The sequence below is a fragment of the Rhizobium aouanii genome (assembly GCF_037002925.1).
Classification (GTDB): Bacteria; Pseudomonadota; Alphaproteobacteria; order Rhizobiales; family Rhizobiaceae; genus Rhizobium; species Rhizobium aouanii.
The window spans coordinates 1-202,091 of record NZ_JBAMYD010000016.1 but is presented as its reverse complement, the minus strand read 5'-3'; the positions used below and the strand labels follow the sequence as shown (position 1 = coordinate 202,091).

The following is a 202,091-nucleotide window of genomic DNA, read 5'->3' as shown; positions in this document are numbered from 1 at the left end:
TCAAGTGGTATCTCGACAACCTCGATTGGTGCGAACGCGTACAGGCTGGCAGATATCAGCGCGAACGTTTGGGGCAGATCTGATAGCCGATGGCATCTACCGTTGGATTGGAAGGGCGCGCACAGATGGTCCGGATCTGTCAGACCACTTGCCGCCGCATCGCCCTCAATTTTCACCGGGTCGATTGGCAAAAGGGACCGTCAAAACTCAAGAGATCTCTTGCTACATAGCGTTCAGGATACGTTATCTTGACAATAAAGGCATTGGCCGCGTAGGACCATTTGTTTTGCCCGGCGCGTCCGCGGTGAATGATATAGAGGCATCCTGGAACATCAAACGCCGCGTCTTCGACTTTCGTCCAGGCGCCTAAGAACCTTCCGAATTTACTCACAAATCCAGACCAGCCGCCATAAGCGATCATGGAATCATAATTCAGGATCAATGCATCATGCTTCCCGGTCGCGGATTCATGCAGCCCGGCGTATTCGCCCAATCCGGCCGTGGTATCGAAAGCTTGCAGGCCTGATCGGTCGAGGATTACGGAATTGCGGCTCTGCAGGGCAGGAGTGTTTCTGATGGTGTCAGCAAAAGCCTCCTGCCAAAGGTGGTCCAGGTAAAAGGTGCCATAGACGAACCACCAATTCACAATGAACACCGCGATTAAGCCGGCAAAAGAGGCCACTTCCATCCGATGACGTTTTTCGGGATTCATCGCCGGAAAAACGGCACATATGATCTTGAATAGACCCAGCGTCGAGAAGGCCGCACCGAACGGGAGCAGTACCTGAAAACGGGTCTCGGTCCAAGGCTCATAGGAGGGCTCCTTCCCGACCATCACATAGGCTGACGCGCCAAGCCCCAGCAGCACGACACCCATGCCGATCAGTCCTCTTCCACTGTGTTCGACCTCGGGGCTGCTGCGCACTTGATAGGAGGTGATGGAATAAACCACCATCAGGGCAGCTGCGAAAACTAGCAAGAGAAGCCTGTTACCAAGATAAATTCCATCATGTGGAAATAAGTAAACAAATATTACCGTAATATCGGAGATTAACGTCGAGAATTTTATGTCAATGATGTTGTAATCAGCCGCAAACATGCCGCTTTTTTTTAACAAAAAATGCTGAATTACAGCATAAATGAACGGAAGCAATATAATCAAATATGTATTCTTTATGACATATTTGATTATATTTAAATATTTTCGATGATAAAATGCATCCTCCAAAGCATTTTCCTTTTTGTAAAGGAGGTAAGCAGCTAAAAATAGCACCAGCAGAAACGCCGGAACTAAGGAATTTAACAGGAATGAAAGCATAAATAATGTATATGAAAAGTATTCTTTATACTTATTATTCTCTTTTGCCGATATAACAAAAATATAAATAGCAAAGACGAAGATTAATATGAAAATAAGCCCGGGATTATTGATTGCTGCAATTCTAGCATGGTTGAGAGGTAGGACCGCCACAAGAAACGATAGGGCCATTGCGTCAAATTTCGAGAAATTGAAAGCTTTTAGAATGAGATAAAATACGAGAACGATAAGATAGCCTAGCGAAAAGGTAGAGAATGCGTAAAGCCACCAGCCGACCAGCTGTATAGCATAGTGGTAGTATCCGATAATCGGAAGTCCAGCCTGCGTAAACACAGAAACAAGCATATCTTTACTGGCACCAGAAAGGCTCCAGTCATCCCAATACCTGGCATCTAATAAGAGAAAAATGGGAAGATGGGCGGTCGCGTAAATAAAAAACAACTGTAATTCAACTTTTTTCCAAATAATTTTCATGTCGGGCATCCGATGGCTTTCGTTACGCAACGAGACATCCATTGTTTCACAGAATGTCAGACTGTGCTGCGAGCTATGAGTAAGGCTCGAGTTTTCGTAAAATAGTCAGTCTTGCGGAATGTTGGGTCTCCTCTATTCGGCGTGGTTGCGTCAAGCACTTTTAAAGTTTTCCCTTCGCCGGCCTTTGATGTCCTTTACGGCCCCTGCTTCTCTTCGGGATAGGCTCCCGGCCGTCCAATCATGGGATCAGAAGAACGAGGCGGTGCAATTTACTTGTGAGCGCAACGAATGGCCCACGCCTTTCGTGATTGACGGAATAGGTTTCTGGCGCTCGGTTAGAACAATGGACGAGGTCTCGAGCGACGGTCATGCCGAACTGCTCGACGATGGCTCGATCGAGATCACATTCGCATACCAATATGGCGACGAGGCCATTCTCAAAGCAAAACAGAGACTTCTTCAACAGCCTGCTAGAGCATCATGCCGAAAAGTGTGAGCGGTTTTCGGACGACATCATGCTCTAACTCTGTAATGTAGAACAGGATTCAGATTTAGGCCGACCCGGCCTAAAATCATCCTGTTCTAGCACCTCGATTCCCCAGATTTCGATCTGGGTCAGCGCCGGATAGGGCGAGGCGTCCTCGGCCTTGATCAGGCCGTGCAGTTCCGCCCATTCGATGATGCAGGGCTCTATCGGAAAGGCCTGGGCGGCGCCCGATTTCACCAGCGGAAAACAGGAGGTACTGCCGTTCGAGAAGGTGATGCTGGCCTTTTCCCACCAGGAATCATGTGGGAAGTCAGCCCGAAGATAGAAAACGATCTCGTCGATCCTGACCGGCCGGCCGAATTCCACCGTCAGGGCCGCTTGCGGATCGCGATTGATGCCCCAGCTCGTATAGGGCCAGAAACCGTGATCGTCGTTGGCCTTTTCGCCGTCGATCGCGTTGCGAGCGGCAAAAACCGCTTCGCCCCGGGTCTCGACATTGGCGCGCGCATGCGGAAACAGAGCCCGATTGGCGTGATCGTCCCAGGGGTTCAGGGCGAGATTGCGCCGATGGACGATCTCGTCGGGGCGGGTGCTTCGCGCTGAAAGCCGGTGGATATCGCCCCTGAAGGCATTTGGCGAATAGGGCTTGCGCTTGTCGCCGAAGGGTACGGCGAGCGAATAGGCGCATTCCTTCATATAAACCAGGCCGGGTTGGATCGCGCCGTCCAGGGAGAGGTAGATGTGCCCAGGTTCGGAAACCTCCACGACCACGTGATCGCCTTCGCGATAGCTCTGGCGATAGACCAGGAACGTCTCGTCCCGGCCTGTGGAACTCGCCAGTACTGCCCCATCGGCATCCACGATCTTCAGCGTCAATTCCATGCTCGCCCCCTCCAAAGCATGATGTCGACATCATGCTCTAACTCTTTAATTCATAACAGGATTCAGGACTTTAGGCCGACCCCGGCCTAAAGCGATCCCGTTCTAGACGATCCGCAATCTCAGGAGGTTTTCGGCAAACCTCACGCGCAGCCGGTAGATTTTCTCGAGCCAGGCCGATCTCAGCCGGGCGTCCTCCACGACGATCTCGTCGATTTCGATCTCGTCGGCGCCGTCGACGAAAATGCTGCCGAGATCTGCCAGGTCGATCCTGTCCGGGCTGACGGTCGGCGCCAGGCATGTCATCAGCGACAGGACCGCCGGCTTGCCCCCGTCAAAGGTATCGACGATCTCGACGTGGCGGCCGCGCAGCAGGGAAACGACGCGGCGGTAGCTGTGCAACTGCGCTTCGGGGGGATAGGCGCCTGAAATATCGAGGGATATGCGCGCGCTCCCTTCGTCAAATCCGATCTCGACGTCGCGCGCACCAAAGGCTTCGCCGGCGGACTGCATGACGCCTGCGAATGTCGGCAGGTTGTGGAACGCCGACTGCATCGTCCATATCTCGTAGCGCCGCGCCGAGAAAGTTTTTGCGGTATAGGTCTCGACGCCAACGTCGATCAGGAACGGACGTCCGTTCTTGTAGAGCGTTACGCTTCCGACATCGTTGTGATTGTGGCCCTCGCCATTGTTGCCGCCCTTGACGGCGAGCGAAAACTGCGCGTCGCGGGCGATGAACAAGCCGATGCCGGGATAGAAGATATCGCGCCGGGATGCGGGATGCGGCTCGGCGGCAGCGGGAAGCGTCGGGCCGACCAGCAGTTCCTGCACGCGATACCAGAGGTTCCATTCCCCCGGCAGGTGCGGATTGTCGGACGCGGCTCTGTCGGATGCAGCGAACTCAGCCAGCATCTCAGAGCCGACCGCCTGTCCGAACAGGTATTCCCGTGCGCTGCAGGGTTCGACCACCGCGGAGGAATCCGCGAAATTGAAATAATGGCGGCCGGCCACATGCATGTGAGCGATATATTCGGCCATATTGCGGATCTTCGGCTCTTGCCAAAATCGGCCGAACAGGCCCGGCGCCACCCTATCCAGGATGGTCAAAGCACCATGCAGGCAGAGCGCGGCGTGACGGTAATAGAGCACGCCCTCCTCGCAGGCGCCGTCTTCGGCATAGCCTTTCAGGAAGGCGTCGAGGCTGCCGAGCGCCTTTTTGACGACGGCGTGCCGCGTGGGTTGATCTGTTTTCAGAGAGAAGGCCGTCAACAGGATGTTCTGGCTTATCCATGCCGTCCAGTTGTTCATCCGCTCCTCACCGCGGCCCATCCACCAGAAATGCCGGCCGAGATAGGGCGAGAGGATGCGGATCTCGATCTCGCGCTCTACGCGTGCCGTGATCTCGGGGCTGATGCCGTCGAGCTCGTCGCGAAGCAATGCGACGATGGTGGCAAGCAGGGCGGCCGTTTCGGCGGCGAAGAGATCGACGACGGGCTGCGAATTGTCGGGAAGCGGCAAACGTGCGCCGCTTCGTTCATAGGCGTTGTGCGCCGGAAGCTGCCAGCCGCTCTCCTCCGCGATCAGGAAGATGCCGTCGACGATCTTCGGCAGGAACCGCCCCCCGCCTTCGATAAGTTCGCCGAGCACCAGATTGTTGAGCATCCGGCGCCGCGTGAAATATAGCTCTTCGAAGCGCGCGCGATTGCCGGTTTCGGTGAACTCCCGGTAATCCGACGCCGTGATCAGCGGAAAGTTGCGCGCAAGCGTCTCTTCGGCCTCGCCGACGACCAGTTCCCGTACCGCCTGCGGCACGGAGTTCCATCTGGGGCGATCGGAGCCCACCGTCCCGGGCGTGAAATCGCCCAGCACATCCGGCAGCTCCTCTGAAATCTCGCTGAACATGTCCCTCCCCGGATTGGAAAAGCATTGATGAGCGCTTAGCCTCCATGCTCACCTATCATATGTATTTTACGTTTTCCATGAAATTCGTATGATCTATTCAGAACTTGTTTGACCAATAACGGATATGTGCTATGTGGTTGCGGGAGGAAGAGGAGGCATCGGTGTCCATATCGAATTCGGCCATCGCGACGGATGGCGCTCCGGCAATCCCAAGCCGAAAAGTCGCGGTCTTGTCCAAGCGCCAGCGCAGGATGCGCAACGCGCTCGTCGCCTATTCCTTCATTGCGCCGAATTTCATCGGCTTTGCTGTCTTCACGCTCGGCCCGATCCTGTTCGCCTTCGCGCTCGCCTTCATGCATTGGGACGGCTCGAATGCGATCACATTCGCCGGGCTGGATAATTTCTGGCGGCTCTTCGAGGACAAGGCCTTCATCGCGGCGTTCTGGAACACGGTCATCTACACGGTCGCCTCCGTGCCGGCGACGCTCATCTGTGCGCTCGGCCTCGCCGTTCTTCTCAACCAGAAGATCGCGGGGCGCGACTTCTTCCGCACGGCGATGTTCTTTCCCTATGTCGCTTCGCTGGTGGCCGTCGCGGTTGTCTGGAACATGATCTTCAATCCCGAGATGGGACCGGTGAACATGATCCTCTACACGCTCGGTCTCGATCCCAAGAACATGCCGGGATGGGCGGCCGATCGCCACTGGGCAATGGTGACGGTGATCCTCTTCGGCATCTGGAAGAATATGGGCTATTACATGGTCATCTATCTGGCCGGCCTGCAGGGCATCAATTCGGAGCTCTATGAGGCCGCTGATCTTGATGGCGCCAATTCCTGGCAGAAGTTCATCCATGTCACCGTGCCGCAGCTCGGGCCGACGACCTTCTTCGTCACCGTCATGCTGACGATCCAGTCCTTCAAGGTGTTCGACCAGATCTACATGATCACCCAGGGCGGGCCTGGCACGTCGACTCTCGTCCTCGTCTACCACATCTACAACGAAGCCTTCATTTCCTGGGATCTCGGCTATTCGAGCATGGTTTCGCTCGTGCTGTTCTTCCTCGTGCTTGCCGTCACCGTCTTCCAATTCCGCCGCCAGAAGGAGGACGAGGCATGAGGATCGCCGGACGCAAGGTGACCGTCAGATCGGTCGCGATCTACGCCATTGTCATCGCCGTCACGCTCATCATGCTGATGCCCTTTGCCTGGATGCTTTCGGCATCCTTGAAGCTCAGCCGCGACGTATTCGCTTTCCCGATCGAGTGGATACCGTCCGAGCCGCAATGGCAGAACTACGTCGATATCTGGACGAAGATCCCGCTTGCGCTGTTCATCTACAACACGTCGAAGCTGACGATCATCGTCACGCTGCTGCAGCTTTTGACCTCCAGCTTTGCCGCCTACGCCTTCGCCAAGTTGAATTTCCCCTACAAGAACACCCTGTTCCTCGGCTACATCGCCACCATCGCCATGCCCTGGCAGGTCTATATGGTGCCGCAATTCCTGCTGATGCGTGAATTCGGCCTCAACAACACGCATCTGGCGCTGATCTGCCTGCAGGCCTTCACCGCCTTCGGCGTCTTCCTGATGCGGCAGTTCTACATGTCGATCCCGACCGAGCTCTGCGAGGCGGCCCGCATCGACGGCATGAACGAGTACCAGATCTGGGTGCGCATCATGCTGCCGCTGTCGAAGCCCGCGCTCTCGACGCTGACGATCTTCACCTTCGTCACCACCTGGAACGATTTTCTCGGGCCGATGATCTATCTCACAAAGACCGAGCTGAAGACCGTCCAGATCGGCCTGCGCATGTTCATCTCGCAATATTCGGCCGAATACGGGCTCATCATGGCGGCCTCCGTTGTCGCCCTCATTCCGGTTCTCGTCGTCTTCCTCTCTCTCCAGCGCTTCTTCGTCGAAGGCATCGCCTCGACGGGACTGAAGGGTTAAATCCATGAACGCCGTCTCGCCCGTCGCCCCCCAGCCGATCACCGACGAGGAAGCGAAAGCCGCGCTCGATCTTGCCGTCGAGCAGATCCGGCGCAACCTTCCTCAATTCACTTACGCCGCGCAGAACCATTCGAGCGTGAACAACTTCTATCGTGCCGTGGCGAACGACCAATGGACAGCCGGCTTCTGGCCGGGCGAACTGTGGCTTGCCTATGAGCATAGCGGCGATCCGGTGTTCCGGCATGCCGCACAGATCCATGTTCAGTCCTTTCTGCATCGGATCGTGAACCGCATCGAGACCGATCACCACGACATGGGCTTCCTCTATTCGCCATCCTGCATCGCCGCCTGGAAGCTCGTCGGAGACAAGGATGGCCGCAGGGCCGCAATCCTGGCCGCCGACCAGCTGATCGAGCGCTTCCAACCCGTCGGCCAGTTCATCCAGGCATGGGGCCGCAAGGGGGTGGCGGAAGAATACCGCTACATCATCGACTGCCTGCTGAACCTGCCGCTTCTCTACTGGGCAAGCCATGAGACCGGCGATCCGAAATACCGCGAGATCGCGCTCATTCACGCCCGCACCACGCTTGCAAACTCGGTTCGGCCTGATGATTCCACCTATCACACCTTCTATATGGATCCGGTCACCGGAGCGCCGGTGCGCGGCGCCACCAAACAGGGTTACAAAGACGACAGCGCCTGGGCGCGCGGGCAGGCCTGGGCAATCGCTGGCATGGCGCTCTCTTATCGCTATGAGCGGCTCGAGGAATATCGCCAAACCTTCGACCGGCTGCTCGCCTTCTATCTCAACCGGCTGCCGGCCGACATGGTGCCTTATTGGGACCTCGTCTTTTCGGACGGCGACGGCGAGCCGCGCGACAGTTCGTCGGCCTCGATCACCGCCTGCGGCCTTCTGGAGATGGCCGATCTCGTCGAGCCGGAACCGGCAGCACGCTATCGCACGCTGGCGCGCCGCATGATGAAGAGCCTTGCGGATCACTATGCGGTCAAGGATCCCACGATCTCCAACGGCCTGGTGCTGCACGCCACCTATTCCAGGAAATCGCCGTTCAACACCTGCCGCGGCGAGGGTGTCGATGAATGCGTCTCCTGGGGAGATTATTATTACATGGAAGCTTTGACGCGCCTTTCGCGCAGCTGGTCTTCCTATTGGTGAATTCAGGAGAACTCGATGGCCAGCATTTCGCTTAAAGAGCTGAACAAGAGCTACGGTGCGCTCACCGTCGTCCACGACATCGACCTCGAGATCGCCGACAAGGAATTCATCATTCTGGTCGGCCCCTCGGGCTGCGGCAAATCGACGACGCTGCGGATGATCGCCGGCCTCGAGGAAATATCGGGCGGAGAGCTCAGGATCGGCGGCGACGTCATGAACGACGTTCCCTCCAAGGATCGGGATATCGCCATGGTCTTCCAGAACTATGCGCTCTATCCGCATATGACAGTCTACAAGAACATGGCTTTCGGCCTGCAGCTCAGGAAGGTATCGCGCGACTTCATCGATGCCCAGGTGCAGGACGCCGCCAGGATCCTCGACATCTCTCATCTCCTGAACCGCAAGCCGAAGGCGCTCTCGGGCGGCCAGCGCCAGCGCGTCGCGCTCGGTCGCGCCATGGTGCGCAATCCGGCGGTCTTCCTTCTCGACGAGCCGCTTTCCAACCTCGACGCCAAGCTGCGCGGCACGATGCGCTCCGAAATCACCAAGCTGCACAAGCGCCTCAACGCCACCTTCATCTATGTCACCCACGACCAGGTCGAGGCCATGACCATGGCGGACCGGATCGTCGTCATGAAGGACGGGCATATCCAGCAGATGGATACGCCGCAGAACCTCTATGACCGCCCCGTCAATATGTTCGTTGCCGGCTTCATCGGCGCGCCGCAGATGAACATGCTACCCTCGACCATTCTGCGGCGCGGCGACGGCTACGTCGCCGTCTTCGACGGCCGGGAACTGCCGCTGCCCGCCCATTTCGACAAGGCCAGGATCGCCCCCTACGAGGGCCGCGAACTGGTGCTCGGCATCCGTCCGGAGAATTTCCACGAACTGCCGCCGGCCGACATCGCACCGGCGAACCTGGCGCCCCTCAAGGCGGTCGTCGAACTTGCCGAACCGATGGGCTCGGAAGTGCATCTGAACATGGTGGCGGGCGGGCGCAATCTCATCGCCCGTGTCTCGCCGCGCTACCGGCCTGATATCGGCGAAGAGGCGACGCTGGTTGCCGATATGACCAATGCCCAGCTGTTCGACAAGGAAACGGAACGCTCGATTTTATACTGAGACGCCTGCGGGAGACGGCTATGCAGTGGTTGCGGGACATGTGGACGAGGGAGGGACCGGGCATTCCGAAGGATGCTCCCAAGAGGACCGGCCTTGCCCTGTTTGCCGAGATCCTCGTCCGCGAGTGGTGGGAGATGGTCAAGCTGAACATCCTCTTCATCCTGGCCGCCCTCTTCGTCGTGACGCTGCCGGCAGCGCTCGCCGCCATGGCCCGGGTCTCGGTGGCCCTGGTGGAAGACCGCAACACCTATCTGCTGCGGGACTTCAGAGAAGCCTTTCTGCGCTATTTCTGGCGCGCCACCGCCTGGGGCCTGGCGCTGGCGGGCGCTCTCGCCATCTGCCTCTATGCGATCGCAACCTATGGCGCCGGCGCACGCGACAATCTGTTGCTGAGCGCACCGCTGACGATCGCACTCGTCGCCACCGCCTTCGTCGCGGTCCTCGCCTGCCATCTCTTCGTTTTGATGGTGATGCGCGATCTGCCGGCTCTCAGGCTGCTGCGCCTGGCCGCCCTCGCCTCCGTCATTCGTCCGCTCCCGGCGCTTGCCGCGCTCGCCTTTACCGCCAGCCTCTGGCTGGCGCACATCCTCTTCTATCCGGTTTCGGTGTTCATGCCGGCAACCTTCAATTTTTCACTCGGAATGTTCGCCGTCGTATTCGGCGTCCATCGCGCGGCGGTAATTGTTCTGGACCTGCCGAACGCAACACGGCCGCACCGCGAACCGCATAGACGAGACGCTTCATAAAATAACTGATCCAGAGATGATCCAGGGAAGGAGAACGGGAATGTATTTGGATAAATTCAGGAGGACGATGAAACTTGCCGTGGCGGGTTTCACCATGGCGGCGATGACGGCCGGGGCGGCGCTTGCCCAGGACGCCGTGACGCTCAAATGGGCTTTGTGGGACTGGGACAAGACCGCCTATTACAAGCCGCTGATCGAGGCCTATCAGGCCAAACACCCCAACGTGAAGTTCGAGCCGATGGATCTCGGCTCGCAAGACTACCAGCAGATGATCTCGACGCAGCTGACCGGCGGCTCCAAGGACATCGACATCGTCACCATCAAGGATGTGCCGGGCTACACCAATCTGGTGCGCGCCGGCAACATCGCCGATCTCAGCGGCTTCGTGAAGGATCCGAAAATCGACCCGGCTCCCTATGGCGGCCTGATCGAGGAACTGACCATCGACGGCAAAGTCTACTCCCTGCCGTTCCGGTCCGACTTCTGGGTTGTCTATTACAACAAGGATATATTCGACAAGGCAGGCGTCCCCTACCCCACCAATGACATGACCTGGGCGCAGTTCGACGAGACCGCTGAGAAGCTCTCGGGCGGCATGGGCACCAACAAGACCTACGGCGCGCTTCTGCATACCTGGCGGTCGACCGTTCAATTGCCCGCCATCCTCGACGGAAAACACACGCTTGTTGACGGCGACTACGGCTTCCTGAAGCCCTGGTACGAGCGGGCGCTGACCCTGCAGAAGGATGGCGCGATTCCCTCCTATGCCTTCCTGAAGACGTCGAACACACATTATTCGGCGCTCTTCTTCAACGGCACGATCGGCATGCTGCCGATGGGAACATGGTTCGTCGGGACCCAGATCGCCAAGGTGAAATCGGGTGAATCGAAGAGCAAGAACTGGGGCATCGTCAAGTTCCCGCATCCGGACGGCGTTGCAGCCGGCACGACGGCTGCGCAGATCTCGGGCCTCGCCGTCAACGCCAACTCTGAGCACGAGGATGCCGCGCTCGATTTCATCAAGTTCGTCACCGGCCCGGAGGGCGCGACCGTCATCGCGTCGACCGGCACCTTCCCCGCGCTCAAGACCGCTGACGTCAGCGCTACGATCGCGGCAACGCCCGGCTTCCCTGAAGACGCGGCCAGCAAGGAGGCGCTGATACCGTCGAAGGCCTATCTGGAGATGGCGGTCAATCCGAACGCCGCCAAGATCGAGGTCGTACTCAACCGTGCGCATGACGCGATCATGACCGACAGCACCTCCGTCGATGACGGGCTGAAGGAAATGACCGAAGGCGTGAAGGCGATCAAGTAAGCGTCCAGAAATTTCGACGGCCGCGGGCAATATCTGCCCGCGGCCGATCCTGTTTTTCATGAATTTCGAGCCTGACAATGATATATGATCCCGCCCGGGCCAATCCGCTTTTCGGCAATCCCCTGAAGACACGCGACGACCTCGCCAAGGCCGTCATCGATCTCTTCGAGCCGCTGCTGCCGTATTTTTCCGAAGGCTGCGCCCGTGTGCGCCTCGGTGCGGCCGGCGCGATCTTCGACCGGGCGGCGGCGGATCTGGAGGGATTTGCCCGGCCGCTCTGGGGGATCGTTCCGCTCGTTGCCGGCGGCGGCGCGTTTCCGCATTGGGATCTCTATCGCCGCGGGCTGGCAAATGGGACCAATCCCGCTCATCCCGAATATTGGGGCGATCTCGCCGACCGCAATCAGCGGCTGGTCGAACTCGCCGCCGTCGGCTTCGCCTTGGCGCTCGTGCCCGAACACATCTGGGAGCCGCTTGACGACCGCGAAAAGAAGACGGTCTCTTCCTATCTTCTCAGAGCGCGCGAGCTGGAATTCATCGACAACAACTGGAAATTCTTCCGTGTGCTCATCGATCTCGGGCTGGAACGCGTGAGCGTGGCGTTCGATCACCGGAAAACCCTCGCCTATCTCGACGAGTTGGAGGCTTTCGACCTCGGGGAAGGCTGGTATCGCGACGGACCGGTCCGGCGGGTCGATCATTACATTCCCTTCGCCATGCATTTCTACGGCCTGATCTATGCCGTGCTGGCGCGAGGCGACGAGGCGCGCAAGGACCGCTTCCGGGGTCGCGCCCAGACCTTTGCCGGCGATATCCGCCACTGGTTCGGCCCCGATGGCGCAGCCCTTGCCTTCGGCCGCAGCCAGACCTACCGCTTCGCGGCGGGGGGTTTCTGGGGCGCGCTTGCCTTTGCCGGCGTCGAAGCCCTGCCGTGGGCGGAGATCAAGGGCTATTACATGCGCCATATCCGATGGTGGTCGGCGATGCCGATTGCCGATCGCGACGGCGTTCTCTCGGTCGGCTACGGCTATCCGAACCTCTTCATGAGCGAGAGCTACAACTCTCCCGGCTCGCCCTATTGGGCGCTGAAATTCTTCCTGCCGCTCGCTCTTCCGGGGGATCATCCGTTCTGGACCGCCGAGGAGGCACCGCAGCCGGAATTTCCGGAACCGGTTGCGTTGAAGCCGGCGGGAATGGTCGCCATGCACACGCCGGGAAACGTGGTCGTGCTCTCCTCGGGGCAGCAGCACGACAAGATGCTCGGCGCAAACGAGAAATATTCGAAATTCGTCTATTCCACCCGCTATGCCTTCAACATCGAAGCCGACGACCGGAATTTTTCGGCCGCAAGCTTCGACGGCATGCTCGGTCTCTCCGATGACGGCGTCCATTTCCGCATGCGGGAAACCCTCGAAGAGGCGTTGATCGCTGACGACCTGCTCTATTCGCGCTGGCGCCCCTGGAGCGATGTCACAGTCGAAACCTGGCTGCTTCCCGAAAACCCGTGGCACATCCGCATCCACCGCATCGCCACGCCACGTACGCTGAGCACCATCGAAGGTGGTTTTGCGATCGAGCGAGCCGACTTCAATGCCGACCGATCGGAACATGCGGAAGGCCGTGCCATCTGGTACGGCCAGACAGACGTCAGCGCCATCGTCGATCTCTCGCTTCATCTGAGAACCGGCCAGGCGATGAGTCCGATCCCGAACACCAACCTCATCCACGCCAAGACGCTACTGCCGCAACTGCGCTGTGAAATCAATCCGGGAAGCACCCTGCTTGTGACCGCGGCGATGGCACTGCCTATTCACGAGAACTGGGCGAAGGCGCTAGAGAACCCGCCGGGGCGCCCGAATCTCGACGAGCTGGAGCGGCACTCTCGCGAGAAAGGCGTGTCTGTGCCGGCCTTTGCTCTCCTGATGTAGCCGCAAATACTGCCGCTGCATCAACTCGTTGCGCTTTGCACATCACATCGTGGGATCTGCTGTCGCAAGTTGGTTTGCGGTTGACCAACTTCTAATTTGAGGCTTATCATCGCTCAGACATCGCGGGGCCGCCTCCAGTCCAGTCGGCGCAATCACAGATACGAACAACGAAAGAATCGTCATGACGGTCACAGTCAAAGTCGCCGAAGCGAAGACTCATCTGTCCGAATTGTTGGCCAAGGTCGAAGCTGGTGAAGAGGTCATCATCTCTCGCGGCAATAAGCCCGTTGCCCGGCTTTCGCGCATTCGCCGCGAAAACGACGTCGATGCACTGATCGCCGAGATCAAGTCGCAACGCGCCGGCCGTCAGCTGACGACGCAGGAGGAAATCCGAGAGTGGCGTGACGAAGGCCGTCGCTACTGATGCCCTTTGTCCTTGACGCCTCCATCGCGGCCGCGTGGTTTCTTCCAGACGAACAGCACGATGCTACCGACCAGCTGATGTCCGATCTCGACAGCACGATTGGCTTCGTACCGACCTTATTCTGGTTCGAAATCCGCAATCTGTTTTTGATGGCCGGAAGTCGGGGGCGGCTCCGACCAGGCGAAGCGCTCCTGCTCATGACACAATTGCGCGGACTGCCCCTGGAAGACGCAGGGTCGGGAGGCGACAGCTTGATACTCGATTTGGCGGGCCGCTACGGGCTGACCGGATATGACGCGAGTTACCTAGCCCTGGCGAAAACGCAGGAGCTGCCTCTGGCGACGGCCGATCGAAAGATGGCGGAAGCCGCGCGCCGCGAAAGCATTGTCATCCTCGGGCCATTCAAAGCCCTCTGAGGCCTAACCGTGATTATGTGCGCGGAATGGTATGCTTCGGCGTTCCGCCGCGCCAGGTCTGCCATTTGATCATCCGGCATCTGCAGAATGCCATGCTCATCAACGCGTGGTATTGCTGCTTCTCAAGATGCACGCCTGCAGGCTGCCGAGCGAAAGCACGTATATACGTTCGGCGTCAAATCCGCTTTTCAGTGCCCGAGACAAAACATGCACCTTCTCGTGCAGCAGAAGATACTCATCTGTCGACATGACTTGCGCCAATAACCGGCAGTGTCGGATATTTGCTTAGAAGATAACCGCCTCATCGTTTTCGAAAATACGATGATGAAGCCGGATTATTCTCGATCAAGCCGCAGATAAAGCATAGCTCCGCCGCGATATCGCGCGCATAGGCCTTGAGATCGAATGGTCGCCGATCGATCATTCTGATCCTCCCATCTCCGGCAATAGCGAAGGCCACGCTCGGCTAAGCCTGCCGCCGGCTTATCGGGCAGCGACACGCAACTGGTCTGGTATTTCCGCGCCGATCGGAATCCGGAGGGTAAACGTCGTGCCGTTTCCACGGCTGCTTGTCACCTCTATCGATCCCCCGTGAAGCTCGATGATCTGCTTCACGAGATTAAGGCCAATGCCAGTGCCGGCAATACCTGTGGAGCTTCTGGCGCGAAAATAACGCTGGAACATTTTCGGAAGGTCATCGGCGTCGATGCCGATGCCTTCGTCGCGCACGGTGACGCAAACGCTTTCCCCCTCCTGCCATCCTGTGACGTGGACGTTCGGAGAGTCCGGCGCGTATTTCACGGCATTCGAAAAGAGGTTGCTGAAGACCTGATCGAGAGCGGGATGATCGCCATAAACGGTCGAAGGAAGTCGATCGAGGTCCAGCAAAAAGCGATGAGACCGCCGGATGCTTCCTTGGCGCGCGCTGCAGGTTCGGATGATTTCGACAATCGAACACGGCTTGTGCACGATTGTGATACGGCCATGATCTAATCGCCCGGCAGCAAGGATACTTTCCATCAGTTCGAGCATGCGCGAAACCGAACTGCGGATCTGGTCGGCTTTTTCGGAGAGAAACTCCGGCGTGGCCGCCTCCTTGCGCCGAATGAGCCGCTGTGCCGCGCCGTCGATCACCGCAAGCGGGGTGCGGAACTCATGCGATGCCATCGAGACGAACTGGCGCTGCAACTCGTTGATCTGCTTTTCCTGTTCAAGCATTCGTTCGAGTTCTTCCGTCTGCCGCGCCAGTTCGACCGTGCGGGAGCGCACCATCTCTTCAAGCGTGTCGCGGTGCTGGAGCAATGCCTTTTCGGCGCGCTTGGCTTCGGTGACATCGACGACAGCCATCAGCGATGCCGGCTTGCCCTTGTAGTTCAAGCAGGTGGAATAAACAGTGACCTCGATGGCTGTGCCATCTCCCTTGAGGTGCCGCAAGGAGCGGGTCGAGGCGGGATCCTCGACCTCGAAGACGACGGCCTGCTTCCGGTTGAATTCCTGCGGCGCCTGGATGTCGGGCAGTCGCATCGTCAGGAATTGCTCCAGACAGTAATCGTAGTGATCGATGGCGGCCTGGTTTACGTGGAGAAATCTCAACGTTTCACGATCGTAGACCCACATCGGCATCGGGTTGCCTTCGAACAGCAGCCTGAACGATGCCTCCTGCATCTTGAGATCGGTAATGTCGACACGTATGCCGACGCTGCCCCCTTCGGGAATCTGGCGTTCCTCGATGCGTATCCACCGGTTTCCGGGCAGGCGCTGCTCGTGTTTACTGCTAGGCTTGGCATGATGGGCCAGTCTCTCCGCCAGCCACGCTTCTTCGCGCCCGACCGCTTCCGGATATTGGCCGCGTTCGAGGCCTGCACGCAGACGGTCTTCGAAGCGCATGCCTTTCACGAGCATATCGCCGCTTTCGGCGTAAAGCTGTTCGTATCTCCTGTTCCATAGGACGAAGCGGTCTTCCTCGTCGAACAATACGAGGCCCTCCGGAACGACTTCGAAAGCCGCCAAAAGACGGGCATGCGCGGCCCGCGCCTCCTGCTCGGCGCGCTCTGCCTGTACGCGCGCCTTCGCAAGTGCCTTTTCAGCCAGCCAGGCCTGCGTGATATCCTCGTGGGTCGACACCCAGCCGCCATCCGGCGTCCGCTGATGATAGCCGCGGATGATCTGGCCCGACTTGAGTTCCTTGATCCAATCCCGGGGCGTATCACCCCTATTGGTCGCTTCGGCCCAGGCGAGATATTCCAAGGCCGAGGTGGCGGGAACGGCGCCGACCTCCTGTCTCAGATTCAGGATGTCTTCGAGTGACTGTCCTGAATGGATGACGGATGGATCAAGTCCGTAGACTTCGGCATAACGGTTGTTTGAAAGGAGCAGCCGGCCGCCCTCGTCAAACAGGCAGACGCCTTGCCCCATGCTAGCCAGCGCCGTGTCGAGTTGCTCATTCCGCTGCTGCAGGCGCGCGTGAACTGCGCCGAGCTCGATATGCCGCTTAATGCGGGCGACGAGCTCCGTGCCGGAGACAAGATTGGAAACGCAATCCACCGCCCCGACGGCAAGCCCTCCGATCCGGCTTTCCTCGTCCTCCGGTGAGACGACGATAATCACCGGAATATCACGCGTTACGGGATTCTCCCTGAGACGCCGGCAGTCTTCGAGACCACGTCCCTCCGGTGAAAGGGCGTCCACTAGAATAAGCTCCGGCAGCGGTCGTTTGGCGGCGCATCGGTGAAACTCATCTCGGTCGTGCATGCTGAGAACGATACCATGGCGCGCGAGTTCGTCGCCGACACCATGCGGGCCTGACAATGAGCCACCTATTGCAAAGATTGTGTGCAGTTCGCCGGACACGATCGTTCCCCCGTTCGTCCACATGGACGCGACTATAAGTCGTACCGGTTAACGCGCCCCTCACCTCAGGTCGGCATCATGGCGTTCCGCATTCTATGGTTGAAGAATGGTTGCGGGGCTGTGGAAAGTATCGGGTGATCCAAGAGGACGCGCGGCAAGGGTACTCTTCGAGATTCGCAAGCCCGGCTGGACAGACCTACCGTTCGTTCTTGATGTCGTGCAGGAGATCCAGACCGCGCTGGTATTTTTCTGTGTTCCTGCCGGCTTGTTCGGCCTGTCGGAGATTGTCTTCAAGGTCAGCCTGTTTGACCGGCATAGCCAGCGGGTTCGATGCAGCGCGTTTGACGAATTCGTCATCAGGCTCCTCGGGCCGCCGGGTCAAAGCATCCACTGCGGAGATGATCGCCGGCGGGAAGCCTTCCTCCTTCAACCTGTCCAGCGTCCAGCCACTGCCTTTTTCGACAACGTCGTGAAGATAAGCGACCGTTCGCGCCTCGTCGCCCGATACGAGAAGCGCGATCCGCTGGCAATGCTCGAAGAACGGCCGACCGGTCTTGTCCAACTGCCCTTTATGCGCCTCGATGGCGATTTGAGTGGCGTGGTCGAGATGCTGCATGGCGGTTAGGGTCCTTCGGTCTTTTTGATATTTCGCGCGGAGGGCTTCTCCCCCGTTGTTATCTCGATGTCGGGCGTCGTCGCCCCGGCAACTTGACCCAGTCCGGCTCGCGGCGGGCCGAGATCACTGCTTTCCCCGGCTCCTTGAAGCAAGGCCGCATCATCTCTGTCGTCTTGATCAAGCAGATCTTGCAGCGTCTCATGCTCGTCTTCGCCAGCCAGCTCGTCACAGGCTTGCATCCAATGACGCAGGTCCGACCCTTCGGGGCGGCCCTCGGCTTCCCAGATTTCGTAGGCGCGCAGTCGAATCTGCTCGTGCTTGTCTATGGCCATCATCTTCTCCAGTTCCGACCAGACCTCGCAGCTTCGCCTAAAACGGCGTTCTAGGAGCTTCGGCACGCATCTACACATACGCGACGACAAGCCAAGTGGCCGTCTTTCAAGGCGTATTGATGGTCGGAAGAAAATCCTCCACCTGCTTGCGCTCATCCTTTGAAAGAGTTTCCACCCGTTCCTTCCAGAACCGTTCGGCCTCCGGCGGATCCTTGTCCCAGTGGCGAACATCGGTGATATTGTCATCGATCATCGACCGGCGTTGGCCGCCGAGACTGAGATATTCTTTCGCAAGCTTGAGGCTTGGCGTTTCGGTGCCGCTATCACGACTTAATGCCGAACTCGCGTTGCGCCGGGCAGTCTCCAATGCCCTTTTGCGATCGGTCTCGGCCCGTTCGGTATCGGCGGACCGCGCATCGTCTGTGCCGCTCTCTGGCGGCACACTGGATTTGGAAGTGGTCATGGATCACCTTTCGATGTTGTAATCCAATAACCTCTGCAAACAGGGAGAGTTCCGCGCGCGTAGAGAATGATTTGAGCGGGTGACGAGCCGCGTCACCCGGGGCGCCATCAATGAACGGCCATACTGACCATGCGATAAGGATGCACGGCCTCGAATTGCGAAATCATCGCCGTTGCCTGTAGCAGCACGCGCTCGGCATTCTCGGGATCGTCACGGGCGAGTTCGTCGGCGTTAATGCGGATCGCTTCAGCCATGTTGTTAGAAATTGCCGCAAAATGCGTATTGCCTTCGACAAGCGCCTCACGCGCCGTATCCTCCAGCGTCCGCGCAATATCGACGAAGATTTCCTCGCGTTCCTCGATACTGAGGTCTTTGATTAGTTTGGTGTTCTCTTCCATGTCACTCACTCCTAAAGACGTGGGACGGTGACCGAGCTCATCAAGCCTCGATCACCAAAGAGTTGGGAACGCCGAAATCCGGATTCAAGCCTCAATGCAGCTCGAACTCGCTTCGACACCACACCACTCGCTTATTGACCGAACGCAGGGGCCGATTTTCTGTTCCCTGGCGGGCGTTAGCAGTCACCGGCAGAGAGTGCCAATTTTTCTTTTGTCCCCTCTTGAAATTGCCGAACCGTCGAACCAGATCATTCGCGCAAGGCGCGCGCGCGAACCTGCACCCGCCCGGATTGGTCATCCGGTCCGGCCACGGGACAACGTCATCACTGTTCATCGATGGAGGAAGACATGTCGTTCCGACCGCTTCATGACCGCATTCTCGTCCGCCGGGTCGATTCAGAGGAAAAGACCAAGGGCGGCATCATCATCCCTGATACCGCCAAGGAAAAGCCGCAGGAAGGCGAGGTTATCGCCGTCGGCCCCGGCGCGCGCAACGATGCAGGCCAGATCCAGCCGCTCGACGTCAAGGTCGGCGATCGCATCCTGTTCGGCAAGTGGTCCGGCACCGAGATCAAGATTAATGGCGAAGACCTGCTGATCATGAAGGAAAGCGACGTGATGGGCATCATCGAAACCCGGGGCGAGAAGAAGCAGGCCGCCTGAGATCCTGCGGACCTCAGTCAACGCTGGAGCGCTTTAGCTTTTCATGGAAACGCGGAACCGCTCCAACCTTTCATTTCTGACGCAATTCCGAACGGAAACCGCTTCGCACTGTTCCTGGAATTGCTCTGGCTGCCTATGAAGGAGTGAGGACATGGCTGCTAAAGAAATCAAATTCAGCACCGAAGCCCGCGAGAAGATGCTGCGTGGCGTCGACATCCTGGCCAACGCCGTGAAGGCGACCCTCGGCCCGAAAGGCCGCAACGTGGTGATCGAAAAGTCTTTCGGAGCACCGCGCATCACCAAGGACGGCGTTTCCGTCGCCAAGGAAATCGAACTCGAAGACAAGTTCGAAAACATGGGCGCCCAGATGGTCCGCGAAGTCGCTTCTAAGACCAGCGACATCGCCGGCGACGGCACCACGACGGCAACGGTGCTGGCCCAGGCAATCGTCAAGGAGGGCGCCAAGGCCGTTACTTCGGGCATGAACCCGATGGACCTGAAACGCGGCATCGATCTTGCGGTCGGTGCCATCGTCGCGGAACTGAAGGCCAACGCCCGCAAGATCTCCAACAATTCCGAGATCGCCCAGGTCGGCACGATCTCCGCCAATGGCGATGCCGAAATCGGCCGCTTTTTGGCGGAAGCCATGGAAAGGGTCGGCAATGATGGTGTCATCACCGTCGAAGAAGCCAAGACCGCCGAAACCGAACTCGAAGTCGTCGAAGGCATGCAGTTCGACCGCGGTTATCTCAGCCCCTATTTCGTGACCAATGCCGACAAGATGCGGGTCGAGTTCGAAGACCCCTATATTCTCATCCACGAGAAGAAGCTCTCCAACCTGCAGTCGATGCTGCCGGTTCTTGAAGCCGTCGTCCAATCCAGCAAGCCGCTGCTCATCATCGCTGAGGATGTCGAAGGCGAAGCCCTTGCGACGCTTGTCGTCAACAAGCTGCGCGGCGGCCTGAAGATTGCTGCCGTCAAGGCGCCTGGCTTCGGCGACCGCCGCAAGGCCATGCTCGAAGACATCGCCATCCTGACCGCTGGCACCGTCATTTCCGAAGATCTCGGCATCAAGCTCGAATCCGTCACGCTCGACATGCTCGGCCGTGCCAAGAAGGTGTCAATCGAGAAGGAAAATACCACGATCGTCGATGGGTCAGGCGCCAAGTCCGACATCGAAGGCCGTATTGCCCAGATCCGCGCCCAGATCGAGGAAACCACCTCCGACTACGACCGGGAGAAGCTGCAGGAACGCCTTGCCAAGCTCGCCGGCGGTGTTGCCGTGATCCGCGTCGGCGGCTCGACGGAAGTCGAAGTGAAGGAGAAGAAGGACCGCGTCGACGACGCACTTCATGCAACCCGCGCGGCGGTCGAGGAAGGCATCCTGCCAGGCGGCGGCGTGGCGCTGCTGCGCGCCGTCAAGGCGCTCGATAATCTCAATACGGCCAACCAGGACCAGCGCGTCGGTGTGGAGATCATTCGCCGCGCGGTCGAGGCGCCGGCTCGCCAGATCGCCGAAAATGCCGGAGCGGAAGGCTCGATCATCGTCGGCAAGCTGCGCGAGAAAAGCGAGTTCTCCTACGGCTGGAACGCTCAGACGGGCGAATATGGCGACCTCTATGCCCAGGGCGTTATCGACCCGGCCAAGGTGGTTCGCACCGCGCTGCAGGATGCGTCCTCCATCGCCGGTCTTCTCGTCACGACGGAGGCCATGATCGCCGAGAAACCCAAGAAGGACGCGCCGCCACCATTGCCCGCCGGCGCCGGCATGGACTTCTAAGACGGCTACCGGCCCGCCGGCTTCGCCGGCGGGCCTTTTCGGAGGGAATAGAGATGGTTCAAACGATCAAAACCCGAATCGCAGGTACCGCTGGACTCTCGCGATCTTGAAACTTGCCAGCGCGTCTTCGACAAGCTGAGCGCCGATTACGGGATAGCAAAGGACGGCGACGAAGCCGAACGAATGGCGAGCATCATCATCGAGCTTTACCGACAAGGCGTACGTGACCCCAATCATCTGCAGTCGATGGTCGAGGCGGCCCGCGGCCTATTCGAAACGAGCGAGCGGTAGGGAATGCCGAGCCTGCGCGTAATAAGTACCGCGCGGGACCACACATAAGGACGGGGTCAGCGCGGATGCCGTCCGGAGGATTTACCCCTAAGAACGGTCATCTGCTCCTGCTGCACTTCATTTTCATCGTTCAGAACGGCTTGCCAAAGCCTGTTGCCGAGCCGAAGCGACACCCGTTTCGTCCCCTCATGTTCAGCTGTCCCGATTTCCACGGAGCTGACGACGGAACCATGGCGCATGTGGCGGCGAAGATCGGCCAGCGACAGTCCGAACCGTTCCGCCAGTTCCGTTGATTCCAGGATGAAATCGCCATTTGCATCGCGCTCGATCAGCACCGATTTTTTCTCCAGCTACGTTCCACACCGACAGCTCAGGCCACCGCTGGGATCGTGTCGTCTTCCTTCGGCAGCAGCCGCGCTACTGCGCTCAGCAGATCCGTCTGCGATATCAGGCCAAGGATCCGGTAATCGTCATCGACAATGATGACGGCATGCGTCCGTCCGTCCGTCAGAACGGGCAATAGCGACAGAGCGGGGTCCAAAGGCCTCGCTACCGTCGGTCTCGAGATCGCATGCGCGATGGTCTCGGTGCTCATCGACAGTTCCCGCAAGCCGACGGTGCCGATGAGGCGACCCTCCGGATCCTTCACCGGCAGCGTACGGATATTGTGCTTCAAGAGAAGATGCCGTGCGGCATCCGGTTCCGAAGCCTCCCCAATGGCGATCACGTCGCGCGACATGACATCGGCACAGCTGATCTTGCCGGTTGAGCGGATAGCCGCTTGCAGCTCGACCTGCCGCAACAGCCGGCTAAGGTCTGCCCGGTCGATATCGAAGGTTTCGTCGAGCGATTCGAGAGCCGCATTGACATCCTCCTCGCGAAACCCCACCCGCACGGCAGATGGCAAGTCGATCGTCTGATGGGCGTTCTCCGCCGCTTTCGGAACGACGTGCGGATAATTCCGCTTGGACAGCTTGTGGAACAGCAGGCCAAGGCCGACGAGAATGCAGGAGTTCAAAGCGACGGGCACGAAGGGAAAGACGAACCCCCAGCCCGCAACGACAGGTCCGCCGAGCACGGCGGTCAGCGCCGCGGCCCCTCCTGGCGGATGAAGGCAGCGCGTGAAGGACATCGCGCCGATGGCAAGCGAAACGCCGACGCCGGTCGCGATGATCGGATCACCAATGAAATAGGCGGCAATAATCCCCATCAGGGCGGAAATCGTATTGCCGCCGATGATCGACCAAGGCTGCGCCAGCGGGCTTGCCGGCACCGCGAAAAGAAGCACCGCGGACGCTCCCATCGGTGCGACGATCAGTGGAAGATGCGGTCCCTGCCCGAACAGATAGCCGCTGATGACGCCGGTGAGACCAATGGCCAGCAAAGCGCCGAGACATGCAATCAACCGCTCCCGTAAGGTCGCTCCCGCCAATATGGGTGAGAACAAGCGGAAGCGGCGGAAGCGGCTCGGTCCCACCTTCGGGGAAACGGGATACTGCATGACAAGACCAATTAAGCGAGGATTATCTGGAGGGCGAAGGGGAAGACGTGTGAGCTAGTTTGTTGCCAGCCTGACATCTCTGCCCTTTGTCGCGCTGAGGACTTCGTGAAATGCGTTGAACGCGCTGGGGCGATCATTCTTGCGATAGACGAGCAGCGTCTCGACAGGCCCCAGTTGGTGGGTCTGGACAGATGTCGGCCAGTGCATGAGATCAAGGACGGATCGCGGCATGACACCCGCCGTGTTCCCGGTCGCAACGCTCGCCAGGATCGCGTGGTAGGAGCCGAGTTCGGTCGTCGGCAGGTCGCTCGATTTGCGCGCCCAGTTCTCGGCGATCCTGCGATAGGTGCAGCCGGGCTCCAGAGCGGCAAGCGACCCGACACGCAGGTCTGCGGCGGATTTGATGGAGGGATGCCCGGAGGGCAGCACGATCAACAGGTCCTCGACGAAGACCGGCTCCATCTCGAGCGCCTTGAGTTCGGCATCGAAGCTCGCATCTTCCTCGCGCATCGTCTTCGGCGGGCGGGCAATCAGCGCGCAATCCAGCGCGTCGGAGAGAACGTCGCGGGTCAGATCGCGGGAAGCCCCCATCGTCAGATGAAGCGACACATCGGGCCACATCTGATTGAATTGCGTCAGCGCTGCCGGCAGCCTGCTTGCCGCCGTGCTCTCCATGGTGCCGACCCGCAATGTCCCGGATGGGGCGAGAGGCCGCACGGCCTGGCGCGCTTCGAGCGCAAGCGCCATAAGCCGGTTGGCATAGGAAAGAAACGTCTCACCCTCGCGTGTCAGCGTCATCTTCTTGCCGTCACGGCTGAAGAGGGAAACGTCGAGGTCCTCCTCCAATTGCTGGATACGCGTCGTCACATTCGACGGAACCCGCCCGACGGCCTTGGCAGCCTTCGTCACGCTGCGGTCGCTGGCGACAGCGAGGAATATCTCGATCGATGAAAGGTCCAATGAAAAGATCTCATTTCCGGAATTAAAACGGTAGATTATTCTCTATACAAAAATCATTGCGCAGGCTCAAGCCGGTTTCGGCCTTGGGCGAAAAAACGCAAGCCCGCGGACTGGACAAGCAAGCGATTGCCGAAAAAAGGATCGCGACGCCGAGGAAATAGCCAAGCAGGCGGCGACATTGCCTCTGCAGGATGAGGATTTTAGGGTTTAAGGCTGGCATGCGGTTTGCATCTGTCGGACGATCTGCAGATTGATCGGCGACGACCTCATGTTGCATCTTGTCTTGACTTGTCTTCTTCTGAGCGTCGCTTCGGGCTTGAGCATGCGCCGTTTTCTTCTGCCATATTTTTCAAGCGGCGATCTCGCCGAGAAATCCGCCCCAGCGACGATCGTCGCAAGCGCCGTCTTTCTGGCGGCAATCGCTTTTACCGTCTCCGATCAGGATCTCTGGGCAAAATCCGTCATCCTGATGCTCGGCCTTTCGCTGGCGGCGATGTTCGACGATGCGAGACCCAGGCTGACGATTGCCCTCTCCGCCATCAGTTTGGCGGCCTATCTCGGGCTGCGTTCGATTAGCTAAGCCATCCAAACCGTCACGCAACAGATCGGTGGTGATTGAACACCGCAGCTCATAGCCCGGTGCCGAAGCCCAATCGAGGCGTTGCATCTACCGACGAAATTATTCGTCAACAGCGCCACATCTTACAACCTGAAACATCCCCCGACCGCGGACAAGAAAAACTTCGCGCAGCACGGGAAAATGATCTCGGTTGAAGAATATTCTCTCGCTGTTATTCTCCACGATAGAACATTTGTCGAGGCACGCCGGGATCGCAAACGCTCCGTGCCGCACGGATGTTCGAGTTGCGCCGATGATGAGGAGGCGAGTGGCGATCATGGACAGCGACCCGGCAAGAAAAATCTGGTCGGAGTGGTATGCGTGGCATCCTGTCTTGCCGATCGATGACTCCGTGTTCTGGCTCGAGACCGTGTACCGCAAGGAAAGCCCGGAGGGTTCCTGGCAATATCGTTCGTTCCGGCCCGAATTCGAGCGTCAGCAGGCTCTGAGCTGCATACCCATCTGTCCCGGCGCTTAAGACCTGACAACGATCGCCCGGTAGGCTTGCGTCAACCGAGCGCCTGGCTGACGAGCGCATAGGTCCTCGGCTCATGCGCCGGCTGATGCCCCGGAACCGGAAGCCAAGGGCCACCGAGCGACATGGTCGTCACGATATCGTAGACAGGAAGACCGCAGCGGGAGAGGAAATCGGAAAAGGCTCCGCCCTGCTCGCGTGTGTCGAGGCGCAGGAACGCTCCTGCGTGCTCGGCAGCATGCGGGCGGACGACGGCGATCGCGTCTGAGTCACTGCGCGCCACAACGGGACCGATGACATGGCCGCGCCCGAACCGCCGGCAAAGCGAGAATGCCTCGATCCGGCCGGCGCGGCTCAACACGATGCCCTTGGAATTTGCCAGGAGCCGGGCCAGGAGCAGTTTGCGATCCGTGCCGAAGGCCACGCAATCCAATTCGGCGATCGCTTCCAGATCGCCAGTCTCCACGGCCCGTATCACGGCGCCGGACGGCGGCTCCACATCCGGCGGCAATGTCGCTTCGCCATGGCATTGAAAGACGAGCGCCTCCCGAACAAAGTTCAGGGACCGATAAAGACGGCGCGCTGCGCGCGTCGCATTCAGCCCGAGGTTCCGCCCGGCGACCTGATTGAGCGCATGGCCCATGAGCCATTGCCCGGCGCCATTGGTTTGAAGACGCGGCGAGGTGATGACCATACCGACCGTGGCAAATTGCGCGTCATAGGGAAACCACATCGCGGAGCCCAGGATGCGGCCAATTTCATCGATCGCGACGATGCCCTGGCCGAACTCCCGCAGGAACTGCCAGTCTTCGCCACGATGCGGCCATGCGACGGTCATCGACAGCGCATGCAGCTTGTCGAGATCGACGCTGTCGATCCCGGCGATATGCGTCTCGAAACTATCGACGAGCCTGGATTCGGATGCCAGTTCACTCACTCCCACCCCCTGCCGCTTTTTCCGGCCAAGCCTACGCTTGGGAACTTCTCCGCCCAGACTAGAACAGATCGTTCGATACAATTCACTGGTGAGGCCGGCGCAAACACAACAATCGACCAAATCCGCTGCGCTTTCGGCAAATAAAGCCTGGACCGCCCTCTAAAGTCATTGACTAAGCCCGACCGTGCGCAGTCGCCGTTCACTGTGAGAATCTTGAATGTCGCCTCTCCTCAGCCGAGTTGTAAGCACCTCGAAGATCCCGCACTGTGAGGAATTCCATGCAGGCAATTGAAGTTCTCGAAAGGCTCGTTGGCTTCCCCTCCGTCGTCGGCACGCCGAACGGCGAGATCGTGGCGTGGATCCGGCACTATCTGCAAAGCCACGGCGCTGTCGTCACGGAGCTTCCCGGCCCGGAGGGCGACCGGTCGAACCTCTTCGCGACGATCGGCCCGAAGGAAACGCCGGGCTATATCCTCTCAGGCCATATGGACGTGGTCCCCGCCGCCGAAAGCGGCTGGACCAGCGACCCTTTCCGCTTGCGGGCCGAAGCGGACCGCCTTTACGGTCGCGGCGCCACGGATATGAAGGGCTTCCTTGCCGCGGTTCTCGCGGCCGTTCCGGCGCTGGCGGAAACACCGCTTCGCCGCCCCATCCACCTCGCCTTTTCCTACGACGAGGAAGCCGGCTGCCGCGGCGTGCCGCACATGATCGCTCGCCTGCCGGAGCTCTGCGCCACTCCGCTTGGCGCGATCATCGGCGAGCCGAGCGGCCTGCGGGCGATCCGCGCCCACAAGGGCAAGGCCGCCGCCCGGCTGACCGTCAAGGGGCGCTCCGGCCACTCCTCGCGCCCGGACCAAGGGCTGAACGCAATCCATGCCATCACCGACGTCCTGGCTTGCGCTCGCGCCGAAGCCGAACGGCTCACGCGCGGCCCGTATGAGCCTGTCTTCGAACCGCCCTACTCCTCGCTTCAGGTCGGCACGCTGAAGGGCGGCCAGGCGGTCAACATCATCCCCGACAGTTGCGAGGCCGAGTTCGAAGCACGGGCCATTTCCGGTGTCGATCCGATCACGTTGCTGGCCCCCCTGCGAGCATCGGCCGAGGGACTGTCGCGGCGAGGCTTCCAGATAGAGTGGCGCGAACTCAGTGCCTATCCGGCGCTTTCGGTTGCCGCCGATGCGCCGCTTGCGGCGCTGCTCGGCGAACTGACCGGCATCGAGCCGCTCGCTGCCGTCAGCTACGGCACCGAGGCCGGGCTTTTCCAGCGCGCCGGCATCGATGCGATCATCTGCGGACCCGGCGACATCGGCCGCGCCCACAAGCCGGACGAATTCATCCTCGCCGGCGAACTGCTCGCCTGCCAGGCGATGGTCGAGGCGCTTGGCCGCCGCTGCACCTGATGACTTCGGGATCAAGGAGCCGACGCCATGACCTTTCTCTTCAATTCCGATGCGAAGCGCGGCGCCATATTCGCCAAAGCCTTCGCGCGCGAACTGCCCGAAATTGCTTTCTCCATGGATCCCCAGTCGGTCGAACCGGACGCCGTTCGCTACCTGATCACCTGGATCGTGCCGGAGGATCTCGCGCGCTACCGCAATCTCGAAATCCTGTTTTCGATCGGCGCCGGCATCGACCAGTTCCATATCGATGCGGTGCCGGCATCGGTCAAGGTGGTACGCATGGTCGAGGACGGCATCGTCAGGATGATGCAGGAATATGTGACGCTGTCGGTCCTTGCGCTCCATCGCGACCTGCCGATCTATCTCGACCAGCAGCGGCGCCGGACCTGGCAGACGATCGCGCCAGTACAGGCCTCCGAACGCCGCATCGGCGTGCTCGGGCTCGGCATGCTTGGGAGCGCCGTGCTCGAACGTTTGCAGCCCTTCGGCTTTCCGCTTTCGGGCTGGAGCCGCAGCCAGCGCGAGATCGACGGCATCCGATGCCTGAGCGGCCGGGACGGTCTCGATACTCTGCTTGCAACCACCGACATTCTCGTCTGCCTGCTGCCGCTGACGGATGAGACGCGCGGCTTCCTGAATGCCGAGCTTTTCGCCGGATTACCGGCCGGCGCAGCACTCGTCCATGTCGGCCGCGGCGCTCAGCTCGACCATCAGGCGCTCGTCGACGCGCTCGACGCCGGGCATCTCTCCGGCGCCGTTGTCGACGTCACCGATCCGGAACCGCTGCCTGCGGACCACGCCTTCTGGAACCATCCGAAGATCCTGCTGACGCCGCACATTGCGAGCGTCACCCAGCCTGAAACCGCCGCGGCGGCGGTGATCGGCAACATCAAACGGCACCAGGCGGGCGTCGATCCGATCGGCCTGGTCGATCGCAACCGCGGCTACTGAGTTCTCAACCTAGGAAAGCAAAATCATGTCCCTCCTCAAGACGATCGACACCAACCCGTCCTTCGCGCCGCGCGAATCCGCCCCCCTGCCCGAACGGCTGATCTCGGGCAATCCGGCCTTCAAGACCTGGGCGCAGGACGTCGCCCGCGGCGAGACGGTTCATAGCGGCGTGTGGGAAGCGACACCCGGCGAGACGCGCTCGATCAAGGGGGAGACGTTCGAGTTCTGCCACATCCTTTCCGGCCTGATCGAACTCACGCCGGAAGGCAGCGAACCGGTTCTCTACAAGGCCGGCGACAGCTTCGTCATGAAGCCGGGCTTCGTCGGCGTCTGGAAGACGATCGAGACGGTGCGCAAGATCTACGTCACCGTGTCGTGATGCCGACGCCGTAGATTTGACTGCGGCGGCGGCGAAAACGCAATTTTTCGCCGCTGCGGCATCCCCGGTCGATGCATGCTGCTCGCCTTCCCCAGCTAAGCTCGTCTCAGCCCATCCCGAGGACATGCGATGACACTCAGCTTCGATCCGAACACGATATCCCTGCCCGTTGGACATTTCATCGGCGGCCGGTTGGTTCCGGCCGAAGCCGTCATCGACATGCATCGCCCATCCGACGGCAAGGCCTATGCCGGCTGCCCGCTGGCCGACGAGGCGCTTGTCGACCAGGCCGTCGAAGCCGCCAGGACCGCATTGAAGACGAGCAATTGGGGCGGCATGCGGCCGCGCGAGCGCACCGTGGCGCTGCAGCGCTGGGCGGACCTGATCGAAGCCGAGGCGGAGACCCTCGCCAAGCTCGAGGCGCTTTCCTCGACACGGCCCGTCGGTCATCTCGTCGCCGGCGACATCGCCGTCACCGCCGAACAGATCCGCTTCTTTGCCGAATTCGCCGACAAGGAGGGCGGCGACCTCGTCCCGACCGACGATGCGAACTTCGGTATGATCATGACGGAACCCTATGGCGTCGTCGGCGCCATCACGCCCTGGAATTTCCCCTTGTCCATGGCCGGCTGGAAGCTCGGCCCGGCGCTGGCGGCAGGCAATGCGGTGGTGCTGAAGCCATCGGAAATGACGCCGTTTTCGACGCTCTATCTCGCCGAACTTTCGGTGCGGGCCGGCCTGCCGGCAGGTCTCGTCAACATCGTGCTCGGCGACGGCCCGACCACAGGAAACGCGATCACCGGACATCCCGGCATCTCCAAGGTCAGTTTCACCGGCTCGACCGCGGCCGGCGCGGCAATCATGACCAACATCGCCCGCACCGGCGTCAAGCCGATGACGCTCGAACTCGGCGGCAAAAGCCCGCAACTGGTCTTCGCCGATGCCGATCTCGATCTTGCGACGGCAGCAATCGCCGGCAGCATTCTCTCCAACGCCGGTCAGGCCTGCGTTTGCGGATCCCGCCTTATCGTCGAGGCGAAGGTGGCAGACGCGCTCGCAGCCGCACTCGTCGAAAGGCTGGCGGCAATCCGCCCGGGCCCCACCTGGGATGAAGCAACCGATTATTCGCCCGTCATCTCCGAACGCCAGATCGCCCGCATGGACGGTATCGTCCGGGCCGCGATCGACGGTGGCGCCGAGTGCCTCACCGGTGGCCGCCGCCTCGACCGCGAAGGCTATTTCTACGCACCGACCCTGATTTCGGGGGTGACAGCAACATCGCCGGCGGTTCTCGAGGAGATCTTCGGACCGGTGCTGACCATTCAGACCTTCGAGGACGAGGAGGAAGCGCTGGGGCTCGCCGACCATCCGGCCTATGGGCTCGCCGCCGGCCTCTTCACCCGCGACCTCTCGCGTGCCATCCGCGTGACGCGCCGCCTTCAGGCCGGCACCGTCTGGGTCAACCGCTACGGCCGCTCGCGCGACCATATCCTGCCGACCGGCGGCTACAAGCAGTCCGGCATCGGCAAGGATCTCGGCCGCGAAGCCTATCTCGCCAACCGCAAGAGCAAGAGTGTGCTCATCAGCCTGTGAGGACCTGCGATGAAAACCTACAAGATCGCCCTTCTGCCCGGAGACGGCATCGGCCGTGATGTGACGGCAGCAGCCTGGGCCGTGCTCGAAAAGGCAGCTCGCCTGAACGGATTTTCTCTTGACGCAACCAGCTATCCCTGGTCCTGCGACTACTATCTGGAGAACGGCTGCATGATGCCCGCGGATGGCATCGAAACGCTCAGATCCTTCGATGCCATCCTGCTCGGCGCCGTCGGCTGGCCTCGCAAAGTGCCGGATTCCGTGTCGCTGCATGGGCTGCTGCTGCCGATCCGCAAGGCCTTCGTGCAATATGCCAATATCCGCCCGCACCGGCTGCTGCCGGGTGTGCAGGGGCCGTTGCGGTCTGATGGCTTCGACATCCTCTGCATCCGTGAAAACACCGAGGGCGAATATTCCGGCGCCGGTGGCCGCGTCCACCAGGGCACCGATAGCGAGGTGGCTGTGGAGACCTCGATTTTCACCCGCAAGGGGGTCGAGCGCATTCTGCGCTTCGGCTTTGAGCAAGCACGGGCGCGGCGCGGCAAGCTTGCCTCGGTGACGAAGTCCAACGCCCAGAAATATTCGATGGTCTTCTGGGACGAAGTCACCCAGAGGCTTTCTGCGGAATATCCAGATGTCGAGGTGACCAGCTACCATATCGACGCCATGGCCGCCCGCATGGTTATGGCGCCAGATAGTCTCGACGTCGTGGTCGCCTCCAACCTGTTCGGCGATATCCTCACCGACCTCGGCGCCGCCATACAGGGCGGGCTTGGCTTTGCCGCCTCCGCCAATATCAATCCTGACCGCTCAGCGCCGTCGATGTTCGAACCGGTCCACGGCTCCGCACCCGATATAGCCGATCTCGGCATCGCCAATCCGATCGCCGCCATCTGGTCGGGCGCGATGATGCTGGAGCATTTCGGAGAAACGGCTGCCGCTGCAAAGGTGATGGCATCAATCGAGGCGACGACCGCACGCGGCATCGGTGCAATTCCCGGCAAGGACAAGACCGACGCGATCACGGCATCGGTGCTTTCGGCACTTGGCTGATCAATGGAGAACAGAATGGACGGATTGAGGGATAGCAGCCTGCTTCGTCAGCAGGGACTGATCGACGGAGAATGGCGGGGGGCCGCGGCCGGGCACACGATCGAGGTGATCGATCCGGCGACCCAGCATGTGCTGGGCACGGTACCCGACATGGATGGAGCCGATACGAGGGCGGCAATCGTGGCGGCGGAAAAGGCCTTTGGTCCATGGCGCGCAAAGACCAATGCCGAGCGCGGCGCATTGCTGGAAGCCTGGCACGATCTGATGCTCGACAATATCGAGGATCTGGCGCTGATCCTCACCCGTGAGCAGGGCAAGCCGCTGACGGAAGCGCGCGGTGAAATCCGCTACGGCGCCTCGTTCATCAAATGGTTCTCCGAGGAGGCGCGCCGCATCGGCGGAACGACCATTCCCTCACCGACAGCGGATCGGCGGATCGTCGTTCTGAAGGAGCCGGTCGGCGTGTCGGCGATCATCACGCCGTGGAATTTTCCGAATGCGATGATCACCCGCAAGGTCGGGCCAGCGCTCGCCGCGGGCTGCACCGTCGTCGTCAAACCATCGGACCTGACCCCCTTTTCGGCGCTGGCGCTCGGCGTCTTGGCGGAGCGCGCCGGCATCCCCAAGGGTGTGATCAATATCGTCACTGGCATGCCGGCTGGTATCGGCGACGAACTGATGGCGAACCAAACCGTCCGCAAGATCTCTTTCACCGGCTCGACCCGCGTCGGCTCGCTGCTGATGCGCGGCGCGGCCGACAGCGTCAAGCGGCTCAGCCTCGAACTCGGGGGCAACGCGCCCTTCATCGTCTTCGACGATGCCGATCTCGATCTGGCCGTGGAAGGCGCGATCGCCTCGAAATTCCGCAATGGCGGCCAGACCTGCGTCTGCGCCAACCGGCTTCTCGTCCAGTCCGGCGTCTACGAGGCCTTTGCCGCCAAGCTTTCCGCACGCGTGTCGGCCATGAAGGTCGGGGCCGGTACGGATGCCGGCACGGATATCGGGCCGATGATCAACAGGGCGGCGATCGAGAAGATCAAGCGTCATGTCGACGATGCGGTGGCAAAGGGAGCGAGGATCCTCGCCACTGCAGGCTCCATGCCTCAAGGCGATCAATATGCGGTGCCGATGGTGCTTGGCGGTGCGACAACCGAGATGCAGCTTGCCAGCGAAGAGACCTTCGGACCCGTTGCTCCGCTTTTCCGTTTCGACAACGAGGAAGAGGCGATCCGCATCGCCAACGCCACCCCCTTCGGCCTTGCGGCCTATTTCTACACGGGGAGCCTGAAACGCTCCTGGCGTGTCGCCGAAGCGCTCGAATTCGGGATGGTCGGCCTGAACACAGGGGCAATCTCGACCGAGGTGGCTCCCTTCGGCGGCGTCAAACAATCCGGTCTTGGCCGCGAGGGCGCGCAGTGTGGCATCGAGGAATATCTCGAAATGAAGAGCTTCCACATCGGCGGGCTCGCCTGACTAAAGGAAAACAAAAGAGCGCCGGGGAATAATCCCGGCGCTGGATGATCGGAGCGACTGTCGATGCTTCTGCTGAGTACTCCGCAGCCTTTGGCGGATTCCTGCAAAATTACGGTGCCCAAACAACATTTCTTTGACGCTGCTTTGACGGCAGGATGCTACGGCCGGTTTGCGAAGTTACGCAGAGGGATTTCAACCGGTTATGCTTCAATTCGGTCATCGGTCATAGCATAGATTTACATTTCGCAATCCCGGTTTCCAAGCTGGGCACACCCACGGAAATCGCCGGTGGCGACCTGTCCGTGGTTGGGGACGCGCTGGTGGAAGCGCTTCGGCGAGAAGGACGCCAGCACAACCAAATATCAGCCTCCCGCGCTGCTAAGCCAGGTTGACATGCGCGGCTGTAATGCTAGCCTCGGTAGGCGACAGTCTCGTCGCTTTACTATAGGTGGTGATATGAAACATGATGATTCACTCGCCAAGCAGCGAGTTGCGTATAAAGCAGCTGACTTTGCCGACGCCGGCAACGTTCACATCGCCAACAAAAGCCCCATGTTTGCCATCGGCGATTTCATCGATGATGGCAAAGTGCATATTGCAAATAAAAGTCCTGCATTTGACATCGCCGATTTCGTTGATGACGGCAGAGTCCATATCGCGAACAAGAGCCCTGCTTTCGATATCGCCCTGATGGACGAAGCAGCGTAAGGGTTGCAATCAGATCATGCGCAGCTTGGTTCAGCCGGAGTCCGACGGTGACGTCGGCATAACATTTTTGCGCATGATCCCTTCGGCTGTGAAGCCGATCCCTGCGGATTCCTCCGCCTCTGGTACGCTTCCTGTTCGAGCCTACAGATATTGCGAGCCGATCAGGCTGGCATCGCAGCTGGGGTGGTACGTATTTCCGCCCATCGACTTCCGCGTGGTATGGGATGGAAGGGTCATTCTATTCAAATGCGCGGGGATCGACAGCTGGATACAGGCGGACACTCTCCAGTTTCCAAAATTCAAGGATCACTTCAATGCCTCCGCGCCTGCCGAGGTGCAAGGATATTCTCCGCCGTTCATATCCTCCGTGCCGGAGGGCGGTTCGTTCCAGTTGTGGAGCGGGCTCGTCCTGAAAACGCCCCCCGGGGTTTTCGCTTATGTTCGCTCCCCCATCAATCACACTCCCAACAATCACACATTCACGTACGAAGGCATCGTCGAGACTGACGCCTGGTTCGGCCCGCTCTTTACGAACATCAAAATCCTGAAGACCGACACCGAGATCATCTATCGGCGAAACCAGCCGATCCTGCAGGTTTTTCCGGTAAATTTCGATTTCCTGTCCCTTGGAACCGTCAGAGACTTCGGCTTCGTGGAATCCCTCGATGAGTTCGGGGAGGATGACTGGGCGGCGTACAAAAGCACGATTGTCGATCGCGTGGGGCCAAAGCGGGAAAAGGGCAGCTATGCCAGGCAATCACGAAAGTCCAAACGGACATGAGCGAGAGGCCGTCAGGCGGAAGGCTGCTCTTCCTGTCGGTGCTCTCGGCCGCATCTGCCTACACAGCCGATATCTCCATCTTCCCGATCATATTGGCAAGCTTGTCCAGGGGATACGAGATGAACGCCGCAGACAGCGTTCTTCTCGCCTATTCCTATAACATCGCCTTGGTCGCGGGCATCGTTCCTTCCTATTTTGCCCGGACTCCGCATATCCTTCTGAGCCTGTTTCGATTGGGGCTTGTCCTGTTTTTGGCCGGGGCGGTTCTGCTGTCCGCTTCGGGCGCCTTTTACGGTCTCTTGTCAGCGCGGATTCTGATGGGCCTGGGAGCGGGGATTTTCTCACCGCTTATCCCTTCCATCATTTCGGTCATGTACAAGGAAAAGGCAAAGTATCTTTCCTACTGGGCGACGACGACAGGAGCCGTCTGCGTGATCGCGCCCTTGGCGTTGATCATGGCCGCGCAGATGTTCGCACTTCGCAGTTCGGTTATTTTGATCGTTCTCTTATCGATTCTGGCTTTCTTTCTAGCTGGGAAATCCACGGCGGTGGTGTCGGAAAGCGCCTCCTCCACGGAGGTCACCGGATCGCCGTCGGTGTCATGGAAGGGCCTGCTGTCGGTTCTTGTGACGGTTTTCGTCATCTACGGCCAAGTGACCTGGCTCATCTACTCCGTTCCGCTTAGGGCTGCTCATGGCGGGGCCACCGATACCTACTTGGCGCTCCTCGGAGCGTCGCCGTGGGTTTCATTCACCATCGTCTGCTATATGATGAGCAGGGTCAGCAGTGTCTATTTTCCGCAGTGTCTGATGGTCTCGGCAATCCTGGCTGGCGCGGGTCTGATCATTTTCATGAACTCGCCAATAGATTCCGCAAGCGGCCTCTTCCTCGTCATGTTTGTCGCGGGCGCCGCGATGGCGATCGCCAACATTCCGTCAACGGCTCTCGCGTTCTCCTATGTCGATGCATCCAGATTAGGATTGATTTCGTGCCTGGACATCCTGGCGGCCCGGCTTGGCGGGGCTTTCTATCTCTATCAATTCGACTGGGCATCGCCCGGTGTCGAAATCGTCTGGTCAGGGATACCGCTGATGCTGTCGCTGGGTTTCATACTCATGCCGCAGCGTAAGCTTGAATAGCGTTGTCAGCGAGATCGCGTCAGCCTCGTCCGCGCCGCATATGAGGCGGGTCACGACTGATAACCGCTGCCGCGCAGGCGCTCGTCGCAATCCTAGAACAGTGGCGGCAATCAGACTGATCCGGTCCGTTACTGGAAGCGATCGAGGGTCTTGTAATAGAGCCCGACGAGCGGCAGGAACCACGGCTTTCCGAAATGGCCGGGAACGGCCGGCCATTCGAGCCCCTTGATCGGATTACGGTCGGCCTTGCCGAGGATGGCGTCGGCTATGATCATCCCGAGATGGGTGGAGAGCTGGGCGCCGTGGCCGGAATAACCCATGGCATACCAGACACCATCGACATAGCCGGCGCGCGGATAGCGGTCCTTCGTCATATCGACGAGCCCGCCCCAGCAATAGTTGATCTCGACGCCGGCAAGCTGCGGGAAGATCTCAGCCAGGCTGGCGCGCAGAATGTCGCCGCTCCTTGCGTCCGATCGCTGATCCGATGTGGCGGAAAACCGGGCGCGACCGCCGAAGATCAGCCGCTTGTCGGGCGACAGCCGGAAATAGTTGCCGATATTCATCGACGTGACGCAAGTGCGGTTGCCCGGCATCGTAGCGGCGATTTCGGCGTCGGTCAGCGGACGGGTCGCGATCAGAAAGCTGCCGACGGAAATGATCCGGCGGCGGAAATAATTAAAGAGCGACGGCGTATAGGCGCCTGTCGCGACCAGCACGTGGTCTGCAGTGACGCTGCCGCGTGCGGTCTCAAGGTTGTGGCGACCGTTTCCCTGCCGGTGCGCGGTCACCGCCGCCTTTTCGAAGATGACGGCACCGTGACGGGCGGCCGCTGTGGCAAGCCCGGCGACATACCGGCCCATATGCATCATCGCGCTCTTCTTCGAGAGCATGGCGCCATGGAAGGGTGACCCGACCTCGCTTTTCAGGTCACTCGCCGTCAGAAGTGCGGTGTCCGGGTCGACCTCTTTGTGAACAGCCTCGAAATTGCGGGCAATGGCATCGAAATGCTGCGGCTTGGAGGCAAGCTTCAGCTTACCGGCGCGGCGGAAATTGCAGTCGATCCCCTCTTCGGCGATAATCGCCTCGATCGTGTCGATGGAATCGTCGAACGCCTTGTAGAGGGCGACGGCCCGCCCCACGCCGAGTGCTGATTTGGCGGACAGGAAACTGTGGGCGAGCCCGTTGTTGAGATGTCCGCCATTGCGCCCGGACGCCCCCCAGCCGACCCGTTCGGCCTCCAGCACCACGACCTTGACGCCGACCTTCGCAAGCTGGCGCGCCGCGGCAAGCCCGGTGAAGCCGGCGCCGATGACCGCGACGTCGTAATGTCCTTCGACGGGGCCTTGGGCGCCGCCGGCAAAGGGCTGGGCCGTGTCGTGCCAGTAGGATTCGAACTGCATCCGCGTGTCTCCGTCAGAGCCCGACGACGCCAGGCAGGCCCGAGATGTCAGGAATTTCGACATAACCGTAATAAGGGTTGGCCGGCTCGTGGCCGCGATTGACCCAGACCTTGTTCTTGATGCCGAGATCGTGGGCCGACATCAGGTCGTAGCGGAAGGAGGACGAGCAATGCAGCACGTCTTCCGGCCCGCAGCCCAGCATATCGAGCATATATTCAAAGCCCTTGAAGCGTGGCTTATAGGACTGCGCCTGCTCGGCGGTATAGACCGCATGGAAGGGTGCACCCAGTTTTTCGACGTTCGACATGATCTGCGAATTCATGGCGTTGGAAAGGATGACCAAAGGGATTTCCTTGGCGACCTTGGCGAGACCGGCCGGGACATCCGAATGCGGCCCCCAGGTCGGAACCCGCTCATAGATCATCCGGGCGGCTTCGTTGCGAAATGTCACGCCGTTGCGCTTGCATGTCCGCTCGAGCGAATTGTGCACCACCTCGGCATAGGGCTTCCAGTCACCCAGGATCTCGTCGAGCCGATAGGCGGCGAAATTCTTGATGAACTCCGCCATGCGTGGCTCGTCGAGCTCTTCGCCGTAGAGGTCGCGTGCCGCTTCCGCCATCTGAAAGTTGGTCAGCGTGCCGTAGCAATCGAAGGTGATGTATTTCGGACGGAACGTCGTCATTTGCGTATCCTTGAGCGATCGGAGCTGTCACAATCATAGGCACCGCTTCACCCACAGCTCGCCTGAATTGCCGGCATCGGAAGCAGAATCTGTCGTATCGAAAGCAGAGTTTGGCAGAAGGTTGCGCGCTTGCCCGCGGTCAACGGCCGGCGGAGTGACGCCTTCAATCGCCGTCGTGATCGTGATCGTGATGCGAAGGAAGGTCGAGGCCGAAGGTGTTGACGAGATCGGCCACCTGCGCCGGACTGAGGAAACGGGGATTGAGGTTGCGCAACAGCAGATAAAGCTTCGCCGTTTCTTCCAGTTCCTCGGTCGCAAAAACCGCCGCCTCCAGGTTGTCACCGGCGACAACAGGTCCGTGATTGGCCAGCAGCACCGACGAATACTTGCCCGCCAGCCCGCGGATGGCGTCAGCCACCGCCGGATCGCCGGGACGATAATAGGGCACCAGCGCGGTTTCGCCGGCGCGCATCAGATAATATGGCGTCATCGGCGGCAGGGCCGCGCGCGGATCGATCTCCGGCAGCATGGTCAGTGCCACCGCGTGGGTGGAGTGAAGATGGACGATGGCGCGGGCGCTGCCGCGCGTATCGTAGAGGGCCGTGTGCAGCGGAATTTCCTTGGTCGGCTTGTCGCCGGACAGGAGCCGGCCTTCGGCATCGAGCCTGGAGATCCGTGCCGGGTCGAGAAAGCCGAGCGAGGCGTTGGTCGGCGTGACCAGCCAGCCGCCATCCTCCAGCCGCAGCGATATGTTGCCCGACGAACCGGGCGTCAGCCCGCGCTCGAACAGCGAGCGGCCGTATCGGCAGATTTCCTCACGCAGGCGCGCGTCGGACATGACAGTTCCTCCAATATTAGGCGGTTGCCCCTTCGATCAGTTCAAAGCCGAGATCGACGGCCTGCGGCGGCGCGTTAGTGACGACCAACTGCGCGGCGATCTGCCCGGTCGCCACGCGCGGCGTTCGGATGGTCGACAAGGGTTGCGGTGTTGCCCGGCCGATATCGAGGCCGTTATAGCCGAAAATGGCGAGCTTTGACGGGATCACGATCCCCTCGGCCAGACAATGAAAATAGCCGCCCAGCGCCATGTCGTCATTGGAGAAATAAACCGCATCGAGATCGGTCGTCCGGGCAAGCAGCCGCTCCAGCCCCAGTCTGCCATTTTCCACGGACGAAGCGCCGGCAAGAATTTCGCGGGCGACGAGCGGGGCGTCATGCGCAGCGAGCGTTTCGCAAAAGCTGGAAAACCGCTTGCCGGCACGGGTATCGCGGTTCAGGTCGTGACCGACATAGCCGATCCGGCGATAACCCCGCTTGAGCAGGAAGGCAGCGCTCTCCCGTCCGGCCGCGCGGTTCGAGAAGCCGACCGCGATATCGAGAGCATCGCCGTCGAGATCGAGCAGTTCGACGACCCGGCACCCGCTGGCGCGCAGCATCTTGACCGTGCCCTCGGTATGCTCGCATCCCGCCAGCATGACCGCCGCCGGCCGCCAGGCAAGCATCGCGGCGGCGAGCGCTTCCTCCTTGCCCGGATCATAATCGGTCACGGAGAAGACCGCCTGATACCGGTTCTCCTCCAGAACAGCACTGGCGCCGCGCAGCACATCGGGAAAAACGATGTTGGACAGCGAGGGAATGACGAAGGCAACGAGACGCGAACCGGTGGAGGCGAGCGTTCCCGCGATCCGGTTCGGCACATAGCCCAGCCGCTCGACGGCGGCCATCACCCGCTCGCGCGTCTTGCCGGAAAACGAACCGTGGTTGCGCAACACGCGCGACACCGTGCTCTCGCCGACACCGGCCGCTTCCGCGACCTCGGCAAGCGTTACCGTCGGTTGATGTTTGAATTCCATCGTTACGTTTGAACCCGACTGTTAAGGGTTGCCCGGCCTGCCCCGCCCGATGCCCCCGCGTTGTCACCATTTTTCACCGCTTCCGCCAAGAAGCAAGGTTTTTTTGGCAGCGCTACCAATTTGCTGTTGGCAGCGCTGCCAAAATGCATTAATGGGAATGGCAGCGCTGCCAAACAGTGGCATGGCGTGCCGCGGGAGGACCTCAAGGAGACCGCGGCAACAATCGGAGGAGAAAATCATGACGCTGCAGACGCAAGCGCCAGCTGTTGGCGTACATCCCGCCCAGACGCTCGAAGACCGTGCCTATGGCAAAGTATTCTGGCGCATCGTACCCTTTTTGATGCTGTGCTACGTGGTCGCCTATCTCGACCGCGTCAACGTCGGCTTCGCCAAGCTGCAGATGTCGAGCGAACTCGGCCTTTCGGAAGCCGCCTATGGCATCGGCGCGGGCATTTTCTTCATTGGCTATTTTCTGTTTGAAGTGCCGAGCAACATCATCATGAACAAGGTTGGCGCACGGGTGTGGATCGCCCGCATCATGCTCACCTGGGGCATCATTTCCGCCGCCTTCATGTTCACCTCATCGGAAACCGTCTTCTATGTGCTGCGTTTCCTGCTGGGCGTGGCCGAAGCCGGATTTTTCCCCGGCATCATTCTTTATCTGACCGCCTGGTATCCGGCCCATCGCCGCGCCAGGATCATCACCACCTTCATGTCGGCGATCCCGATATCCGCCATTTTCGGCAACCCGCTTTCGGGTCTCCTGATGGATAGTTTTCACGGCACGCACGGACTTTCCGGCTGGCAGTGGATGTTCCTGATCGAAGCCATTCCGGCTATTCTTTTCGGCGTCGCGACGTTCTTCTATCTTGATGATACGATCCAAGGCGCGAAATGGCTGAGCGATGAGGAAAAGCGCGTGCTGACGGCTCAATATCGAGGCGGAGAACCGGGTCAAGACGGCAAGCCCGCACAGCATCGGCGCAACGCTGACCGACCGCCGCGTCTGGTTGATGTGCCTGATCTATTTCTGCTTCGTGCTCGGGCAATATGGCCTGAATTTCTGGATGCCGACCATCGTCAAGGCCTCGGGCGTCAACGGAAACCTCAATATCGGCCTGATTTCGGCGATCCCCTATATCTGCATTCGTCGTAATGCTGGCGCTCGGACGTTCCGCCGACAGGCTGCGCGAACGCCGCTGGCACCTCGTCGTCCCGGCCTTCATCGCCGCCGGTGGCTTTGTCGCGGCGACGATGGCGACGAGCACGACGGTCTCGATTGTCTGCCTGTCGCTGGCTGCTGCGGGCGCCATCAGCTGCGCGCCGCTGTTCTGGTCGCTTCCGACAGCTTTTCTTGCCGGTACGGGCGCTGCGGCCGGCATTGCCTGGATCAATTCGGTCGGTAATCTCGCCGGCTTTCTCGGGCCGTTTCTGGTAGGCTATCTCAAAGACTTCACCGGCACCAACAGCGCCGGCATGTATCTGCTGGCGGCTGCGTTGATCATTGGTTCGTTGGCCGTGTTGACGGTTCCGGCAAAAAGCGTCAATCGCTAAACCACAGCCCCTCCGGGACGGCACCCGGAGGCGCGCAGACCTTTCTCATGATACTGGAGAAGCTCCTCATGTCACCCCTTGCTGAAAACCCAGGTCCCGACATTATCGCAGCCGTCATCGGTCTTGGTTCCATGGGGCTTGGAATGGCCCGGTCGATGAAGCGCGCCGGTCTCGACGTCGTTGGATATGACATCACGCCGGCCGCAGTGGACCGCTTCGTCGCCGATGGCGGACGGGGCGCGGCGACCCCTGCCGCTGCGGCAAAGGGTGCCGACATTGTCGTCTCCGTGGTCGTCAACGGCGCGCAGACCGAGGCCGTATTGTTCGGGCCTGAAGGCGTTGCGCATGCGATGAAGCCCGGCGCCGTCTTCGTCTCGTCGGCCACCATGGATCCCGCCGTCGCACGCGATCTGGCACAGCGGGTGGAAGCTCTCGGCCTGCATTACCTCGACGCGCCGATTTCAGGCGGCGCGGCCAAGGCGGCGCGTGGCGAACTGACGGTCATGGCATCCGGCTCCAGACAGGCCTTCGACACGGCGCGCCCGGGTCTCGACGCCATGGCTGCCAAGGTCTACGAGCTTGGCGACGAGGCCGGAAAAGGTGCTGCCTTCAAGATGATCAACCAGCTTCTCGCCGGCGTGCACATCGCAGCTGCCTGCGAGGCGATAACCTTTGCCGCCAAGCAGGGCCTCGACCTCAACAAGGTCTATGAGGTGATCACCGCTTCAGCCGGGAACTCGTGGATGTTCGAAAACCGTGTGCCGCATGTGCTGGCCGGAGATTATACTCCGCTCAGCAGCATCGAGATTTTCGTCAAGGACCTCGGTATCGTCCAAGACATGGCCCGCTCCGAGCGTTACCCGGTGCCGCTGACAGCAGCAGCCTTGCAGATGTATCTGGCCGCCTCCGGGGCAGGCATGGGCCGTGACGACGATTCCTCGCTGGCGCGGCTCTATGCCAGGCTTTCGGGCGCTGAATTGCCCAGCTCCACCAAAGAGCCGCAGAGCCTGTAAAAGGAACGCCAGACATGCCGGTTTTCGCCGCCAACCTGACGATGATGTTCAACGAATGGGCGTTCCTCGACCGCTTCGACGCCGCTGCCGATGCCGGCTTTGCCGCCGTCGAATACCTCTTTCCCTACGAGGCCACGCCGGAGGCAATCGCCGAACGGCTTGCCCGCAACAATCTGCAGCAGGCCTTGTTCAACCTGCCGCCGGGCGACTGGGCAGCAGGCGAGCGTGGCATCGCCGCTCTTCCCGGACGGTTCGATGCGCTGAAAGCGGATGTCGAGCAGGCACTGGACTATGCGGCGGCAACGGGCGTCAGACGGTTGCACCTGATGGCAGGCATAGCCGACCGTCACGACGAAGACGCCGCCTCTTCTTATCGGCGCTCCGTCACCTATGCCGCCGGGCGGCTTGCGGAAAAGGGCATCGATCTGCTGCTCGAGCCGATCAACGGGCGCAACATGCCAGGATATTTCCTCAACGACTTCGGCGCCGCCGAGCGGCTGATTGCCGCATGCGGTCTGCCGAACCTGAAGCTGCAGTTCGACATCTATCACCGTCAGATCATCCATGGCGACGTCACTATCGCGTTGCGGCGCCTGCTGCCGATCACCGGCCATATCCAGATCGCCAGCGTGCCGTCACGCAACGAGCCGGATGGGGAGGAATTGAACTATCCCTACCTGTTCGGCGAAGTCGATCGCCTTGGTTACGACGGTTTCGTCGGCTGCGAATACATCCCGCGCGGCCACACACTGGACGGTCTTGGCTGGTTCAAACCTTTTGCACGGAGCTAGACGATGGCTATTTTGCTCGGATCAATCGCTGACGACTATACGGGCGCCTCCGACCTCGCCAACACCTTGACGAAGAACGGCCTGCGCACGGTGCAGACGGTCGGCATCCCCGATCCGTCGCTCGCCCTGCCGGATGTCGACGCCGTGGTCATCTCCCTGAAGATCCGCTCCGTCCCGGCCTCGGAGGCCGTGGCGGCGGCGACGAGCGCCGAGCGATGGCTACGCCAGCGGGGTGCCGGCCATGTGCTTTACAAGATCTGCTCGACCTTCGATTCCACCGATGCCGGCAATATCGGTCCGGTCACCGAGGCCTTGAGCGATGCTGCCGGCGGCGGCGTCGTGCTGGTGACGCCCGCCTTTCCGGAAACGGGACGCACCGTCTATTTTGGCCATCTCTTCGTCGGCGGACAACCGTTGAACGAAAGCCCGCTCAAGGACCACCCCCTCAATCCGATGCATGACGCCAATCTCGTGCGGGTTCTGACCCGCCAGTCGCGCAATGCTGTCGGGCTAGTCGATCTGACGACCATCGCGGCCGGACCCGGCGCCGTCAAAATGAGGCTCGATTCCTTTTCCTTTCGCACCGCAGGCGTCACTGCTGTTATCGCCGATGCGATTTTCGAACGGGATCTTGAAACGCTCGGCGAGGTCGCTCTCGAAACGCCGGTGTCGACCGGTGCGTCCGGCCTCGGCCTCGGCCTTGCCCGCGCGCTCGTCCGCTCCGGCCGGATATCGTCCGGCGGCGCGACAACGGCGGACGCCATTCGCCCCGTGGGCGGACTTTCAGCGATCGTTGCCGGCAGTTGCTCCAAGGCGACGCTACACCAACTCGACATCGCCGAACGGTCGATGCCCGTCCTGCGGCTCGACCCTGAGCGTCTGCTTGCCGGTCCCCACGAGATCGCCGCGGCGATTACATGGGCCGGAGAACGCATCTCCGCCGGCCCCGTCGTCATCGCCGCGAGTGCTGCGCCTGAAACCGTGTCCCGGCTGCAATCGATCTATGGACGAGAAGCCTCCGGCCACGCGATCGAGACCGCGACGTCGATCATCGCCACAGAACTGGTGGAGAGAGGCGTGCGGCGCCTGGTGGTCGCAGGCGGGGAAACCTCGGGCGCGGCGGTCGACAGGCTCGCCATTCCGGCATTTCTGATCGGCCCGGAGATTGCGCCCGGCGTGCCGGTGCTGCGCACAGTCGGCAATGCCCAGGGCGATATGCTGCTGGCGTTGAAATCAGGAAACTTCGGAGGTGAAGATTTCTTTACGGCCGCGCTGGCGATGATGCACTGACAGGGCCTCGTTTCGATGAATATCGGTCGGTTCCAGCATAAGATGCGGCGGCCCATGACAGCAGCGCCATAAGATACTGCTTCAACCATGGCCTTCAGACGATCTGCCCGCCGGTGCTCCGGCAGACTGGCGGGTACGATATGTAGGACGCCCCCATGCAAACAAGTCAGATCGAAATCGTCCCGTTCGGCCCCGATCATCTGGAAGCCGCCGTCGCGCTCTCTAGACAGGCGGGCTGGCCGCATCGGACGGAAGACTGGCAGCTGGCGCTCGCCTTAAGCGACGGGATGGTCGCGGTCGAGGACGGCAGGGTCGTCGGCACCGTCCTCGTCACGCCGTACAAGTGGGATTGTGCGACCATCAACATGGTCATCGTCGACGAGACGATGCGTGGCAGGGGTCTCGGCCGAAAACTCATGGACGCCGCTTTGCTGACAGCGGGAGACCGGCCGCTGAGGCTGGTGGCGACGACGGAAGGTCTGCCGCTCTATCAGAAGCTTGGCTTCCACGAGACGGGAACCGTGCTGCAGCACCAGGGCCTTGCCGGGGAAATTGCCGCGCCGGCGGAAACGGAAGCCGCTACCGACGCCGACCTGCCTGATATCGCGGCACTCGATCGCCGTGCCTTCGGCGCCGATCGCGAAGGACTGCTCTCCTATTTCGCCGGGATCGGCGAATTCGCCGTCATTCGCCGCGACGGCCACGTTTCCGGGTTCGCTTGCCTGCGTCCCTTCGGCCGCGGCGAAGTGATCGGACCCGTGGTGGCCGCCGACCTCGGGCAGGCCAGGAAACTCATCGAACATTTCATCGCCAGACGGCCCGGACGGTTCCTCAGGGTCGACACCACTGATGAGACCGGGCTTTCCCCGTGGCTCGCCGAACACGGGCTCGCCCATGTCGGCGGCGGAATCACCATGAAAAAGCCCTTCGTCCACCAGGCCGCCGAACCGGCCGTCACCACCTTTGCCCTCGCCAGCCAGGCACTCGGCTGATCCGGAGATCTCCATGTACAGCAATTCCCTCATCGAACTCGATCGCGCCCACCTCATCCATCCAGTCGCCTCCTACCGCGGCCATGAAAAGCTTGGCGTGCGTGTGCTCGCCTCGGCCAAGGGCGCGACGGTCACCGACGCCTCAGGCAAGCAGCTGATCGACGGCTTCGCCGGCCTCTGGTGCGTCAATGCCGGTTACGGCCACGAAAGCATCGTCGAGGCGGCCGCCCGTCAGATGCGGGAGCTTCCCTATGCGACGGCCTATTTCGGCCTCGGCTCAGAGCCCGCGATCCGACTTGCCAGCGAACTCGCCGACCGCGCACCGGGCGATCTCAACCACGTCTATTTTACGCTCGGCGGCTCCGATGCTATAGACAGCACGATCCGCTTCATCCGCTACTACTGGCATGCCCGTGGGCAGCCCGAGCGCGATCAGTTCATCTCGGTCGAACAAGGCTATCACGGTTCCTCGACGGTCGGCGCGGGCCTGACCGCGCTACCTGCCTTCCATGCCGGCTTCGGCGTTCCCTTCGATTGGCAGCATAAGATTCCGTCTCACTACGCCTATCGCAACCCGGTGGGCGACAATCCGCAGGCGATCATCGAAGCCTCGCTTGCGGCGCTGAAAAGCAAGGTCGAGGCGATCGGGCCGGAACGCGTCGCCGCTTTCTACGTCGAGCCGATCCAGGGATCGGGCGGCGTTCTGGTGCCGCCGAAAGGCTGGATGAAAGCCATGCGCGAATTCTGCCGCGCGCACGACATCCTTTTTGTCGCGGACGAGGTGATCACCGGCTTTGGCCGCACCGGCCCGCTTTTCGCCTGCATCGAGGATGAGGTCGTGCCCGACTTCATGACGACCGCCAAGGGCCTCACCTCGGGTTACGTTCCCATGGGTGCCGTCTTGATGGCCGATCACGTCTATCAAACGATCGCCGAGGGCGCGGGTGCTGCCGCCGTTGGCCATGGCTATACCTATTCGGCCCATCCCGTCAGCGCCGCAGTCGGCCTCGAAGTCCTGAAGCTCTACGAAAACGGGCTTCTCGAAAACGGCGTCAGGGCCGGCGCACGGCTGATGCGGGGCCTGGAATCGCTGAGGGATCATCCGCTCGTCGGCGATGTCCGCGGCCGCGGCATGCTGGCCGCCGTCGAGCTGGTGGTCGACAAGGTGAACAAAACGCCCTTGCCGGCATCTGCCGAACCCGCCCGCCGCATCTTCGATCGCGCCTGGGAAAACGGCCTCGTCATCCGCGCCTTCGGCAATGGTGCAATTGGCTATGCTCCGCCGCTTTGCTGCACAGACACGGAGATAGACGCGATCATCGAGCGCACCCGCATCACGCTGGACGAGACGCTGGAGGATCCGGATGTGCGTCGGGCGCTGCAGGCCTGAGAATATCGGGAAACCGTCAGATTCGGTATTTTGTGCCGCCTCATGGGGTCTATTCGGCGAATCCGGCGCAGTGCAGGTGACAAACTGAAGTCAACGAAAGCCCTGGATCCCGGCAGATGCGGGCCTTCCCATAAAAGAGCGGGACAATGACCCCGCCAGCGGAACAGAATTTTCTTCTTCGAGAAGCCGAGCTCCCATCGGGGCCGAACACTGGGGAATTCACGTGAGCAAGAGCCTTTCGGAATTCAAATACATGACCTTCGATGTCGTCGGCACGCTCATCGACTTCGAAGGCGGCCTCAAGACCTGCCTCGCCGAGATCGCGGCCGAGGCGGGGACTGAAATCGACGGCGAGCAGGCGCTTGGCCTCTACCGCGCAGCCCGCTACTCCGAGGATGCCGACCTTTTTCCCGACGACCTCGTGCGCGTCTATCTCGCGATCGCGCCGAAGCTCGGCCTGCCCGCGGAGCAAAAATATGGCGAACGGCTGCGGGACTCGGCGAAAAGCTGGAAGGGTTTTGCCGACAGCGCCGCGGCGCTGGCAAGTCTTGCGAAAGACTATCGCCTCGTGGCGATGACCAATGCCCGCCGCTGGGCCTTCGATTTCTTCGAGAAGGAACTCGGCAATCCCTTTTATGCCGCCTTCACCGCAGATGATACCGGGACCGAGAAACCCGATCCCGCATTCTTCGAGAAGGTATTCGACTACGTCGCCTCGGAAGGACATTCGAAGGACGACATCCTGCATGTCGCCCAGAGCCAGTACCACGACATCGGGATTTCCAGGAAACTCGGGCTGACCAATTGCTGGATCGAGCGACGACATGCCGAGAAGGGTTACGGCGGCACGATCGAACCGGCCGAGTTCACCAAACCCGATTACCATTTCACCTCCATGGCCGGCCTTGCCGATGCCGTGGCCGCCGCGCGCGCCTGACTTTGAAAGCAGATCGGGCCTGCCCGCAACGGGCAGCCCGCCACAGAAGAAAAGGGGAATGAGATGAACGACAAGATCACCAATTGGACCAGATCCGACGATGCCATGGTCGAAAGCGCCATCCGTCGTGGCGCCACTCGTCGCGAGTTGCTGCATATGATGCTTGCGGGCGGTGTGGCGCTGTCTGCCGGCGGGCTCGTGCTTGGCCGTGCCGGCAAGGCGCTTGCCGCCACGCCCGTTTCCGGCGGCTCGCTCAAGGCGGCCGGCTGGTCGTCCTCCACAGCCGATACGCTCGACCCCGCCAAGGCGTCGCTCTCCACCGACTATGTCCGGTGCTGCTCCTTCTATAACCGCCTTACCTTCCTCGACAAATCAGGCACGCCGCAGATGGAGCTTGCCGAAGCAATCGAGTCCAAGGATGCGAAGACCTGGACGGTCAAGCTGAAGAACGGCGTTACTTTCCATGACGGCAAGCCGCTGACCGCCGATGACGTGGTTTTCTCGCTAAAGCGCCATCTCGACCCGTCCGTCGGCTCGAAAGTCGCCAAGATCGCCGCCCAGATGACCGGTTTCAAGGCGGTCGACAAACAAACCGTCGAGATCACGCTCGCCAGCCCGAATGCCGATCTGCCGACCATCCTGTCGATGCATCATTTCATGATCGTCGCCGACGGAACGACCGATTTCACCAAGGCCAACGGTACCGGCGCTTTCGTCAAGGAAGTCTTCGAGCCGGGTGTTCGGTCGGTCGGGATCAAGAACAAGAATTACTGGAAATCCGGCCCGAACGTCGATTCCTTCGAATATTTCGCCATCAGCGACGACAATGCCCGCGTCAACGCCCTGCTTGCGGGCGACATCCATCTCGCAGCCACGATCAATCCGCGTTCTATGCGCCTCGTCGAGGCCCAGGGCGACGGCTTCACCGTGTCGAAGACGACGTCCGGCAACTATACCAATCTCAACATGCGCCTGGATATGGAGCCCGGCAACAAGCGGGACTTCATCGAGGGTATGAAGTATCTCGTCAACCGCGAACAGATCGTCAAATCGGCGCTGCGTGGTCTCGGTGAAGTCGGTAACGATCAACCCGTTTCACCGGCGAACTTCTATCGTGACGCAGAGCTGAAAGCGCGGGCCTTCGATCCCGACAAGGCGAAGTTCCACTTCGAAAAGGCCGGCGTGCTTGGCCAATCCATCCCGATCATCGCTTCCGATGCGGCGAGCTCGTCGATCGACATGGCCATGATCATCCAGGCGGCCGGCGCCGAAATCGGCATGAAGCTCGATGTGCAGCGAGTGCCATCTGATGGTTATTGGGACAATTACTGGCTCAAGGCGCCGATCCACTTCGGCAACATCAACCCGCGGCCGACCCCCGATATCCTCTTCTCCCTGCTCTACACCTCGGACGCTCCGTGGAACGAAAGCCACTACAAGTCGGAGAAGTTCGACAAGATGCTGATCCAGGCGCGCGGCTCTCTCGATCAAGACAAGCGCAAGACGATCTATAACGAGATGCAGGGCATGGTCGCCCAGGAAGCTGGTACAATCATTCCGGCCTATATCTCGAACGTCGATGCCACGACCACCAAGCTCAAGGGCCTGGAAGCCAACCCGCTCGGCGGCCAGATGGGATACGCTTTCGCGGAATATGTCTGGCTTGAAGCCTGATTAAGCAAAGGAGACTGGGGCTGCAGCCCGCGCCCCAGTTCCTCCATCTGCATTGATGGAACTTAACTCGAACGCAAAGGGAAGACGCCCGTGAACCGCCAGGTCTTATCCCTTGTACTGAGCAGATTGTTCGTCGCCGTGATCACCCTGGTGATCGTCTCCTTCGCCGTCTTCTTCGCGACAACGCTGTTGCCTGGAGATACGGCGACGATCCTGCTCGGCCAAGCCGCCACGCCGGAAGCCGTCGAAGGCCTGCGCAAGGCCATGCATCTCGACGAACCGGCCCTCTTTCGTTTCCTGCGGTGGTTAGTCGGACTGCTGCAAGGCGACCTCGGCACGTCCTATGCCAACGAAATGCCGATCGCCGCTCTCATCGCCGGCCGCTTCGTCAACACGCTGAAACTTGCCGGCGTCACCGCGCTTTTCTCCGTACCGATCGCGCTAACGCTCGGGATCACCGCGGCGATGCTGCGCGGCACCCTTTACGACCGGATCGTCACCGTGATCACCATCGGCGTCATCTCCGTGCCGGAGTTTATGGTCGCGACCTCCGCGGCGCTCATCTTCGCCGTCTATCTGAAATGGCTGCCGGCGCTGTCCTTCGCTAATGAAGTCCACAGTCTAACCGACCTGTTGCGTGTCTATGCCATGCCGGTGATCACCCTCACCTTCGTCGTCTCGGCCCAGATGATCCGCATGACGCGCGCGGCTGTCATCGAGACGCTCAATACGCCCTATGTCGAAATGGCATTGCTCAAGGGCGCCTCCCGGCCGCGCATCGTCTTTCGCCATGCGCTGCCCAATGCGCTGGGTCCGATCGTCAATGCCGTCGCGCTTTCGCTGTCCTATCTGCTCGGAGGCGTCATCATCGTCGAGACCATTTTCAACTATCCCGGTATCGCCAAGCTGATGCTGGATGCCGTCGCCACCCGCGACCTGCCGCTGATCCAGAGCTGCGCGATGATCTTCTGCCTGGGCTATCTGCTGCTGATCACCATCGCGGATATCATCGCCATCCTTTCCAATCCGAGGCTCCGATGACTATGACCAGTTCCGAAACCACCTCCAGCCCGCTGTCCGGAACCCGGTTTGGCTATCGCTTCAACATCATCGGCGCGATCGGCTTCACCGTCATCTTCTTATGGGCGCTCGTCGCGATCTTCGCGCCATGGGTCATCCCCTACCCCGTCGGCGAGATCATCGATCTCGACTATTTCGGTCCGATGAGCCGGGAACTCTGGCTCGGCTCCGATTATCTCGGCCGCGACATGCTATCGCGGATTCTGATGGGCGCGCGCTACACGGTCGGTATCTCGTTGGCGGCGGTCACGATCGCCTGCTTCAGCGGCGTCGTGCTCGGCATGATCGCAGCGGTCGCCGGCGGTTGGCTCGACACGATCCTCAGCCGCTTCCTCGATGCGCTTAACTCCATCCCGAGCAAACTGTTCGGCCTGGTGGTCGTCGCTGCCGTCGGCTCCTCGGTCCCGGTGCTGATCATGACGCTGTCGGTGATCTACATCCCCGGCGCTTACCGTTTCGCCCGGGCGCTCGCCGTCAACATCAATGCGATGGATTTCATCACGGTCGCGCGCATCCGCGGGGAAAGCACCCTCTATCTTATTCGCTCGGAAATCCTGCCCAACATCGTCGGACCGGTGCTTGCCGATCTCGGCATCCGCTTCGTCTTCATCGTTCTGCTGCTCTCCGGGCTTTCCTTCCTCGGCCTTGGCGTCCAGCCGCCCTATGCCGATTGGGGTGCGCTGGTGCGTGAGAACATCGGCGGCCTGCCATTCGGTGCGCCGGCGGTGATGTTTCCCTCGTTTGCCATCGCCAGCCTGACGATCAGCGTCAACCTGCTGATCGACAACCTGCCGCAGAAAATCCGCGACCGGAGTGTGTCATGAGCAATTTCATCGAAATCCGTGACCTGAAGGTCGAGGCCACCACCGATTCCGGCCGGCGTGTCGAAATCATCAAAGGTGTCAGCCTCGATGTTGCCGAGGGCGAGATCGTCGCGCTGATCGGAGAGAGCGGCTCGGGCAAGACAACCATCGCCCTGACCCTGATGGGCCACACCCGTGCGGGCTGTCGTATCTCCGGCGGCAGCGTTTCGGTCGGCGGCAAGGACATGGTCACGCTCAGCGAGAAGCAGCGCGCCAAGGTGCGTGGCACCGAAGTCGCCTATGTCCCGCAATCGGCGGCTGCCGCCTTCAACCCGGCCACATCGATCATGGACCAGGTGATCGAAGTCACCCGCATTCATCAACTGATGTCGCCGGACGATGCGCGTGCCCGGGCCGTCGAGCTCTTCCGGGCGCTGTCGCTGCCGGACCCCGAGACGATCGGCAGTCGTTATCCGCACCAGGTTTCCGGCGGCCAGCTGCAGCGTCTGGCCGCCGCCATGGCGCTGATCGGCGACCCGACCCTCGTCATCTTCGACGAGCCGACGACAGCGCTCGACGTGACGACCCAGATCGAAGTGCTGCGGGCTTTCAAGTCTGTCATGAAGAAGGGCGGCATATCAGGCGTTTATGTCTCCCACGACCTTGCCGTCGTCGCGCAGATCGCCGACCGCATCGTTGTCCTGAAAGGCGGGGAGACCCAGGAAGCCGGCACCACGGACGAGATCCTCAACAATGCGAAACACCCCTATACCAGGGAGCTGCTCGCAGCCTTCGAGCCGAAGCCGCGCGGCGCAGCAGGCCCGGCCGAACCCGCGACCGCTCCCCTGCTCAGCATAGAAGGTCTTGTCGCGGGCTATGGGCAGCGCCAGGCTGATGGCCTGCCGCTCGTTCGCGCGGTCGAGCACGTGAGCCTGAAGGTGGAAAGAGGCCGCAATCTCGGCATCATCGGTGAATCCGGTTGCGGCAAGTCGACGCTCGCCCGCACAATCGCCGGCATCCTGCCGGCCGCGGTCGGCAAGATCGTCTTCGACGGCACGGAACTGCACCGCAACGCGCGCGAGCGTTCGCGTGATGAGTTGCGCGAGATGCAGATCGTCTTCCAATATGCCGATACCGCGCTCAATCCGGCCAAATCGGTTGAGGACATACTCGACAGACCTTTGGTCTTTTACCACGGCATGGATCGAAAGGCGCGGAACGCCCGGATTGATCAGCTGCTCGACATGGTGCGCCTGCCCCGCAACCTGCGCCACCGCCGGCCGGGCGAACTCTCGGGCGGGCAGAAGCAACGCGTCAACTTCGCCAGGGCGCTCGCCGCCGATCCGAAGCTGATCCTCTGCGACGAGATTACCTCGGCGCTCGACACGGTGGTCGCCGCCGCTGTCATCGACCTGCTCAAGGAATTGCAGCGCGAACTCGGCCTCTCCTACATCTTCATCAGCCACGACCTCTCGGTGGTGGAGGCGATCTGCGACGAGATCGTCGTGATGTATGGAGGCCGGAAGGTCGAGGAGATCACCTCATCGGCGGTGAAGGCGCCGCAACATCCCTATTCGCAGTTGCTCTTCTCATCGGTGCCGACCCTCGATCCGGCATGGCTCGACGGTCTCCAGCAGGATCCGGAATTGGTGCGGACCTATTGCCGGCACTGAGCGCCGATTCAAGGCGTTGCCGCGCTGCCCTGCTCGGAGCCAAAAGCGAGATGCTTGCCGGACTCAGCGCTCACCCGGTCAGGTCGTGCTGGAACGTCTCGGGCCTCACGGCAGAGATCAGCAAGTGGCAAAGAATATGGCTTTAGAGAGCAGGCCCGACATCCTGTCGCAAGTCCTTCCAACCAGTATGGAACTCTCATTATAGGGAGAACAACCCGCGACAGAGAGAATCGACCTCTCGATTGGGTCGAGGAGGTGCAGTTGGGTAAGGTCGATCTGGAGCCCTGACAGAGTGCGTTGGGACATTCGGCCACGGGGGCGGACGAAAGGACATCCAGCCGTGATATCAGGAGCGGCCCCCGGTGCGGTCCTGCTCGCCGACTAATGCGGAAACAAGGTGGTCAGCGGCATGTGGGCTTTGATGATTGGAGATTTCAGGACGACGAAGCTGAAATACTTGTCGATGCCGACGTCCATATCGGTGAGGCGCTCCATGATCGTCTGGTATTCGTCGATTCCGGCGGTGACGAATTTCAGCAGATAATCGTATCCGCCGGAGACCAGATGGCATTCGATCACCTGGTCGACTTTTTCGATCGCCGCCAGGAAGCGGGCGAAGTCGATCTGCCGATGGTTTTTCAGGGTGATCTCAGTGAATACAGTCAGCGTCTGCCCCAGTTTGCTGACGTTGATCTGAGCCGAATAGCCTTCGATGTAGCCCTCCGACTGCAGCTTCTTCACCCGCATCAGGCAGGGGCTCGGCGACAGATTGACCAGTTCGGCGAGCTCCACATTCGTGACGCGGCCATTCTTCTGCAGTTCGTAAAGGATTTTTACGTCGATCCGGTCGAGTTTCATCTCACACGCCCTCACTTGCTGGAGATCGCCAATGACGCAGCAGATTATGCTGCCTGTTTCCCGACACCAACCTTAGCACATGGCGTTGGCCTGTCGATCGCGTTGCGAGACAGGCCGAAGCACAAACGGCTGCTGGGATCCTCCCAACACGGAATCTTCTGCTGCCGCCAACCGATCTCCGGCAAGGCCGTGGCGTCAGATTCGCTACACTGCGGTTAAAACGGAGACTCTCCCATGCCCGCACCGCTCAATCGCGTCGACACCACGCCGGAACTGCCTTCCACCGCTGATGCCGTGGTCATCGGCGGCGGCATCGTCGGCGTTTTTGCGGCCTATTATCTCACCCGGCGCGGATTGAAGGTCGCCCTCGTCGAGAAGGGCCTGATCGGCGCCGAGCAATCGAGCCGCAACTGGGGCTGGTGCCGGCAGCAGAACCGCGACGCCCGCGAATTGCCGATGTCGACGAAGAGCCTCGATCTGTGGGAGCGCTTCGCCACCGAAACCGGTGAGGACACCGGCTTCCGTCGATGCGGCCTCTTCTATCTCAGCAATAGCGACCAGGAACTGTCCGGCTGGGCCCGTTGGCGCGATTTCGCCCGCTCGGTCGGCGTCACGACGCATATGCTGAGCAGCACGGAGGCAACCGAACGCGGGCATGCCACCGGCACCTCGTGGAAAGGCGGGGTGTTTTCGCCCACCGACGGCACCGCCGATCCGGCAAGCGCTGCGCCGGCCGTCGCGCGTGCGATCCTGAAACTCGGCGGTACGGTGCATCAATCCTGTGCGGCCCGCGGCCTTGAGGTCGAAGGCGGAAGGCTCTCCGGCGTCGTCACCGAGCATGGCACGATCCGCACAAAAATCGCCATCCTCGCCGGCGGCGCCTGGGCCTCCTCCTTCTGCCGCCAACTCGGCATTCGATTTCCGCAAGCCTCGATCCGCTCGTCAATCCTCTCGGTTTCCGCGGGGGCCGAGGGCCTGCCGGATGCATTGCATACATCCGCCGTGTCGGTGACGCGACGTCGCGATGGCGGCTACACGCTGGCGATCAGCGGCCGCGGCCGCGTGGATCCGACCCCGCAGCAGTTCCGCTTCGCGCCACAGTTCCTGCCGATGTTTGCCCGGCGCTGGCGCAGTCTGGCACCCGGCGGGTTGGAAGGTTTTCGCTCAGGTCATGAATCTCTGGCACGCTGGCGGCTCGACAGACCGACACCGATGGAGCGCATGCGCATCCTCGACCCGGCGGTAAACAAGGCCACCATTGCCCTCACGCATGCGCGGGCGATCGAGCTTCTTCCCGCGTTGAAGAAAACCGATATCAGCGCGGCCTGGGCAGGGTACATCGACAGCACACCTGACGGCGTGCCGGGGATTGGCGAGATCCCTACCCTCCCGGGTTTCATCGTCGCTGCCGGCTTCAGCGGCCACGGCTTCGGCATCGGGCCAGGCGCCGGCCATTTGATCGCCGATATCGTCACCGGCGATGAGCCGATCGTTGATCCGAGGCCCTACCACCCCGACCGCTTCGGTGGATCCGCCTGGGGCAAGGTGGCTGATTTTTAGGACGCGGTCGGCCTTTGCGCGACGTTGGACGACGCGGATCGGCACGACTTGGTACCGGGCATAGGAGCCGATGCATCACGCTTCGATTGCCACGATCACGAAAACCCGGCGGTCAAGGGAAGGTGTGTCGCTTCGGTTCCTCATTGGCATTATTGGCAATCAAGGCGTGCAGTGCTGCCGCCACAGGCGTGCCAGCGACGGCGAGATCGCGCACCGTGCTCATGTGATTGCCGTCTGCGACCTGCGATGCCCGGACGTCAAGCCCTTGGGCGGCAAGAATGTCCCTGAAAGCATTTGCCTGAATTTTGAACGGATCAGTTTCAAGTTCGCCGGTCATGATAGCGACACGCGTTGCAGGATCGTGCTCGTGACGCATGGGCGTAAACCGTCGCACCTCCTCGTCGCTCAAGGCGATCTCGTCACGCAGGAAAGATCTCTGCAAGGGTTCGAGATCGTATAGGCCGCAGAGCAGGAAAGCAGCACCTACGCCCGAAGACGCCGGCGAGCGATGGAAGAGAAAGGTTGCAAGATGTGCACCAGCGGAGTGACCGCTGACGGAGAACCGCTTTGACGTGGCGCCAAAACGATCGGCATGCGCCAGCAGGAATGCCTTGGCTTTTAGGACCTGATCAATCAGAACGTCCATTCTCGCCGTGGGCATCAAGGAGTAATCGACGATAGCTGCGACCGCGCCGGCGCCGGTAATGGTCTCAGCGACGCAGGAATAGTCCTCCTTGGAAAACATCCGCCAATAGCCGCCATGGATGAACATGTGGATCGGCAAGTCCGAGCCGGCGCTATCTGGCAGGAAGATGTCGAGCGTCTCGCCAGGTCCAGCCCCGTAGGCGATGTTGGCCTCCATGGCGACAGTGCGCCGCGTCGCGAGGCTGCGGGCACGGATATCGCCGACGATCGCGTCGAAATCTGCGACATGGTCACGAATGCGGAACGGATCGGCGGCCACAGGTTCCTCCCTCAGAAACTTGTCGCAATGTACTTAGCTTCCATGAACTCCGCGATACCGTGATGCTGCCCTCCTTCACGTCCAAGGCCGCTCTGTTTCACACCGCCAAAGGGGGCAGCGGGATCGGAGACCAGTCCACGATTGAGCGCAATCATGCCCGCCTCAACCTTGGAGGCGACGCGGATGCCACGGCCAATGTCGCGGGTATAGATGTAGGCGGCAAGGCCATATTCCGTATCGTTGGCGGCAGCGATGACCTCTGCCTCGGTCTCGAAACGGTAGAGCGGCGCGACGGGACCGAAAATCTCCTCGCAGCCCATGTCGGAGGCCGGGGGAACATCGACAAGCACCGTCGGTGGATAAAAGAAGCCGCGGCCTGCCAATGTTCGTCCGCCACAGAGGACGTGCGCGCCGCGCGAAACGGCATCCGCAACCAGGCGCTCGATCTTCTCCACGGCCTTGCGTGTGATCATCGGACCGCATTCCGTATCCGGATCCACACCCGGGCCGACCCTGAGGGCGGCCATGCGTCGGGTGAATTTTTCCGCGAAGGCATCATGGATACCGGACTGGACATAAATGCGGTTTGCAGCCGTGCAGGCCTCACCCGCATTGCGCATTTTCGCGACCATCAGACCCTCGATCGCCGCGTCGATGTCCGCATCGTCGAAAACAATGAATGGCGCGTTGCCGCCGAGTTCCATGGAGCAGGAGATGACATTTTTTGCCGCTTCCGCCAGAAGCGTGCGGCCGACGCCGGTCGAACCTGTGAAGGAAAGTTTTCGCACGCGGGGGTCGCCCAGCATGGCGGCGATGACGGGGCCTGGCGTCGATGTTGTCATCACGTTCACGACGCCCGGCGGCACGCCAGCCTCCTCGTAGAGAGCCGCAAGCGCATAGGCCGTCAGGGGCGTCTCGCTCGCCGGCTTCAGGATGACGGTGCAGCCTGCGGCAAGGGCAGGCGCGATCTTGCGGGTCGCCATCGCGGCCGGGAAATTCCACGGGGTGATGAGAACGCAGATGCCGATCGGTTGGTAGTCGACCACGATGCGGTTTCCACCGGCCGGGGCAACGCCGAACTCTCCGGAGATGCGCACCGCCTCCTCGGCGTTCCACCGAAAGAACTCTGCCGCATAGGCGACCTCGCCGCGCGCGTCTCGCAACGCCTTCCCGTTCTCGAGCGAAATGAGCCCGGCAAGCGTTTCGGAGCGCTCCACCATAAGTTCGAAGCAGCGGCGCAGGATCTCGGAGCGCTTTCTCGGCGGCATCTCGCGCCAGCCTTCCGCCGCGCTTGCGGCAGCCTCCACGGCCGCCGCCGCATCCGCGACGGTGGCATCGGGCACAGAGGCAATGACCGCCTCGGTCGAGGGGTCGATCACCTCGATCCGGCCCTCGCCCGCCGCAGGCCGCCAGGCGCCGCCGATATAGAGGCCGCGGGAGAACACGCTGAGGCCGAAGGGATCGCGGTCTGAATGCGGAGAATGCTGGTTGACGTTCATGATGATTTCCCAGGTCAGAGGGCGGAAGCGGCCAGATCGCCGTCATAGGCGGCGCGCACCAGGGCGCGCATGGCGGCGGCATCGAAGGAGCGGGGATTATTCTTGATCAGCCGGCCGATGCCGAGCGCCTGCTCGGCGGCCCAGTCGATCCGGTCTTCCGGCAGGCCGAGGCTGGCGAGCGTCGGAGCGATGCCGATCGCGGCAAAGAGGCGGCTCACCTCCGCGATCGCGGCATCGGCAACCGTCTCGTCGTCCTCCACTCCGGTGGGATCGAGGCCGAGCGCCCTACCGACAATGGCGATGTCCGCGCCCGCGACGCGGCGATTATATGTCATCACATAGGGCAGCATGGTCGCAACCCCGAGGCCGTGCGGCGTATGGGTCAAGGCACCGACCGGATATTGCACGGCATGGGCCGCAGCGGTGCCCGCCGTTCCGAAGGCGCAGCCGGCAGCGAGCGCGCCCATCATCACATCGGCGCGCGCATCGATGTCGGCACCGTCGACGAAGGCCTTTTCCAGGCTCCGGCTGAGGAGCCGGATGGCATGCAGCGCGAACTGGTCGGAGAGATCGCTCTTGCCGATGAAGACATGCTGCTGCGCGAGTTGAGGATCGCCGGGGCGGCGCATGGCCGTGAAGGCTTCTATGGCATGCGTTAACGCATCCGCACCGGCAATCGCCGTGAGCCCAGGCGGGCAGGATAGGGTCAGTTCCGGGTCGCAGATCGCCGCCGCAGCGATGAGATATGGGCTGGAAATGCCAACCTTCAGGATACGATCGGGATCGGAAACGACCGCAACCGGCGTCACCTCGGAGCCTGTCCCTGCCGTCGTCGGCACGGCGATGACCGGCAGGACGGGCGCCGGCACCTTGAACTCACCGTAATAATCGGCGAGCGCGCCGCCGTGAGCGAGCAGAAGCGAAGCGCATTTGGCCATGTCGAGACAGCTGCCGCCACCGATGCCGATCACCATATCGGGCTCAAAACCGCGCGCGGCCTCAACGCAAACGGCCACCGTATCCTGCGGCACGTCCGGCAGCGTCTGGTCATGCACCAGGACGACAATGCCGGCCGCTTCAAGCGCGGCGATCATTTCCGCGAAGACGGGTGTTGCGGCAAAACGCGCATCCGTGCAGACGAGTGCGCGCCGGCCGGTCCTGCTGGCGACGCTCGCGAGCGCGTGGCGCTGGCCGACGCCGGACAGGATTTCCCGCGGCAACCTCAGGGCGGCAAACAGGCTCATGATCTTTGTCCCTCGAAGGCCAGAATGCGCGGGCGCGAAAGCGCGTTGAGGTCTTCCCAGAGGCGCTGGTCGATCTCGAGCCCGTTGCGGCTTGCCGCCGCTCGCCGCCCGCGGGCACGATCGCCCGGGACGAGAACCGGTTCGCCGGCGCTGGCGGGTGGTGAAGCGCGCACGGCATCGAGATAGGTCGACAGCCGCTCCTGCAGTCCCGGCGCCAGACTGGGTTCGATCAAGATGAAGACGTCGCCTTTGTTGCACGGCGACTGGCTGTCGAGCGTGCCGCGCGCATCCGGCGCGAGCGCCGAGCCGGCAAGAGCTGCCACCAGCAGCTCCAAAGCAATGCCGAGGCCGTAGCCCTTCGCGTCGCCAAAGGGCGCAATCGCGCCGGCCTTCGCACGCCCCGGATCGGTCGTCGGATTGCCGGCCGCATCGCGCGCCCATCCCTCGGGAATGGGCCTCCCGGTCGCCGCGTGATGATGAATCCTGCCCATCGGCACGAGGCTGGTGGCCAGGTCGAGCACGAGCGGTTCCTCGGCGGTTGGCACGGCGATGGCGATGGGGTTGGTGCCGAGCATCGCCCGGGTCCCGCCGAAGGGATGGACCAGCGCCTCGCTCGACGAGAGCGCGATGCCGACGAAACCCAGTGCGGCGATGGCCTCCACGTAATGCGCGAGCATGCCGAGATGGTTGGCATTGCGCACGGCGACAAGACCGATGCCAAGATCCGCAATGTGAGGCGCCAGCCGCTCGATCGCGGCCATGGCGACGACAGGGCCAAATCCCGACGAACCCTCCACCTCCAGCACCGCATCCGCGCGCCAGCGCTGCGTGCCCTTCGTCTGCGGGTCAATGACACCGCGCTCGATGCGCTCGACCAGCCGTGGAAGCCGGTACAGGCCATGCGAGGGATGCCCCTTCATCTCCGCCGTCACCAGGACGCGAGCCTGCAGGGCCGCGTGGTCACACGGAGCGCCATGTTCTTCCAGCAGGCGGGTGGCAAGCGCGAGGGCTGCCGCTTCGGATATGCGCATGATTTTTCCTCCCTATATTAAATCGTATAGGATATAGGATTGTCTTGGGCGCAGCATCGTGCTAGCGATTGAACCTGTCAAGAGGCAAGGCAGCAGATGATTTCGACGAGACCCAAGGAACCATCAACGACCACGACCCAGATACCGCGCGCCAACAGCCTGGCGGGCGACGTCTACGAGGCAATCTTCAACCAGCTCATGTCGTTGAAGATTGCGCCGGGGGCGCGGATTACGGTCGACAACCTGGTCAGGGAATTCAACGTCTCACACACCCCGATCCGCGAAGCCCTCGGCCGGCTTGAAGGCGAGGGCCTCGTCGTCAAGCAGCATCTGGTCGGCTATCGTGCCGCGCCGCAAATCACGCGCCACCGCTTCGACGAGCTCTATGAACTGCGCCTGCTGCTGGAACCTGCCGGCGCTGCGAAGGCGGCCGAGGCAATGAACGACGAAAAGCTGGCAATCCTGACGGAGGCCGCCGGCGTGATGACACGCAGCGACAACAGGGACGAACGAGCGAACTATTCGGCCTTCGCCCGCAAGGATGCCATTTTCCATGACCGCATCATGGAATTTGCCGGCAACGAGTTGATCCGCGAGATGCTGACATTCCAGCACACGCATTTCCATATCTTCCGTCTGATGTTTCATCGCCGTGTCACCGAGGAGGCACTCGGCGAGCATCAGACGCTGCTTGATGCCTTCGCGGCGCGCGACCCCGGCGCGGCTGCGAAGGCAATGCGCATCCATATCGAACATTCGCGCGACCGGCTGTTGCCGGCCTTCGACGAAATCTGAGCAACCGGCAGGCAAGGTCGTGCCTGCCCGATCTGACAATGAGGAGGAGAACCCATGCCAGGCAAGAAAATCCTGATGCTCACCGGCGATTTCACCGAGGAGTACGAAATCTTCGTCTTTCAGCAGGCGATGGAGGCGGTCGGTCACACGGTGCATATCGTGTGCCCGGATAAGAAGGCCGGCGACATCCTCAGGACGTCGCTGCACGATTTCGAGGGAGACCAGACCTACACCGAAAAACTCGGGCACAACGTCACCATCAACAAGACGTTTTCCGAGGCCGAGGACCAGCTCGGCCAGTATCATGCCGTCTACTGCGCCGGCGGGCGCGGACCGGAATATATCCGCACCGACAAGCGGGTGCAGGCAATGGTGCGTCAGTTCCACGAGCAGAAGAAGCCGATCTTCACCATCTGCCACGGGGTCCAGATTCTGATCGCGGTCGACGGCGTCGTTCGCGGCAAGAAGGTGGGCGCACTTGGGGCCTGCGAACCGGAGGTCACCCTGGCGGGCGGAACCTATATCGACCTCTCGCCAACCGAAGCCTATGTCGATGGCACGATGGTTTCGGCCAAGGGCTGGACGGCGCTCGCCGCCTTTATGCGCGAATGCCTGAAGGTGCTGGGAACAGAGATCCACCACAGCTGAGACGACGGCACCAAGCAACGAAAGGCCCGGCAGGTGATATCTGCCGGGCCTTTTTTTCAATGGGCCTGCAATCACGCTCCGGCGCGGTTCCAGCCGCGGCCACGGTCGCCGAACATTTCATAGCCGCCATCAGTGATGGCAAGCGTATCCTCCAGCTTGATGAATCCGCGCTTCGGGTGAAGCATCGTCGTCTCGACCGAGATCACGCTCCCGGCTTCCAGCGGTTTGTCGGCATCGATGCCATCATAGGTGACGGGGTGGTTCGTCATGAGGAATGGCGCTTCGTGGGCGATGACGCCCATGCCATGGCAGAAGAAGTCGGTGAAGGCCGCCGACGGCGAGGCCTTGAGCTCGGCCTCCGCTGCCACAATCATCTCCCTGCCCGCAGCCCCTGCCCTGACCTTGGCGAAGGCCGCTTGCTGGATACATTCCACTTCGGCCAGAAGGTCCTCCAGCTCCGCATCCGGCTCGCCGAGCACACCCATGCGGCAGAGGTCACCAATATATCCGTGATAGTTGCCGCCGGAATCGATCGACAGGATCTCGCCCTCGGCCCAGGCCTGAGGCGAGCCCGCGCGGTTGTGGCTGGAGCCGAGCGTCAGGAGGCAATATTCGAAGTGCAGGCCGCGGTTCGTTTCTTCCCGGCGCAGCTGCTCGATGATCTCCATCTTTGTCGAGCCGGCGCGGGCCGCCGCGATCGTCGCCAGCATAGAGTCGGTGATCAGTTCGGAGGCGCGTCTCAGCTTTGCCAGTTCATCCGGCGTCTTGACGGCCCTTAGCCGCTCCAACACATGCGTGGCATCGACAAATCGAGCGCCATCCAACCGCGAGGCGAGCAGGTCGCGGGCGTCGGAGGGCAGGAAGGCTGGCTCGATGCCGATGCGCCCACCGGTCTTGCCGATTTTCTTCAAGTGCTCGACGGCGAGCCCGGCGGCATCCTGCGTGCCCCAGCTCGCCGTATGCACGGAGGGCGTCCAGAATGGATTGTTCTGGTGCTCCGCGCCCTCCATGCGGTTGCCCACATAGGCGGAGTGATCGGGCGCGCCTTTCTCATAAATCACCATCGGCAGGTAGCGGCTATGCCCGATCGCATCCATGGCGGCGAAGAAGATGAACTTATAGCCGCCCATGAGATATTGCGTGTTGTGTTTGGAGGTGGCGACGATGACGTCGATACCGGCTTCCTCCATGAGACGGTCGAGCTTGGCCGTATCGAACGGCGTCACGGCGGTCTGCCTTGTTTGCCCTGCATTGTCGTTCATTGTCTTTCCTCCCAGAAAATGGATGCGCCCCCTCAGAAGCCCGGCGGCAGCAGGCGGAAGTCCGGCAAATCGCGTAGCGCAAGCTCCGGCCCGGCCGGTGAGTAGACCACGAAAAGGAGCATCTTCCCGCCGCCAGTGTTCTTCGTCGAATGAAAGCGACTTTCCGGAATATAGATCGTGCAGCCGGTGGCGACCTTCTGCGTGATCGGATTACCATTTTCGTCCTCGACCATCTGCTCGCCCTCGCCGGAAATCACAAAAATGATTTCCTCCGCGCCCGGGTGATTGTGGCGGGAATGGCCCTCGCCGCTTGGCAGCTCGACGACGCCGCCGGAAAAGCGGCTGGCACCGTTGATCTCGGGCGCCACAGTCAGCGACAGCTTGCCCCAGTCGAAACCGAAGGCGCTCACATCCTCAGGATAGATAAAATACTTGTTCTTTACCATGAAACGACCTCCTCCATGCCCTTCCTCAGACGACCGCGCCGATGGCGAGCGCCTTGAAATCTTCGGTCTGCTTGCGGATTGCCGCCTCTGCCGGCAGGCGCTCCATCGAGCTTGCGCCATAAAAGCCGTTGCAGCCAGGGCAGCGTTCGAGAATGTAGCGCGCATCCGCCGGCATGGAGATCGGGCCGCCATGGCAGAGCACGATGACGTCGTCGCGCACGGAACGTGCCGCCTTGGCGATCGCGGCGATCTCCTCGACGCAGTCATCGAGGGACTTGCCGGATGTGGCGCCGATCGTGCCGCCGGTCGTCACCCCCATATGCGCCACGACGATGTCGGCGCCGGCGGTCGTCATGGCGATAGCCTCGCTTTCGTTGAACACATAGGGCGTCGTCAGCAGGTCGAGGCCGTGGGCGGTGGCGATCATCTCGACCTCCAGATTGTAGCTCATGCCCGTTTCCTCGAAACTCTGCCGCATCCGCCCATCGAAGAGGCCTATTGTGGGGAAGTTCTGTACGCCGGAAAAGCCCATTGCCTTGAGGTCGGCGAGGAAGCGCGGCATCAGCACAAAGGGGTCCGTGCCATTGACGCCAGCAAGCACCGGCGTCTTTTTCACGACAGGCAACACTTCAAGCGCCATGTCCTTGACGATCTCGTTGGCATTGCCATAGGCGAGCAGTCCGGCTGCCGAACCGCGGCCCGCCATGCGGTATCGCCCGGAATTGTAGATAATGATGAGGTCGATACCGCCTGCCTCCTCGGCCTTGGCGGAGATGCCGGTGCCGGCACCGCCGCCGACGATCGGCACGCCGGCTGCGATCATGCCGTGAAATTTTTCGAGGATGGTGCTGCGCGGTATGACTGGCATCGATTTGTCTCTCAGGGGTTGGCGATGTCACGATAGGCCGCGACGGCGGCCTCGGCGAAATCTGGATCGTTGATATGGAGCGGCAGGCGAATAATACGTCGCGACACCGTCGGCTTCACCGTCGCCTCGAGCGCGGCGAAAAGCGCGGCATCGGCTTGCGGATCGAAGAACGGACCGCCTTCGATGTCGAGGGCCGAAACGCCCTTTTCGGGAATGAGAAGGCGTACGGGGCCGTGGCAGAGATTGAGCTTGTCGCCGATCCAGCGGCCGATCTGCGCGCATTCGGCCGACGTCGTGCGCATCAAGGTGACGTTCGGGTTGTGCCGGTAAAACAGCCGGCCGGTATAACGCTCCGGGACAGTCTCCGGCGCCCAGAAGTTCACCATATCGAGCGCACCGACCGAGCCGACATAGGGCAGGCCTTTGCGAGCAATGGCGCCGAAACGGTCCGAGGTGGCGGGCAAGACGCCGCCGAACAGCAGGTCGCAGACCTCGGTCGTCGTGATGTCGAGCACGCCAGAGATGAGTTCGCTGTCGGCAAGCTTCTCCATCGCACGCCCGCCCGTGCCTGTCGCGTGGAAGACCAGGCAGTCATAGTCCGCTCGGAGGCGCTCGACCATGGCGGATACGGCAGGTGTCGTAACGCCGAACATGGTAAGCCCGAGGGCTGGTTTGGATGCAGTCACCTCAGCCGGCCGGCGGGCCATGGCGGTGATCGCCTGGGCGGCGTTGTGAAGGATGACGCGGCTCAGCCGGTTCAGGCCCGCCATGTCCGTGACCGAGGGCATCATCAAGATGTCTGAAACATCGACAAAGGGAGCCACATCGCCGGATGCGAGCGTCGAGACCATGATCTTTGGCAGACCGAGCGGCAATTGGCGCATGCCCGCGGTAATGATCGAAGTGCCCCCGCCTCCACCGATACCGATGACGCCGGCGATGTCCTGGCGCTCCACGAGGAAGCGCGCGAAGGCAATGCCCATCGCCTCGACCGCCGTTCCGCGGTCGCCGCTGGCAAGAACGGCTCCAGCCCCGTCCGGATGGCACGCCGCCACTGCGTCGGCCCTCACATCGACGGAGATTTGAGGCTCGCGGATGCCGACGTCGACACGGACGACAGCCCCGCCCGCCGCTTCGATGCAGGCGGCCAGATAAGCAAGCTCCTCGCCCTTCGTGTCGGCCGTGCCGACCACGTAGATCTGCTTCATTTCCCCTCCGAGACCGGTTGGGTTTCCTCCCAGCATATCCCACGTCCGGCAAAGCGATAGGCCCTTGCAAATTAGTGAGACGCGCGTATCATAAAGACATGGATGTCTCACGTCAACAGAACGAAACAGCCAGGACCGAGCGAGGACCGCGTGCCCGAACGCGAAAACTGATGCTCGAAACGGCAACGCGGCTCATGCAGTCCGGTATCACTCCGTCGGTAAGTGAAGTCGCCGAGGCTGCCGAAGTCTCGCGCGCGACGGCCTACCGTTACTTTCCGAGCCAGGCCGCACTCGTGCATGCCGTGGTGGACGAGGCTCTGGGGCCGATACTCAGCTGGTCGTCGGACAGTCCCGATGCACGCACCCGCGTTGCCGACCTCTTGGCGACCGCAATGCCGCGCATCGATGAGTTCGAAGCCACCTTCAAGGCGGCGCTGAAACTTTCGCTGGACCAGTGGGCGCAGCGCCAGGCCGGCACGCTCGGCAACGAGCCGCTGTTCACGCGCGGCCACCGGGTCGACCTGCTGAAGAGCGTGACGGCTCCCCTGCAGGGCACCATGCCGCCCGAATCCCGGGAACGCCTTGCACAGGCGCTTTCGCTTGTCTTCGGCGTCGAGGTGCTGATCGTGTTGAAGGATATCTGGGGCCTGACCTCCGAAAGCGCGCAGTCTGTTGCCGAGTGGGCCGCCAGGGCGCTTGTTGATACGGCGTTACGGCAGGCGGAGAGCAAAGCATGACATGGGGAACCTTCAAATTATCAATTGGTTGGACCAGATGAAGCAAATGTGGTCGGGATTGGCAAGCAGGAACGTGAGTTTGCCTGACAAGACCGCATGAGCGGAGCCGCAATTGTGGGAAGGTATCCAGAAGTCTGGAAGATGAACCTTTGCTAAATGCTCTCCGAGGCTCACTCTTGACGATATTGGCGTTTGGTACTACCAGATTAGGGAATAACATTCAGGCTTGAGATCTGAAACGCGCCAGGGTCGGGGAGGACCCCAGCACGAAAATCACCCAGGAGGATCGGGAAGCCGGATCGGGAGGCCCGCGATGACGCGGGAAGCGTGCATAAATGGGAGGAAATGTTATGCGCAAAACTATGGCCGGTCTCTTTGCCGGTGTCGGATTGATGTGGGCCTGCGGAACATCCGCACAGGCCCAGGAACTGACGATTTTCTGGGCCGAGTGGGACCCGGCAAATTACCTTCAGGAACTCGCCAACGAATACGAGGCTGAAACCGGCGTCAAGGTCACGGTCGAGACCACACCGTGGGCCGACTTCCAGACCAAGGCATTCACCGAGTTCAACGCCAAGGGTTCAGCCTATGACATGGTCGTCGGCGACAGTCAGTGGATCGGGGCGGCGTCAGAAGCCGGCCATTACGTCGATCTGACCGACTTCTTCACCAAGCACAATCTGACCCAGGTGATGGCTCCGGCAACGGTGAAATACTATGCCGAATATCCGTCGAACTCGAAAAAGTATTGGTCAGTTCCGGCCGAAGGCGACGCCGTCGGCTGGTCCTACCGCAAGGACTGGTTCGAAGATCCCAAGGAGATGGAGGCGTTCAAGGCTAAATACGGCTACGACCTCGCCCCGCCGAAGACATGGGCCGAGATGCGCGACATCGCCGAGTTCTTCCACCGTCCAGACCAGAAGCGCTACGGAATCGCCATCTACACCGACAATTCTTATGACGGCCTCGTCATGGGTGTCGAGAACGCGATCTTCTCCTTTGGAGGCGAACTCGGTGACTACCAGAGCTACAAGGTCGACGGCATCATCAATTCCGAGAAGAACGTCAAGGCGCTCGAATTGTATCGCGAGCTCTACGGCTTTACGCCTCCGGGCTGGGCCAAGTCCTTCTTCGTCGAGAACAATCAGGCGATCACCGAGAACCTGGCGGCGATGAGCATGAACTACTTCGCCTTCTTCCCGGCCCTGGTGAACGAGGCGTCCAACCCGAGCGCCAAGGTTACCGGCTTCTTTGCCAATCCGGCTGGGCCGAACGGAGAACAATTCGCAGCGCTCGGCGGTCAAGGTATATCGGTCATCTCCTACTCAAAAAACCAGGAAGAGGCGATGAAATTCCTCGAATGGTTCATCAAGGACGAGACCCAGAAGCGCTGGGCCGAACTCGGCGGCTACACAGCAAGCGCCAAGGTGCTTGAATCGCCGGAATTTCAGAACGCGACACCCTATAACAAGGCCTTCTACGAGACCATGTTCAAGGTGAAGGACTTCTGGGCAACGCCTGAATATGCCGAACTGCTGATCCAGATGAACCAGCGCATTTATCCCTTCGTCACCGCCGGGCAAGGCACGGCGAAGGAAGTGCTCGACTCTCTGGCAGCGGACTGGAACGCGACGTTCAAGAAATACGGACGCAATAAATAGCAAACGCGATCAGCGGAGGGGCTCCGTCGCCCCTCCGTTTGCATTCTGCATCTCGCGCCCAAAGGCGCGGTTCGAGAGGGCGCGGCGCCCGGAATTCACTTCGCGCATCGTGATGCCTTTCCGGCATCCGGCGCCGACTCTCGGAGGAGGAGAGGATTGGCAACCGCAGTCATGACATCGCTGGACACGAAATCGCGTGCCGCATCCCGCGGCATGAGCGACATCCGCATTCGCAATCTCTTCATTATCCCGACGATCCTGTTTCTGATCATCTTCAACATCTTTCCGCTGATCTATTCGCTCGGCTATTCGTTCACGGATTTTCGCGCCTCGACGAACGCGCCGGCCAACTTCGTCGGCCTGCAGAACTACCGCGAATTGCTGAACGATCCTTTCATCTGGTCGAATTTCGCCATCACCGCGAAATATGTGATCGTCTCTGTGACGGGGCAGGTGATCGTCGGCTTCGGCACCGCGATGCTGCTCAACCGTGACATTCCGCTGAAGGGTCTTCTGACGACGCTGCTGCTGCTGCCGATGATGCTGTCGATGGCCGTCGTCGGCCTCTTCTGGAAGCTGCTCTACGACCCGTCCTTCGGCATCATCAACTACGCGCTCGGCCTCGGCTCCTTCGAGTGGCTGTCGAATCCGGACATGGCTCTCTATGCGGTCGCAATCACGGACATCTGGATGTGGTCGCCCTTCGTGATGCTGCTGTCGCTTGCCGGCCTTTCGGCCGTGCCAAAACATCTCTACGAGGCAGCGGCGATCGACCGGGCGGGACCGTTCTATACCTTCTTCCGCATCACGCTGCCGCTGGTGGCGCCGATCCTGATGATCGCAATCATCTTCCGTACGATGGAGGCCTTCAAGACCTTTGACCTCGCCTACATCCTGACCAGCCAACCGACGACCGAGGTGATCTCCATCCGGCTCTACAAGATGGCCTTCCAGGAATGGCAGACGGGGCGTTCCTGCGCACTCGCCTACATCGTGCTCATCATGGTTCTTGCGATCACCAACATCTACGTCAAGTACCTCAACAAAGTGAAGGAGCGCTGAGATGGCTGCCGTCCAAACCCGCTCCGAACGCGCGCTGAACCGGGTGGCGATCGCCGCCGTACTGGTCATCACGCTGATCTTCCTGGCGCCGATCTACTGGATCACCTCGACGGCCTTCAAGCCGCGCAATCTCGCTACCACCATTCCGCCGACGGTGCTCTTCGAGCCGGAACTCTCGCCTTTCGTGAAGCTCTTCACCAAGCGCTCGCAACTGCGCGGGGCGCCAACCCCTGAAGAATATGCCGCCGCCCCCTGGTGGGAGCGGATGGTGTTCGACGGCGGCGAGAAGATCGTTCGCTCCGGCCGCGGCGAGGTGCAGCCCTCCGGCTATCCGAACCGCTTCATGAACTCGCTGATCGTCGCCATCACGTCCACGGTGCTGGCCGTCGGCATGGGAACCTTCACAGCCTACGGTTTCTCGCGCTTCAAAGTGAAGGGGGAGGCAGACCTTCTCTTCTTCATCCTGTCGACGCGCATGCTGCCGCCCGTCGTCGTGGCGATCCCGATGTTCCTCATGTACCGCGTCGTCGGCCTCAACGACACGCATTGGGGCCTCATCATACTCTACACTGCCTTCAACCTTTCCTTCTCCGTTTGGCTGATGAAGGGCTTCATCGACGAGATCCCGAAGGAATACGAGGAGGCCGCGCTCGTCGACGGATACACGCGGATGGAGGCCTTTTTCAAGATCGTCATCCCGGAAGCGGCCACCGGCATCGCCGCAACCGCGGTCTTCTGCTTCATCACGGCCTGGAATGAATATGCATTTGCGCTGATCATGACGAACCGGCGTGCGCAAACGGCTCCACCCTTCATTCCGAGCCAGGTCGGCTCAGGCCTGCCGGATTGGACGGTGATTGCCGCCGGCACGTTCCTGTTCCTGCTACCGGTCGCCATCTTCACCTTCCTGCTCAGGAACCATCTCCTGCGCGGCATGAGCTTCGGAGCGATCCGCAAATGACCTTTCGCGCCTTCAACCAGAAATATCTCGAACCCGGTTCGCAGTATCTCATGATCTTGGGCATCGTCGCGCTCTGCCAGCCCTGGAACCTGTTTCTGCACCGCTACGGCATGACGATGACACTCGTCGGACTGATCGCCTTCATGGTGGCGACCAAAATCCCCCGCGACGCGCAACCAGACGAAGGCAACCATTCATGACGCAGATCGAACTTCGCGGGATTCAGAAATATTTCGGTGCCGTCCAGGTCATCAAAGACCTTAATCTCGCCATCGCCGACAATGAATTCATCGTGCTGCTTGGACAATCGGGCTGCGGAAAGACGACGACATTACGCGCCGTCGCGGGGTTGGAGACGATCGACGAAGGCGACATTCTGATCGACGGGCAGCCGGTGCAGCATATCAAGGCATCCGACAGGGATATCGCCATGGTATTCCAATCCTTCTCGCTTTATCCGCACATGACGGTCTACGAGAACATCGCCTTCCCGCTCCGCGCGACCCGGATGAGCCGTGCCGATGTCGATGCGTCGGTCCGCGAGATCGCCGGTGTGCTGCGCATCACCGGTCTCCTGGCCCGCAAGCCCTCGGCGCTGTCAGGCGGCGACATGCAGCGCGTCGCGATCGGCCGCGCGCTGGTGCGACGGCCAAAGGCCATGCTGATGGACGAGCCGATCGGTGCGCTCGACGCGAAGCTGCGCGAGGAAATGCGGGCGGAAATCAAGCGTCTGCATATCAAGCAGGGTTCAACCACCATCTACGTGACGCATGACCAGGTGGAGGCGATGTCGCTCGCCGACCGCATCGTCATCATGCACGAGGGCATCCTCCAGCAGGTGGGCACGCCGGAAGAGGTTTACGCGCAACCCGCCAACACGTTCGTCGCCCAGTTCGTCGGAAGCCCGGTCATGAACATGGCGCCGGCGATCATCAGCGCAACGGGCAGCCATACCAGCGTGCAGGTCGGCGACGGGACGACGGGCTTTGAGTTCCCCGCCGTGCTGGCGAACCGCCTCTCCGACGCAAGGGCTGAGAACGGCAAGCTGACACTCGGGGTCCGGCCTGAAGGCGTGCTTGTTTCACGGGAGGCCCGCGAGGGCTTCATGCCGGTCGAGGCACATATTATCGAGCCTCTCGGATCGCACGACATCGTGGACCTGAAGGTTGGTCACCAGATGATCAGGGCACGCACCAAAAGCGGCTTCGTGCCCGGTCCGGGCGAAGCCGTCTGGGCACGCATTGACCCCGCTCAGGCACATTTCTTCAACACGGCGACCGGTTCGTCGCTGGGGATCAGACTCTGATGGCGCATATCGAACTCAAGGGCATCACCAAGACTTTCGGCAACCACACGGCGCTGAAAAACCTGAACATCGACATTGCTGACGGCGAGTTCTTCGTGCTGCTCGGGCAGACCGGCGCCGGCAAGACGACGACGCTGCGCCTGATCGCCGGTCTCGAGAAGCCGACTGCAGGCCAGATCTTCATCGACGGGCAGGACGTCGCCGACTGGGGTGCCGCCGAGCGCGACGTCGCCCTGGTGCTCCAGCAATATTCGCTTTACCCGCGCTACACGGTGCGGGAGAACCTGGAATTTCCATTGAAATCCCGTATCCGTCGCGTTGAGCCCGGAGAAATCAAGGAGCGCGTAGACCGCGTTGCGAAGACCCTGCGCATCGAGCATCTGCTCGACCGTAAGACGGACCGGCTGTCGGGAGGCGAGATGCAGCGCGTATCGATCGGCCGGGCCATCGTGCGCAAGCCGCGGGTCTTCCTGATGGACGAACCGCTTTCGGCGCTCGACGCGAAGCTTCGCGAAGCACTTCGCACCGAGCTGAAAAACCTGCAGATGAACCTCGGCGCGACCTTCCTCTTCGTCACTCACGACCAGATAGAGGCCATGTCGATGGGTGACAAGATCGGCGTCCTGAACAATGGTCAACTGGTGCAGACGGGTACGCCGCAGGAGATCTACCAAAACCCGGTCAACACTTTCGTTGCGCGCGCGGTCGGATCGCCGCCGATGAACCTGATTGCCGGCACGCTTGCCGGCGGCGAGGCAGTGGCCAGCGAGGGCTACCGGCTGCCCCTCGGCAACGGACACGGGATCGCGACAGACGGTCGCCCGCTCACCTTCGGCATCCGTCCCGAGGACATTTTTCTCGATAGTGGCGCGCCCGGAGAAGCACGGGTCCACGACGTGGAAAACCATGGTGTCGAAAAGATCGTGACGCTGCGCACCGGCGAGAAGTTCATCCACGCGACCGTGCCGACACAGACGGCGCTTCGCATAGAGGATGAGGTTCACTTTTCGTGGAATCCGGAAAAGGTCGTGCTGTTTGACGCCGGAAGCGGTGTCAGCCTGCGGCACGCGGGCTGACCTCATCGGTCCGAAAGATGCCGGCGGTATCAGGGCGCGGAGGGCAAGCCCGCGTTTCGAGTTGACGCGACCGGGCTCGGAGCTATGCCGGAAAGCGCCGGCGATAGTGTTCTACCACTTCGGGATTGCGCAGATTGACGGGCAAGTCGCCCTTGATGACGCGCACGGCTTCGCTCGCCGCGCCTGTTCCCATGCGCATCATGCTCTCTTCCGTTAGACCAGCCAGATGCGGAGTGATAATGACGTTGTCAAAGCCGAAATAGGGATGGTCGAGCGGCAGCGGCTGCGTTGCGAAGACGTCGAGCGCGGCTCCGCCGATGCGGCCGTCGCGCAGCGCCTCCATCAACGCCGCATCATCGATCACCGGCCCGCGCGAGACGTTGACCAGAATGGCCGCGGGCTTCATGCGCCCGATGCGACCGGCATCGAGCAAGCCAGTGGTCTCCGGCGTCAGCGGACAACAGAGCACCACGATATCGGCCGTCGCCATAAGCTCATTGATCGCCAGGAAACGCACGCCGTCCGGCACGTTTTCCGGCGACCGGCTCGTGGCGACCACCTCCAGACCGAAGCCGAACTTCGCGATCTTGAAAATCGCCTTGCCGACATTGCCCATTCCGACGATGCCCATGGTGCGGCCGGCGAGGTCGACGGCCGTATCCGACTGGGCGCGGCCCGCCGCCCAGCCGTTCTGACGCAGTTCACGGTCCATCAGGCGGAAGCGCCGAAGCAGGGCCAGTGTCACGAGGAAGACGTGCTCGGCGACAGTCGAAGCATTGGCGCCCGGGACGTTGGCGACAAGCACGCCGGCGCGGGTTGCCGCATCCATCGGCACCATGTCGAGCCCGGCGCCGTGGCGGATCGCAGCGCGAAGCGCCGGCGCATCCTCGAAGAAGGCCGGCGGGATCGGCGCGCGTACGACGACGATGCCCGCGCCGCGGCCTTCTCGCAGCAACGTTTCGGGATCGGGCGCGGAAGCGACGCGCAGATCACCCGCAGCCTCAAGCATGGACCTGGCCGCGGGGTGCAGGGGATGTGTGGAAAAGATGAAGCTCATCGGCCCTCCCGCCGGTTGCGCCTATCCGGCTGCCGTCGCTGGACTGCCGATGAGACCCTTCCAATAGCTTTCCGCACCTTGAAGATGCGCGCTCATCAGCGCCTGGGCCAGATTGCCGTCTCGGGCAAGCAGCGCCTCGTAGATGCGGATATGTTCCTCATGCGAGCGCCGGCTGCGGGCGGGTTCGGCAAAATAGATCGGCAGGCGGTGCTCACCCATGACGTAGTAGACGCTGCACACCCGATGGAAGACGCTATTCTTGGTGGCGCGGACGATCTCCAAATGAAAATCCCGGTCCTCGCGCGCCAGCCCCTCGCCGGCGGCAAGCTTCGCCTCGGACGCGGCGAGGATATCGCGCAAGTGCTGGTAATTCTCCTCCGTCGCCCGATCGCAGGCGAGCTCGGCGGCCTTGATCTCATGGATCTTGCGAAGCTCCACGGTCTCATAGATCAGGATGGGATCAAGCGGCACGCCGGCGCGGGCAAAAAGCGCCATTGCCTCCACGCTCGCCTCTGTGGTCGTCAGATAGATCCCTGACTTGGCCCGGCGCTCGACGATGCGCATTGCCTCCAGAATGGCCAGTGCCTCTCGAACCTGGCCCCGGCTGACGCCGAAATGCTCCGCAAGCTCTCGCTCCGAAGGCGTGCGGCCGTTGCCGCTCGAGTTCGAGAAAAGATGGGCCGCGAGATCGGAGAGGAGGGAGTTTTCTTTCATCGTCACTGTCTTTGCGCGTGAGTCTCCAGGACCCGCTGATTGATCGTGAAGCCCAGGCCAGGCCTGTCCGGGATCTCTATCATACCGTCTTTCACTGACACAGTGTCCTCGACAAGATCATGGATCATCGGATTGGCGCCGAGCGAATATTCGATGATGAAGCTTGCCGGGGAAGCCGCGCACAAGTGCAGACCGGAAAAGAAGCAGGGCGCACCGGCCCAGAGATGCGGCGCGAAACGGAGATTAAAGGCGCTGGCGAGCGAACTGATGCGCATCGCCTCCGTAATGCCGCCGCAGAAGGCAGGGTCCGGCTGGAATATGTCGGCGGCCCGAAGCATGGCAAGATCTCGGAAGGCAAAACGCGTCGCCTCGCTCTCGCCGGCAGCGATCGGCACGTTCCCAGCCGCGCGCACCTCCGCCATGCCCGGCTTGTCATCGGCAATCACCGGCTCCTCGAACCAGGCGAGGTCGCAATCGGCAACCATCTGGATGAAGCGCTTGGCATCGGCAACAGTATACGTCCCGTGCGCATCGACCATCAGGTCGACGTTAGGCCCGACCGCTTTGCGAGCCGCCCGCACGCGCGATGCCGAGACATGCAGCGCACGATCCATCGCGCCGACGCGCATCTTGACTGACTTGAAACCGCCGGCCGCGATATAGGACCGGAGTTGATCGCCGATCCGCTCCGCACTCTCCCAACCGCCCGAGGCATAGGCGGGCAACCTGTCGGCCTTGCGGCCACCCAGCAGCTTCCAGACGGGAACGCCGAGCGACTTGCCGAGAATGTCCCAGAGCGCTATGTCGACCGCGCTGATCGCCGCGACGGAAAGGCCGCGACGCGCGATCTCGGGCATGGCGTGACCCGAACGCGCCGCCGTCTCGTGGCGTACGCCGTTGTAAAGCATCTCCCATATGGTGGAGATATCGGCAGGATCGCGGCCGATGAGCTTCGGCCCCACCTCGTGGTTGATCATGTGGACCAGCGTGCCGTAGGTGCCCGCACTGCCCGCGGCATTCTTACCCTCTCCCCAGCCCACGATGCCGTCGTCCGTTTCGATCCGCAGGATCGCGCTATCGAAGGTCGTCAGTCGGCCGAAGTCGCTGCGGTGCTGACGGCTGGCCTCGATGGGAATTTTGATCCACCAGGCCTCTACGGTCTTGATGCGCATGTCTCGGATCCCCTGCCCCGCACGGCCCGCGAGCCGCATGGCATATGTCTTTCCGTTCGTTACTTGATCAGCGGCAGGATCGTCTCGGCAGTGATCCGCATCTGATCGTCGTAGAACTTCTCAGTGAGAAGGCTCGAGCCGTGGTCCTGGATGAATTTCAGTTGCTCCGGGGGAATGTCGACAGGGTTTCGCTCGACCATGTCCGGATATTTGGCGGCGGGCGTCCGGTCGACCGGAGCGACGAATTCGTTGGTGACGGCGCCGTCGTAACCGATTTCCTTCAGCGTGCCGATGATCTTCGGCCAGTCGAGATGGCCGAGGCCGGCGGCAAAACGATTGTTATCGGCGACGTGGAAATCGAACAGGCGCTTTCCAGCGAGCCGGATCGCATCATACATGTCTTCCTCCTCGATGTTCAGGTGGAAGGCATCCAGGCACACCCCGCATTCGGGGCTGACGGCATCGGCGAGCGCCAGCGCTTGGGCGGCACGGTTGAAGAAATAGGTCTCGAAACGGTTGAGCGGCTCGACGGCAATGCGCACACCCCTCTTCTGCGCATGGGCAAAACACTCCTTGGTGGCGTCCACCACCCATGTCCACTCTTCCTCCTCGGTCCCATCCGGCACCACCTTGCCGACGGTGGCCGGCACCAGGGTGACGATCTCGCCATCGAGTTCGCTGACCATGGTGATGACGCTCTTGACATAGTCCACCGACTTGGCGCGCTGGCCTTCATCCCTGGCGGCAAGATTTCGCTCGCCGAGCGTCAGCGTAACGGCGCCCCAGCAGCGGATGCCATGCTCCTTCAGCAGCGCACGCGTCTCCTTGACGTCGTACTGTGCCGGTTCGCCGGATATCTCGATGCTCTCGTAGCCATATTTCTTGATGCGCTTCAACGTGACGGCGAGCGGTTCCGCCCGCATCCAGTTGTGTGTGGAAAGATGCATGAGGTTCCTCCTAGGCTGTTGCGGCCACGCTCGACAGCCGCTTGGCATCGAAACGTCACCTTATCGCTGGCCAGTCCCGTTGCTGCTACAATCTGGTTTGGCCAATTCTTGTTGTCTGAAAGATCTAACCCAATTCCAGAGCCTCTGCAAGACGGCCTTGAAACACCGATACATCCGGTGCATTCGGCTGTTTATCACGACATTTCATCGCTTATGCACGGAATCCTGGCTCCAGGCGGCGAGCACCGCAGCTTGACCTAATGCGCAAATTTGGTATGACCAGATATGAGGATGTCGATCGGCTTAAGCCGCCGGGCAGTGGCCGCAAGGAAAAGGGGGAGAGATGAAGATCGGGATGTGCATGTTCCTCTGGACGACAGCTGTCGGCAGCAAACACGAGGCATTGTTGCGCGATATCAAGGCCACGGGGTTTGATGGTGTCGAGATCCCGATCTTTTCGGGCGCACCCGACGACTACCGGCGGCTGGGGGCCTTGCTCGACCGGATCGGCCTGGAACGGACCGCCGTTTCCGCTATGGGCGACCCGCAGATGAACCTGATCGCCCCCGACGCCGCGACCCGCAAGCGCGGCATCGACTTCGTGAAATGGGCAATCGACTGCAGCGATGCGCTTGGGGCGACGATGCTGAGCGGGCCGCTGCATTCGACGCTCGGCAAATTTTCCGGAAGCGGGCCGAGCGCGGCGGAACTCAAGCGCTCAGTTTCCTCGCAACGCGCGATCGGCGATCATGCAGCAAAGCACGGCGTCACGATCGGACTTGAGGCGCTCAACCGCTTCGAATGTTATCTGTTCAACACGATGGACGACCTTGCGACCCATATCGACGCGGTCGGACATCCGAATATCCGCGCCATGTACGACACCTTCCACAGCAATATTGAAGAGGCCGATCCCATTGGCGCCTTCACGCGAAACAGTGACCGCATCGTCCATGTCCACATTTCGGAGAACGACCGCGGCGTACCGGGGCGCGGCAACGTTCCCTGGGCGGAGACGTTCAAGGCGCTACGTGCGAGCGGCTACGACGGGTGGCTGACAATCGAGGCCTTCGGTCGGGCGCTCAAGGAACTCGCCGCCGCGACAAAGGTCTGGCGCGACTTTTCCGAGACGCCTGAAGCGGTCTACCGCGAAGGCTACCGGCATATCCGCAATGGATGGCACGCGGCGGCATGACCACAACCGATCTGCTCTTCAAGAGATTTGACCCGTGGCAACACATCGCCGCGCAGTTGGTCAATTCGATCATTGAAAAGCTGGGCACCCAAAACCAAGACGTCGCAAGCCTGTATGGCACTGGAACCGCACCACGCCTGTCATTGACGGACGCGGCTCGGCGGCAGGCGCCGGGGGATCAGTCCATCCGGCGGCCTTCGGCGGAGAAGAGGTGGATTTTCTCGGATTTGGGCGCGAGGTCGATTTGTTGGTCAGGTTTTAGATCCACCCGCCGGTGCAGCACGATGGTTGCCGTCTGCGTGCCGACACGCACCGAAAGATGGGTCTCCGCACCTGTCGGCTCGACAGTCAGCACGGTGGCCGGAATGCCCGTCTCTGCAATGTCGAGGTCTTCCGGGCGGATGCCGTAGGTGCGTGCCGCGCTGTGGCTCAATTGCGGCGGAAGCGGCAGGGAAACACCGCCTTCGATACGGAAGCCGCCGTCGCTGACGCCACCCTCGAAGAGGTTCATCGACGGCGAGCCGATGAAGGCGGCGACGAAGGTGTTATCCGGGCGGTCGTAGAGATCGAGCGGCTTGCCGATCTGCTCGATGCGGCCGGCGCGCATGACGACGATCTTGTCGGCCATGGTCATCGCCTCGATCTGGTCATGGGTGACGTAAACGATGGTCGTGCCAAGGCGCTGATGCAGCTCCTTGATCTCGCTGCGCATGGTCACCCGCAGCTTGGCGTCGAGGTTGGACAGCGGCTCGTCGAAGAGGAACACTTTCGGATGGCGTACGATGGCGCGGCCCATGGCGACGCGCTGGCGCTGGCCGCCGGAAAGCTGTTTCGGCAGGCGCTCCAGCAGCGGTTCAAGTGCGAGAATGCCGGCGGCTTCGGTCACCAGCTTGTTGATTGTCGCCTTATCGCGCCCCTGCAGCTTCAGGGCAAAGCCCATATTTTCGCGCACCGTCATATGCGGATAGAGCGCGTAGGACTGGAACACCATGGCGATATCGCGCTCCTTCGGCGCGACGTCGTTCATGACGCGACCGTCGATGCGGATTTCACCGCCGCTGATATCCTCTAGCCCCGCCAGCATGCGCAGAAGCGTGGACTTGCCGCAGCCGGACGGCCCGACGAGCGTGACGAACTCACCGTCCTCGATACCTGCGGAAACCCCGTGGATAACCGAGGCCGCGCCGTATTGCTTCTGAACCCGGTCGATTGCTACCGATGCCATTGTCTGTCCTCCCTCACAGTTTCAATTGCCAGACGCCGGCCCCGGCGACGGTGCCGGCGAGCGTTGCCGAACGTGCGGCGGCAAAGCCCGGAATGCGTTTGGACCCCGTCCAGCGGCCGTTGTCAGCGAAGACCTCGATGGAGCCGGCATCGAGGAAGATGCGCAGGCTCGACGGTTTCGCGCCAGCGGCGACGTAACGTGGCGGCGCCATACCGGTACGAACGTCGAAGACAATCGCCAGACCATCGGCATCGAGTTTAACGCCTAGATCGACATCCGGATGATCGAAGGTGAGATCGAAGGCAGCGCCCGGCTCGGTGAGATCAAGTACGATCTCGACGGCGCCGGTGCCGAGCGGCACGGTCTTGCCGGCGGCAAGCGCGGTGTCATCCAGCAACTGATGACGCAGGCTTTCGACGGCCGCGACCGGCGGGGTCAGCACGGTGTCGCCGTCGAGAAGCATGCGGCGCGGCAGGGTCATGGCCGTCGGGAAATCGTCCTTCTTGGAAAAATCCGTCCAGTTGGCGAGCCAGGCGATGCCGACCGGCTCGTCGCCATCAACGAAGGCCTGGAAGGCATAGGCATCCGAACCGAAATCCAACTCCTGCACGAACTCCGCAGTGAAGGTGCGGCCATCGAAGCCGCCGATGGTGACGGAGGTGAGGTTGCGGCGGCCGGTGGCCGGGTCGCGGCTGGTGAGCAGACCGAAGATCAGCGCCCAGCGGGTTACTCCGTTTTTGCCGGAAAGCGGCACCATGCAGGGGCATTCCGCCGCCGTCATGCCGAAACCGTCCTCGCGATGGAGGATGCTAAGGAAGGTCCAGCCATCGGCGCCTTGCGCGTCTGCGGTTTCATAGAGCAGTACGACGCCGCCCTGCCTGTCGCGGCTGCCGAGCAGCATCTTCCAGTGCCCGTCCGGGCCCTTGAAGACATAGGGGTCGCGGAAATCGCTGGTGAGGTTCAAGCCTTCCGGGCGCAGCGGCATCACGATTTCCGACGGGCCGGCAACGATGCCGTCGCGGCTGACGGCGGAAAGCTGGATTTGCTCTTCCGGCTGCCGGTCACGCACATGCTCGGTGTAGAAGACGCGGATTTCCTCGCCTTCTGGACCGGCGCCGGGGATCGCCGAGCCGGAGAAGGCGCCGCCGCGGCCATCGTCCTTTTCCGATAGATGCGCCGCCGGGAAGAGGAACATGGGCAGATGCCTCCAGCGGACGAAATCCTTCGAGACGGCATGGCCCCAGTGCATAGTGTTCCAGCGCGGCTCATGAGGATAATGCTGGTAGAAGAGGTGAGCATTTCCGCCGAACCGTCCAAAACCGTTCGGATCGTTCATCCAGCCGAAAGGCGGGCGGAAATGGTAGCTGTCGGGCACGCCGGGGGCGGCGGTGCGGGCGTCGCTGTGCAGCACGCGGATCCCCTCCTTCATCACGGTTTCCGGCCGGAAGGCATAAGCGACGGAAAGCGCTGTGCTTGTCGCATCATAAGACAGCGTGGCACGGCCGCTCTTCGCGAGCGTCACAGCGAAGAACTCAAATTCCCCCGTGCGGCGGGTCGAGGGCTCGCCGATGTCGTTGCCATCAACGGCGACGAACAGCTTCGCCTCGCCGCCGGCATGGCGCGCCTTCAGCCAGAGATGCAGCACCGTGCCTTCGGGCAGCTCCGCTTCGATGGTTTCAGGTGCTGACGTTTCGGATTTTGCCTGTAGTGACATGATCAACCTTTCACGGCGGAGCCGACGAATGAACTGACGAACCAGCGCTGGAAAGCCAGATAGAGAATGAGGACGGGGATCATCATCAGCACCGAGGCGGCCATGGCGCGGTCCCAGTAGATGCTGTCCTGTCCGAAGAAGGTGGCGATGGCGACGGCAATCGGCCGAGCATAGTCGGTCTGGGTGACCAGCGTCGGCCAGAGATACTGGTTCCAGCTTTCGATGCCCATGAGGATCGAGACCGTGGCGAGCGCCGGCAGGCTGAGCGGCATGTAGATCGACCGGTAGATGCGGAAGACCGATGCGCCGTCCATTTCAGCCGCTTCATAGAGTTCTTTCGGCAGCTGCGCGAAGAACTGGTAGAAGAGGAAGACATAGAGCGGGCTTGCCACCCAGGGCAGGATCTGCACCGCGAAGGTATCCGTCAGCCCCGCCCGCGACATCATGACGACGAGCGGCATGATGATGCTTTCCTGCGGGATGACATAGAGCGCGACGACCAGCGCCAAGAGCGCCGCCTTGCCGCGCAGCGAGCCCCAGGCCAGAACGAAGCCCGCCATGGAATTGACGATAAGACCCGAGACGACTGTGGCGACGAGGATCACCAGCGAATTGAAGAGATATCGGCCATAAGCCAGCTCGCCGGAGAAATGGGCGATCTCATTGTAGTTCGACAGGGTCGGGTCACTGACCCAGAAGGCGCGGAAGCTGCCCATGTCGGCGAGGATGCGGAAGCGGTCGTCCTTCAGGCTGGCGATCAGCAACATGAACAGCGGCGAGATCATCACCAGCGCGATGACCAGGATGCAGAGGCTCTGCACGATGCGCAGGCTTCTCTTGCCGTTGCCCCTTGCGATTGCCAGCGGGACGGGCTGGCTCAAAGCGATATCAGACATCGAAGCGCCTCAGGAGTTTGCGTTGCAGGAGCGCGATCAGAAGAACGATGACGAAGAGGATGACGGAAACGGCCGATGCGTAGCCGAGTTTCTGCTCCTCGAAGCCGGCGCGCACCATGTAGTGGACAACGGTTTCGGTGCTTTCGTTCGGGCCGCCCTGGGTGAGGATTGCCACCTGCGTATAGAGCTTGAAGGCCTGGATGGTCGTGATGACCAGCACAAAGACATGGGTCGGGCGAAGGCCGGGCATGGTGACGTGCCAGAAGCGGCGCAACGCGCTTGCCCCGTCGATGCGGGCGGCATCGTATAGTTCTTCGGGAATGCCCTGCAGGCCGGCGAGATAGATGATCATCTGAAAGCCATAGGCCTGCCAGGCTGAAAGCAACACGATGGAGAACATCGCCCAGTTGGGGTCGCCGAGCCAGTCGATCGGCTGGATCGTGCCGCCGGAAAGGAAACCGACGATCTGGTTGAGCGGGCCGCTCGGATACTGGAACAGCGTGCCCCAGATGACGCAGACCACCACCATGGAGGTGATCGCCGGCAGGAAGAACAGGCCACGCAGCAGGTTTTGCATCGGCAGCTTCTGATGCAAGAGCAGCGCGGTCAGGAAGGCGAGGCCGCACTGCAGCGGCAGCACCCAGACGGTGAAGCGCGTGACGTTCCACAGCGAGGTCCAGAACAGCGGATCGGTGAAGACGCGCTCGAAATTCAGGAGGCCGACGAAGCGCACCGGCGTCGGGCGCGGCACGAGCGGCTGGTTGGTCATCGCCGTCCAGAAGGACAAGAGGAACGGCGTGATCAGGAATATCGCCATAAGCAGAAAGGCAGGCGCGATCATCGCCATTTCCTGCCAGAGCCGCTTGTTGTCGCGGCGTTTCGCCGGGCGTCGCAAAGCGGGCGTGGAGGTCTGTTGCAAAGTCATTGTTTCCTCCTCATCGGTCATCCTTCCCGAGATGGTCCAGGGCCGGCAGGACGAGCCGGCCCCGTCAAAACCCCTTACTGCTGCTCGTCGAAGGGCGGGTAGCCGGCGTTGTCCTCGATATCCTCGTCGATCTTCTTGGCAGCGGCCGTCAGCGCTTCCTGCGCGTCGCCACTGTTGAAGATCTTGTCGACGGCCTGCATGAAGGCCGAGGTGATCGTCGGATAGGCCGGGTGCGGCGGACGGGCGATCGCGGTCTTGGAAGCCTGCTCAAAGGCGACGGCGAGCGGACCGCCTTCCGCATAGAGTGGGGATTCCGCGGCGAAGCTCTTCAGGCCCGGATAAGCGGACTGGGTCTTGGCGTACTCCCGGTACTCCTTGTCCTTCAGCAGGAAGCTCAGGAACTTGCCGGCGATCTCAGGATTTTCCGAGGTCGCGGAAACGCCCCAGATCCAGGTTCCGTTCGGGCTCACGCCCTTGTCGCCGATCTTCGGCAGCGGCATGACGACGATATTGTCCTTCATCGCTGCCGATGCCTCCGCGTAGAACCAGTGGCCACCCATGGCGAGCGCGGCCGGCTGTCCCTCGGCGTAGAACTGGTTGGTGCCCGACGAAGTCGGTACGACCCAGCCCTTCTTCACCCAGTCCTGCATCATCGTCAGCGCCTTGACGCAGGCCTCGCCATCGAGCGTGCCGCTGGCCTTCCAGGTCTTGCGGTCGATCAGGTCGCAGCCGGCGCTTTCAAGCAGAGGGCCGTAGGCATAGGTGATCCACTCGGTCTTGATGCCGTAACCTCGGAAGGTGTCGATCGGCCACTTCACGCCTTCGAGCTTGGAAAGCTTTTCGAGATAGCCCTCGAATTCCTCGCGGGTCCATGCATCATCGACCGATTTTGGAATGCGGGCGCCAATGGCTTCAAGATATTTCTTGTTGCCGTAGAGCACGACCGAGGAGTCGGTGAGGCCGATCGCATAGAGGTCCTTGTCGATCGGATAGGTGCCCTGGGCGACATTCGAATCCGTCATGTCATCGAGCAGGTCCTTGTCAATGAGCGGCTTGACCGGCTGCAGATAGCCGGACCAGACATAATTGGCGAGGAACGGAGCATCGAGTTCCATGATATCGGGCAGCTGCTTGGCCATGACGGCGGCGCTGAACTTTTCGTTATAGGCATCGTGCGGCGCGTAGATCATCTCGATATCGACATCGGGATTGGCGGCCTCGAAGCGGGCGGCAACGTCGCCATAGGCCTTCACCCAGCCCGGATCGCCCTGGTGCATGACGTGGATGACGGTCTTCGCCTCGGCGAAACCGGCGGTCGCGACCAGCGCGGCGGACGCTAGGAATGCGTAAAGTAAACGATTACCCATTGCAGTGCTCATTGATATTCTCCTCCTGTTAGACACTCGATGTTCAGACGGATGCCCGTTCGACCAGATGGAACGGCAGTTTATGCAGATGCGGCGGTTCGGGCTGCTCGGCCAGGAGGATCTCCATGGCAAGGCGGCCCATGGCGCGGTGCGGCAGGGCCATCGTCGTCAATGGCGGGTCCAGCCGCGAGGCAATCTCGACCTGGTTGTCGAAGCTTGCCACCGCGATATCATCCGGAATGCGAAGGCCGGCGCGGGCAAGCGCCGCGTAGACTTCCATCGCTACGCGGTCATTGCCGCACAGGATGGCGTCCGGCCGTTGACCGGATTTCAGAAGCGCCTCCACATGAGAGGCAACAAGGCTTGGCGCGCGGTCGCTGTAGACGCTGCGGCGCACCGCCGGCAACACCCCGAGGGGGTCGATGCCCCCCTCCTCAAGCGCCGCACGAAATCCCATCTCGCGCAGCGTGCCGGCGAGAATGCCCGGCAGGTTGATGAAGGCGATGCGCCGGCGGCCGGCGACGAGGAGATAACGCACGATCTCCCGCGCGCCGCCCTCTTCGTCCGGGACCAGCGCGGTGACGCGGCCGGCAGCCTCGCGGCAGTTGATCATCACGCCGACGGCGCCTGCCAACCTGTCCGGCAGGGCGACATCCTTGTGGTACATGGCGGCATAAGCAACGGCGCGCGGCCGGAACTGCTGCACCTCGTCGAGCACCGAGCCGATAGACTGGCCGCTGCGGTGGTTGACCGCAAAGACCGCCATGCCGGCGCTGCGGGCCGCCCCGTCGAGGCCACGTACGATCTCGGTGGCGAAAGGCGAAGTGATGAGACCGTCGGAGACGACGCCGACCAGCGGCAGCCAGCCCTGTCGCACACCGCGCGCCGCAAAGTTGGTTACGTAGCCGAGCTCTTCCGCAATGGCCTTGACCTTTTGGCGCGTATCGTCCGACATGCGGGCGGAGCCGCCGTGCAATGCGCCGGAAACCGTCTTGACCGAGACTCCCGCACGTTCCGCGATGTCAGAAAGAGATACAGCCACGATCCGCACCATCCTCCTTGGGTGATCGATTACCCAATAGTCGCGGCGGACGCGTTTTGTCAAGCGGCTTTTACGCGCACCGCACGACGGAACACGGCCTTTGCCCTATGAACATTCTTGGAATGGGCTTCTTCAGACGAAGGCGCTTTTTCTGCGCCCTCGTCTTATCACTCAGCCGATAGCCATGAGGCTTGCATTGCCGCCGGCAGCCGCGGTGTTGATCGACGTCGACACCTCCTCCAGCAGCCAATTCAGGCAATAGGCGTCGGGATCGCTCGCCAATTCATCGGTGCTTGCGGCCTGGACCAACAGAAGCGGACCGGGCAGTGCCGCGATCCTTTTATTGGCCGCGTGGACCCTGTCGCGATCCCCTTCGACGAGCGCACCGGAGAACGGCCCGTCCTTTTCCCAATCCGATGTCCAGGAAATCCGGCCGGCGACAGCCGCCGGAAGATCCGCCAGGACGGATTTCGATAGGGAACCCGCGTCCACGACGATGTGGTTGCCGGTCGATAGGGCTGCAGCAATCTGGCGATGAAGCCCGCCTTCGGTCTGCGGCACGACGAGAATACGGCCGCGGGGATGGAGCGCGTAGAGATTGAGTTCGCCCACCGGACCGGTGAGCTCACGTTCGAGCCCGAGTGCCGAGCGGCTCGCATATCCACGCGCCGCTTCCCCCTCGCCCGACAAGCCCTTCTTGTCGAGCCAGACGATGTAGTCACGAAGGGCAAGGTCCGTATGAACGGAATCCTGCTGCGGCGGCACGGGCGCACGTTGCACCAGCCGGCCGATATAGAGCGGACCGCCGGCCTTCGGTCCTGTTCCCGACAAGCCGCGACCGCCGAACGGCTGCACGCCGACAACAGCGCCGATGATGTTCCGGTTAACATAGAGGTTTCCAGCCTTGATGCGGCTGGTCACATGCGCGATCGTTTCATCAAGCCGGGTGTGAAGCCCGAATGTGAGACCATAACCCGACGCGTTGATGTCGTCGATCAGACGGTCGAGCCCGTTTCGCTTGAAACGGATAACGTGCAGCACCGGGCCGAAGATCTCCCTCGTCAGGTCTGCCAGGGATTTGATCTCGATGATCGTCGGCGGAACGAAGGTCCCTGCCGCTGCACTTTCGGGCAGCGGCAGCTGATCCACCTTGCGGCCCAAGCCGCGCATATGCTCGATATGCTGGTCGATCTCCGTCTTTGCGCTGTCATTGATGACTGGGCCGACATCGATGCTCAGCCGATCGGTACGGCCGATCGTCAGCTCGCGGAAGGCGCCCTTCAGCATGGCGAGGGTCCTGTCGGCCACATCGTCCTGAAGGCAGAGAACCCGGAGCGCCGAGCAGCGCTGACCGGCGCTGTCGAAGGCAGACGCAATGACGTCGGCCACCACCTGCTCGGCCAAAGCCGAGGAGTCGACGATCATGCCGTTCTGGCCGCCGGTCTCGGCAATCAGCGGAATCGGCCTGCCACTCGCCGACAACCGTTCCGCCAGCTGTGCCTGGATCATCCGGGCAACTTCGGTCGACCCGGTAAACATGACGCCCGCCGTCTCCTCCGCACCGACCATGCCGGCGCCGAGACGGCCGCTGCCGGGCACGAACTGCAAAGCACCGACAGGCACGCCCGCCTCGTGCAGGATCTTGACGCTCTCCGAAGCGATGATCGGCGTGACGCCGGCCGGTTTTGCAAGCACGGGATTGCCGGCCACCAAGGCTGCGGCGACCTGTCCGGTGAAAATCGCCAGCGGGAAATTCCACGGGCTGATGCAGACGACCGGGCCAAGCGGCGCATGCGAGGGGCCGAGCGTCTTGCGCGCCTGTTCGGCGTAGTAGCGAAGGAAGTCGATCGCCTCACGCACTTCGCCAACGGCATTGGCCGCAGATTTGCCGGCCTCGCGCATGACGATGCCCATCAGCACCTTGATGCGGGCCTGCATGATATCGGCGGCCCGCTCCAGGCAGGCGGCACGCTCGGCAGGCGGCACGGCGGCCCATTGCTGCGCGTGCTCGGCAGCCATGCGAACGATGCGTGCGGCCTCCTCGACCTTCACTTCGGTCACCGTGCCGACGACATCCCGGTGATCGGCAGGATTGAGAACATCGCGCGTCACCCCATCCATAGAGCCGTCGGCTAGGATGGGAAGCGCACGCCACGGGGCCGCAGCCGTGGAGGCGAGCGCCTGCGACAGGTCCAAGAGGGTGGCCTCGTTCGAGAGATCGAGACCATCGGAATTGGCCCGGGCGTTGCCATAAAGAGCCTTCGGCGAGGCGATCTGCGCGTGGGGCGCGCCAACGACAGGCATGGCTGCGACGATTTCGGCGGGATCGGCAATCAGCGCCTCGACCGAGACATTCGGATCGGAGATGCGGTGCACGAAAGAGGAATTGGCGCCATTCTCCAGAAGGCGCCGAACCAGATAGGCGAGCAGCGTCTCATGTGTTCCCACAGGCGCATAAATGCGGCAGGGCCGGTCGAGTTTTTCCTTTCCGACGACCTCGTCGTAGAGCGGTTCGCCCATGCCGTGCAGGCATTGGAACTCATATTTGCCGACGGTGAAATCAGGGCCGGCCAGACGATAGATCGTGGCGAGCGTCTGCGCATTATGGGTAGCAAATTGCGGGAAGACCGCATCCGGAGCATCGAGCAGCTTGCGCGCGCAGGCGATGTAGGCGACATCGGTATAGATCTTGCGGGTATAGACCGGATAGTCGTCGAGACCATCAAGCTGGGCGCGCTTGATCTCCGCATCCCAATAGGCGCCCTTGACGAGACGGACCATGACCCGACGCTCGGAGCGGCGCGCAAGATCGATGATATAGTCGAGGACGAAGGGGCAGCGCTTGCCATAGGCCTGCACGACGAAGCCGAGCCCGTTCCATCCGGCAAGCTCAGGGGCGAAGCAGAGTTCTTCGAGGAGATCGAGCGAAAGCTCCAGCCGGTCGGCTTCCTCGGCATCGATATTGAGGCCGATATCATAGGACTTGGCGAGAGCGGCGAGCGTCGTCACCTTCGGCAGCAACTCGCTCATCACCCGGCCGGCCTGCGACCTCACGTAGCGGGGATGCAGGGCCGAGAGCTTGATCGAAATGCCCGGGCCGTCATAGATGCCGCGCCCGTCAGACGCCTTGCCGATGGCGTGGATCGCCTTTTCGTAATCCCGGTAATAACGCTCGGCGTCGGCGCCCGTCGTCGCGGCTTCGCCCAGCATGTCGTAGGAATAGCGGAAGCCGCGCGCTTCCAGCGGCCGGGCGCGTTTCAGCGCCTCCGCAATCGTTTCACCGGTGACGAACTGCTCGCCCATCATCCGCATCGCCATATCGACACCGCGGCGGATGACCGGCTCGCCGGCGCGCGCGATCAGCCGCGTCAGCGCGGCCGACAGGCTCCGGTCGTTGACCGTCGAGGTGAGCTTACCAGTGACGACGAGGCCCCAGGTGGCGGCGTTGACGAACATGGATTTTCCGCCGCCGATATGGGAGGTCCAGTTGCCCTCGGCGATCTTGTCGCGGATCAGCGCGTCGCGGGTTTCGGTATCGGGAATGCGCAGCAGCGCTTCGGCGAGGCACATGAGCGCCACGCCCTCCTGGCTGGAGAGCGAATATTCCTGCACCAGCCCTTCGACGCCGGTCCCCTTGTGCTTGGCGCGCAATGCCTCGATGAGGCTGCGGGCCGTGCTGCGAATGTCATAGCGTTTTGCCTCGGAGACGCGCGCTGCCGCAACGAGCGGCGGCAGGCATTCGGTTTCCGGCCGGCGATAGGCTGCCGTGATGGCCTGGCGAAGTTCGGATTGCGGTCGGATCGGTGGGGCAAAGGTCGAGAACGGCGCGCCGTCGGCCGGATCATTGGAGGGGGTGGGGTCGATCGCTGCGTTCAACATGAAAGTACCTATCAATCGATGTCTGGTTTAACGGATGAATGAGATGCCGGGCTCGTCGTCCCACTGTGCATCTTCCGTGAAGGCGGGGCCGGAATATTCCGTCTCTCGCAGCGGGCGCGCATCCGGTCTGTCGCGCTTGAGGGTGAGCGCCGCGGCCACGGCCCTGATCGCCAGCGGCCGGTAGTGAGCGAGCAAATCCTGCGTCCGATCGTCATCCGCTTCTTTGTTATGCATGTATGATCCCCGTTTTGAGCGCGGCACCGATCCCGATTTCAGCACTCTTCTGCCCGGCAGATAATCTATCATAATCGCAAATCGCAATCTCACTTGATTTCAACAGTTTCCAGGCTGTATGAACTTATTAATCCGCCCGTGAGAGTTCAAATGGCTACTGAAACCGACATCTTTAGTGAATTGGACCAGTTCGACAGAAAGATCCTCACGGCACTCACCGAGGACGGAAGACTGTCGATCACCGATCTGGCCGCGCGTGTCGGATTGTCGAAGACACCGTGCCAGATCCGCTTCAAAAGGCTGATCAGCGACGGATATATCGAAGGCTTCAAGGCCGTCCTCAATCCGTCGAAAATGCAGCTCGACCATATTGCTTTCGTCGAAGTGAAGCTTTCCGATACGCGCGAGGATGCGCTGAAAAGCTTCAACGATGCCATCAAGAAGATCAGCGAAGTCGAAGAGTGCCATATGATCGCCGGCAGGTTCGACTATTTGCTGAAGATCCGCACCCGCGATATCGGCCGCTACCGCCGCGTCCTCGGCGAGCGCATCTCGACACTGCCTCACGTTGCCAGCACATCGACCAATGTCGCAATGGAAACGATCAAGGAAGGCTGGGACAAGTCCGGTTCGAGTTTTTCGTGAGGGTAATGTCGTTTATCGACCCGAAGCAGTTCAGCCACCTTTCGCTTTACGCCCGCGTGCGCTCGGCTTCGCCGGCACGCTTTTGCCGTACTCGTTCCACCATGCCGTCAAGGCTTCCATGGTGGGACCGAGGCCCCGCGCTTTTTGGGTGATCTCGTATTCGACGCGCGGAGGAACCTCCGCAAAGATGGTGCGGGACACGAGTCCGTCTGCTTCGAGCTCGCGGAGTTGCGCCGTCAGCATGTGTTGGGTGATGCCGGGAATAGCCTTTCTCAGTTCGCCAAACCGGTGGACCCGCTGATGGAGCAGCCACATGATTTCCAGCTTCCATTTGCCGGAGAGCAGCGCGAATGCGCGACGCATCTCCTCATGCATATTGATGTCGCCATCGGACATGGTCTGGTTTTCCATACTAGCTGCAAGTAATTCATCCTACTTGCAAAGATAGACCTTAGACGACATTTTCCATCCGTGCATCAGGGGCGCAGTAAAAGGAGCGCCCCTCACATAGAAACCGACAGACTCGACGAGAGGAATGTTGCTGCGTGAGCAGCGACAGGGATGAGCTTATGCTTGAATTTTACGGATACTGGATCAGCACGGCACTTCTATCCGCGCTCTACCTCGCTTCAGCCTACATGTACGCCACAAGGAAACAGTGGGTTCGTGAGGCGCTGACGGAACTCGGATACAGCGCGAACAACCTCGTTCCGTTCATGATCATTGTTAAGGTCCTCGGCCCGGTCGCCATCCTTTCACGCGTCAGCGTCCCGCTCAGCGACCTCGCCTATGCAGGCATCTTCTTTCACCTGCTGCTGTCGGGCCTCGCACATATCGGCGTTCGAAAACCTGTCGGCGCGCTGCCGGCGGCGATCGGCCTGGCGCTGCTGATCGCCTCGTTCATGACGCAGAACGACGCCCGCGACGCCCCTTCGCCTTACGTCCAGGCTGCCTTCCTCTGACGCCTCGAAGATTCCCAAGCCTTATCAAATGGAGATACACATGGGTCGACTCAATGGAAAAGTTGCCGTTATCACTGGCGCAAGCCGCGGCATTGGCCGCGCCACCGCAAAACTGTTTGCGGCCGAAGGCGCGAAGGTCGCAGTTCTTTCGCGGACGTCCGAAGGCGTCGAACGCGTTGTCGCGGATATCGTCGACGCGGGCGGCACCGCCCTCGGCGTCGTCTGCGACGTCGGTGATGCCGATCAGATCACGGCCGCGGTGGACAAGGTTGTCGCCGCATACGGCCGCATCGACATTCTCGTGAACAATGCTTTCGATGGTTCTGCGGTCTTGTCTTCGGTCATCGACCTTTCGGTCGAGCAACTGCAACGGAACTTCGACACCGGGCCGATCGCGTATCTGCGCTTCATGCAGGCTTGTTATCCGCACCTCAGGGAAAGCGGAGAAGGCCGGATCATCAACTTCGGCTCGATGGCCGGCACAATTGGATTGGCCGGGTACGGCCCGTACAACATGGCCAAGGAGGCCGTGCGCGCGCTGACCCGCACGGCGGCACGCGAATGGGGTGCCGACAACATCACCGTGAACAACATCCTGCCGATCGCGGACACCTGGGGCGCCGCGGAAAAGGATGTTCCTCCCCCGGCAAACGCGCTCGCTCGTTTCGGCTCGCCGGAAGACGACATCGCGCCCGTGGCCCTGTTTCTCGCCAGCAAGGATTCCAAATTCATCACGGGCTACAGCCTTACCCCCGACGGCGGCGCAATCATCGACAGCGCCCGGTAACAACCCTCGGCAACGGTCGATGAGCAAGGGGCGCAGCGTGTTGCGCCCCGGGTGTCCGGCAGAGCCTAGCGCAGCGCGACCTTGGTGGCCGGGTAGGTGCCGAAGGTCGGCAGGCCCGTCGGCCAACGTGCGGCCTAATGCGGTCTTTGAATTTCACAGTAGACAATGTTGCGGTTTGAGCCTGGCCAAACAGACACCTTCACATCCGCCCCGGCCACGCTTTCACTGGCGATCGAGCCCATCTCTCGCTCCGACCGCAACAGCAACGCCCAGTTCATGAATGTCTCCATATAGCCATCGACGTCCGTCTCCGGAGAGAAGTTGGCAAATAGGAATGTACCGCCAGGCTTCAGCATGCTGATGCACTTTCTGGTCAGCCTTACGGCTACCGCGTCCGGCAAATAGTCATAGAGACCCGCGGCATAGACGAAATCGAACATTCCCAGCGCATGCCTTCCAGCGAGCAGGGATTTGACCGACCCGTTCACCGCCTCGACGGACGTGCCGGCGAAATCGCGGGCGACGGTTCCAACGCTCATCGGGTCTTGATCTAAAGCCACCCAGCGTTTGATCGCGCCGGCGCTGAGCGCGCACGATAAAGGTCCCTCACGAAGATGCCCGGCGGCGATGGCGAGGACTTCGGTCGAACCAGGCCGGGTCGAAGCGATTTCGTCAACGCGGCGCGCCAGAATGTCTCGACGCTCCCTTACCGCGACGGATGACGAAGCATTTCGAGTGTAGGCGTAGATCGAACGTCCCAAGTCGCTCGCTGATGCGACATCGTCCTCAATCTCAGGTCTGCCGTAGATGAAGTCGAGAAGGCGTGCGTCGCCAGAATAGCCGCGCGGCTTTTCGAACGACCAGCGGGTCAATGGATCTTGATGAAGATAGTGAGCAACGGGATGAGATTGCGCGATCGGAACGATGGTGTCCCACGCCTCCGGATGAAAGCGCCGCCGTATCTGATGCAAGGCGTCGGTAAGTCGCTCGATGATCGCATGAGGCCCGACGCCGGATTTGAACTGACGGATCGATACGTCAAGGCTTAGGGCAAGCTCGGCTCTGGCGACGATCAGTTGGCCGGGATCTGGGGCAGCAACCCTCCTGGCCGACCGACGAATCTCGCCGGGCGCAACAAGACTCTCACCGTCTAACACCAGGCTTTGTTCCATTTCGAGATCCCCTTGACACAGCGTTAAGCATAATCAACCTCGAAATGGGATGCGACTAGAATCTACACGGGATAAGAGTAATTCTACTCTTGCGGGTCCGATGCTACCCCTCTAACAAAGCTCAGCAATAAGACAAACCGGTTGCAGATTGCCGAACGCAATTTTGGAGGGCGCCGAAGTATGGCTTACTTTTCAACATACTTCAGATGGCTGTCGGGTCGGCGTCGTTGCATGATCGCGGCTTGCGATAATGTCCAGCGCGACGAATCAACCGCCAGTTCTTCATTTGCCGAGGCCCTCAATTCTCTAAAGAATGAAAATGATGCTGTCCGAAGGCAGAGCTCACGGCATGGTCTTTGGATCGCGGTTGCCGTTTATGTGGCCTTCGCACTTCCCGACCGCTGGCTGATCCCCGATGTTGCCCCTGTCACGATCGCCGCGCGATTCGTCGTTGCAACGATCGCGCTGCTGGCGTTCGAAATCCTGCGACTGGCAAATGCGAAAACCGTCTGGCTCGACATCACATGCGCCGCTGCGCTGCTTGTGGGCTATGTAGCCTGGCTTTACCCGGCGATTGCCACCCGCGACGTCACCGCCATGTCCTACTACATGATATTCGGCGCTATCTTCATGATGGGCGCCAACTTGTTTTTCAGTTTCCCGTTTCGGCTTTCGGTGATCACCTCCGGCCTCGTTCTATGCGCGTTTTTCATTACCATCGAGGAATTTTTTCCTTCGAGCCAAACCTACAAGCTCGCTTTCGGGCTGTTCTACATTTCGTGCTTTGCCTTCACGTCTTTCGTCAATTGGCGATTGAATGTGGAGCGTCGAAACGTGTTGCTGAACGCGGCGGAGGCTCGCCACCAGCACTGGGAAGCGTCCGAACGAGGAAGGTCACTGCTCGAGCTTTCACATACTGACTACCTGACAGGCATAAGCAACAGACGCGCGCTGGATCGGCGGCTCGATGAATGCTGGGCCGCCTGGAAAGACGAACGCCGCGGCTTCTCCGTGTTCCTCATCGACGTCGACTTTTTCAAACGCTTCAATGATCGCTACGGACATCAGGAAGGAGACCGATGCCTGACTGTCATCGCCAATGCGCTGAAGGCGATTGTAGAGTCGTCCGATGGCATGATCGGCAGGTATGGTGGCGAGGAGTTTATCGTGGTCATGTCGGCCGCCCTTCCCAAGGTCGCGATGACTCTCGCCGAAAAGATCAGAATGGAAGTCGAGTCACTTGCGATTGCTCACGACGAGCGACCAGATGATATGTCGACCGTAACCGTCAGCATCGGCGTCGCCTTCACCCGCGAGAAAGTTGGCGAGAAAGTCGAACGAATAGTCCGCGAAGCCGACCTCGCTCTCTACAATGCCAAAGCAAGTGGCCGAAACTGCATTCGCAGTTTTGATCCGTTTTTACCCCGCCCCGACGACCACGCTGGCAAACTCGTCCCGCTGCTGGCGGCCGCTATCGATCGCAAACTGGTCTCGCTCGTGTACCAACCGATCTTCGACGTGACCAACGGGAAAGCAAGAGCCGTCGAGGCTTTGATGCGCCTCAGGATGCCGGACGGCACCGCGGTCTCGCCGAAGACATTCATTCCAGTCGCAGAACGAAGTGGCGCTATCCTCGAATTGGGCAGGTGGGCGATCGAGACGGCATGCCGGGATATACTGATGACCGATCGCATGGCGACCGTCAGCGTCAACGTGTCGCCGATACAGCTGCGCTCCCCCGGCTTTGCTGCCAGTGTCGCCGATATCCTCGCTCGGTGCGGGGTCTGCGGGTCGCGACTAGCCTTGGAAGTCACCGAAGGCCTGGACATGGATATGCAGGCGGAGGTGCTGAAATGCATTGCCGATCTGCGGGCACTCGGCGTCGAAATCTGGCTCGACGACTTCGGCTGCGGCTTCTCGGGCCTCTCTTGGCTGAGGGCAATCGAGTTTCAGACGGTCAAGGTCGATAGAACCTTCCTGCACGACTGCTCGAACCCACGCGGTTTGATGATGCTTCAGGACATGATTGCTCTCATCCGCAATCGTGGGAATACGATCCTGGTGGAAGGCGTCGAAACGGCAGCACAGTTTTCCCTTCTCAAGGATCTTCGCATCGACCGCGTCCAGGGCTTTCACCTGGGAATGCCGGTTAGCGCTGAACTTCTGAACGCGGCATAACTCGACTTCAAGGTTTCCAGATGGCTGAGCACGTTGCCGATGATCGGTGCGTTGGCGCATGACGTCTCTGCAAATCGCGAATTCGGACGCCTCGGCCACCCGACCGAGGCCATCCTACGGGCGATTGTGATCGCATCGGTCGCCGGGAGGCCGGACCCGATCAAAGCAATTGAGCCATTTCAACGAGGACCACGCCGCCATTGTCGGAAGTCTTGCTTTTGGATGGATCAGGCCGTCTGATGCAGCGAGGCAACGGATCGCTGAATCAGATGAATATTCGGCGGTTGAACCTGAGAATGAGGAGCAGGATGGATCAGGCCAACAGCCAGCAAACATCGGCAAGCGAAGAGAGGGAAGCGCGCAGACTTCAATACCTGACCTGGGAACACATTGCGTCGGACCTCGGTCATCCGGCTCACCTTGCCCGCAAGGCGGAACTCAGGCGATCATGCGGTGCGGAGCTGGCCGAAACGTCCTACATCGCCGAGAATGCCGCAGTCTTCACCGAACGCCTGACGATGGGTGAGCGGTCGTGGATCGCCGGGCACGCCCTCGTTCGTGGCCATGTGATCTTAGGCGACGATTGCACCATCAATCCCTATGCCTGTGTTTCCGGCACGGTGACGTGCGGTCATGGGGTGCGGATTGCTTCGCATGCCTCGATCGTCGGCTTCAATCATGTCTTCGACGATCCGACCATTCCCATACACCGCCAGGGCGTCGTCAGCATCGGCATCGTGATCGGCGACGACGTCTGGATCGGCGCCAATTGCGTCATCCTCGATGGCGCAACAATTGGAAATGGTGCGGTGATCGCCGCCGGAGCGGTGGTCACCGGGGATATTCCCGCCATGGCGATTGCCGGTGGCGTGCCCGCCCGGGTGCTGCGGAGCCGAGGCTCGGCGCCCAAAAAATCCGGAACTGGCGACATCGAAGATCAATTGGCCAGGCTGGGCCAGAAAGCGCAGGACCAATGGCCGGACATTCTTGCGCGCTGGAAAACGCAAGGGGGCTATGAATCGCTGGAAGCAGACGGCGTCCGCAGACCGGCGATCCGGCATCTCTGCGATGCAATCGAGATCGCTGCCGGCTTCGGCCAGCTGCCGCCCGATCTCGATGCGGCAGAGACCGTCGAGCGTCTCCAGGGTCTGCAGGAGCGGGAGACCGGTCTTTTCCCGGAAGAGCATTCGCGAATGCATGGCAAGGCCCTCAGGGATGATCCAAAGGCGCTCTATAACGTCCTTGCGGTGGGCTATGCGCTCGAACTGCTTGGTTCAGGTCCGCGGCAACCCGTCCATGCGGTCGAGCTCGGGGCCAGGGAGCTGGATGAATGGCTGAGCGCCCTGCCTTGGTCGACTCGGGCATGGCACGCCGGCAGCGTGGTCGATGCAATCGGAACCGCCATGTACTTCAATGCGAAGTATTTCGGCATCAGGCATTCACGGCAGGCGCTTTTCGAGTGGCTGAGCCAGAATGCCAACAGCGTTTCGGGACTATGGGGTGAACCGACCGCGGCGGAAGGATGGCTTCAACCGGTGAACGGCTTTTATCGCCTGACGCGCGGCACCTACGCCCAGTTCGGCGTGGCACTTCCCCACCCGCACGCCTCGCTCGAGACGGTTCACCTCAACTATCGCAACCACAAGGGCTTCGTTGCCTCAAAATACAATGCGTGCAACCTGCTCGATACGATACACCCTCTGCTGCTGATTGCCCGGCAGACCGACTACAGGCGGGGCGATGGCGAAGCGATCGCCCGCAAGCTCATATCAAGGGCCCTGGAGAGATGGCAGGATGGCGAAGGATTCCCATTCGCGGATGGTGGTGAGCCGAGTTTGCAGGGAACGGAAATGTGGCTTTCCGTCATTCACCTGGCGGCCGATTTTCTTGGCCTGGCAGATCGCTTCGCCTTCGTCCCGAAAGGCGTTCACCGGACGGCAACCGTGGGACTCGGTTTGTGACTATGCTTCGATCACCCGTGCAGTGATGCCGTCAGCCAGGCGGCGGCAAGGTCGCGCGCGTTGCTTCGCTTGGCTTTGACGGGCACGATCACGTTGTAACGATCCTCCGCCGCAAGCTCGCCGCCGCCGATCTGCACCAGGGTTCCATCCTCCAGAAAGGTGCCCACCAGCATGCGCCATCCCAAGGCAATGCCTTGGCCTGCGCGCGCGGCTGCGATGGTTTCGGTATAGTGGTTGAACCGAAGCGACGGCTTTACCTCGAGGTTGGCGCCGGTGAGCGAAAACCACTGCGCCCAGCTATACCAGGACCGATCGAGAACATCCGTTTCGATGAACTCGTCACCGGAACCGAGCGGGCCATCGCCGCGGCGCCTGAGATAGTCGGGAGAGCAGACGGGGCAGATGACGTCGCCATGCGAGGCGATGACGGTGCCATCGCTGAAGGGGGGCACACCATATCGAATTGCCACATCGACTTCGCCGTCGTCGAGAGCGATCGGGCTGTCCTGGGATATCACCCGCACCAGGATGCCGGGGTTCGCCCGGCGGAATTCGGCCAGCCGCGGCAGCAGCCAGAAAGAAGAGAATGCAACGGTCGCCCCTATCGTCAATACGTCCTGGCTGCGCGACTGGAGCGCTTCCACGCTCTCGGCAATATCGGCAAAGCTCTTGGCCAGCGTGGCTCCGAGGTTGATGCATGCCGCCGTCGGCTCGATCGCTCGATGCTTGCGCACGAATAAGGGCTGGCCGAATTCCTCCTCCAGCAATGCAATCTGTCTGCTGACCGCCGCCTGGGTGACACCCAATTCGGTCGCAGCCGTGGTGAAGCTCTTCTTTCTGAGCACCGCCTCCAAGGTCACCAGTGCCGTCAGCGACGGGATCCGTCTTCTAAAGTGCATCACAGAACCCTCATCGCATGATAAAAACTTATGCGAACCCAATTTTTTATGCCGTTGAAACATCGGAACTGCAAGGGCAATCTGAGGAAACTCTCGCATAAGAGGTTCTGATGCTAAACAAGCTCCCATCGTCCATTTCCGCCCTTCTCGACGCTCGTGCCAACGGTCACTCTCTGCCGGCCGGCCTTTACGTCAGAGAAGACGTGTTCGAAGCAGACATCGACGTCTTCTTCCACAATCACTGGATCTGTGTCGGTCTCGATTGCGATGTTCCCGAACCCGGTGACGCCACCGTGATCGATATCGGCAAGACGAGCTTGATCCTTCTGCGTGACGACGACGGAGAAATTCGCGTCCTGCACAATGTCTGCCGCCATCGCGGCTCCCGCCTTCTCGATCCGGGCAAGACGATCGTTTCAAAACTCGTCTGTCCCTATCACACCTGGACATACGAACTGACGGGTGAGCTCAGCTACGCGCCTCACATGGGCAAGGACTTCGACAAGGAGTGTCGGAGCCTCAAGCCTGTCACTTTCAAGTCGATCGGCGGGCTGATTTATGTCTGTCTCTCCGACAATCCGCCCGAGGACATTGCCATCCTCGAACAGGCCGTGACCGAGCGCCTCGCCCCCTACGACATCCGGAACGCAAAGATCGCCTTCCAAACGGATGTCATCGAGGATGGCAACTGGAAGCTCACGATGGAAAACAATCGCGAATGCTACCATTGCTCCGCGAACCATCCGGAGCTCTGCGTCTCCTTCGTCGATCTCGACTTCGGCTTCGACCCGGAGACGCTGAGCCCGGAGGATCGCGAACAGGCCGAGGAGCACTTCAGGCTGTATGAAGAGCGGACGAAGGCGTGGGAGTCTGACGGCTTCCCCTCGGCGGCCGTCGAGCAGCTCGCCGACTGCGCCACCAACTTCCGCACCCAGCGGCTGATCATCGCAGGCGCCGGCGAATCCCAGACCCACGACGCCACCGCCGCATCGTCCAAGCTTCTCGGCCACATGACCCGCAAGGATCTCGGCGACACGCATCTTTGGGGCCACAACAGCTGGAATCACTTCATGGGCGACCATGCCGTGGTGGCAACCGTCATCCCGCTCTCGGCGGGCAAGACGCTGGTCAGAACCAAGTGGCTGGTCCACAAGGACGCCGTCGAAGGCGTGGATTACGATCTCGACAAGCTGACGGATGTCTGGGTCGCGACGACGGACCAGGACGCCGATCTCGTCGCGCGCTCCCATGCAGGCACTCTCGACCCGGCCTATCAGCCAGGCCCCTACTCCCGCTTTTCCGAGACGAACCTCGACAAGTTCGCCAGCTGGTACATCGATCGGATGCGCGCCCATGGATACTAGGAGCCCGCAGATGCCCGTAGCCAGGGCCGCCCTTCACGACGCCTGGAACCCGGAAGAAGACGACGCGCTCGTCTGCCTCGACGTCCAGCAGGAAACCCACGACGTCAAGACCTTCACCTTCGCGTCGCGCGAGGGCAAGCGGTTCGCGTTCAAGGCAGGGCAGTATTTTCTGTTCGACCTGGAACATAATGGAGACGCTGAAAACAGGTGCTACAGCATCTCCTCCTCGCCGCATCGGACGAACGCCTTCTCCGTGACGGTGAAGCGCGTCCCCGGTGGAAAGATCTCCAACTGGCTTCACGACACCCTGGTTCCCGGCACGACCGTCAAGGCGAATGGCCCGCTCGGCCACTTCGTCAGGCCCGAGACGTCGGGACGCAAGCTTCTGCTTTTGTCCGGCGGCTCCGGCATCACCCCCGTCATGTCCATTCTGCGTGAGATCGCCGACAGTTGCGAACCTGCCGACGTCGTCTTCATGCACGCAGGACGGACGCCGCAGGACCTGATCTTTCGCGACGAACTGGCCTGCATCGCCCGCAGGCTGAAAGGCCTTCGCCTGCAATTCCTCCCGGAGACCGTGGCCGGCGAGCCGTCCTGGCCCGGTCTGACCGGCCGTATTTCGAAAGACTACATGCGGCTTGCGGTTCCCGATATCGCCGAGCGAACCGTGATGTGCTGCGGCCCCGCCCCGTTCATGGCCGCCGCGCGCGGCATTGCCACCGAACTCGGCGTGCCGGGCTCGAACTATCTGGAGGAAAGCTTCGACGCAGCGGTCATCGACGAACCCGAAATCCCTGCGGTTCAGGAGGCATCTGCCAAGGTCTTTCAGGTCACCTTCTCGAAGCAGGCGCGCAGCATCGACGTCTCCGGCGACCAGAGCGTGCTCTCATGCGCGAAGAAGTCAGGCGTCAGGATCCCGTCCTCCTGCGCGAACGGCGTCTGCGGCACCTGCAAGTCGAAGCTTACGTCAGGCACGGTCGACATGAACCACAATGGCGGAATTCGTCAGCGGGAAATCGACGCCGGCTTCTTCCTGCCCTGTTGCTCCAAGCCGCTCAGCGATCTGGTCATCGAGCGCTGAACATCCGGGGCGTCGTTCACCGCAACAAGGACTGACTGAGATGCTGCGAGAGGAAAGCGATTCCGCCGAGCTGACCGGTTCGACGGTCTTCAAGGACGAGCGAAAGCAGGCATACCTCAATCCTGAAGGCGCCGATCGGCCTCTTATCAGTCCTGTGCCGGCGACGACGCTCGATCGGGTTCGCCGCTATCGTCTGGAGCGCCTGCGCGGGAAGATGCACGAATGGGACTGCGGCGCCCTGCTTCTCTACGACCCCGTCAACATCCGATATGCCTTCGATTCATCGAATATGAGCATCTGGACGATGCATAACGCCTCGCGCTACGCTCTGATCCTCGCCGATGGTCCGGCCATACTTTTCGAATTCGAAGGCGCCGAACACGTCAATGACGGGCTTCCCGGCATCGACGAGATCCGGCCGGCGAAGTCATGGATATTCTTCACATCAGGGAACCTTACGGAACCCCGCCTGAAAACCTGGGCGGACGAGGTCGCGGACCTCGTAAGCCGCAATGGCGGCAACAAACGCGTGGCGGTGGACAGGCTTGAACCGGCGGGCGCGTTCGAACTCAGGGAACGCGGCTTCAAGCTCTTGGACGGCCAGGAACTGGCCGAGCGGGCGCGATCCATCAAGAGCACTGAGGAGATCGAGCTGATGAGATGGACGATCCGTGTCTGCGAAGCAGGCATGGCGCGGATGTACGAGGTATCCGAGCCGGGCCGCACCGAAAGAGAGATCTGGGCCGAGCTTCACTTCGAAAACGCACGCAGCGGCGGCGAGTGGCTGGAGACCAAGCTCTTGACCGCAGGACCGAGAACAAACCCCTGGTATCAGGAATGTTCGGACTACGTCATCAAACGCGGGGAGATGATATCCTTCGACACCGATATGATCGGACCCTACGGCTATTGCGCCGACCTGTCGCGTTCGTGGACAGCGGGACACGTGGCGATGAGCGCCAAGCAGAAGGAACTCTACGCCGCTGCCAGGGATCAGATCGAGCACAATCTCGCCGTCCTGAAGCCCGGTATGACGTTCGAAGAGTTCAATGCGCTGTCGTGGCGGATTCCGGAGAAATACCAGCCTTATCGATACACGCTTGCTTTGCACGGAACCGGCATGGCGGACGAATGGCCGGGGATCCTTCTGCATCCGGATTTCGACCCTGATTTCAGCGGCATCATCGAGGAGAACATGGTTCTCAACGTCGAAAGCCTGATTGCCGAAGCCGGGTCCGAGAGCATCAAACTGGAAACCCAGGCTCTGATCACGGCACGGGGAGCCGAGCGGCTGGACACGTTTCCGTGGGAAGAGATCTGAATAAGCCCAGAGCATGATGCCGAAAAGTGTGATCGGTTTTCGTACGACATCATGCTCTAACTATATAATTTAGAACAGGATGATTGAGGCCGACCCGGCCTAAATCATCCTGTTCTAGTGCGCTCTCGAAGCAGCACGATGCTGTGACGGCGTCTGCCCGAATGTGCGCTTGAAGGTTCTTGTGAACTGCGAGGCATTTTCGAAGCCGACATCCAGCGCGATCTCGATCAGAGGCGCCTTCGACTGGGCAAGGATCGATTTCGCCCGCTCCATGCGAACACGATTATACGCCTTGGCCGGAGACATCCCCGTCTTGTCGATGAAGATCCTCTCCAGCTGTCGTCTTGAGAGCCCAACCGTGGAGGCAAGCTTCTCTATCGACATGCTACCGTCGACGAACTGTTCCATCGTGATCATCGCCGCCTTGACGCGGGCATCGTCATAATTGTCATAGAGCGGACGCCGGGGCTGGACGTCCGCAGCTGCGCGGGCCCTCTCGATCTGCAGCACCTCAAGTGCGTTTCGTTCGGCGTCGCGGCTGATGTATTTCCTGACTAACAGCGCGGCCATGTCTGCTGAACTGCTGCCGCCGGCGCAGGACCCACGCTGGCGATCGAGATTGAAGAGCCGATCGGAGCGAACGCTGAGGTCCGGAAACCGCTCCCGGAATTCCTTGTAATGCAGCCAGCTTACACAGGAGTCGTGCCGCTTCATCAGGCCTGCCGCAGCAAGGATGAACGACCCCGTGCACACGCCGATCAGCGGCACCTTCTTGGCGTCAGCCTGCTTGAGAAAAGCGATGGTTTCCTGGTCGACAGGGTTTTCCACCGTCAAAAGGCCGCCGACGACCACGATGTAATTGAACTTCGACGGATCGACGAAATCGGACGTCGGAGCGACTTGAACGCCGCAGCTCGCGGTGATCAGGTGCCTCGTGCTGCCAATTACCTGCCAGTCGGCTAGGACCCTTCCGGAACGATCCTGCTCGTCGCTGGCGAGCCGCAGCGTGTCCACGAAGAGGGCGAAGGCGGACAGCGTGAACGATCGCGCCAGAACGAACCCGACCTTGAGGCGGCTGGCCGACTTCGCAGCGTCATCTGCCTGGCGATGCTGATCGGGTCGCATACTCATCATCCCTGTCGAAAACGCGCTCATCGGATCTGAAAGCCATGCGCCAGCGGATCCCGATCGTCAACGAAAATGGTGTTGTGCCCGATGACGCGCGCCCAGCCCCCGATGCTTGGAAGAATACCGCTATAGGGCCCAATGCGTGCCTCTGCTTCGACCCGGCCCTCAAAGACGGTTCCGATCAGGCTTTCATGCCGGTATCTCGATCCGACGGTAAGCCGCCCCTTCCCATAGAGCTGGGCCATGCGGGCGGAGGTGCCGGTGCCGCCCGGCGAGCGATCGATGGCCTTCTCGCCATAGAAGACCGCGCAACGCCCATCCGAGGTATCGTTGACGGGGCGATCACACCAGATGGCATGATGCACGCCTCTGATCCTGGGATCGTCGGGATGAACGGGATCGCAGATATCGGCAAGCGCTGACCTGAGCTTCTGGCTGCAACCGACGATGTCGGATGCGGTCATGCCGTCGAGCCCGCTCCAATTGTCTTGCGGTTCGATGACCGCATAATAGTTGCCGCCATAGGATATATCGACGCGCAGACGGCCCATTCCCGGCACGTCGACGTCGACATCCGCCTCATGGAGATAGCTGGCAACATTGTGGAGACGAACGGATTCGACATATCCGGCCTTCTCCTCATAGGTGACGTCGACCCTCCCCGCAGGCGTCTCGATGGCGACCCGGCCGGGTTCGCGCGGCTTGATCAGCCCTTCCTCGATCGCAGCGGTCACGGTGCCGATGGTGCCGGCGCCGCACATCGGCAGGCAGCCGCTCACTTCGATGAAAAGCACGGCAAAATCGCAATCCTCTCGGTAGGCCGGATAGATGATCGCCCCCGACATGATGTCATGCCCCCTTGGCTCGAACATCAGCGCCTTGCGCACCCGGTCATGATCCCGGACGAAGATTTCCCGGCGCTCGCTGATCGGCGCATGCGGAAGCAGCGGACCACCCCCGGCAACGAGGCGGACGGGATTGCCGCAGGTGTGCGCATCGATGCAGAAGAAGCTGTTTCTCATCTTTCCATATCCTTGCTCATCCCGCCTTCCGTGGCCTGTCGCGGTCGAGCAGGCTACGGGACAGCCTGTCGAGCAGAAGGGCGACCGCGACGATCGCCAAACCCGCCCGCAGGCCAAGCCCCATCTCCATGCGCGTCAGGCCGCGCGTCACCTCGGCGCCGAGACCGCCGGCGCCGACGAGGCCGGCCAATACGACCATCGCCAGCGACAGAAGGATGCATTGGTTGAGCCCGACCAGGAGCGTCTGCCTGGCCAGGGGGATCTCGATCTTCCAGAGCACCGAACGAGGCGGCGCGCCGATGGCGCTGCCGAGTTCCACAAATTCTCTCGGCACCTGATTGAACGCCAGCGTGGTCAGGCGCAGCATCGGCGGAATACCATAGACGATGGTGGCGATGATTGCCGGCACACGTCCAAGGCTGAAGATCATTACCGCAGGAATGAGGTAGACCCACGGCGGCACGGTCTGCATCACGTCGAGAACCGGGCGAACCATCGCCTCCAATGTCTTGTGGCGCGAGCATAGAACGCCGATCGGGAAGGCGATGAGCACGGAGATCAGGACGGCGACGGTGACCAGAGAGAGGGTCTGCATCGATGCCGTCCACAGCCCCATGAGGAGACAGAACCCCAGGCAAAGACCGGCAAGGATTGCGGCGCGCAGACCGACGGCGACGAATGCCAGGACGACGACGATCGCGATAAGCCCATAGGGCGGCAAGAAGAGGAGCGCCGCCTCGAATCCAGAAAGAACCGCTTCGACCAGATAGCTGATCGCCGCAAACAGCGGATGAAGGTTGGTGTTGAGCCAATCGACGGACGGCGCCAGGAAAGCGCCCGGCGAAAACTGCAGGATTGCAGGATTCATGACTTCCTCCCTGTTCCCAAGCGGGCAGCGCTCTGGGTTATCCGGTCAAGCACCATGGTGAGTACCACGATGGCTATCGCTCCATTGATCGAGGTCGCGATGTCGAGCGTCCTGATCGCGCCGTAGATCGTCTCTCCGAGCCCGCCGGAGCCGACGATGCCGGCGATGACGACCATGCCGAATGCCATCATCAGGCTCTGGTTGATCCCTGCCATGATGCTCGGCAGAGCAAAGGGAAGGCGGATCTTGAAGAACATCTTCGCCGGCGTCATCCCGAGCGCGGTTCCGAGTTCGATGAACTCCTTGGGCGTCATCCGGATACCGAGAGAGGTCAGGCGGATCGCCGGTGGCACGGCGACGATCACCGTCGCGATCAGTGCCGTCGCCGGTCCATAGCCGAGCAGGGCGATTGCCGGCAGCAGGTAGATGTATGGCGGAAGCGTCTGAATCAGGTCGAGGCCGGGCTCCATGAAGCGGTCGAGGCCGGTGAAGAAGCCGGCGGCGATCCCGATCGGGATGCCGATCACCAGGGCGAGCGCTGTTGCGGTCAAGACCAGCGCCAGCGTGCTCATCGTCTCCGGCCAGAGCCCCATCGAAAAACAAAGCGCCAGTGCTGCGCCGCTCAGCAGGGCGAACCAGACATTGACCAGCCGCCAGCCGACGAGCGCCACGATCAGCGCGACCAGGTAGAATGGCGGAAGCTCCAGGAGCCACAGGATCCCGTCATAGAGCCCTTCGAGAACCTGCCTGATGGAGTCGAAGAGAAACTCGCCATTGTCGCTCACCCACTCGAGCGCAGAGTCCGTCCATTCGTCGAAAAGATCGGTGAAGCCTGAAGTATCCATCTCAATCAGCTCCCGTTGGGCTCACGCTGCCGTCAGATCGTGGGTGGAGGTTCCCTTGACGCCCATCAGCAGGCTGCGCGGGGTGACCACCCCGACGACCTGATCGTTGTCGACGACGGCGATGGCGTCGCGCTCCGACTTCATAGTCAGTGTGATGAGTTCGTCGATGTCTGCGTCCGGCGTCGTGCGCGCCAGCGACGAGATGTCCAAACTCGGCTGGTTGCGCTGGAACTCGGCGACGCTGCGCATGACGGAATGCGCCTTGATCAGATGGAGGCGGGATATGCCCGCGACGAATTCGGCGACATAGGCGTCCGCCGGGTTGAGGATGATTTCCTCGGCCGTGCCGGTCTGGATGATGACGCCGTCCTTCATGATCGCAATGCGATCGCCGATCCGGATCGCCTCGTCGAGATCATGCGTAATGAAGACCGCGGACTTGCCCAAGGCCTTCGTCAGCTGCCGGAATTCGTCCTGAAGCTGGCGCCGGATGAGCGGATCGAGAGCGCTGAACGGCTCGTCCATCAGAATGATCTCAGGGTCGGAAGCGAGCGCGCGGGCAAGTCCGACGCGTTGCTGCATGCCGCCGGAAAGCTCGTTCGGATATCGGCTCACCCAGTCGGCGAGGCCAACCTTCTCGAGCGCCGCAGCAGCGGTCTTGTTGCGCTCCGGCTTGGGAATGCCCTGAACCTCGAGGCCGAAGGCCGCGTTTTCCAGGACTGTCCGATGCGGCAGCAGAGCGACGCTCTGAAACACCATGCCGATGTTCTTGGCGCGCATCTGCCGGAGATCGACCGGCGACAGAGTGGCGAGGTCGTGTCCCTTGACGAGGACCTTGCCGGAACTCGGCGTGATCAGCTTGTTGAGAAGGCGGATGAGCGTCGACTTTCCGCTACCCGACAGTCCCATGATACAGAAGATTTCGCCGCGCCGGACCTCAATGCTCGCGTCGGAGACGCCGACGACGCAGTTGAACTCCTTGAGCACCTCTTTTTTGCCGAGGCCGCGCTCCTTGATCGACTTCATTGCCGCAGCGGACTTGCCTCCGAAGACTTTCCAGAGGGACTGGCAGTCGATCAGGACATCATTGATATCGGCATTCACGGTTTTCATAACGATCCCCTTTGAGCCATTCGGCGCTGGCTTCTTCATTAGGTTTCAGGGTGGCCGCCCGACGGATCGGACGGCCACGATGCGTTTTAGCTCTTCTTGATGTTTTCCCAGCGCTTGATCAGGTCGGCATGGGCGCCGATCCAATCCTGCACGGCCTGGTCCATGGTCTTGCCCTCGTTGACGGCGCCGTTGATGGCGGTGATGTCGGCGATCGGCACGTAGATGCTGGCCATCACTTCACGCGCATGCGGGTTCTCTGCGGAGAAGCCCTTTTGGCCGATCCAGTAATAGCTCTGCGGCGGCGGAAATACGCCCTTCGGATCCTTGAGGTACTTGACCTCGTACTTCTGGACCATCCAGGACGGCTCCCAGATCGTCACCGCAATCCACTCCTTGCGATCATAGGCGGACTTCAGCGCCGCCGTCATCGCGGCCGTGCTGCCCTCGACGAGCTGGAGCTTGAGACCGTAATCCTTGACCGCATTCGACGTATCGCGCATCAGGCCGGAGCCCGGCTCGATACCGATGATCTTGCCGCCGAACTTGTCGGCGTTTTCATTGAGCTGTTCCAGCGAGTCGATCGGCACATATTTAGGAACCGCGACGCCCTGATAGAGGCCATGCGAAACGGGTGAGATCTTCTCGAGCCGGTTCTTGTTCTTGTCCCAATAGTCCTGAGCGACGTAGTCCGTCTGCGACGCGAGAGCCTGGATATCGCCCTTGGCGAGAGCGGCATAGGCGATGCCCCATTCGGAGAACTCGGTCACCTTGACGGTGTAGCCGGCGTCTTCGAGAACCTTCTTGGTAATGCCGGTGATGGGCGTCAGGTCCTCCCACGACATGGTGCCCAGATTGATCGTCTTTTCTTCCGCGCGAGCGGGAAGGATGCTCACCCCGATCATCGCAGCGGCGCAAAGCGCCTTCCACAAAGTCTTCATTGTTCTTACTCCTGTTTTACGTTCCCATTCTCATTGAAGTCTGCGAGCGGGCAGCTTCACATTGCGCGGGCCGAGGGATCATCCCTCGCGGCCTGCACGCAATTCCTGTAGGCGGATGACCGAGTTGACGCCGAGCCACGCGATGGGCTCGGGCGGCAATCTCACCGGTTCCGGCTGGTTCTTGTATTTGTCGAGTTCGGGGCTTGCGGTTCCTGTCGCGAAATCGGCCGCCATCATTCCCGCAAGCGTGCTCTTGACCGTGCCGAGACCATTCTCGCAGCAGGCGGAAAAAAGCCCCTCTTCGACCTCGCCGAATGCCGGCACATGGTTTCGGCTGAGGCAGAGCGCTCCCGCCCAGCTATATTCCATCGGCAGGCTTTCCAGTCCGGGGAAGCGAGCGTCGAACGACCGGCGCTGTTCGGCCGCCACGCCGGCGACGCGCTTCTCCGACACTTGAAGGCTCGGGTCGTAGGTGAACCTGGTTCTGATGACGATCCGCGAACGACCATCGGTGGTGATCTTTCTGACCGTCGCTCCCATCGGGTCGGCCGGCAGCAGCGCCCAGCGATCTGCGCCGGTCACATCGCCGCCGAATTCGTTCTGCGAAAAGGCCGACGTCATCGACGCATAGGTGAAGATGTGCATCAGCCGCCCGCGGAACTGGCCGAAGCTTTGAATATGGCCATTCACGCCCAGAATGACCTTCGGCGCCGAAACCGATCCGCGGCCGGCCTTCGCCTTCCAGGACCGGCCCTCGCGCGACAGCTCCAACACCGGCGAGTGCTCGTGGATGGCGACCTTTGGGCTCAGTCCCCGCGCCAGCCCGCGGATATAGTCGGCGGGCTGGATCATCACCGCGCCCGGCGTATAGAGCCCGCCGCGATAATAGCGCGAGCCCGTCATCTCCCGCATCTGATCGGCGTCGAGAACACGATGCTCCTCTCCAATCCTTTCGAGCGATTTCCTGTAATTGTCGTTGAGTCCGAGCCCCCGGTCGGAGGCCGCGGCATTCACCTTGCCCGCCGGATCGAAGGTTTCCCTCGTCAGGCCGTATTCGGCTGCGACATCGGCTGCGAAGGAAATCGCCAGACGGTTCTGCCTGATCTCGTCCTTGGTCGCCTCTTCGTCGTCAACCGAATACTCACCGGAAGAGAGATTGTGCGGCACATCGATCATGAAGCCGGAATTCCTCCCGGCCGGACCCTTCGCGACTTCGCGGGCCTCGAGGAGAACGATCTTGTCCTGAGGGCGCAACTGCGAGAGGCGGCGGGCAGCCGATAGGCCGGCAAATCCCCCGCCGACGATCAGCCAGTCCGCCCTAATGTCGTGCTCAAGCGCCGTTGCGGGAAAGGCGCGTTCGCTGATCGCCTCCCATCCCGAAACGCCGGTGTCGATCGGCAGACGCTTGATCACATGGTGGGTCATCGGATCGTCTCGTCGACCGAACGTTCCGAGACATCGATCCAGATGGTCTTCAGTTCGCAATAATTGTCGTGGGCGAAGACCGACTTGTCGCGGCCGCCGAAGCCGGACTCCTTGTAGCCGCCGAACGGCGTGGTGGCGTCTCCTTCGCCGAAGCAATTGACCGTGACGACGCCGGCACGGATCTCACGCGAGAGCTTGATCGCGTTTCTCAGGCTGCCGGTATAGACCGATGCCGTCAGGCCGTAATTCGTATCGTTGGCAAGAGCGATCGCCTCGGCGAGCGAATTGAAGGTGGTCACCGAAAGCACCGGCCCGAAGATCTCTTCCTGGAAGAGGCGGCTGGCAGGCGTCACGCCATCGACCACGGTCGGCTCGATGAAGATGCCGTTATAGGTTTCGCCGCCGTGGGCGACCGACAGCTTCTCCGTCTTGGCGTCGTCGAGGAAGGATTTCACCTTCTCGAAATGAGCTTTGCTGACGAGCGCACCGATGCGGTTTTCAGGATCGAGCGGATCGCCGGTCTTCCATTCGCGCATATAGGCGCCGATGCGCTTCATCAGCTCATCCTTGACCTTGGAATGAACGATGAGACGCGACGTGGCCGAGCAGTTTTCGCCCATGTTCCAGAATGCGCCGTTGACGACCTGCTCGGCAACGAGGTCCAGGTCTTCGGCATCGTCGAGAACGACCGCGGGGTTCTTGCCGCCGCATTCGAGCACGACTTTCTTGAGGTTCGAGTCCGCGGCATAACGCAAGAAACGGCGGCCGGTCGGCGTCGATCCGGTGAAGGCCACCATATCGACATCCATGTGCAGGCCGACTGGCTCGCCGACATCCTTGCCGCTGCCGGTGACGACATTGAAGACGCCCGCCGGAATGCCTGCCTCATGGGCAAGCTCGGCGACGCGCAGCGTGGTGAGCGTTGTTTCCTGCGCCGGCTTGACGATGACCGAGCAGCCGGCCGCAAGCGCCGGGCCGATCTTCCAGGCCAGCATCAGAAGCGGAAAATTCCACGGAAGCACGCATCCGACGACGCCGATGGGTTCGCGCACGATCATCGTCAGCGCGTTGGCGCCGACCGGAGCGGTGTTGTCATAGAGCTTGTCGATCAGTTCGGCATGCCAGCGGATCGTATGAATGGTATCGGGAACATCGACCGTCTGGCATTCGCGCACCGGCTTGCCGCTATCGAGGCTTTCCAAGACGGCGAGCTCATGCCTGTTCTGCTCCATGAGCTTGGCGAGCTTGAGAAGCACTTCCTTGCGCTCGCCCGGCGAGCGCAGCCGCCAGCGTCCATCGTCGAACGCGCCCTTCGCCTTCATTACGGCGAAATCGACGTCGCTGGCATCACAGGCGGCGATTTCAGCAAGGACTTCGCCCGTCGCAGGGTTCGTGGAGGTGAAAGTCTTGCCGGAATTTGCCGGACGAAATGCGCCATCGATGAAAGCATTCGTCGGAAACTGAAGCTCGGCGGCGATCGCCTTGTATTCGGCGACGGTCAAGGGTTCATGCATGATTGGCTCCCGACGTGATCTGGGCGACCGTGCGCTTCAATGTGGCGACGACGGTCTGAAGGGTTCGCTTTTCTTCGGAGTTGAGCGGACGCAGCGGCGCGCGGACCGATCCGACATTCAGCCCGATCAACTCGCATCCGTGCTTGATCGATTGGACGAACTTGCCGCATTCCAGGAAATCCATGAGCGGCAGCATCGCCGTCATGATCGCGCGGCCCTTGTCGAAGTTCTTTTGGAGGACGCAGGCTTCGTAGAGGGCGACATGCTCGCGCGGGAGGAAATTGGAGCCGGCGCAGACCCAGCTCTTCGCGCCCCATGCGAAGAATTCGAGCGCCTGGTCGTCCCAGCCGCAGGACAGCGCGATGTGTGGAAACTTCCGGGCGAGCAGGTGAAGATTTCCCATGTCGCCGGAGCTTTCCTTGATGGCGATCACGTTCCTGGACTTGCCGAGGCGGGAGAAATACTCCTCGCCCATCACCACGCCCATGCGGGCCGGATAGTTGTAGAGCATGATCGGCAGGTTCGCCGCCCGGTCGACGGTCAGGGCGTGGACCGCATTCTCGCGCTCGGTCGGCAGCGCGTATGGCGGCGACGACACCAGGATCGCATCCGCGCCGATTTCCTTCGCCGCCTTGGCGAATTCGACCGAATCTTCGGTCCGCGTGGCGCCGGTTCCGATAATGAGCGGCAGTCGCGTACCGATCACGTCTTTCGCATAGGCCGCGAGCCCGAAACGCTCCTGGCTGCTCTGGGCGTAGTATTCACCCGTCGAGCCGCCGACGATGATGCCGTGGACGCCCGCCTCGATCAGCGACTCGAGCACGGCGGCAAATCCAGCCCTGTCGATCTGGCCATTTTGATCAAGCGGCGTCACCGCCGGTGTATAGATCCCGTCAAACTTCACGACGATTTCTCCAATATTTGCGTGGCGGGACCGCCGAGGAAGGCGTCCGCCTTGAGGCCTTGCGGGGCGATGAACATTTCCATGTTCTCGCGGGACAATTCCCAGTGTTCGAAGACGAGGTCGACGACGGCATTCTCGTCGTGAGCGCCGAGTGCATCGATGAAGCTGTCGTGATGGCCGACAGCCACTTGAAGCCTCCGCTTCATGTCCTCGTTCCTCGGCCGGAAGAAGGTGTGGCCGATACGCGCGTGGTCGATGAGCAGCCGGCCGAGACTCGGCTGCAGATAGAAGTTGCCCGACATCTCGCCGAAAATTTCGTGAAAGCGGTTGTTCTCGAGAACCATCGCCAGAGGGTCCATGTTCTCGCTGGCGGCGCGGAACCGCTCCTGGGTCTGCTTCAGGTCTGAAAGCTGAGTAGGCTTGAAGTTCTGCACGGCGAGACGGCCTATTGCCGCGTAGATCATCGGCGCAACGAGAAAGAAATTCCGCAGAGTGGAATGGTTCATCGGGATGACCCGCGCACCCCTGTTCTCGCGGATATCGATATAGCCCTCACCGGCAAGGCGACGAAATATGTCGCGGACCGGAGTTCGGGAGAGGCCGTATTTTTCGCTCAGACTGGCCTCGTCCAGATCGGCGTCCGGATCCAACTCCATCGTCAGAATCTGCCGCTTCAGGTCTTCGTAGAGATTGCTCTTGGGTGTCTTTGCCATCGTCGCTCTCCGCCGCTCGTTGCTCTACGCCGTGAAGATGGCACGCCTTCCCAAAGGAGTCAAATATTGTGTACTCTGCGTACACAATTAGTATTCGTGAAATATACAATGCGCCGGCCGGAGGCATGCCGGTGCATGTCGAGCGCCATTTCAAAGCGCTGCCCATGATCGGCGCTCTGCGGCGGCGGCCATCGAGGAGTTTCTTTCCAAGCGGATTATCGTGGCAGGTCGGTGAGGATTTCTCTGCAGTCGAGGTTGATGCAGTGCGCATCGACGTTGACCATCAGGCTTCGCAAGCCCGGCCGCCGGCAAACCAGCGGTGTGCGGCCATCATGGAGTATCTCGATATCCAGATAGCGGCGGTTTTGTCGGGGAGCGCCGATCTGGCGCTCCCCGGCTTGATCACGCGGCCAGGACGCCGCTCTTCTTGGCCATCCAGGTTGCGATATAGTCCATAAGGCCAGGGTTTAGGCAATCGTAAGGCTCGAGGCCCGACGCCTTCAGCTGCGTTCTGACGGCGTCCATCTTTGCAGGCGCGAAACCGCTTTCGATGATTGACGACACGAAGGCTGCAAAGCCCGGCTTCGCCCAGCCGCTTTCCTGAAAGCGTTCCGGATGGACGAACGACAATCCCTGGAACGGATGTTCGCGCACGACCGGCCCATACATATGAACGCCGCACTCCTTGCAGGCGTGTCGCTGGATCAAGGCTCCGGAATCGACGACGGCGAGCTTGTCGTTATTCTCCAGCACCTCGACGCTTTCGGTCGGAGCGACGGCCACGACCGAAAAGACTGCGCCGTCTGGCTTCCAGCACTTCGTGCAGCCGCAGGCGTGATTGTGGGCGATATCGCTCTTGATCCTGACCTTCACGGGGTTGCTGGCGCACTTGCAGACGAGCGTCCCGCCTGCGAAAGCAGCGTCTGTCGCCCGAAAGCCTGAATCCACTGCCGGATGTATGGCTATGCTGGTCATGGGTTTCTCCTCCCCTTCTGGGCCGTTTGCGATATGCCCGGCCAAGCTCTGCAATCAGTCTCCCAATCTCCGCGCGTGCCAGCGCAGATGGTCTTCCATGAATGTCGAAATGAAGAAGTAGGAGTGGCCGTAGCCTTCCTGCATGCGAAGCCGCAGGCTGATGCCGGCCGTCTCGCAGGCCTGCCTGAGCTCTTCGGGGCGCAATCCATCCTCCATGAAGCTATCCGCCGTCCCTTGGTCGACGAGGAATTCCGGGAACCGGTGCCCGTCTTCGATCAGCGAGCAGGCATCATATGCCCGCCAGCGGCTTTCATCCGATCCAAGGTATTTCCGGAATGCCGGCTTTGACCAGCCGGAGACCGAGGGATGGCTGATCGGCGCGAAGGCCGAGCAGCTGCGGAAGCGTTCGGGGTTCTTGAGCGAAATCGTGATCGCGCCATGTCCGCCCATCGAGTGACCGAAGATGCCTTGTCGGTCCATGTCGACCGGAAACTCGGCCGCGATAAGCTTCGGCAATTCATCGACGACGTAGCTGTACATCCGATAGTTCTGTGCGAATGGCGGCTCGGTGGCGTCGACGTAGAAGCCGGCCCCCTTGCCGAACTGCCAATTATCAGGTTCGTCCGGGACGGCGTCGCCCCGCGGGCTGGTGTCGGGGCAGACGACGATCATGCCGAGTTCTGCGGCAAGACGCCGATACTCGCCCTTTTCCATGACGTTGGCATGGGTGCAGGTCAGACCGGAAAGGTACCATAGAACCGGCAGCTTGCGTGCTTTGGCCTGCGGCGGCAGGAATACCGCAAAGGTCATGTCGCAGTCGCAGACATCCGAGCGGTCGACGTAAACGCCCTGGGTGCCGCCATGCGAATTTTCGGTCGAGATCGTCTTCATGGCTCAGTACACGACCACGCCGCGGATGCTTTCGCCCTTGTGCATCAGCTCGAAGCCGTTGTTGATGTCTTCGAGCGGCATGGTGTGGGTGATCATCGGATCGATCTGGATCTTGCCTTGCATGTACCAGTCGACGATCTTCGGCACGTCGGTGCGGCCGCGCGCGCCACCAAAGGCGGTGCCCATCCAGTTGCGGCCGGTAACCAGTTGGAACGGACGGGTGGAGATTTCCTGGCCGGCGCCGGCAACGCCGATGATAATGGACTTGCCCCAGCCGCGGTGGCTCGCTTCCAGCGCCTGGCGCATCACCTTGGTGTTGCCGGTGCAGTCGAACGTGTAGTCGGCGCCGCCGATCAGGTCGCCGTGGCGCTTGGTCAGATTGACGAGATAGGGCACGATGTCGTCACCGACCTCCTTCGGATTGACGAAATGCGTCATGCCGAACTTCTCGCCCCAGGCCTTGCGGTCAGGGTTGATATCGACGCCGATGATCATGTCGGCACCGGCCAGACGCAGGCCCTGCAGAACGTTGAGGCCGATACCGCCGAGCCCGAAGACGATGGCCGTCGCGCCCATCTCCACCTTGGCGGTGTTGATGACCGCACCGATGCCGGTGGTGACGCCGCAGCCGATGTAGCAGATCTTGTCGAACGGCGCGTCGGGATTGACCTTGGCAAGGGCGATCTCCGGTAGCACGGTGAAGTTCGAAAAGGTCGAGCAGCCCATATAGTGATGGATTTTGTCCTTGCCGATCGAGAAGCGCGAGGTGCCGTCCGGCATCACGCCCTGGCCCTGGGTGGCGCGGATCGAGGTGCAGAGATTGGTCTTGCGCGAGGTGCAGGAATAGCATTCGCGGCATTCCGGGGTGTAGAGCGGAATGACGTGGTCGCCCTTCTTCACTGAGGTGACGCCGGGGCCGACATCGACGACGATGCCGGCACCCTCATGGCCGAGGATCGCCGGGAAGAGGCCTTCCGGATCGGCGCCCGACAGGGTGAAATCATCGGTGTGGCAGATGCCCGTCGCCTTGACCTCCACCAGCACTTCGCCGGCCCGCGGCCCTTCCAGCTGCACGGTCATCACTTCGAGCGGTTTTCCTGCCTGAACGGCAACGGCGGCGCGAACGTCCATTTTGATATCCTTCCTCTTAAATCAAATTCTGATGCTGCATATTCGGATAGACCGGCTTCCCACCGACCTGCTTCGCCCGTCACCGCCGAGATTTCATGCTCTCGCCTTCGGGCTTTCGATCATCTCATGTTCGTCCTGCCGACGACCGTCACTTCTCCGGCTCAACCTGACACCAGACTGCGAGGAGTGGCCGGGCTGTGCATCTTATCGCGAAGGATTGCCCGGCGTCGTTCGCAAAGACCGTGCCGATACCGGCGGAGAACCACTCGGAATCGCCAAGGCGGATTTCGCCCGGCGAAAGCAGAATGAAAGCGCGGGGCTGCGTCTGAACATGATCGGGGAATCTTGTATAGCGATCCATGTAGATCACGCCGACCCTGAGATCGGCGCGTTCCTCCATGCCGCCGGGACCGACCAAGACCGCATGGGAATGCGTATTGCCAAAATTCAGGCTTGCGAACGGACCGGAGCGGCCGCGTCTCCAGAGCAGCTTATCGGCGAGACTCTGGAACTGGCCGGCGATCGCCTCGTATTTCCGCCCCGATTTTGCAAGATGGCCGATGGCGTCTTCCAGCCCTTCGGGCGCGCCGGGAAGAGGCCCGCCCTCCGGACGCACCTTGCCGGTCTTGAGCAGCCTCTGGAGAACCTTGCCCGCGACGAAACTTGCGACGGCGGGAGCCTCCGCCGACAGCATCAGGCCGCCGACATCATTGAGGAATTCCTGCAGCGGCCGAGAGCGCCGCTCTCTGCCGATGTCGTGCAGCCGTATGTATGCCGGCTTCTCGTCATCGTTGAGAAGAAGGTCGGCACCAGGTTTGATTGGACGTCCCACGACGCGCGCCACGTTCGGTCTCCCCGGTTAGAGCGCCTTTTGCAATTCCGGCAGGGCGTCGAAGAGATCGGCGACGAGGCCATAGTCGGCGACCTGGAAGATCGGCGCCTCTTCGTCCTTGTTGATGGCAACGATCACCTTCGAATCCTTCATGCCGGCCAGATGCTGGATGGCGCCTGAAATGCCGCAGGCAATGTAGAGCTGCGGCGCCACCACCTTGCCGGTCTGGCCGACCTGCCAGTCGTTCGGCGCATAACCCGCATCGACGGCAGCTCTCGATGCGCCGACGGCAGCGCCGAGCCTGTCGGCAAGCGGCAGGATGACTTCCTTGAACTTCTCGGCCGAGCCGAGCGCCCGGCCGCCGGAGATGATGATCTTCGCCGAGGTCAGCTCCGGCCGGTCGGAGGCCGACAGCGCATCGCCGACGAAGGTCGAAAGCCCCGGATCGGAAACCGCCGGGATCGCCTCGACCGTGGCCGAACCTCCCTCCGGTGCGGAGGCGAAGGAGGCGGTGCGCACGGTGATCACCTTCTTGGCATCGCTCGCCTGAACCGTCTGGATGGCATTGCCGGCATAGATCGGCCGCTTGAAGGTGTCGGACGAGATCACCTCGATGATCTCCGAGACCTGGGCGACATCGAGGAGGGCGGCCACCCGCGGCAGCACATTCTTGCCGACCGAGGTGGCAGCAGACAGGATCGTGTCGTAGCTGCCGGAGAGTGAGACGATCAGGTCGGCCAGCGGCTCGGCCAGATTGTTGGCCAGTTCGTCGCTTTCGGCCAGCAGCACCTTGGAGACGCCGGCAAGTTTTGCCGCTTGTTCGGCAGCAGGCTTGGCAGCCTTGCCGGCGACGAGGATGTGAATATCGCTTGCCTGTTCCTTGGCGATCTTTGCGGCAGCCGTCAGCGCCTTGGCGGTCTGATCGGACAGGCTGGCATTGTCGTGGTCAGCCAGAAGAAGAATAGTCATGATGATGGCTCCTGTTCCAAGCTGATTACAGCACGCCGGCTTCGTTTTTGAGCTTGTCGATCAGTTCGGCGACCGACTTGACCTTGACGCCGGCCTTGCGGCCCGACGGCTCCTCGGTCTTCAACACCTTGAGGCGCGGCGTGGTGTCGACACCGAAATCATCAGGGCTCTTCTTGTCGAGCGGCTTCTTCTTCGCCTTCATGATATTCGGCAGCGAGGCATAACGCGGTTCGTTCAAGCGCAGATCGGTGGTCACGACCGCCGGCAGCTTGATCTCGATCGTCTGCAGGCCGCCATCGACTTCGCGGGTGACGATTGCTTTTCCATCGCCGATCTCGATCTTCGAGGCGAAGGTCGCCTGGGCAACTCCCATCAGTGCCGCCAGCATCTGGCCGGTCTGGTTGCTGTCGTCATCGATCGCCTGCTTGCCGACGATGATGAGGCCCGGTTGTTCGGCATCGGCGACAGCCTTCAAGATCTTGGCCACTGTGAGCGGCTCGATCTGATCGTCGGTCTCGACCAGGATCGCCCGGTCGGCGCCCATGGCAAGGGCGGTCCTCAGCGTCTCCTCGGCCTTGGCCGGACCGATCGAGACGACCACCACTTCCTCGCACTTGCCGGCTTCCTTCAGCCGCAGCGCCTCTTCCACCGAGATCTCGTCGAACGGGTTCATCGACATCTTCACATTGGCAAGCTCGACACCCGTGCCATCCGGCTTCACCCGGATCTTCACGTTGTAGTCGACAACCCGTTTGACTGGGACGAGTATCTTCATGGGCAACCCCCCTTTATTTCTAAACTGCTGGCCGTTCGGCAAGTAATGCCCAGAAGGCGAAGAGCGGCGTGTCGAGCGACCTCATAGCATGCTTGATGTCGGGGACATTGTAGAAGGATCCGCCGATGCCGGGCGAAAACCACTCCCCTTCCCCCTGCTGGAACTCTCCCTCGGATAGTACGAGGTAGACCTCCTCTGGCGCATGAACGTGGTCGGGATAGCGCACCTGAGGCGCCATCAACGTCACGCCGATCCATAGGTCGCTCCGCTCCTCCAATCCTCCCGGGCCGATGATCATCGCATTGGCATGCCCACCGACAAAATTGTCGCTGGCCGTGTGGTCATACTTGCTGCGCCGACGCCATTCAAGCATTGGCTCGATACCTTTGAACCCGTCGATCAATCGCGTCAGCGAAGGATAGGCCGTATCGATCGAGAGCGCCACATCAAGCTGAGCGCAAACGGGCAACCGGCTTCCCTCCCCCACGCGCGCAGCCCCCGTGCGCTCCAGCGCCGCAAAAATCTGACGGATCGAGCGGCGGGCTTCCGGGGCCTTGGCGAACTGGTCGAAAGCCACGAAAGCCGCATCGAGGAAAATCTGCAGGCTTTCATTGCGTAAACTCATGTCATCACCTCCCGAGACGATCGGCTGGCAAGCGGTCCGCTCTTGCGATCAGATATCTTTCGCAATGCGCAACCCGTCATAGACGGCGGCATGCGTGTTGCGTGCGGCGACCGCATCGCCGATCCGGAACAGCTGAAACTTGCCATCAGGATTGCGAATGACGGACTGAGGTTCTCCGGAAAGAAGCTGATCGTGCGACATCTCGCCGAGATTGCTCGAGCTGGGCTTCAGTTCGAAATAGAGCTCGTCGAGCGGAATGGTTCCATGATTGACGACGATCTGGTCGAAGCTGTGCTGCCTGGCAATCCCGCCGTAATCGCTGCCGACATGGGCGACGAGCTGGTTGCCGCTCTTCTCGACGGCTTCGAGACGATAGGTGACGGTGAAGGTCACGTCATGCTTCTGAAGAGACCGCATATAGGGCACCAGGTTCATGGCCATGACCTCGGGCGCGAAGGACCGGTCCGGGGTCATGATCTCGACCTTGGCGCCGGCCTTGGCGAGAAACTCCGCCGCCTGCAGGCCGGCATGATCGCCGGCGTCGTCGAAGATCAACACATTGGTTCCAGGCTTCACGTCGCCGGAGATGATGTCCCATGAAGAAACCACCAGCTCGTTGCCGCTCGCGAGAACCTCGGTATGCGGCAGGCCGCCGGTCGCGATGATCACGACATCGGGATTCTCGGCCTCGATGGTATCGGCTTCCGCCCAGGTGTTGAAGTGGAAGGTGACGTCGTATTTCTCGCACTGGCTCATGCGCCAGTCGATGATGCTGATCATTTCCCTGCGGCGCTCGCTCTGGGCGGTGAGCCGGATCTGACCGCCGGGGTTGCTCGCCGCCTCGAAAACCACGACCTCATGGCCGCGTTCTCCGGCGACGCGCGCCGCTTCCAGACCGGCCGGGCCGGCGCCGACGATGACGACCTTCTTCTTCGCCTCGGCCCTCGCCACGATATGCGGCATGGTCAGTTCGCGGCCGGTGGCGGCATTGTGGATACAGAAGGCGGCCCCGCCCTGGTAGATGCGATCGAGACAGTAATTGGCGCCGACGCAGGGACGAATATCGTCTTCGCGCTTCTCGATGATTTTGCGGACGATGTGCGGGTCGGTCATGTGGGCGCGGGTCATGCCGACCATGTCGACCTTGCCGGAGGCAATCGCGTGGCGTGCGGTGGCGACGTCAGGGATTTTCGCCGCATGGAAGGTCGGGAAGTTGGTTGCGGCGCGAATTTCGCCGGCGAAATCGAGATGCGGTGAATTCGCCATACCCTGGATCGGGATCACGTCGGTCAGACCAGCATCGGTATCGATGTGACCGCGGATCACGTTCAGGTAATCGATCAGGCCGCTCTCCTTCAGGCGCCTGGAGATTTCGATGCCGTCGCCCTTGCCGGTGCCGCCGGGAAGACATTCGTCGGCGGTGTAGCGCACACCCAGAATGAAGTCGTTCCCCACTCTTTGCCGGATCGCCTTGAAGACATCGAAGCAGAAACGCAAACGGTTGTCGAGCGAGCCGCCATAGGGACCGTCGAGCTCGTTGGTGAGCGGAGACGTGAACTGGTCGATCAGGTGACCATAGGCTTCCAGCTCGACGCCGTCCATGCCGCCCGCCTTCATGCGCTCGGCAGCGTCGGCAAAATCCTTGATGATGCGCTCGATGTCCCAATCTTCCATCTTCTTCGGGAAGGAGCGGTGGGAAGCCTCGCGATGATGCGACGGCGCCACGACCGGCAGCCAGTCGCCCTTGTCCCAGCGTGTGCGCCGGCCGAGATGGGTGAGCTGGATCATGATCGCCGCACCCTCTTCATGCACGGCGTCGGTCATTTCCCTGATCCAGGGCACGATTTCGTCCTTGTAGGCGAGCAGGTTGTTAAAGACCGGCGGGCTGTCTCTGGAGACCGCGGCCGAGCCGGCCGTCATCGTCAAGGCCACGCCGCCCTTTGCCCGCTCCACCGTATAGGCGCGATACCTCTCCTTCGGCATGCCGTCTTCCGGATAAGCGGGCTCGTGGGAGGTCACGATAATACGGTTACGCAGCGTCAAATGCTTGAGCTGGTAGGGCTGAAGAAGGGGATCGTTCGACATGGGCCGTGGTTCCGGATTAAAAACATCAGAGGAGACGCTAAGCACAATGTACATATGTGTCAACATTGAAAACAGCCTGGTCGCTGTTTTCGACACTGATGTACATTTTTCTTGTACGCAGCTTCACAATTTGATAGGAGATAATCCATGGATCAGGCTCTGAATGACACAGGCTGGCGCGGATCACAGGAGGGATGGCTGGAAGCAGCATACCACTCGCTGCTGGATTCCGGCGTGGATTCGGTGAAAATTCTGCCGCTGGCAAAGAAGCTCAACCTCTCGCGCACGAGTTTCTACTGGTTCTTCAAGGACCGGGAGGAACTGCTGGCCGGGCTCGTGGCGCGGTGGCGCGACAAAAACACCGGCAACATCGTCAAGCAGTCCGAAGCCTATGCGGAATCGCTTGCCGAGGCGATGCTCAACGTCTTCGACTGCTGGCTCAACAATGATCTGTTCGACGCCAGGTTCGAATTCGCCGTGCGCAGCTGGGCGCTGCAGTCCGACGAGATTCTCGCCGAGGTCCGGCAAGCCGATCAGCTTCGCCTGGAAGCCCTCAAGCGCATGTTTATTCGCTTCGGGCTACCAGAAGCGACATCAGATGTCCGAGCGCGAACAACTTACCTCGTGCAGATCGGATACATCTCCATGCAAGCCAGGGAGGAACTCGCCGTCCGCATGAAACGGATCCCCGAATATATCGCGATCTACACCGGCGAAGTGCCGCAGCAGAGGGAGCTCGATCGCTTCTTCTCGCGGCATGGCTACAGGCCGGGTTAGGGAGAGCCGGATGAGCGCTTCCTTGAGGATCGGCATCATTGGCGGCGGAGGCTGGCTTGGCGGAGCAATCGCCGGCTCGATCCTTGATGCCGGCCTGGTCGAACCTCGAAATCTCTCGCTCTCCTATCGCAGCGAGCAGCCGCGCCGTTTCCCGAATTCTTTCCTGACCACCGACAATCAGGCGCTTGCCGACCGTTCGGACGTGATCCTTCTCTCCGTCCGTCCTGATGACTGGCGTGCTCTTGATGTCGATGCCGGCGGCAAGCTGGTCATCTCGGTCATGGCGGGCATCCGCCTGGACGCACTTTCCGAGCGCCACAATACCGGGCGCGTCGTCCGCGCTTTGCCCAATGCCGCCGCCGAATTGGCCAAGTCCTATACGCCGTGGATTGGCGCGAGCGATATGACCGAAGACGACCGGGCGCTTGTCCGCGCGATTTTTCAGGCATGCGGATCCGGGGACGAGGTCGCAAGGGAAAGCGACATCGATTACCTCACCGGCCTTTCCGGGTCTGGACCGGCATTCCCGGCGCTGCTCGCGGCCGCCATGATGCGCGACGCCGTCGCAAATGGCCTGCCGGCGGAGATTGCGCGCCGCGCCGTCAACACGGTGATCACGGGCGCCGGCCGCCTGCTGGAGCGCCAAGACGAATCTCCTGACGATGCCGTTCAAACCTTTGTCGGCTATCGCGGAACCACTGCGGCAGCCATCGAAGGCATGCGCGCTGCGGGGTTCGACGCTTCGGTTGCGGCAGGACTATCCGCGGCATTCAAGAAATCGGTGAGTATGGGAGACGCTTCCTGACAACCGTTGGAGCGGGTCCTGCGGCGCCCCGCTCAGCAAAACCGGCCGCTAAACAGAGGGAACGAGAATGAAAAAACTATTCGCATCGACATGTCTGACGTTCGGCCTGATCGGCGGGGCGTCTTTCGCCAGCGCCGCCGAATGCGGCACTGTCACCATCGCCAGCATGAACTGGCAGAGTGCAGAGGTTCTCTCCAACCTCGACAAGTTCATCCTGAACGAAGGTTATGGCTGTGAGGCCGAAATCACCGTCGGCGATACCGTCCCGACGATTACCTCGATGGCCGAAAAGGGCCAGCCTGATATCGCGCCGGAAGCATGGATCGACCTGCTGCCCGATGTCGTCAAGAAAGGAACGGAAGAAGGCCGGATCGTCCAGGTCGGCTCTCCGCTGCCCGATGGCGGCGTGCAGGGCTGGTGGATTCCCAAATATCTGGCCGATGCCCATCCTGATATCAAGACCATCGGCGACGTGCTGAAACATCCGGAACTCTTCCCCGCTCCCGAGGATCCGAAGAAGGGCGCGATCTACAACGGACCGCAGGGCTGGGGCGGCACCGTGGTGACCACGCAGCTCTACAAGGCCTTCGAAGCCGACAAGGCCGGCTTCACCCTCGTCGATACCGGCTCGGCTGCCGGCCTCGATGGTTCGATCTCCAAGGCCTACGAACGCAAGGAAGGCTGGGCCGGCTATTACTGGGCGCCGACCGCTCTGCTCGGCAAGTATGAGATGGTTAAGCTGGAAGCCGGCGTGCCGAACGACGCCGCCGAATGGAAGCGCTGCAATACCGTCGCCGATTGCCCCGATCCGAAGCCGAATGCATGGCCGGTCGACAAGATCGTCACCCTCGTTGCAAAGCCTTTCTCGGAAAAGGTCGGCCCTGAAGTCATGGACTACCTGACGAAGCGCTCCTGGAGCAACGAAACGGTCAACAAGCTCATGGCCTGGATGACCGACAACCAGGCGACCGGCGAGGACGGTGCCAAGCACTTCCTCAAAGAAAACAAGGACCTCTGGACCAAGTGGGTTTCGCCTGAGGCAGCCACGAAGATCGAAGCTGCTCTTTAACGCCGACTACTGCGGTGCGCTTAATGCGCACCGCCTCTCGCTGCCGATAAAATCAAAAAGACTGCCACGGCTCTTTGAAGAAAAGGGGAACCGAATGGAATGGTTTTATAAATTCCCGCATATGGATGACGACGCCCTTCGCAATCTGAAGAAGGCGATCGATGACGGTTTTCGCGCATTTACCCGCAGCTACGGCGACGCGATCGAAAGCCTCTTCTCCCCGCTGCAGCATTTCCTGATCGCCGCCGACCGCTTCATGACGCAGACGCCGTGGCCGATCATTACGGCAATCATCCTTGTCATCGCATGGTTTGCGAGCCGCAGCCTGAAGATCGTCCTCGGCTGTCTCGTCACGCTGCTGCTGATCGGCTATTTCGACATGTGGGACGATACGATGCGGACGGTCTCGATGATCTTCGTCTGTACCGTGCTCTCCATCGCCATCGGCATTCCGATGGGGATATTGATGGCGCGTTCCGACCGGCTGCAGCGCGTTATCAATCCGATCCTCGACGTCATGCAGACCATGCCGAGCTTCGTCTATCTGATCCCTGTCGTCATGCTGCTCGGCATCGGCAAGGTGCCGGGACTGATTGCCGTCGTCATCTACGCCATCCCGCCGATGATAAGGCTGACCGACCTCGGCATCCGCCTGGTCGACAAGGACGTGCTCGAGGCAGCCGATGCGTTCGGAACGTCGAGTTCGCAGAAGCTGTTCAAGGTCCAGCTGCCGCTGGCGCTTCCCACCATTATGGCCGGCATCAACCAGACTATCATGATGGCGCTTGCCATGGTCGTCGTTGCTTCGATGATCGGCGTCCAGGGCCTTGGCCAGCCGGTTCTGAAGGCCATCGCCAACCAGTACTTCACCCTGGGTATTTTCAACGGCCTTGCCATCGTCGGCATTGCCATCATCTTCGACCGGGTCAGCCAGGCGTATGGCAAACGGCTCCAGAAGCATCGGGAGATCGTCCATGGCTGATCAACGTTTCGGCGGCATCAAGATCCGCCATCTCTACAAGATCTTCGGTCCCAATCCCGGCGCTCATGTCGACGCCGTCAAAAAGGGATTGTCGAAGACCGAGCTCAACGAAAAGCACGGCCACGTGCTCGGCCTGAAAGATATCAATGTCGAGATACCCTCGGGCCGCATCCAGGTCATCATGGGCCTTTCGGGTTCGGGCAAATCGACGCTCATCCGCCACATCAACCGTCTGATCGATCCAACCGCCGGTGAAGTGCTTGTCGACGGCGTCGATGTGGTGAAAATGAACGAGACCGAATTGCGGACGTTTCGCCGGCACCAGACGGCAATGGTGTTTCAGAAGTTCGCGCTTCTGCCGCACCGGAATGTTCTCGACAATACCATCTTCGGCCTCGAAGTGCAGGGCATGGAGCGCTCGAAAGCCGTCGATGTCGCCATGGGCTGGCTGGAGCGGGTCGGCTTGAAGGGCTTCGAGAGCAAATATCCCAACCAGCTATCGGGAGGCATGCAGCAGCGCGTTGGGCTGGCGCGAGCCCTCTCGAACGATGCGCCGGTTCTGCTGATGGACGAGGCCTATTCGGCGCTCGATCCATTGATCCGGACGGATATGCAGACGGTCCTTCTCGACATTCAAAAAGAGATCAAGAAAACCATCGTTTTCATCACCCACGATCTCGACGAAGCCCTTCGGCTGGGCGACCAGATTGCGATCCTGCGCGATGGCGAAGTCATCCAGCAGGGCACCAGCCAGGACATCGTTCTGCGTCCGGCCGACGCCTACATCGCCAACTTCGTCAAGGAGGTCAATCGAGGCCGGGTCATCCAGATCGATGCCGTCATGACACCCCTGCATTCCGGTGCGGCGCCGGGGGGATTGACGATCGCATCAGGCACAACCGTCGAAGATGCCGTCCGGATTCTGGCAGCAGCGGCGCACGACGATGCCAGGGTGGTTTCACCATCCGGGGAAGCATTGGGGCTTGTCACTTTCCGCCAGCTCGCGGGCGCGATGGTGAACTCGCAGGAGGTGGCTCCCCGGCGCGATAGTGCCCTCTCGGTCGCACTTTGAAGCTGCACGTGCGTCCGTTTGGAAGCGATCCGTCGCTTGTTGCCTTGAGTGAGAAAATCATGCTCAGCTCGAAGAACCGAACGCATCGCGCGCGGCGGCATCATGCCGAAGTTCCCATCGTTGGGCTCGATGAGAGATCATAAATCTCTGTCCACTTTCGGCAGCTCGTTGCGAAAGACAGGCGGCTTTCAAGCAAGTGCTTGCGTATACATTTTGCGCAAGATCAGTCCAGACTGCGTCACGAAAAGCCGGTTGGCCGACAATATCGGGACCCGACAATTGCTCCATAGCTGAGAAACCGTAAAATGAAACCCGACCAAGACCATGATGGTTTGCGGTCCCAAAGCCAAACCCGTCCATCCCATCACCCCCAACAGGATGGAAGGGATCATACATACGCACTCCATCCCGTGCGTATGCCTGCATGCCTGTCGCCTGCCGAAGGCCCTCTTTAAGCGGTCCACTAAGAACCTTCGGCAGGCGACTGCGCGGCTTCGAATGGGGCGTTCTCCATAGACTTCAGATGATGCGCATCTCGGCAAGATCGCCGCGGGTAAATCTGTGGCGTGGAGGATATAGCTGTAAAATCACTCCTTTAGCGTAATCGTTTTTTCAGCGCGTTATCACCATAACCGGCAGCGTGACGTCTTGCCTATTCCGGCAGGTTCTGTCAGCTCCTGTCGTCTGGGCGACAATTCTGCGCTGGATGGGACGATCGACAATGCGTTCAGGAGGTTGGACTTTTTGACGCCTGCAACGCCAAAAATCGGCCTGCGTCAGCTGCCGCACGCCTCTGATCTCGATGCCGATATCACGCAGAGAACCACCTACTCCGCTGCAAGCTGCTGCACTTTATCCAACAATCGTCTAATATACCTCCAAGCTCCGCTCATCCATTCCCGTCTGCGGGCTCTGATGAACCGCCGCGGCGCAGGACGACCACCCATGGCGACCGGCAAGACTGGCAGAGGCACGTGCACCAATCCGACACCCGCGCCGGCCGCGCGTCGCGCTGGCACTTGCGAGCGGTGGAGGAGCGCATGCCGAAGCAGCCGCATCGAACAGTGGGAGCAGCATGACAGACAATAGCACTGCCCCATTTTCGTTTCGATTTAGTGGTTCGTCCTTCGACAACATGGTCGAAACGCTGGGCGGCGCTTTTGGCGCATTTGATGCCGAGCCCGTCGGCCGCGCCAAGGACTTCCATTGGGGACTGGATTTCTCCGTCTGTGACAAAGCCGTCCTGCTTACGGGTTATCACGAGGCGGAGTTTCAGTTCAATATCGAGCCGACCGTCGATACGTCGGAGTATCTGTCGATTGTCGTGCCGCGCAGCGGCGGCATGGGCGTGGCCTATGGGTCCCGCATCGCCGAGGCCGGACAGGGAAAATTGCTTCTTTATAACAATTTCGAGCCCGACAGCGTCATCATGCACGGGCAATCGAACGTCATCGATGAATTGCTGATCAACTGGCCTGTCATCCTCCAGACGATCGGCCAGACTTTCGAGATGCCGTTCAGCGGCTCCCTCGACCTGCTGCCCGAACTGGATCTGTCCAGGCCGGAAGGCCGCCTTATCAGCAATCTCACGGAAACGATCATCTCGGGCATGCGCGACGATGGCCCCTTGCTGCAGTCGCCGATCGCCATGGCGCATATGACGCAGGCGCTGGCCGATCTGGTCGTGCGCCTGGTGCCGCACCGGCTGTCGCATTTCCTGGAGCATGGCCCCGCCTTGATCGCCCCCCGCCACGTCCGCAGGGCGATCGAATTCATGCACGCCAATATCGATCAGCCGATCACCATGCCGAAGGTGGCCGAAGCGGCCGGCGTATCCGGCCGGGCGCTCGAAACCGGTTTTCGTGCATTCAGGGGAACCTCTCCCGCCGCCTATCTGCTGACGCTTCGGCTGCGCGCCGCGCGCCAGGATCTGCTCGATCCCGAGAGCAAGGAGACGATGAAGGCCATCTGCCTCAAATGGGGCTTCTTTCATTTCGGCCGGTTTTCGGCAGTCTATAAGACCACGTACGGAGAATACCCTTCCGACACCAGGAAGCGCGTGATCCGTCGATAGCGACCGTGGCTTCCGGTGCAGCGGTGTTTACACCTCGTCCCGCGGCAGCAACATGTAATGCACTCTCATTGTCCTCAGATCCCGCTTCACAATCCGCAGCAGCCCTTCGCGTTCCGCCAGGACGTTGAGTTCCCTGAGCACGAGAGAATGCGCGATCCCCAGCTTGCGCGCAAAGGCGCGGCTGTCACGCGCAATCCCCAGCTCCGCGGCGACAAGGAGACCGGCCTGTATGGATGTCAGCCTGATATCCCTGTCTTGCGCCGCAGCGACGAGGGCAAGAAAACGATCGGCGTCGGACGCCTCTTCGTTCACGCGGCTTTTCGCCGGCGGAAGGACACCATGATGGATTTCGAGGTCGGCGTATCGCTTTCCCTGCCGGCGCTGCCGAGCGGCACGAGCACGTTCAGTTCGGGGTAGTAGCCCGCGATGCTTCCTCGCGGAATGTCATAGGGCACAAAGCGGAAATTCGCAGCGATACGCTCGATACCGTCATCATGCTCGCCGACCACGTCGACCCGGTCACCGGCCTTGGCATTCATCGCCTCCAGGTCGGCGGGATGAATGAAGATGACCTGTCGCTCCCCGTAGACGCCACGATATCGGTCATCGAGACCGTAAACCGTCGTATTGTATTGATCGTGCGACCGGAACGTCTGCAGGGCGAAACGCCCCTCGCCCTTTCGCGCCCGCTGATGCACCGTCTCCGCCGGAAGCGCTTCGCAAGAAAATGATGCCTTGCCTGCCGGCGTATCCCACTCCCGATGGGCGGCCGTATTGCCCAGGTGGAAACCGCGCGGCTTGCGCAGGCGCTTATTGTAATTTTCGAAACCTGGAATGGTCGCCTCGATATGATCGCGGATGCGATCGTGGTCGTCGGCCAGCGCTGCCCAGTCGACCACGGCGGAGCCGACCGTCGCTTGTGCAATGCCGGCAATGATGGCGACTTCCGAGAGGAGATGCGGCGAGGCTGGACGATTGATGCCGGCAGATCCATGCACCATGCTCATCGAATCCTCGACGCTTATGAGCTGGGAGTTGCCCGCCGCGTTCAGATCCATCTCGGTGCGCCCGAGGCACGGCAGGATGAACGCCGTCTCGCCGGGCATGAGATGCGAATGATTGGGTTTGGTCGCGATATGCACGGTCAGTTTCAGCCGCCGAAGCGCCTTTTCAACGAGTGCGCTGTCGGGCGTGGCGCGGGCAAAATTGCCGCCAAGCCCGATGAAGGCCTCAGCTGAGCCGTTGAGCATTGCTCCGATCGCGGCAAGGACATTGTGGCCATGTTCGCGGGGAACGGTGAAGTGGAAATTCTTCTCCAGCGCATCGAGGAAATCGTCCGATGGCTTTTCGTTGATGCCGACGGTGCGGTCGCCCTGCACGTTGGAATGGCCGCGAACCGGGCAAAGGCCGGCACCCGGCCGGCCGATATTGCCGCGCAGGAACATGAAGTTGGCGATCTCGCGGATCGTCGCCACGGAATGCAGATGCTGGGTCACACCCATCGCCCAGGTGCAGATGACCCGCTCGGCGTTGATATAGACATCGGCCGCCCGTTCGATCTCCTGCCGGCTCAGTCCCGACTGGTCCTCGATCTCGGCCCAGTTCGTCGCCTCGACCGCTGCCCGGTATTCTGCAAAACCCGCACAGTGTTCGGCGAGAAATGCGTGGTCGAGAATGGAGGGCAGGCCGGCGGCGACCGCTGCGTCTTCCACAGCCAGAACCGCCTTTGCCATCCCGCGCACCGCGGCCATGTCGCCGCCGAGCTGCGGCTGCAGATAAAGGCTGGCGATATCGGTCGAACCGCCGCGCAGCATCCCGACCTTGTCCTGGGGGTCGGAGAAGCGTTCCAGGCCGCGTTCGCGGATGGGATTGAAGACGACGACGCGCGCGCCGCGGATCGCCGCCCGGCGCAAGTCGCCGAGCATCCTCGGATGGTTGGTGCCCGGGTTCTGCCCGATCACGAAGATCGCGTCGGCCTCTTCGAAGTCCTCCAGCAGCACGGTACCCTTGCCCACACCGACCGCCTGACGCATGGCGATGCCGCTCGCCTCGTGGCACATGTTGGAGCAGTCGGGAAAATTGTTGGTGCCGTAGACGCGCACGAACAGCTGGTAGAGGAACGCGGCCTCGTTGCTCGCCCGGCCTGACGTGTAGAATTCCGCCCGGTTGGGGTTATCGAGGCCTGTCAGAATGCTGCCGATCTCGGCAAAAGCATCCTCCCACGCGACCGGCAGGTAACGGTCGCTCGCCGCATCGTAGCGCATCGGATGCGTGAGGCGGCCGTTGAGTTCCAGTTCGTAGTCCGTCAGCTGGCGAAGCTGCGATACAGTCTTTTCCGCGAAGAAGGCGGGCGTTGCCCGCTTCTCCGTCGCCTCCCAGGCGACGGCTTTGACGCCGTTCTCGCAGAACTCGAACGACGATCCGTGCTCCGGATCGCCCCAAGCGCAGCCCGGGCAATCGAACCCATCCGGCTGGTTCGCCTTCAGCATCGTCCGCGCCCCTGAAATGGGCATGCCGCTTTGCAGCAACTGCTTGCCGCAGCTCTTCAAAGCGCCCCAGCCGCCGGCTGCCGCCGATTTTTTACCAATGAATTTTGTGTCCATGCGCCCTTATTGTCGAAGCGGGGAAAACATCAAGGGCGCACGAGCGATGGCTCGATAGGAAAAACCTATCAAGGATCTAGCCGACGTCCTTCATGCCCTGCCGTTCCTCAGGCGAATGGGCCAGGATGCGATTGCGGCCTTGCGTCTTGGCGTCGTAGAGCGCGGCATCGGCCTCGGTCAGAAGGCGGCTCGGGTCGATCCTCAGGGTGGCTCCCGTCGCGCAGGATATGCCGATGCTGGCCGTCACCCGTCCGAATTCGCTGCCGGAATGAACGATATTTTCCTGGCTTAGGAGACGCGCGAATTGCTCGGCAACGATCATTGCGCCTTTCGCACTGGTAGCGGGGAGCAGAACCACGAATTCCTCTCCGCCGTAGCGTGCGACGATATCTGCCGGGCGGCTTACGGACTGGCGCAGACACTTGCTGACGACACGCAGGCATTGGTCTCCGGCGGGGTGACCATAGGTGTCGTTATAGGCCTTGAAGCGGTCGATATCGACCATCAGAAGGCTGAACGACGTATTTTTCCTGGCGCTGCCTGCGGTCTCGCGTGCGAAAGCTTCGTCGAAAGCCCGGCGATTGACGATGCCGGTGAGCCCATCGGTCTCGGCGAGATTCCTCAGCTGCTCCGCCGATAGCCTGAGGGCGATTTCCGCCTGCTTGGTCGCCGTGATGTCGGAGACAACGGCCATCGCTGTGCCGTCTTCCGCTAACCTTGTCCGGATGCTGCGCCAGTCGCCGTTGTGAAGCTGAACCTCTTCGTCCTTGTTGCTGTGCAACGTAGCACTGACGGACCTGATCCACTCTTCGCGGTCAGCGTCCGGGATACCCGTGCGCTCGCCGGTTTCGGCAACGCGGCGAAGGATGTCGCTGATATGCGCGCCAACCACGCGGGCGTCTCCGGATAGCGGAAAGGCGGCGCGATATTGGTCGTTGCAAAAAACGAGAAAACCCTTGCTGTCGTACATGGCGATGCCATCGGACATGCCGGCCATCGCATGCGACAGCAGGTTCTTGCTCTTGCGCAATTCCCGCTCCAGAGCAGTCCGCTCCGTCACGTCACGCGTGACGCCGGCAAGGCCGATCACCCGTCCCTGCCTATCCTTCAGCGGCACCTTGGAGGCGAGCAGGTATCTGTCTTCGATACGCTCGACGGAGTCGATCAGGGGCACCCCGGTGTCCATGACCTGCTGTTCGAGATAATAAAATTCTTCGGCGCGCGGCCGCGAGATAAGATTGAAATCCGACAATCCGGTCATCTCCGCCGTGGTTCTGAAACGAAAAAGGCGGCTCATATTTTCATTGACGGTGATGAACCGGCTGTTTCTGTCCTTCACGTAGAGATAGTCGGGCGACTGCGAAAACGCGGTCACCAAGATGCTCCGCTCCAGCTCCCATTGCTGCGTCTTCAACAGAACGAAACCACACAGCGCCGTCGCCAGGCAATTCAATACCGTCATCGGCAGACCGATGATGGCCAGTACGCGGGCGTGCACCAGGGTGGGAAGCACTGCCATCAATACGATAAGTGCCGCGCCGAGCGCGAGGCTGAGCAGCGCAACGTCCATGAGCTCGGCAGATCTCTTCCGGATCCAGATATTGGCAGCGAGGCCGATCCCGGTTGCGACAGCAATTGCGATCAGGCCATCGATCATGGCCGTGCCGCCGACAGCAAAGCGGAAGGCCATTGCCAGCGACGCCGCAAAAGCCGCTGCGATCGGTCCGCCAAACATGCCCGCCAAAGCAAGCGGCGAAAAGCGCATGTCGATATAGATGCCGGGATTGACTTCGACGGCCAGCAATATGGACCCGATGGAGGCGCCGCCGGCTATGATTCCGAAGGCGATTTTTTCCTGTGTGACCGAACGACTCTGAAATTGGATCGAGAAATGCGCCCAGAGCGAAATCGCTAGGCACACGAATGACAGGTTGCCACCGAATTGCGTCCAGATGCCATTCACCGCGTTGGATCCACCTTCCAATACATGTACCGAACCAATCATAGGGCAACAGTGGTTTGAGCTTCGTTAAATCGCCGACCCATCAGGCTTTTTTCGTCAGCAGTTGCGTCTCCAGGCCGGTCGGCAGCAATGCGACGACAGGAAAGCGGCGACTGCTGCGACGATGAGGTATAGGCCAGCAGGCCATCCCATGCCGTCAGCAGCCGCGGCTGCCGATGGCATCGTCCGCCACATCTCTTCTATTTGCAGATCGCCGCCGCCAAGAAGCCGCGCATCGCCTCGCCATAAGGCGGCCGCATCATGTATTCCGCTTCCACCATCCTGCTCTGGTGGTAGACGGCGCGCGGATGCGAGAAGGTGAGGAAGCCGAACTTGCCGTGATAGGCACCCATGCCGGAATGGCCGACGCCGCCGAAGGGCAGGCCTTCGGCCGTGACGTGGCTCATGCAGTCGTTGACCGTCACCCCGCCGGAAGTCGTGTTGTCGAGAACGCGACGTTCCTCTTGCCGATCCTGGCTGAAGTAATAGAGAGCGAGCGGGCGCGGCTTGGCATTGATACGATCGATGACGTCGGCAATATCGCGATAGGGAAGGACCGGCAGCACAGGTCCGAAGATTTCCTCCTGCAGCACGCGCATCTCTTCCGTGGGATCGAGGATCAGGGTCGGAGGCATGCGGTGCGCCGATTGCTGGGAGAAATTCTCTGCCGCCGGGTTGATCTCGACGACGCGGGCGCCTTTCACCTTAGCATCGTCGATCAGGCCCTGGATACGGGCGAGATGGCGGGCATTGACGATCGAAGTATAGTCAGGATTTTCCTTCAGCGACGGATACATCGCGCCGACCGCCGCGACCGCGTGCCCGGCAAAGGCCGCCACACTTTCCTCGGGCACATAGACATGATCCGGCGCAAGGCAGATCTGGCCGGCATTCAGCGTCTTGACGGTCATGACACGGCGCGCCGCGTCTGCGAGGTCGGCAGAGCGGCCGACGACGACGGGCGACTTGCCGCCGAGTTCAAGCGTCAGCGGCGTCAGGTTTTCCGCCGCCGCGCGCATGACATGATGGGCGATCGCGGTTCCGCCAGTGAAGATCAGATGGTCGAAGGCAAGTGATGTGAAGGCCGTGCCCGTCGCCGGTCCGCCCTGAACGACGGCTATTTCCGTTTCGCCGAAGGCGCCGGCAATGAGTTCCGCCATCAAGGCGGCCGAGGCCGGCGTTACCTCCGACGGCTTGATCATGGCGCGGTTGCCGGCGGCGAGAATGCCGGCAAGCGGCGCAAGGGCGAGCTGATAGGGGAAATTCCACGGGCTCAGGATTCCGACAACCCCCTTCGGCTGATAGACCACTTCGGCCACCGCGTCCGGGAACAAGGCCTCGTGCTGCTCGGGCTTCAGCCATTCGGCAAGATGGTCCTTGGCATATTTGAGCGAACCGACGCAGGTAAAGACGTCGAGAAGCAGGCTCGCCTCGACGCTGCGGCTGCCGAAATCCTCCGACAGGGCAGCGGCAATCGCATCCTTATGGTCGACGAGAAGGGCGATGACGCGGTCGATGCGATCGATGCGGATCTCGATGTCTGGCGGCCCTTCCCTCAGGAAAGACGCCTTTTGCCGGCCAAGCAGTGCCTTCATGACATCCGGGCTGGTATCGGTGGCGATTGGGGTGACGGTGTTCATTGTTTCCTCCCTTGAACGGTGTCAGACGGCGGGCTGACGCACGACCGGTTTCAGCACGATGCCCTTTTCGGAATCCTCCACCGCCTGGTTGATATCGGCGAAATCATAGAAGGTGATGAGCCTGTCGAAGGGGAAGCGGCCCTGCCGATGCAGGTCGATCAGCAACGGGATCAGCACGTCGGGATTGGAATCGCCCTCGACGATGCCGCGGACCCGGCGCCCGCCGGACAGGATATGGGTGAGGTCGAGCGTCAGCGTCGCGCCGTGGGGCGAGGCTCCGACGATGCCGCAAGTGCCGCGCGGCGCCAGCACCCGCACGCACTGGTCGATGACGGCGGGCACGCCGGAGGCATCGATCGAATAATCGACGCCGGCGCCGGTCAGCGCCATGATCGCGGCAACCGCGTCGCTCGCCTTGCCGTTGACGATGTCGGTCGCGCCGAGTTCCGCCGCAAGTGCCAGCCGCGTCTCGTTGACATCGACGGCGATGATCCGTGAAGCGCCAACGATCCGCGCCGCCATCACGGCGGCAAGGCCGACGGAACCCATGCCGAAAACCGCGAGCACTTTTCCCGGTTCGACCTTCAGCGCGTTCATGACTGCGCCGGCGCCGGTCTGAATGCCGCAGGCGAGCGGCCCGAGCAGCGCCAGATCCGCATCCTCAGGCACTTTCACGATATTGCGCTCATGGCACAGCGCGTGGCTGGCGAAGGAGGATTGCCCGAAAATATTACCGTGAACCCGCTCTCCCTCGCATGAGATCCCGCTCGAACCATCGGCGCGCGCACCGAAGAAGTTGCGCGGGAAGAATTCGTGGCAATAGGTCTCCTCGTGATCGTTGCAGCTCGGGCAATGACCGCAGGAATTGAAGGTCATGACCACGTGATCGCCGGGCTTGACCTTGGCAACGCCCGGTCCGACACGCTCGACGATGCCGGCACCTTCATGGCCGAGCACGACCGGCTGCGGCACCGGCAGATGCTGGTCACGCATGACGATATCGGTGTGGCAAACCCCTGTCGCCACGACGCGAACCAGGATTTCACCCTCGCGCGGCTCCTCCAGATCGAGCCTTTCCAGCGAAAACGGCGTATGCGGCGCACGCGCCACCGCGGCATGGATCTTCATTGCTTTCCTCCTCTCGATGATCGGCTCGTCCTCAGCGGCCGCGCTTGTAGGCGCCGAGCCCCGGCTGATAGGTTTTGTCGTCGAGGAATTGCTTCAGCCCCTCGTCGCGCCCCTTGGTCTTGTCGAGAAACAGCATCTGTTCCAGCTTGGCGTAGATGTAATCGTCGGCGAGATCCCAGGGCAGGTCGCGCACGCGCTTGTAGGTGTCCTTGGCCGCCTTCAGCGTCACCGGGTTCTTTTCGAGCAGGCTGGCGCAGATCTTGCGAACCCGGGTTTCCAGTTCCGCCAGCGGCACCGCCTCGTTGACGAGACCCATTTCCGCGGCCTTGCGCCCGCCGAACAGTTCGCCGGTCATGATGTAATAGAGAGCGTCGCGATGGCGCATCACTTCGGCGACTGCGCGGGTGACATTGCCGCCCGGCAGAATGCCCCAGTTGATCTCGGAGAGACCGAAATTGGCCTCCTCGGCGGCGATGGCAAGATCGCAGGAAACGAGCGGCGTGAAGGCGCCGCCGAAGCACCAGCCGTTGACCATGGCGATCGTCGGCTTTTCGAAATACATCAGCCGGCTCCACCAGCCGCCGGACTGCCGCCGCGCCTTCAGCGTCGCATCACGCGGCTTGCCGTCATTGTCGCGGAAATATTCCTTCAGATCCATGCCGGCCGACCAGGATTCGCCAGCGCCGCGCAGGACGAGGACGCCGCAACGCTCGTCACCCTCGAGCTCGTCGAGCACTTCGAGCATGCTGATATTCAGGGCCGGATTCATCGCATTGCGCTTTTCCGGACGATTGAGGGTCACGAAGGCGATGCCGCTGTCGAATTCGACCAGAACCGGCGATTGCCTATCAGTCGTGTTCTCTTCAATCATGAAGTTACTCCATGGGTTTCGGCGTGAATGCCGGGCCGCTTCACAAGGCCTGTCGTTGAAGGGTTTCGTCGGAATGGAACTGGCGCAGGACATGTTTCTGCACCTTGCCGGAGGCGGTGCGGGGAATGGCCTCGACGAAGAGGATACGCGCCGGGCGTTTGAAGGCGGCGAGCCTTGCCGCGCAATGGCTGGCGATCTCATCGCTCGTTGCCACGGCACCCTGCCGCAGCACGACATAGGCGAGGCCGCATTCGCCCCATCGGATATCGGGAATGCCGACGACCGCGGCGTCGCGGATATCGGGATGACTTGCGAGGACTGCTTCGACCTCGGCGGGATAAACATTCTCGCCGCCGCTGATGTACATGTCCTTCAGCCGGTCGACGATGCGATAGAAGCCGTTCGCTTCGCGTCGGCCGAGATCGCCGGTGCGGTACCAGCCGTCGGTGAAGGCGGCACCGGTTTCCTGAGGCTTGTTCCAGTAGCCAGGCGTCACCGCCGGCCCGCGCAGCCAGAGTTCGCCGATCTCGCCTTCATCAACGTCGCGGCCGTCCTCGCCGACGATGCGAATGTCGAGCAATGGCGCCGGAAGACCGACGCTGCCGGGATTGTCCTGTACGGCGCGCCGATCGATCGGCACGTGCAGCACCGTTCCGGCCTCGCTCATGCCGTAACCGTTGACCAGCGCAACGCCGTCATCGAGATAGCTTTCGATCAGCGCCTGCGTCAGCGGCGCGCCGCCGACGAAAAGCGCATGCAGGCCGGCCAGAGCCGCGGCGCTATAGGCGGGATCGTTGCGCAAGGCGAGCGCGATCTGCGGCACGGCGAAATAATGGGTGACGGCACGCTGCCGGTCGGCAAGGGCTGCGAGCGTGCGCGCCGGCGTGAAGCGATCGGAGACGACAAGCGTGCCGCCCAGCGTCAATGTGGTGCGCGCGACCGCGATCAGCCCGATCGTGTGGAAGAACGGCAGGTCGCACAGGGCAACGGATCCCGGCCCGATCTCCCCGACGACGGAAAAATTGATGGCGGCGAAAAAGGCGTTGCGGCGGGTGATGACGACGCCCTTCGGCTGTCCCGTCGTGCCCGAGGTGTAGAGAAGGACACAAGGGCCATCGGCGTCGGCGGGCACCGGAGCGGCCGGAAGGCTCGCCTCGATCCGCGCGGCGAACCCGGCCGGACCGTCGGCCGTTGATATCATCGCCATCTCAGGATCGGCGTTCACAAGGCTGGCGACGGTTGCCGCGAACTCCTCGTCGTGAACGAGCAGAGCAGGCGCGCAATCGGCAAGGATCGGCCGAAGCTCGGCGGCGTTGAGGCGCCAGTTGAGCGGCACGTAAACGGCTCCGGCACGCTGACAGGCAAAGGCAAGCACGATCGAATCCATGGAGTTGCGCGCCAGCATGGCAACACGCGCCCCGTCGCGGCGCGCTCCGAACACAGCGCTCAGCAAGCCGGCGCAGCGGGCGATCCGCGCATCGAGCTCGGCATAGGTGAGCTGCCGGCCGGTGGCGATCTCGAACAGGGCCGGACGGTTCGGCGCGACGCGGGCGCGGTAAAGGATCGGATCATCCGTCACCAGTCCGCAATCCGCCGACGAAGCCATCCCGGAAATGGAATGCGCCATTTTCTCCTCCCATGCCCACCGCTCCCCGCGGTAGGCATCAAATTTGTATGCAACACATACTAATATCTTTTCCCGGCAGGATGCAAGAGGCTGTTTAAGGTTTGCCGACCTCCTTAAAGGTCGCGATGTCTGGAACTCCTTCTTGATGCGGAAGAGCCGCTCTTCGCCAAAAACACAGCCTGTGCTAAGTCTTTCAATTGCCGTTTGACGCTGCTTCAATGCAACCGTCTAACTATGAGCACGAGAGTGTTTTCTCGATCAGTTGCGGGGGTACAATGCTCAAAACATTCTCGTTACAGGGTAGGCTTGGTCGTCTTCGCTATTTCCTGTTTAGCGTGGCAGTCATCGCTATCGCCGCGGCCGCGGTATTCGTGGTCACTCGCCTACTGACGCTGGTCGGAACTCGGCAGGCGTTTTCAATAGTTCAGGGGTTAATCGCCCTAACCTATGTGCTGGCTATCATCGCCAGCCTCTGCCTGATGGTGAGGCGACTGCATGACTTCGATCAGAGTGGCTGGTGGACCGCTTCAGTCTTAGTGCTTCACTTGGTCTACGGCCATTACGAGGCGGTTGGCTCCCTGACCGCGACAATTCTCATGGGCATCTTTCTGCTGGCGGTCCATCTTGCAATCATCCTCACTCCTGGCTCGAAGAATCCCAACAGGTTTGGCGAAGTGCCCGGCTTCGCCGGAGCGCCCGCTTAGATTTGCTCGGCGGATAATGGCCGCCGCGAGCAACCCCGGCGTTGCGGAGATCAAGCGGCCGCATTGCTACCCGGTACCGAAGATTTCCCCCGTGATCCCGTGACCTTGGACCCAATGGGGATGTGGCGCACGTAACCGGCAGCGATTTCTTTAGCCGAAAGACTCGGGGGTGGACGTATCGGCGTGTGCTACGCTCCTCCCGACGGATATCGTCGAGGGCGTCGAAGATGTCGCAGCCGTTCTCGAAGCGTATTGAAGCGCGGTTGCCGTTGCACTTCGGGCATTAAACCCTTCGCCACCGGTTCTTTGCCTAGGTACTCGGCGCAGGCGAAATCGTTGGCGAAGTCCGAAGTGAATTTTCGTCCGCACGTGAACGCTAGGTGTGGTTAACACCTGTACGAACGGGATAAGCCTTCTAAGGATATTGACTAACCTGCTGATTTTGATGGTTATGGCGCCAGGACGAGGCGAGAACGAATGATGGCCATAAAATCACCGCAGGACGATTTCGAGGGCGAAGATGCTCCCGCGACGCCGGGCCTCGACGTCGGCCGGCTTGGCGATCTGCTGGGGTTTCATCTGCGCATGGCCCATGTCGCGATCTATCGCGACTTCGCCGAAACCGTGGCGGAACTGGCGCTGACGCAGAAGCAGCTGGCGGTGATGGAACTTGTCGCCGGCAATCCGGGCGCATCGCAGATCGACCTTGCCAATACGCTCGGCACCGACCGGGCGACGATGATGGCCCTCGTCAACCGGCTGGCAGCCCGCGACTTCATCGAGCGCCGTCCCTCCGCGGCCGACCGCCGGCGCCAGGAACTTCATCTGACGAAGGCGGGACGCGCAATGCTCGCCCGGGCGCGGGGGCTGATCGACATGCACGAGCAGCGTTTCATCGAGCTGTTTTCGCGTGACGAACTGGATGCGCTGCTGACGGCGCTGAAGCGGATATATAAGGGGAAGTGAAGCCCGCCTTCGCCCGGGAAGCGAGCAGCATCCAAGCCTACAGATTTCTATTGGGAAACTCCCGTGGTATGATCTCGGTCCTGGCGTTGTCCGCCGTGGGTTCTGCACACGGAGACTTGTCTAATGAGCGAAGTGGACGTCCTTTTTGCCTCCCTGCGACAGGCGGCTGACCCGCGGACGGTCGAGTGCATCGAGAACGTCGTCCTGCATGGCTCGGATCGCGAGCTCAATCGCATCAATGCGCTCGCTTTCGCCGATCAGCACCATCTCGATGAAGAGAAAACGATCGCCGCGTTTCTCCATGCAGCCCGCATAGGCGCATTCGAGATGACCTGGAATGTCCTTTGCCCGGGATGCGGCGGCGTCCTCGACAGCGGCGCAACCCTCAAAACCGTCGTCCACGAGACGTACCATTGCGCGCTCTGCGCGGCCGGATACGAGCCGACCCTCGACGAGATGGTCGAGGTCACGTTTACGGTCAGCCCGCGCGTGCGCAGGATTGCCGCTCACGATCCCGATCGGTTGCCGCCGCTCGAGTACTACCGCCAGATCTTCTTCAGCTCCGGGGTCGACCTGCCTGACGATCTCGAAGCGAGGTTTTCACGCATCCAGCTGGAGATGATCGAGTTGGCTCCGGGCGAGAAGGCTTTCGTCTCCCTGCAGCTGCCGGCGCAATTCGTCATCATCTTCGATGCGGTGACACACTCCGCGCAGTTCATCGACGTGCAGGGCGAGCCCACCGACGAACGTCAAACCCTCTCGATGATCATCAGTCGGACGCACGCGCTGAACGAAACGCTGACCCTTCGTCCGGGCTCACTGCGGCTCACCCTCGAGAACCATACCGATCGCAGGGTGGTACCGAATGTCTGCATCGCAGGCGACGAGCTGCACGACCTGCTGGGCCGCAGGCGGGCTTTTTTGACAGCCAAGCGCCTGCTGACGAACCAGAGCTTCCGCGACATCTATCGAACCGACACTCTCGACGTCGACCAGCGCCTCAAGATCACCAGTCTGACTTTCCTCTTCACCGACTTGAGGGGCTCGACCGCGCTTTACGAGCGCGTCGGAGATCTTGCCGCTTTCGATCTGGTGCGAGCGCATTTCCGGGTTCTTCACGAGATCGTCGCCACCGAGGCCGGAGCGGTCGTCAAGACCATAGGCGATGCCGTGATGGCGACCTTCCCGAGCCCGGACCGCGCCGTGGCCGCGGCACTCAGGATGCGGGAGGCGATGCTTCGGCTAAATGCCGAACACGGCAGCGACGATCTTCTCCTGAAGATCGGCATCCATGAGGGGCCATGCCTCGCAGTCAACCTGAACGACCGGCAGGACTACTTCGGCCAGACCGTCAATATCGCCTCCCGCGTCCAGGGCCTTGCTGATCCCAATGTGATCATGACGACGGAAGCGATCGTAGGGGATGCCCAGGTTTCAGAGATCCTCCGTGACAGCGGTATCACCTCCGCCTCCCGGATGGCGGAGCTTCAGGGCATCGGGAGAGAGGTCAGGATTTTCGCGCTGTCGTGAGCTTGGGCTTCTCTTCGACGCCAAGCCGACTGTAGCATTTTCCGCTGCGTATAAACAAAGATCTAAAGCGCGATGAGCGAATCTGAAAGATCGCGACGCGCTTTAGTACAGCTGGCGACCCTTCAGGCCTTCAATGCTTCAACAACGACCTTGAATGCAGGCGCGTTTTGTCGGCGGCTCGGGTAATACAGATAATAGCCTGGGAACATTGGAGACCAGTCGTCAAGAAGCTGGACAAGCTGACCCGAGGCGATTTCGTCTGCGACAAGGGTCTCTGGCACATAGGCGATGCCGTACCCGGCGACTGCCGCGTCAATCATCGCATAGGACGTGTTGAAGGTTAGCTGCCCATCGACACGCACCCGGACTTCCCTACCATCCTTTCCGAACTCCCAAGCATAAAGGCCGCCAGCGCGGGCTTGCCGGTGGTTGATGCAGTCATGACCAACCAGCTCCTGAGGTGTCTTGGGGCTCGAACGCCTTGTGAGATATTCCGGAGAGGCGACCGCAACCAGACGCCAGTCGGGGCCGATGCGGACGGCGATCATGTCCTTGTCGACGCTCTCGCCAAGCCGTACGCCGGCGTCGAACTTTTCTTCGACGATATTTCGGAACCCATTGTCGCTGTTCAGCTCGACCTTGATGTCGGGATACTCCTTGAGCACAGAGCGCAATTTGGGCCAGACGACAGTTTCCAATGCATGATCCGATAGGGTGATACGGACAGCCCCGGTTGGCTTGTCCCTGATTTCCATCAGTTCGTCGATTTCGGTTTCGAGCTCCTCGATGCGCGGCGCAAGAGACCGGATCAATCTCTCTCCAGCTTCCGTTGGAGCAACGCTGCGGGTGGTCCGAGTCAGAAGGCGCAGGCCCATCCGCGCCTCCAGCTTCTTGATCGTGTGACTGATTGTCGACTGTGACGTCCCGAGCTTCGCCGCCGCCTTTGTGAAACTCCGCTCTTCCGCAACCACCAGAAACCAAAGCATGTCGTTGAGATCTTCGCGCTTCATCGCCGCCTCTTAACATCATCTATTGATGTCATAGATCGATAAGTCCAAACGAATTGCAATGGCTAATCTTCGAAGTGCGCTCGGCATATATTGCCGTCATGACACAACAAGCTCTCATACGATCCCAAACTCCATATCATGACATCGAACCCGCGCTAGTGGCCGCAGGTTCAACGACGCCGAGAGCCGCCTGGGGCGCAGTTATCTCCATGGCTTTGTGCGTTGCTGTCCTGATCGCTTCTGAATTCATGCCAGTCAGCCTTTTGTCGCCGATCTCCACCGAACTGGGCGTTTCCGAAGGGCGGGCGGGACAGGCGATCTCTATTTCCGGCATCTTTGCTGTACTCACCAGTATCTTCGTGGCCGGTCTGACGCGCCGAGTGGACCGGCGGTTGGTTCTCGCATCGTTTTCGCTGATCCTGATCGTCTCTGGAACGATGGTCACCTTCGCCCCAAACTATCTCGTCTTGATCGTCGGGCGCGCTATGCTCGGCATCGCCATCGGCGGCTTCTGGTCGATGTCCACCTCAATCGTCATGCGGCTGGTTCCTGAAGACTCAGTCCCCAGGGGACTAGCAATGCTGAACGCCGGCAATGCCATTGCCGCGACGATCTCCGCGCCGCTGGGAAGTCTGCTTGGTAGCTACATCGGGTGGCGAGGCGCCTTCTTCGCGGTCGTTCCACTCGCCCTTCTGGCTCTGGTTTGGCAGTGGATCAGCCTGCCGTCTCTACCACCGCGGCGCAACGAAGGATCGTCCAATGTCTTTCGGCTTCTTCTCCGCCCGCAGATTGCGATCGGCATGGCATCGATCATGCTCCTATTCATGGGCCAGTTCGCCCTGTTCACATACCTCCGCCCATTCCTCGAAACAGTGACGGCGGTCTCGATATCAACTCTGTCCCTCCTGCTCCTGTTGATGGGCCTGGCGGGTGTCGTAGGGACGACCATTGTAAGCCATCTGCTCAACACGCGGTTGTTCGTCATTCTTGGCGCAATCCCGCTGATCATGGCCGTGATTGCATTGGGGCTAGTTGCGTTCGGATCGTCCTCGACCATCACTGCCGTGCTTCTGATCGGCTGGGGATTGTTCAGCACGGCTGCTCCCGTTGGCTGGGGGACCTGGCTGAGCCGCACCATGCCTCACGACGCAGAAGCAGGTGGCGGGTTGCAGGTGGCGACGATCCAACTCGCGATTACCCTGGGCGCATCGATTGGCGGGGCCCTTTTCGATAGCTCCGGCTGGTGGACCGCCTTCCTGTTCGCGGCAGTGCTTCTGGCGGGCTCAGCACTTCTTGCCATCGCCGCATGGCATTCCACACGGCGCTGAACGATCCGCGGGCATTCCATGCGGAAGAATTTCCATCGCATCACCACTCAAGGAGACATGCAGATGACCAACCAAGTCCAAAACGACGCACAAACCCCGAAAACCGGCATTGATCGCCGCCACCTGCTCAAGATGACGGGCGCCAGCGTCGCGGCACTTGGGGCGATGTCATTGTTCGATACGACAATGACAAAGGCTCAAGACATGTCGAACGGAGCAGCGAATTTCTACACCAGTGACAAGGTGACCCGTCACAAGGTCACCTTCAAAACCCAGTACCAAACATTTGTCGCCGGCAACCTCCACCTCCCTAACGGCCTCGACCGGACCAAGAAAATCCCCGCTATCGTTGTCGGTCACCCGATGGGGGCGGTAAAGGAACAGAGCGCCAACCTCTACGCCACCAAAATGGCGGAACAGGGCTTTGTCGCAATGTCCATCGATCTGCCTTTCTGGGGGGACAGCGAAGGCCAGCCACGCAACCTCGTATCTCCCGAAGCCTATGCAGAGGCGTTCAGCGCCGGTGTCGATTTCCTCGGCTCGAGTTCTTTCGTTGACCGTCATAATATCGGTGTGATCGGTATATGCGGGAGCGGCAGCTTCGTTATCAGCGCTGCCAAGATCGATCCCCGCATCAAGGCCATCGCCACGGTGAGCATGTATGACATGGGTGCAGCCTTCCGGGATGCGCTTAACAAGTCGCAGACGGTCGAACAGCGCAAGCAATTCATCGCTGCTGCCGCTGAACAGCGATGGGCGGAAGCTGACGGTGCAGGCGTCAACTATATAGGCGGCACTACGCTCGAACTGACGGCAGATACAGATCCGGTACAGCGCGAGTTTTACGACTTCTACCGGACGTCTCGCGGCGAGTTCACCCCTGCAGGCGTTGCCAGAGAGACGACGACGAAGCCGACGCTGAGCAGCAGCGTCAAATTCATGAACTTCTATCCGTTCAACGACATCGAGACGATCTCGCCCCGCCCGATGCTCTTCATCTCCGGCGACCAAGCCCACTCGAAAGAATTCAGCCAGGACGCCTACAACCGGGCTTCGGAGCCGAAGGAGCTCGTCTGGGTCAAGGATGCGGGCCATGTCGATCTTTATGATCGCGTCGACCTGATCCCCTTCGACAAGCTGAAGGGCTTCTTCGATCAGCACCTCGTCTGAAAGCGAGAAGCAAAAGGAACGTCCGGACGCTTCGTTTGGCGCCAGCCTCGTCTTGGCAATCATCTCGGCTGATCCCGTTAGACAGTCGGCCGCTCCTGTGGCGGTGGCCGAAGCGAAGGGTCGTGCCGCCTTCCACGTACGACTTGAAAGGATGAAGACAATGAAACTTTTTCGCTGGTCCGGCTTGATGGTTGCCCCGCTCGCGGTCGTTCTGGCAGGCTACATCTTTGCCGAAATCGACCTGTCACCGACCTCAGCGCTTGCGGCATCCAACTCGGTTACCTTCCCGCCTCTCGAACAGCTTGAGCATTACACGACGGTTCGACGCGGGATCACGCGCGAGCATATGCTGACCAGCCCAGCCGCTCTTTCGGCGCTTAAAGCCGGGCAACCTGTTCCGACAGGCACCCATATGGTTCTCGTCGACTATCAGAGCGACGTGCTGGCGCGTTATCTCGTGGCACAGAAGATTGGTGCCGGTGCAGATCAATGGGAATACCAGTGGTTCTGGCCAGATCGGACCGTCAAAGCAGACGAGAATGTCGCGCGTTGCTACTCCTGCCACCGATCGCGTCAGTCCGAGCAGTTCATGTTCACGTTGACCGGCGCCATTGCCGACGATGACCCGCTCTGACTTCGAAGAGGTATTGCAATGCTTCGATTGGTGACCGATCGCCTTCTTCTTCCCGCTAGCATGGGCGCGCTGCTTATGCTGGCGCTCGCATACTGGTGGCTCGACAACGGCCCGCACGAGATCTTTGGCACAGCCATGTTCGGGCTTCTCGCTTGGCACCTGACTATGAACGGGCGCTGGTTTTTAACGTTCCGGAGCGGCCGTTACGATGTTCGTCGCTGGGTGATCTTGATCACACATGCGTGGCTTGCGATCACCATGGCGGTGCTGGTGGTGACCAGTGTGCTGATCTCTCGTTCCGTACTGAGCTTCGTCCAGTTCACGGACAATGTCAGCGTTATCGAGCTCCACTGGTTTTCTGCCTATTGGGTGATGATAATCATCGCCGTCCATGTCGGTAGCCATTGGACGCGTGTGATGGCCACGGCAAGAACAGCCTTCAGGCTTTCGCCGTCCTGGATCAGAGCCGTTATTTTGCGACTGGTTGCCGTGCTCCTTCTGGGCTTTGGCGCCTGGAGCTTTGCCGTTCTTGGCGTGTCGACCAAGCTGATGTTCGGCTACAGCCTGGAATTCTGGGATTTCACCAGCTCAGTGACGCCTTTTTTTGTGCATTGGACAACTGTGATGGCAGGCGTGGGCGTGGCCTCCCACTACGCCATGGTCTGCCTGAGATCGTTCACCCAGACTCGTACTCCCACAACGAAAGTTCAGACATGAGGCAGACCAAAGGTAGAATATTTGGCGCAGCCCTTCTAACGCTCAACCTTGGAGGATCCGCCTTGGCGCAGGACCGTATTTTGATCTCGTCCGAATGGGGCAATGTTTCCGCCGAACTGGCTGACAATGCCGCCGCTCGCGCCCTTTCCGGAATGCTGCCGTTGACGATCGAGATGGACGATCATCTGCGTCAGGAAAAGACGGGCGATCTGCCTACAGGATTGCCGACCGCTCCTCGTCAGCGCGAATTCTCCGCCGGCACACTTGGTTTGTGGAGCTCTGGCGACTTCGTCATCTACTACCGTGACGGCCGTGTGCCGCAGCCGGGTATTGTAATCTTGGGTCAGGTGCAGGGCGGCGTGTCGATTTTTGACAGACCTGGTAAAGTTACTGTCAAAATCGACAGGGCTCGCTGATCGCAGACAGCTTGGGCTTCGCCGTGCTAAGTAATGAACTCGCCTGGCTTGCGCAAAATAGCGAGAGGAAGCCGGCTGAAGGTTCGACGAACCGATCACCCCGTGCCCTTCTGCCCCTCCGCAGACCGGCCCCTGAAGATCAGCGGTAGCCGCCTGACTGACGTCCCCCCGATTCGACAGAATACCCAACGAAATAGCAGGCCAGTTCCACCAGGCTGGAACGCAACGTGCTCAAGCCGCGAGCCCTCGGCCGGGGCTTCCCGGCCGGGAGGCCTAGTCTACGTCAATTCAGGTACTGCTCGTCGGTTACCTTTTCCATCCAGTCGACTCCCTTGCCGTCCTTCATGTTGGTGATAGCGATATGGCTGACATCGTTCTTGTCCGTCGCTCCATGCCAGTGCTTTACTCCGGGCGGCGTCCAGATCACATCGCCTGCGCGGATCACCCGCTTCTCGCCACCTTCTTCCTGAACCCAGCCCGTACCTGAGGTGACGATGAGGACCTGTCCTGCGGGATGCGTATGCCAGGCGGAACGGGCGCCAGGCTCAAAGGTCACGAGGCCGCCCGTGTTCCCCGTATGCTCATTTTGGGAATACAGCGGATTGACTATCGCCGATCCGGTGAAATTTGCTTCAGGCCCTTTCAAGGAAGGCCGTGATCCAGCTGGCATGATCTGGGTGGTCTCGGCGTATGCGGCCGCCGAGGCGAGGAAGCTTATCGCTATGGCAGTCGTAGCGAACAGTTTCATGATGTCGTCTCCATTCTGATGTGTAGTCTTGCTGTCTCCGGCCTTAAAATGATCTTCGGGGCTGGCATGCCACATCAGGATGCCGTGGGCCGCCGGTTCGATCTCCACGACCGTCGATGAAGGACAAGATAGTGGTGCCACTCTGCAGGATTAGAGGCGGATTTCTGCATAGGCCTATGGCCGTCACTCATAAGTGAGTAGCTCGGCCTCGATCGGATGGTACGGTCCATCCCCACAATGCTGCGAGAGAACGTTAACGACCTCTTGGGCCGCAGGCGGGCTTTTCTGACAGCCAAGCGTCTGCTGACGAACCAGAGCTTCCGCGACATCTATCGGACCGACACACTCGACGTCGACCAGCGCCTCCCGGATGGCGGAGCTTCAGGGCATCGGGAGAGAGGTCAGGATTTTTGCGCTATCGTGAGGTTGGTCTTCGAGGTCAAGCCAACTTGAGCGGTTTCCGCTAACGGCCCTTTGTGGACTTTCATTGGGCAATCAGTGTTCGGCAGCTTCGCGCCTCTTCTCGGTCATCGGCTTAATCGACTTGGGGACGAAGGCGATCAAGAACGAGCACATGGCTCCAGTTCATCGTCGACGGGCGAAAGCAGCGTTTTCTTTCTAAGCTGAGGTAGTCCGGACAACCCGGAGCAGCGGTACTTGTGCCTTGGCCGTTGGACCACAGCCCCAAGCTGCCATCAACAACACTTGAACGACTGTCAGAATTGCAAAAAGTGTGCATAATTGACAAATGAGAACAATCGGTTGTTGAGTAGGGAGAATTCGACAACAATCCAGGGAGGAAGAACAATGAACAAGAAGGCAGTATCGCGTCGAGAGTTGCTGGGAGCCTCTACGCTCGTTGGAGTAACCGCAGTTGGGGCTCTTGCCGCCCCGGCCGTGCTGGCCCAGGCACCCACCGTCATTAAAATGCAAACATCCTGGCCCGCGTCGGACATCTGGATGGATTTTGCCCGCCAGTACGTCCAACGGGTCGAACGAATGTCCGGCGGACGCCTGAAGTTCGAACTAATGCCTGCCGGTACGGTCGTCGGCGCGTTTCAGGTGCTCGACGGCGTCAACGATGGCGTGATCGACGCAGCCCACACCGTTCCCGTCTATTGGTACGGAAAGCACAAGGCAGCTTCCCTCTTCGGAACCGGGCCGGTATTTGGCGGCAGCGCAACCACCATGCTCGGATGGTTCCATCAAGGTGGCGGCAAGGATCTCTACCGAGAACTCACCCAGGACATCATGGGGCTGAACCTTTACGGCTTCTATGGCTTCCCGATGCCCGCGCAGCCGTTCGGCTGGTTCAAGAACCAGGTCGCGACCGTGAACGACGTCAACGGCCTCAAATATCGCACGGTCGGGCTCGCCGCCGATCTCATGCAGAATATGGGCATGAGCGTCGCTCAACTTCCGGGCGGCGAGATCGTGCCGGCAATGGAGCGAGGTGTCATCGACGCCTTCGAGTTCAACAATCCCTCCTCTGACCTACGGTTTGGTTCGCAGGATGTCGCCAAGAACTACATGCTGTCGTCCTACCATCAAGCGAGCGAATCTTTCGAGTTCCTCTTCAACAAGGATGTGTTTGACGACCTTCCCGACGATCTGCAGGCGATCCTGGAATATGGCGTGGAGGCAGCAAGCACGGCGAATACAGCGTCCGCGATGGACAACTATTCAAGCGACCTTCGAAAGCTCCAGGCCGAACATGGCGTGACCGTGCACCGCACTCCAAAGGAAATTCTGGATGCGCAACTGAAGGCCTGGGATGCGATCATCCCCACGCTTGAAGCGGATGCGTTCATGAAGAAGGTGCTCGACAGTCAGCGGCAGTGGGTGGAGAGGGTCGTGTACTACGAATTGATGAACTCCGCCGATCTCGCACTCGCCTATGAGCACTATTTCCCCGGAAAATTGAACCTCGGAAAATAGATGGTGAAGGCCCGGTATTTCCGGGCCTCGTCCCTCATCGAGGTTAGGGAGGCGCTTGCATGCTCCGTTACATTGCATTCGCCGACGATTTGTCGGCGTGGTTCGGCAAGATGTTCGCGTGGGGGATACTCATCATGGCCTTCGGCGTCGGCTATGAGGTTGTTGCACGCTACCTCTTTCGCGCGCCGACCCCCTGGGCCTTCGATCTGAGCTACATGCTCTATGGAACGATCTTCATGATGGCGGGAGCGTATACCCTCTCGCGTGATGGCCATGTGCGCGGCGACTTCATCTACCGGCTCTGGAAACCTCGCACGCAGGCCAGGCTGGAACTGGTGTTGTACTTCATCTTTTTCTTTCCCGGTATAACCGCGCTTGTGTTCTCGGGCTGGAAATATGCCGCACGCAGTTGGGGCTACCTGGAGGTCAGTTCCAACAGTCCCGCCGGTGTGCCGATCTTCCAGTTCAAGGCCGTGATCGTCGCCGCCGGCATTCTCCTGTTCCTGCAGGGCGTGGCGCAGGTCTTCCGCTGCATTCTCTGCATAAGGACGGGCGAATGGCCGAAGCAGGCCGAAGATGTCGAAGAACTGGAAAAGGTACTACTGGAAACAAAAAGCCTGGACGTGCTCAAGTCCGAGGACGAGGGTTTCCTTCCGTCGCGGGAACTTGACGCTGGACGTGAACCACGGGATCGGGACGCTCAATGACGGATGCACATATCGCCGTCGGGATGCTCCTCATCCTGATCCTCACCATCTTCCTCGGCTTTCCGGTGGCGTTCACTTTGATGGCTCTGGGTGTCGGCTTCGGATACTATGCCTATTACGATGCCGGCCGCATGTGGCGCGGCTATGACCGCGCGCTCGAATCCGGCGGCGATGCCGCTACACTGGCGCAGACCTGGATCGGCGGTTTCTTCAACAACCGGATCTTCGATCTGTTCGTCAACCAGACCTACTCGGTCATCCAGAACGACGTGCTGACGGCTATCCCGCTGTTCCTGTTCATGGGCTACATCGTCGAGCGAGCCAACATCGTCGATCGGCTGTTCTCGACGCTATTCAGCGTCACGCGCCGGGTGCCCGGCTCGATGGCGGTCGCCGCCCTGGTCACCTGCACACTCTTTGCCACGGCAACCGGCATCGTCGGGGCCGTGGTGACGTTGATGGGACTGCTCGCCCTACCAGCGATGCTGAAGGCAAAGTATGACGTGCGCTACGCGACGGGCGTGATCTGCGCGGGCGGCACGCTCGGGATCCTGATCCCGCCTTCCATCCTGCTGATCGTCTATGCGGCCACCTCCGGGATCTCGGTTGTCCGAATGTATGCGGCGGCGCTCCTGCCCGGCCTCGCCCTAGCCGGGTTTTATCTCATCTATGTCGTGGTGCGAGCAATTCTGCAGCCGCAACTGGCGCCGCGGCCAACGAAAGAAGATGTGGGCGAGCACACGCCGGTCCAACTCGCCTGGATGATGCTTACATCCTTCGCGCCGCTCGCCTTTCTGATTCTTGCGGTGCTGGGCGCCATTCTCTTTGGCCTGGCAACGCCGTCGGAAGCCGCCGCAATCGGCGCATTGGGGGGACTGGCGCTTGCTGCGGCCTATCGGGCGCTGACCTGGCAGCGACTGAAGGAGTCGGTGTATCTGACGGCGCGAACGACCGCGATGGTCTGCTGGTTGTTCGTCGGTTCGGCGACCTTCGCATCGGTATTCGCCTATCTCGGGGGCCAACAGTTCATCAGTGACTTCGTGACCGGCCTGGACATGTCGCCGCTGATGTTCCTGATCCTGGCCCAGATCATCATCTTCATTCTCGGCTGGCCTCTGGAATGGACTGAAATCATCGTCATCTTCATCCCGATCTTCATTCCGCTGCTGCCGCATTTCGGAATCGATCCGCTGTTCTTCGGTATCCTCGTGGCAATCAACCTGCAGACGGCCTTCCTATCACCACCCATGGCGATGTCGGCATACTACTTGAAGGGCGTCTCGCCTCCGCATGTCAAACTGACCGACATCTTCCGCGGCATGATGCCGTATATGTTGATCGTCATTCTCTGCATGGTGGTCATCTATCTGTTCCCGAGCATCGTCTACATGCTGCCGAATCTACTCTATGGAGTACAGAGATGACGCAGTGTCTGGCCAATTCCGAAAGGATAGACCGATGAACAGAAGCCGGTTTTTTGCGATATTTGCATTCGTGACGCTTGTCGCGTTCTGCGCGGTCATCCTGGCGTTTGTTCCACGGTTCGATTTGGCCGCTGCACTGCTGATCGGGATTGTCCCGGCGGGGTACGACATCTGGGATCAGCTCTTTCGGCGACGCCCGTCGAAATCGTCTGGATAGACTGCAATCGTTCAACCGCCGCCCTTTCGTGACGGCAATCCGCTGCAAAAAGCCCGTTCGTCCATCGACCTACGGTAAGCGGTGTTTTCCTCGCACATTGACCAAGCTCGATTGGCCATTCCAAAAAATGCCGCTACGACATTGATGGCAAGAATGCGCCAAAGCGGTCATGTCGAAGGGGTTGGCGATGACCAAAATGGGGCCGGAAGGAGACTGGCAGGTTCTGGAGAGCGAGGCCAAGAAGGCAGACTTACGCGGTAAGCCGCGCCGGGCATCCGGTGAATCACAGCTCCAGAGGCGTGTCTTGGAAGTATTTTCCGGGAGAGGCACCGAAGGCCGCCCGAAAAACCGCGATGAAGGCGCTGGGGCCTGAGTAGCCGAGTGCAAAAGCGATGTCGCCGACGCTTCGGCCACCGGCGAGCCACTCCACCGATTTCAGCAGTTTCGCCTGCTGTCGCCAGGCGCGGAAACTCATCCCTGTCTCAGATTGGAAGTGACGCTGGAAGCTACGTGGGGACATGGCCGCACGTGACGCAAGCTTATCGAGGGGCCAATCTGCGCCCGGCTCATTCCGCATGTCTGCGGCGATGTCCCGGAAGCGTTCGGATGCCGGCAACGGGAGAGACAACGGTGCGACCGGACTCGTCTGGAGCTGGTCGAGAATGACTGCCACAAGTCGTTCGGCGCGGAGGCTGCCCGCATCCGCGCGAGGTATTTCCAGAAACGCCAGGATTAGCTCGCGCAGGAGCCGCGTCGTACCGATCACGGAGACTTCCGGTGACAGGCTCGCCACCGCGTCGGGGCGGAAAAAGAGATAGCTGCGCTCCGTCTCCTGCAGGTAGGTCACCTCGTGGAGGACCCCGGACGGCACGAACACGGCGCGTTCGGGCGGGATGATGAAGTAACCCCGCTCCGTCTCCAGCCTCAGCGAACCCCGCACGATCTGGAAAAGCTGCGCCCGGTGGTGCGTATGAAAAACGTAGGTCCGCCCGGCGGGCTCTGCTCCGCCCTGAGCGACAGCGGTATGCGGATAATCTCCGAATCCCTCTTCCGGCAAATGAACGTTGATCAGGTTGTCGCGGGCAATCATGGCGGCTCAGAGACATAATTTGTCAGACTGCCGATAACACGTCTGACGGCAATTCACTAGGTTGGCATTAACTCAGCACAACTTGGACGAAGGTCATGACACTGGAATTCCAAATAGCCGAAATCCCAGAGCGCCTTGCCCGCGGCGTTCTGACGAAGCTACCAGCTTTGAGGTTCGGAGCCTCCGTCGTTGTGGGCTGGTGGCAACGGAGCGAGACCGAACACGCACTGCACCGACTATCGGATCGTGATCTGGCGGACATAGGTATTGCGCGTCGCGATATTCGCGAGTTCGCTTGGACTGGCACCGTCGCAGCCAGCGAGCGGCGAAACAGATCACCGGCCGCCGCCATGGATGCGCTTGCCTGCAGGGAATCCCATGCCCCGAGCGGATGGGTGGAAGCCCTCGCTGATCCCTTTCGCGACGGCTCACGAATTAATGCGATGTCCACGAAGCCGCGGTCAACGCGATAGCGCTGTCGGTCTTGAAACAAGCGTTACCAGAGAGGCAGACAGAATGCATGATGACGGGCTTTTCGACGAGAAGATCGCTGCGACCTACGATGATGATAAAGGCATCTCTGCGCCAGAGGTGATCGAGCCGGCCGTTGATCTCCTGGCCGAGCTCGAAGGAGGCGGGCGCGCCTTGGAATTCGCGATCGGAACCGGACGTATCGCACTTCCTCTCGCGCGGAAAGGGGTGCAGGTGGAGGGCATCGAGCTTTCGAGGCCGATGGTGTCTCGCCTTCGCGCTAAAGAAGGAGGCGCGGAGATCTCGGTAGCGATCGGCGATATGGTAACGACGGATGTCGCGAGACGGTTCTCACTCGTCTACCTGGTTTTCAATACGATAAACAACCTGACATCGCAGGACGCTCAGCTCGCCTGCTTCCGGAACGCAGCCGCGCATCTCGAACCTGGTGGACACTTCCTGATTGAGGTCAGCGTGCCACCGCTTCAGCGGCTGCCGGTCGGCGAGACGATCCTGGCGTTCGACCACGGCGAAACGCATTGGGGCGTCGACGAGTACGACGTGGTGAACCAGAATTTCTCGTCCCATCACATCTGGCTCCGTGACGGAAGCTATGAGCGATTCTCAGTACCGTTTCGTTATGCCTGGCCAGCTGAATTCGACCTTATGGCGCGACTGGCTGGTTTAAGGCTCAAGGAGCGTTGGGGCGGCTGGAAAAAGGAGCTGTTCACGCAGGTCAGCGATAAACATGTCTCCGTCTGGCAGAAGGTTGAAGGTTAGGACGCGTGGAGCGAAGCGTCATCACCCTCGTCCGCAACGCGCCGATAGGAAGCCGGCCGCTTTCAACGCCATGCCGCTGCTTCCGGTCACAAGCAGCAGGCAACGAGAGCATCTCCTGCATCTTGGCTTTATCGTTGGCGTGTCCGCTTTCAGGATCTGTTGAAGCCAGCCCAAACGACCGACATTAGGCGCAAAGACCTACGGGCTCTTGGCTTGGAAATTGATCACCCCATGGCCCCTCCCTGTGAAAGCGAGAGGCACCGTCGTTACGCGAACTTCCGGTTAGCTCGCGTCGAGAAGGCGTCGGTGCGCGACGTCCGCGATGAGCGCCAAATCGAGCCGTACGTCATACTCGTGGTCTACGACTGCTCCGGGCGTCCCGGACCTTTGCGCCTAGGCCTCGCATGTCCGCTTTCGTGCTAGGTGTCCTCGCAGCGGACGGTCCGCCGTCGGCCCCAAATCGGTCATTCCTTCAAGCCGGGGCAACGACTGCTCCTGGCGCATGGCAGTCCTACGCGGCTTGCGATTCCGGCAGCATGATTGTGTGACCCAAGATTGGCAAGCCATTGCTCTGATCAATGCCTCGAACCTAAGGCCAATCCGCATAACCCGAGGACAGCATACTGTTTTCCGAGCCGGCCGAAGCCCGCGCGATCTCGCGGTAGCCGGCGGGGGAAAGTCCGGTCTTGCGCTTGAAGAAATGGCTGAAATAGGTCGGGTCGCGAAAGCCGAGGCTGTCGGAGATTTCCTGGATATTGCGGGCCGACCGCTCCAATCTCAGCTTTGCCTCCTGCACCACACGCTCGTGCAGGAGCTGGATCGGCGAGCGGCCGAGCGCTCTTTGACAGGTGGAATGCAGCCGGTCGGCCGTGACGCCCAGTTCTTTGGCATAGTCGCTGATCGTCCGGTGCTGGCGGAAACCGGCCTCGACCAGTTGCCGATATCGCTGCAGGATCGATCCCACTTCGCCCTGCCCGCGCTGCTCGCTTCTCTCGCCATCGGAACCGCGCCAAAGCACCATCAGGATGAGCCTGATATAGGCGGATGCGACCATCCAGGAGGAGCGGGAGGGGTCGCCCAATTCCCGCACGAAGCCGGAGATAAGCGGGCTGATTTCGGCCACCAGCGGAGGATCCAATGCCTCGACCAGTTTGCGCTGCTCGGTGAAGATGCGCAGCGAATAGGATTCCACCTTGTCGCCGATCGCATCGACCATGATCTGCGGCGAAGCGCCGACCAGATGAGCCGCAGTTCCGGCTGATATCGACAGGTCGCATCGCGCCTGCGGCGGCAGGAAGGCAAGCAGCGGTCCGTGCAGCGGCCGATGTTCGCCATTGTCGAAATGAAGCTCCCCACTCCCCTCCCCGAGCAGGAGGAAGTGATGGAAATCGGCATACAGCCCTTTCTGAAAACGGATGCGCCGGTGCGACAGCGAGGGAGCGTGCCACTCGCCCCTGGCATAGTGATGAATCCCTCCGTCCGTCGCCAATGCTTTTCCTCCGCTCCCCAAGTCAAACAATGCTGATATCACCGGATAATTACAATATTAACCCGATAAATCGCATTCCATCCGCGCCAGATCGGCGTAACCTTTTCTCCATCAGCCTTTGGGAGGAGGCACTTCAAACAGATACAGGAACGGTCAGGTCGCCCTCATGGCGCCGCGTCCGCTCGTTTTCTCCCATGGCAACAATGCAAGCGTCATCACGTGGAACCAACGCGTGAGGAATGGGTGGAACAGTGTTTTCGGCAAAGCTGATGATCAACAACGAGGCGATGGATGCTTCCGAAGGGGCCACCTTCGAACGCATCGATCCGTTGACCGGCGATATCGCAACGATCGCCTCAGCGGGATCCGTTGCCGACATGACAAGGGCAGCCAATGCGGCAGCAGCCGCCTTTCCGGACTGGTCGCAGACCGGCCCGGGCGAACGGCGCAGGCTTCTGAATGCCGCAGCCGACATCCTCGAAGCCCGCACGCCCGAACTTATTGCCGCCATGACTGGCGAAACCGGCGCCACCGCCCAATGGGCGGCGATCAATTGCGGGCTCGGCGCGGATATTCTTCGGGAAGCGGCGGCGATGACCACGCAAATATCGGGCGAGCTCATTCCTTCAGGCATTCCGGGAAGCCTCGCCATGGCCGTCCGCCAGCCGGCAGGCGTCTGCGTCGGCATCGCGCCCTGGAACGCACCTGTTATCCTCGGCACCCGCGCCGTCGCCATGCCGCTTGCCTGCGGCAACACCGTCGTCCTCAAGGCCTCCGAACTCTGCCCGAAAACCCATGGCCTGATCGGCGACATCCTGTGTGACGCCGGTTTTCCGCGCGGCGTCGTCAATGTCGTTTCCAATGCACCGAACGATGCCGCCGCCGTCGTCGACGCGCTGGTCGCCCATCCCGCGGTGCGCCGCATCAACTTCACCGGCTCCACCCGTGTCGGCAGGATCATTGCCGAATCCGCCGCAAGGCATCTCAAGCGCTGCCTGCTCGAACTCGGCGGTAAGGCGCCGTTCATCGTCCTTGCCGACGCCGATATTGACGAGGCCGTGCGCGCTGCCGCCTTCGGCGCCTTCATGAACCAGGGCCAGATCTGCATGTCGACCGAGCGGATCATCCTGATGGACGAGATCGCCGACGGCTTCGTCGGCAAGTTCCGGAGGAAGGCCGCAACCCTCGTCGCCGGCAATCCCAGGGACGGCAACACGCCGCTCGGCACGCTGATCAACACTGAGGCCGTCCGGCGTGTCCGGTCGCTCGTCGATGATGCCCTGCAGAAGGGCGCGGTCCTCGTCTGCGGCGGCCAGGCCAACGGCACGCTGATGGACGCGACCGTCATCGATCACGTGACGCCTGCCATGCGCATCTATCGCGAGGAGAGCTTTGGACCGGTCGCGGCGATCGTCCGGGTCGGCAGCATCGACGAGGCCGTGACGGTTGCCAACGACAACGAATACGGGCTGTCGGCCGCCGTTTTCAGCGCCGACGTCAATGCAGCACTTGCCGTCGCCATGCGGCTCGAATCCGGCATCTGCCACATCAACGAATCCACAGTTTCCGACGAGCCGCAAATGCCGTTCGGCGGCGTCAAATCAAGCGGCTACGGCCGCTTCGGCGGCAAAGCCGCGATCGATGAATTCACCGAGCTCAGATGGATCACCATGGCCTCGGGAAAACGACACTACCCGATCTGAATAGATCGGCCGAAATGAACAATGGGAACGGGCTGGGAGGCCCGATCAAGAGGGAGGAATGATTTCATGAACGGCATTTTCCGCAGCGGAAAAATCAATGCGGCATCGCTGAGCCGCCGCTCTTTCATCGCATCGACAGTCGCGGGCGGTGCGGCGCTGGCGCTTACCGGCCGCACGGTCTTTGCTCAGAGCAGCGATACGTTGAAGGTCGGCTTCATCAGCCCGCGCACAGGCCCTCTCGGCGGCTTCGGCGAGACGGACGGCTATGTGCTGGAACTGGCGCGCAAGGCGCTGGCGAACGGCCTGCAGGCGGGCGGCAAGACATGGAAGGTTGAGATTCTCGACCAGGACACCCAGTCCGATCCGTCGCGCGCCGGCCAGCTGGCGAAGGACCTGATCAACAACCAGGCGATCGACCTGATGCTCGCCGTCTCGACGCCCGAAACCATCAATCCGGTGGCCGATGCCTGCGAAGCATCAGGCATTCCCTGCCTCTCGACGGTCATGCCCTGGGAAGCCTGGTATTTCGGCCGTGGCGCCAAGCCGGGCGCGCCCTCGCCGTTCAAATGGACTTACCATTTCGGCTTCGGCGTCGAAGAGTTCCACAAGGCCTATGTTTCGCAGTGGAACCTGATCGAGACCAACAAGAAGGTCGGCGTCATGTATCCGAACGACGCAGACGGCAATGCAATCCGCACCCATCTGGCGCCGGCACTTTCCAAGGCCGGCTTCACCATCGTCGATCCCGGAGCCTATGAAACCGGAACCACCGACTTTACCGCGCAGATCGCTCTCTTCAGGCAGGAGGGCGTGGAGATTTTCAACTCCTTCCCGATACCGCCTGACTTCGCCGCGTTCTGGCGTCAGGCCGCGCAGCAGGGCCTCACCCAGCAGATCAAGATCTGCCAGATCGCCAAGACCGGCCTGTTTCCGTCCGACATCGAGGCGCTCGGCGACCTCGGCCTGAACATCGGCAGCGCCGCTTACTGGCACAAGGCCTTCCCCTACAAATCCACGCTGACGGGCGTCTCCGGCACCGAACTTGCCGATGGCTACGAAACGGCCAGCGGCAAGCAGTGGACCCAGCAGCTCGGCGCCAGCCTTGCGCTTCTCGACGCCGGCTTCGATGCGCTGAAGGCCAGCGCCGACGTCAAGAGCAAAGAGGCCGTCGCCAAGGCGATCAGCACGCTGAAGACCACCACGATCGCCGGCAAGGTCGATTTCACCAGCGGTCCCGTCGCCAACGTCTCTCCCGGACCGATCATCGGCACGCAATGGGTGAAAGCGCCGGAGGGCTCGAAATTCGCGCTCGACTACGTCGTCACCGAAAACGCCACCGACCCCAATGTTCCGGTCGGCGCCAAGCTCACAGCTTACAACGGGTAACGCACAGTGCTGCAGCGGGAAGCTCAAAGACGGCCGGGGGGAGCCTTTCTCTCGGCCAAGGGGATCCACAAGCGGTTCGGCGCGCTGCTGGTGCTGGAGAATCTGGATTTTTCCATGGGCGATGGCGAAGCGATCGGCATTGTCGGACCGAACGGCGCTGGCAAGACGACCCTGCTCAGCGTGCTCGCCGGCGCCTTCCCGCCGAATGAAGGAAGCATCACCTTCGACGGCGTCGACGTCACGCGCCGGACGGCGGCGGAACGCTGCCGGTCCGGGCTCGTCCGGACCCATCAGATTCCCAAGCCCTTCGGCGGTATGACGACCTTCGAAAATGTCTTCGTCGCCGCATCGCACGGCAATGCCGCAAGCCGTGACGAGGCCTATGAGCGCGTGGTGGATTCGCTTTCGCTCTGCGGCATGCTTGGCGTCGCCAACCGCCCCGCCGACACGCTCGGCCTTCTGGACCGCAAACGCCTGGAGCTTGCCCGTGCGCTTGCCACGCAGCCGAGGCTGATGCTGCTCGACGAGATCGGCGGCGGCCTGACCGATGGCGAGGCGAGCGAGCTCGTGGAAACCATCCTCGAACTGCGCCGCCGCGGCATCGGCATCGTCTGGATCGAGCATATCGTTCATATCCTGCTGCAGGTGGCCGAACGGCTGATCTGCATGGATGCCGGCAGGATCATCGCCGATGGCGAACCGAAAACGGTCATGAGCGATGCGGAAGTGGTCAAGGCCTATCTCGGAGGGACACCCGCATGAGCCTTCTCTCCATCCGCGACCTCGACGTCCGCCACGGCCTGCTCCAGGCGGTGCGCGGCGTCAGTTTCGATCTTGCCAAGGGCGAGGTTCTGGCGCTGGTCGGCGCAAATGGCGCCGGCAAGACGACGCTGCTCAGATCGATCGCCGGCGCCCATCTGCCATCCTCCGGCAGCGTCCTTCTTGACGACGAAGATCTGGCCGCCGTCCCGTCCCACAAGCGGATCGCCAAGGGCATCGCCCTGGTGCCGGAAGGCCGGCGCCTGTTTTCGCAGATGACGGTGGAAGAGAACCTGCTTCTCGGAAAGAGCTCCGGCCGCAAGGGCGAGTGGACCATCGACCGCATCCTCGACGCTTTTCCGAACCTGAAACCCCGCCGCCACGCCAAAACAGGACATCTCTCGGGCGGGGAACAGCAGGCGACCGCCATCGGCCGGGCGTTGATGAGCAATCCCGATATTCTTCTCCTGGACGAGGTCTCGCTCGGGCTTTCGCCTCTGGTCGTCGATCGCGTCTATGCCCAACTGCAGGCACTGCTCACCTCGGGAACGACCATCGTGCTCGTCGAGCAGGATCTCGCCCGCGCCATGAGCGTCGCAAGCCGTGTCATCTGCATGCTGGAAGGGCGCATCGTCCTCGACCGGCCGGCGGCGGCCGTCACGCGCGAACATGTCACCCAGGCCTATTTCGGATTGCACCGGACATCAGGCGAAAGGAGCGCATCGTGATCAACACCCTGCTCCAGGGCATTCTGCTCGGCGGCTACTACGCCGTCATCGCCTGCGGACTGTCCTTCATGTTCTCGGTCATGCGCATCATCAATCTCGCCCATGGCAGCCTGGCGGTCGCAGCTGCTTACGGGTTGTGGCTGCTCGCCGCCAAAGCCGGCATTCCACCTTTCGCCGGCCTGCTGATCGTGCTGCCGGTCATGGCGGCCGCCGGCTGGCTGTTGCAGCGCTTCATTCTGGAGCGCAGCGCCCGCGGCGGCACGCTGCTACCGATCCTGACGACCTTCGGCCTGTCGATCGTCATCGACAACCTGCTGTTCGAGCAGTTCGGCGCCGACACCCGCTCGCTCGCGCCGTTCATCGGCAACCTGTCCTATGCATCCTGGCAACTGCCGGGCCACATCTACGTCGGCAAGCTTGCCGTCATGATGATGGTGACGGCAGTCCTTATTCTCGGCGGGCTGCAGTTCTTCCTGAGCCGCTTTGCCCTTGGTCGCGCGATCCGCGCCACGGCGGAAGATCCCGATACGGCCGGGTTGGTCGGCATCGACGCCCGCAGGGTAAACGCCGTCGCCACCGCGATCACCATGGTCACGGTCGGGATCGCCGGTGCTTTTCTCGGGATGCGGGCAACCTTCAGCGCCTATTCCGGCGGCCCGCAGCTTCTCTTCGCCTTCGAGGCGGCCGTCATCGGCGGAGCGGGATCGCTATGGGGCACACTTGCCGGCGGCATCGTACTCGGTCTTGCCCAATCGCTCGGCGCCCAATTGCATCCGCAAGGCTTCCTGATCGGCGGCCACGCCGTGTTCCTGCTGGTGCTTTTCGTCAGGTTATCCCGGTTCGGCATGCCGGCTCTCGACAAACTTGCCGCCTCCCTCAAACTGCGTACCCGTCTCCGGAGCCCGACATGAGCCCCAACGCGACCCTTGCCTCCAACGGAATATCGATAGAACGCTGGACGAAGGCGTCGCGGGTGGCGCTCGGCTGCATGGCCGCGGTGCTCGCGCTGCTGATGTTTGCCCCCGCCGTGCTCGGCGCCGGCGCGATCGACCGGATGACGGCCCTCTTCATCTACGTGATCCTTGCCGCCATGTGGAATGCGCTTGCCGGTTTCGGCGGGCTGGTCTCGGTCGGCCAGCAGGTGTTCTTCGGCCTCGGCGCCTATTTCACCATCCGGCTGGCGGATGCGGGGCTCAATCCTTTCGTGGCGCTGTTTGCCGCCGCGGTCGTGACCGCCGCGCTGTCGATCCCGCTTTCGCTGTTCATGCTGCGCCTGAAGGGCGGCGAGTTCGCGATCGGCATGTGGGTCATAGCCACACTCGCCCACCTGCTGGTCAACCTCGACCGGCTGATCCAGGGAGAAACGGGAACCTCGCTGATCTCGCTCAACGTCTATGACGGCGCGACGCGGCGGGCAACGATCTACTGGCTCGCCTTGATAGCCATGGCCGCCCTGCTCGGCGCTCTCTTCATGCTGATGCGCAGCCGCGCCGGTGCGGCCATGCAGGCGATCCGCGACAATGAGGAGGCGGCAACCTCGGTCGGCGTGCGCGTGATCGCAACCAAGAGGCTGCTCTTCGTGCTCGCCGCCTTCGGCATCGCCGTCGCCGGAGGCCTGTGGCTGGCGACCGCCACCACCTTCCAGCCGAAGACCTATTTCAGCGTCCAATGGACGGCCTACATGATCTTCATGGTGCTGGTCGGCGGGATCGGCAAGTTCGAAGGCGCGATCCTCGGCGCCATCCTGTTCTTCGTGATCGAGACCGTCTTCGGCGGCGCCGGCGTCTGGTATCTGATCGGCCTCGGCGCCACGGCCTTGATATTCTCGCTCTACCTGCCGCGCGGCCTTTGGGGCGAAATCGAGCGCCGCTTCGATTTTCAACTTCTGCCGGTCGGCTACCGGCTGAAGTTGCCCGGTCCGAACAAGATCAAATGGGAAGAATGAGCCGGCTTGCTTCCGGATTCTGTTGTGAAAGGTGACGTTCATGCTTTTTGGTAAAACAATCCTGGTGACCGGCGTGGCTTCCGGCATCGGCGCCCGCACGGCGGAACTGGCCGGCCAGATGGGCGCTGAGGTCATCGGCGTCGATGTGCGCGAGCCTGCCAGCGGAAGTGCCGCCTTCATCAAGGGCGATCTGTCGACTGCATCAGGCGTTGCCGAGATCGTTGCGCAGCTTCCGGTGCGCCTCGACGCGCTCGCCAATGTCGCCGGCCTCTCCGGCAACACCGGCGTCGTCTCAACGCTCGCCGTGAATTTCTACGGGCTTCGCGCCCTGTCGGAAGCCGTGGCGCCCCGCCTGCGCGAAGGCGGCGCCATCGTCAACGTCGCCTCGATCGCCGGCTGCGGCTGGCGCGCCAACCTCGAGCGGGCAAAGTCGCTGACATCAATCGAAGGCTTTCCCGAAGTGGCCGCGGTTGTCGCTGAGCACGGCCTCAAGGATGAGGAAGGCTACCCGCTCTCCAAGGAGCTGCTGCTGCTCTGGACCATGCGGGCAGCCCATGAGCCGCTGTTCAAAAACCGCGGCATCCGGGTGAATGCGGTGAGCCCCGGGCCGGTGGAAACGCCAATCCTCAAGCAGTTCCGCGCCGTGCTCGGCGACGCCAGGGTCGACAGCGACATCACCCGCGTCGGCCGCGCCGGCACCTCCGCCGATATCGCACCTGCCGTGCTCTTCCTCTGCTCGGATGGCGCACGCTGGATCAATGGCGCCAATCTTGCCGCCGACGGCGGCCTCGAAGCTTCCATCAACGCCGAAGTCCTCGGCTTCTAGTTCTTGTCCCAAGGAGACCTCCGATGAATATTTCCCTCCTCATCAACGGCGCAGACCGCGCGGCCTCCGGCGGCCGCACCTATGATCGCATCGATCCCTTCACCGAGAAGCTCGCAAGCCGCGCCGCCGCGGCAAGCCTGGACGATGCTGCCGCTGCCGTTAATGCCGCCGCCGCCGCCTTCAGTGCCTGGTCGAAGACCGGTCCCGGCCAGCGCCGCGCCATCCTGATGAAGGCCGCCGACATCATGGATTCCAACGTGGGCGAGTTTACCCGGTTGATGATCGAGGAAACGGGCGCCACCGCACCGTGGGCCGGCTTCAATGTCATGTTCGCCGCCAATATTCTGCGCGAGGCCGGCGCCATGACGACGCAGATATCAGGCGAAATCATCCCTTCCGACAAACCCGGCACGCTCGCCATGGGCGTTCGCCAGGCTGCGGGCGTCTGCCTGGCAATTGCCCCCTGGAACGCGCCGGTCATCCTCGCCACCCGCGCCATCGCCATGCCGATTGCCTGCGGCAATACCGTCGTCCTCAAGGCATCCGAACAATGCCCCGGCACGCACCGGCTGATCGCCACCGCGCTGACCGAAGCCGGCCTGCCGGCAGGTGTCGTCAATGTCATCACCAACGCGCCGGAGGATGCGCCTGAGATCGTCGCGGCGCTGATCGCCCATCCGGCCGTCAAGCGCGTGAACTTCACCGGATCGACCAGGGTCGGCAAGATCATCGCCGAGACCTGCGGCAGGCATCTCAAACCCGCCCTTCTCGAACTCGGCGGCAAGGCACCGCTTGTCATTCTCGACGACGCCGATATCGACGGTGCCGTCAATGCCGCCATTTTCGGCGCCTTCATGAACCAGGGCCAGATCTGCATGTCGACGGAACGCATCATCGTCGACGAGACGATCGCCGACCAGTTCGTCGCCAAACTGGCCGCCCGCGCCAGCCAGCTGCCGGCCGGCGACCCGCGCGGCCACGTCGTTCTCGGCTCGCTGATCAGCCTCGACGCAGCGAAGAAAATGGATGAGCTGATTGCCGATGCGACCGCCAAGGGTGCAAAACTCGTTTCCGGCGGCAAGCGCTCGGGCACCGTGGTCGAGGCGACGCTGCTCGATCACGTCACGCCCGAGATGCGCGTCTATGCGGAAGAATCCTTCGGCCCGGTCAAGCCAATCATTCGCGTCTCCGGTGAAGAAGAGGCAATCCGCATCGCCAACGACAGCGAATACGGCCTGTCCTCCGCCGTCTTCAGCCGGAATGTCCAGCGGGCAATGGCGGTTGCGGCACGGATCGAATCCGGCATCTGCCACATCAATGGCCCGACCGTGCACGATGAGGCGCAAATGCCCTTCGGCGGCGTCAAGGGCAGCGGCTATGGCCGCTTCGGCGGCAAGGCGGCAATCGCCGAATTCACCGACCTGCGCTGGATCACGGTAGAGGATTCCGCCCAGCATTATCCTTTCTGAAACGGTTTGACAGCCGTCACCGTGCCACGACGCCGTTGCGGTCGTGGCACGGCCTATGCTCAGACCGGCGAAAGAGATTTCGGACCGCCCTTAGGGACATGCTTCAGCTTCGATATGGCGTGGGCGGCGAAATAGCTCGGTGCCCGTTTGAAGAGGTTCTAGCACCTGTATCTCGGGCTCCAGTCTGGAACCAAACCCTTGTCACACCTTTTCGACCGAATTGGCTTTGCACATATGGGGTGGACAAATGGCCTTGCACATCAAACGAATCTACGAGCCGAAAGACGACAAGGACGGCGTGCGCATCCTGGTCGACCGGCTATGGCCGCGCGGGTTGAGCAAGCAGGATGCAGCAGTCGACATCTGGTTGAAGGATATCGCGCCAAGCCCGGCGCTGCGCCGATGGTTTGGCCACGATCCCGCCAAATGGACCGAGTTTCAGCGCCGGTATCGGGACGAGTTGGAGAAGAATCCCTCCGCCGTCGAGGAGCTGAAACGCCAGATCCGCCTAGAGGACGCGACGCTTCTCTACGCTGCGAAAGACCTGAAGCACAATCATGCCATCGTGCTTCAGCGCTTCCTCGGCAAAGACTGACGCGTCGGTGACCGACGCTGATGACACGCGGTCTTTCCGTGTCCGAAATTTTCGGGAACCTTTTCGACTAACCTGCATCCAATGCTCGCTTCCTAAGGCACACATCGTTGCCGCCCGGAAGGCGTTCAGTCACGACACAAGGGAGACAGATCATGTTGAAACGAATTCTCGGCGCCACCCTGATGGCGGCATCGCTCGGCACGGCTTCGATCGCCGCCGATGCCAAGCCGACTGATCCTCAGATCGCCCACATCGCCTATACGGCGGGACAGATCGATGTCAGCGCCGCAGAGCAGGCGTTGAAGAAGAGCAAGAATACCGAAGTCATTGCATTCGCCAAAACTATGGAGCGCGACCACAAGGCTGTCAACGATCAGGCGCTCGCTCTCGTCACGAAGCTGAAAGTGACACCCGAAGACAACCCCGTCAGCCAGTCCTTATCGACACAGGCAGCTAAGGAACTAACGACGCTGGAAGCGCTCGACGGCGCGGCATTCGACAAGGCCTATGTCGAAAACGAGGTCGCCTACCACAAGTCGGTCAACGACGCGCTTGCCAACACCTTGATCCCTGCGGCGCAGAATAAAGAGCTCAAATCACTGCTGGAAACTGGCCTGACCCTGTTCAAGGAGCACCAGATGCATGCCGAGCATCTGGCTTCCACGATCAAATAGGCTTGAGGAATGGGCTCGCTCATGAAATTGCTCCCGCTGCTGTCTGCACTGCTTTGGGCGGGCAACGGGGTTGCCTTGGCGGCGGACTATCAGATCACCATCACCGGCATGAAATTCGGCTCGCCGCCTGCCGAGCTGCATGTCGGTGATGTGATCGTCTGGAGAAACGATGATATATTCAGGCACACGGCAACCGCTCGCGACAAGAGCTTCGATATCGACCTGCCGCCGAAATCGAAAGGCCGCATGACGGTCGCCCAAGCGGGGACGATTGATTTTTATTGTCGTTTTCATCCCGCTATGACGGGCAAGCTGGACGTCCGGCCATAGGCCGGGCGCCAATCGAAAGACGGGCGAACTGGCGGAGAATTTCCATGACAGCCATTCCGGTTCCGGCCGCGCGACACCGGCCACAGATATCGATAATGTCCGACGCCGATCTCGTTCCCCTGGCGAAAATGGGCGACGAACCCGCCATCCGCACCATCGTTCAACGTCACAATCAGCGCCTGTTCCGGACGGCGCGCGCCATCATCCGCAACGATGCGGAGGCGGAAGATGTCGTCCAGGCCGCCTATGTCAAGGCCTTCACCAATCTGGCGACGTTCCGGGGCGAGGCGCAACTTTCGACATGGCTGACCCGCATTACGCTCAACGAGGCGCTGGGCCGCGTGCGGGCTCGAACGAACACCACCGGGCTCGGGGAAATCGACATGCAGACGATGGCGCCGGGTGGCGAAGTGTTACCGTTTCCGTCCTCCCTGTCCGCAACCGATCCGGAAACCGAGCTTTCCAGGAGCCAGGCGCGGCATCTTCTCGAAAATGCCGTCGACGAGCTGCCGGATGATTTTCGCGTCGTCTTCGTGCTGCGGGATGTCGAGGGCATGAGTACGGACGAGGCCGCATCTTACCTCGGTATAAGACCTGAAACTGCCAAGACCCGGCTGCACCGGGCGCGCAAGATGATGCGCCAGTCGATCGAAAAGCAGCTCTCCGGCGCATTCTCGGCCCTGTTCCCGTTCGATGGCGCCCGTTGCGCTTTCATGGCCGATCGCGTTATCGCTGCCCTTCGTCACAAAACCTTATGATTCCTCATAGCAAAGTCGATGCGGCTCGCCGGGAAGCCCAACAATTCCTGCCGATACCGACAGCTGCCTATTATCGCTGATCCGCCCCGCGTGTAGATCCAGTCGCCTGTCCCGCGGTAGCCTGTCAGAGGCTAAGGCATCCGGAGGTCATCGTGGTGTCGAGAGCGTAACCCGCCCCATATATCGTACGAATTCTCAGATTCCGGAGTCCTGCAAACGCTTTTCGCAACCGACCGATATGTACATCAACTGTCCGGGTTTCTACAGCGTGTGGATGGAGCCAAACGCCTTCGATAAGTTGCTTGCGGGTACTGATCTGCCCCTGCTTTTCGAATAGGAATCTAAGGATTTTCATCTCCATAGGCGCAAGCGCTATTCTCTTGCCTGAAACCACGACGGCGTGCGGGCCGAAGACAATCTCGGCGGCACCAGCAAAGTTGCGCAGAGTCGAAGCCTCAGGCTGCGGGCCTGTGCCGTGGAGAAAGGCGAGGAGTTTTGAAGGCGACAAAGGACGTGCGATGCCTTCGTCGAGGCCGGCCTTGATCAATTGCAGGTGCTGGGCACGTGTGTCGTCGCCGATAAGTGCCGCCACTGGAAGCCGTGAATCTTTCAAGAGAGCACAAAGGGGCGCAACATCACTCGGCCACCCCGCACAATCTAAGACGACCGCGGAAACCTCTGCTGACGTGCAAGCGTCCGCCACATCGGCGTCACTTGCGGCGAGACGAGCCTTGAAACCCTCGCCATGCAGTATGTGCGCGAGGAGCAGATAGAGCTCGGCGTTCTGCGAGCAAACCAGAATGACGGGAGCCATGTCGATTGCCTTTTCCTCGCCTGTGAACCGAGCTCAGCTCGGCGCGAACTCGCCACCGTTGACATCTATAATGGCTCCATTGACGAACCCGGCATCCTCCGACACTAGGAAAGCGATCACGGCGGCGACATCCTCCGGTATACCGAGCCGACCGGCCGGAATACGAGCGAGTGCGTCGACGTTGATCTTGCTTTCGGGAGAGCCGGTCAGTGGCGTCAGGATGCGGCCTGGCGCGACAACATTCGATGTTATGCCATAAGGACCATATTCAGAGACCAGCACGCGAGACAATCCCGACAGTGCGGCTTTGGACGCCGCATAGCTCGCGCCGGCGATCCGTGGTCTTGTCCGACCGGCAAGAGATCCAATCAATATGATTCGTCCAAAACCGCTTTTCTTCATGCCAGGCAGAACAGCGCGGCAACACAACATCGTCCCGGTCACGTTGACGGCCAGCACGTCATTCCACTCCTCAAGAGTAAGGTCAGAGACGCTAAGAGGACCGTCTGGACCTTTCGGCGAGATCCCGGCGTTGCAGACGAGAATCCCAGGTGCGCCCAGGTCACGGGCGACTTCGCCAAAAAAGGAACTGATTGCCGGCGGTTCGCGGAGATCAACCCTTCTCGCAAGCGAGCGCTCTGGTCCGAAAGCCTCAGCAAGCGCGGCGCCTGCGGCCATGACGCTAGCCTCGCCATGGCTGAAGACGGCAACCCGATGACCGGCCCTGAGCAGACGAAATGCGGTGGCAAGACCGATCCCAGTGGTGCCACCGCTGATAACCGCTACATGTGAGCCGCGGTCAGCGCTCATGCCGCGTGATCCATTTCAGCAAACAGCGACAGCGGTGGATGGGCGCCCGCCTCTGTCATGACCTCAATCAGCAGGGGACTTTCTCCGGAGAGACCGCGCTCAAGGTATCGAGGAAGATCGGCGGGATTTGAGATGCGGACTGCAGGGCAACCGCAAGCTTCCGCAATCTTCCGATGATCGACATCCGCAAAGCTGCAGGCCGTCGTGAAGCTGCCGAACTTAACAGTTTCGGCATCACGTTGGAATCCAAGGATCCCGTTGTTCAACACGATGATCAGTACGGGAAGCTTGCTCCGCACCATGGTTTCCAGCTCCGCCCAGCTGTGCGCGAAACCGCCGTCCCCTACGATGGCAACGACTGGTTTGTCCGGTTTTGCCGCTTTTGCTCCGAGCGCAAGTGGCAAGCCCCATCCGAGGCCAGCAAGGCCCCGCGGAGACAGGAAGCGCATACCGGGGGAAAGGGCCCGCAACTGGCCGGCTATCCACATTGACGAATAGCTGGCATCTGAAACAACGGTCGTATCTGCCGTCAGCACTTGCTGAAGGTCGCACATGACCCGTTCGGGACGGATCGGACTCTTGTCCGAACGGGCGACAGATTGCCGCTCCGTGTCAAATGCGCGCCAGAAACCAGCAATCCGAGCCGTCAGCTTACTGCGCTGCGACGAGCGGTACGAGAGATCGCGTCGGGCAAGCACGCTTCGAAGCGCGCTGATGGTTTCGGCCGCATCGCCTGCCAGTCTGACCGCTTCGTAGTTGCGCCCGATTTCGGTGGGATCGACATCGATGTGGATGACTGATGCGGACCGGGGGACTTGGCGCCAACTGTCAGTGCCATTCTGATTGGTTCGTGTTCCGACCAGAATGACGAGATCAGCCTCTTCGACAAGGGCAAGCGTGTGCCGTCCGAGCGATCGCGGACCGACGAGAGCGCCGAGAACGCCGGCTGACAGCGGGTGGTATTCGTCGACCGCGCCTTTTCCCATATTGGTCGTTAGCACGGGAAGCGAGGCTTCGTCCTGTAGCCCTGAAAGCTCGCCCGCGGCATGGCTTGCATGGACGCCTCCTCCAGCGAGCACGATGGGTGCCTGGGCTGCCGCGATCATCGAGGCTGCGCGCTCGATGTCGCTATCGCGCGGACGCAACCGATCGAGTGGCCAGTGGCCAAGCACAGCCTCCCGACGAAAGAGCGAAGGGGCTATCTGCTCCCGCAGGAGGTCGGCGGGGAGCAGGAGAGCTACCGGTCCCGGCCGGCCCGAGGCGGCTGCCGTGAAGGCAGCATCGACATAGTCGTCGATCCGCTCAGCAACCAGCACCTTGCGCACCCATTTCGTGCAGGATTGGAATAGGATGAGATGATCGAGTTCCTGGAATGCATTGCGATCAGCCTGATCTCGTTCGACATCCTGGACGAGAGCAACGAGCGGAACGCTAGCCTTCAGCGCTTCGGCCAGCGGCGGAACGAGAAGCGTTGCGGCAGGTCCGTTCTGCGCTGCTACCACACCGACCTTGCCGGATAGCCGCGCATAGCCATCGGCCATGGTCCCTCCCATGTTTTCCTGTCGGTAGGCGATTTGACGGATGCCAATTGCTTCGGCCGCAAGGATAACCGCTGAGGGCAGGCTCTGAGCGAAGATATGGGAGACGTCATGCCTCTTGAGGGAAAGAGCGATACGCTCGGCGACGGTTAAATTTTCAGTTGCCATGGTCAAATGCCTGCTTCGGTAGGGTTTTTTTCGAGGGTTGAAAGGAAGTCTGCGAAGGTTGATGTGATCGCGTCACCATCTGCTGTCGTCATTGCTGTCGAAAGGCAGGCCGCAGCACCGTTGGGAAGCAGGATGCCGCAATTGAGGAAATGCCTGGAGAGGCGATCCATCAACTCGGCCTCTTCCGGCGCGAGGTATGCCTCGCGGAAGTCCCCTGGCTGCTTCCCTTTCGGATGGATTCGAAACAGGGATGCAGCTCCCGTTACGCTAAAGGCTGCGCCGTGACGCTCGATTTCATTTCGAAGGCCGGCCCGGATGCGATCGCCAAGGCTCTCGAGTGAGCCGAAAGCGGCTTCCGTCATCGCCTCCATAGCGACCCGGCCTGCGACCATCGATACGGGATTTGCGGAAAATGTACCGCCTTGCGGCAGCAGCGGTTTACCGCTGTCGCTTGCGAAGACCCGCATCACCTCCTTGCGCCCACCGATCGCCCCGACAGGAAAACCTCCGCCGATTATCTTGCCAGCGGCAATTAGATCGGGCTGGAGATCATAGCGCGCTGAAGCACCCAAATATGACTGCCGCAGATTAAGAACTTCATCGGCCACAATGAGAATCCCGTACTGCTTTGCGATCGCGCCGACCGCGGCAACGAAGCTCGGCTCAGGAGCGATCAACCCGGCGCGGCTCGGCATCGGATCAATCAGGATACAGGCCAGTGCGGGAGCAGCCGAAGCGATCCGACGCTCCAGATCGGCAACGTCATTGAAGCGGATAACGGTCACCTCCTCGCCAACCGAAGCCGGCATACCGCGATAGGCGGGGACGGCTGACGACCGCAGAGGGTCGTTCCATATAGCCGGCGACACCGCCTGCCCTGTTTCCGCCCAATCGTAAGCGCCGTGATAGGCGCCTTCGATGCGTGCGATACCCGGCCGACTCGTGAAGGCGCGGGCGGCCTTGATCGCAAACATCACAGCCTCGGTCCCGCTGTTGACGAAGCGAATATGTTCGATCGCTGGAATGCGCTCGATCAAAAGCTCGGCCAGGGTAATCTCATGCTCAGTCGGGTTGGAGAAACAGGTTCCACGATGAAGCAAATCTGCAACCGCATCGGCTACTGGAAGAAAGCCGTGTCCGTGTATCAGCGTCGTGAAATTATTATTCAGGTCGAGGAGGCGATTGCCGTCGACGTCGATGAGGTAGGCCCCCTCTCCGCGCGAAATGTAAAGCGGGCTGGGCTCGTGATCCACCGTGACCCGCGTGATCCCGGTCGGAAATACGCGGCGACCCTTTATGAAGAAATGTTCGGACCGCGACCGGGAAATTCCCCGGCCGCCGCGCAATAAATCAGGGTGAAACATTCGATCTTCTCCGGCCAACGCGGGTCGCGGCGCAACCCTTCATAATTTTGTTATAACAAACATCATGAACCAGAAGAAGTTGCAACAAAAAAATCCGGCCGCGATGTTATTGCCGCTTGAGACGCTCCTGCGCTGCTTTCTTCAGGCGCCGATAGCCGTCTCGAATATCGTTTTCCATTGCAGCTCGGACCGCAGAGGGATCTTTATCCACCAGCCCCTCAATCGCGGCCAGGTGGTTGTGGACACCGTATTTTGCTTCCGCAAACTCTGGATAGAGGTCGTGGAACGAAGCGCCGACCCTTAACCACAGCGCTTCGATGGTCGAAAGGAGGTGCGGCATCTCGCAAAGCCGGTAGATCGTAAAGTGAAATTCCTTGTTGTCGTGAAGAGCGTCGGCGTAGCGCTTTTCATTGAGTGACAGTGTGATTTTCTCTTGCAGGGCCAAGAGTTTGTCGATTACCGCATTGGTCGCACAGGGCGCGCCTTTTTCGGTCGCCAACCCCTCAAGCGCAAGCCGCATCTGCGTGACTTCGTAGAGTGCCGCAAGATCCAGATGGGGGACGATAACGGTTTTAGGACCCACCATGACGAGAGCGCCCTCGAAGACCAGCCGGTTGATTGCCTCGCGTGCCGGCGTGGCCCCGACGTTCAACATTTCGGCAACCGTGCGGATCGGCAGCTTGTGACCGGGCTTGTAAACACCGCGCGTGAGCTGCTCTTTGATGGATGAATAGGCGAAGTCGCTGAGGCGTCCGGACTGCAAATCCGACGCCGACGATTCCTCTCCAGTTGTATTTCCGTTCAAATTTGACCCCCACACGTTGACATCTTCACATTTTTGTTGCAACAAAAATGAATTACACGAAAACCGATGACGTAATGTGACATCATAACGGTATCGTGAATATTAGCAACGCCTTGGCCCCGGACGGCCATGCCCGCACAAACTGCCGGTCTTGCCGGCATGACACTCACAGCACCTGGCGCCGCACGAGCGGAGCCGGGAGGTTTCAATGCGTGGCAAAACACGCAAATGAGGAGATATCACTTTGATTGGTGCGCCTGTTTTCATCGATCGCATAGGCAAGGTCTACGGCAGCCAGACTGCGGTTGGCGCAGTGACCCTGGATGTTCCGGCAGGCGAATTCCTGTCGATCCTCGGCCCGTCCGGATCGGGCAAGACGACGCTTCTCACAATGATCGCCGGTTTTGAAAGCCCGTCTGCCGGACGCATCATCATCGACGGGCGCGATGTCACCGCCGTATCGCCCGATCGCCGCAATATCGGGATGGTCTTCCAGCGTTATGCTTTGTTCCCGCATCTGACCGTTGCCGAAAACATTGCTTTTCCCCTTAAGATGCGTGGCGTCCGAAAGGACCTCAGGACAGAACGTGTTGGTCGGGCGCTCGACCTCGTCCAACTCCCGCAATATGCCAAGCGCTATCCCCATGAACTCTCCGGCGGCCAGCAGCAGCGGGTGGCTGTCGCGCGAGCAATCGTGTTTGAACCGCCTGTTCTCTTGATGGACGAGCCACTCGGGGCGCTGGACAAGAAGCTGCGCGAGTCCATGCAGATCGAGATTAAGCAGCTGCAGCGGCGCCTCGGTGCGACGGTCATCTACGTGACGCACGATCAGGAGGAGGCGTTGACGATGTCCGACCGGATCGCAGTTATGGCAAAGGGGCAACTCGCGCAGCTCGGAACCCCGGCGGACCTTTACTGTAATCCGCAGAGTGCCTTTGTTGCCGATTTCATCGGCAAGATGAACTTCCTGACTGGAGAATTCCTGGGCGAGGCCGCTGGCCGCCATACGATCAGACTGGGTGACAACGTGGTCATTGATACGCCCGGTGCTCCCCATGGCTTCGAGGGTTCGGCAAGGATAGGCGATCGCGTTCGACTCGCGCTACGGCCTGAGCGCCTTGGCCTTGCAGCGCGTGGCGCTGGGGGAAAGAACGCCCTCCCCGGCCGGATCGAAACGTCGGTCTTTGCGGGCTCCTTCGACCTTCATCTCGTTCGCTCCGATTTTGGAAACGGAGAGATCATTCAGGTGCAGATTCCTGCTGATGGAAAGCGGGTGCCCTTTGCAATGGGGGCACTCGTGGATGTCATCGCCGAACGCGACGGCCTACGGCTTTTTTCGGTCGCGGAGGCATGAAATGACAATGACCGTCAACAATTTACCCCTTGCGCCAACCCCTCCAGCAAGCTGGCTTTTCTCACACTCGGCGCGCCAGTATTCGCACGCACTGACGTTCCTACTTATTGCGCCGTTGATGCTCTTACTGGCTGTCGGCTTCATCTATCCAATCGGGCGGCTCGTCTCTTTGAGCCTAATGGCGCCGGGTTTCACGCTGGAGCATTACGAGCGGATCGTCGCCGAGCCTCTCTACATGGAAGTCCTACTTCGCACGTTGCAGACGGGTGCAATCGTAACAGTGGCGAGCCTGCTGCTTGGATATCCGATTGCCTTTCTCATGGCGCGTTCCAAAGGCAAGATTGCGATGATCGTATCGGCCGCGGTGTTCTTGCCACTATGGACCTCAGTGCTGGTGCGATCCTATGCCTGGATCGTGCTGCTGCAGCGAAACGGCATCGTTAACGGTCTGCTGATCGAGAGCGGCCTCATTGGCAGTCCGTTGAAGCTTATCTACACCGAAGGCGCGGTGATCCTTGCGATGACGCATGTTCTCATGCCCTTCATGATCCTGCCGATCTATAACGTTCTTCGCACTATTCCTGCCGAATACGCCCAAGCCGCCCGCAATCTCGGCGCCGGCCAGATTGACGCGTTCCTGCGCGTGACCTTGCCACTCAGCTTGCCTGGAATCTTTGCCGGATGCGTCATGTGCTTCATCCTGGCGATCGGTTTTTATATCACGCCGGCACTCGTCGGCGGGCCTGGAGCATTGATGATGGCAACACTGATCGGCCAGCAAACCACCGTTCTGCTCGACTGGCCATTTGCCGCAGCGCTCGCAACCGTCCTTCTGACCACGACGCTGATCTTTGTCCTTGTGTTCCGCGAGGCGCTTTCCGTTAGCAAAGGAATGAACAGTGTCAATTGAGCCCGCAGTCACCGCCTCATTCGCCCCCTCTCCCGTCAACAACACCCATCGGCCTTACGGCAAAGCGGCATTGCGGCTCCTTGGAGTTCTCCTGATCGGGGCAATCCTGTTCTTCCTGGTCCTGCCGACGTTACTCGTCATCCCGATTTCGCTGAACGGCAGCAGCTATATCGAGCTCCCGCCGAAGGGCCTGACGTTTCGCTGGTATATCGACTTTCTATCCGATCCGGACTGGCGCGCAGCAACGATCTTCAGTCTGCAGATTGCACTGGCGACAACGGTCGCTTCAACGGTTATCGGAACATTGGCCGCGATCGGGCTCGTTCGCGGCAATCTCCCGGGAAAGACCCTTCTGCAGGCATTATCGCTGGGGCCAATGATCGTTCCCCATGTTGTCTTTGGCGTTGCCCTTTATCTGGTTTTTTCCCCTCTCAGCCTGACCGGCAATTTCGCTGGTTTCCTGATCGCGCACACCGTGCTTGCGGTTCCCTACGTCATCATCACCGTATCGGCGGCACTCGAGCGCTTCGACACGTCACTCGAACTTGCCGCACTGAATTGCGGGGCAAGCCGGAGCCGCGCCTTTTTCAGCATTGTGCTCCCTAACATCGCGCCGGCGGTGGCTGCAGCTTCGGTCTTTGCGTTTCTGGCGTCGTTCGATGAGGCAACAGTCGCCTTCTTCATTTCCGATACCGGCGGAAAAACGATCAGCCGCAAGATGTTCGAGGACATCGATTTCAATCTCACCCCGGTCATAGCGGCGGTTTCGACGCTGCTCGTCGCGGTATCGCTGCTGCTCATGGGGACCATTCATCTCCTTACCGGCCGCGGGGAGGATTAACGTGATCATATCAATCGGAGAGAGGAACAACCGATGAAAAGGCGAACGAAGATCAAGCCACTGCTTGCGGCTTGCCTCATGCTTGCTGGTGCGGGGGCGGCGCAAGCCGAGGAGCAGGTCATAATTGCGACCACAGGCGGCGCCTACGATGCCGCGCTTCGAAAATTCTGGTTCGAGCCGTTCACCGAAAAGACCGGCATCAAGGTTGTTTCGGTCGCGGCAACGAATGCCGAGATGCGGGCGAAAGCTGCGGCCATGGTAAAGACCGGCAACGTGACCTGGGACCTTTACCCGGACGGCGAGATCCAGGCGAGCGCTGAAGCGCATCGGCTGACATCTGAAGACCTGACCGAGTTTTGCAAGTCTTTCCAAGGCGGCCGGCCAGATTTGGTCGAGGATGCCTGCGTCAGCGCCGGGGCCAGGCTTTTTTCGACCGCAACGCTGATGGCCTACGACCCGACCGGCTTCAAGGATGGGAATCCCTTGAGCTGGGCCGATATGTGGAACCAGACAAAATTTCCCGGTGGCCGCTCGTTTCCAAATTTCGACGATCCATGGCGGGTCATGGCTGCCGCGCTCCTCGCCGACGGCGTTGCGCGCGAGAAGCTCTTTCCACTCGACGTCGATCGCGCCCTCAAAAAGCTCGACGAGATTCGCCCGGCGATATCCCTCTGGTGGAAGACCGGTGATCAGAGCGTTCAGGGCTTTCGCAACGGCGACTATAGCATCGGGCAGATCTGGCTGACGCGTGCAAATACACTGAAGGCGGAAGGACGCCAGATCGCCTGGTCCAAGCAGGCCTCGTTCCTCGTCGGCGATCGCTTGACGATCATCAAGGATGCGCCGAACCGCGGAAATGCGTTGAAGTTGATCGGCTACTGGCTTGATCATCCGGAGGTGCAGGCCGGCGTGTGCGACGAACTCCTTTGCACGCCGCCAAGCCGCAAGGCGATCGATTTGATGTCGCCGGCTGCACGGGCGGCCCTGCCGAGCGACGAGGACATCCGGGATTACATCGTCATCCCGGACGCCAAATGGATCAACGACAATGCCGCGATGATGCTCGAGCGTTGGAATGCCTGGATCCGATGACGATCCACCTCCGGGCGGCGTTGCCGCCCGGAGGTGTGGAGACGGATCTTATCCCTTGAGAGCAAGGTTGATGGCAGCGGCGACTTCGCGCACTTCGGACGCCGTGTGGCCGGCAGTCGGGCATATCCGCAGCCCTGCCCTTCCCTTGGCGACTGTCGGGAAGAAAATGGCCGACGTATAGTAACCGGAATCAAGTACCAGTCTGGCAGCGCCGATTGCCGCAAGCTCGTCACCGACGACGACGGTCCTGATCGGGAGTCGGGACCCTGCCTGTGCGGTCGGCACCAGTTCGTCGAAAAGAGAGATATGTTCTGCGAGTGCCCTTTGCCGCACGCCCAGTTCCGGTGTGCGATGGATTGAGTGCGAGGCGAGAGCTGCACCGATCGCCGCAACATTGATGGAGGCCGAGAAGGCATGCGCGAGAGCAAAGCGCCGGAAGATTTCCTCCTGGAACACCGTTGCGAGCATCAGCATGCCGCCTGAGGCTCCGAAACCCTTACCGAGCGAGGCTGCGATGATCGTCCGCTCGCCGAGACCCTCGGGCATTTGTGAACGGGCAAACCCCTCACCTCTTTCGCCGAAGATCGATATGCCGTGAGCATCATCGATGTAAAGGAAGAGGCCGTATCGCTCCTGAAGCTCGCGCAACTCCTTGATTGGGGCACCGCCGCCCATGGAATACACACCGTCGCAAACATAGGCGACCGTATCATTATGGCGGCAAATATCTTCGAGCGTCTGAAGATCGTTGTGGCCGATCGTGCGGACCTCGCATTCTTCGGCAACGATGGGCTTGTTGAAGGCAAGCGTCGCATGTGCAAGCCGGTCGAATACCATGACCGGTTTTGTGCCGCGGGTCAGGACTCCGGACGCAATCAGCGGAAGCGCGCTCAAGTTGGCGGCAAGCACAGTCGTGTAGGTGATCACCCTCGCGCCAAAGAGATCAGAAAGAGCATCTTCGAGGTCTCCGAGGGCTGCAAAATTGAGCCGCGTGCGGGCGCACGACCAATGCAGAGTCCCGTAGCGCCGAACGGTCTCGATTGCGCCTTCGATGATTGAGGGATGATTGTCGAGTCCGAGATACGAGCAGCGGACGAAGTCGATGACGCGCTCCGATCTGCCCCCCGAAACTGGCAGTTCCACCGCTCGTCCATCGGACGGATAGACATAGAGTGCCATCAGGCCGTCAAGATGGGCGGCTGCAAAGTGGGGACTTGCGTGGCTAATCAGGCCCGCGGTGTTTCTGTGGGATGTTTTCGCCGATCCGGCGCCCGAAGCTACTTCTTGCATGCTGTCCTCCCAAAAGCCCTACCGAGACTTCACGCTATGCGCGAGATGGTAGTTTATGCAACGACGGCAACGGCAAATTTTCGGGACGTTTCAGTGAAGATGTGAACGTGGCGAAGTTCACATGCTTTAGGAGATCTCGAAAGCGTATCCTTCCTTCGGTACGGTGCGGATCACATCGCGGCCAAGGACCCGCTTCAATGCACGCCGGAGGCGGCCGATATGAACATCGACTGTTCGCGGCTCGACGAATACCGTTGGTGGCCATGCAACAGCTATTAGTTCGGCACGGCTGAGAACGCGCCCCGCGTCACCCACAAGAGCACTCAATAGACGGAACTCGATCGGGCTCAGATTGACCGGCGTGCCTCGCACCAGAACACGCCGGCTGCTGACGTCGAGCTTCACATCATCAAATATTGGAGCAAGGCGGCTAGTCGCTTCGCCAGAGGAATTGCCTATTGTACCTTGGAGGTAAGACAGCAGCCGTTCCGGCGGCATTGGCCTTGTAAAGCTCTCATCTACGTTGGCTTTCAGGATGTCGAGATAGGCGGCCTTTTCGGCAACGAGCGCTATGAGCGTGACGTTGCTGGCAAGTCCCCTTTCCTTCAGACCCGACGCGATATCAGCCAGAATTTGTGAACCCGGCTGGCAGTCGACGATGATAGCTGCAGCGTCACGGTCCACGGCAGTAGCTACCGCCTCGCTCGGAATATCGACGAGCATCGTCCTGTATCCGGCTCCCTTCAAGATGTATGACAGCATCAAATAATAGTCAGCGTCTTGGGATACGATCGCCAGAAGTTCGCTCATCGCCCCGCCTCACCAGTTGCTGACCTTACAGCGACTGCTTTTGCTACCACAAAACTTTCAGAAAACTGCCTCATGTTGATGGAACCTCATACCCTGGCTCGTAAAATATGCGCCAACAGAATCGCAAAACCGCTATCACTACGAGTATTTTTATAGCTTGCCTTTCTTTTTTGTTACAACATAATGTTGAGAGCGCGAAGAATCTTGCGCCAAAGCGCATATTGCCAGGGACGGCACGTGATCGTGGCCCACTCGGTGGGATCAACGTCCGGCATAATTTGATGGCCTGTTTCCGGACGGTTACGGGGCTTTTAATGCGCGAAATGTTCAAAAGGTTCTCAACCGGCAGCGCTGCGGCGACACCGGATTTTTGGAGTGATGCAGATGTTGGCGACATAAGTACTGCTGCCCGATCGCTCTACGGACAACATGCGAAAACAGCGGCCGCCTGGTGCGCACTTTGCGCGCGCTACGACGGCCGCTCAGGTGATTTCACCTTTTGGATAGGCGTTTTCAAACATCTGGGGACGGAAGAGATTGTGGATTTCCAAAATCAAAGAGAGTAGCGCCTGCCTCGAGCGGAAACCTCCACTTCAAAGATCGATGCCGCCCCCCCGGCTGACAGCCCGCTGGCGCCGTTCCGAGATAATCTGTTCGCTGCTTTTCATGCGCACCGCCTTCTGCAGGACCTTCAACCTTTCCTGCATCGCCTCGAACGCACGGCGCTGCGGCGGCGGGATGCGGTTGATTATATCCTCCTCGTCTCGGAGGATGGCACTACGACCGAAGCGCTCGTCGAGCGCCCTGCTGACTGCGGCGAACTCCTGGCGAATAGTCGGATCGAGAGAAACGGCCGATGCATTCTTCTTGCGACCGTTGTTCTTCGCCTCTGCTGTCAGCCGCATAAGCGCCTCTTCCGCCGCCTTCGACAGACCGGGAATGGCGACTGTCATGCGCCGTCGTTCTTCAGTAATAGCCTGGCGTTCGCCATCGAGCAGATTGACGTAGGTCGAACCGAGCGCGCTCAGGCGGGCGGCGACTTCAGGCACGGCCTGCACCGCCTCTTTCCGCTCCCGGCCGGCGGCCAGCATCCGGTCCATCAGACGATCGGAACCGCGCAGCGCGCCGTAGGTGGCCGGATCGTTGGTCACCGCAGCGGCGATGCGATCGGCAGCGAAACCTTTCTGGAGCAGATCTTCGATCTTGCCGACGGCGCCGGCCGGATCGCGCCAGATCACTCGTGCCGCCTCAGCCAGCGCTGCGCGCTGCTGGCGATAGAGAGGAGCTGACAGCACCCGCGAGCGCGCCTCCTCGTCGACAGGGGTCTTGAACTCGGTGACAGCGGCAAGCATGGGCAGCACGGCGGCATTCTCCTTGTCTGTCTCCACCCCCTGATCGGCACTCGCCGCCGCGACGATCTTCGAGCGATTCCGCCGCTCGGCGAGATGCTGCTCGTCGGCAAAGCGCTTCACGGCCTCAAACAGCCGGGCCAGCTTCTCGCGTCTGGTGCTCGTGAGGTCCTCCGGCATACGCTCGATCACATTGCGATCGGCAATCGCATCGGCCTTCGAGGTAAAGGCGCTCCAGCCGAAGCGGGCGGTGAGCGCCTCGCTCACCGCCTTCACCTCCTGCACAACGGCGCGGCCCTCGGCGGCAAACGCAAAGGCCGTCTTGTAGGCGTCGTCACCACCTTGCCTTCGCACCGCCTCGATCTCAACGAGACGCTTCATCGCTTGCCTGGAGAGAGCCGGGATCGGCAGGGACATATGCGCGCGGCGCTGTTGCTCACGGAAACCAAAGCGTTCGGCATTCCGGCGGAACTCCGTCGCATGGGCACGGGCGAGCGGCAGCAGTTCCGTCAAGGCGGTGATCGCGGCATTTCGTTCGTCGCGGGCCGCACGACCATCGACGATCAGATCGGAACCACGCAGGCGGCCGAGCCGATCCGGCGCAACAACAAGATCGTCGGCAAGCCTGCGGGGTTCAATCTTCAAATCCGAGGCCAGAGCGTTGAGGGCTGACAGCGCTGCATCCGGGTCACGATAGATCTTATCAAGCAGTGGCCGCAAAATAGCTTCCCGCTCCGTCCAGGCCGGCGACGAAAGCTGTGCACGTCGCGCATCTTCCTCCGCGCTTCTGGCGAATTCCGTGGTGGGTGCGATCAGATGCCGCGCACGGCCAGCATCTGCATCCGAGACGGTTTGCGTTTCAATTCGCGCCTCATTGTAGGAAACACGCCGTTCCCGCTCGATCGCAAAACCGAGCGCCATGCTGGCCCGCTCCCAGAGCTCAGCCACCTGCTCCCTCTTTTCCGCAATCCACGCCCACCGCCGCGAGACCTCCTCTTCCATGCCGGCGGCAGCTCGAGAAAGAGTGTCGAGCCCACGACGCCGGGCGAAGTCGTCGGCATGGGCGCGATAACCGGCCTCGCTCTCGAAATCGAGCGTGGTCGTCTTGGCGCCGGAGCGCGACAGACGTTCGACGAGCTGCTTGAACACATCCGGCCGATGGCTTTCCCGCTCGATGCGCTCCAGGCGTTCTTCGACGGTTTCAATTCGCTTGGCGGCCCAGACATTGCGATTGACTTCTCTTTCCTCGAACCGCTTCTGCCCGGTTTGTTCGTCGACGATCGGAACCTGAACCTTGACCCGCTCCACGCCATCCTTGCGCAGGGTCACCGTGTCGCCTTCGGAGACACCACCTTCTTCGAGCGCCTTCGGCAGGCTCACACCCCAGAGACGATGGACGGCTCCGTCATCCGTCTTCACGTCGGCATAAGGACTGTCGTCGGCATCCTCGTCATTCGGCCGGAACTTGGCTTGTCCTGTTTCCACGAGCTCACCGGTCACGCCGGCGGCATGATCGACACGCGGCTTCCTCCCCCATTCCGGCCTCGCTTCAAAGTCTTCCTTCGCGGCATAGAGATCGGCGCGGTCGCGATGTCGGGTCATCGACACATAGGTCAGATGCTGGTCCATCATGCCGGTGGCGAGTACGAAGGTTCGCTCGACGGTGGCACCTTGTGATTTGTGGATGGTCGCAGCGTAGCCATGATCGACATTGCGGTAGCTGTCCTCACTGATGACGACATCGCGGCCATTGTCGAGACGGACCGACAGCAGTGCATCACCCCGTTTGTCGCCGGTGGATACGACCGTCCCGAGCATGCCGTTCTTGACATATTGCGGACCGAGACGGGGAGCACGGGGCTCGAGGAAACGGGCATTCTCCAGGAAGATGATGCGGTCGCCGGCGGCAAATTCTCGCGCACCACGTTCGGTCCGGAATGAGCGACCCTCACCCAGCGCGCCCTCTCCTGTCATTACCGATCGCAGTGCTTCGTTCAGACGCTTCACGTCTTGATTGGTATGGGCGAGCACAAGAAGCTCGTCACCGCGAAGACGACCGTCATTGCCTTCGAGGACCGACGTCTCGATTGCCAGTTTGCGCGCTTCGCTCCAATCGGCGACGATCCGATCGATGATTTCGTCGCGCGTCGCCGCCTCGATGAGATGACCCTGTTGCGCATAGGCGTCGAGACCTTTCTCGGTCTCGCCGCGCGCAAAAAGCCGCGACGCCTCGCGCGCCCAGTCTTCGCGCTGGCGACGCACGCCGGCGAGTTCAGCAAAACCGATCCGCTCGGTGATCGCCCGGAAGGCCGCACCCGCCTGGATCGGCTGCAGTTGCATCGCATCGCCGACCAGCACGACTTTCGCCCCTGCTTGTTCCACGAGCTTCAACACACGCGCCATTTGCTGCGACGACACCATGCCGGCCTCGTCGATGACAATCACATCGCCGCGGTGAAGCGTCTCGTGTCCATTGGCCCAGATGAGTTCCCAGGAAGCGAGTGTCCGCGACCTGATGCCGGAACTGTCTTCAAGCCCCTCAGCGGCCTTACCCGCAAGGGCTGCACCGATGACCCTGCGGCCACCGCTCTCCCAGGCGACGCGTGCCGCGGCAAGCAGTGTCGATTTGCCGGCACCAGCAAGGCCAACCACGGCCGCGATGCCGCTGTCACCGGTGACATGACTGACCGCGTTGACCTGTTCTGCATCGAGCCGAAAGGACCTTTCCGGATCTCGGGTCTCGACATTCCTGATCGCAGCCGCAACCGCCCGATCGGAAACGGCGAAACCGCGGCGTTCCGACAAGACCTGCGCCGACCGCGCCATGTCATATTCGATGCGCAGGATCTCGCGCGTGGTGAAGACGGCGGGTTCGCTCGCCTTGCCCGTTTCGGCATCGACCTGTTGCGGCTTCAGCATGATGAGATCGTCAGACGCCATCAGCCGCGCGCGGATATTGGCGAAGTCGGCGGGATCGTCGACGGTGCGGTGCAGCGCCTTGGCGATATCGCGCTCATCGAAGGTCGAACGTTCATTGCCGAGCTGCTTCAGCAATAGCGCAGGATCGGCAAGCAGCCGGTCGGCCATCTCCTGCCGGCGGGCAAGATCGGCTGGCGCGAAATACAACTCGGCACCCCGGCGGGAAAGAGCTGCCTTTTCGGGCCCGAGATGTCTTTGGGCAATGCCATCGAGACCCTGTTCGGCATAGGAGCGGCCGTCGATCCGGATCTCATGGCCTGCAAGCGCCAGGTGCCGGTTGGCCGTTTCCGCCCAGGCGATCTTCCAGGCCTTCATGGTTTCCTTGTCGCCAGCCCAGAGCTTGTAGACGATCCTGCCCTTTGGGCGGTCCGGCGTGACGACGCGCAACGGCGCGCCGTCTTCACCGGTGACTGCCACCTTCTTGCGTCCAAACCCCTCCTGCGTCAGCGGTCTTAGCGCCGTCATCAGATGGATATGCGGATTGCCGTCCTTGTCGTGATAGACCCAGTCCGCGACCATGCCCTTCGAGGTGAGATTGTCGCGGACGAACTCACGCACCAGCGCGATGTTCTCTGCCCGCGTCAGTTCCTCCGGCAAGGCGATGATCAGCTCACGCGCCAGCTGCGCGTCCGCCCGTTTCTCGAAAGCATCGACCGCATTCCACAGCGCCTCGCTCGCCGCTGCAACGGTGCGGCCATCGATTGCCGTGCGCAGCCATTCCGGTATCTGCGTCGGCAGAGCCAGCTCCTCATGCACCAGTTCGGCCCTCCCGCCTCGATAGCTGAAGGACGTACCGGCCTGTTCGTCCATCATCCGGGCGCGGTGGCGATAGGCGGCGGCCGAGACGATGCTGCGCCCCACACCTCTGCTGATCACCTGCGCTCTGACGAACATAATCGCCACTGACGTCTCCACATCATCCGGGCACGTCGCGACAGCGACGTATATTGCGCCCTCAAACCGATCGGACCGCAGGGCCGATGCCGCTTTTCCGGAAGACGGCCATCAACCGGAATTCCAGCCCCGACATTTTCGGGCTGGTGCAAAATAGCCTGTTTAACTATTTTATTCTAGTCAGTATAAGGAGCGGTATTTTCAGGAACGGAGAAACCCACGATGGCCGTCAAATCATCGATTTCTGATCTCGATGCCCAGATCGAGAAGCTCAGAGAACGCAGGAGAAGTTTGATCGTTAAATCCGCCGAGCGGTTTGCCCGTGCGGCGATGAAGTCCGGGCTGGCGGAAACGGAGATCGCCGACGAGGAGATCGACCGGATTTTCGAAGAGATCGCTGCGCGATTTCGCAAAGAGGAAAAGAAAGGGCCTGGTGGCGCGCCTCCTCAAACACGTCGACCGGCAGATAATGGGACTGGAACGCCTTCGGAGATTTCACATGACGGCTGACCGGAAGAGACAAGCGCGCGAGAAATTCCTGCTTGGCGGCGTCGTCGTCAAAGCCGGGCTGTCGAAGGCCGATCGGGCATTCCTGCTCGGCGGCCTGATCGAACTGGCGAGGGTCATACCCGGGTCGGCAGAACACCGTCGGTTGCGCGATATCGGCGAAAAGGCGTTCAAGGCCTCTTCGCGCGACACTCTCTCGCCGCACATCGAGGAGAACGCCGGATGGCGCTGAAGTGTCGCTTGCATCCGGGCCTGCTGCTCGTTCTCGTGCCCGTCGCGGTCACCGCCATAGCTGTCTATATCACCGGTTGGCGATGGTCGGCACTGGCCCACGGCCTTTCGGGCAAATCCGAATATTGGTTCATGCGGGCCGCACCGGTGCCGGCGCTTCTGTTCGGGCCGCTCACTGGGCTTCTGACCGTCTGGGCGTTGCCGCTGCATCGCCGGCGGTCGATAGCCGTCGCCAGTCTCCTGTGCTTTCTCGTCGTGTCCAGCTTCTATGCTTTGCGGGAATATGGACGTCTCGCGCCATCGGTGGAGAGCGGCACGGTCTCATGGGATCGGGCGCTTTCCTATCTGGATTTCGTTGCCGTCATCGGCGCGCTGGCGGGCTTCATGGCCGTGGCGGTCGCCGCCCGTATCTCTGTCGTCGTGCCCGAGCAGATCAAGCGTGCAAAGGGCGGAACATTCGGCGATGCGGATTGGCTTTCGATGTCGGCGGCGGCAAAGCTCTTTCCGCCCGACGGCGAAATCGTCGTCGGCGAACGTTATCGCGTTGACAAGGATATCGTCCATGAGCTGCCGTTCGATCCGAACGATCGCAACACATGGGGGCAGGGCGGCAAGGCGCCGTTGCTGACCTACAGCCAAGACTTCGATTCCACCCATATGCTGTTTTTCGCCGGATCGGGCGGATACAAAACGACCAGCAACGTCCTGCCGACCGCGCTGCGTTATGCCGGTCCTCTGATCTGCCTCGACCCTTCCACCGAAGTTGCACCGATGGTGCTCGAACACCGCACCCGCGCCCTCGGACGCGAGGTCATGGTGCTCGATCCGACCAATCCGATCATGGGCTTCAACGTGCTGGACGGCATCGAGGCATCGAAACAAAAGGAGGAGGATATCGTCGGCATCGCCCACATGCTTCTATCCGAAAGCCTGCGCTTCGAATCCTCGACCGGCTCCTACTTCCAGAACCAGGCGCACAATCTCCTGACCGGCCTGCTCGCCCACGTCATGTTGTCGCCAGAATATGCCGGCCGGCGCAACCTGCGTAGCCTGCGCCAGATCGTTTCCGAGCCGGAGCCGTCGGTGCTCGCCATGCTGCGCGATATTCAAGAACACTCGGAATCTGCCTTCATCCGCGAAACGCTCGGTGTCTTCACCAACATGACCGAACAGACCTTCTCGGGTGTCTATTCGACGGCGTCGAAGGACACGCAATGGCTCTCGTTGGATAGTTACGCCGCGCTCGTCTGCGGCAATACCTTCAGGTCGAGCGATATCATCGCTGGCGGGACGGACGTATTCCTCAATATCCCGGCGTCGATCCTGCGCTCCTATCCGGGCATCGGGCGCGTCATCATCGGCTCTCTGATCAACGCCATGGTCCAGGCCGATGGCCGCTTCAGCCGCCGAGCGCTCTTCATGCTCGATGAGGTCGACCTGCTCGGCTATATTCGGGTGCTGGAAGAGGCGCGCGATCGCGGTCGTAAATACGGCATCAGCATGATGCTGCTCTATCAATCGGTCGGACAGCTGGAGCGGCACTTCGGCAAGGATGGCGCGACGTCATGGATCGATGGCTGCGCCTTTGTCTCCTACGCCGCGATCAAGGCGCTCGATACGGCGCGAAATGTTTCTGCCCAATGCGGGGAAATGACCGTCGAGGTTCAAGGGCGGTCGCGCAATATCGGCTGGGACACAAAACGCGGCGGTACGCGTAAATCCGAGAGCGTCAATTTCCAGCGCCGGCCGCTGATCATGCCGCACGAAATTACCCAGTCGATGCGCAAGGACGAGCAGATCATCATCGTGCAGGGCCATCGCCCGATCCGCTGCGGACGGGCGATCTACTTCCGGCGGAAGGACATGAATGCGGCAGCCAAAGCGAACCGCTTCGTCAAACCGGTGCCGTGAGTGACGGTTGATCCTGCACCTCGTCCTTGCTGGCGCCTTTATCGATACTGCCAACGATAGTGGAAGGTATCGCTGGTGCGTAGCTGGGGCGGATCGGAGCCAACGGGTAGGAGAAGATCGAATTCGACGCGCGGAGCGGCGGAGACTATTTGCGATAGCTGCAGCAGGCCAAGCGGTAACGAGGCTATCACGAGCCAAAGGTCAGCGGAATCGGGTGACCTCCGTGGCCGACTTGCGGCGACTGATGAATTCGCGCAGCAGCGGCAGGAAGAAGGCCTTGCTGAAGCGGCCGGTTGGGGGCTCGGGCTCAAGATAGATTGAGTTTCCAACGATGTCGGTATTGAACTCATCGAAGATGATCCAAAGCCTGCGATCGGCATCGAGACCGGCGCGGCGCTTTTCCATCGCTGGCACTTCCACAGCAAACCGCGACGCCTCCGGTTGTTTGGTGGTGACGGGAAAGAAGAGAACCAGATCACCGTCCCGCCGCGGCATTCTCACACCCACGACGACCGGCCGCTCCTTGCGTCCTTCCGTCTCCCCACGCCCAGCCTCTCGCGCCCATAGGTAAGGATAGCGTATGACGCTTGCGGTCTGGATCAGCTCGTAGTTCATGAGCGCCCTGCCTCGTCCTCGCTGGCGTAGGCCTCGACGGCGTTTTCGAACTCGGCAAACAGTTCATCGGGCATCGTTTCGATGATCCCGACGGTGCGCTGGTTCGATTGCTTTATCAGCCGCTGGTAGTCTTCGATATTCAGGAGAACCAGCCGGGGTTTATTCCGCTGGGTGATGGTCACTGGATGGCGGAGAGCCTCGGCTATGATGTCGCCAGATTTACGCGATAGATCGCTGGTTGAATAGGAACCGCTTGATTTTGACATATGGATTTCCTTTTTTGCTGTATTTGTTGTGATATACAATATTTACAACAATGCTGCAACTTTGCTCACAATGTAAGCATCGCCAGTAGGAGGCGGCGGCATCAGCCGCCTCTCTCTGCATCCGAGCGCTTTTACCGCTAGGATTGAACGGCGCGCACCGCATGAACCGGAATTCCAGTTTTCTGCGTGATTTGCTTTACGATCGGCGCCAGTGTGCCGAGTTCATCGTCGGTCAACCGGACCAATGTCGGAAAGTTGACCTCGACCCCACCGTCATCCGCCGTCAAAGCGTTGATCCAATCGCTGCCCTTGATGCGGTATTCGTGGGTGTCGAAATCGATTTCGAGGTCGTCCAGTAGATTGATAGTGAAGCGCCCGAATATCTCGGTCTCGCCCTGCAGCTGATAGGCAATGAATTCGTCATCTCCGACGAGAAGGGTTCGTTCCAATTCCATGATGACGCGGATGCGAGCGACTGCCGCCTCGAGCCCTTCAATCAGCCGATCGTGAAGTTCTCGCGAGAAATCGGTGTCGCATCCGAAGCGATTTGCGAGGACGACGAGCCGGAAACCGGCAAGCTTGGCGTAAAGCATGAGGTTCTGGTCGGATGTCATAATGTGATCTCCTTCATGTTGATGACGGAGATCGGCCACTCTGTTGCAAAGAGGGGTCAAGGACCGCGGAACGCGGCTCGCAAGCGGGGGAACCGATTTTTCCAGAGCGCAGCGCCGGAAAAATTGGGGGGGACCGCGCCGTCCTTGACGCCGGATTTGCTGGAGTAAAATAGGATGTCAGAGAGAGAAGAGACCCGCGGCCCCAAAGGGGACGCGACCGTTTCCGGCGTCAGCCGGCGGGGAGTGTCGAGGGGTGAAACCCTTGATAGCCTGGCGGCCGGTCGATCCGGCCGGCCAGGCTCACGAACACGGGATAAGCCTCCGTCAGAACGGAGGCTCAGCCTCGATGCGGCCTTCCTGCTCGGCCCAGATCACCTCGCGTTCGGCCAGAGCCAGTTCGAGTTCGTTCTCGATCTGGCGACGCTCGGTTGGATCAGCGTTTCGCAGCTCGGCCTGCAGCAGCGCGATGACTTCGTCGATGCAAGTGGTCATTGTCGTCTCCTTGACGTTTGTGAAAGATGACGCCCGCGGTCATGGAGGGATGCAGGGGTCAAGGATTGCGAAGCAATCGGCGGAGCCGGCGAGTGGGGGAGCCGATTTTGTCGAAGTGGAGGGGACCCGGAGCGCAGACAAAATTGGGGGCACCGCTCGTCCTTGAGGCCTTCATGCCGCCATGGCACCCTCGGACGGACTGAGCAGACCCTCCCTCTCCGTATGGCATCGGAAAAGCCGGCAAGGGGCTCGATGCCCGTTGCCGGCTTGATGACATCAAACCTTGCTGGAAAGGTACCTCTGAACCATCTCCGGCAGCCACATCACCGTGACATGGCAGCGGTGGGCACAGAACGAACTCTAGCCGGTGAGAGCCGGCCCCCTTGCCGGGACCGGCTGCTGTGCAGCTCAGGCCGGGTTGTTCCAGAGGATGACCTTACGATTCGGCTCGCCGCCGGGAGCGGGGGCGAGGTTGCCGAAGATCACGCCGATCTCCGGAGCCTCCAGCTTCACGGAGAGGTATTCCTCGCCAGTCAGGCGGGCGATGCGGTTCCAGCCCGCGCCGATCTCGAAGCCGGTCTTACGGTGGATGATGCGGTAGTCGGGGGCTTCATCGCTCGCCTTGTTGGCGTTCGGGACGATGGCGATCGGGGCGTTGACCCGGATGGTGGCGAAGATGCCCTCGAGGCTGCCGTCGGTCTTCTGCGTCAGGGTTGCGATCGTGGTGGCCATGGTATTGTCTCCTTCAGTTGCTCGGGACCATTCCCGATGGCGCCCGAAGAAGGGGCCGAGCCGCAGGCGTCACCGGAGCGCAGCGCAGGGAACCCCTTGCGGGTTGACGCTGATGGCGGCCGGTCCCTTAGAAAGGCGACATGGAGAACGGAAATGGTCTCGTGCGACCGAAGGTCGGGACAAACCACTACGGCCGCCCGGTCCGGCGCTGTGTGAGAGTGGCACAGCCACTCGGAGTGCCTCGCCGCCATTCTGCGCAAAGACCTTGCCGCTTCCAACCGCCGCAATCGAGATGCACCCGCCCGCCGCCCATCATACGTTGTCGCTCGGCGTGGCCGACGCGGTGATCGCATTGGCAACTGCAGACCGAGCGGACATGCCGGGTGAAACTGGAGGCTCGGGGGACCGAATGCATGATCCTTCGCTGACTCTCTCCGGCACCCGGCTGACGGATCCGCCAGTATTCTGCGGGTCACCCAACCGTCGGCACACGGGCAGAGCGACCGAGGCCGGCTTCGTCGAGCGTTCTTCGCAGGCCCGTGACGTGCCAACACATCACAAAACGGAATCCATCGGCTGTAAAGGATTCAAATCTCTCGTTGGACAGGATCGGCCCCCACGGGAATGATTCTCGGCATGACCCGAATGTCGTTCCACCTCCATTGCCAACGCATCGATGCCAGCCGCAACATGGCGCGCTATTACACGCTTGCAATCGAGCCGACTTTGTTCGGCGAAACCGCGGTCTTGCGCAGTTGGGGACGGATCGGCAGACGTGGCGGCGAGAGGACCGACGTGTTCGGGACCGAACAGGAAGCCGTCGCCCATTTTCTTGATCTTGCACGCCGGAAGCGCCGGAAGGGCTACAGGCCGACCAAGGCTGCGATGCCGTTAGTGATGACCTGACCGCGCACCAGCACAGCGCGATCGTCTGCGCGCAAGGAATCGTCACGTCTTCAGGTGCGAAGACTGCACCGCAGGCTTGGCCCTGTCAGGCGGAAGCAAGGGCTGATGCTGTCGCCAAACCTTCAGGTTTCGGTTCGGTCAGTTCCAATCTCCGAAGTCCTGACTTCCAACTACATGGTCAAAACTGGTCCCAAGCGCGGTGTTCCATCGACTTTATACTGTCTATTTTGCGCTAGTGTAATCGACGAGACCCATGCTACATGTTCGCAGGCGAGTCAGCCGGTCCGACGAGATGATCATGGGGGCCATGTGCGACGTTTTTCGATTGGCGAGCAGGTGTACGATGAAGACGATCCCGAGCTTTCGGCCAGGCTCGAACACGCATACGCGCAGAAGCTACGGCCACTTTGCCGATGCATAGAGCCGCCGCTTCCGATGTACATTGCACGCATCGACGGTCTCCATGTCATCAAGCGCATGCCGCTTTCGGGACGAGACCATGACCCCGCATGCCCGTCGTATGAGCCACCCTACGAGCTAACGGGTCTTGGGTCTTTGATCGGCAACGCGATCCAGATCGATGGAAGCGGAAAGGCTGCTCTGAAGCTCGATTTTCCCCTGACGAAAAAGAGGGCTGGTAGTGCGCCCGCGTCCTCCACCGAGGCATCTGAGCCGGCTTTGCGCAATGAGACAAGGAAGCTCTCGTTGCGCGCCGTCCTGCACTATCTCTGGGAGGCGGGAGAACTGACGGAATGGCGCTCATCATGGGCCGGCAAACGCGGTTGGGGCAGGGTGCGGACAAGTCTCATGAACGCCGCCTCACAGATGACCGCACGCGGCGCGCCGTTGAGCGAAATTCTGTTCGTGCCGGAAGTGTTTCATCAGCAGGAGCGCGAGGGAATAGCCAGCCGCCGGGCGGCGGCCTTGGCTCCTGCCCATACCTCCAGTTCCGGGCCGCGGAAACTGATGATAACTGTGGCGGAGGTGAAGGAGTTCACGGCTTCTCGGGACGGCCAGAAAATCGTCGTTCGTCACCTTCCCTTCCCCTTTATGATCGAGGAACGGACCTGGAAGCGGTTGAGCGCCAGATATGAGACGGAGATGGAACTCTGGCGGTCGAGCGAGGACTTCCATCTGGCTATGATTGCGACCTTCGGGATATCAGGCGCGGGGATCGCGTCCATCGAGGAGCTCGCGATAATGGTGGTCAACGAGAATTGGATCCCGTTCGAGAGTATGCAAGAGCAACATCTCCTGGAACGGCTTTCAAGGCTGAAGCGAAAGAGCGTGAAAGGCCTGCGTTTCAATCTCTCGCGCGAGCAACCAATCGTCTCGGTCACCTTACCGGAACAACGCCCGGCTCCTGTCGCCATGTTCATCGTGCCTCCGGGTGCCGGCGAGGATTTCGAGAAGGCGTTGACTGAGATGATCGAGACGAGACCGGAAATTACACCGTGGGTCTGGCGGGTGGCCGAAGGGGAAATGCCGCAGCTTCCATGATCGACACCAGCTCTGCACCGGTTCGTCTATGCTGGCGAATCGAACGAGATATCCATTCACATAGGTTCCGCTCGGTACTGTGTGGCTCGACCTTGGTGCAGAGCTGCAGTGCACGAACAATGTTTTCCATTTGGTCAAATATGCCGTGTCGACCTATCTGGCGTCGAAGCTCAAACTGCGAGAGAGATCTTTTTCATATGTGCTTCCTTTGCCGTCCCGCTGCAGGAGGATCTAGGCTAACGAATGCGATGGCGCCGTGAGGTTGGAATTGAAGGCGCAGTCCGCACGTACCTGGAGATAGGCGCCTGTCCGTGAGCGCCCCACGGTTCCTGGGAAGGGCGACGCTCAGTTGGACATGGAGGGGTCCCAAGTCGTCTGCGGCCAAAGCAAGCCGACTGCGCCGTGAGTACCGACTGCCCCATGGTCTCCGGGTACGAACGCACCAAGGTTGACACCAAGAAAGGCGAGCGCTGGTTTGTGACGAAGCCCAGGCGGAAGGCCGGACGGCTTGCGCCGCAATGGGGCCATTGATCACGGAGAAAGGGACTGAGCCCGTCTCCGGATTCTGATTTCGATGCGTCGTCGGGCCTCGACATTTCCTGCCTGCCCCGCGGTGACGATATCGCCGGGAAGTATCAATTGCGCCGCAGACATCGGAAGCACCGTTGCTTGCGTCAGTTTCGGATTTGCCTTGAGGATATTCGCAACGGCGATCGCTCGTGCCAATCCGAGCCCGGCGTTATCGGCCGACTCCAGGGAGGTGATTGGCAATTTATTGTCCAGAACATCGATGAAGGTTTTGTCGAGATTGGAACCCGTCCCAGCCAGCGGCTGCTCGTCTGTATGGCCGATGACCTCGATGACGTCGACCTGATAGCGAGACAGATTATCCGCGATCTGGTTAGATATGGACGTGCTGAGTATCTGCTGAAATTCGTTTGTCAGCTCGGCGCTGCCCGACCTGAAATAATAGCCGCCAGCTTCGCTGAGATTGATGATGGGCGGCCACTCGTGCGGGCTTTTCGCCGCCGCGTTGGCGGTGACAAGCCTTTTGATCTCCGCGGGAGCGGCGTCGAGATCTATGCCGTTGTCGTTCAGGACTTTCCGCAGCGCGGCCAGTTTTTCGAGCTCGGTCATCTCGACCCCGCTTTTATGCAGGCGGTCAACGGCGTGGCGGGCCGAAATCAGTTCCCGCCATTCCTTCTCGAACTTCTCCCGATCGATGGGTGAGAGGTTGCCGGCTCCAAGCCTGGCCTGAAGTTCGACCACCCGGGCGGTCGCGTCGAAATTGTCCTTCTTGAGCTCCGCGAGCTTTTGCTCGGTGACCCGCAGCTCCCGCTCGGCCTCATATCGCTTTTTCCTTTCGGCGGTCACGAGCGCGGCCGCCACCAGCAGGAGACAAAAGACGAGCAGCAGCATGGATTCGGCCATGGTCAGGCCCAGAATAAGGCCGCGATTGTAGCCCTTATGCTCGAGTTTCGGGGTCTCGGCTATGTGCGCTGCCAATTGAACCACCTCTTACGCTCGATCGCTGATGCAGGTCGTGGCTTATCATCGGTTTCGACGGGTTTGGCTGCTGAAGATTCAAGATTGGCCAAGTCGATTGCGGTTTCCTCGGAGACCGAAATCCCGGTCGGAACGGCCGGCCGAGGACGCTCCGCGTAAGTGCTCCGGATCGGGCCTGTCTCAGGTGGCAACGGCATCGGGGGCTTCTCGAGAGCGTTGGCGATACGGTCGAGCTTTTCTTCAAGGGTCTGCAGCGGCTGGAGCGCTTGCCTTGTCTGTTCGATATGAGAACGCCCCCGCTCCGTATCCGCCTCCATGCGCTTTAAATGAACCTCGGTCATCTCCCTGATGGACTCGATGACCGGCGTGAGTTCGATCTTGATGACATCTTCTGGGGCGCGTATCTCGCCAAGCCGTGCGCCCACGCTTTCCACGGCGCCGCCGAACCTGTCGATGATCGTCGAGAGCTGACCGGTCGTTTCAGTCAATTTCGCGGCCGCGTTGTTGTTGCTGTCGTTGATGGTCTTGTTGTGGGATTCGATGATGGCAGAAAGCTGCTGCGCCGCCTCCTGAATGGGCTTGATCGCCTCTTTCGACAGGGATTCGATCGCCTTGCGAATATCCTCGCCATTCTTCTCGGCCTGGCGGGCGATCTCGTCGAACCCCTCCGACAGCATCTGATTGCTGACCCTGCGGTAGTTCGAAAACTCCCGCGCGGAGGAATCGAGCTCGGTTCTGACGCGCCTGGTCATCTCGGCAAGTTCGTGCCTCGCACTGCGCTCGATGTCCAACGGGTCGCGGCGCATCTGGTTGAACAGGATCCGGAGCGTCACCCCGGCGATCGTCGACGTCACCGCGATACCGAAGTTTCGCACGATCGTGTCGATGGAGGTCTCACCGGCAAACAGATAGAGCGACACACCAAGGCTCGAGAGCGTGAACAGAAAGCCCATATAGTAGAGATTGTCGCCGGCCTGCTCGTTATGCAGCCGGAATCCCACCAATAGCAGAGAAGCGAGAAAGTAGGTCGCCATCAGCAGCAATGGCACGACAGTGACGACCGCCGTCGACCATCCCCATAGCTTGGCCGTCCAGATGAACACCATGCCGCCGATGGTCGTGAGCGCAAACAGCACCAGCGGCCCATAGTCGCGGATCGCAGACTTTGTCACCTCTCTCGAGGTCATCAGCGTTTTCCTTCCAGACGGATGAAACCGTCGAAGTGGCCGTTATTGTTCGTGATCCACTCTTTCCAGAATTCGGCCAGTCCCTCGGCGGAGAATTTCAGGTTTGGACGCTGAAACGCGAGGATCTTCACCGACACCCCGTCGAGAGACGTCCTGAACTTATCACGCGCCTCGCTTTTCTGAAATTTCGAATAGGCGACACCGTCGCGGTAATTCGAAAAGGCCGGCGTGTGTTCGATCATGTCGGAGGCGACGAAGAGGACCTTGGGCGTTCCGGCGGGGAGGCTCGAGAACACCTCGAGGTTGATCCGCTGAATTCCGGCCATGATCGGCGAGGCATCGCCTGCCTTGCCGGACGCCAGCCTGTCAGCGATTTCCTCCAGGGGCTTTTGAAAGCCCTTTTCCCAGCGGTCCTGGATCAGTCGTGGATTGCTGGTCCATTCATCGGCGAGTTCGCCGCTGCCTGGATTGCAGCCATGGAACGTTCGCTCCGGCTTTCCTTCCTTCTCGGTGAGCGAATAGATATCGATGGCACCGCCGATTGGAACCCTGGCCACGATTTGCTGAAACTGGTTCTTGAGATCGAGCGCCGTCGTGTCGGAAATGGGATCGGTGACGTCAAGCAGGATAGCGGTTTCGGACGTCGCGCCGGTGACCGGGCAAAGGGAGGCCTTGTCGACCGCCACGGTGCCACCTGCCCTGTATTTGAGCCACCCGAACGCACCGATAATCGCGACAGACACCAAGCCAAGGGCAATGGCGCCGACAATCAGCCCGGCGGAATTGCCGCCCCGCCTGCGGCTACGCCTGCTGGATCGCGCCAAGGCCAGCCTCCGGGAATATATTGTCCAGCTTGTGATAATTTTCGACAGCAGCTTCGAACTCGGCACCGATCTTGCGAATTTGCTCAGACAGTTCCGCCTGAGCCGCCTGAATTCGGCCACTCAAGACCGCGTCATCCCATTCCTCGCTGGTCCGCAGCACCGGTGTCAGGCGCTCGAGCTTGTAGGGTTGAGAAAAATAGCTGGGCTCGGGTTCCGTCCGTGCCGCGCGGTTCGCGTCGCGATAGATCGTCAGCAGCGCGTTCGCGGCGCGCTCGAGATTGCTCTGATGCTCCGCGAACAGTCCCACGGTCCGCGTCCGGTGAGCGATGATGGCCGCGCATTCCTGGCGCCGCCCGCTGAGATCGCGCACGATCTCCTCGATCTTCGCGTTGTGATCGTCTCTTATGTCACGGAGATTGTCGATGAGCTCGAGCTTTCTGTCGATGTAGTTGGATCGCGCGCTGTCCAACCGTTTCCTCACACCGGCAAAGCCCGGATAGGGATCCGTCAAGTAGCAGCCGTCGATGAAGGCCAAGATTGAAAAAAACAGCCCTACGGCGAAGAGCATCCAGGAGTTCAGTTCGGCAAGCTCCAGCGGCGCGTTCCTGAGCCTAGAGATGACGTCCGCCCCCGCTCCGGAAAGAACGGTCGATGACACCTCCCGATAATGGGCAAGGGCAAGATTGATGCCCAGGGCGATACAGATATAGGCGACCAGCCCACAGAACCCGAGCAGCTTGAACAACAGGGAACGATGGACGAGGAAGCGAACGCAACAGACCGAGAAAAGCAGAGCCGATCCGATGTTGAGGACGGCGAAGGCGATCGCCTCGGTCACGCCGCCGACGATCCCCTGCTCGCTTCCCTTCGCCAGGAAGCTTCCATTCATGATCATTTCGAAGAGCACGAGGAAAATGATCAGGGCTATCTTGAACGCCTGCGCGGCGGCGGTCGAAATCTTCGCGGCGCGATCGAGATTGTGTTTCGCCTTGAAGGATGACATCTCGTCCTCGGCCGCTTTCAGATCGCGACGCAGTCCGTGCAGTTCGTCGACGCCACTCGCCACCTCGGCCTTGAAATCGGATACGCTGGACGCGTTGGCTTGCCGGATCAGCCCAAACTGTCCCTCGAAGTCGAGATTGCGCAGGCGACCCTCGAAGGTTTGAAATTGATCTTCAAGAACCTGATAGGAGGAGGCCTTCTCCTCCTCGATACGACCGACCGTCCTCTGCTCGACCTCGTCCAGCGACGCGGCGGTTGGCAAGGGCCGATTGAGCTTGCCGTTCTCGGCACCCTTTGCTCGCAGATCGAGCGTGGAACTGATCTTCTCAATATCGAGCGAAGGGAAGATGTCGGTCGAGGCACGGAAGTCGTGGCTGGATTCCCGAACGCCCTCCCAGAGCCTGTTCAATGCTTCAAAGCGCACGCGAAACCCTTAGTGGTTTGTTTACCAAATGATGCTGATGAATTCGATATCGCAGCGGTTGTACGTGGTCCAGCGTCCGCTTCCTTCGCGAATACTAATCGAGATATACGGTTAATCGAGATTTTTCTCGAACCTGCACCAAAAGCTTGCGTCCACGGCAGATCGCGGCTAGTTCGCGGCCTTTGCAAAGTCGCCGATCGTTGTAGGTCGGCGAACACTTGTGGGGCGACCGAGTGGATGGCTTGCGATTGACCACGTGGCGGCAGAAAATTCGCGAATAGCATTGTGGCAGGCGACGCGGCCGCATGCCCAAGCTCAAAGGCGCCGCCATGGGTCCCATGGCAAGGCGCCCCTCCAAACAATGAGCATACCAGGCAAAGGCGCGCCCGCGCCGGCGCCCGTTCGCGCACGGCTTGACCGGTTAAAAGGGCAGCCGCAGGAGGGTTAGCAAAGCGCCGCTCGAAACGAGCGGAACCCGGGACCGACTGCTCCCGGCAAGCCGTTCCATCAAGACGTCACGGTGAAACTGGCGCAATTCCAATGCGTGGGCAATAACGACATGTCCGCCTCTTCAATTCGGACCATATAGTCGCGGTCGTGGCGCCGCAGCAAGCATATCGATGTTAGCGCGCTTGGAGATCCCTCGCCCCGCCACCATCCGACCATCGGGACGCTTGAACAGACGGGTCGCCACTTACCGCCAGTTGATCAGGCGCTTGCCATTCTGTGCGATTTAACCGAAAATCCTCAGCGTGGCCCTTAAGGCCTGAGCAGCTTGCCATGATCGGAGAACGCCGTGCCTCTGAAAAACATTCTGGCCGCAGCAGCAATCGTCTTGATGTCTCTCTCTGGATGCGCAACAAGTGGATCTGACAACACAACCTATGCGCAGCCGCAGGGTATTGGCCCAGTTCGCGGCGACATTGGCGGTTACTAGGCCTGAGTGTTTCGACCGGGGCGTCAATCCAAAACTGTGTCGAACGGCCCTCGGTGGATAAGTCGTGCGATGCCGCACTTTTCTTGCCTCCGACGACCGCCAACAGACCGGTCGGCGTCGATCTGCTGTCACTTCTCGCAAAGCTTGGCCAAGTTCTTCGCTAGACTTCGTCGAAGGGCGCCTGTGATTTCGGTTTCCAGTCCCTTAACGATGTCGCCGAACCGGCCGCCGGTCTTCACGATCTCGATGGAGATGTCTGTCGTCTTGCATGTCGTAAGGTCGACCTTCAACCGAACCTCAGCGGTCGCTGAAAAACCTCCTTCGACTAGCGCTTCGGCTGGCGTTTTGCAGGCAAGCGTGCCACGGGCGCTCGCCTGCGCGGTGTTGCCATTCACCGACAGTTCCAGGTTCTCGATCTGCACGGAATCGAGCTTATCGATGCCGACCTCCACACTGATGCCGAAGCTCGATACCTTTGTCTTCAAGGACCTGCATGGCTGCGCGTCTTCGATGGCCCTCTCCAGGGCATTCGGTACTTGCGCGTTGGCGATGCAGGATGGCTGGAGGAGAAAGACTCCTGCCGCTAACGGGCCAAAACAATTCCGCATCGCTCTCTCCCATCTCAGTGACTTTCGTGCTGGCCGCCTTCAAATTATAGGGCTGGATCGGTCTGCCGGAAAGGCAATGACGGCTGACAACTTATCGTCGGCGGCGCGACAGGTCTGCAGAGCCGCGCGTAGGTTTTCACTGCGGGGGGGTGCAACGCCCAGGGCGGCCTGGTCATGCAGGCATTCGTCAGCCAAGGAAGAGACGGCTTACGCCGCCTCCTCCTCTTCGAGTTCCGGCTGCAAGGAATGTAGGTAGTCGACGGCGCGCTGCGCATGTGCTGCCGCCGAGAAGATGGCGCGCTTGTCGTTGCCCAGAACCTTCAGCCAGCCATCTAGATAGCTTGCGTGGTCGGGGCGTGGTTCGAGCTCTGGGACAATGCCGAGATCGGCGCAGAGAAACGAGCTGCCGAGTTCGGCGATAAGCTCTTCGCGGGCCCGATCGCTCCTATCTTTCGCGTAGCGGCTGAGATCCCGATCAAGCCGTCGCGGTGCCCCAGTCCAGTGGGTGATCTCGTGGCTGAGGACGGCGACATAGGCGGCGTCGTCCCTGAAGGCATCCAGGCATGGCATCTGGATGTAGTCACGCTGAGCGGCATAATAGGCAGCCGATCCTCCGTGCCGGATCAGGGCGCCGGTATTGGCAAAAAAGCGGCCGGCATCGCCGATGCGGCTCATCGGATCCTGGTGAGGTGCGATGTCGACAAAGTGACCATTAAGACCGGCGATCTGATCGGTGTTGAACACCGTGTAGGCTTTGAGGAACGGGATATCCTGTTCGATCTCGGTGCCCGTCTCGGTCGTCTCGGTGCGGATGAACGAACTGGCGAAGACGACGGTTGTGCCAGTTTCGCCCTTGCGGACGGCGCCGCCGAGTTCGATTGCCTGGCGAAACGTCATCCACCTCGACGAGGCAAAGCCGCGGGCGATGGCTTCGGACCAGAGGAGCAGGACGTTGATCCCGGTGTAGGGTTGGCCGTTATGGCGCAGTGGCCGGCTGACCTCGGCTGTCGCATGTCCCGTCGTCCAGGGTTTGGTCCATGGTCGCACGCCCTGTTCGAGATCGGCGATGATCTTGGTGGTGATGCGGCTGTAGATATCGGATCGTTGATTGGATTGTTGCCTGCTCATGTCTGAACCTCCGTTTCGAGGTCGCGGCCATCGCGACCTGCTACGGCGGTCCGAAAGCCGGGCTGCAAGCGCTGCCTGCACCCGCAGGGCCGAAACGCAGTGGAGGACGGCAAGCCGTTGCCGACGGCGCGAGCCTGGCAGGACCAAAAGCCGGAGCAGGACGCGATGGCCGCAATTCAAGTGGGAGGTTTAGACGGAGGCAGACGTGGCAAATCCGCGAACCGGCATTCCGTCGCCCACATCGCAAATGAGCCGAGTGCGATACAACGTCACGCGCCAATCAAGATCGTCATCCTGAGCGATGAACATCGAGGCATGGTGCGAGAATGGGTTCAACAGCCGGCTGGCAACGATCGATCGCGCTCTTGTTCGGCGAGGCAAGTAGCCGGAGGCTTCAAACTCTCTCAGCGATGTCCCTCGAAGAGCGCGAGTTGGGCTTTGCAATTGTCGCCACATGGCGGACTGTTCGTGGGACTGTGGTCGGGCAAACTCGCCGGGGATGACTTCACGTCACTGCCAAACCGATCAGCCGGGCTGATGGTCAGTAAAGGCAGGCGGAATCGGAATTGAGCACAGCCGTATGAAAGCCCCGCTGCTCGCTCTCTCTCATTCGGGCGGCAGAGCAACCAGACCTTATCCAGTTCGCGAGCAACGCAGCTCATACCCCTTCCGAGCCAAGGCAAAATGGCCGCGATTGGGTACGATAGGAAATGACAATTTCAGCGCTCGAACCGATCCAGCATCCTCTTCAGTTGTGCGTTTTGCAGCCTAAGCTTCGTCGCCAGCTGATCCCGAAGCAGCCTGATTTCTCCATCCAGGCTCACTGCGTCGTCAGAAACGGCGCTAGCGCCTGGAGACGGTGGAAGAACGACAGCAATCGTTTTCGCTTTCTTGCTCCGCCTGCTGCGCTTTCGCGTTGGACCTTCGCCTACTGGCAATGCCTTTGGCGAGGGGTGCCCGGCTACGTCGGCCTCATTGGATAAGGCCGGATCAACCGCTTTCTCAAGCGTGGCGCTTTCGACATCTGTCGTGTCATCAACACTGCTTACCGCTTCTTCGGCATGATGGGGGTCTACCGACACCGCCTCGTGTTGTTCGTGAGTGACCGGCTTTTCGTTGGTCGCACGGTCTGCGGCTTTCGACCGGTTGTCGCCCGCCTTTTCAGCCGGCTCCGCGAAGGCTGCTGCGTCCGGCTTCACGTCATCGGTCGAGCCGTGTCCTTGCGTCCGCTGGCGTCGCCGTGACACCAGCCCAGCAAGAAGTTTCCATGGAGACGCCATTTTATTCGACCTCGATTCTACTCAGTATGCAAACTGCGAGCAAAAGCGTTGGCGGCAGAACGAACCGCCGCCAAAATATTCACTTCAATAAGCATGAGAATGCGGCCGGCGCTTGGCCGTCTGCTGCCGATCAACCGAGGTTCAGTCGCTTTCGCAGATCGGCATTTTCAGCTCGGAGCTTCTCCGCCAGCAGCTTGCGCAGCCTCTGGTTTTCCTCTTCGAGCTGCAGAAGATCCGCGATCTCATCAACGGCCGCCACCAAAGGTGCAGCCGCAATCGACACAGCCTTCGGAGCACGTTTGACAGGCGCACGCTTGGCACTCGTCGTCCCTTCGGCAGGCTTCGCTTTGCGTCTTCTCTTCTGCTTTTCAACTGCGCTACCCGAAGCAACTGCCGGTTCCGCCGAAACGGCGACTGAGGCCGTTGCAGGGACCACCTTTTTGGCGCGAGGTTTGCGCACCTTCTTCGCTACATCGGGCGCCGCGGCGGCCGGCGTGTCAGCATTGGTTGTCGTATCTTTTTCGTCGGCCATTATGGTCTCCTGTAAAGCCGATGCATTTGTCTCTTGCTCGATCGGCAGTGTCAATAACGGCGCGGCCCGTTCTTCTCCGGATACAAGCATCTCGCTGCTTCTTGCCTGAGGAGCTAATGACATAAATGGCATTGCCTCGTCTTTCATATCTTGCGCAACGGACTTGAGATCCGTGTCTGCCCAGATCGAGCTCGGTTTAGAGTTGAGTTTTCGCCGACCTGATTTGTACTCGACGGCAAAGCTGCGCTGCACTTTTTTCACTTTAAATAAGCCTTGGGTATCTGCGGTGATGTTTCAGCGACGTTTTAACCATCGCAACATGGCGTGCAAATAACGACTATTGCGCCGGCGGTCCACTCCTGGCGACACCACAGCCACGGGAGCTGAGACGACAAAAGGCTCCAGTGGGCTCATGAGGAGCGAACGTTGCCGCTCTGGATGGTCATTCCTGGACGCTGCGGTTCGGCGACGAAGTGCGCCCTAAGGAATCCTACTTCGAAGGAATCGATGAAGAGGCTGACCCCAAGCTGATCCCGCTAGTCCAGCAGTTGATCAAGCAGAGACCTCCCGGTGGTCCCCGGACATGGTAGGCGACCCCATCCAAGAAAGTCTGCTGAAGTTCATTGCGGAAAAGAAGAAGCCTCTCAAGGCCGCGAAGGGCAAGCCGGACGCCGCTCCGGCCTCGAACGTCGTGAACATCGTGGACGCGTTGAAAAAGTCCGTGGCCGCAGAGCTGAAATCGAGCAAGGCCCGGTGACCCCATGCAGGTGCGATATCGATGATCTCATCGTGCGAGACGGTCGGATCTTGCTTGTTCCCGGCAATAGCGAACTCGATCCTAAAGCCGGGTTCACGACGGCTGCCAGTCGCTAAAGTTTCTCGACAGGCTCGCCGTTAGGGTTGGGCACCGGCGCCTCCCTTGTATTTCGGGCCTACGCAGCGCTTTCGATGGGCCAGATTCTGAGCGATGTCCCGGATTTGTCAGCATATATCTCGAGCCACGGCCGGTCATCCGACCCGCCTTCCAGCACCGTCTCCCGTAACGTCATGTCGAGATTGCCAATCGCCTCGTACATTCCGACCTGGTCATCCTTGACGAGCTTGGTTACCTGCCGTTCAGCGCTTCAGGCGGCGCATTGCTCTTCAACCTGCTGAGCAAACTCTACGAACGCACCAGTGTCATCATCACGACCAACCTCAGCTTCAGCGAGTGGGCGAGTGTCTTCGGCGATGCAAAAATGACCACCGCGCTGCTTGACCGGCTCACACATCATTGCCACATCCTGGAAACCGGCAACGACAGCTTCCGCTTCAAGAACAGTTCAGCGCATGAGCCAAAATCGACAAAGGAGAAACGTAGGACCTTGACCACCACAACGGACCCGAACAATACCTAAGAGGCGGGTCACCTCTCAGTGCAAATCCCGGGTCAACCTCAGCGCAAATCAGCACCCAAGCGGGCCTATCTTTATCTCGTGAGAGTGCCAACCATTCGATTGACGCCGCCCCAATATTCCTTGTGCATGGTTTCGGCTGCCTCCGAGATTGCCAGCTTCCAGGCAGGTCCGCGATTCCATGCTTCTTCCACGGCATCAGCCAGTGAAGGCCCGTGGCCGGTGATCGGCAGGGCGTCGAATAGCATTCCTGCCTGTCTCAGGTCTTTATCCCGTTTGGCTTGGCCGCCAGCGTCATTTTGGCGGCGACCGGCAACGATAAGCTTATGCACTGCATACCTGCAAGGATCAGGGATGACCACCGAGATACCGGCACCATGTAGCAGGATCGAACGAACGGGATCACGGATCAAGAAATCCATGAACCTTAGCAGTTCGGCCGACGCGCCGCCGAGAGCGGGCATGTTGGCGGGTTTGTCAGAATATTCTTCAGCTCCTCTGTTCGTCGTCATGAATTGGACCCGGTAGCCGGTTTGATTCCGGAAGGCATGAGATCGAGGGCTACCACTGATGTGTGGCACGGCCCGGAACGTTGGATCAAGCCCTTTCAGGAGATCGAGGATCGGCGGCAGTGAACCCGCTACTTCGGCAGAGATCGCGAAATCGTGGGCTAGGTCTGCATCACCTGTTAGGATCGCCGCCGAGGGCAGACGGATGCCGAGATATGCTGAGTAGCATTGAAAAGCCACAGTGCCGATGAGAACACCGTGCAGCCGGAAGAGACCGGCGTTGGCAAGCGCTTGTACGACATCTCCGGTAAAGCGATCAGGAGCAATCAGACCGGCTTCCCGCGTCAGCGTGGAAACGAACTTGCGGCGTGCCTTATAGTCCGACTTCTCGCCCTTGAAGGTTTCGACCCGTTCCGAAATCACGGGATCGTCGGCAGGTCCGAAATACCGGCGCTTCTGCCCGCCCTCACCGTCGGTTGGTCGAAATACCAATAGCGCCGACCATCGACTGCCACCGGCACAAATCTACCCGACGGGGGGAGTCTTCCGCCCAATCGTCATCGAATGCCCGTTGCTGAAGTTCCGCGACCATGGTCCGGAACATGAGATCAATCTGCTTGATCACGGCGGCCTCTATATTGTTTTCACAAATCTAGTATAGGCGCTGTCTTTGGGCAAGCGATAGTCGGTACTACCCTGGGGGACTGCCCCCACCTTCACGACACGAATACCGGGTTCCCGGCCAAGGGAGGGATATGCTCAATCTACCACTTGTCACTATCCAAAGGCCTCTCTATATTGTTTTCGCAAATCTAATATAGTGAATCAGTTGAAACGCTTCTAATTACTGTCTGCGTTTATAAGTTCGCTCCGCTCACATTCTGGCCTCTCGGGACCCGATTGCAAAAATCAGAGGGGTCAAGTCATCGCGCCTCCAAGAATTCCTCGGTTTAGGAGTGCAGCAAGGTTGTCAGCATTTCATACTCAGGTAGCTCATTGAGCAAGTCGCGCGCCTTGGACCGAACCGAACCGGCGACCCTAGCATTCTTCCTATTCTAGTGGCGTCCTAAACTGCTGTAAAAGTTAGCTTTTGGGGGCGTAAGCAGATTTATGGAACTTACTCTCAACGCTCGCTACCGGTGAATGAAGTCCATTGTCTCTGACTAACCGATAAACGTGCTCGTGAATAACTTTCCCCGCTCCACAAGAGCCGAGGCTATTGCGACCACGACCACCCAGTTTTGTTTAACACGGGCGATAAGAGCAGCTTGAACGATGACCGGATGCAACAAGCACTGCGAAGGCAATAGCGCCCATCTTCGACGGCATAAACCGGATCACGACCGGCTGCTGCTTATGAGTACGCATAGGTACCTTTGTAGCTCAGCGGCCCCAACAGCGGCATCATGATGTTACGAAGATACCCAGGTAGCCGGGCGACTCTGGAGGCGCAATCCGTCATCATTCGCACGTCGGACCCTCTGCTGTCTA

At 60.8% G+C, this 202,091-nt stretch carries 183 protein-coding genes and 7 pseudogenes; 98 read left to right on the top strand and 92 right to left on the bottom strand.

Features of this window, described 5'->3' with window-relative positions; translation table 11 throughout:
* Nucleotides 1-172: 172 nt before the first annotated feature.
* From V8P77_RS26250 to V8P77_RS26240, 3 genes are all read right to left on the bottom strand, one after another.
* Complete coding sequence (locus V8P77_RS26250; protein WP_335914900.1) at nucleotides 173-1,801, bottom strand: hypothetical protein; 1,629 nt, start codon at nucleotides 1,799-1,801, stop codon at nucleotides 173-175.
* A 511-nt stretch (nucleotides 1,802-2,312) separates the two neighbouring features.
* Nucleotides 2,313-3,161: a carbohydrate-binding protein gene (locus tag V8P77_RS26245; protein ID WP_335914898.1), complete on the bottom strand. Its 849-nt coding sequence runs from the start codon at nucleotides 3,159-3,161 to the stop codon at nucleotides 2,313-2,315.
* 102 nt (nucleotides 3,162-3,263) lie between these two features.
* The gene (locus tag V8P77_RS26240; RefSeq protein WP_335914896.1) at nucleotides 3,264-5,060 is read right to left on the bottom strand and encodes a heparinase II/III domain-containing protein; all 1,797 of its coding nucleotides are present in this window, start codon (nucleotides 5,058-5,060) and stop codon (nucleotides 3,264-3,266) included.
* Between the two features lie 131 nt (nucleotides 5,061-5,191).
* On the opposite strand from V8P77_RS26240, the gene V8P77_RS26235 reads away from it, so the two are divergent.
* The 9 genes from V8P77_RS26235 to V8P77_RS26195 all read left to right on the top strand — a co-directional run bounded on the left by V8P77_RS26235 (nucleotide 5,192) and on the right by V8P77_RS26195 (nucleotide 14,142).
* Complete coding sequence (locus V8P77_RS26235) at nucleotides 5,192-6,178, top strand: carbohydrate ABC transporter permease (protein WP_335914895.1); 987 nt, start codon at nucleotides 5,192-5,194, stop codon at nucleotides 6,176-6,178.
* The gene (locus V8P77_RS26230; RefSeq protein WP_335914893.1) at nucleotides 6,175-7,011 is read left to right on the top strand and encodes a carbohydrate ABC transporter permease; all 837 of its coding nucleotides are present in this window, start codon (nucleotides 6,175-6,177) and stop codon (nucleotides 7,009-7,011) included. The genes V8P77_RS26235 and V8P77_RS26230 overlap by 4 nt, the downstream gene beginning before the upstream one ends.
* A gap of 4 nt (nucleotides 7,012-7,015) precedes the next feature.
* Nucleotides 7,016-8,188, top strand: a complete 1,173-nt coding sequence (locus tag V8P77_RS26225; protein ID WP_335914892.1) for a glycoside hydrolase family 88 protein — start codon at nucleotides 7,016-7,018, stop codon at nucleotides 8,186-8,188.
* A gap of 15 nt (nucleotides 8,189-8,203) precedes the next feature.
* A complete protein-coding gene (locus V8P77_RS26220) occupies nucleotides 8,204-9,313 on the top strand; it encodes an ABC transporter ATP-binding protein (RefSeq protein WP_335914890.1) in 1,110 nt (369 codons plus the stop codon).
* Nucleotides 9,314-9,333: 20 nt separating this feature from the next.
* Nucleotides 9,334-10,059: a DUF624 domain-containing protein gene (locus V8P77_RS26215; RefSeq protein ID WP_335914888.1), complete on the top strand. Its 726-nt coding sequence runs from the start codon at nucleotides 9,334-9,336 to the stop codon at nucleotides 10,057-10,059.
* 40 nt (nucleotides 10,060-10,099) lie between these two features.
* The gene (locus tag V8P77_RS26210; RefSeq protein ID WP_335914886.1) at nucleotides 10,100-11,374 is read left to right on the top strand and encodes an ABC transporter substrate-binding protein; all 1,275 of its coding nucleotides are present in this window, start codon (nucleotides 10,100-10,102) and stop codon (nucleotides 11,372-11,374) included.
* A 77-nt stretch (nucleotides 11,375-11,451) separates the two neighbouring features.
* Nucleotides 11,452-13,302, top strand: coding sequence for a DUF2264 domain-containing protein (locus V8P77_RS26205; protein ID WP_335914884.1), 1,851 nt, complete (start codon nucleotides 11,452-11,454; stop codon nucleotides 13,300-13,302).
* Between the two features lie 181 nt (nucleotides 13,303-13,483).
* Nucleotides 13,484-13,726, top strand: coding sequence for a type II toxin-antitoxin system Phd/YefM family antitoxin (locus tag V8P77_RS26200; RefSeq protein ID WP_335914882.1), 243 nt, complete (start codon nucleotides 13,484-13,486; stop codon nucleotides 13,724-13,726).
* A complete protein-coding gene (locus tag V8P77_RS26195) occupies nucleotides 13,726-14,142 on the top strand; it encodes a type II toxin-antitoxin system VapC family toxin (protein ID WP_335914881.1) in 417 nt (138 codons plus the stop codon). The genes V8P77_RS26200 and V8P77_RS26195 overlap by 1 nt, the downstream gene beginning before the upstream one ends.
* 23 nt (nucleotides 14,143-14,165) lie before the next feature.
* Here V8P77_RS26195 and V8P77_RS26190 read toward each other — a convergent pair.
* From V8P77_RS26190 to V8P77_RS26165, 6 genes and pseudogenes are all read right to left on the bottom strand, one after another.
* Nucleotides 14,166-14,566 (bottom strand): annotated as a pseudogene (locus V8P77_RS26190) (HIT family protein); the annotation flags it as partial.
* Nucleotides 14,567-14,625: 59 nt separating this feature from the next.
* Nucleotides 14,626-16,830 (bottom strand): PAS-domain containing protein, encoded by a 2,205-nt coding sequence (locus V8P77_RS26185; RefSeq protein ID WP_373694610.1) that lies wholly within the window; start codon nucleotides 16,828-16,830, stop codon nucleotides 14,626-14,628.
* 358 nt (nucleotides 16,831-17,188) lie between these two features.
* A complete protein-coding gene (locus V8P77_RS26180; protein WP_335914878.1) occupies nucleotides 17,189-17,608 on the bottom strand; it encodes a metal-dependent phosphohydrolase in 420 nt (139 codons plus the stop codon).
* A gap of 5 nt (nucleotides 17,609-17,613) precedes the next feature.
* The gene (locus V8P77_RS26175; protein WP_335914876.1) at nucleotides 17,614-17,940 is read right to left on the bottom strand and encodes a DUF2934 domain-containing protein; all 327 of its coding nucleotides are present in this window, start codon (nucleotides 17,938-17,940) and stop codon (nucleotides 17,614-17,616) included.
* A 106-nt stretch (nucleotides 17,941-18,046) separates the two neighbouring features.
* Nucleotides 18,047-18,403 carry a hypothetical protein gene (locus V8P77_RS26170; RefSeq protein ID WP_335914875.1) on the bottom strand — a complete coding sequence of 119 codons (357 nt, stop codon included), beginning with the start codon at nucleotides 18,401-18,403 and terminating at the stop codon, nucleotides 18,047-18,049.
* 107 nt (nucleotides 18,404-18,510) lie between these two features.
* Entirely contained in the window at nucleotides 18,511-18,801 is a 291-nt protein-coding gene (locus V8P77_RS26165; RefSeq protein ID WP_129421782.1) for a hypothetical protein, read from the bottom strand.
* Nucleotides 18,802-19,149: 348 nt separating this feature from the next.
* On the opposite strand from V8P77_RS26165, the gene groES reads away from it, so the two are divergent.
* The 3 genes and pseudogenes from groES (at nucleotide 19,150) to V8P77_RS26150 (ending at nucleotide 21,535) form a co-directional block, all read left to right on the top strand.
* Nucleotides 19,150-19,464 (top strand): co-chaperone GroES, encoded by a 315-nt coding sequence (gene groES, locus V8P77_RS26160; RefSeq protein WP_335914874.1) that lies wholly within the window; start codon nucleotides 19,150-19,152, stop codon nucleotides 19,462-19,464.
* Nucleotides 19,465-19,615: 151 nt separating this feature from the next.
* Entirely contained in the window at nucleotides 19,616-21,244 is a 1,629-nt protein-coding gene (groL, locus tag V8P77_RS26155) for a chaperonin GroEL (RefSeq protein ID WP_335914873.1), read from the top strand.
* Nucleotides 21,245-21,297: 53 nt separating this feature from the next.
* A pseudogene (locus tag V8P77_RS26150) lies at nucleotides 21,298-21,535 on the top strand (hypothetical protein).
* 56 nt (nucleotides 21,536-21,591) lie between these two features.
* Here the strand turns inward: V8P77_RS26150 and V8P77_RS26145 are convergent.
* Genes V8P77_RS26145 through V8P77_RS26135 form a run of 3 tightly spaced genes read right to left on the bottom strand, consistent with a single transcriptional unit; the run spans nucleotide 21,592 to nucleotide 23,996 of the window.
* Nucleotides 21,592-21,870, bottom strand: a complete 279-nt coding sequence (locus tag V8P77_RS26145; RefSeq protein ID WP_335914872.1) for a DUF6522 family protein — start codon at nucleotides 21,868-21,870, stop codon at nucleotides 21,592-21,594.
* A gap of 35 nt (nucleotides 21,871-21,905) precedes the next feature.
* Nucleotides 21,906-23,036 (bottom strand): HPP family protein, encoded by a 1,131-nt coding sequence (locus V8P77_RS26140; protein ID WP_335914871.1) that lies wholly within the window; start codon nucleotides 23,034-23,036, stop codon nucleotides 21,906-21,908.
* A gap of 54 nt (nucleotides 23,037-23,090) precedes the next feature.
* A complete protein-coding gene (locus V8P77_RS26135; protein ID WP_335914870.1) occupies nucleotides 23,091-23,996 on the bottom strand; it encodes a LysR substrate-binding domain-containing protein in 906 nt (301 codons plus the stop codon).
* A 268-nt stretch (nucleotides 23,997-24,264) separates the two neighbouring features.
* On the opposite strand from V8P77_RS26135, the gene V8P77_RS26130 reads away from it, so the two are divergent.
* Together V8P77_RS26130 and V8P77_RS26125 are read left to right on the top strand one after the other, a co-directional pair.
* Nucleotides 24,265-24,576, top strand: coding sequence for a hypothetical protein (locus tag V8P77_RS26130; protein WP_335914869.1), 312 nt, complete (start codon nucleotides 24,265-24,267; stop codon nucleotides 24,574-24,576).
* 292 nt (nucleotides 24,577-24,868) lie between these two features.
* On the top strand, nucleotides 24,869-25,093 hold the full coding sequence (locus tag V8P77_RS26125; RefSeq protein ID WP_335914914.1) for a hypothetical protein: 225 nt from the start codon (nucleotides 24,869-24,871) through the stop codon (nucleotides 25,091-25,093).
* Nucleotides 25,094-25,124: 31 nt separating this feature from the next.
* Here the strand turns inward: V8P77_RS26125 and V8P77_RS26120 are convergent, their stop codons facing one another.
* Nucleotides 25,125-26,027 carry a GNAT family N-acetyltransferase gene (locus V8P77_RS26120; protein WP_335914868.1) on the bottom strand — a complete coding sequence of 301 codons (903 nt, stop codon included), beginning with the start codon at nucleotides 26,025-26,027 and terminating at the stop codon, nucleotides 25,125-25,127.
* A 278-nt stretch (nucleotides 26,028-26,305) separates the two neighbouring features.
* On the opposite strand from V8P77_RS26120, the gene argE reads away from it, so the two are divergent.
* The 9 genes from argE (at nucleotide 26,306) to V8P77_RS26075 (ending at nucleotide 35,504) form a co-directional block, all read left to right on the top strand.
* Nucleotides 26,306-27,427, top strand: coding sequence for an acetylornithine deacetylase (gene argE, locus V8P77_RS26115; RefSeq protein WP_335914866.1), 1,122 nt, complete (start codon nucleotides 26,306-26,308; stop codon nucleotides 27,425-27,427).
* A gap of 27 nt (nucleotides 27,428-27,454) precedes the next feature.
* On the top strand, nucleotides 27,455-28,378 hold the full coding sequence (locus tag V8P77_RS26110; protein WP_335914864.1) for a 2-hydroxyacid dehydrogenase: 924 nt from the start codon (nucleotides 27,455-27,457) through the stop codon (nucleotides 28,376-28,378).
* A gap of 25 nt (nucleotides 28,379-28,403) precedes the next feature.
* A complete protein-coding gene (locus V8P77_RS26105) occupies nucleotides 28,404-28,757 on the top strand; it encodes a cupin domain-containing protein (protein ID WP_335914863.1) in 354 nt (117 codons plus the stop codon).
* 129 nt (nucleotides 28,758-28,886) lie between these two features.
* Nucleotides 28,887-30,350 carry an aldehyde dehydrogenase family protein gene (locus V8P77_RS26100; protein ID WP_335914861.1) on the top strand — a complete coding sequence of 488 codons (1,464 nt, stop codon included), beginning with the start codon at nucleotides 28,887-28,889 and terminating at the stop codon, nucleotides 30,348-30,350.
* A gap of 9 nt (nucleotides 30,351-30,359) precedes the next feature.
* Nucleotides 30,360-31,403, top strand: a complete 1,044-nt coding sequence (locus tag V8P77_RS26095) for a tartrate dehydrogenase (protein ID WP_335914860.1) — start codon at nucleotides 30,360-30,362, stop codon at nucleotides 31,401-31,403.
* Nucleotides 31,404-31,418: 15 nt separating this feature from the next.
* Nucleotides 31,419-32,876, top strand: coding sequence for an NAD-dependent succinate-semialdehyde dehydrogenase (locus V8P77_RS26090; protein WP_335914859.1), 1,458 nt, complete (start codon nucleotides 31,419-31,421; stop codon nucleotides 32,874-32,876).
* A gap of 288 nt (nucleotides 32,877-33,164) precedes the next feature.
* Nucleotides 33,165-33,584, top strand: coding sequence for a hypothetical protein (locus V8P77_RS26085; RefSeq protein WP_168288605.1), 420 nt, complete (start codon nucleotides 33,165-33,167; stop codon nucleotides 33,582-33,584).
* Nucleotides 33,585-33,600: 16 nt separating this feature from the next.
* Nucleotides 33,601-34,365 (top strand): DUF6065 family protein, encoded by a 765-nt coding sequence (locus V8P77_RS26080; RefSeq protein WP_335914858.1) that lies wholly within the window; start codon nucleotides 33,601-33,603, stop codon nucleotides 34,363-34,365.
* On the top strand, nucleotides 34,362-35,504 hold the full coding sequence (locus V8P77_RS26075) for an MFS transporter (protein WP_335914857.1): 1,143 nt from the start codon (nucleotides 34,362-34,364) through the stop codon (nucleotides 35,502-35,504). Before V8P77_RS26080 ends, V8P77_RS26075 begins: the two co-directional genes overlap by 4 nt.
* 128 nt (nucleotides 35,505-35,632) lie before the next feature.
* Here V8P77_RS26075 and V8P77_RS26070 read toward each other — a convergent pair whose 3' ends face one another.
* The 4 genes from V8P77_RS26070 to V8P77_RS26055 all read right to left on the bottom strand — a co-directional run bounded on the left by V8P77_RS26070 (nucleotide 35,633) and on the right by V8P77_RS26055 (nucleotide 39,442).
* Nucleotides 35,633-36,907 (bottom strand): NAD(P)/FAD-dependent oxidoreductase, encoded by a 1,275-nt coding sequence (locus tag V8P77_RS26070; RefSeq protein ID WP_335914856.1) that lies wholly within the window; start codon nucleotides 36,905-36,907, stop codon nucleotides 35,633-35,635.
* Nucleotides 36,908-36,920: 13 nt separating this feature from the next.
* Nucleotides 36,921-37,589, bottom strand: a complete 669-nt coding sequence (locus V8P77_RS26065; RefSeq protein WP_335914854.1) for a haloacid dehalogenase type II — start codon at nucleotides 37,587-37,589, stop codon at nucleotides 36,921-36,923.
* A 163-nt stretch (nucleotides 37,590-37,752) separates the two neighbouring features.
* Entirely contained in the window at nucleotides 37,753-38,427 is a 675-nt protein-coding gene (gene otnC, locus V8P77_RS26060) for a 3-oxo-tetronate 4-phosphate decarboxylase (RefSeq protein WP_335914853.1), read from the bottom strand.
* A gap of 16 nt (nucleotides 38,428-38,443) precedes the next feature.
* A complete protein-coding gene (locus tag V8P77_RS26055) occupies nucleotides 38,444-39,442 on the bottom strand; it encodes a LacI family DNA-binding transcriptional regulator (protein WP_335914852.1) in 999 nt (332 codons plus the stop codon).
* A 238-nt stretch (nucleotides 39,443-39,680) separates the two neighbouring features.
* Between V8P77_RS26055 and V8P77_RS26050 the strand changes: the two are divergent.
* The 11 genes and pseudogenes from V8P77_RS26050 (at nucleotide 39,681) to V8P77_RS26000 (ending at nucleotide 52,639) form a co-directional block, all read left to right on the top strand.
* Nucleotides 39,681-40,996: pseudogene (locus V8P77_RS26050) on the top strand (MFS transporter).
* Nucleotides 40,997-41,064: 68 nt separating this feature from the next.
* On the top strand, nucleotides 41,065-42,009 hold the full coding sequence (ltnD, locus tag V8P77_RS26045) for an L-threonate dehydrogenase (protein ID WP_335914850.1): 945 nt from the start codon (nucleotides 41,065-41,067) through the stop codon (nucleotides 42,007-42,009).
* Nucleotides 42,010-42,023: 14 nt separating this feature from the next.
* Entirely contained in the window at nucleotides 42,024-42,800 is a 777-nt protein-coding gene (gene otnI, locus V8P77_RS26040; RefSeq protein WP_335914849.1) for a 2-oxo-tetronate isomerase, read from the top strand.
* 3 nt (nucleotides 42,801-42,803) lie between these two features.
* The gene (otnK, locus tag V8P77_RS26035) at nucleotides 42,804-44,090 is read left to right on the top strand and encodes a 3-oxo-tetronate kinase (protein WP_335914847.1); all 1,287 of its coding nucleotides are present in this window, start codon (nucleotides 42,804-42,806) and stop codon (nucleotides 44,088-44,090) included.
* Between the two features lie 155 nt (nucleotides 44,091-44,245).
* Nucleotides 44,246-45,082 (top strand): GNAT family N-acetyltransferase, encoded by an 837-nt coding sequence (locus tag V8P77_RS26030; protein ID WP_335914846.1) that lies wholly within the window; start codon nucleotides 44,246-44,248, stop codon nucleotides 45,080-45,082.
* A 13-nt stretch (nucleotides 45,083-45,095) separates the two neighbouring features.
* Entirely contained in the window at nucleotides 45,096-46,472 is a 1,377-nt protein-coding gene (locus V8P77_RS26025; RefSeq protein ID WP_335914844.1) for an aspartate aminotransferase family protein, read from the top strand.
* Nucleotides 46,473-46,695: 223 nt separating this feature from the next.
* The gene (locus V8P77_RS26020; protein ID WP_335914843.1) at nucleotides 46,696-47,409 is read left to right on the top strand and encodes an HAD-IA family hydrolase; all 714 of its coding nucleotides are present in this window, start codon (nucleotides 46,696-46,698) and stop codon (nucleotides 47,407-47,409) included.
* Between the two features lie 63 nt (nucleotides 47,410-47,472).
* Nucleotides 47,473-49,083 carry an ABC transporter substrate-binding protein gene (locus V8P77_RS26015; protein ID WP_335914842.1) on the top strand — a complete coding sequence of 537 codons (1,611 nt, stop codon included), beginning with the start codon at nucleotides 47,473-47,475 and terminating at the stop codon, nucleotides 49,081-49,083.
* A gap of 90 nt (nucleotides 49,084-49,173) precedes the next feature.
* On the top strand, nucleotides 49,174-50,124 hold the full coding sequence (locus V8P77_RS26010; RefSeq protein WP_028742929.1) for an ABC transporter permease: 951 nt from the start codon (nucleotides 49,174-49,176) through the stop codon (nucleotides 50,122-50,124).
* Nucleotides 50,121-50,987, top strand: coding sequence for an ABC transporter permease (locus tag V8P77_RS26005; RefSeq protein WP_222418929.1), 867 nt, complete (start codon nucleotides 50,121-50,123; stop codon nucleotides 50,985-50,987). Before V8P77_RS26010 ends, V8P77_RS26005 begins: the two co-directional genes overlap by 4 nt.
* A complete protein-coding gene (locus V8P77_RS26000; protein WP_335914839.1) occupies nucleotides 50,984-52,639 on the top strand; it encodes an ABC transporter ATP-binding protein in 1,656 nt (551 codons plus the stop codon). Before V8P77_RS26005 ends, V8P77_RS26000 begins: the two co-directional genes overlap by 4 nt.
* 381 nt (nucleotides 52,640-53,020) lie before the next feature.
* Here the strand turns inward: V8P77_RS26000 and V8P77_RS25995 are convergent, their stop codons facing one another.
* Nucleotides 53,021-53,497 (bottom strand): Lrp/AsnC family transcriptional regulator, encoded by a 477-nt coding sequence (locus V8P77_RS25995; protein WP_003549758.1) that lies wholly within the window; start codon nucleotides 53,495-53,497, stop codon nucleotides 53,021-53,023.
* Between the two features lie 234 nt (nucleotides 53,498-53,731).
* On the opposite strand from V8P77_RS25995, the gene V8P77_RS25990 reads away from it, so the two are divergent.
* Nucleotides 53,732-55,057: an NAD(P)/FAD-dependent oxidoreductase gene (locus tag V8P77_RS25990; RefSeq protein ID WP_335914829.1), complete on the top strand. Its 1,326-nt coding sequence runs from the start codon at nucleotides 53,732-53,734 to the stop codon at nucleotides 55,055-55,057.
* 112 nt (nucleotides 55,058-55,169) lie between these two features.
* On the opposite strand, the gene V8P77_RS25985 is transcribed toward V8P77_RS25990, so the two are convergent.
* From V8P77_RS25985 to V8P77_RS25970, 4 genes are read right to left on the bottom strand one after another with little or no spacing between them, the layout of a single operon-like run.
* A complete protein-coding gene (locus V8P77_RS25985) occupies nucleotides 55,170-56,021 on the bottom strand; it encodes an alpha/beta hydrolase (protein ID WP_335914828.1) in 852 nt (283 codons plus the stop codon).
* A gap of 11 nt (nucleotides 56,022-56,032) precedes the next feature.
* Nucleotides 56,033-57,520, bottom strand: a complete 1,488-nt coding sequence (locus V8P77_RS25980) for an NAD-dependent succinate-semialdehyde dehydrogenase (protein WP_335914827.1) — start codon at nucleotides 57,518-57,520, stop codon at nucleotides 56,033-56,035.
* Between the two features lie 14 nt (nucleotides 57,521-57,534).
* Complete coding sequence (locus V8P77_RS25975; protein WP_335914825.1) at nucleotides 57,535-58,764, bottom strand: iron-containing alcohol dehydrogenase; 1,230 nt, start codon at nucleotides 58,762-58,764, stop codon at nucleotides 57,535-57,537.
* Complete coding sequence (locus V8P77_RS25970) at nucleotides 58,761-59,795, bottom strand: Ldh family oxidoreductase (RefSeq protein ID WP_335914824.1); 1,035 nt, start codon at nucleotides 59,793-59,795, stop codon at nucleotides 58,761-58,763. Before V8P77_RS25970 ends, V8P77_RS25975 begins: the two co-directional genes overlap by 4 nt.
* 96 nt (nucleotides 59,796-59,891) lie before the next feature.
* On the opposite strand from V8P77_RS25970, the gene V8P77_RS25965 reads away from it, so the two are divergent.
* Complete coding sequence (locus V8P77_RS25965) at nucleotides 59,892-60,590, top strand: GntR family transcriptional regulator (protein WP_335914823.1); 699 nt, start codon at nucleotides 59,892-59,894, stop codon at nucleotides 60,588-60,590.
* A gap of 54 nt (nucleotides 60,591-60,644) precedes the next feature.
* A complete protein-coding gene (locus V8P77_RS25960) occupies nucleotides 60,645-61,238 on the top strand; it encodes a DJ-1/PfpI family protein (protein ID WP_335914822.1) in 594 nt (197 codons plus the stop codon).
* Between the two features lie 71 nt (nucleotides 61,239-61,309).
* Here the strand turns inward: V8P77_RS25960 and V8P77_RS25955 are convergent, their stop codons facing one another.
* The 4 genes from V8P77_RS25955 to V8P77_RS25940 are packed head-to-tail and all read right to left on the bottom strand — an operon-like array spanning nucleotide 61,310 to nucleotide 65,022.
* Nucleotides 61,310-62,500, bottom strand: a complete 1,191-nt coding sequence (locus tag V8P77_RS25955) for a M24 family metallopeptidase (RefSeq protein WP_335914821.1) — start codon at nucleotides 62,498-62,500, stop codon at nucleotides 61,310-61,312.
* A 32-nt stretch (nucleotides 62,501-62,532) separates the two neighbouring features.
* Nucleotides 62,533-62,946, bottom strand: a complete 414-nt coding sequence (locus V8P77_RS25950; protein ID WP_025397095.1) for a cupin domain-containing protein — start codon at nucleotides 62,944-62,946, stop codon at nucleotides 62,533-62,535.
* 25 nt (nucleotides 62,947-62,971) lie between these two features.
* Entirely contained in the window at nucleotides 62,972-63,814 is an 843-nt protein-coding gene (locus V8P77_RS25945; RefSeq protein WP_025397094.1) for a phosphoenolpyruvate hydrolase family protein, read from the bottom strand.
* 11 nt (nucleotides 63,815-63,825) lie between these two features.
* Entirely contained in the window at nucleotides 63,826-65,022 is a 1,197-nt protein-coding gene (locus tag V8P77_RS25940) for a Tm-1-like ATP-binding domain-containing protein (protein WP_335914819.1), read from the bottom strand.
* 98 nt (nucleotides 65,023-65,120) lie between these two features.
* On the opposite strand from V8P77_RS25940, the gene V8P77_RS25935 reads away from it, so the two are divergent.
* The 7 genes from V8P77_RS25935 (at nucleotide 65,121) to V8P77_RS25905 (ending at nucleotide 71,825) form a co-directional block, all read left to right on the top strand.
* Entirely contained in the window at nucleotides 65,121-65,759 is a 639-nt protein-coding gene (locus tag V8P77_RS25935; RefSeq protein ID WP_335914817.1) for a TetR/AcrR family transcriptional regulator, read from the top strand.
* Nucleotides 65,760-66,109: 350 nt separating this feature from the next.
* Nucleotides 66,110-67,420 (top strand): ABC transporter substrate-binding protein, encoded by a 1,311-nt coding sequence (locus V8P77_RS25930; RefSeq protein WP_335914816.1) that lies wholly within the window; start codon nucleotides 66,110-66,112, stop codon nucleotides 67,418-67,420.
* 156 nt (nucleotides 67,421-67,576) lie between these two features.
* On the top strand, nucleotides 67,577-68,482 hold the full coding sequence (locus V8P77_RS25925) for a carbohydrate ABC transporter permease (RefSeq protein ID WP_017956807.1): 906 nt from the start codon (nucleotides 67,577-67,579) through the stop codon (nucleotides 68,480-68,482).
* A gap of 1 nt (nucleotide 68,483) precedes the next feature.
* Nucleotides 68,484-69,443, top strand: coding sequence for a carbohydrate ABC transporter permease (locus V8P77_RS25920; protein ID WP_003549729.1), 960 nt, complete (start codon nucleotides 68,484-68,486; stop codon nucleotides 69,441-69,443).
* Nucleotides 69,440-69,643, top strand: coding sequence for a hypothetical protein (locus V8P77_RS25915; protein ID WP_017956809.1), 204 nt, complete (start codon nucleotides 69,440-69,442; stop codon nucleotides 69,641-69,643). Before V8P77_RS25920 ends, V8P77_RS25915 begins: the two co-directional genes overlap by 4 nt.
* A complete protein-coding gene (locus tag V8P77_RS25910; RefSeq protein ID WP_131641352.1) occupies nucleotides 69,640-70,749 on the top strand; it encodes an ABC transporter ATP-binding protein in 1,110 nt (369 codons plus the stop codon). The genes V8P77_RS25915 and V8P77_RS25910 overlap by 4 nt, the downstream gene beginning before the upstream one ends.
* Nucleotides 70,749-71,825, top strand: a complete 1,077-nt coding sequence (locus V8P77_RS25905; protein ID WP_221996636.1) for an ABC transporter ATP-binding protein — start codon at nucleotides 70,749-70,751, stop codon at nucleotides 71,823-71,825. The genes V8P77_RS25910 and V8P77_RS25905 overlap by 1 nt, the downstream gene beginning before the upstream one ends.
* Before the next feature lie 82 nt (nucleotides 71,826-71,907).
* Here V8P77_RS25905 and V8P77_RS25900 read toward each other — a convergent pair whose 3' ends face one another.
* The 4 genes from V8P77_RS25900 to V8P77_RS25885 are packed head-to-tail and all read right to left on the bottom strand — an operon-like array spanning nucleotide 71,908 to nucleotide 75,715.
* Nucleotides 71,908-72,882, bottom strand: a complete 975-nt coding sequence (locus V8P77_RS25900) for an NAD(P)-dependent oxidoreductase (protein ID WP_335914809.1) — start codon at nucleotides 72,880-72,882, stop codon at nucleotides 71,908-71,910.
* 21 nt (nucleotides 72,883-72,903) lie between these two features.
* Nucleotides 72,904-73,596, bottom strand: coding sequence for a FadR/GntR family transcriptional regulator (locus V8P77_RS25895; protein WP_025397088.1), 693 nt, complete (start codon nucleotides 73,594-73,596; stop codon nucleotides 72,904-72,906).
* Nucleotides 73,597-73,598: 2 nt separating this feature from the next.
* Nucleotides 73,599-74,768, bottom strand: a complete 1,170-nt coding sequence (locus tag V8P77_RS25890; protein WP_077977044.1) for a mandelate racemase/muconate lactonizing enzyme family protein — start codon at nucleotides 74,766-74,768, stop codon at nucleotides 73,599-73,601.
* Nucleotides 74,769-74,827: 59 nt separating this feature from the next.
* Nucleotides 74,828-75,715, bottom strand: a complete 888-nt coding sequence (locus tag V8P77_RS25885; protein ID WP_131641354.1) for a sugar phosphate isomerase/epimerase family protein — start codon at nucleotides 75,713-75,715, stop codon at nucleotides 74,828-74,830.
* 343 nt (nucleotides 75,716-76,058) lie between these two features.
* Here V8P77_RS25885 and V8P77_RS25880 point away from each other — a divergent pair, with 343 nt between their 5' ends.
* Nucleotides 76,059-76,910, top strand: a complete 852-nt coding sequence (locus V8P77_RS25880; protein WP_221958490.1) for a sugar phosphate isomerase/epimerase family protein — start codon at nucleotides 76,059-76,061, stop codon at nucleotides 76,908-76,910.
* 178 nt (nucleotides 76,911-77,088) lie between these two features.
* On the opposite strand, the gene V8P77_RS25875 is transcribed toward V8P77_RS25880, so the two are convergent.
* The 8 genes from V8P77_RS25875 to V8P77_RS25840 form a co-directional block, all read right to left on the bottom strand.
* Nucleotides 77,089-78,135, bottom strand: a complete 1,047-nt coding sequence (locus V8P77_RS25875) for an ABC transporter ATP-binding protein (RefSeq protein WP_335914807.1) — start codon at nucleotides 78,133-78,135, stop codon at nucleotides 77,089-77,091.
* Nucleotides 78,136-78,148: 13 nt separating this feature from the next.
* Nucleotides 78,149-79,849 carry a glycoside hydrolase family 32 protein gene (locus V8P77_RS25870; protein ID WP_335914805.1) on the bottom strand — a complete coding sequence of 567 codons (1,701 nt, stop codon included), beginning with the start codon at nucleotides 79,847-79,849 and terminating at the stop codon, nucleotides 78,149-78,151.
* A gap of 2 nt (nucleotides 79,850-79,851) precedes the next feature.
* Entirely contained in the window at nucleotides 79,852-80,745 is an 894-nt protein-coding gene (locus tag V8P77_RS25865) for a carbohydrate ABC transporter permease (RefSeq protein WP_335914803.1), read from the bottom strand.
* Nucleotides 80,738-81,670 carry a carbohydrate ABC transporter permease gene (locus V8P77_RS25860; protein WP_003550718.1) on the bottom strand — a complete coding sequence of 311 codons (933 nt, stop codon included), beginning with the start codon at nucleotides 81,668-81,670 and terminating at the stop codon, nucleotides 80,738-80,740. The genes V8P77_RS25865 and V8P77_RS25860 overlap by 8 nt, the downstream gene beginning before the upstream one ends.
* Nucleotides 81,671-81,744: 74 nt before the next feature.
* On the bottom strand, nucleotides 81,745-83,037 hold the full coding sequence (locus V8P77_RS25855; RefSeq protein ID WP_335914912.1) for an ABC transporter substrate-binding protein: 1,293 nt from the start codon (nucleotides 83,035-83,037) through the stop codon (nucleotides 81,745-81,747).
* A 43-nt stretch (nucleotides 83,038-83,080) separates the two neighbouring features.
* Complete coding sequence (locus V8P77_RS25850) at nucleotides 83,081-84,091, bottom strand: LacI family DNA-binding transcriptional regulator (protein ID WP_335914911.1); 1,011 nt, start codon at nucleotides 84,089-84,091, stop codon at nucleotides 83,081-83,083.
* Nucleotides 84,092-84,250: 159 nt separating this feature from the next.
* The gene (putA, locus tag V8P77_RS25845) at nucleotides 84,251-87,958 is read right to left on the bottom strand and encodes a trifunctional transcriptional regulator/proline dehydrogenase/L-glutamate gamma-semialdehyde dehydrogenase (RefSeq protein ID WP_335914796.1); all 3,708 of its coding nucleotides are present in this window, start codon (nucleotides 87,956-87,958) and stop codon (nucleotides 84,251-84,253) included.
* Nucleotides 87,959-87,985: 27 nt separating this feature from the next.
* Entirely contained in the window at nucleotides 87,986-88,192 is a 207-nt protein-coding gene (locus tag V8P77_RS25840; protein WP_335914795.1) for a hypothetical protein, read from the bottom strand.
* Nucleotides 88,193-88,342: 150 nt separating this feature from the next.
* On the opposite strand from V8P77_RS25840, the gene V8P77_RS25835 reads away from it, so the two are divergent.
* Entirely contained in the window at nucleotides 88,343-88,837 is a 495-nt protein-coding gene (locus tag V8P77_RS25835; RefSeq protein ID WP_335914794.1) for an Lrp/AsnC family transcriptional regulator, read from the top strand.
* Between the two features lie 30 nt (nucleotides 88,838-88,867).
* On the opposite strand, the gene V8P77_RS25830 is transcribed toward V8P77_RS25835, so the two are convergent.
* Entirely contained in the window at nucleotides 88,868-89,248 is a 381-nt protein-coding gene (locus tag V8P77_RS25830; RefSeq protein WP_335914793.1) for a winged helix-turn-helix transcriptional regulator, read from the bottom strand.
* 158 nt (nucleotides 89,249-89,406) lie between these two features.
* Between V8P77_RS25830 and V8P77_RS25825 the strand changes: the two genes are divergently transcribed.
* Together V8P77_RS25825 and V8P77_RS25820 are read left to right on the top strand one after the other, a co-directional pair.
* Nucleotides 89,407-89,799 carry a DoxX family protein gene (locus tag V8P77_RS25825; protein WP_335914792.1) on the top strand — a complete coding sequence of 131 codons (393 nt, stop codon included), beginning with the start codon at nucleotides 89,407-89,409 and terminating at the stop codon, nucleotides 89,797-89,799.
* 40 nt (nucleotides 89,800-89,839) lie between these two features.
* Nucleotides 89,840-90,586: an SDR family NAD(P)-dependent oxidoreductase gene (locus tag V8P77_RS25820; protein WP_335914791.1), complete on the top strand. Its 747-nt coding sequence runs from the start codon at nucleotides 89,840-89,842 to the stop codon at nucleotides 90,584-90,586.
* Nucleotides 90,587-90,720: 134 nt separating this feature from the next.
* Here the strand turns inward: V8P77_RS25820 and V8P77_RS25815 are convergent, their stop codons facing one another.
* A complete protein-coding gene (locus tag V8P77_RS25815; protein ID WP_335914790.1) occupies nucleotides 90,721-91,758 on the bottom strand; it encodes a class I SAM-dependent methyltransferase in 1,038 nt (345 codons plus the stop codon).
* 180 nt (nucleotides 91,759-91,938) lie between these two features.
* On the opposite strand from V8P77_RS25815, the gene V8P77_RS25810 reads away from it, so the two are divergent.
* Both V8P77_RS25810 and V8P77_RS25805 read left to right on the top strand, forming a co-directional pair.
* Entirely contained in the window at nucleotides 91,939-93,936 is a 1,998-nt protein-coding gene (locus tag V8P77_RS25810; protein WP_335914789.1) for a putative bifunctional diguanylate cyclase/phosphodiesterase, read from the top strand.
* A 308-nt stretch (nucleotides 93,937-94,244) separates the two neighbouring features.
* Nucleotides 94,245-95,897 carry an acyltransferase gene (locus V8P77_RS25805; RefSeq protein WP_335914788.1) on the top strand — a complete coding sequence of 551 codons (1,653 nt, stop codon included), beginning with the start codon at nucleotides 94,245-94,247 and terminating at the stop codon, nucleotides 95,895-95,897.
* Nucleotides 95,898-95,908: 11 nt separating this feature from the next.
* On the opposite strand, the gene V8P77_RS25800 is transcribed toward V8P77_RS25805, so the two are convergent.
* Nucleotides 95,909-96,796 carry a LysR substrate-binding domain-containing protein gene (locus V8P77_RS25800; RefSeq protein WP_168264238.1) on the bottom strand — a complete coding sequence of 296 codons (888 nt, stop codon included), beginning with the start codon at nucleotides 96,794-96,796 and terminating at the stop codon, nucleotides 95,909-95,911.
* A gap of 110 nt (nucleotides 96,797-96,906) precedes the next feature.
* Here V8P77_RS25800 and V8P77_RS25795 point away from each other — a divergent pair, with 110 nt between their 5' ends.
* The 3 genes from V8P77_RS25795 to V8P77_RS25785 are packed head-to-tail and all read left to right on the top strand — an operon-like array spanning nucleotide 96,907 to nucleotide 100,562.
* Nucleotides 96,907-98,160, top strand: coding sequence for an aromatic ring-hydroxylating oxygenase subunit alpha (locus V8P77_RS25795; protein WP_131641371.1), 1,254 nt, complete (start codon nucleotides 96,907-96,909; stop codon nucleotides 98,158-98,160).
* A 10-nt stretch (nucleotides 98,161-98,170) separates the two neighbouring features.
* On the top strand, nucleotides 98,171-99,241 hold the full coding sequence (locus V8P77_RS25790) for an FAD-binding oxidoreductase (RefSeq protein WP_335914784.1): 1,071 nt from the start codon (nucleotides 98,171-98,173) through the stop codon (nucleotides 99,239-99,241).
* Nucleotides 99,242-99,281: 40 nt separating this feature from the next.
* Nucleotides 99,282-100,562 carry a M24 family metallopeptidase gene (locus V8P77_RS25785; RefSeq protein WP_335914782.1) on the top strand — a complete coding sequence of 427 codons (1,281 nt, stop codon included), beginning with the start codon at nucleotides 99,282-99,284 and terminating at the stop codon, nucleotides 100,560-100,562.
* A 114-nt stretch (nucleotides 100,563-100,676) separates the two neighbouring features.
* Here V8P77_RS25785 and V8P77_RS25780 read toward each other — a convergent pair whose 3' ends face one another.
* From V8P77_RS25780 to V8P77_RS25695, 18 genes are all read right to left on the bottom strand, one after another.
* A complete protein-coding gene (locus V8P77_RS25780; RefSeq protein ID WP_025397060.1) occupies nucleotides 100,677-101,687 on the bottom strand; it encodes a GlxA family transcriptional regulator in 1,011 nt (336 codons plus the stop codon).
* Nucleotides 101,688-101,713: 26 nt separating this feature from the next.
* Nucleotides 101,714-102,712 carry a 4-hydroxyproline epimerase gene (locus V8P77_RS25775; protein ID WP_335914781.1) on the bottom strand — a complete coding sequence of 333 codons (999 nt, stop codon included), beginning with the start codon at nucleotides 102,710-102,712 and terminating at the stop codon, nucleotides 101,714-101,716.
* Nucleotides 102,713-102,728: 16 nt separating this feature from the next.
* Nucleotides 102,729-103,580 (bottom strand): ABC transporter permease, encoded by an 852-nt coding sequence (locus tag V8P77_RS25770; RefSeq protein WP_335914779.1) that lies wholly within the window; start codon nucleotides 103,578-103,580, stop codon nucleotides 102,729-102,731.
* The gene (locus tag V8P77_RS25765) at nucleotides 103,577-104,425 is read right to left on the bottom strand and encodes an ABC transporter permease (protein WP_335914778.1); all 849 of its coding nucleotides are present in this window, start codon (nucleotides 104,423-104,425) and stop codon (nucleotides 103,577-103,579) included. The genes V8P77_RS25770 and V8P77_RS25765 overlap by 4 nt, the downstream gene beginning before the upstream one ends.
* A 21-nt stretch (nucleotides 104,426-104,446) precedes the next feature.
* Entirely contained in the window at nucleotides 104,447-105,577 is a 1,131-nt protein-coding gene (locus V8P77_RS25760; RefSeq protein ID WP_335914777.1) for a quaternary amine ABC transporter ATP-binding protein, read from the bottom strand.
* A gap of 47 nt (nucleotides 105,578-105,624) precedes the next feature.
* Nucleotides 105,625-106,476: a glycine betaine ABC transporter substrate-binding protein gene (locus tag V8P77_RS25755; RefSeq protein WP_335914776.1), complete on the bottom strand. Its 852-nt coding sequence runs from the start codon at nucleotides 106,474-106,476 to the stop codon at nucleotides 105,625-105,627.
* A 78-nt stretch (nucleotides 106,477-106,554) separates the two neighbouring features.
* The gene (locus V8P77_RS25750; protein ID WP_335914774.1) at nucleotides 106,555-107,901 is read right to left on the bottom strand and encodes an NAD(P)/FAD-dependent oxidoreductase; all 1,347 of its coding nucleotides are present in this window, start codon (nucleotides 107,899-107,901) and stop codon (nucleotides 106,555-106,557) included.
* The gene (locus tag V8P77_RS25745) at nucleotides 107,898-109,415 is read right to left on the bottom strand and encodes an aldehyde dehydrogenase (RefSeq protein ID WP_335914772.1); all 1,518 of its coding nucleotides are present in this window, start codon (nucleotides 109,413-109,415) and stop codon (nucleotides 107,898-107,900) included. The genes V8P77_RS25750 and V8P77_RS25745 overlap by 4 nt, the downstream gene beginning before the upstream one ends.
* On the bottom strand, nucleotides 109,408-110,319 hold the full coding sequence (locus V8P77_RS25740) for a dihydrodipicolinate synthase family protein (protein ID WP_335914771.1): 912 nt from the start codon (nucleotides 110,317-110,319) through the stop codon (nucleotides 109,408-109,410). Before V8P77_RS25740 ends, V8P77_RS25745 begins: the two co-directional genes overlap by 8 nt.
* Nucleotides 110,316-111,032: a GntR family transcriptional regulator gene (locus V8P77_RS25735; protein ID WP_335914770.1), complete on the bottom strand. Its 717-nt coding sequence runs from the start codon at nucleotides 111,030-111,032 to the stop codon at nucleotides 110,316-110,318. Before V8P77_RS25735 ends, V8P77_RS25740 begins: the two co-directional genes overlap by 4 nt.
* 402 nt (nucleotides 111,033-111,434) lie before the next feature.
* Entirely contained in the window at nucleotides 111,435-112,007 is a 573-nt protein-coding gene (gene gfa, locus V8P77_RS25730; protein ID WP_335914769.1) for an S-(hydroxymethyl)glutathione synthase, read from the bottom strand.
* Between the two features lie 54 nt (nucleotides 112,008-112,061).
* The gene (fghA, locus tag V8P77_RS25725; protein WP_335914768.1) at nucleotides 112,062-112,898 is read right to left on the bottom strand and encodes an S-formylglutathione hydrolase; all 837 of its coding nucleotides are present in this window, start codon (nucleotides 112,896-112,898) and stop codon (nucleotides 112,062-112,064) included.
* 3 nt (nucleotides 112,899-112,901) lie between these two features.
* Nucleotides 112,902-114,029 carry an S-(hydroxymethyl)glutathione dehydrogenase/class III alcohol dehydrogenase gene (locus V8P77_RS25720; protein ID WP_335914766.1) on the bottom strand — a complete coding sequence of 376 codons (1,128 nt, stop codon included), beginning with the start codon at nucleotides 114,027-114,029 and terminating at the stop codon, nucleotides 112,902-112,904.
* A gap of 148 nt (nucleotides 114,030-114,177) precedes the next feature.
* Nucleotides 114,178-114,873 (bottom strand): dimethylsulfonioproprionate lyase family protein, encoded by a 696-nt coding sequence (locus V8P77_RS25715; protein WP_335914765.1) that lies wholly within the window; start codon nucleotides 114,871-114,873, stop codon nucleotides 114,178-114,180.
* Nucleotides 114,874-114,888: 15 nt separating this feature from the next.
* Entirely contained in the window at nucleotides 114,889-115,830 is a 942-nt protein-coding gene (locus tag V8P77_RS25710; protein ID WP_335914764.1) for an electron transfer flavoprotein subunit alpha/FixB family protein, read from the bottom strand.
* Between the two features lie 25 nt (nucleotides 115,831-115,855).
* Nucleotides 115,856-116,605: an electron transfer flavoprotein subunit beta/FixA family protein gene (locus V8P77_RS25705; RefSeq protein ID WP_335914763.1), complete on the bottom strand. Its 750-nt coding sequence runs from the start codon at nucleotides 116,603-116,605 to the stop codon at nucleotides 115,856-115,858.
* 19 nt (nucleotides 116,606-116,624) lie between these two features.
* Complete coding sequence (locus V8P77_RS25700; RefSeq protein WP_131641386.1) at nucleotides 116,625-117,230, bottom strand: dimethylsulfoniopropionate lyase; 606 nt, start codon at nucleotides 117,228-117,230, stop codon at nucleotides 116,625-116,627.
* Between the two features lie 48 nt (nucleotides 117,231-117,278).
* Complete coding sequence (locus V8P77_RS25695; protein ID WP_335914762.1) at nucleotides 117,279-119,315, bottom strand: oxidoreductase; 2,037 nt, start codon at nucleotides 119,313-119,315, stop codon at nucleotides 117,279-117,281.
* A gap of 147 nt (nucleotides 119,316-119,462) precedes the next feature.
* Between V8P77_RS25695 and V8P77_RS25690 the strand changes: the two genes are divergently transcribed.
* From V8P77_RS25690 to V8P77_RS25665, 6 genes are all read left to right on the top strand, one after another.
* Entirely contained in the window at nucleotides 119,463-120,092 is a 630-nt protein-coding gene (locus V8P77_RS25690) for a TetR/AcrR family transcriptional regulator (RefSeq protein WP_003562222.1), read from the top strand.
* Nucleotides 120,093-120,102: 10 nt separating this feature from the next.
* On the top strand, nucleotides 120,103-120,897 hold the full coding sequence (locus V8P77_RS25685) for a pyrroline-5-carboxylate reductase family protein (RefSeq protein ID WP_335914759.1): 795 nt from the start codon (nucleotides 120,103-120,105) through the stop codon (nucleotides 120,895-120,897).
* Between the two features lie 67 nt (nucleotides 120,898-120,964).
* Complete coding sequence (locus tag V8P77_RS25680) at nucleotides 120,965-121,966, top strand: ABC transporter substrate-binding protein (RefSeq protein ID WP_020047352.1); 1,002 nt, start codon at nucleotides 120,965-120,967, stop codon at nucleotides 121,964-121,966.
* Nucleotides 121,967-122,060: 94 nt separating this feature from the next.
* Nucleotides 122,061-122,948 carry an ABC transporter permease gene (locus tag V8P77_RS25675; protein WP_064246514.1) on the top strand — a complete coding sequence of 296 codons (888 nt, stop codon included), beginning with the start codon at nucleotides 122,061-122,063 and terminating at the stop codon, nucleotides 122,946-122,948.
* Nucleotides 122,941-124,020 (top strand): quaternary amine ABC transporter ATP-binding protein, encoded by a 1,080-nt coding sequence (locus V8P77_RS25670; RefSeq protein WP_335914758.1) that lies wholly within the window; start codon nucleotides 122,941-122,943, stop codon nucleotides 124,018-124,020. The genes V8P77_RS25675 and V8P77_RS25670 overlap by 8 nt, the downstream gene beginning before the upstream one ends.
* Before the next feature lie 1,075 nt (nucleotides 124,021-125,095).
* On the top strand, nucleotides 125,096-126,094 hold the full coding sequence (locus tag V8P77_RS25665) for a helix-turn-helix transcriptional regulator (RefSeq protein WP_335914757.1): 999 nt from the start codon (nucleotides 125,096-125,098) through the stop codon (nucleotides 126,092-126,094).
* Between the two features lie 27 nt (nucleotides 126,095-126,121).
* On the opposite strand, the gene V8P77_RS25660 is transcribed toward V8P77_RS25665, so the two are convergent.
* From V8P77_RS25660 to V8P77_RS25630, 7 genes are all read right to left on the bottom strand, one after another.
* Nucleotides 126,122-126,406 carry a hypothetical protein gene (locus V8P77_RS25660; protein WP_335914756.1) on the bottom strand — a complete coding sequence of 95 codons (285 nt, stop codon included), beginning with the start codon at nucleotides 126,404-126,406 and terminating at the stop codon, nucleotides 126,122-126,124.
* Nucleotides 126,403-128,697, bottom strand: coding sequence for an FdhF/YdeP family oxidoreductase (locus V8P77_RS25655; RefSeq protein WP_335914755.1), 2,295 nt, complete (start codon nucleotides 128,695-128,697; stop codon nucleotides 126,403-126,405). Before V8P77_RS25655 ends, V8P77_RS25660 begins: the two co-directional genes overlap by 4 nt.
* Before the next feature lie 76 nt (nucleotides 128,698-128,773).
* Nucleotides 128,774-130,702, bottom strand: a complete 1,929-nt coding sequence (locus V8P77_RS25650; protein ID WP_335914754.1) for a diguanylate cyclase — start codon at nucleotides 130,700-130,702, stop codon at nucleotides 128,774-128,776.
* Nucleotides 130,703-130,899: 197 nt separating this feature from the next.
* Nucleotides 130,900-132,339 (bottom strand): coniferyl aldehyde dehydrogenase, encoded by a 1,440-nt coding sequence (locus V8P77_RS25645; RefSeq protein WP_335914753.1) that lies wholly within the window; start codon nucleotides 132,337-132,339, stop codon nucleotides 130,900-130,902.
* A gap of 21 nt (nucleotides 132,340-132,360) precedes the next feature.
* A complete protein-coding gene (locus V8P77_RS25640; RefSeq protein ID WP_335914752.1) occupies nucleotides 132,361-133,467 on the bottom strand; it encodes an NAD(P)-dependent alcohol dehydrogenase in 1,107 nt (368 codons plus the stop codon).
* A gap of 31 nt (nucleotides 133,468-133,498) precedes the next feature.
* Nucleotides 133,499-134,338, bottom strand: coding sequence for a p-hydroxycinnamoyl CoA hydratase/lyase (locus tag V8P77_RS25635; RefSeq protein WP_335914751.1), 840 nt, complete (start codon nucleotides 134,336-134,338; stop codon nucleotides 133,499-133,501).
* A 40-nt stretch (nucleotides 134,339-134,378) separates the two neighbouring features.
* A complete protein-coding gene (locus tag V8P77_RS25630; RefSeq protein WP_335914750.1) occupies nucleotides 134,379-135,965 on the bottom strand; it encodes an AMP-binding protein in 1,587 nt (528 codons plus the stop codon).
* 275 nt (nucleotides 135,966-136,240) lie between these two features.
* Between V8P77_RS25630 and V8P77_RS25625 the strand changes: the two genes are divergently transcribed.
* The 3 genes from V8P77_RS25625 (at nucleotide 136,241) to V8P77_RS25615 (ending at nucleotide 139,165) form a co-directional block, all read left to right on the top strand.
* A complete protein-coding gene (locus tag V8P77_RS25625) occupies nucleotides 136,241-136,669 on the top strand; it encodes a DUF805 domain-containing protein (protein ID WP_335914749.1) in 429 nt (142 codons plus the stop codon).
* A 480-nt stretch (nucleotides 136,670-137,149) separates the two neighbouring features.
* Entirely contained in the window at nucleotides 137,150-137,635 is a 486-nt protein-coding gene (locus V8P77_RS25620; RefSeq protein ID WP_335914909.1) for a MarR family winged helix-turn-helix transcriptional regulator, read from the top strand.
* A 123-nt stretch (nucleotides 137,636-137,758) separates the two neighbouring features.
* Complete coding sequence (locus V8P77_RS25615; RefSeq protein WP_335914748.1) at nucleotides 137,759-139,165, top strand: adenylate/guanylate cyclase domain-containing protein; 1,407 nt, start codon at nucleotides 137,759-137,761, stop codon at nucleotides 139,163-139,165.
* Nucleotides 139,166-139,287: 122 nt separating this feature from the next.
* On the opposite strand, the gene V8P77_RS25610 is transcribed toward V8P77_RS25615, so the two are convergent.
* Nucleotides 139,288-140,175, bottom strand: coding sequence for a LysR family transcriptional regulator (locus tag V8P77_RS25610; RefSeq protein WP_335914747.1), 888 nt, complete (start codon nucleotides 140,173-140,175; stop codon nucleotides 139,288-139,290).
* A gap of 209 nt (nucleotides 140,176-140,384) precedes the next feature.
* On the opposite strand from V8P77_RS25610, the gene V8P77_RS25605 reads away from it, so the two are divergent.
* From V8P77_RS25605 to V8P77_RS25585, 5 genes are all read left to right on the top strand, one after another.
* The gene (locus V8P77_RS25605; protein ID WP_335914746.1) at nucleotides 140,385-141,503 is read left to right on the top strand and encodes an MFS transporter; all 1,119 of its coding nucleotides are present in this window, start codon (nucleotides 140,385-140,387) and stop codon (nucleotides 141,501-141,503) included.
* A gap of 57 nt (nucleotides 141,504-141,560) precedes the next feature.
* On the top strand, nucleotides 141,561-142,673 hold the full coding sequence (locus V8P77_RS25600) for an alpha/beta hydrolase (protein ID WP_335914745.1): 1,113 nt from the start codon (nucleotides 141,561-141,563) through the stop codon (nucleotides 142,671-142,673).
* 160 nt (nucleotides 142,674-142,833) lie between these two features.
* Nucleotides 142,834-143,307 (top strand): cytochrome P460 family protein, encoded by a 474-nt coding sequence (locus V8P77_RS25595; RefSeq protein WP_335914744.1) that lies wholly within the window; start codon nucleotides 142,834-142,836, stop codon nucleotides 143,305-143,307.
* 18 nt (nucleotides 143,308-143,325) lie between these two features.
* Nucleotides 143,326-144,024, top strand: a complete 699-nt coding sequence (locus V8P77_RS25590) for a hypothetical protein (RefSeq protein WP_335914743.1) — start codon at nucleotides 143,326-143,328, stop codon at nucleotides 144,022-144,024.
* A 62-nt stretch (nucleotides 144,025-144,086) separates the two neighbouring features.
* Nucleotides 144,087-144,440, top strand: a complete 354-nt coding sequence (locus tag V8P77_RS25585) for a cyclophilin-like fold protein (RefSeq protein ID WP_335914742.1) — start codon at nucleotides 144,087-144,089, stop codon at nucleotides 144,438-144,440.
* A gap of 283 nt (nucleotides 144,441-144,723) precedes the next feature.
* On the opposite strand, the gene V8P77_RS25580 is transcribed toward V8P77_RS25585, so the two are convergent.
* Nucleotides 144,724-145,191 carry a (R)-mandelonitrile lyase gene (locus V8P77_RS25580; RefSeq protein WP_335914907.1) on the bottom strand — a complete coding sequence of 156 codons (468 nt, stop codon included), beginning with the start codon at nucleotides 145,189-145,191 and terminating at the stop codon, nucleotides 144,724-144,726.
* 225 nt (nucleotides 145,192-145,416) lie between these two features.
* Here V8P77_RS25580 and V8P77_RS25575 point away from each other — a divergent pair.
* From V8P77_RS25575 to V8P77_RS25555, 5 genes and pseudogenes are all read left to right on the top strand, one after another.
* A pseudogene (locus V8P77_RS25575) lies at nucleotides 145,417-145,554 on the top strand (DUF5939 domain-containing protein); the annotation flags it as partial.
* 441 nt (nucleotides 145,555-145,995) lie between these two features.
* Nucleotides 145,996-147,126, top strand: a complete 1,131-nt coding sequence (locus V8P77_RS25570; RefSeq protein WP_168327074.1) for a TRAP transporter substrate-binding protein — start codon at nucleotides 145,996-145,998, stop codon at nucleotides 147,124-147,126.
* Nucleotides 147,127-147,185: 59 nt separating this feature from the next.
* Nucleotides 147,186-147,833, top strand: a complete 648-nt coding sequence (locus V8P77_RS25565) for a TRAP transporter small permease subunit (RefSeq protein ID WP_168281180.1) — start codon at nucleotides 147,186-147,188, stop codon at nucleotides 147,831-147,833.
* A complete protein-coding gene (locus tag V8P77_RS25560; RefSeq protein ID WP_025397034.1) occupies nucleotides 147,830-149,257 on the top strand; it encodes a TRAP transporter large permease in 1,428 nt (475 codons plus the stop codon). Before V8P77_RS25565 ends, V8P77_RS25560 begins: the two co-directional genes overlap by 4 nt.
* A 34-nt stretch (nucleotides 149,258-149,291) precedes the next feature.
* Nucleotides 149,292-149,474: a hypothetical protein gene (locus tag V8P77_RS25555; RefSeq protein WP_025397033.1), complete on the top strand. Its 183-nt coding sequence runs from the start codon at nucleotides 149,292-149,294 to the stop codon at nucleotides 149,472-149,474.
* 283 nt (nucleotides 149,475-149,757) lie between these two features.
* On the opposite strand, the gene V8P77_RS25550 is transcribed toward V8P77_RS25555, so the two are convergent.
* Nucleotides 149,758-150,564, bottom strand: coding sequence for an AraC family transcriptional regulator (locus V8P77_RS25550; RefSeq protein ID WP_335914741.1), 807 nt, complete (start codon nucleotides 150,562-150,564; stop codon nucleotides 149,758-149,760).
* A 95-nt stretch (nucleotides 150,565-150,659) separates the two neighbouring features.
* Here V8P77_RS25550 and V8P77_RS25545 point away from each other — a divergent pair, with 95 nt between their 5' ends.
* Nucleotides 150,660-151,037 carry a DUF1127 domain-containing protein gene (locus V8P77_RS25545; protein ID WP_335914740.1) on the top strand — a complete coding sequence of 126 codons (378 nt, stop codon included), beginning with the start codon at nucleotides 150,660-150,662 and terminating at the stop codon, nucleotides 151,035-151,037.
* Nucleotides 151,038-151,080: 43 nt separating this feature from the next.
* Entirely contained in the window at nucleotides 151,081-151,815 is a 735-nt protein-coding gene (locus tag V8P77_RS25540) for a class I SAM-dependent DNA methyltransferase (RefSeq protein WP_335914739.1), read from the top strand.
* Nucleotides 151,816-152,404: 589 nt separating this feature from the next.
* Here V8P77_RS25540 and V8P77_RS25535 read toward each other — a convergent pair.
* Complete coding sequence (locus tag V8P77_RS25535; protein ID WP_168285944.1) at nucleotides 152,405-153,304, bottom strand: helix-turn-helix transcriptional regulator; 900 nt, start codon at nucleotides 153,302-153,304, stop codon at nucleotides 152,405-152,407.
* A gap of 239 nt (nucleotides 153,305-153,543) precedes the next feature.
* Between V8P77_RS25535 and V8P77_RS25530 the strand changes: the two genes are divergently transcribed.
* The 12 genes from V8P77_RS25530 to V8P77_RS25475 all read left to right on the top strand — a co-directional run bounded on the left by V8P77_RS25530 (nucleotide 153,544) and on the right by V8P77_RS25475 (nucleotide 164,477).
* Nucleotides 153,544-155,007, top strand: a complete 1,464-nt coding sequence (locus V8P77_RS25530; protein WP_335914738.1) for an aldehyde dehydrogenase — start codon at nucleotides 153,544-153,546, stop codon at nucleotides 155,005-155,007.
* Between the two features lie 66 nt (nucleotides 155,008-155,073).
* Nucleotides 155,074-156,393 (top strand): ABC transporter substrate-binding protein, encoded by a 1,320-nt coding sequence (locus tag V8P77_RS25525; protein ID WP_335914737.1) that lies wholly within the window; start codon nucleotides 155,074-155,076, stop codon nucleotides 156,391-156,393.
* Between the two features lie 6 nt (nucleotides 156,394-156,399).
* Entirely contained in the window at nucleotides 156,400-157,155 is a 756-nt protein-coding gene (locus V8P77_RS25520; RefSeq protein ID WP_335914736.1) for an ABC transporter ATP-binding protein, read from the top strand.
* Nucleotides 157,152-157,880 (top strand): ABC transporter ATP-binding protein, encoded by a 729-nt coding sequence (locus V8P77_RS25515; RefSeq protein WP_335914735.1) that lies wholly within the window; start codon nucleotides 157,152-157,154, stop codon nucleotides 157,878-157,880. Before V8P77_RS25520 ends, V8P77_RS25515 begins: the two co-directional genes overlap by 4 nt.
* Nucleotides 157,877-158,791, top strand: a complete 915-nt coding sequence (locus tag V8P77_RS25510; RefSeq protein WP_335914734.1) for a branched-chain amino acid ABC transporter permease — start codon at nucleotides 157,877-157,879, stop codon at nucleotides 158,789-158,791. The genes V8P77_RS25515 and V8P77_RS25510 overlap by 4 nt, the downstream gene beginning before the upstream one ends.
* Nucleotides 158,788-159,825, top strand: coding sequence for a branched-chain amino acid ABC transporter permease (locus V8P77_RS25505; RefSeq protein WP_335914733.1), 1,038 nt, complete (start codon nucleotides 158,788-158,790; stop codon nucleotides 159,823-159,825). Before V8P77_RS25510 ends, V8P77_RS25505 begins: the two co-directional genes overlap by 4 nt.
* A 40-nt stretch (nucleotides 159,826-159,865) precedes the next feature.
* On the top strand, nucleotides 159,866-160,651 hold the full coding sequence (locus V8P77_RS25500) for a coniferyl-alcohol dehydrogenase (protein ID WP_335914732.1): 786 nt from the start codon (nucleotides 159,866-159,868) through the stop codon (nucleotides 160,649-160,651).
* A 23-nt stretch (nucleotides 160,652-160,674) separates the two neighbouring features.
* Nucleotides 160,675-162,120 (top strand): aldehyde dehydrogenase, encoded by a 1,446-nt coding sequence (locus V8P77_RS25495; RefSeq protein WP_335914731.1) that lies wholly within the window; start codon nucleotides 160,675-160,677, stop codon nucleotides 162,118-162,120.
* A gap of 247 nt (nucleotides 162,121-162,367) precedes the next feature.
* The gene (locus V8P77_RS25490; protein ID WP_335914730.1) at nucleotides 162,368-162,715 is read left to right on the top strand and encodes a DUF488 domain-containing protein; all 348 of its coding nucleotides are present in this window, start codon (nucleotides 162,368-162,370) and stop codon (nucleotides 162,713-162,715) included.
* Nucleotides 162,716-162,867: 152 nt separating this feature from the next.
* A complete protein-coding gene (locus V8P77_RS25485) occupies nucleotides 162,868-163,389 on the top strand; it encodes a DUF4142 domain-containing protein (RefSeq protein WP_335914729.1) in 522 nt (173 codons plus the stop codon).
* A gap of 9 nt (nucleotides 163,390-163,398) precedes the next feature.
* Complete coding sequence (locus V8P77_RS25480; protein WP_335914728.1) at nucleotides 163,399-163,719, top strand: cupredoxin domain-containing protein; 321 nt, start codon at nucleotides 163,399-163,401, stop codon at nucleotides 163,717-163,719.
* A gap of 44 nt (nucleotides 163,720-163,763) precedes the next feature.
* Nucleotides 163,764-164,477, top strand: coding sequence for an RNA polymerase sigma factor (locus V8P77_RS25475; protein ID WP_335914727.1), 714 nt, complete (start codon nucleotides 163,764-163,766; stop codon nucleotides 164,475-164,477).
* A gap of 124 nt (nucleotides 164,478-164,601) precedes the next feature.
* Here the strand turns inward: V8P77_RS25475 and V8P77_RS25470 are convergent, their stop codons facing one another.
* From V8P77_RS25470 to V8P77_RS25450, 5 genes are all read right to left on the bottom strand, one after another.
* The gene (locus V8P77_RS25470; protein ID WP_335914726.1) at nucleotides 164,602-165,291 is read right to left on the bottom strand and encodes a winged helix-turn-helix transcriptional regulator; all 690 of its coding nucleotides are present in this window, start codon (nucleotides 165,289-165,291) and stop codon (nucleotides 164,602-164,604) included.
* Between the two features lie 33 nt (nucleotides 165,292-165,324).
* The gene (fabG, locus tag V8P77_RS25465; RefSeq protein WP_335914725.1) at nucleotides 165,325-166,101 is read right to left on the bottom strand and encodes a 3-oxoacyl-ACP reductase FabG; all 777 of its coding nucleotides are present in this window, start codon (nucleotides 166,099-166,101) and stop codon (nucleotides 165,325-165,327) included.
* Nucleotides 166,098-167,807, bottom strand: coding sequence for an acetolactate synthase catalytic subunit (locus V8P77_RS25460; protein ID WP_335914724.1), 1,710 nt, complete (start codon nucleotides 167,805-167,807; stop codon nucleotides 166,098-166,100). The genes fabG and V8P77_RS25460 overlap by 4 nt, the downstream gene beginning before the upstream one ends.
* Before the next feature lie 2 nt (nucleotides 167,808-167,809).
* The gene (locus V8P77_RS25455; protein ID WP_335914723.1) at nucleotides 167,810-169,171 is read right to left on the bottom strand and encodes an aspartate aminotransferase family protein; all 1,362 of its coding nucleotides are present in this window, start codon (nucleotides 169,169-169,171) and stop codon (nucleotides 167,810-167,812) included.
* A gap of 106 nt (nucleotides 169,172-169,277) precedes the next feature.
* Nucleotides 169,278-169,976: a GntR family transcriptional regulator gene (locus V8P77_RS25450; RefSeq protein ID WP_335914722.1), complete on the bottom strand. Its 699-nt coding sequence runs from the start codon at nucleotides 169,974-169,976 to the stop codon at nucleotides 169,278-169,280.
* Between the two features lie 244 nt (nucleotides 169,977-170,220).
* Here V8P77_RS25450 and V8P77_RS25445 point away from each other — a divergent pair, with 244 nt between their 5' ends.
* The 4 genes from V8P77_RS25445 (at nucleotide 170,221) to V8P77_RS25430 (ending at nucleotide 174,173) form a co-directional block, all read left to right on the top strand.
* Complete coding sequence (locus V8P77_RS25445) at nucleotides 170,221-171,330, top strand: ABC transporter ATP-binding protein (RefSeq protein WP_335914721.1); 1,110 nt, start codon at nucleotides 170,221-170,223, stop codon at nucleotides 171,328-171,330.
* 1 nt (nucleotide 171,331) lies between these two features.
* Nucleotides 171,332-172,240, top strand: coding sequence for an ABC transporter permease (locus tag V8P77_RS25440; RefSeq protein ID WP_335914905.1), 909 nt, complete (start codon nucleotides 171,332-171,334; stop codon nucleotides 172,238-172,240).
* Nucleotides 172,241-172,310: 70 nt separating this feature from the next.
* The gene (locus V8P77_RS25435; protein WP_335914903.1) at nucleotides 172,311-173,081 is read left to right on the top strand and encodes an ABC transporter permease; all 771 of its coding nucleotides are present in this window, start codon (nucleotides 172,311-172,313) and stop codon (nucleotides 173,079-173,081) included.
* 33 nt (nucleotides 173,082-173,114) lie between these two features.
* The gene (locus V8P77_RS25430; RefSeq protein WP_335914720.1) at nucleotides 173,115-174,173 is read left to right on the top strand and encodes an extracellular solute-binding protein; all 1,059 of its coding nucleotides are present in this window, start codon (nucleotides 173,115-173,117) and stop codon (nucleotides 174,171-174,173) included.
* 48 nt (nucleotides 174,174-174,221) lie between these two features.
* Here V8P77_RS25430 and V8P77_RS25425 read toward each other — a convergent pair whose 3' ends face one another.
* Together V8P77_RS25425 and V8P77_RS25420 are read right to left on the bottom strand one after the other, a co-directional pair.
* Nucleotides 174,222-175,463 carry an 8-amino-7-oxononanoate synthase family protein gene (locus V8P77_RS25425; protein ID WP_335914719.1) on the bottom strand — a complete coding sequence of 414 codons (1,242 nt, stop codon included), beginning with the start codon at nucleotides 175,461-175,463 and terminating at the stop codon, nucleotides 174,222-174,224.
* Nucleotides 175,464-175,589: 126 nt separating this feature from the next.
* Nucleotides 175,590-176,273 carry a winged helix-turn-helix transcriptional regulator gene (locus V8P77_RS25420; protein WP_221959791.1) on the bottom strand — a complete coding sequence of 228 codons (684 nt, stop codon included), beginning with the start codon at nucleotides 176,271-176,273 and terminating at the stop codon, nucleotides 175,590-175,592.
* A gap of 107 nt (nucleotides 176,274-176,380) precedes the next feature.
* On the opposite strand from V8P77_RS25420, the gene V8P77_RS25415 reads away from it, so the two are divergent.
* Nucleotides 176,381-176,839 carry a Y4oE-related protein gene (locus V8P77_RS25415; RefSeq protein WP_335914718.1) on the top strand — a complete coding sequence of 153 codons (459 nt, stop codon included), beginning with the start codon at nucleotides 176,381-176,383 and terminating at the stop codon, nucleotides 176,837-176,839.
* Between the two features lie 27 nt (nucleotides 176,840-176,866).
* Here the strand turns inward: V8P77_RS25415 and traA are convergent, their stop codons facing one another.
* Nucleotides 176,867-181,504, bottom strand: a complete 4,638-nt coding sequence (gene traA, locus V8P77_RS25410; protein ID WP_335914717.1) for a Ti-type conjugative transfer relaxase TraA — start codon at nucleotides 181,502-181,504, stop codon at nucleotides 176,867-176,869.
* 213 nt (nucleotides 181,505-181,717) lie between these two features.
* Here traA and V8P77_RS25405 point away from each other — a divergent pair, with 213 nt between their 5' ends.
* Genes V8P77_RS25405 through traG form a run of 3 tightly spaced genes read left to right on the top strand, consistent with a single transcriptional unit; the run spans nucleotide 181,718 to nucleotide 184,144 of the window.
* Nucleotides 181,718-182,005, top strand: coding sequence for a TraC family protein (locus tag V8P77_RS25405; protein ID WP_131720652.1), 288 nt, complete (start codon nucleotides 181,718-181,720; stop codon nucleotides 182,003-182,005).
* Nucleotides 181,995-182,234: a conjugal transfer protein TraD gene (locus tag V8P77_RS25400; protein WP_131662563.1), complete on the top strand. Its 240-nt coding sequence runs from the start codon at nucleotides 181,995-181,997 to the stop codon at nucleotides 182,232-182,234. Before V8P77_RS25405 ends, V8P77_RS25400 begins: the two co-directional genes overlap by 11 nt.
* A complete protein-coding gene (traG, locus tag V8P77_RS25395) occupies nucleotides 182,225-184,144 on the top strand; it encodes a Ti-type conjugative transfer system protein TraG (protein WP_335914716.1) in 1,920 nt (639 codons plus the stop codon). Before V8P77_RS25400 ends, traG begins: the two co-directional genes overlap by 10 nt.
* A gap of 201 nt (nucleotides 184,145-184,345) precedes the next feature.
* Here the strand turns inward: traG and V8P77_RS25390 are convergent, their stop codons facing one another.
* The 5 genes from V8P77_RS25390 to V8P77_RS25370 form a co-directional block, all read right to left on the bottom strand.
* A complete protein-coding gene (locus V8P77_RS25390) occupies nucleotides 184,346-184,759 on the bottom strand; it encodes a hypothetical protein (RefSeq protein ID WP_335914715.1) in 414 nt (137 codons plus the stop codon).
* Nucleotides 184,756-185,025 carry a type II toxin-antitoxin system prevent-host-death family antitoxin gene (locus V8P77_RS25385; protein ID WP_335914714.1) on the bottom strand — a complete coding sequence of 90 codons (270 nt, stop codon included), beginning with the start codon at nucleotides 185,023-185,025 and terminating at the stop codon, nucleotides 184,756-184,758. Before V8P77_RS25385 ends, V8P77_RS25390 begins: the two co-directional genes overlap by 4 nt.
* A 137-nt stretch (nucleotides 185,026-185,162) precedes the next feature.
* Nucleotides 185,163-185,639 carry a hypothetical protein gene (locus tag V8P77_RS25380; RefSeq protein ID WP_168291840.1) on the bottom strand — a complete coding sequence of 159 codons (477 nt, stop codon included), beginning with the start codon at nucleotides 185,637-185,639 and terminating at the stop codon, nucleotides 185,163-185,165.
* Nucleotides 185,640-185,963: 324 nt separating this feature from the next.
* Entirely contained in the window at nucleotides 185,964-186,131 is a 168-nt protein-coding gene (locus V8P77_RS25375) for a hypothetical protein (RefSeq protein WP_165503867.1), read from the bottom strand.
* A 408-nt stretch (nucleotides 186,132-186,539) separates the two neighbouring features.
* Entirely contained in the window at nucleotides 186,540-186,863 is a 324-nt protein-coding gene (locus tag V8P77_RS25370) for a DUF736 domain-containing protein (RefSeq protein ID WP_017958412.1), read from the bottom strand.
* Nucleotides 186,864-187,499: 636 nt separating this feature from the next.
* Between V8P77_RS25370 and V8P77_RS25365 the strand changes: the two genes are divergently transcribed.
* A complete protein-coding gene (locus tag V8P77_RS25365; protein ID WP_373694611.1) occupies nucleotides 187,500-187,769 on the top strand; it encodes a WGR domain-containing protein in 270 nt (89 codons plus the stop codon).
* A 309-nt stretch (nucleotides 187,770-188,078) separates the two neighbouring features.
* On the top strand, nucleotides 188,079-189,269 hold the full coding sequence (locus V8P77_RS25360; RefSeq protein ID WP_335914901.1) for a DUF1173 domain-containing protein: 1,191 nt from the start codon (nucleotides 188,079-188,081) through the stop codon (nucleotides 189,267-189,269).
* Nucleotides 189,270-189,800: 531 nt separating this feature from the next.
* On the opposite strand, the gene V8P77_RS25355 is transcribed toward V8P77_RS25360, so the two are convergent.
* From V8P77_RS25355 to V8P77_RS25320, 8 genes are all read right to left on the bottom strand, one after another.
* Nucleotides 189,801-190,775, bottom strand: coding sequence for an OmpA family protein (locus V8P77_RS25355; protein ID WP_168341147.1), 975 nt, complete (start codon nucleotides 190,773-190,775; stop codon nucleotides 189,801-189,803).
* Entirely contained in the window at nucleotides 190,760-191,962 is a 1,203-nt protein-coding gene (locus V8P77_RS25350; protein WP_335914713.1) for a hypothetical protein, read from the bottom strand. Before V8P77_RS25350 ends, V8P77_RS25355 begins: the two co-directional genes overlap by 16 nt.
* On the bottom strand, nucleotides 191,962-192,786 hold the full coding sequence (locus V8P77_RS25345) for a hypothetical protein (protein WP_335914712.1): 825 nt from the start codon (nucleotides 192,784-192,786) through the stop codon (nucleotides 191,962-191,964). Before V8P77_RS25345 ends, V8P77_RS25350 begins: the two co-directional genes overlap by 1 nt.
* Entirely contained in the window at nucleotides 192,764-194,212 is a 1,449-nt protein-coding gene (locus V8P77_RS25340; protein WP_335914711.1) for a hypothetical protein, read from the bottom strand. The genes V8P77_RS25345 and V8P77_RS25340 overlap by 23 nt, the downstream gene beginning before the upstream one ends.
* A 1,065-nt stretch (nucleotides 194,213-195,277) precedes the next feature.
* Nucleotides 195,278-195,757 carry a hypothetical protein gene (locus V8P77_RS25335; RefSeq protein ID WP_335914710.1) on the bottom strand — a complete coding sequence of 160 codons (480 nt, stop codon included), beginning with the start codon at nucleotides 195,755-195,757 and terminating at the stop codon, nucleotides 195,278-195,280.
* Between the two features lie 207 nt (nucleotides 195,758-195,964).
* Nucleotides 195,965-196,885, bottom strand: coding sequence for an ArdC family protein (locus tag V8P77_RS25330; protein ID WP_335914709.1), 921 nt, complete (start codon nucleotides 196,883-196,885; stop codon nucleotides 195,965-195,967).
* Nucleotides 196,886-197,604: 719 nt separating this feature from the next.
* Nucleotides 197,605-198,165, bottom strand: coding sequence for a hypothetical protein (locus V8P77_RS25325; RefSeq protein WP_335914708.1), 561 nt, complete (start codon nucleotides 198,163-198,165; stop codon nucleotides 197,605-197,607).
* 130 nt (nucleotides 198,166-198,295) lie between these two features.
* On the bottom strand, nucleotides 198,296-198,958 hold the full coding sequence (locus V8P77_RS25320; RefSeq protein WP_335914707.1) for an MreC domain-containing protein: 663 nt from the start codon (nucleotides 198,956-198,958) through the stop codon (nucleotides 198,296-198,298).
* Between the two features lie 188 nt (nucleotides 198,959-199,146).
* Here V8P77_RS25320 and V8P77_RS25315 point away from each other — a divergent pair.
* Together V8P77_RS25315 and V8P77_RS25310 are read left to right on the top strand one after the other, a co-directional pair.
* Nucleotides 199,147-199,454, top strand: a pseudogene (locus tag V8P77_RS25315) (non-homologous end joining protein Ku); the annotation flags it as partial.
* 295 nt (nucleotides 199,455-199,749) lie between these two features.
* Nucleotides 199,750-200,094 (top strand): annotated as a pseudogene (locus tag V8P77_RS25310) (ATP-binding protein); the annotation flags it as partial.
* 71 nt (nucleotides 200,095-200,165) lie between these two features.
* Here V8P77_RS25310 and V8P77_RS25305 read toward each other — a convergent pair.
* A pseudogene (locus tag V8P77_RS25305) lies at nucleotides 200,166-201,222 on the bottom strand (nucleotidyltransferase family protein).
* Nucleotides 201,223-202,091 lie beyond the last annotated feature (869 nt).

Bases quoted from the DNA above. Each gene is read 5' to 3' on its own strand.
- V8P77_RS26250 (WP_335914900.1), bottom strand. From the start codon at position 1,801: ATGCCCGACATGAAAATTATTTGGAAAAAAGTTGAATTACAGTTGTTT.
- V8P77_RS26245 (WP_335914898.1), bottom strand. From the start codon at position 3,161: ATGGAATTGACGCTGAAGATCGTGGATGCCGATGGGGCAGTACTGGCG.
- V8P77_RS26240 (WP_335914896.1), bottom strand. From the start codon at position 5,060: ATGTTCAGCGAGATTTCAGAGGAGCTGCCGGATGTGCTGGGCGATTTC.
- V8P77_RS26235 (WP_335914895.1), top strand. From the start codon at position 5,192: ATGTGGTTGCGGGAGGAAGAGGAGGCATCGGTGTCCATATCGAATTCG.
- V8P77_RS26230 (WP_335914893.1), top strand. From the start codon at position 6,175: ATGAGGATCGCCGGACGCAAGGTGACCGTCAGATCGGTCGCGATCTAC.
- V8P77_RS26225 (WP_335914892.1), top strand. From the start codon at position 7,016: ATGAACGCCGTCTCGCCCGTCGCCCCCCAGCCGATCACCGACGAGGAA.
- V8P77_RS26220 (WP_335914890.1), top strand. From the start codon at position 8,204: ATGGCCAGCATTTCGCTTAAAGAGCTGAACAAGAGCTACGGTGCGCTC.
- V8P77_RS26215 (WP_335914888.1), top strand. From the start codon at position 9,334: ATGCAGTGGTTGCGGGACATGTGGACGAGGGAGGGACCGGGCATTCCG.
- V8P77_RS26210 (WP_335914886.1), top strand. From the start codon at position 10,100: ATGTATTTGGATAAATTCAGGAGGACGATGAAACTTGCCGTGGCGGGT.
- V8P77_RS26205 (WP_335914884.1), top strand. From the start codon at position 11,452: ATGATATATGATCCCGCCCGGGCCAATCCGCTTTTCGGCAATCCCCTG.
- V8P77_RS26200 (WP_335914882.1), top strand. From the start codon at position 13,484: ATGACGGTCACAGTCAAAGTCGCCGAAGCGAAGACTCATCTGTCCGAA.
- V8P77_RS26195 (WP_335914881.1), top strand. From the start codon at position 13,726: ATGCCCTTTGTCCTTGACGCCTCCATCGCGGCCGCGTGGTTTCTTCCA.
- V8P77_RS26180 (WP_335914878.1), bottom strand. From the start codon at position 17,608: ATGCAGCATCTCGACCACGCCACTCAAATCGCCATCGAGGCGCATAAA.
- V8P77_RS26175 (WP_335914876.1), bottom strand. From the start codon at position 17,940: ATGGCCATAGACAAGCACGAGCAGATTCGACTGCGCGCCTACGAAATC.
- V8P77_RS26170 (WP_335914875.1), bottom strand. From the start codon at position 18,403: ATGACCACTTCCAAATCCAGTGTGCCGCCAGAGAGCGGCACAGACGAT.
- V8P77_RS26165 (WP_129421782.1), bottom strand. From the start codon at position 18,801: ATGGAAGAGAACACCAAACTAATCAAAGACCTCAGTATCGAGGAACGC.
- groES (WP_335914874.1), top strand. From the start codon at position 19,150: ATGTCGTTCCGACCGCTTCATGACCGCATTCTCGTCCGCCGGGTCGAT.
- groL (WP_335914873.1), top strand. From the start codon at position 19,616: ATGGCTGCTAAAGAAATCAAATTCAGCACCGAAGCCCGCGAGAAGATG.
- V8P77_RS26140 (WP_335914871.1), bottom strand. From the start codon at position 23,036: ATGCAGTATCCCGTTTCCCCGAAGGTGGGACCGAGCCGCTTCCGCCGC.
- V8P77_RS26130 (WP_335914869.1), top strand. From the start codon at position 24,265: ATGTTGCATCTTGTCTTGACTTGTCTTCTTCTGAGCGTCGCTTCGGGC.
- V8P77_RS26125 (WP_335914914.1), top strand. From the start codon at position 24,869: ATGATGAGGAGGCGAGTGGCGATCATGGACAGCGACCCGGCAAGAAAA.
- argE (WP_335914866.1), top strand. From the start codon at position 26,306: ATGCAGGCAATTGAAGTTCTCGAAAGGCTCGTTGGCTTCCCCTCCGTC.
- V8P77_RS26110 (WP_335914864.1), top strand. From the start codon at position 27,455: ATGACCTTTCTCTTCAATTCCGATGCGAAGCGCGGCGCCATATTCGCC.
- V8P77_RS26105 (WP_335914863.1), top strand. From the start codon at position 28,404: ATGTCCCTCCTCAAGACGATCGACACCAACCCGTCCTTCGCGCCGCGC.
- V8P77_RS26100 (WP_335914861.1), top strand. From the start codon at position 28,887: ATGACACTCAGCTTCGATCCGAACACGATATCCCTGCCCGTTGGACAT.
- V8P77_RS26095 (WP_335914860.1), top strand. From the start codon at position 30,360: ATGAAAACCTACAAGATCGCCCTTCTGCCCGGAGACGGCATCGGCCGT.
- V8P77_RS26090 (WP_335914859.1), top strand. From the start codon at position 31,419: ATGGACGGATTGAGGGATAGCAGCCTGCTTCGTCAGCAGGGACTGATC.
- V8P77_RS26080 (WP_335914858.1), top strand. From the start codon at position 33,601: ATGCGCAGCTTGGTTCAGCCGGAGTCCGACGGTGACGTCGGCATAACA.
- V8P77_RS26075 (WP_335914857.1), top strand. From the start codon at position 34,362: ATGAGCGAGAGGCCGTCAGGCGGAAGGCTGCTCTTCCTGTCGGTGCTC.
- V8P77_RS26070 (WP_335914856.1), bottom strand. From the start codon at position 36,907: ATGCAGTTCGAATCCTACTGGCACGACACGGCCCAGCCCTTTGCCGGC.
- V8P77_RS26065 (WP_335914854.1), bottom strand. From the start codon at position 37,589: ATGACGACGTTCCGTCCGAAATACATCACCTTCGATTGCTACGGCACG.
- otnC (WP_335914853.1), bottom strand. From the start codon at position 38,427: ATGTCCGACGCGCGCCTGCGTGAGGAAATCTGCCGATACGGCCGCTCG.
- V8P77_RS26055 (WP_335914852.1), bottom strand. From the start codon at position 39,442: ATGGAATTCAAACATCAACCGACGGTAACGCTTGCCGAGGTCGCGGAA.
- ltnD (WP_335914850.1), top strand. From the start codon at position 41,065: ATGTCACCCCTTGCTGAAAACCCAGGTCCCGACATTATCGCAGCCGTC.
- otnI (WP_335914849.1), top strand. From the start codon at position 42,024: ATGCCGGTTTTCGCCGCCAACCTGACGATGATGTTCAACGAATGGGCG.
- otnK (WP_335914847.1), top strand. From the start codon at position 42,804: ATGGCTATTTTGCTCGGATCAATCGCTGACGACTATACGGGCGCCTCC.
- V8P77_RS26030 (WP_335914846.1), top strand. From the start codon at position 44,246: ATGCAAACAAGTCAGATCGAAATCGTCCCGTTCGGCCCCGATCATCTG.
- V8P77_RS26025 (WP_335914844.1), top strand. From the start codon at position 45,096: ATGTACAGCAATTCCCTCATCGAACTCGATCGCGCCCACCTCATCCAT.
- V8P77_RS26015 (WP_335914842.1), top strand. From the start codon at position 47,473: ATGAACGACAAGATCACCAATTGGACCAGATCCGACGATGCCATGGTC.
- V8P77_RS26005 (WP_222418929.1), top strand. From the start codon at position 50,121: ATGACTATGACCAGTTCCGAAACCACCTCCAGCCCGCTGTCCGGAACC.
- V8P77_RS26000 (WP_335914839.1), top strand. From the start codon at position 50,984: ATGAGCAATTTCATCGAAATCCGTGACCTGAAGGTCGAGGCCACCACC.
- V8P77_RS25995 (WP_003549758.1), bottom strand. From the start codon at position 53,497: ATGAAACTCGACCGGATCGACGTAAAAATCCTTTACGAACTGCAGAAG.
- V8P77_RS25990 (WP_335914829.1), top strand. From the start codon at position 53,732: ATGCCCGCACCGCTCAATCGCGTCGACACCACGCCGGAACTGCCTTCC.
- V8P77_RS25980 (WP_335914827.1), bottom strand. From the start codon at position 57,520: ATGAACGTCAACCAGCATTCTCCGCATTCAGACCGCGATCCCTTCGGC.
- V8P77_RS25975 (WP_335914825.1), bottom strand. From the start codon at position 58,764: ATGAGCCTGTTTGCCGCCCTGAGGTTGCCGCGGGAAATCCTGTCCGGC.
- V8P77_RS25970 (WP_335914824.1), bottom strand. From the start codon at position 59,795: ATGCGCATATCCGAAGCGGCAGCCCTCGCGCTTGCCACCCGCCTGCTG.
- V8P77_RS25965 (WP_335914823.1), top strand. From the start codon at position 59,892: ATGATTTCGACGAGACCCAAGGAACCATCAACGACCACGACCCAGATA.
- V8P77_RS25960 (WP_335914822.1), top strand. From the start codon at position 60,645: ATGCCAGGCAAGAAAATCCTGATGCTCACCGGCGATTTCACCGAGGAG.
- V8P77_RS25955 (WP_335914821.1), bottom strand. From the start codon at position 62,500: ATGAACGACAATGCAGGGCAAACAAGGCAGACCGCCGTGACGCCGTTC.
- V8P77_RS25950 (WP_025397095.1), bottom strand. From the start codon at position 62,946: ATGGTAAAGAACAAGTATTTTATCTATCCTGAGGATGTGAGCGCCTTC.
- V8P77_RS25945 (WP_025397094.1), bottom strand. From the start codon at position 63,814: ATGCCAGTCATACCGCGCAGCACCATCCTCGAAAAATTTCACGGCATG.
- V8P77_RS25940 (WP_335914819.1), bottom strand. From the start codon at position 65,022: ATGAAGCAGATCTACGTGGTCGGCACGGCCGACACGAAGGGCGAGGAG.
- V8P77_RS25935 (WP_335914817.1), top strand. From the start codon at position 65,121: ATGGATGTCTCACGTCAACAGAACGAAACAGCCAGGACCGAGCGAGGA.
- V8P77_RS25930 (WP_335914816.1), top strand. From the start codon at position 66,110: ATGCGCAAAACTATGGCCGGTCTCTTTGCCGGTGTCGGATTGATGTGG.
- V8P77_RS25920 (WP_003549729.1), top strand. From the start codon at position 68,484: ATGGCTGCCGTCCAAACCCGCTCCGAACGCGCGCTGAACCGGGTGGCG.
- V8P77_RS25915 (WP_017956809.1), top strand. From the start codon at position 69,440: ATGACCTTTCGCGCCTTCAACCAGAAATATCTCGAACCCGGTTCGCAG.
- V8P77_RS25910 (WP_131641352.1), top strand. From the start codon at position 69,640: ATGACGCAGATCGAACTTCGCGGGATTCAGAAATATTTCGGTGCCGTC.
- V8P77_RS25905 (WP_221996636.1), top strand. From the start codon at position 70,749: ATGGCGCATATCGAACTCAAGGGCATCACCAAGACTTTCGGCAACCAC.
- V8P77_RS25900 (WP_335914809.1), bottom strand. From the start codon at position 72,882: ATGAGCTTCATCTTTTCCACACATCCCCTGCACCCCGCGGCCAGGTCC.
- V8P77_RS25895 (WP_025397088.1), bottom strand. From the start codon at position 73,596: ATGAAAGAAAACTCCCTCCTCTCCGATCTCGCGGCCCATCTTTTCTCG.
- V8P77_RS25890 (WP_077977044.1), bottom strand. From the start codon at position 74,768: ATGCGCATCAAGACCGTAGAGGCCTGGTGGATCAAAATTCCCATCGAG.
- V8P77_RS25885 (WP_131641354.1), bottom strand. From the start codon at position 75,715: ATGCATCTTTCCACACACAACTGGATGCGGGCGGAACCGCTCGCCGTC.
- V8P77_RS25880 (WP_221958490.1), top strand. From the start codon at position 76,059: ATGAAGATCGGGATGTGCATGTTCCTCTGGACGACAGCTGTCGGCAGC.
- V8P77_RS25875 (WP_335914807.1), bottom strand. From the start codon at position 78,135: ATGGCATCGGTAGCAATCGACCGGGTTCAGAAGCAATACGGCGCGGCC.
- V8P77_RS25870 (WP_335914805.1), bottom strand. From the start codon at position 79,849: ATGTCACTACAGGCAAAATCCGAAACGTCAGCACCTGAAACCATCGAA.
- V8P77_RS25865 (WP_335914803.1), bottom strand. From the start codon at position 80,745: ATGTCTGATATCGCTTTGAGCCAGCCCGTCCCGCTGGCAATCGCAAGG.
- V8P77_RS25860 (WP_003550718.1), bottom strand. From the start codon at position 81,670: ATGACTTTGCAACAGACCTCCACGCCCGCTTTGCGACGCCCGGCGAAA.
- V8P77_RS25855 (WP_335914912.1), bottom strand. From the start codon at position 83,037: ATGGGTAATCGTTTACTTTACGCATTCCTAGCGTCCGCCGCGCTGGTC.
- V8P77_RS25850 (WP_335914911.1), bottom strand. From the start codon at position 84,091: ATGGTGCGGATCGTGGCTGTATCTCTTTCTGACATCGCGGAACGTGCG.
- putA (WP_335914796.1), bottom strand. From the start codon at position 87,958: ATGTTGAACGCAGCGATCGACCCCACCCCCTCCAATGATCCGGCCGAC.
- V8P77_RS25840 (WP_335914795.1), bottom strand. From the start codon at position 88,192: ATGCATAACAAAGAAGCGGATGACGATCGGACGCAGGATTTGCTCGCT.
- V8P77_RS25835 (WP_335914794.1), top strand. From the start codon at position 88,343: ATGGCTACTGAAACCGACATCTTTAGTGAATTGGACCAGTTCGACAGA.
- V8P77_RS25830 (WP_335914793.1), bottom strand. From the start codon at position 89,248: ATGGAAAACCAGACCATGTCCGATGGCGACATCAATATGCATGAGGAG.
- V8P77_RS25825 (WP_335914792.1), top strand. From the start codon at position 89,407: ATGCTTGAATTTTACGGATACTGGATCAGCACGGCACTTCTATCCGCG.
- V8P77_RS25820 (WP_335914791.1), top strand. From the start codon at position 89,840: ATGGGTCGACTCAATGGAAAAGTTGCCGTTATCACTGGCGCAAGCCGC.
- V8P77_RS25815 (WP_335914790.1), bottom strand. From the start codon at position 91,758: ATGGAACAAAGCCTGGTGTTAGACGGTGAGAGTCTTGTTGCGCCCGGC.
- V8P77_RS25810 (WP_335914789.1), top strand. From the start codon at position 91,939: ATGGCTTACTTTTCAACATACTTCAGATGGCTGTCGGGTCGGCGTCGT.
- V8P77_RS25805 (WP_335914788.1), top strand. From the start codon at position 94,245: ATGGATCAGGCCAACAGCCAGCAAACATCGGCAAGCGAAGAGAGGGAA.
- V8P77_RS25800 (WP_168264238.1), bottom strand. From the start codon at position 96,796: ATGCACTTTAGAAGACGGATCCCGTCGCTGACGGCACTGGTGACCTTG.
- V8P77_RS25795 (WP_131641371.1), top strand. From the start codon at position 96,907: ATGCTAAACAAGCTCCCATCGTCCATTTCCGCCCTTCTCGACGCTCGT.
- V8P77_RS25790 (WP_335914784.1), top strand. From the start codon at position 98,171: ATGCCCGTAGCCAGGGCCGCCCTTCACGACGCCTGGAACCCGGAAGAA.
- V8P77_RS25785 (WP_335914782.1), top strand. From the start codon at position 99,282: ATGCTGCGAGAGGAAAGCGATTCCGCCGAGCTGACCGGTTCGACGGTC.
- V8P77_RS25780 (WP_025397060.1), bottom strand. From the start codon at position 101,687: ATGCGACCCGATCAGCATCGCCAGGCAGATGACGCTGCGAAGTCGGCC.
- V8P77_RS25775 (WP_335914781.1), bottom strand. From the start codon at position 102,712: ATGAGAAACAGCTTCTTCTGCATCGATGCGCACACCTGCGGCAATCCC.
- V8P77_RS25770 (WP_335914779.1), bottom strand. From the start codon at position 103,580: ATGAATCCTGCAATCCTGCAGTTTTCGCCGGGCGCTTTCCTGGCGCCG.
- V8P77_RS25765 (WP_335914778.1), bottom strand. From the start codon at position 104,425: ATGGATACTTCAGGCTTCACCGATCTTTTCGACGAATGGACGGACTCT.
- V8P77_RS25760 (WP_335914777.1), bottom strand. From the start codon at position 105,577: ATGAAGAAGCCAGCGCCGAATGGCTCAAAGGGGATCGTTATGAAAACC.
- V8P77_RS25755 (WP_335914776.1), bottom strand. From the start codon at position 106,476: ATGAAGACTTTGTGGAAGGCGCTTTGCGCCGCTGCGATGATCGGGGTG.
- V8P77_RS25750 (WP_335914774.1), bottom strand. From the start codon at position 107,901: ATGACCCACCATGTGATCAAGCGTCTGCCGATCGACACCGGCGTTTCG.
- V8P77_RS25745 (WP_335914772.1), bottom strand. From the start codon at position 109,415: ATGCATGAACCCTTGACCGTCGCCGAATACAAGGCGATCGCCGCCGAG.
- V8P77_RS25735 (WP_335914770.1), bottom strand. From the start codon at position 111,032: ATGGCAAAGACACCCAAGAGCAATCTCTACGAAGACCTGAAGCGGCAG.
- gfa (WP_335914769.1), bottom strand. From the start codon at position 112,007: ATGACCAGCATAGCCATACATCCGGCAGTGGATTCAGGCTTTCGGGCG.
- fghA (WP_335914768.1), bottom strand. From the start codon at position 112,898: ATGAAGACGATCTCGACCGAAAATTCGCATGGCGGCACCCAGGGCGTT.
- V8P77_RS25720 (WP_335914766.1), bottom strand. From the start codon at position 114,029: ATGGACGTTCGCGCCGCCGTTGCCGTTCAGGCAGGAAAACCGCTCGAA.
- V8P77_RS25710 (WP_335914764.1), bottom strand. From the start codon at position 115,830: ATGACTATTCTTCTTCTGGCTGACCACGACAATGCCAGCCTGTCCGAT.
- V8P77_RS25705 (WP_335914763.1), bottom strand. From the start codon at position 116,605: ATGAAGATACTCGTCCCAGTCAAACGGGTTGTCGACTACAACGTGAAG.
- V8P77_RS25700 (WP_131641386.1), bottom strand. From the start codon at position 117,230: ATGAGTTTACGCAATGAAAGCCTGCAGATTTTCCTCGATGCGGCTTTC.
- V8P77_RS25695 (WP_335914762.1), bottom strand. From the start codon at position 119,315: ATGTCGAACGATCCCCTTCTTCAGCCCTACCAGCTCAAGCATTTGACG.
- V8P77_RS25690 (WP_003562222.1), top strand. From the start codon at position 119,463: ATGGATCAGGCTCTGAATGACACAGGCTGGCGCGGATCACAGGAGGGA.
- V8P77_RS25685 (WP_335914759.1), top strand. From the start codon at position 120,103: ATGAGCGCTTCCTTGAGGATCGGCATCATTGGCGGCGGAGGCTGGCTT.
- V8P77_RS25680 (WP_020047352.1), top strand. From the start codon at position 120,965: ATGAAAAAACTATTCGCATCGACATGTCTGACGTTCGGCCTGATCGGC.
- V8P77_RS25675 (WP_064246514.1), top strand. From the start codon at position 122,061: ATGGAATGGTTTTATAAATTCCCGCATATGGATGACGACGCCCTTCGC.
- V8P77_RS25670 (WP_335914758.1), top strand. From the start codon at position 122,941: ATGGCTGATCAACGTTTCGGCGGCATCAAGATCCGCCATCTCTACAAG.
- V8P77_RS25665 (WP_335914757.1), top strand. From the start codon at position 125,096: ATGACAGACAATAGCACTGCCCCATTTTCGTTTCGATTTAGTGGTTCG.
- V8P77_RS25655 (WP_335914755.1), bottom strand. From the start codon at position 128,697: ATGGACACAAAATTCATTGGTAAAAAATCGGCGGCAGCCGGCGGCTGG.
- V8P77_RS25650 (WP_335914754.1), bottom strand. From the start codon at position 130,702: ATGATTGGTTCGGTACATGTATTGGAAGGTGGATCCAACGCGGTGAAT.
- V8P77_RS25645 (WP_335914753.1), bottom strand. From the start codon at position 132,339: ATGAACACCGTCACCCCAATCGCCACCGATACCAGCCCGGATGTCATG.
- V8P77_RS25640 (WP_335914752.1), bottom strand. From the start codon at position 133,467: ATGAAGATCCATGCCGCGGTGGCGCGTGCGCCGCATACGCCGTTTTCG.
- V8P77_RS25635 (WP_335914751.1), bottom strand. From the start codon at position 134,338: ATGATTGAAGAGAACACGACTGATAGGCAATCGCCGGTTCTGGTCGAA.
- V8P77_RS25630 (WP_335914750.1), bottom strand. From the start codon at position 135,965: ATGGCGCATTCCATTTCCGGGATGGCTTCGTCGGCGGATTGCGGACTG.
- V8P77_RS25625 (WP_335914749.1), top strand. From the start codon at position 136,241: ATGCTCAAAACATTCTCGTTACAGGGTAGGCTTGGTCGTCTTCGCTAT.
- V8P77_RS25620 (WP_335914909.1), top strand. From the start codon at position 137,150: ATGGCCATAAAATCACCGCAGGACGATTTCGAGGGCGAAGATGCTCCC.
- V8P77_RS25615 (WP_335914748.1), top strand. From the start codon at position 137,759: ATGAGCGAAGTGGACGTCCTTTTTGCCTCCCTGCGACAGGCGGCTGAC.
- V8P77_RS25610 (WP_335914747.1), bottom strand. From the start codon at position 140,175: ATGAAGCGCGAAGATCTCAACGACATGCTTTGGTTTCTGGTGGTTGCG.
- V8P77_RS25605 (WP_335914746.1), top strand. From the start codon at position 140,385: ATGGCTTTGTGCGTTGCTGTCCTGATCGCTTCTGAATTCATGCCAGTC.
- V8P77_RS25600 (WP_335914745.1), top strand. From the start codon at position 141,561: ATGCAGATGACCAACCAAGTCCAAAACGACGCACAAACCCCGAAAACC.
- V8P77_RS25595 (WP_335914744.1), top strand. From the start codon at position 142,834: ATGAAACTTTTTCGCTGGTCCGGCTTGATGGTTGCCCCGCTCGCGGTC.
- V8P77_RS25590 (WP_335914743.1), top strand. From the start codon at position 143,326: ATGCTTCGATTGGTGACCGATCGCCTTCTTCTTCCCGCTAGCATGGGC.
- V8P77_RS25570 (WP_168327074.1), top strand. From the start codon at position 145,996: ATGAACAAGAAGGCAGTATCGCGTCGAGAGTTGCTGGGAGCCTCTACG.
- V8P77_RS25565 (WP_168281180.1), top strand. From the start codon at position 147,186: ATGCTCCGTTACATTGCATTCGCCGACGATTTGTCGGCGTGGTTCGGC.
- V8P77_RS25560 (WP_025397034.1), top strand. From the start codon at position 147,830: ATGACGGATGCACATATCGCCGTCGGGATGCTCCTCATCCTGATCCTC.
- V8P77_RS25555 (WP_025397033.1), top strand. From the start codon at position 149,292: ATGAACAGAAGCCGGTTTTTTGCGATATTTGCATTCGTGACGCTTGTC.
- V8P77_RS25550 (WP_335914741.1), bottom strand. From the start codon at position 150,564: ATGATTGCCCGCGACAACCTGATCAACGTTCATTTGCCGGAAGAGGGA.
- V8P77_RS25545 (WP_335914740.1), top strand. From the start codon at position 150,660: ATGACACTGGAATTCCAAATAGCCGAAATCCCAGAGCGCCTTGCCCGC.
- V8P77_RS25540 (WP_335914739.1), top strand. From the start codon at position 151,081: ATGCATGATGACGGGCTTTTCGACGAGAAGATCGCTGCGACCTACGAT.
- V8P77_RS25530 (WP_335914738.1), top strand. From the start codon at position 153,544: ATGGGTGGAACAGTGTTTTCGGCAAAGCTGATGATCAACAACGAGGCG.
- V8P77_RS25525 (WP_335914737.1), top strand. From the start codon at position 155,074: ATGAACGGCATTTTCCGCAGCGGAAAAATCAATGCGGCATCGCTGAGC.
- V8P77_RS25515 (WP_335914735.1), top strand. From the start codon at position 157,152: ATGAGCCTTCTCTCCATCCGCGACCTCGACGTCCGCCACGGCCTGCTC.
- V8P77_RS25505 (WP_335914733.1), top strand. From the start codon at position 158,788: ATGAGCCCCAACGCGACCCTTGCCTCCAACGGAATATCGATAGAACGC.
- V8P77_RS25500 (WP_335914732.1), top strand. From the start codon at position 159,866: ATGCTTTTTGGTAAAACAATCCTGGTGACCGGCGTGGCTTCCGGCATC.
- V8P77_RS25495 (WP_335914731.1), top strand. From the start codon at position 160,675: ATGAATATTTCCCTCCTCATCAACGGCGCAGACCGCGCGGCCTCCGGC.
- V8P77_RS25490 (WP_335914730.1), top strand. From the start codon at position 162,368: ATGGCCTTGCACATCAAACGAATCTACGAGCCGAAAGACGACAAGGAC.
- V8P77_RS25485 (WP_335914729.1), top strand. From the start codon at position 162,868: ATGTTGAAACGAATTCTCGGCGCCACCCTGATGGCGGCATCGCTCGGC.
- V8P77_RS25480 (WP_335914728.1), top strand. From the start codon at position 163,399: ATGGGCTCGCTCATGAAATTGCTCCCGCTGCTGTCTGCACTGCTTTGG.
- V8P77_RS25475 (WP_335914727.1), top strand. From the start codon at position 163,764: ATGACAGCCATTCCGGTTCCGGCCGCGCGACACCGGCCACAGATATCG.
- V8P77_RS25470 (WP_335914726.1), bottom strand. From the start codon at position 165,291: ATGGCTCCCGTCATTCTGGTTTGCTCGCAGAACGCCGAGCTCTATCTG.
- fabG (WP_335914725.1), bottom strand. From the start codon at position 166,101: ATGAGCGCTGACCGCGGCTCACATGTAGCGGTTATCAGCGGTGGCACC.
- V8P77_RS25460 (WP_335914724.1), bottom strand. From the start codon at position 167,807: ATGGCAACTGAAAATTTAACCGTCGCCGAGCGTATCGCTCTTTCCCTC.
- V8P77_RS25455 (WP_335914723.1), bottom strand. From the start codon at position 169,171: ATGTTTCACCCTGATTTATTGCGCGGCGGCCGGGGAATTTCCCGGTCG.
- V8P77_RS25440 (WP_335914905.1), top strand. From the start codon at position 171,332: ATGACAATGACCGTCAACAATTTACCCCTTGCGCCAACCCCTCCAGCA.
- V8P77_RS25430 (WP_335914720.1), top strand. From the start codon at position 173,115: ATGAAAAGGCGAACGAAGATCAAGCCACTGCTTGCGGCTTGCCTCATG.
- V8P77_RS25425 (WP_335914719.1), bottom strand. From the start codon at position 175,463: ATGCAAGAAGTAGCTTCGGGCGCCGGATCGGCGAAAACATCCCACAGA.
- V8P77_RS25420 (WP_221959791.1), bottom strand. From the start codon at position 176,273: ATGAGCGAACTTCTGGCGATCGTATCCCAAGACGCTGACTATTATTTG.
- V8P77_RS25415 (WP_335914718.1), top strand. From the start codon at position 176,381: ATGCGCCAACAGAATCGCAAAACCGCTATCACTACGAGTATTTTTATA.
- V8P77_RS25405 (WP_131720652.1), top strand. From the start codon at position 181,718: ATGGCCGTCAAATCATCGATTTCTGATCTCGATGCCCAGATCGAGAAG.
- V8P77_RS25400 (WP_131662563.1), top strand. From the start codon at position 181,995: ATGACGGCTGACCGGAAGAGACAAGCGCGCGAGAAATTCCTGCTTGGC.
- traG (WP_335914716.1), top strand. From the start codon at position 182,225: ATGGCGCTGAAGTGTCGCTTGCATCCGGGCCTGCTGCTCGTTCTCGTG.
- V8P77_RS25390 (WP_335914715.1), bottom strand. From the start codon at position 184,759: ATGAACTACGAGCTGATCCAGACCGCAAGCGTCATACGCTATCCTTAC.
- V8P77_RS25385 (WP_335914714.1), bottom strand. From the start codon at position 185,025: ATGTCAAAATCAAGCGGTTCCTATTCAACCAGCGATCTATCGCGTAAA.
- V8P77_RS25380 (WP_168291840.1), bottom strand. From the start codon at position 185,639: ATGACATCCGACCAGAACCTCATGCTTTACGCCAAGCTTGCCGGTTTC.
- V8P77_RS25375 (WP_165503867.1), bottom strand. From the start codon at position 186,131: ATGACCACTTGCATCGACGAAGTCATCGCGCTGCTGCAGGCCGAGCTG.
- V8P77_RS25370 (WP_017958412.1), bottom strand. From the start codon at position 186,863: ATGGCCACCACGATCGCAACCCTGACGCAGAAGACCGACGGCAGCCTC.
- V8P77_RS25365 (WP_373694611.1), top strand. From the start codon at position 187,500: ATGACCCGAATGTCGTTCCACCTCCATTGCCAACGCATCGATGCCAGC.
- V8P77_RS25350 (WP_335914713.1), bottom strand. From the start codon at position 191,962: ATGACCTCGAGAGAGGTGACAAAGTCTGCGATCCGCGACTATGGGCCG.
- V8P77_RS25335 (WP_335914710.1), bottom strand. From the start codon at position 195,757: ATGCGGAATTGTTTTGGCCCGTTAGCGGCAGGAGTCTTTCTCCTCCAG.
- V8P77_RS25330 (WP_335914709.1), bottom strand. From the start codon at position 196,885: ATGAGCAGGCAACAATCCAATCAACGATCCGATATCTACAGCCGCATC.
- V8P77_RS25325 (WP_335914708.1), bottom strand. From the start codon at position 198,165: ATGGCGTCTCCATGGAAACTTCTTGCTGGGCTGGTGTCACGGCGACGC.